Below are 224,056 nucleotides of genomic sequence, written 5' to 3'. Positions count from 1 at the left end.
ATTGCCTTCACGCTCGTCGAACGCGAGTTGCCGATCATGTTCCCCGACCAGGCGGCGCTCGTCGGACGGACCGTGTACGTTCCCTACGTGCTGCCGACGACCGACAAGCTGGCGGACGCCGTCGTGGAGAAGGTGAACGAAGCGAGCTCGATCCTGCTCGGCAACCACGGCTTGGTGACGACCGGCCGCAACTTGCGTGAAGCCTACTACCGCACGGAAGTGGTCGAGGAAAGCGCAAAAATTTATCTGATCGCGAAATCCGTCCGGGAACCGAAGGTGCTGACGCGCGAGGAATTCGAGGAAATCGCCTCGCTCGAAAGCGAAGCGTACCGTATCCAATTGCTTCAGAAAATGAAATGAGCGAAGCGGCGCGGAGGTGAACGGGATGGACGGGGAGAACACGGTGCTGGCGTTCGATTTGGGGGCCGGCAGCGGGAGGGCTTTGATCGGCATCCTGTCCTTGCAGGAGAGCGGGAGCCGGCGGCTGCGCGTGACGGAAATCCACCGATTCCCAAACGAAGCGATTCAGGTGGGGCGGCATCTGCATTGGGATATTCTGCGGTTGCTTCATGAAATTAAGATCTCGATCCGCAAGGCCTTTCAGGCAGGGTACGCTCCGGCTACCTTCGGCATCGATTCTTGGGGCGTCGACTTCGGGCTGTTGGACGTTCGCGGCGAGCTGCTCGGGAATCCCTACCATTACCGGGATCCGCAAACCGAGGGCTTGATCGAAGAAGTAAACGCGATCGTCGGCGAGGACGAGTTGTTTCGCCAAAGCGGCCTTCAGTTCATGCCGTTTAATACGCTGTACCAATTGTATGCGATGAAGAAGGCCGGTTCGCCGAAGCTCGCCCTCGCCGAGACACTGCTGCTGACGCCGGACCTTCTCGTCTATTTGCTGACGGGATGCCGGAGCTGCGAGTTCACGATGGCGACCACGACCCAGCTGTTCCATCCGGAGCGGCGGGCATGGAACACGGAGTTGATGGACCGGCTCGGCATTCCGTCCGGGTTATTCCTCGAACCCGTGGAACCGGGCAGCCGGATCGGCCCGCTGGCCGCGGAAGTATGCGAGGAGCTGGGCGTGCCGCCGATGACGGCCGTCTCCGTCGGCACGCACGACACGGAGTCGGCGATCGCGGCCGTTCCGGCGAACGACGGACCGTTCGCTTATCTCGTCTGCGGCACGTGGTCGCTGCTGGGGACGGAATTGGACCGGCCATTGTTGACGGCGGAAACGATGGAGCTCCAGTTTTCCAACGAGGGCGGCGTTGGCGGCACGTACCAGCTGCTCAAGAACATCATGGGCCTCTGGCTGCTGCAGGAATGCAAACGCGAGTGGGATGCTTCCGGCCGTGCAATCGGTTACGGGGAGCTTGTGGAAGCGGCGGAAGCTGCCGAGCCGTTCCGCAGCATGGTGAACCCGGACGACGCCCGGTTTTACGGGCCGGGTGGCATGGCGGGCAAGATCGCCTCCTATTGCGTTGAAACCGGCCAGCCGGTGCCGCGAATCCAAGGCGAGTTTGTCCGCTGTATCCTGGAGAGCTTGGCGCTGAGGTACCGGGAAGCATTGGAGCAGGCGGAGAGGTTGACGGGCCGCTCGTTCGGCGGGCTCCACATGGTCGGAGGCGGCATCCAAAACCGGCTGCTGTGCCAATGGACGGCTGACGCGTTGGGAAGACCGGTATGGGCGGGGCCGGTGGAGGCGAGCGCGATCGGCAACATGCTGGTCCAACTGATCGCGCAGGGGAGTTGCGCCAACCTCCGGGAAGCGCGCCGGCTATCGGCAGAGTCGTTTCCGGTGGACACCTACGAGCCTTCTGCCGATACGTCGCGGTGGGATCAAGCCTATGAGAAGTTCCGGAATCTGAGTCTGATAAGTTGAAAAGGGAGCGAAAAGTCGTATGTTGATCGGGATTCCTAACATACTGTCCCCGGAGCTGCTGAAGGTGCTGATGGAGATGGGTCACGGGGACGAAATCGTGCTGGCGGACGGCAATTTTCCGGCGGCCAGCCATGCGCGGCGGCTCGTCCGGTGCGACGGGCACCGTCTGCCCGAGTTGCTCGACGCGGTGTTGAAGCTTTTTCCGCTGGACACTTATGTGGATAAGCCGGTCGCGTTGATGGAAGTCGTGCCGGGGGATCCGGTGAAAACGCCCATCTGGGACCGGTATGCGGAAATCGTGCGGCAGAGAAGCGGGCTATCGGATCCGTTCGAGAAGGTCGAGAGATTCGCGTTCTATGAGCGTACGAAGCAAGCTTACGCGGTCGTCGCGACCGGCGAAAGCGCGCAGTACGCCAACCTGATCTTGAAGAAAGGCGTGATTCGGGAAACGGAATAACGACTTTGGAACGCCTGGCCGCCACAGACGCAGCCGGGCGTTTTCTTCACGCGGTCTCGGCGGATTTAAGTAAACGAGCATTACTTATTTGTGTGCGGATCCTGGACTGCGGCGGGCTTTAGTAAACGAGCATTACTTATGTACGCGTTGATCCGGGGGCGCGTCGGATTTAAGTAAAGGAGAGTTACTTATATGTTTGTGTGGAGAAGTTATGTAACTTACTTGCATAACTCGCCTCAAAACGCCAATCAAACGAGCAGTTATGCAACTTTCTTGCACAAATCTGCACCCTCAACGCAAAAACCGCCGCAAGCCGGGTTTTACTCCGAGCAAGCGGCGGTTTTTCATTTTACAGTAGAAGAGAAAGCCACTCTTCCCGATCGACCGGACCGAACACCGGCTTCAGGTCGACGCCTTCCAGCGCTTCCCGGATCGCTCCGCGTTCGTAGCGGACACCTGCCAGCTTGTCCGTCACTTCGCTTACGTCGACCGTGCCGAAGAAATCGCCGAAGACGGAAGCTTCCCGAATGACGCCGTCCACGACGTCCAAACGGACATCGTACGTGCCTGCGCCTTCGATCCGTTTGACCTGCCGGACGTTGAAGGAGGGCGAGCGGCCGTAGTTCCATTCCCAGTTCCGGTAGCGCTCGTCGGCGAGCCGGCGTACGGCCTCCCAATCGGCTTCGGTCAGCTCGTAACGGGGGATATGTCCTTCGCCGAAGATCGACTTGAGCAGAAAACGCTTGAAAGTATCCAGCGTCATCGGTTCCTTCAAAAATTCCGAGATGTTGGCCACCCGGCTGCGCACCGATTTGGTCGCTTTGGACTCGAATTTGGCCGGGTTCACGTTCAGCGCGGAAACGATCGCGTCGACCTCCGAGTAGAACAGCAGCGTGCCGTGGCTGAACATGCGGCCTTTGGAAGCGAATTGGGCGTTGCCCGATATTTTGCGTTCGCCGACCTGCAGGTCGTTGCGTCCGGTCAATTCGGCTTCGACGCCAAGCTTGCGGAGCGCTGAGACGACCGGCTCGGTGAACTTGCGGAAGTTGTGGAACGACTTGCCGTCGTCCTTGGTGATGAAGCTGAAATTCAGGTTACCTAAGTCGTGGTAAACGGCGCCGCCGCCGGACAGCCTGCGCACCACGTGGATCCCGTTGTTCCGCACGTACTCCTCGTTCACTTCTTCGGCGGTGTTTTGGTTTTTGCCGATGATGATGGACGGTTCGTTAACGTAGAAAAGCAGGTAGTCATGCTCCGCCGGAAGGCTTCGCAGCGCGTATTCCTCCAAGGCCAGGTTGAGAGCAGGGTCGTGAATGTTGCCGTTGTCGAGAAATCTCATCCGATTCTCCGCCTTTATGGTAGGATGGGTGAACGAGGTGAAAACGCAAAATGCATTGCGAGTTGTCGCAAGGTTCGATCCATTATGAAACGTTCGGTGAAGGAAAGCCGATTCTCGTCCTTCACGCCATGGGGACCGATCATCGGGCGATGAGCGCTTGGATGGAGCCCATATTCGACGGAACCGCCGACTGGAAAAGAATTTACTGCGATCTGCCCGCGCATGGGAAAAGCCGGATCGATCCGTCGGTCCGAGGCACGGAAGATTTCCTCGCCATGCTGCTCGAATTCGTTGACCGGGTGCTTCCCGACGAACGGTTCGCGATCGCCGGCATGTCCTACGGAGGGTTGCTCGCACAAGGAATTATACACCATCGGCCGGAACGAATCGACGGGATTTGTTTGATCGCGCCGAACGTGCAATTGGCCGAAGGGGAACGCGACCTGCCCGCCAAAAGGGTTCTTGAAAAAGACGATACGCTGTTGGCGACACTGGAGCCGGACATCCGAACGGCGTTCGAAACGCTGTTCATCCTTCAGAACGAACGAAGCTTCCGCGCTTTCCTGGAGCAGATCCAACCCGGCCGAGAGCTTGCGGACCGGAACTTCCTCGGATCCGATTGGCGGAAACACCATTATTTCTTCCGCGAGGCGCCGACGATCCATACGGAAGTTTCGAAGCAGCCGGCGCTGATCGTTCTGGGCAAGCATGACTCCATTGCCGGGTACGGCGATCAGCTCCGCTTAGCCGAACGGTTTCTCCACGCCACCACCGCGGTCCTCGACCAAACCGGCCACATGATCCCGATCGAGTGCACCGCATTGTTAAAAAGCTTGACCATAGATTGGCTAGACAGGATGGCCAAGCGTCAGAAGGGCAGCTCCGTTTCCATATAAGAGATGCCGAGCCGGGAGAACCAATCGTTCAGCCCTGTCCACAGCTCCTCGCAGAGTCCATAAACGCGCTCACGGTCACTCAGCTCACCGGCCGTAACCGCCGTAGCCAATGCCGAGAATCCTGCCGGTTTCGACGCCATGGCCGCAGCCTCTGTTAACGTCCGGGCGCGCGTCGAGAAATAACGGCGGTTGGCGAGTCCGATCAATTTCGCCGTCTGCCAGGCGAGGTCCGTCGCACCCGTCGGAAGGTAGCCGAGGTTGCCCTCCGCGCGGTTCGTCCGGATTTTCGCGACCGTCTCGTACGGCTCCCAAATCATGAACTGCTTCATCGTCTCTTTGACGGCTTCGTCCGAAACCGACAAGGGGATTTTTTTGACCTCTTCGAACAAGGATAACGGATCGTGAAGCGGATACACGTCGACGTACGATCCCGAGCGAATGGGCCAATAATCGTCGATGCGCCGGGCTTTCTCCCTAAATTCCGTCACCGTCGCGGAGCTCAGTTCCAATTTGAAGGGCGGCAGAATGAACTCATGCCCCTGGATAGGTACGTTGTCTTGCGTCACCACGTGCAACTCGATGTCCGAATAAGGGCCGTCCGTGCCTCTGCCCAGCGACCCGTAAATGCCGATCGCCAAAATCGCGTCACCATGCAAGCTCAGCAATCGGTCCTTGACGCTTCGGGCGAACGCGAGCTTCTGCTCCCGCGTGGTGGGAACGGGATACGGCTGCATGCGAGGGTCCTCCTTGACTGGCATTTTCCCCCAGTATATCACCTTGACTTTTGCCGGGGGATAGGTACGCTTGGAAGGAGACGACAGAAGATGAATACGGGAGCGAAAACGCATGATCACACGTAAAGTCACCCCTTCGGAGAGCGGCAAACGGCTTCACAGATACTTAAGGACCCTGATGCCCAACATCCCGCTTGGACAAATATACAAAATGATCGACCAAGGCAAAGTCCGCGTCAACGGCAAACGGAAAAACCAGAACTATGAGCTGGCCGGTGGCGATGAAATCGTTCTTCATGTGGAGGAGTCCGCTTACAAGGAGGCGAGCGCGGGACAGAAAAAACCGAAGTTCGTCGGCGTCAGCGCGAATATCGACGTGGTGTTCGAGGATGCCGAGCTGCTGATCGTCAACAAACCGGCAGGCACGCTGACCCATCCCGATCAAGCGCATCAGAAGGATACGCTGATCGGGCGGGTTCATGCTTACTTGTACCGCAAAGGCGAGATGGACAGCGCGCTGTTCCAGCCCGCGACGGCCAACCGGCTGGACCGCAACACCAGCGGGCTCGTACTCGTGGGCAAAACCGCCGGCATGCTGCATCAACTGAACCAGTGGATTCAAAAAAGGGAAATGGAGAAGTATTACGTCACTTTGGTGGAAGGCCGGCTCACCGGGGAGGGCACCATCGAAGGTTCGCTCGTCCGGGACGAGAAGAGCAATCGGACGATCGTCGTCGGTTCGAGAGGTGGTCCGGCACCAGACGAGGGACGTCCCGGTGAGAAAGAGGCGACGACCCGGTACAAAGTGCTGCAGACCGGCAAAACCCATTCGCTTGTGGAAGTCGAGTTGATCAGCGGCCGGACGCACCAGATCCGCACCCATTTTCAAAGCATCGGCCATCCTTTGCTCGGCGACATCAAATACGGCGGGCATGCGCTTGGCTCGATCAACCATCAGCTGCTCCACGCCTGGCGGATGGTGCTGCCGGACGGCCGGGAATTCCGCGCGCCGATGCCGCCGCTCCTTCGCCAGACGTTGGACAAGGTCGGCCTAGCATTAAATTAAACCGTTCATATTCCGTTCATATTGCGGGCATAAGCTGTTGGGTATGGATTTAGGGGAAGGAGCGATCGCTGTACATGTTCCGTTTGTTCCGTTTTTTGAAGCCTTACGGCTGGACGGTCTCCGCCGTGCTGCTGTTCGTTTTGCTGCAGTCGCTGGCGGAGCTTTACCTGCCGACGCTCATGTCGGACATCATCGACAAAGGCGTGGTCACGCAGGACATTCCTTATATTTGGCGGATCGGCGGCTTCATGCTGCTCGTGACGGCCGGGGGGGCGGCGGTGGCCGTCTGCGCGAGCTTTTTGTCTTCCAAAGCGTCCGCGGGCTTCGGCCGCATCGTCCGGGAAAAAGTGTTCGGGCACGTCGAGAAATTTTCGCTGCAGGAGTTCGATAAGATCGGCACGGCATCCCTGATCACCCGTACGACCAACGACATCAACCAGGTGCAGCAGGTGCTCATGATGATGCTCCGCATGATGGTCATGGCACCGATGATGTGCATCGGCGGCATCATCATGGCCGTTTCCAAGGATCCGACGTTATCGCTCGTGCTCGTGGCGATCATTCCGATTCTGGGCGGCGCGATTTTCCTGATCGCCGGGCGAGGCATTCCGTATTTCAAAGTCATGCAGAAAAAGCTGGACCGGCTCAATCTGGTGCTTCGGGAGTCTCTCACGGGCATCCGGGTCGTGCGGGCGTTTAACCGCATCGATCACGAGACGAGAAGGTTCGACGACGCCAACCGGGACTTGACCGACACCGCGGTGAAGGTCAACCAAATCATGGCGTTCATGTGGCCGGTCATGATGCTCATCATCAACTTTTCTTCAATTGCCATCCTGTGGTTCGGCGGATTGCGCATCAACAGCGGCCACATCCAGGTCGGCGATTTGATGGCGTTCATCCAGTACGCCATGCAAATCATGTTTTCTCTCATGATGGTATCCATGATGTTCGTCATGGTGCCCCGGGCTTCGGCATCCGCGGCGCGCATCAACGAGGTGCTGGACACCGCTCCCCTCATCAACAACCTGCCGGGCGCCCGCGATGAAGCACGGAATGCAGGCACCGTCGAGTTCGACAACGTAAGCTTCAGCTATCCTGGCGCCGAACAGCCGGCGCTCGAAGGCATCACTTTCACGGCGAAGCCGGGGGAAGTGACCGCGATCATCGGCGGCACGGGTTCGGGCAAATCGACGCTGCTCAGCCTCATCCCCAGGTTCTACGATACGGACGAAGGCGCTATCCGCGTCGGCGGAACCGACGTGCGGGAGCTGACGCAGGAATCGCTGCGTTCCCTCATCGGATTGGTGCCTCAGAAAGCTGTCCTGTTCACCGGCACGATCGGCGACAATATCCGGTACGGCAAAGAGGACGCCGAGGAAGAAGAAGTCCGCCGCGCGGCGGAAATCGCGCAGGCGACGGAATTTATCGGCGGCATGGCGGACGGCTTCGACTCCGTCATTTCGCAGGGCGGTACGAACGTCTCCGGCGGCCAGAAGCAGCGGCTTTCGATCGCCCGGGCGATCGTCCGCCGTCCGAAAATTTATCTGTTCGACGACAGCTTCTCCGCGCTCGATTTCAAGACGGACGCGAAGCTGCGTGCCGCGCTCCGCAAAGAAACGGCGGACGCGACCGTGCTGATCGTCGCCCAGCGGGTGTCCACCGTCATGGACGCGGACCGTATTCTCGTGCTCGATAACGGCCGCATCGTCGGAAGCGGCACGCACCGCGAGCTTCTCGAGCACAACGAAGTCTACCGGGAAATCGTCGAATCCCAGCTGTCGGAGGAGGAGATCGCATGAGCGAACAGGGCAAAGCGAATCCCGGCGGCAGACCGGGAGGCCCGGGAGGCCCGGGAGGCCCAGGCGGAGGGCCGGGCCGCGGTCCGATGCCGTTCGGCGGCGGCCCCGGCATGATGATGATGCCCGGCCAGAAGCCGAAAAACTTCAAAGGTACGTTCCGACGTCTCGCCGGTTACCTCAAACCGTACCGCTGGAAGCTGCTCGCCGTTCTCGTGACCGCAATCGTCAGCACGGTGTTCAGCATTCTCAGTCCCAAAATCATGGGACGGGCGACGACGAAGCTGTTCGAAGGCATGATGGGGGCGGGAATCGATTTCCACGGCATTTGGCTGATCATTCTTCAATTGGCAGGGCTGTACCTGGTCAGTTCCGCGTTCATGTACGTCATGCAGTTCCTGATGGCGGGAGTCGCCCAGAAAACGGTCTATCTGATCCGGAAAGAGGTCAGCGACAAGCTGAACCGGCTGCCGCTCAAGTTTTACGACGCCCGCACGCACGGCGAAATCATGAGCCGCGTCGTCAACGACGTGGACAATATCAGCAACACGCTGCAGCAAAGCCTGACGCAGCTGATCACGTCGGTCGTCACGATCCTCGGCGTCATCGTCATGATGCTGACGATCAGTCCGCTGCTGACGCTGATCCTCATTCTCACGCTGCCGCTCAGTTTCCTCGTCATCAAGGGCATCGCGAAACGCTCGCAGCTGTATTTTAAAGGCCAGCAAAAAGAACTCGGCGAGCTGAACGGCCACGTCGAGGAAATGTACACCGGCCACAAAATCGTCAAGGCGTTCGGCCGGGAAGAGAAGTCGATCGCCAAGTTCACGGACATCAACGGCCGGCTGTACGAATCCGGCTGGCGAGCCCAATTCATTTCGGGCATCATCATGCCGCTCATGAACGTGATCAACAACATCGCCTACGTGCTGATCTGCGTCGTCGGCGGCATTCTCGTCACGCGCAGCATCATCAATATCGGGGATATTCAGGCCTTCATCCAATATGCCCGGCAGTTTTCGATGCCGCTCGCCCAGACGGCCAATATCGCGAACGTGATCCAATCCACCATCGCATCGGCGGAACGGGTGTTCGAACTGCTGGACGAAACCGATGAGGTGCCGGAAGCTCTTGAAGCCGCCACGATCAGCGCGCCGAAGGGCGACGTCTCGATTCAGGGAGTCTCGTTCGGTTATTCGGAAGACGTGCGCGTCATCGAGAACATGAACATCGACGTCAAACAAGGGCAGACCGTCGCCATCGTCGGGCCGACCGGAGCGGGGAAGACGACGCTCGTCAATCTGCTCATGCGGTTTTACGAGGTGAACGGGGGCCGCATTACGATCGACGGAACCGACATCGCTTCGATGAAGCGGGGCCATCTCCGCAAGCTGTTCGGCATGGTGCTGCAGGATACGTGGCTGTTTAACGGGACGATCCGCGATAACATCGCGTACGGACGCGCCGGCGCGACGGAGGAAGAGATCGTGGGGGCGGCGAAAGCCGCGTTCGCGGACCATTTCATCCGCACGCTGCCGGACGGGTACGATACGGTGCTGAACGAGGAAGCCTCGAACATCTCGCAGGGCCAGAAGCAGCTGCTGACGATCGCGCGGGCCATTCTCGCGGATCCCGCCATCCTGATCCTCGACGAGGCGACGAGCAGCGTCGATACGCGGACGGAAGTTCAGATCCAGAAAGCGATGCACCGGTTGATGAAGGGGCGCACGAGCTTCGTCATCGCGCATCGGCTCTCGACGATCCGGGACGCCGATCTGATCCTCGTCATGAACAAAGGCAACGTCATCGAACAGGGCACGCACGCGGAGTTGATGGAGCGGGGCGGTTTCTACGCCGATCTGTACAACAGCCAGTTCGCGGAGGAAAGCCCGGCCGTCAACGCCGTATAAAGAAGCAAGCCCGTTTCCTCCCCAGGGAGAGAAACGGGCTTTTCGTTTGAAATGCGGTTCACCACTCGATCGTTTGTCCCAGCTTCATCGTCCACAGCTTGTCCGGCGACAGTCCGCGCTTTTCCCATTCGGCATGCAGTCGGTCCAGCGCCTCTTTCGGCGTATCGTCCGCCAGCCGGAAAGCATCGTAATGCATCGGCACGAAATAGCCGGCCCCCACGTCGGCGAAGGTTTGCACCGCTTCTTCCGGCGACATGTGCGAGTCGCGCATGAACCATTCCGGCTCGTACGCCCCGATCGGAATCAGGGCGACGCGGATGTCGCCGTACTTCTCGCCGATTTCGCGAAACAGGCCGGCATAGCCGCTGTCACCGGCGAAATACAGGCAGTCCGCGCCATGACGCATCACCCAGCCGCCCCAATGCGACGTGTTCGTATCCCACGGCGTCCGCCTCGTCCAATGCTTGGCGGGCACGAAGCCGAACGTGACGCCGCCGATGGCTTTCTCGGACCACCAGGAGAATTCCTCGACACGGCGGAAGCCCTTGCGGCGGAACCAGCGGCCGAGGCCCTCCGGTACGAGCGAGACGAAGTCCCCGGGAAGGCGGCGCAGGCTGTCCAGATGAAGGTGGTCATAGTGCGCGTGCGACAGGATGACGACATCGATTGGCGGCAAAGCCTCGATCGGAACGCCGGGCGGCGTCAGCCGCGACGCGAATCCCATTTTCGACGCCCATACGGGGTCCGTTACGATGTTCAACCCGCCGAGTTGAACGAGGAACGTCGAGTGCCCGATGAACGTCACGGTCGGCTTTTCCCGGTTGCGGGCAAGCAGCGCGGTATCCGGCTCGACGCGCGGCACCGCGAACGACAAGTCCTTTTTCTTCGCCCGCCGCTCCTTCTGCCACTGGCGCAACTGCGCAAACGACTTGATATTGGAAGATCCATCCGCGTTTACATATCTTTTCGCCATTCGTTACTTTTTCCGCTCCTTCCGGCCTGCATAGCAATATTCTACCACCCGCAGAAGGGGGAATGGAGCGTTTTGTCGAAAATGATAATATGAAGATAAGATGGAAGGGGGTGCGCCGCATGGCGTTCGTGCTGGTCGCGCTTTGGAGCGTCGCGGTTCTGCTGCTCCTCGTGGACGGGCGTTCTCCGGCTTCGCGCCTTCTCGCTGCCGTCTGTTTTTTCGGGGGAGCCGGCGCCCTGGCCTCGCTGCTGGACAGCACGCTCAATCCGAGCGAGAGCAGCGGGCTTTACGCGGTTCAGGCGGCTTCCTCGGTGGCTTCCTATTACGGAGTTCCCTATTTTTTCGCGTTGTTCGCATTGGCTTACCGCCCCGTTCCGATGCCGCGGGAATGGCGCAAATGGCTGCCTTTGCTGTTGTTTCTACCTGTCGCGGGCTGCCTTCTGTTGACGCCCGGTTACACCGAAACCTTTCCGATTTCATTCCGCGTCGCCGTATGGTGGGCAGTGCCGTATTTGCTTGGGGGCTCCTCGCTCATCCTGACCAAACGATCCACCTACCGGGGATTCGACCGGACGCACGGCGTCGTCTGCCTGGCGGTGCTGCCGCCCGCATTGTTTTTCATGACGCTGAACTACTTGCTGCCGAGCCTCGGGTACTTACGCATGTACGTTTACAACACGTTGATGGTCCTGCTCGGCTTCGGCATTTTCCTCGTCGGCTTGTTCACTTACGGATTCCTGGGCGTGCGGCTTGCCATAGACAGAAGACGGATCGATTCCACGCTGCGAGCGGTCACCTCGGGCACGGCTATCCTGAATCACGCGATCAAAAACGACGTCGGCAAAATGCGGCTGTTCGGAGACAAGATCCGCGCCTACGCGGAAGCGACGGACCAGCCGGAGCTGCTCGAGGACATCCGGACCGTTCTGGCGGCGTCCGGGCACATCCAGGAAATGATCTCCCGCGTGCACCATCGGACCGAAGATTTGGCGATCCGGCCGTCCGCGACGGATTTGGGCGTTCTGCTCCGGGACACCGTTCGGTCGTTCGGGCCGAGGCTGCAGGGGATCGTCGTGAACGAATCCGTGCCGGAGGGCTGGGTCTGCCGGATCGACGGAGCGCAAGTCGGCGAGGCGATCCAGAACGTCGTCGCGAACGCGGCGGACGCGATGGAGGGCGGAGGAAAACTCGGCGTGCGGCTGTTCGAGACCAAACGCGACTGGCGCGTCGAAATTTCGGATACCGGACGGGGCATGGACAAAAAACAGCTGGCCCGGGCGCTGGAGCCGTTCCATACGACGAAATCGGGACAGGGGCTCCATTTTGGGCTGGGTCTTCCGTACGCTTACCATGTCATGCGCAAACATGGAGGAGAGCTGCTGCTGAGAAGCGCACCCGGCGCCGGGACGACCGTGTGCTTCGTGCTTCCGAAACGCGCGGTCGGCGTCCATCGGGCTGCCGTTTCTTTAGCGGAGAGGAGGAATGCGGATTCCTGACATTCGTGTGTGGATCGTCGAGGACGATCCCGATTGGCTGCGGGGGTTGTCCGCTTATTTGGGCAGCCAGCCGGATTTGAACGTCGTCTTTCGCGCGGAGAACCCGGCGGCCGTCCGGGACGCGCTGGCCGAGGGCCGCGCCGATGCCGACGTGGTGCTGATGGATATCATGCTGCATGGCGTTCCAGTGGGCATCGAACTGGCGGAAGAAGTGGCTGCGCAAACCGGCGGCAGGGTCATCATGCTGACCTCGATGGAGGAGAAGGAGTTCATTTTCCGGTCTTTCCAGGCGGGCGCGATCGACTATCAAATCAAAGCCGATTACGAATCGCTGCCTGCGGCAATCCGCTCGGCATATGCCCGGCGGGCTTCGATCAGCCCGGAGGCCGCGGAACGCATGCGGGAGGAGTTCCGCAGGCTGAAGAAGCTGGAGCGGGAATTCGAGGTCCGCAAAATGCGGGATCTCATCACCCCGGCCGAATTGCAGCTCCTGGAGCTGGTCGACCGCGGATATTCGCAGTCCCAGATCGCAGACCGGTTGTTCGTTTCGATCCGTACCGTGAAGAACCATATCAACCACGTCCTCAAAAAACTCAACCTTCCCGGCTCCAAAGAAGCCGCGAATCAAGCGAAGGAGATGGGCTTGTTCGAGCCGAAGGACCCCGGGCAAGACGGATAGTACCATGCGAAGATGGTACTATTTTTTTTATGCCCTTTTTCTACAATGAAGGTGTGATCTCCGGAAATCACGCCGACGAAACCGAAACGGAAAAGGGATGAGTTCCATGACGTTCGAACCGTTTTCACCCGCCCACTGGGCGGCTATCGCCTTCACGGCGGCCTTCGCAGCCGCGATCCTCGGGTTCCGCCGCCGGCTGGCCGGCAAGTCCGCCGACCGGGCGGTGCGCTGGGGGCTGGCGGGAGTGCTCGCCGCAAGCGAGGTTTCCTTGTACGCCTGGTACACCGTGACGGATAACTGGGGGCTCTACGCGCTGCCTTTTCAGCTCTGCACGATGACGCTGTGGCTTTCGGTCGCGGCGCTGCTCACCCGCAATGCCAGACTAAGCGAAGTCTCGTTTTTCCTCGGCATTCTCGGGGCTCTGCAGGCGGTGCTGACGCCGAACCTCGACGAAACGTTTCCGAACTTCCGTTATTTCCATTTTTTCGTCGCGCATGCCGCGATTATCGGGTCGGGCGTCTACCTGGCGGCCGTTCAAGGATACAGGCCGACTTGGCGGTCCGCGCTGCGGGCATGGGGGTGGCTGAACGTCCTCGCGGTTCCGGCAGCCGTCGCCAACGCCGCCGCCGGCGAAAACTTCATGTTCCTGGCTCGCAAGCCGGACACGGCCTCCATGCTCGACCTGCTGGCGCCTTGGCCCTGGTATATCCTGCAGTTGGAGATCATCGCGGCAGGATTGTGCCTCCTGCTCGCCGGAATCGTCAAGTTAACCGTTAACCGCTTTACCATTCGGAAGGAGACGACGGGATATGAACGCTAATCTGAGCAAACATTGGACTTCGCTGCTTGGCGCCGCTTTGGTCGTATTGGCTTTCATTACGGCCTTCCAATATTCGATCGACGAGGGTTGGATTTCGGACGCGATGAAAATCGGCTTCGGCTTGCTGGCGGGCGCGGGGATGTGCGTAGGCGGGCTCGCACTCGCCTTACGCAGGCGTCAGGCGGCTGCGGGCGAGATCGTCATCGGCCTTGGGACCAGCCTGCTGTACGCGACGTTTTCGTTTGCGGGGATCTATTATGCGATGTGGGATTCCTCGGTCGTCCTGCTCGGGATGATCGCGGTGACGGCGGCTTTGACCGCGTATGCCTACCGTTTCGACTCCCGGCTGCTCATGAACATTTCGCTGGCGGGAGGGCTGTTGTCCCCGCTGCTCATGCAGCCGGAGACCGACCAAGTATTCCAGCTGTTCCTCTATCTGCTCGTGCTGAACGCGGCATTCTTCTTCCTGAGCATCGCCAAAGGCTGGAGCGAGCTGCGCATCGTGCCTTTCGCCGGCTCGTGGCTGCTGTACGCCGTCTATTTCATCCACTTTGATCCGCCGATGGAAGGCTTGTGGAGCATGCCGATCCGGTACGCGCTTGCCGCATTCGTCTTCTATCTCGTCGGCCTGCTCGCGGCTTCTTGGAAAAACGACCGCTGCTTCGACGGCTGGAATTTGTATCTCGGATTGGCCAACGGCGTGTTGTTCGGATTTTGGGCGCTGTTGATTTTGGAAGGCGACCTGCATTTCGCTTACATTCTCGGGTTTATGGGCATCGTTTATTTGGCCGCCGGGCTGTTCACGTTCCGCATCACCGGAAAGACGGGATTGGCCTCCGTCGTCCCGGCCTCTCTAGGAGCACTGCTGCTTCTGCTCGCGTTGTGCCAAGTCGGCAGCGGAATGGCGGCGAAACCTCTCGTGAACGTGTTCGTCTGGGGCGGCTTGACCGTATTGCTGCTGGTTGCAGGAAGGAAGACGGGCAAAGTCGGGTATACGCTGGCCGCCGTGCCGATCTGGTTCATCGTCGGCTTGTACTGGTACATCGTGACGTGGGATACGCCTCGCGGCGAGTGGTTCGGGGTTTACCTTCCGTTTTTGAATACGGGAGCCGCGGCTTGGATGCTGCTCGCGGGTATCGGCTTCTATCTCTCGGTCACCGGGGTCATCCCGGGGTTGGCGAAATCGATGGAAGATTACTTGTCCCACGTGACGGCATTGCTGTCCCACTTGATCGTCGGCGGATTGCTGACCTTGCAAATCATGAACGTGTTCGACGAATACCCGAAGGTTCACTTCCCGCTTGGTTTAAGCTTAACGCTGTCCGTCGTATGGGGGATTTACGCGCTGCTGCTGTTCCTTTGGGGCGCTTACCGCAGGCAGAAGCTGTTCCGCTTATTCGGCTCCGCCGTTCTCGTTCTGGTTGCCTGCAAGGCCGTATTCTTGGATCTGAGCGGGGAGCAGACCCTCTATAAAGCGTTGGTGCTGCTCGTGCTCGGCGGAATCTCTTTCTTGGCCACGTGGATCAACGGAAAATGGAAGGCGGACAAAGAAGCGGTCGGCTCTTAATCCGTGCGAGGCTTTGGCGGAATGGTAGAATCCGTTCCCCGGGTGGTAATACTTATGGATGTCCGCCCTTCACGGAAGGGCGGGAACTTCCATTCCCGAGGAGGAATCCGAATGCTTCGAATCGCCATCATCATCGGCAGCACGCGCCCCGGACGCAACGGGGAAGCCGTCGCCAAGTGGGTGCACGAGATCGCGGCCAAACGCGGAGACGCCGAGTATGAACTCGTGGACATTGCCGAGTACAACCTGCCGTTGCTGGACGAGCCCGTTCCCCCGTCCATGGGCCAATACTCCAAGGACCATACGAAACGGTGGGCGGAGAAAATCGCGTCGTTCGACGGATATGTGTTCGTGACGCCGGAGTATAACCATGCGACTTCGGGAGCTCTCAAAAACGCCCTCGACTTCATCTATGCGGAGTGGAACAACAAAGCGGCCGGTTTCGTCGGCTACGGAAGCGCCGGCGGGTCCCGGGCGATCGAAAATCTCCGGCTGATCATGGGCGAGCTGCAGATTGCGGACGTCCGCGCCCAAGTCGGACTGTCGTTGTTCACCGACTTCGAAAACTTCAGCGTGTTCAAGCCGGACGAACGCCACGTTTCGTCCGTGAACGGGATGCTCGACCAGGTTGTCGCTTGGAGCGGGGCGCTCAAACCGTTGCGAAACGCTTGATCGTGGGCGTGTAACGACCCTGAAGGCTGACGGCCTTCGGGGTTTTCTTTATATACTTACTTTTTTAAAGTAAAAGAAGTATAATTGTTCTACATAGAAGGAGGGACCCTTATGTTTCGCAGAGAGATCAAAGACCAATGGGCCGTACGGTTTAACGAGAGAGGATCCCCTCATGTGCAGCAGGCTTTCGTGCTGCCTCCGGACCGCATGCTCGAATACGATCCGTTCCTGATGATGGCGGAGGATTGGTTCAAATGGGGAACGTTCTCCGACCATCCGCACCGCGGCTTCCAGACGATCACGTACGTGATCGACGGCCGGCTGGAGCATGTCGACAATGCGGGAGGACGCTCGATTTTGGGGGCGGGGGATCTCCAGTACATGAACGCGGGAAGCGGCGCCCGGCATGCGGAGGAGGCGGTGGGAGACGACATCGTCCACTCGCTTCAGCTGTGGTTGAACCTTCCCAAAGCGCTGAAAAACACGCCGGTCGCTTACCAGGACGTTCTGTCGGAGGACGTGCCGGTCGTCACTGAAAGCGGAGCCAAAGTCAAGGTGTATGCCGGCGAAACGGCCGGCGTCAAAGGACCCTTGAATAGCTTGGTCCCGATTACGCTGACGGAAATCAGCTTGCCGGCGGGAACGGAATACGTCCATTCGCTGCCCGCAAACCATAATGCTTTCCTATATGTGTTAACGGGAGAGATCGAAGCCGGCAGCGAACGGACGAGGCTGCCCGCAAAGACGACGGCGCTTCTGACTTACGAAGAGAACGGAAAAGAAGACGAGCCGAGCGTGTTGGTTATGAGGGCGGTCGGGCGTTCCAAATTGCTCGTGTATTCGGGGGCACCGATCCGGGAGCCGGTCGTGGCCTACGGTCCTTTCGTCATGAACACGATGGACGAAGTGCAGCAGGCGTACCGCGACTATCAGGCGGGTAAGTTCGGACCACCGGCTGAGTGACTGTGGGCGCACGAAACGAAAGAAGAGACCGGGGAGCCGGTCTCTTCTTTCGTATGTACCGCTGCGATTACAGTACACGTCTCGCGGTGACGTAATATTTCACGTAATAGGAGGAATCGAGGTCGGAATATTTGACGCCGCCGGTGGCGCTGTGCAGGATTTTGTTGTCCCCGGCGTACACGGCGACGTGGCCGATGCTTTGGGCGCGTCCGGGATCCTTGAAGAAGACGAGGTCGCCGATCTTCAGGTTCTGTTTGGTGATGGGAATGCCCAGGGAGGCTTGTTCCGTCGTCGTGCGCGGCAAGGTGATGCCGATTTGCTTGTACAAAAACTGGGTGAAGGACGAGCAATCGAATGCCGACGTAATGCCGGACGGCGCTCCGAAGCGATAAGGGACGCCGAGATACCGGTTGCCTGAGGCGATGACTTGCTCGCCCGGGTTTAAGGTTTCGGCTACGGCAGACAATTTGATGATGCGCACGGCGGCGGCATCCGCTCGGTCGGCATGTCCGAAACCGAAAGCGGCGAGGCCGACGGAGGCCAGAAGACCGGCGCGGATCACGGGGCGAAGGAGCGTCGAGAAAGCGGTCACGAGTGAAATCCCTCCAACGTTCATACGCAAACGGTATTTTTCCCCAACTATAACAGATGTAAAACCGCCTAAACTTTTCCACTTAGAGGGAGATCGCAAGAAGGGAGGGGGCCGGCGGCTTGTATGAGAAAAGAATGAGAATTCGTTAATCCGGAGTTGACTGTGACACTAATGTTACGGTTTACACTGGTAGAGATCGAATGGAGACGGAGGCGAACAATTTGGATCAACAAAGCCATGTCATTTTAGGCCTGTCCGGAAGTCTTCGAAAACAATCGTCCAATACTCGGTTGCTTTCGACCATCGGAGCCATGTTGCCCGCCGGCACGGAGTTCCGAATTTATCAAGGGCTTGGTTCTTTGCCTCATTTCAGTCCCGACTTAAATGATGACGAATCCCAAGCGCATGAGACCGTTCGCGAATGGAGGGAGGAGCTGCGGGCAGCGAATGCCATCGTGATCTGTACGCCGGAGTATGCCCGGGGAGTGCCCGGATCGCTCAAAAACGCGTTGGATTGGGTCGTCTCTACGGGCGAGTTCATGAACTTGCCGACGGCGGTCATAAGCGCATCTCCGCATCCGGATGGCGGCGCAACGGCACTGCAATCATTGATCGTCACTTTGAAAATGATGAGCGCGACGATCCCTGACGAAGCATCGCTTGCCGTTCCGTTTATCGGCAGGATGAGCGGGCCGGATGGCGGCGTGACGGACTCGAATGTCTTGTCCTCAATGCGCAGCCTGGTTCAAGCGCTGACGCAGGCCATCCCGAATAACGGTATGGACGGGCCCGCGACCGTTTAGTAAAATGTGGGAAACATTCGCGTATTTGCGGGAGGGCACTCATTTGGCATACCGGAACTTATTTTCGACCGAAACCCTGGACATTCATGCGGATCCGAATAAGAAAACCGTGCAGATCGAAGCCGCAAGCAGCGGCTACCGTCCGCGTTACGTCACGGTCGAAATCGAAAGTCTGGCGGAGTTGGACCAACTGATCGAAGCGCTGACCCAAGCTCGGGAGTATATGAAGCCTTAAGGGATTTGTGCGCCGCAGCGCGATATCCGGAAAACCCGAGTATCTCGGATGTGCATGAGCTTGAACTGGCGAATTAGCCGGGTGTGAACGGTCAAGGTTCGCTGTTTAATACGCAAAACCCGTGTAAAATTGGCGCACGGCTCGGTTCGGTTGATTTAATACGCAAAATACGTGTTATAGTCGGCGTCCTGCCCGGTTTGCCCTATTTAATAAGCAAAAAGCGTGTTACCGTATGTTCGCCCATTCATAGACCCCTACCACCAGCAGGAGCGCCAACCGGCGCTTCTTTTTTATGTCGTCTTAATGAAAATCCAAATTATATATTGTGTCATATATATTTATATGTTATACAATATACAAAAAGGGGATCCGGAGCGATCCCGTGGAGGTAACCGGCATGGAGAGAGAATTGGCGCTGGAAATCGTACGCGTGACCGAGCTTGCGGCATTGGCCTCGGCGCCGTGGATGGGCAGGGGCGAAAAGATCGGTGCGGACGGCGCGGCGACCGATGCGATGCGGGCGATGTTCGATACGGTGTCCGTACGCGGAACGGTCGTCATCGGCGAAGGAGAGATGGACGAGGCCCCGATGCTGTACATCGGGGAAGAGGTCGGCAGCGGCATCGGGCCGGAGGTCGACGTCGCGGTGGATCCTCTTGAAGGCACGAACATCGTCGCCAAGGGACTGAACAACGCGATGTCCGTCATCGCGGTGGCGGGCAAAGGCCAGCTGCTGCACGCGCCGGACATGTATATGGAGAAGCTGGCCGTCGGCCCGCAGCTCGCGGGTAAAGTCAGGCTGACGGACTCGCTGGAAACGACGCTGTCCACGGCAGCCGAAGTGCTCGGCAAAGCGGTGTCGGATTTGACCGTCATGTTGCTGGATCGGCCGCGCCACGAGGCCATCGTAAGAACGCTGCGCAGGGTCGGCGTGCGGATCAAATTCCTGAGCGACGGCGACGTGGCCGGCGCGATGGCGCCCGCGTTTCCGGAAACGGGCATCGATTTATACGTAGGTTCCGGAGGCGCGCCGGAAGGCGTGCTTGCGGCAGCTGCGCTGCAATGCCTGGGCGGCGAGCTGCAGGGAAGGCTGATGCCGGCGGACGGCACGGAATACCGGCGCTGCGTCGAACTCGGCATCTCGGATCCGTACCGTTTGCTGACGATGACCGACCTGATCGGCACGGGAGACGTTATTTTCGCCGCGACGGGCGTCACGCCGGGTGAATTTCTGGGCGGCGTCCGGTACATGCCCGACCAGCGGGCCGAAACCCATTCGATCGTCATGAGGGCCAAGACGCGCACGATCCGTTTCGTCCGGACGATTCATTATTTGCCGGGCAAGCCCTATTTTCATTCGCTTCGGCACAGCGAAACGGCCGCGATTAAACAGGCTTGAATTATGGGAAACTAACCTGTCGAAACGCAAAAATGGTGTCATAAACGGAAATGTGCTACAATAATGGCCATCGGACAATTCCAGCCAGGATCGAAAGGATGAGAGACCTTGAAGTTCTATTTGGATACCGGCAACGTCGAAGAAATCAAACGCATCGTCAAACTCGGGCTCGTGGACGGCGTCACGACGAACCCGTCGCTGATCGCCAAGGAAGGCCGCGTGTTCAAGGACGTGATCAAGGAGATCACTTCCATCGTCAGCGGGCCGGTCAGCGCCGAAGTCGTCGCGCTTGACGTCGACGGCATGCTGAAGGAAGCGCACGAAATCGCTCAGTGGGCGCCCAACGTCGTCATCAAGCTGCCGATGACGGAAGCGGGTCTGGAAGCGACGCACCAGCTATCCAAAGAAGGAATCAAGACCAACGTTACGCTGATTTTCAGCGTGGCGCAGGGACTGATGGCGGCAAAAGCGGGCGCGACGTACGTCAGCCCATTCGTCGGACGTCTGGACGACATCGGAGTGGACGGGATGAAGCTGGTCCGCGAGCTCCGCGAGGTGCTGGATTTTCACGATCTGCCCGCGCAGATCATTGCGGCCAGCATCCGGACGCTGGGGCATCTCGAAGCGGCGGCCCTGGCCGGCGCGCATATCGCCACCATCCCGGGCTCGCTCCTTCCGTCGCTTTGGAAACACCCGCTGACCGACGTGGGCATCGAACGATTCCTGAAGGACTGGGAGAAAGTCCCGAAATAAGGATGCAGCGGCAGCCGCTTCGATCCGAAGCGGCTTTGCCGTGCCCGGAGGAGAGGAGGAGCCTTTTATCGAACTGACGCCTAGACAGCTCGAGATCGTGGACATCGTGCAGAAACACGCGCCGGTGACCGGAGAACAAATCGCCGAAACGCTCGGGGTCAGCCGGCCCACCATTCGATCGGACCTGTCGGTGCTGATCATGCTCGGCCATCTTGACGCCAAACCGAAAGTCGGCTATTTTCTGGGGAAAACCCAGACGGCCGACGGCAAACTCAAGGACATGCTGGTCCACCTCAAGGTGAAAGACCGGATGAGCCGGCCCATCGTCATTTCGGAGCAAGCGACGGTGAATGACGCCGTCATTACCTTGTTTATGGAAAACACGGGAATGCTCGCCGTTACCGACGCCCAAGGGTTGCTGTCCGGCATCGTATCGCTGAAGGATCTGCTGAAGGTCACGCTCGGGAATCCCGGCGCGGCCGGGATTCCGATCAACATGGTGATGACCCGGCTGCCCAGAATCGTGACGGTGGGACCGGAAGACACGTTGTGGGAAGCCTCGAAAAAAATGCTGGAGCATCAGGTCGGCGGTCTGCCGGTCGTGAAACCGGCGGAAGGATCCGACGACCGCAGCCGGCTGGAAATCGTCGGCCGCATTACGAAAACAAGCATGACGCAGGTGCTCGTGGACCTGTCGTCCGAAATGTAGCCGGGGCAGGGGGAGAGGGAATGCCGGAAGTTCGGCCGAAAAAGATTTTCGTGTGCTCGGACGCCGTCGGGGAAACGGCGGAAGCCGTAGCCAAAGCGACCGCCCGCCAATTCGCGGCGGAGCAGGTCATCATTAAAAGGTACGGCAACATCAAGGATGAAGAGGAAGTCAAGGCAATTATTCGCGAGGCGGCCAGGGAAGGCGGATTCATCGCTTACACGCTTGTACAGCCTGAGCTGAGGGATACGATGCGCGAGGAATCGATCCGTGCGGGCGTTCGCTCCGTCGACGTGATGGGGCCGATGATGCAGGCGTTCATCGACACGTTTAACGACGCGCCCAAATACCAGCCCGGTTTGCTGCACGAGATGGACGAGTCGTATTTCCGCAAAATCGAAGCGGTCGAGTTCGCGGTCAAATACGACGACGGCAAAGACGCCAGAGGGTTCCTGGAGGCGCAAGTCGTCCTGGTCGGCGTCTCCCGGACATCGAAAACGCCGGTCTGCATTTACCTCGCGTCCAGAGGCATCAAAACCGCGAACTATCCGCTGACGATCGAGGTCAAACCGCCCGAGGAACTGTTCAAACCGGCATCCAAGCGCTTGATCGTCGGTTTGACGATGACGCCGGAGCGGCTGCTGAAAGTCCGCGCGGAGCGGCTCAAATCGCTCGGGCTGCCCAGCCAGGCGAATTATGCTTCGTTGGAGAGAATTTCGGAAGAACTTCGTTTCGCGGACGAAATCATGAAGCGGCTCCATTGTCCGGTCATCGACGTCACGGAGAGGGCGATCGAGGAAACCGCGGGGTTGATTTTGGAATTCATGACGCCTTGAAACCGCCATCCTTTCCTCCTACATAAAAAGAAAAAAGAGCGCCGGTGCGCTCTTTTCGTTTTACCCGGACGATTTGGCGGAAGTCGACAGCAAATTCATGATCATCTGCTGTTTCCGTCTGGAGCAGGGAATCCGTTTGCTCGTATCGTCGAAAATGATGGCGTCGTTCTCCATGCGGATGATTTTGCCTGCGTTAACGTAACAGTTGGAATCCAGGCGAAAGAATGCGGCATCCGACATCAGGCGTTTTCTCTCATCGGGCGAAAGTCTCTTTTTAATATTGTAGTTTCGGCCGTGAAAGCTGACCAGATCGTGCGAGGAATCCACCTTGAAAAACAGCGTGTCCTTTCTCGGTTCGAAATCCTCGTATACGTTCTTGTCCTGCAGCGCTCCGTTCATGTCCATCAAATCCCCCTTCGGAAAAGATGTTGTTTTGGTAGCGCTTACAGTATAGCACAATTTTTGGTTCTTGGGATGGATTTGTACAAAATATTTTAGAAAAATCTCCAAAAAGCGTAATGCATCGTTTCAGCTGACTTGCGGCAACCTAAGCGCGGAGGTGTTCCGTCATGGATAACGCGAACCAGCCGCCGCAAGTCGTCGCGGTGCGTAAAAACGGCGATGGAGACATCGTCGAGCTCAAGTTGTCGTCCGGGCAAGAGGTCGATTACAAAACCGCCCAGCAAATGGCTAAAAACAACCAAATCGCGAACGTGAACGTCTTCAGGGGCCGGGATGGAGACGAGCACCTTCGTTCCGATCCGGACGGCCGGAAGGACAACAACCTGGACAACCTCCCGCCGTTCTGACGCAGGAGGAGCACTGCCGTTCTTGCCGGAAAACCGCCGACGCTTGAAAAAAGCGGGCGGTTTTTTTCTATTTATAAGGCATTTCCGTGAACTGAAATTTTTTGATTTTCCGCCCAATATATTAGAATTAAGGATGAACTTTTTCAAAGGATTGGCTATAATGGGTGTAAGTTTAATGTCAATTGTTAGATATCATTACAATCAATTGACATTTCTCGCGAATCGCCGCCTTGTTCTTCCTTCATTCGACACTGAACGACAGGAGGTGACTTCCCTTGTCCGCCCCACCTTCCGGCATTTCAATCGACGATCTGTATCTGTTCAACACGGGGCAGCTGTTTCGGGCCTACCGCACGTTGGGGGCGCATCCTGCGGAATCGGACGGCAGGGAAGGAGTACGTTTTGCGGTTTGGGCGCCCCGCGCCCGCGCCGTATCCGTCGTCGGCGACTTCAACGGCTGGAACGGCTCGGACCACCGGATGGCCATGATCGGCACGACGGGGGTTTGGGCATTGTTCGTCCCGGGGATCTACGAAGGCGAACGGTACAAATTCGAATTGGTCGACGGTCACGGGGAAAGGCGCCTGAAAGCCGATCCCTATGCTTTCCGGAGCGAACGCAGGCCGAATACCGGGTCCGTGGTGGCCCGCCTGGACGGCTACGATTGGCAAGACGGGGATTGGACGGCCCGCAAACGCCGCAGCCCGCCGTACGGCAGACCGATGCTCATTTACGAGGTGCATCTGGCCTCCTGGCGCATGGACGCCCCCGAGCAATTCCGCACTTACGACCAACTCGCGCACGAGCTGGTCGAGTATGTCTCGTCGATGGGCTACACCCATATCGAGATTCTTCCCTTGACGGAGCATCCTCTTGACCGTTCCTGGGGGTATCAGGCGACCGGCTACTATTCCGCGACAAGCCGCTACGGTCCTCCCGAAGGGTTGATGAGGCTCGTCGACCGGTGCCACCAACAGGGCATCGGCGTCATCCTCGATTGGGTGCCCGGCCATTTTTGCAAGGACGATCACGGCCTTCGCCTCTTCGACGGCACCGCCCTTTACGAGGATTCCGATTACCGCCGGGCGGAGAAACCTCTCTGGGGAACGCTCGCTTTCGATTTCGGCAAACCCGAAGTCCGAAGCTTTCTCATCTCGAACGCCCTGTTCTGGATGGACGCGTACCATATCGACGGACTCCGGGTCGATGCGGTCGCCAGCATGATCGACCTGCATTTCGATAAGCCGGAGAGCATGAAAACCCTCAACAAGCACGGCACGGCCGAACACCTGGAAGCTCTTCACTTTCTCCGCGAATTGAACGAAACGGTTTTTCGCCATTATCCCGAGAGCCTCATGATCGCCGAAGATTCTTCCTCCTACCCCGCCGTCACTTCACCTACCTACCTTGGAGGCCTCGGATTCAATTACAAATGGAACATGGGCTGGATGAACGACCTGCTCCGCTACATGGAAACCGACCCCGACCGCAGATCCGACGTCCACTCTCTGATTACCTTCTCCATGTGGTATGCCTACTCGGAAAATTACGTCCTGCCTTTCTCCCACGACGAAGTCGTTCACGGCAAACGCTCCCTGCTTCACAAAATGCCGGGCTCTTACCCGGAAAAATTCGCGAATCTCCGTCTGATGTACGGATACTGGATCACCCACCCCGGCAAAAAGCTGCTGTTCATGGGCGGCGAATTCGGCCAATTCGACGAATGGAAGGATTTCGCCGGCCTCGATTGGATGCTGCTTCAGTATCCGGCCCACGACAGCATGCACCGCTACGTCCGGCAATTGAACCGGCTTTATGCCGATTGGCCGGCCCTCTGGCGCAGCGACCACTCTTCGGAAGGCTTTACCTGGATCGACGTGAACAACGCGGAACAATCCGTTCTCTCTTTCCTCCGCAAGGGGGACGCGTCGGATCCGCCCGTCGTCGCCGTCTGCAATTTCTCGAGGCGGCCGTACGGAGCTTATCGGATCGGCGTGCCGTGTCCCGGCCGATACCGCCTGCTGATGAACAGCGACGAAGCGGATTTCGGCGGCGCGGGGATGTCCGTCCCGCAGGAAGCCGTCGCCGCGGATCGGCCCATGCACGGACAGTCCTACAGCATCGAAGTTCCCTTGCCCTCGCTTGCGATCCTCATATGGTCGCCGGCGGATTGGAATCAGGCGAACATAGATTGGCTTTCTAAACCTATCATGGGGAAGGAGTGACAGGTATGCGGCGCAACGAGTGCATCGCGATGCTGTTGGCGGGAGGGGAGGGCCGCAGGCTCGGCGTCCTGACGAAGGATTTGGCGAAGCCGGCGGTTTTTTTCGGAGGGAAGTACCGCATCATCGATTTCACCTTGAGCAATTGCGTGCATTCCGGCATCGAGACGGTCGGCGTGCTGACGCAGTACCAGCCGCTCGTGCTCAACCAGTATCTCGGCATCGGCACTCCCTGGGGGCTCGACCGCCGCGACGGAGGCATGCACGTGCTGCCGCCGTTCGTGCGGTCCAAAGGCGGCACCTGGTACAAGGGAACAGCCAACGCCATCTACCAAAATATCGGATTCATCGAGCGCTACGATCCCGAGTACGTCCTGATCATTTCGGGGGATCACATTTACAAAATGGATTACGACCTCATGTTGGAGGCGCATAAGCGGAACAGGGCCGACGCCACGATCGCCGTCATTACGGTGCCCTGGGCCGACGCCAGCCGTTTCGGCATCCTGAGCGTCGACGAGGAGGGGCGGGTAACCGAGTTCGCGGAGAAACCGAAGAAACCCGCCAGCAACCTGGCTTCCATGGGCGTTTATATTTTCTCTTGGCCGGTGCTTAGGGATGCCTTGATTCGGGACGAAGCCGAGAAGGGCTCCTCGAACGATTTCGGCAAAGACATCATCCCGACGATGCTGCGCGAGCAGGCTCGTCTGTTCTCCTATCGCTTCGACGGTTATTGGAAGGATGTAGGCACGATCGAAAGCTTGTGGGAAGCCAATATGGACCTGCTGGCCGATGAACCGGATCTTCGTTTGAACGACCGTTCTTGGCGGATTTTCTCCGTCAATCCGAACCAGCCCGCCCAGTACGTCGCGCCGGAAGCGAAGGTGAACAGCTCGCTGATCAACGAGGGCTGCCAGGTGAGCGGGGAAGTGAACCGCTCCGTGCTTTTCCATGGCGTCACCGTCAAAGAAGGCAGCCTCGTGGAGGATTCGGTCATCATGCCCGGGGCGACGATCGGAGCGGGGGCTCGGGTCATCCGCGCCATCGTGGGCGAGAGGGCGGTCGTCGGCGACGGGTGTCAGGTCGGAAGCGTCGATTCGGTGGACATCGCGGTCGTTGGAAGCGGGGAAGTGCTCACGGACGAAAACAAATTGCGGGAGGCGGAGCCGGTATGAATCTACCGATGCTGGGCGTCATCAACTTGATCCACGAAACGGACGATATGGGCGGGCTGACGGCGAACCGCTGTCTGGCGACCGTCCCGTTCGGCGGCCGGTACCGCCTGATCGATTTTACGCTCTCTTCCATGGTCAATTCCGGCATTCCCCGGGTGGCCGTGTTCGCGCATACGAAATTCCGGTCGCTCATGGACCATATCGGATCGGGCACGAATTGGGATCTGCACCGCAAAGGGAACGGCCTTTTCGTACTGCCGCCTTCGATGGAGGACCAAACCGATTTCGGCAAAGGCGACCTGTACCATTTTTACCGTCACCGCGACTATTTCACCCGCAGCAGTCCGTTCGAATACGTCGTCGTATCCCGGAGCCATATGGTCAGCAACGTAGACTTCGCTCAGGTGCTTGAAGACCATCGGCAGCGCGGGGCGGACATTACCGTCGTCTGCAAGCGGGATCCCGGCGGATTCTCTGGGCTCGCCCGCAAAGTAATGGTGAACGAAGCCGGCCGGATCACGGACATGCAAGACCATTACGGCCGCCTTTCCAGCGACATCGCCTCGATGGAAATGTACGTGCTTTCCAAAGAGCTCCTTCTCGACCTGGTCGAATCGTCCTTGGCGCGGGGGCAGGACCACTTCGTCCGCCAGGCGATCTTGTCCAACTTGGACCGATTGACCGTCAACGCGTATTTGCATGAGGGCTGGCTGGGCATCGTGAACAACATTTCGGGCTATTACCGGCACAGCATGGAGCTGCTGCGGCCGGATGTTTGGCATGAGCTGTTTTTCCGCAGCGGACCGATCTACACCAAAGTCAAAGACGAACCGCCGACCCGCTATCATCGCAGCGCGAACGTCAGCCATTCCTTGGTCGCGAACGGCTGCGACATCGAAGGGACGGTTTACAACAGCATCCTGTTCCGAGGCGTGAAAGTCCACAAAGGGGCCGTCGTGCGTAACAGCATCGTGATGCAGAACGGCATCGTGGGGGAAAACGGCTCGCTGGAAAACTGCATTTTGGATAAGGAAGTGGAAATCCGGCCGCTGCAGCAGCTTCGCGGCGCCGAGGATCTCCCGTTCCTGGCCGTCAAGAGAAAGGTCATCTAAACGACCGGTTCGCGGGGGTGCGAGATGAAAATTTTGTTCGCGGCATCGGAAGCGATGCCGCTCGTGAAAACGGGAGGGCTGGCCGACGTCGTCGGCGCCTTGCCCAAGAGTTTGGCCAAACGCGGTTTCGACGTCACCGTGATGCTGCCGAAGTACGGGGAAATCCCGAAGGAAATCACCGACTCGGCCGTTTATTTAGGCTACACGTTCGTGAACATCGGCTGGCGTCGCCAATATTGCGGCTTGTTCGAGTGCGTAGTAGACGGCGTCCGATTCCTGCTGCTCGACAACGAATATTACTTCAAAAGAGGTTATCTGTACGGCTACGGAGAGGAGGAGGCGGAGCGATTCGCCTTCTTCAGCTTCGCCGTGCTCGAATGCCTGGAGCTGCTCGACGAAATGCCGGACATCCTGCATTGCCATGACTGGCAGACGGGGCTCATTCCGCTGCTGCTGCGAACGCGTTATGCGAACCGGCCGGGTTATCGCGACATCCGCACGGTATACACGATCCACAACTTGCAGTACCAAGGGGTGTTTTCCCGCGGTTTGCTGCAGGATTTGCTGGCCGCCGGGGACGAATTGTTCTCGTCCGACGACGGCCTCGAGTTTTACGGGGCGGCCAGCTGCATGAAGGCCGGTCTTCTCTATGCGGACAAGCTGACGACGGTTAGTCCGACATATGCCAATGAAATTCAGACCGAAGAATACGGAGAGAAGCTGGAGGGCGTGCTTCGCCGCCGTTCGGGGGATTTGACCGGCATCGTGAACGGAATCGACACGGAAGTGTACGACCCGATGCGCGATCCGCATCTGGCCGTGCCTTACCGCGATTCGCGCGAGAAGAAGAGGCGGAACAAAACCGCCCTGCAGCAGGAGCTTGGACTTGAAGTGGACGAGCGGGTGCCGCTGATCGGCGTCGTGTCGCGGATGGCCGGGCAAAAAGGCTTCGATCTGATCGGCGAGGCGCTCCCGGAATTGATGGACGAGCACGTCCAGCTCGCCGTTCTCGGCTCCGGGGAACCGCGCTTGGAGGCCATGATGCGTGAAGCGGCGGCCCGGTACCCCGGGCGGATGACGGTTTGGTTCGGGTTCAACGAGGGATTGGCCCGGCGGATCTACGCAGCCTCCGACCTCTACTTGATGCCGTCCCGCTTCGAGCCTTGCGGTTTAAGCCAACTGATCGCGCTCCGTTACCGGTCGGTGCCCGTCGTGCGGGAAACCGGCGGACTCCGGGACACGGTCGAATCGTTTAACGAATATACAGGTAAAGGGAACGGTTTCAGTTTCGGACCGGCAACCGCGCATGACATGCTGTTCACGGTGAAGAGGGCGCTGACTTTCTACCGGGATGAAGAAGCATGGGCGAAAATATTGGCAAACGGCGCCAAACGTCACTACGGCTGGGAAACTTCCGCGCGCGAATACGAACGGCTGTATCGCGGGCTCGCCGGTGAAGCAAGAGCGGGATAGGGCTCCAGAAGCCGTTTTCCGGCCGAATCGGCCATCAGGGAAGGAGTGAACCGGCATGGCTAGACATCTGGTCATCGGTAACGGAAAAATGTTGATCAATTTGGACCGCAACGGATTCATCAGGGACCTCTATTTTCCTTACGTCGGGCAGCTGAACCATGTGGGGGGCCAAAGCTGCCGGTTCGGCTTGTGGGTGGACGGGGCGTTCTCCTGGCTCGACGACCCGGCTTGGCGGATCGAGCCGGGCTACGTCGAGGATTCCCTCGTCACGAACGTGACGGCCCGGAACGACAGGCTCGGCATCGAGCTTCAAGTGAACGACGGCGTCCATCAGCGGGACAGCATTTATTTAAAACGCGTCGTGGTCCGGAACTTGTGGGATTCGCCCCGGGAGGTTCGGGTGTTTTTTCATCAGGACCTCATGATCGACGGCAACGAGGTCGGCGATACGGCGGCGTTCTACCCCGGCAACCGGACGGTATTCCATTACAAGCGGTCTTCCTATTTCATGTTTAACGGGAAAACCGATTCCGGCGGGATCCACCAATTTTCCACGGGGATCAAGAGGTTCCATTCCGCCGAAGGCACCTGGCGGGACGCGGAGGACGGGGAATTGGCGGGGAACGCCATCGCTCAAGGCTCCGTGGACAGCGCGATCAGCTTCCGGGCGAGCCTCGCCCCGGGAGGCGAAAGCACGGTCTATTATTGGTGTTCCGTCGGCTCCGACCTGGAAGAGGTGAAGGCGCTCGACCAGTACGTGCAGGACAGTCACCCCGAGAAGCTGCTCAGCCGGATCGTCATTTACTGGAACCACTGGCTGTCCCGGGTCGGCAACAAGTTCGGCGATTTGCCGGCCTCCGTCATCCATCAGTTCAAGCACAGCCTGCTCATCGTGCGGACGCAAATCGATGACAGGGGAGCGATTCTGGCGGCGAACGACTCCGATATCCTGCAATACAACCGGGACCACTACAGCTATATGTGGCCGCGCGACGGCGCGTTGATCGCGGACGCGATGTCGCTCGCGGGCTTCCACGGGACGATCGCGCCTTTCTTCCATTTCTGCGCGCGGGTGCTGTCGCCGGACGGCTATCTCTACCATAAATACAACCCGGACGGAACGGTCGGCTCCAGCTGGCATCCTTATGTCGTGCAAGGCGTGCCGCGGCTGCCCATCCAGGAGGACGAGACGGCCCTCGTGCTGTACGCGTTGTGGATGGATTACGCCCGCCATGGGGAAATCGAGCTGCCGCAATCTCTGTATAGCAAATTCGTCCGTAAGGCGGCCGAATTCCTCTGCGACTACATGGAACCGTCGCTCGGCCTGCCCCGGCCCAGCTATGATCTGTGGGAGGAACGGTTTGGCATCTGGACGTACACCGCGGCTTCGGTCTACGGCGGTCTCATGGGAGCGGCTTACTTCGCCGACCTGTTCGGAGACTACGATCGCAGCGACCAGTACCGTGCGGTTGCCGACCGGGTGAAAAGCGGCATTCTCGATCATCTGTGGGATGAAGAGGCGGGGAGATTCGCCCGCGGGTTGGTCTGGCGGGACGGCAGCTGGGTGAAAGACATGACGCTGGAAAGCAGCCTGTTCGGCCTGTTCGAGTTCGGCGTTCTCCCCGCGGAGGACGCGCGCGTCGCGTCGACGATGGAGGCAATCGCTACGGGGCTCTCGGTCAAGACGGAAATCGGAGGAATCGCGCGTTACGCCGAGGACTACTATTTCCGCGTTTCCGACGACCCGAACATCGCGCCGGGTAATCCCTGGGTCATCTGTACGTTATGGCTGGCGAAATATCGGATCGAAACCGCCCGCGGTCTGAACGATCTGGAGGAGCCGAGGCGGACGCTGGAGAAAGTGGCGGCCTATGCGCTGCCCGGCGGCAACCTCCCCGAGCAGCTGCATCCGATCGACGGGTCGCCGTTGTCGGTCGCCCCGCTGACCTGGTCGCACGCCACCTATGTCCAAACGGTGTGCCTCTACGTCCGCAAGCGGGAGCAGCTGTCTTCGTCGGCCGCGCCTGCGGAAAGGGAAACCGGCGTTCCTTGGGCATGAAAATTTAGGTTTGGTTTTGGAGAAAAGCCGGCGCGCGACTGCGCCGGCTTTTCGTCGTATTAACGAATGGGGATGACTTGGACCTTGGGCCATATGCTCTTCCAGTTTTTCTTCGCGAGGCGCTCCTCGTAGATATAGGCTTGCTCCGGGTTATTCTCGAAGCAGGGAGTCGGTCGGACGATACAGCGAACCGCATCTTCGATCCCCCACGGGGCGGCAAGGAGGATTTCGTCCCGCTCGTCCAAAGCAAGTCCCAGAGCGGTTGCGGTTTCGGGGAATTTCGAGATGGCGTCCACGGCAGAAGTATACGGTGGAATACCGTTTACGGCATGCATTCTCGCTTCGTTTTTGACGGACCACGGAATCTCGGGGCTCAAGCGCCGCAGTTCGCCTTCCCATTTCTTTTCCGTCTCTTCCGAGATGTCATGAGGATCGAAATAGACGACGTCGACATCCGGTAACGGCGTTCTGGGGTCATAGCCGTGCAAAGTATCCCAAATCTTGGCGCGCACGAAACCCGCGCATACCCACCAATCCGGCAAACGGAGCGTTTTGGCGGTTCGAAGCACGTCCATCATCCATCCGTCATCACGCACGAGCAGGATGATTTGTTGCGGTGATTCGATTTTCATGCTTGCGCCTCCCGAACATATATTCTGATTATAACAAATCTTGCAACCGGAGGAGAAAATCGTTATCGTGGGATTAAGTATACGTAATGTATCATTTTGCATCGCGGAATGGAGGAAATCGGATGGCGGGCAGCCCGATCGGTGACTGGAACGTCCAATTGCAGCAATGCATGCAGGACCTGGAGTGGAAAAGGAAACGCGAGAGGAGCTTGGCGCGGCTGGAGGCGGATATCGGAAAGCAGCGTGAAGTCGTGGAATCCAGTTTCCGGAGATTCCAGCGGGAAGAAGAGGAAGCGAAGGAGCTTGCGGCTTCTATGTTCTCGCAATATTGGTTCAAGCTGTTCGGAAAATGGGAGGATCGCCTTGGCACGGAAGAGAAGGAAGCAGCCGAGGCCAAGCTCAAATACGATGCGGCGAGCGATTTGTTGTCCCGTTTGGAGAAGGAGAGGGAGGAGCTCGCATCTGAGCTGGCGGAAGTGGCTGATGCCGACCTGAGGCTGGATTCGCTGAAAAGAGCGAAGGAATCTTGGATTCGGGAGCATGACGCGGTGACGGCGGCGGAGATGGAAGCGTTGTCGGGGCGGATCGGGGAAATCGGCGCCGAACTCCGGGAAATCGGCGAAGCGGAACGTGCCGGGGAACAAGCCAAACAAGCGCTTCTCCGCGCGGAAGATCGGCTGGAATCCGCGAAAAATTGGGGCACCTACGACATGCTCGGCGGCGGCATGATCGCAACGGCGATCAAACGCGGCAGAATGGACGAGGCGAGCGATCATATCCATGAGGCGCAGTACCATTTGCGCCGTTTCGCCGAAGAACTGAAGGATGTCCGCATGACTTCGGAAGTGGGGGTTCCGCAGGTTGAAGGGTTTTTGTCGTTCGCGGACTACTTTTTCGACGGGTTCATCTCGGATTGGATGGTGCAGGGCCGGATCCGCGACTCCCTGGACTCCGTCGGCTCCCACTTGGATAAAACGACGGAAGCGCTTCAGAAGCTGCGGCTGCAGCGCAAAAGCCTGGAGGGCGAAGAAGCGGAAAAACGAAGCCGATTCGACCGCATTGTGGAAGGCTACGGGGCTTAGAGGAGGAGGCGAGTCATGTCCGACCGGAAAGAACATTCCCGCGGTGCCGGCTTCGCGGATCCCATAGAGCTGCCGACGTACGGAATCATCGCGGGGATATCGGCGCTTTGCGTAATCTTGCTCGCTATCCGCATGATACGTACGGAGGAGGAGCCGTTCGGCTTTATGCTGTGGAATCTTTTTCTCGCTTGGCTGCCGTTGATCGTGTCCTTGCTGGGCATCCGATTCGCCAGAATGCGGGGCGGCGGCGCCAAAATCGTCCTGCTTACGCTTTCCGGCATCGCCTGGCTGCTTCTGTATCCCAACGCGCCTTATTTGACCACGGATTTCATCCATCTTATTTTTCGCCGCTATGACCCGGACGGATTGATTCTCTGGTACGACCTGGTCGTGTTTTTCCTGTTCGCTTGGTGCGGCCTGCTGCTCGGATACGCCTCCATGCGCCATTATCACGAAATCGTCCGGCGATATGCGAAAGCCGGCGCAGGCTGGCTTTTCGTCGCGACGGCGTCCTTCCTCGGCGGCTTCGGGGTGTACTTGGGCCGCGTCGTTCGGCTCAACAGCTGGGACGCGCTGTTCAATCCGTTCCGCCTGATCGAAGGCGTCTTGGTCGGGCTGAATTCGAGTGCGTTGATCTTCACGCTGCTCATCGGAATTCTAATCTTGATCGTCTACGTTTCGCTGTATACGATGCAGCGAGGACGGGCGTGAGGTTGACAAAAAAATAGCGAACCCTAGGTTCGCTATTTCTTGCAATCTCGCCCAATCGAACAGAATAGCGAACCTCTGGTTCGCTATTTCACATAAACTCGCTAAACCGCTGCTGCACGTACCTGTTATGGAACGAGGGCAGCGGCTTTTTTATGTTTACCTTGTTCCAGAAAGAATTGTGTAACTTTATTGCATAACTCGCCCACTTTAACACAAATTCGGAGGAGTTGTGTAACTTTCTTTCATAACTCTGCCTCGCAGTTGCACAATCGGAAGAATTGTGTAATTTTCTTTCACAACTCAGTCTGCGCCCGATCTCCTCAGTTGAACTTCGGAAGCCAATCGCCGTGGGCTTCGATCAAATCGTCGCACATCGCGACGATGTCGTCGATGGACAGCTCCGCGGAGGTGTGGGGATCGAGCATCGCGGCATGGTAGATGTGGTCTTTCTTGCCGGTGACGGCGGCTTCGATCGTGAGCAGCTGCGTGTTGATGTTCGTGCGGTTCAGTGCCGCGAGCTGCGGCGGCAAATCGCCGACGTACGTCGGCGTGACGCCGTTCGCGTCCACGAGGCAGGGGACCTCCACGCAAGCTTCGCGGGGCAGGTTCGTGATCAGTCCCGTGTTCATCACGTTGCCGCCGATTTTGAACGGGTGGTTCGTTTCCATCGCTTCCATGATGTGAGAAGCATACTCGTGGGTTCGCTTATGCGTGAGCGTTGCGTCGTTCACGAGAGAATCGCGCAGCTTTTTCCAGCTCTCGATCTGGCCGACGCAGCGCCGCGGATATTCGTCGAGCGGGATGTTGAACCGTTCGATCAGCTCCGGGTAATTCCGTTTGATGAAGTACGGGTGGTATTCCGCGTTATGCTCGGACGATTCCGTCACGTAGTAACCGAAGCGCAGCATCAATTCCAGTCGGACCATATCGTGGTGCTTTTCCTTCTGCCTCAGGGCGGCGCGGCGTTTGATTTCCGGGTACAGGTCGACTCCGTCCTTGGAAACCTCCAAGAGCCAGGCCATGTGGTTGATGCCGGCGATTTTGGATTTGACCCCGGTATCGTCCATGCCCAGAACATCGAACAAGCTCTTCACGCAAACTTGCACGCTGTGGCACAAGCCGACGGTTTTTACGCCGCCGTAGGTGTTCATCACGTTGGTAAGGACGGCCATCGGGTTCGTGTAATTGAGGAACCAGGCGTCCGGGCATACCTCATTGATGTCGCGCGCGAAATCCAGCATGACCGGGATCGTCCGGAGGTTCCGGAAAATGCCGCCGATGCCGACCGTGTCGGCGATCGTTTGGCGCAGGCCGTATTTTTTGGGAATTTCGAAATCCGTAATGGTGCAAGGATCGTATCCGCCGACCTGGATGGCGTTGATGACGTATTTGGCGCCTCGCAGCGCTTCCTTACGGTCCGTGTAGGAACGGATCCTGCACGTGCTCCCGGAGGTCTGGCGGATGGTGTTCAGGATCAGCTCCGAGTCGGCCAGCCGTTCGGGATTGATGTCGAACAGGGCAATCTCGAAATCTTGCAAAGCGGGCGTGAGCATGCTGTCTCCCAGTACATTTTTGGCAAAGACGGTGCTTCCAGCACCCAAAAACGCGATTTTGGACATGGCGGCGTTCCCCCTCGAAAAGACGATTGTATGAAGCCCCTTCGCGTTTTAGAATAGAGGAACCGGCGGTCTTCCCGCTATGGAAAGATCGAGCTATCGTATGGAATAATGTAGTTTGTTGAGAGGGGCGGGCGCATGATTAAACCGTTCAGCACGACGTCTGTGCATCCCGATCCGCAGGAAGCGGAGGAGCTGGCCGTCTTATTCGCGGGCCATTCCCAGACGGTGCCGGAGCATCGGATGGGTCCCCAAGTGCTCGACTATTATTTGGTCCATACCGTGGTTGAAGGAACCGGCACTTACCGGTGCCGGGACCGTCTCTATGAACTCAAAGCAGGGGACAGTTTTTTCATCTTTCCGGGAGAACTCCATGTCTACCAATCCGACGCGAAAGAGCCGTGGCGATACCGCTGGATCGCGTTTCGAGGCCGCAAGGCGGCGGCTTGGCTTCAATCCGCCGGCATCTCGGCCGATCATCCCGTGGTAAACGGCGGTTCGGAGGAGGCTCTGAAATCGGCACGGGAGATCGAGCGGAGCTTTCGCGACGGCGTTTGGACCGCCGATTGGGAAGCGGGCGGCTGGCTCCGGCTGGCTTTCGCGGCGTGGGCGCTTTCCCGGCGTCCGGAAGGTCCTCCGTTGCGCGGGCAAACGGGCATTGCCGCGAGAGAAGCGGACCGGGCCGCCCGCTGGATGGAAGCCCAGCTTGCCGGACCTGTCTCGATCGGGCGTCTTGCGCGCGAGATGGGCTACCATCGGACCTACCTGACGAAGATGTTTCGCAAGGAGATGGGCATGGCTCCGATTACCTATCTGCAGAAGCTCCGCATGGAACGGGCCAAGGTGCTGCTTCGGGAGTCTCTTACGGTGGAGGAGGTAGCATCCTCCGTCGGATACCCGGATGCTCTCTATTTCTCGAAATCGTTCAAAAAATGGACCGGATGCACGCCGACCGACTATCGAAGGAGGACTTCGGCTCAGCCATAGGCCCCTGGTTGCACGCCAAGCTGGCGATTCGGGACCAATGTCCCCGCGATATCCGTTCGGGGAACCATGATTCGGCAAGCGACGTATGAGATAATAACTGTGAAGAAGGAGGCGTTACGATGAGTCTGTTTCGAAAAATTACCGAGACCGTCAGTAAAGGCGTGTCGACGGCAACCGAAAAAGCCCAGCAAACGGTGGAAGTCACCCGGCTGCACTCGCAAATTTCCGGTAAACGCAGAGAAATAGAGAAATTGTACGTGAGCATGGGAGAGGCGGTATTCCGCGGCTACCTGGACAAGGACTTGTCCCGTGCGGAGACGAAGGTCATCCCTGCCTGCGAGGAGATCGTCGCCATCCGAGGCGAAGTCGAAGCGCTCGAAGAGCGGATCATGCAGCTCCGAAACGAGAAAGAATGCGTATGCGGCCGCAAGGTGCCTTACGACACCCGGTTTTGCCCGTCTTGCGGGCATCCGTTCCCGGAACCCGCCATACCGGCGGCAGAGGACCCGCTGGAAGAGTTCGACCGGCAAGAAACGGAGCCGAGCGGTCTTTCTTCGGCCGACCCGTTCGTGGAGCCGCCGGGCTACAAGGATCCGGGAGAGGCACCCTCCGCTTCGGATTGGGCGGACGTCGGCAAGCCGGTGCTGGAAGAAGTGCCTTCTGCGTGGAGCGACGCCGGCCAAGCGACGCCGTCGTTCCTGGATGACGCCGATGCGGTGGGCGCCGAGAGAGCCGATTCCGCGAAATGTCCAGGCTGCGGCACGGCCGTGGGTACGACCGCGAAATTTTGCCCGTCCTGCGGAACACCTCAGCAATAAAATCGATCGATCCAAGAAAGCCGTAATCCGTCAACCATGACGGATACGGCTTTTATGTTATTTTATATTACATAAATCCTGATCTTTATGAAAATCATTTGATATTGATGTTATATAATATTACAATAAATACAACGTGAGATGTTCTAGTGATAGAAATTGTAAGAAAACATTACACAATATGAATGCAACCAAGGAGGGATACCCATGGCCATGAATCCGCGCATGGAACCGTTTCAGGGTAAACCGGCGATTCCGCCGACAGAGGGAGGATCCGAATGGATGCAGAATGAAGTGGCTTCCCAGATGGCCGGCCTTCAAAGCCGGATCCAGACGATCGCGCGTCTCTTGCTGGAGGGAAGCGGGATCGAACCTTTCCTGGACGCCATGGAAGTGGTGCTCCGCAATCCGGCCGCCATCCTTCGGGAGAACGGGAAAACGTGGATGTCCATCGGTCTTCGCGGCAAGGAGCCGGCCGAAATTTGGCCCTTGATGCAATCCCTGTCGATCCGCCATGCCGGCAAGGTATCCGGGAGCGGGTATGTTCAGACGGCTGGAGAAGGCCGTGCCTACGTCCATCCGATCCCCGTCCGGGGCTCGAAGCAAGCTTACCTCGTCCTGCTGGAACGCGATCATGAAATCACGACGCTCGATACGTTTTCGATGGAGCGCTTGTCCGCTTTAGCCGGCCTGGAAATGGCGAACATGGATGCCGTGCGTGACGTGGAAGGGAAATACCTTGAGCTATTCCTGCAAGATTGGCTGTCTGGCAAAATCCCGACGGAAACCGACTGGAAACGGCGCGCGGAAGTTTCCGGCTGCAGCCTTGCCGTCGGAATGCCCCTATGCGCAGTCCAAGTCGGTTGGCACGTGCCGGGCCCGTCGCAGGAGAAGCTGCACGAATACACCCGGCGCCTTCGTGCCGAGCGGCTGCGGGGAATCGAGGGTCTGCTCGCCGCTCCGTCCGGCAAATCGCTGGCGCTGATCGTGCCCATGTCCTCCGCAAACCTTTCCGACGGCGAAGAGGCGATCGATAAGATGCTTTCGCGATTGATTTCCGAACTGCGTCCCTTCCTCGAAGACCGTGACATCCGGCTGTATGCCGGAAAGATCGCGCAGGGCCCGGAAGGGGTTCACGGGAGCTGGATGCAGGCCATGCGAACCCGCCAGATCGCGGAAACATGCGGCATGAAGGAGGAATATCTCTCTTACGGCAAGCTCGGGGCTTACTCCCTGCTGTTCATGATTCCTTCGGGCACCGAGAGAGAGCAGTTTCTGGAGAGATACTTCCACCCGCTTCGACAGGCCGACCACAAAGGGGGAGGCCGCCTGGCGGAGACGCTTGAGATGTTTTTCCGCTGCAACGGCAACATCAAGCTGACGAGCGAAAAACTGTCCGCCCACTATAACACCGTTGTATACCGGCTCGAGAAAATCCAAACCCTGCTGCGCATCTCCCTGGACAATGCCGAAGACCGGCTGCAGGTGCAGCTAGCGATCAAGCTCGGCAAAATTCCCGTCAATTCGAACGTCTAATCCGCCTCAAGACCGCGGCTGAGGTATCAATCCCGAGCGCCGGGACATAGAGTAATGGAGAAGATCGAAGGAAAGACGGTGAGGGGATGAACCGTCCGCGGAATCAGGGGATGGATTGGACGGAATTCCAGAAGTCGCTGTTTAAAAAACTGCCTTTCATGGATGAGATTCCAAACGCCAAAGGGATCGAGGACTTCGTGAAAAAAGCGATCGATTCATTCATGCCCAAAGCCCTGCCGATTCGAGAAGGTCTTAAGAAAGTTCTCCCGGGCCCTCTTGATTGCGAAGTGTTCGAGACCCATCGGTCCGTATTCGTCCGATGCAAGCTGCCGCGAGGCGTTTCCCGTCGTGACGTCCGCTTTCACGCAAACCGGAGAAAGCTGAAAATCGGTCTTGGAGAACGTTCGGAGGAAATCCGGCTGCCGAGCGATGTCCAGCCGTCTCGCGCCTCCGCGTCCGTCCGCGACGGGATCGTGGAAATCCGGCTGCCGAAAAGCGGAGGAGCCGAACCCTTCCGGGAAATTTTCGTCCGGGACGGCGGGAAGTAAACGGGAATAACGGCAAGACAAAAGCTGAACCGCCCCTTGCGGGAGAGGGATCTCCCCCGCGTACCGGGCGGTTATTTGCGCGGTTTAATATGAACTTTCGGCGGTTTCGGGCGAGAGGACGCCGGTCTCGCGGAATCGGGGGGGTCATGCGGATCCTTCGTTTTTACGAACGGTGGGAGCTCGTCCGGGGAATGCGGTTCGCCCCGGTAATTCAGCCCGATGTTCAATTGTCCTTCCAGCGAATCCACCTCCAGGGTCCCGAAGTGGTTGCTGTAGACGACTCTCTCGACGACGACCCTATCGGCGTGTTCGATGAAAACGTGCGGCGTCTCGGAGCAACGGTCTTCGGTGAGCTTGTCCAGCCGTCGTTCGATGTCGGCAAGCCTCGCGGCGAGAGCCGGATAGGGATCCGGAGGATGGGGGGAAGGCGACAGCCAACGGGACAACCATTGCGGGAAGGGCATGGGTCACCTCGCGGTCAATCGATCGGAATCGATTTCGTCCAAGCCGGCGGCACGGGAATCCGGATGATTAACGTGCCGTGGCGGAACGCGGCATGAATGTTGGCATTTTGGCCGTCGATGCGCGTCGGCAGGCCGATCGGCCGCTCGAACGTACCGGAAAACCGCTCGGTCGAAACCGGCGTGTGCTCCGGATACAGGGGGTTGGACTGCCCCTTGAGATAGAGGACTTCATCGCTGACCGTCAAATGGATATCCTCTTTGGAAACGCCGGGCAGGTCCACGAGGATCAGGATCTCCCGGTCCGAAGTCAGCACGTCCACAGGCGGGAATAAGGCTGCGGACTCACCGGTTTTGCCGGCATGCGATTTCCGGGCAAAGGACTCCGGAGCCGGCGATTGATCGAACACGTCCGACCAAAAGTCGTTTCCGGCAAAACTTCTGGCCAGTTCCAGCCATTTATTGAGTTTGTCGGGATTCATGCGGCAACAACCCTTTTCTACGCAATGTGCCGTTGTTTCAATTTATGGTTGTCCATTCAAGATCATTCCGAAGGCGACCAAAATGCGGCAACGGTTCATATTGCGGAGATTCCTCGAGTATGCTGTAAGACATGCAAGACACGGGAGGGGGAGCGCCGTGTTCGGGCCGGTGCAAATCGACATCAAGGGCATGAAAGTCAATAACGCCGACCATGCCGGGTTCATTTCATTCGGGAGAACCGTACTGACCAATCGCAACGTGGCTGCCAAAAAAACGCAGGGCTTCGGCCAGCAATTCGCCGACGGCGTCGTTCGGCTCTGTACCGTTCAGTATGTTCAAGACGACGAAGTGGAAGATTTCAGGTCGGTAAAAGAAAATCGGATCTAAGCGATCGGGAGGGGATGGGTTCGTGGCCAATCCGCCTTGCTTCATCATCAATATCCAGATGATCAAAGTGAACTCTTTCGAAAATGCGTCCGCCATCAACGTCGGCCAGAATTTGCTGGCGGAGTGGCACAATTCCGACAAGAAGACGATGGGTCTCGGACAAAACATGGGGGACGGCGCGCAGTTCCTCGGAACGCGCAGCTTCGTGGACGATCGGGACTGTGTCGACGCGCCGTCGACATTCGTGTCGGATCGCGTGGCCATTCCATGAGAGGGGGCGGATACATGAGTTTCGCACCTGTCACGGTGAACGTACTGGGGCTGAAAATCAACGCGATCGACCACTCCGCGGTGCTGAACATGGGGGCGAGCCAGCATATCGATCTCTTCGTTTCCTATAAGCGGAGTCAGGGAATCGGGGAACAAAACGGCGATTTTTCCCCAATCATATTGGCCTTGAGCGGAGTGTCGGATTGCGACCTCATCGACAGTCCCGCCGCGAAATACAGCTTCCTATGACGACCGATAACGAACTGTCAAGGGGGAATGCGGAATGCTTTTCTTCGCGCCGACGGCCGTGAATTTGCTCGGTTTCAAGGTCAATTCCGTCGACAACTCAAGCGTGATCAACGTCGGGCCGTTGCAGTACATCGACCAATTCGTTTCCTACAAGCGGAACCAGGGATTCGGGGAACAAAACGGCGATTTGTCTCCTTCGAACATCCCGCTGGCGGTCACCATCGATCCGGACATCAGCGACAGTAATTCGATCAAAGCAAGCGCGGTTTAGCCCATCTGTGCATTCGCGGAATTCCCCCGGGACTGTGCGTTCGTCCTTACCAAACATTCGCCCCCCGTCATATGCTGGGGGTGTGGTGACGAATCACAATCCAACTCAGGTGGTGATTTCGATGGGTTTCGGTGTCGGAGGCCTCGGATACGGCGGAGTCGGATACGGCGGCGTCGGATATGGCGGCGTCGGCTGCGGAGTCGGGTTCGGCGGCTGGAGGGCTGCCGCATTCGCGCTCGTGCTGTTCGTTCTACTGGTCATCATCCTGCGGGCCGGTTTGTTCGTTTAATCGGAAATTCGCGCGCATGAAGTGCGGAAGCAAACGGCAGGACGGGAGAGATCCCGTTCTGCCGTTTTTTTCATAGGCCCGTTCTGTCGTTGTATTGCCGGATGTGCTTTACCCGAGATTCGGCGACGATCTCTCGCGCGGACCCGATCCGGATGAGCGACGATGCGGTCACGGAGAGCGCGTGGATGGCGCCGACCCGGATATCGCCGGTTTCGCTCCGGCTGACGATCGTTCCCTCGGGTCCGCCGACCAATTCGCGCAAGGGAAGGAAGAAGATCGGGTAGGCTGCAAAACGCGTCTCGTCGCCGAAGAAATCCGGAATCGCCCGTTGCAGGGCGATCGTCCGGTTAAACAAGACGGACGAGTCGTTATCGCCGAATTGAGCGATGGCGCCATGGAATATCTGATTAATCTTGAAATAACCGACCTTCGCGACGCGCCATTCCACGCTCATTCGACGTCTTCCCCCGGAAGCGGCGGAAATGGGGCGAGCGGGCCGACGATGACGGACTCCGCGGGCGTATCGAAATAGGAATACAGAGTGAGCGAATCCGTGTCCCCGACCAGCAGAGCCGCCGAGCTCGCGATACCGAGCACTCTGATGGCGCCGACGTAAACCGGGCCGTTGACGACTTGGAGTAGGACATCATCCGCCATTGCGGTTTTCCCCCTCGTTTTGCAAATTGATTTTCCACCCTTGCAAGTAAGCCGTAAGAGCGGCTCGTACGTCCCGGAGAGTCCGCTCCTGGATCGACCGGCTCCAGGACTGCCTGTCATTCTCGGAACCGGCTGCCGGGTACGGGGTCGTTTTGGCATAATAGTGAACCCGCTCTTTTAATTGGCTTCTCACGTCCGCCAATAACCGCATGCGATGCTTGTCGTCCAGCGCAATGGCGTTCTCCCCCTCCAAGCCGGCCAGCAGGGCCGGCCCTTCCCGATCCAGGTAGGTTTCCATCTGCTGCTGGAGCGGAGTGATCGGTTCGATCGTCCCCGTCCCCGCCCCGCCTGGGCCCGATGCGACGGACCATTGGCCGAACGGGGACTCGAATGAATCGATGCCCTGCACGCCTTGGGGAGACAACCCTACGTTTAAGGTACCCTTGAGTTCGTTCACCTTGAGCTGATCGAAATGATATTCGATATGGAGAGGGGGCTTCGCCCGCATTTCTTCGCCTAGGCGCTCTAATTGGTCCAATCTTTCCGTAAGTTTAGTGATGGTTTTCTCCGCCGCCTCCAGCCGCTGCTGGATCTCGCATATCTCTTGCGGCGGACAAGGGTAGGGATAAGGCCAATTCCAACCGTAAGACATGGCAGAGCCTCCTTCATTCGGACGGTTCCGGAAGACGGATGAGGGAAACCTCTGTCGGGCTGGGGCCCAACTGCGGGGCCGGTCCCGTGAATCCGCCGGTATTGAACAACTGGGACAAAGATCGGATGCTGCCCGCACTGCCGATCTGCAGGACGGAGGAGTTGGTTACGGCTTCGACGCGGATGTAGTTGATCGTGATGTTCTGGTAGATTTGCCAGGTCATAACACGGTACCTGCGGTTCCTCCGCCAGCTTGGTTGGTGGAAGAATCCTGAACGTCGGGGTCATTCGTATTGGTGGCACTTACGGCGTTGTTGGAGCGGGACAGATCGCCGGTTAAGAAGGAACCGGCTCCGGCGTACGTTTTGGAAGTGCTGTTGGGACGAATTTGCAGGGTATCTCCGAACTGGACCACAGCGCCTGTCGCAATGCTGAGGATTTTAACGGCACCGACGATGCTTGGCATAAGCGCAACGACTCCTTTGGCCTGGGGTCATGGTTTATCATATGACGGCGCGCGCCCAGAGGTTCGGATGGAACAGGGCACGCATGCGGGAAAACGGAATATGCTGGGGGAAATAGGCGATTTCGGGAGGGGTGTGCATGTCGTCTTTTTTCGGAAGCGGTCCATTGCCGGACTGGTCGGAGTTCCGGAAATGGCTCGGCAAGGAGATTCCTTGGAAACTGGTCGAACAGTGGGACCAAGCGGAGAACGGCGAGTGGCTCGACTCATTCGTGCGGGGAATGATGAAGAAAGAAATCCCCGAAACGCCTAAAGCCGAATCACGGTCCCTCTTTCAAATCGATACGGTCAAAAACGCCAAAAACCTGACGGTTACGATGCGGATCCCGCCTGGTACCCACATGCGCGACCTTCGTCTGTTCGCGACCTCTGACCGCCTGAGGATTACGGGGCTGTCCGGGCAGCGGTCCCATAACGTACGCTTTCCTTGCCGGGTTTTCCCTCGATCGGGAAGAGCGGAGCAATCGGGCGACCGTGTCACGATGGTGTTCAAACGGCGGCCGTCGGACGGTCAGGAAGTCGAATTGTTTATCCGCGGTTAAATCGGTATAATGCAAGAGAATAACCGGATGCGGATAAAGGGGATAGGATCGTGGATTTGGTTGACGTTTCAAACGTATCTCCCGCGCTCTTCGTAACGGGTGCGGTTTTCATTTTGCTGATCGGTTCGTTTCTGAGCCTGGGCGTCGTTCGCTTTTTCCAGCTGCGTAAAGGACAAGGAAGCTTGTTTTTGGGTTTGTCGGCCTTGAGCCTGGCGGCATTGATCTGGAGCGTGAATACCTGGTTCGTCTAAAGGAGTCGGGAAAACGACGGCCGTTTCTCTCCACCGGGAGGGGAACGGTTTATTCGCGTTGTGCGGTTCGATCGGGGAGTTTCCGGTTTGACGCGGTCTCTCGGATGAGGCATATTGATAATAGAATTCATCAGGAGAGGATGCCGAATGGGAGAAACCGAACAGATCGTCCGTCAAATGTCGGAAAAAGGGCTGCGGATTACGGAACAGCGGCGTACCCTCGCGCAGTTGTTCGCGGAAGCTCCCGGCTATTTGACTCCCAAAGACGTCTACGATCACATGCAGCGCTTCTACCCGGGCCTCAGTTTCGACACGGTTTACCGCAATTTGAGGGTGATGCTCGATCTTGGCGTCGTCGAACAATTCGCGTTCGAGGAAGGCGTTAAATTCAAGCTGAGCTGCGAAGAGCCGCACCACCATCACCATATGATCTGCCTGCAATGCGAGAAGACGCTGCCGATTCGCTCCTGTCCGATGCCGGCGACGGACGTGCCGGGCGGATTCCAGGTCGTCAAGCACAAGTTCGAGGTTTACGGGTATTGCAGCGAATGCCGCGAGCCTGAAGGAGAGTCGGCAGTCGCCGAAGGAGAGAAGGCGTGAAGATCGTCCGAAAATCGCTTCAGGCGCCGATCCGGTTCTACCGCAAATTCATCTCTCCGCTGAAGCCGCCGACTTGCCGCTTCGCCCCGACCTGCTCGGCGTACGCGCTTGAGGCCATCGAGGTGCACGGCGCCCTTAAGGGGTCCTATTTGGCGGCCAAACGGATCTGCAAATGCCATCCGTTCCATCCGGGCGGATTCGACCCGGTTCCGCCACGCCGGGGTCCGGCTTGACACGGCATGCCGGCTCCGGTATATTGTGGGCAAGAACTTCCATACGTCCATCCTATGAAGGGATAAGTACGTCGCGATCGCCCATTTCAGAGAGCCGGGGCAGCTGAAAACCGGCATGGGACGGCTTCGGAACATGGTCCCGGAGGATTCGGCGGCGAGCGCGAACGTTAAATCGTTCCGTAAGCCGGCGGCGCGGCAATCCGGCGTTAACGGATTCGGTCGAATTCGACCGGCTGAGCCTTCGTTCGCGAGAACGGAGGAAACTTGGGTGGTATCGCGTGAGCAGCGGCTCTCGTCCCATACGGACGGGGGCTTTTTTGTTTTTTCGGAAGATCAGATCAAAGAAGGATGGGTGGACCATGTCGGAAAACAACGCAAAACGTACCTTTTACCTGACGACCCCGATTTACTATCCGAGCGATAAGCTGCATATCGGTCACGCTTATTCTACGGTAGCCGGCGACGTCATGGCCCGCTACAAACGGCTTCGCGGATTCGACGTCCGCTATTTGACGGGTACGGACGAGCATGGGCAGAAAATCGAACGCAAAGCGAAAGAAGCGGGCAAATCCCCGCAGCAGTTCGTCGACGACATCGTGAAGGGCATCCAGGATTTGTGGAAGAAACTCGACATTTCGAACGACGATTTCATCCGGACGACCGAACCGCGCCACAAGGAAGCCGTCGGCAAGATTTTCGCGCGGCTGCTCGAGCAAGGGGACATTTACAAGGGCACCTACGAAGGCTGGTATTGTACGCCGGACGAGGCATTCTTCCTGGAACGTCAGCTGGTGGACGGCAAATGCCCCGATTGCGGCCGACCCGTGGAATGGGTGCAGGAGGAAAGCTATTTCTTCCGCATGAGCCAGTACGCGGATCGTCTGCTTGCCTACTACGAGGAGCATCCGGAGTTCATCCAGCCGGAGTCCCGCCGCAACGAGATGATCAACAACTTCATCAAGCCGGGGCTCGAGGACCTCGCGGTATCCCGCACGACGTTCGATTGGGGGATTCCGGTTCCGGGCGATCCTAAGCATGTCATTTACGTCTGGATCGACGCGCTGTCCAACTACATCACCGCGCTCGGCTACACCTCGGATAATGAGGAACTGTTCCACCGTTATTGGCCGGCCGACGTCCACCTGATGAGCAAGGAAATCGTCCGCTTCCATACGATTTACTGGCCGATCATGCTGATGGCGCTAGGGCTTCCTCTTCCGAAGAAAGTGTTCGCGCACGGCTGGCTGCTGATGAAGGAAGGCAAAATGTCGAAGTCCAAAGGCAACGTCGTGGACCCCGTGACGCTGATCGATAGGTATGGGCTGGACGCGCTGCGTTACTATTTGATGAGGGAAGTTCCTTTCGGCTCCGACGGCACCTTCACGCCGGAAAACTTCGTGGAGCGGATCAACTACGATTTGGCGAACGATCTGGGCAACCTGCTGAATCGGACGGTCGCGATGATCGACAAGTATTTCGGAGGCGAAGTGCCGGCTTACGAGTCCGGCGCGACCGCATTCGACGCCGATTTGGAAAGCTTGGCCGTGCAGACGGTCGAGAAGGTGGAAGCGGCGATGGAAAACATGGAGTTTTCCGTGGCTCTGACCGCCATCTGGGCGCTGGTGGGCCGCACGAACAAATATATCGACGAAACCCAGCCTTGGGGGCTCGCCAAAGACGAAGCGGAGCGCCCGGCGCTGGCTTCCGTCATGGGACATCTCGCGGAGACGCTTCGCATCGTGTCCGTGCTGATCCAACCGTTCTTGACGAAAACGCCGAGCCGGATGCGCGAGCAGCTGGGCATCGCGGAAGGGGATCAAACGGCTTGGGAGTCGCTGAAAACGTTCGGCGGCTCGCTGGCGGGAGTCCGCGTGAACAAAGGCGACCCGCTATTCCCCCGCCTGGAGATGGCGGACGAAGTCTCCTGGATTGCCCAGGCGATGCAAGGAGGCGCTCCGGCACCGGCCTCGGAGAAGCCGGCCGGTGGGGATGCTTCAGAGGCGGCTCCGGCTGCTCCAGCTGCGGAAGAAGCGCCGGAACTGAAGACGGAAATCGCGATCGACGATTTCGCGAAAGTGGAGCTGCGCGTGGCGCAGGTGACGGCTTGCGAGCCGATTCCGAAGGCCGACAAGCTGCTGAAGCTGCAGCTCGACCTCGGCTTCGAGCAGCGGCAGGTCGTCTCCGGCATCGCGCAGTATTACAAGCCGGAAGAGCTCGTCGGCCGCAAGGTCATCTGCGTGACGAACCTGAAGCCGGTCAAGCTGCGGGGCGAGCTGTCCCAAGGCATGATCCTGGCCGCGTCCAAGGACGGGCAACTGACGATCGCCACGGTGCCGGACAGCATGCCGAACGGCGCGATCGTGAAATAATCGGGCGAAAGCCGGGCAGTTTATTCGTAAATTCTACGAATAAACTGCCTTTTTCCGTTGACAGCCCATTCCTTACGGATCTATAATCTTAATCATAATGATTACGATTAAGGAGATGCACATGGATTTTCGCCCGAAATTCGGCCGCCGTTCTCGTTCGGCCGCCGCTCTCGTTTTGTTGGCCGCGCTTGCGGTCGTACTGTCGCTCAGCGCCTGCGGCAAAAACGGAAACTCCCTGGTGAAAGGCAAAATAAACGTCGTGACGACGTTTTACCCCCTCTATTACATGGCCCATGAAATCGGGGGAGAGGACGCGAACGTCGTGAACCTGGTTCCCGCGGGTGTCGAACCGCACGATTGGACGCCGAAAAGCCAAGACCTGCAACTGGCCTCGCAGGCTCAACTCTTCGTGTATAACGGAGCCGGGCTGGAAGGGTGGACCGAAGATTTTCTCGGCGGTGCAGGCTCCGGCGATAAGCTTCTGAAGGTGGAAGCCAGCCAAGGCGTGAAGCTCATTAACGGCTCCGGCGGGGAAACCGGGGAAGGCGGCTTGTCCGTCGATCCGCACACCTGGGTGAGCCCGAAATCCGCCGTCGTCATGGCCGGCAATATCCGGGACGCTTTCGTGAAGGCGGACGCCGCCCACGCGGCAGCTTATGAAAGCCGCTATCAGGCGCTGAAGGATAAACTGGACGCGCTCGATGCCGAATTCGCGCAAGGCTTGGCGCCCTACCGAGGACGGGATATCGTCGTCTCCCATCAAGCGTTCGGTTACCTGTGCCGGGACTACGGCCTTCGACAGACGGCGGTCATGGGGCTTTCCCCGGAAGCCGAGCCCCGTGCCCAGGACATGGTGAACATCATCAAATACATCAAGGAGCATAAGATCAAAGCGGTTTTCTTCGAGGAGCTCGTCTCCAGCAACCTGGCGGATACGATCGCGAGCGAAACCGACGCGCAGACGCTCGTGCTGAACCCGCTCGAAGGGCTGACGAACGAACAGGAGAAAGCCGGGGAGGACTATATCAGCTTGATGAAGCGAAATTTGCAAAACCTGCAGAAGGCATTACAATAAAAAGAAACGTCCGTCCCAGACGGGCTTACAGGAACGGAGGAGGTCCCGCATGAATACCGCCGCTGCCGCGATGCAACCCGGCTGCCATCGCGAAATGATTTCGATTAACCGGGTATCTTTCTCGTTCGGGGCCAAGCCCGTTCTGTCGGACTTGTCTTTCACGATCCGCGAGCGGGATTTCGTCGGCCTGATCGGTCCGAACGGCGCGGGCAAATCGACGCTGCTCCGGCTGATCGTCGGCTTGCTGAAGCCGGAATCAGGTTCGATCGAGCTGTTCGGCACACCGGCCGACCGATTCAAGGATCGCCATCAGATCGGTTACGTGCCGCAGCGCAGCCAGTTTAATCCCCTGTTTCCGGCCACAGTGCGCGAAGTGGTGCTCTCTGGGCTGTTCGGACGCAGGAAGCTGTTCCAGCGGTTGACCCGGCAGGATCAACTGCGCTGCGACGACGCGCTGGAAACGATGCAAATCGAGGATTTGGGAGACAAGCTGATCGGGGCTTTGTCCGGCGGGCAGCAGCAGCGCGTATTCCTCGCCCGGGCGCTCATCAATAATCCGAAACTGCTGATCCTGGACGAGCCGCTCACCGGCATCGACGCGGAGACGCAGGAGAATTTCTTTCACCTGATCCGCCACATGCACCAGAAGCATGACATGACGTTCCTCATGGTGTCTCACGATATGGAGATGGTACGGTCGTATCTCGGACGCGAGCCGAAGGAAACCGCGGGCAAACTGTCCTTCTACGTCCGCCACTCCCACGATGTCGAGGATTGCGCCGAAACGGACTTGTTCCACACTTTACGGAAAGAAGGTTAACCCCCGTTGGATCTGCTTACTGCGGAATTTTTCCAGAGAGCGCTGATCGGCGGGGCGCTGATCGCGGTGACAGCCCCGCTCATGGGGCTGTTTCTCGTGCTGAGGCGCCTCGCGATGATCGGGGACACGCTTTCCCACGTCAGCATCGCCGGCGTGGCGCTGGGCTTCCTGCTCGGCGTCTATCCGATCGCCGTCGGGCTGCTGTTCGCGATTATCGCCGCTTTCGGGATCGAGAAACTTCGTCGAACGTACCGGACCTATGCAGAGCTCTCGATCGCCATCATCATGTCGGGAGGCATCGCGCTCGCTTCCATTTTCTTTACGCTTGGAATCAGCTACAACCTGAACGTGAACTCCTATTTGTTCGGCAGTATTTATACGTTAAACTCGGTCGATCTGCTCGTGATCGCCATCGTGACGGTCGTCGTTTTGGCCATTGTCTTGCTCCATCGGAAAGAATTGTTCCTGCTGTCCTTCGACGAGGACGCCGCCGCGGTCAACGGGCTGCCCGTGCGATACTTCAACATCCTGATCAGCATTCTGACCGCGCTCGTCATCAGCGCGGCCATCAAAATCGTCGGCGCGCTGCTCGTGTCCGCGCTGCTGACCGTGCCGGCGGCGTGCAGCCTTGCGTTATCCAGAAGCTTCCGGCAAGCGATCGCGATCGTCGTCATCATCGGCGAAGCAGCCGTGCTGGCCGGCCTCTGGATCGCGGGCATCTGGAATTTGGCGCCGGGCGGCACGGTCGTGCTGCTGCTCATCGCGATACTGGTTTTGTCGCTGACGGTGAGAAGACGTTTGACGCGCGTATGAAAGGAGGACACAAGCTTTGGCAGACGTAAACGTAGGGATCGCTTTCGCGGCCGGGTTCGCTTCTTTCATTTCCCCGTGCTGCTTGCCGCTTTATCCGTCCTACCTTTCTTACATAACGGGCGTTTCCGTTACTCAGATCAAGACGGATACGAGCCGGCAAATCCGGGTCAAAACGATGACCCACACGCTTTTTTTCATTTTGGGATTCTCGATGGTGTTTTTCGCCCTCGGGTACGGAGCCAACGCTTTCGCCGAAACGTTCCGGGAATACCAGGACGTCATCCGTCAGATTTCGGCCATCCTGATCGTGTTGATGGGCTTGTTCCTGCTCGGGATCTTCCAACCCCAATTGCTCATGAAAGAACGCAAAATGGACGTATCCACGCGACCTGCGGGATACGTCGGTTCATTCGTGTTCGGCGTCGGCTTTTCCGCGGGCTGGTCGCCTTGCATCGGACCGATCCTGTCGTCGATCATTCTGCTCGCGGCGAGCAACCCCGGCACTTGGGCCGGGCTCACTTCCGCTTATTCGCTCGGCTTTGCCGTCCCTTTCTTCGTGCTGGCTTTCTTCATCGGTTCTACGCGGTGGATTTTGAAATATTCGAACGCGATGATGAAGATCGGCGGCGCGCTCATGGTCGTCATGGGGCTGCTGCTGTTTACGGACCGGATGATCGTCATCACGATCTGGCTTCAAAGCATCACGCCGGACTGGCTCAAGTTTTAAGGCTCAGGTGAAATATTCGATCCGGGCGGACGGGAAGGTTCCGAAAATCCGCTCGGTGAGAAATTCCCGCAGGGCATCGGCTTGTTCGTCCGGATACACGTACTTGTGCTGCCCCCAGCGTCCCCATTTTTTCTTCCGCTTTTCCTCGTCCATCTCCAGCTTCGTCTTCGGATACCTTTTCTGGATGACCGTTTTCGCCGTTTTCGTGAACCTGTGCTGGATTAGCTCGAACGTTAAGTCGTTAGACGCCTCCGGAGGCAGGGCTTTCCCGAGTTTCTCGAGCAGCTCCGCGTATCCTTCCTGCCAGCCGTCGTACCAGATGATCGGCGCAATGATGAACCCGAGCGGGTAACCGGCCCTGGCGATTTTTCCGGCGGCTTCGATCCGCTCCATGAACCGGGACGTCGCCGGCTCGAAGTGTTTGATCACGTAATCCGAATTGACGCTGAACCGAATCCTCGTATTTCCGTTGTGGGCCAGCGGCAGCAGCGAATCGACGTGGTGGAACTTCGTGACGAAGCGCAGCCGGCCGAGCGGCTGCTTCGCCATGAAGAGGATGGCATCGGCCAGCGAGCCGGTAATGGGCTCCAAACCGACGGGGTCGGACGTACACGCGGCTTCGAAGCGGGTGATTTCAGGCGCCCTTTCGTCGATGTACCCTTGCGCGGCTTCGAGGATTTCATCCATGTTCACGTATACGCGCACATACGGCTTCGCGCCGAGCGTCGTCTGAAGGTAGCAATAATGGCAATGGCCCATGCAGCCTGTCGCAAGGGGGAGCGCGTATTCCGCCGAAGGCTTGGACGTATCGAACTTCAGCGTTTTGCGGACGCCGACGACCAATGTCCTTTTGGCGATTTTGTATTGTTCGAGCTCCGTTTCGCCCGGCAGGTCCGTAATGCGGTTATGGGAAGTGGTCGTCCGGTAAGGAAGTCCTTTGCTTTTCACGTATTCCAAAATACGCTGGCCTTTCGGATAATCCAGAGCGGCAGGTTCGAAATACACCAGCTCAGGCAGAAATACGGACGTTTCTTTCGGCGCCGCGCGCTCGGCTTTCGGGGGATCCAGGGTAACGGTGCTCAAAGCGCTGAACCTCCTTTTCCCGTAGTGTTCGCGCGCGAATCCCGCGTCATGAGAGGGGGCTGCTGCCAGAAACGGACTTGCCCGCCGCCTGCGGCTAAGTGTATGATACTTAGAGCAAGCGACCGCATGGGAAAGGGGGATTCGGCGTGCCGACCCCGAGTATGGAAGATTATTTGGAGCGGATCTACAGGCTGATCGACGAGAAGGGATACGCCCGCGTATCGGACATCGCCGAAGGCCTTGAGGTTCATCCCTCTTCCGTCACGAAAATGATCCAGAAGCTCGATAAGGACGATTACCTGATTTACGAGAAATACCGCGGGTTGATCCTTACGCATAAGGGTAAACGGATGGGCAAACGGCTCGTCGACCGCCACCATCTGCTGGAAACGTTCCTGAAAACGATCGGCGTGCTGGAGGAAAACATTTACCGCGACGTGGAAGGAATCGAGCACCATTTGAGCTGGGATTCCATTACGTGCATCGAGACTTTGGTGGAGTATTTTAACCGGGACGAATCACGGAAAACGGAACTGCAGCGGATTCGCTCCGAACTGGATAATGAATGACCGAAGAAGCTTTTCCGATGGCCGGAGAAGCTTCTTTTCGTTTGTTCCCCTGAACTTAGAAAAGTCCTAACGGCCGGAAGCCCCGCATAGGATGGAGCAGAAGACGGAGCGAAAAGCGGCGGGGGGATGACCCATGGAAACGACGCTCGTGAACGCGGTTTTCGAAGGCGGGGGAGTGAGGGGCATTTCGCTGGCCGGAGCCGTAAGGGCCGCGGAGCTGGCTTGCGTCCGCTTCCACCGGGTGGCCGGTACGTCGTCCGGCAGCATCGTGGCGGCATTGGTTGCGACGGGATACACCGCCGTCGAAATGAAGGAGATCATCGGTTCGACGCCGTTCCGGACGTTCATGCAGAGGGCGCCGATTTTCAACGTGGGGCTCGTGGGACCAGCCGTTCGTATGCTCCTTAAGAAAGGGCTTTACTCCGGTGACGCACTGGAAGCTTGGGTAGCGGGTCTCCTAGCTGCTAAAGGGGTGCGGGTGTTCGGGGATTTGCCGCCGGGCAAGGTACGGATCATCGCTTCGGACATTACGAACGGCAAGCTGCTCGTTTTGCCGGACGACATCGCCGATTACGGTTTGGATCCGGCTCGTTTTCCCGTCGCCAGAGCGATCCGGATGAGCACGAGCATCCCGTATTTTTTCGATCCGGTTGTTCTGCGGCAGCCGCTTCGCCCGAGAAAGGCCTATTCCAAGGAAATCCTCCGCGCCAAGTTCTCTTATATCGTGGACGGCGGGCTGCTCAGCAACTTTCCGCTCTGGCTGTTCGAGAAAGACATGTTGGAAGGAAGCCCCGTGCCCGTGGTCGGATTCCAAATGATCGGCCGGTCGGAAGTGAAACAGCATCGGATCAGCGGGCCGATCACGATGTTCCAGGCCATGTTCGAGACGATGCTCGGCGCGCACGACGAGAGATACATCGAAGAGCAGAAGTGGCTTCGCACGATCCGCATCCCCACGCTCGGCGTCGGCACGACGCAGTTCGATTTGAAGCCGGAAGTCAGCTTAAGCCTTTACGAAGCGGGACTGGCGGCGGGCCAGAAGTTTTTCAGCCGTTGGGACCGGCGCACGGGGAAGCAGAGGACGGAGTTGCCGGGCACCTTTATGAAATGAAGGCAAAACGAACGCCTCCTGCCGAATCGGCGAGGAGGCGTTCGTGATTTCTTACCTGTCAGTGATAGCGGGGCGGTTCTTCTTCATCCTGGCCTTTACGGCCTTCGATGACGCGAAATGGGGAAGTTTGGCGTTTGTTTTTCGGCTTCTCCGGCTGCCTGCGGGTCTGCCGCGGCGAAACGCGGGTTTGCCGCGGTCTGTAAGAACGTTTCTGCATAAAGAAGGATAGGACGAGCAGTACCGCGATAATCGCGATCGGAATCACCAGGGATCTGACAAGCGCCTCGAACTGAGTCGCAAAACCCAAAACGGCAAGCGGCAGAATCACGTAAAACATCGGGTGGAAGCGGCTTTGCATGGCGATTCCTCCTCTCGGATTTACACGGGATTGACTTGTTTGTCCAGCTCTCTCATGCGGTTGAAGGATGCTATCGACACGGCGACCTGGTCGTCGGTCGGCTCTTTGGTCGTGAGAAGCTGAAGCCAAAGGCCGGGATAACCAAGCGCGCGGAGCACCGGGATGTCGCGAAGCGCGTTCGTGCCCCGGAGAACCTCGTACGAGACGCCAAGCACGACGGGGAGCAGCAGAATCCGCTGGAGCAGGCGTTCGGCCATCGAGTCCCAACTGAAGAAGGAATAGATGATGACGCCGACGATGACGGTGAAAATGATGAAGCTGCTGCCGCAGCGGTAGTGGAGCCGGCTTTGTTTCTGCACGTTCTCGACGGTTAAATCCAGGCCGGCTTCGAACGCGCTGATGACCTTGTGCTCTGCGCCGTGGTATTGGAACAGCCGTTTGATCAGAGGCGTCTGCGAGATGCCCCAAAGGTAGGCCAGCAGCAGGATGATCTTGATCACGCCTTCGAGAAGGTTGTGTAATATTCTATTCTGAAATGCGTGTCCGAAGAGCAGGCTTTCCAGCGCGGCCGGCACCAGCGTGAGCACGAATTTCCCGAGCAGGAACGACAGCACGCCGACCACGGCGACGCCGAGGATCATCGTGAGGTTCCATTTTTCCTTCGGCTTCTCCGCGGGCGCTTCCTGCGGATCCGTCTCGTCTTCCGCGTACGCTTCTGCAGAGTACGTCAAATGCTGCGAGCCTTTCGCCGCGGATTCGATAATGCCGACGATGCCCCGGATGAAAGGGATCTTTTTGACGGTTTTCAAAAAGGACGAGGACGCGCTCCTCGGGACCTCGTAAAAGGTGATTTCTTGGTTTTTGCGCCGGACCGCCGTCACGTTCACGTTCCTTCCCGCGAACATCACGCCTTCGATCACGGCCTGTCCGCCGTAAACGGCGGGGGATTGGGACATTCCTGCTCACCTGCTTCGTATGAAATGTACTTCTATTTTACTAGATCGGGTAGGAGATTGCCACAGGCAAGCAACGGCGCCGGACGCGGAGTAAGGGAACCTGCCAAAGGGTAGCCTAACGTTTAACTTTGGCTGAGGTGCTGGAAGGAGGTGGGGGCGTTGGAGCGCCATTCCGCGCAGAAGCGGCAGGGGGACCGGAACGTCACCGAGCCGGTCGTTTATTGTCTTAAAATCGGTTTTTTCGCGGGGGTGATTTGGGGGGCCGTCCGATGGCTCGCCGTCGCCATGAACTTCACCCGGGTCCCGCAGGCATTCCTGGTCGACCCATGGGTAAGGAGAAGCGCGTTGTACCACGTGACTTGGCAGCTCGTTGGTTATGCCCTGTTCATTGGGATGTCGATCGTGGCGGCGTTTGCCTATTATTTGGTGTTCAGGAGGTTCCGCGGGCCTGCGGCCGGTATCGCGTTCGGGCTGGGCTGGTGGGCTTTGCTATATCTGTCGATCGGTCCGATGATGAAAGCCGTCCCTCCGCTGGGCAAAATCGGTTGGAACAGCTTGATCACCGATATGTGTCTGTTCACGGTATGGGGATTGTTCATCGGCTACAGCATCGCTTACGAGTTCAATGACGATTCGCGCCGGGAGTTCAAGCTCGCCAACGTCTGAGGAATAAGGCACAGCCTGATTTTGGGGTTAATTTCCGCTTTCCGCTGTGATACAATTTGCTGGTGATAAATACCGGCATCGCGGCGGTCAAGGTGATAACGTCGGTTTGCCGGAAGCGGAAGGAACGTGCCCATTATGCCCAGTATTCTGGTATTGAACGGACCCAACCTGAACATGCTCGGCATCCGGGAGCCGGGCGTCTACGGGTCCATGACGCTGCAGGAAATCGAAAACCGTTTGAAAAAGCATGGGGAGAGCCTGGGGGTGGAATTGGAGTTTTTCCAATCCAACCATGAGGGAGCGCTCCTGGACGCCATCCATGCGGCATACGGAAAACACGACGGGATCCTCATCAATCCGGGCGCGTTGACCCACACGAGTTATGCGCTGAGAGACGGCCTTTCGTCGGTGGGGCTGCCGGCGGTGGAAGTTCATCTGTCGAACATCCATAAGAGGGAGGCGTTCCGCCACGTCTCGGTCACGGCCGCGGTGGCGGTCGGCCAGATCTCCGGCTTCGGGGCCCTCGGGTACGAGCTCGGATTGACCGCGTTGCTTCATCATATCCGGAATTAAGGGAGAGATCGGGATGCCGAACGAAAGAGTGCGCAAGCTTCAGGGGAAAATCGCGGAAGCCGGAGGACAGGCCATGCTGGTGGGCAGTGACGTCAACCGCAGGTATTTGTCCGGATTTACGGGTTCGCACGGTGTATTGCTGATTTCGGAAGACCGGGCGGCTTTGATCACGGACTTCCGGTACCAGGAACAAGCTCCGAAACAGGCGGCGGGTTACGAGATCGTCGTGCACGGAAGGGACATCAACGCGACGATCGCCGATCTGCTCAAGGAGTGGGGAATCGGGAAAATCTTATTTGAGGACAGCCGCGTCACGTTCGCGGAGCACGCCGCTTGGACGCGGGCGTTCGTTCCGGCGCAGCTGCTGCCCGCGGGCGGCATGATCGAGGATCTGCGCGTCGTCAAGGACGCGTCGGAGCTGGCGATCATGCAGGAAGCCGCCGACCTTGCGGACCGCACGTTCGAACATATCCTCGGCTTCATCAAGCCGGGCTTGTCCGAGCTTGAAGTCGCGGTCGAAATGGAAACGTTCATGCGCAAGAACGGCGCTTCCGGACCGTCCTTCGATACGATCGTCGCATCGGGCGAACGCTCGGCGCTGCCGCACGGCAAAGCCAGCGAGCGGATCGTCGGCCGCGACGAATTCGTGAAGTTCGATTTCGGCGCCCTCTACAAAGGGTATTGCTCGGACCTCACGCGAACCATTGTCATCGGCAAGCCGTCCGACAAGCATAAGGAAATTTACGCGATCGTCAAGGAAGCGCAGCAATACGCGCTGGACCACCTCAAGCCCGGCATGACGGGCCGCGAAGGGGACGCCTTGACGAGAGATATCATCACAAGGTATGGTTATGGTGACCATTTCGGCCACGGGACAGGCCACGGCCTCGGGATGGAAATCCATGAGGCGCCCAGGCTTTCGCTTACCGGCGACTTCGTGCTTCAACCCGGCATGGTCGTGACGGTCGAGCCCGGCATTTACCTTCCCGGCTTCGGGGGCGTAAGGATCGAGGACGACGTCGTCATCACCGAAACCGGCATTCAAATTCTTACACGCTCCCCCAAAGAACTCATCGTATTGGACTAAGGAGCGACGTTTCCACAGGAGGGAACTTTCAGTGATTTCCGTTAACGATTTCAAAACAGGCCTTTCCATCGAGGTAGACGGAGACATTTTCTCCGTTACCGACTTCCAGCACGTCAAGCCGGGTAAAGGCGCCGCTTTCGTACGTTCCAAGCTCAAAAACCTGCGCAACGGCAACGTCGTCGAGAAAACGTTCCGCGCGGGCGAAACCGTCGCACGCGCCATCATCGAAAACCGCCAGGTCCAGTACCTGTACAACTCCGGCAACGAATACACGTTCATGGACAACGAGACTTACGACCAGTTCGAGCTGGACAAGAAGCAGCTGGAGTGGGAAATTAACTTCCTCAAGGAAAATATGAACGTGAACATCTCGAGCTACCAAGGCGAGATCATCGGCATCAGCCTGCCGAACAGCGTCGAGCTGACCGTTACGGAAACCGAGCCGGGCATCAAAGGCAACACCGCGACCGGCGCCACCAAAAGCGCCAAAGTCGAAACCGGCCTGAACGTTCAAGTGCCGCTGTTCATCAACGAAGGCGACGTGCTCCTGATCGACACGCGCGAAGGCAAGTACGTTTCCCGCGCGTAATTCGCCGATTTGCGATAGGAATCCCCGCTTCGTCCGGCTTGCCGGCGGCGGGGATTTTTCGCGTTTGCAGGCAGGGAGGGGGCGAGTATTTTGGGAGTGGGTCGGCGGATGGTGGGAGTGCGTGCGGGTTTAAGTAAAGGTGATTTCGGAGCGAGTCTTGTTACGCTGGAGTGCCGATTACGGTCTCACCGTCTTGGGGAGTGGATTTGGTTACATTGGCGTTACCGAAGACGGTCCCACCGTCTTGCGGGGGAGATTTGGTTAGTTTGGAGTTGCCGAAGACGGTCTCACCGTCTTGCGGGGCGGGTTTGGTTACTTTGGCGGTACAGAAGACGGTCTGACCGTCTTGTGGTGCATGTTGACTAAATGGTGGGAGTGCGTGCGGGTTTAATTAAACGAGGGTTACTTAAGTCGGCGGATGGTGGGAGTGCGGCGGGTTTAAGTTCTGTCGGCGGATGGCGTGGAGCGCGCGGGTTAATCGGAAATTCCTGCTAACTTACCGTACATCCCTGCGAATAGGGAGCCGATAACCGGTTTTTCCGATTAACACATTAATTCCTGTCCTAAATCATCCGAGTTAACCTGGTTTTCCGATTAATTCACCCTACAAAGCCCCAAATAAACGGAGATAACCGGAATACACGATTAACTCCACGACTCACCACCCCAACGCAGCGACCATAACCGGAATTTCCGGCTATCGCACCCCTCCGCATGCCCCCGAATGAGCCCTTGGAATCCCCTCTATTTCACTGAATTTTTATGCTTTTTGCACCCCGGGTCCTATGTTATAATATTAGGCATTATGCAAATGTTTTAACTTGAGGAGTGAACACCGTTGGCTTTGATCGTGATGAAATTCGGCGGAAGTTCCGTCGGGACCACGGAGCGGATGGGACGCGTCGCGCAGCGCATCGTCGACAAGAAGCTGCAAGGCGACCGCGTCGTCGTCGTCGTATCGGCGATGGGAGACACGACCGACGACTTGATCGACAAATCGAAAGAAATCAACGATAATCCGCCCGCCCGGGAGATGGATATGCTGCTGACGACCGGAGAGCAGATTTCGGTCGCGCTGCTGTCCATGGCCATCCACAAGCTCGGCCACCCAGCCAAGTCGGTCACCGGCTGGCAGGCGGGCATCCGGACCGAAGCGGTTCATGGCAAAGCGCGGATTACCGATATTACGCCGGACCGGCTGCACAAAGCGCTGGACGAAGGCAACATCGTGATCGTCGCCGGCTTCCAAGGCATGACGGACGACGGGGAAATCACGACGCTCGGCCGGGGCGGTTCGGACACGACGGCCGTTGCCTTAGCAGCCGCTGTCAAGGCGGATGTCTGCGAAATTTACACCGACGTGGACGGGATTTACTCGACCGATCCCCGCATCGTCAAAAACGCGCGCAAGCTGGATGCCATTTCGTATGACGAAATGCTCGAGTTGGCTAACCTGGGAGCGGCCGTGCTGCATCCCCGAGCCGTGGAATACGCGAAACATAACAACGTGAATTTGGTGGTGCGTTCCAGCTTTACGCAGAACGAAGGAACGCTCGTGAGGGAGGAAGCGGAAATGGAACAAGGGGTCGTCGTTCGCGGCATCGCTTATGACAAAAACGTGGCAAGAATCAGCATTTTGGGCGTGGCGGATATTCCGGGCGTCCTGGCGAAAATTTTCACCGCGCTGGCGGAAGCCGGCATCGACGTGGACATCATCGTGCAAAGCGGCGTACAGAACGGCAAAGCGGATTTCTCGTTCACCGTCTCCCTTGCGGATCGTTCCCGCGCGATGGACGTCATTGGCGGCATTCGCTCCGCGGTGCCTTATGACGAAGCGACTTACGAAGAAAACCTCGTGAAAGTGTCGATCGTCGGTGCGGGCATGGTTTCGAACCCCGGCGTTGCGGCTCGCATGTTCGAAGCGATCTCCAAGCTGGGCGTCAGCATCAAAATGGTCAGCACGTCCGAAATCAAAGTGTCCTGCGTCATCGCAGCCGAGCCCGTGCAAGAAGTCGTTCGCGCGCTGCACACCGCTTATGGCTTGGACACGGCGGATACGGCCTTCGTCGGAGGCCCCCAGGATCGCCGTTAATTCAACAAGCACATAGAACAATCGAAAGCCTTCGGAAACCGCTGGATTCAAGCGGTCGCCCGAAGGCTTTTTTGCGTCGGATCCCGGATCATTTGCCGGCGATCAGCTGCACGATTTTGAGAATGAGCGCGGTTAATCCCGCTGCCATCAGCGGTCCTACGGGGATGCCCCGAAGCATGACGATGCCGATGATCGAGCCGATGACGAGTCCCACGATGAGCTGCGGATCCACCTTCAGCAGGTCGAGGCCTCTGCTGTTCAAATAGGTGGCGACGGCGCCGCCGAAAAGCGCCACCCAACCGGTCCAGCTGGTGAACGCGGCGGTGACGTCCTTCACCTGCATTTTCCCGGAGGCGAAAGGCACGAGGACGGCGAGCGTCAGGAACAGCAGGCCGAATTCCAGGCCGCGCCGTTCGATGACCGGCAAAAACCGCTGAAAATGGATCAGCTTGACGATAAGCAGCAGGCAGGCTGCCGTCGTGATGATCGGGGAACGGCCCAGCAAGCCGATGATGATGAGAGCGACGAGCACGATTTCACCGTTCATTGGACGAAGCACGCTCCCGGTTACGGATTGGTAAGCCGCGGCGAGCATGCGGCGTCTTGTACACGATATGGAACAAGCCTGCGAAATAGAACGAGAAAAGCCCCGCGGACCCATCCGCGGGGCTTTGCCGTGCCGTTCGTCAAATCACGTAATCGGAAAACGCGCCGCCCAGCTCGAAGGTATCGGAGCGAAGTCCCCTGCGCATCGTTTCCAGCGCCATCACGTCATGGACGGGAATGTTGCCCAGGTTGACCTCCGGCCCGATCGACTTGATCAGCGCGACTTGCTGTTCTTTCTGCGGCGCTTCCCACAGGATTCGGCTCCGGTTGGGGATGATGCGGAGCATTTCGCTCAACGTCTGCTCGCGGCAGCTTCCTTTTTCGTCAAACAGACCTACGCCGACGCCGGACTCCCTCGCTTCCACCGTCACGAGCTCCGCACCGGCCTCGAAATCCCGTTCGGCCGTTTCCGCGAACTCCTGCACGTCGATCCGGGAGCCGAAAATCTTTTTGCCATACTCGGTATAAACTTTCAAGCCAAGCGCCGCAGCGTCGCGGATCAGCTCGTCACGGCGGTCGCGCGGCAGCTCGATCGTGCCGTCGGACACTTCGATCCCGTCGAAGCCGAAGCCCAGTACCTGCCGGAAAAACGCAGGGACGACGTCCCGGGCCACGGCCGCTTCAAGGAGCGTGCCGCCCGGAATGACCGTAATCCGGCTGCGTTTCGCCCACTCGATTTTCCTCGTGAGCAGTTCCACAGGGTAGAGCGGCGAAGTGCCGAAGCCGAATTTGATGATGTCGATATACTCGCCCGCCGCGGCCAACAGGTCTTCGAACGCATGCTGGCCCAGTCCCTTGTCGATGACCATCGTGATTCCCGCGGCGCGGGGTTTCGCCTGCCGGCGGCCGCTCGGATCCGAGAGAGCGCCGGGCCACATCAGGTTGGAGGTCGTTTCCATGTTCTACTCTCCTCGTTTGTCTACAAGGTGGAATGTCAAAAGCAATATATGCAACCGCCTATCCGCGGGTTCCCTCCGTTCCGCGAAAGTAGACAAGTTAGGCGGGCCGTCCGCATAAACGTATAACGAACCTGCATTCCAAGGAGGGAGAACATGGACAAGGCCGCCATGAGCATGGCGATCCTCAGAATGCTGTCCGGCAGTCTCGAATTAACGGCGGCGATCGTCATGATCCGGCTCAACAGTGTCGAGAAAGCGCTCGTGGTCAATTCCATGCTGGCGCTTGTGGGTCCGCTCGTCCTCATTTCGACGACGGCGATCGGGCTTGTCGGCTTATCGGACAAGCTGTCCCCGGCCAAGATGATTTGGGTCATGGCGGGTGTCGCCTGCCTGCTCATCGGAATCCTCCGCAAAGGCTGAGGGGACCGGGACGGGTTGGCATATTCGGAATGTCCAAGCATACACATGAAAAAGCAAAGGACAACTTGTGCCGGAAAGGGGGTCTGACGGTTGGCGACATCATTGCCGGATCTTTTCGCGCCTCCCTTGCGCGGCGTGCTGGAGCATCTGCCCGAGCATGCCGGCGCAACGCTGGAGGAAATCCGAATCCGCGAGAACCGTCCGCTTGAGATCGGCTTCGCGGGCCGCCATGCCTTCGTGAAGGCGGACGGCTCACTGACCTCGGATTACCGGCGGGCTTACTCGCCGGGAAGAGAAGAATGCCGGGCATTGCTGGAAAGAATCACCCATCACTCTTTATACGCGGTAGAAGAAGAGCTGAGACGGGGCTATATCACCGTGGACGGAGGCCACCGTATCGGACTGGCCGGCCGCGCGGTGCTCGATCGCGGAAACGTCGCGCATTTGAAGGATATCTCGGGGTTCAACGTGCGGATCGCCCGGTCGCGTGCCGGCTGCGCCGCCGGGGTGCTTCCCGGCATCCTTGACCTCCGCGGGAGGACGATCAAGCATACGCTCGTCGTATCGCCGCCGCAGCAAGGCAAGACGACGCTGCTCCGGGATTTGGTGCGCTGCATCAGCGCCGGGGAATGGCATCATGCCGCAGCGGCGGAATGGGGAGGCCGAAAGGTGGGCGTGGTGGACGAGAGATCGGAAATCGCCGCCTGCCAAGCGGGCGTCCCGACTTTCGATCTCGGCCCGCGGTGTGACGTGCTCGATGCTTGCCCGAAAGCGGAAGGCATCATGATGATGGTCCGCTCGATGTCGCCCGAGGTGGTGGCCGTGGACGAGATCGGGCGGCCCGAAGACGCCGCAGCGCTTAAGGAAGCCCTGCATGCCGGCGTTCGGGTGCTGGCGACCGCGCACGCTTCCGGCTTGGACGACGTCTTTTCCCGTCCGGTGCTTTCGGCACTGGCCGAGGAAGGAGTGTTCGGGACCTTCGTGCTGCTCTCGCGGTCTGGAGGAAAAGTCGAGCACCGCATCGTCACCGCGGAAAACGCGGCCCGGGAAATCAAATCCCGGCCGCAGCCGGCGATCCGCTCTCCCGACGGCCTTACGGCGGAAAGGAAGGGGCTATGATCCAATTCGCCGGCGCGATCCTCGTGCTTTTCGCGGGCACGATGATCGGTTATCTGCAAGCCGCCCGCTATGCCGCGCGTCCCCGGCAAATCCGCCAGCTGACGCACGCGCTGCAGCGGCTGGAAACGGAAATCCAATATGGCCAGACGCCGCTGCCGGAAGCCTTATCCCGTATCGCGGAAGTGGTTCCGCCTCCGGTGTCCGGGCTGTTCTCCGAAATCGCCCGATCGCTGGCGGGAGGCACGGGCGCCACGGTCCGGGAGAGCTGGGAGAAGGCGCTGGCCGAAGGCTGGGGCCGGACGTCCATGAAGCAGCCCGAACGCGAAGCGTTGGCCCGTTTGGGATCCACGCTGGGGGCGAGCGGACGCGAGGACCAACTGAAACACGTAAGGCTGACGATGATCCAGCTTCAGACCGAGGAGGCGGCGGCCAGGGACGAGCAGAACCGTTACGAGAAAATGAGCCGCAGCCTGGGCGTTCTCGGAGCCGCACTCGTCGTCATTTTGATGCTCTGACGTACCAACGATCGGAAGTTTTTCCTGGGTGACAGTGGGGGGCCGAGAATGCGATGAATATCGACGTCAGCACCATATTCCAAATCGCCGGCATCGGAATCATCGTGGCCATGATCCATACGGTGTTGAAGCAGATGGGCAAGGAGGATATGGCGCACTGGGTCACCGTCATCGGCTTCGTCGTCGTTCTCTTCATGGTGGTGAGGCTTCTCAACGAACTTTTTCAGGAGATCAAAACGATCTTCCTGTTCCAGTAGGTGAGGTCGGTGGATATCCTTCAGATCGTCGGCATCGGGTTTCTCGCGACCGTACTCATCCTGGTCATCCGGGAACAAAAGCCGATGTTCGCTTTTTTGCTCGCGGTCTTTACCGGCGTCGGCATCTTCCTCGCCTTGATCGGGAAGATCGGGGACGTCGTGTCGGTGTTGGACGATTTGGCCGCCCGTTCCGGCATTCCTTCGGTGTATTTGAAAACGATGCTTAAAATCATCGGAATCGCCTACATCGCCGAATTCGGCGCCCAAATCGTGCGGGACGCGGGACTGGAAAGCATTGCTTCCAAAATCGAGTTCGCGGGGAAAATGCTCATCCTCGTCATGGCGATTCCCATCATCAGCGTCATCGTCGAAACCGTGCTGAATTTGCTGCCGGCCTGATCAAGCGGTCCGCCGGCCGGTCGGGAGGGAGAACATGCGCCGCCGCTTATCCGTCCTCGTTCTCATGTTCGCCTTGTGCCTGACCGCCGCCGCGCTTTTGTCGCCGGCCCCGGTTTCCGCCCGGGCTGCCGCGCCGGAATCCGGCGCGGCACCCGCGGAGCCTACCGGGGAACCGGGCAGCTTTGTGACCGAGCTAGCCCAGAAGCAGTCGCACGACATGGAAATGAAGGAAATCGAAAGGTATTGGGAAGACCTCAAGACTCGCTATGGAGGTTACTTTCCGGAGGGCAAGCTTCCCGAAATCCGGCAGCTGATGTTTCCGGACGGCAAGCCGTGGAGCATGGGGCAGGCTTTCGCGGGGCTGCTCCGGTTTTTCCTCCACGAGGTGCTGTACAGCGGCAAGCTGCTCGTCACGATCGTTCTGCTCACGGTGTTCACCATGATCCTCGAAACGATGCAGACGGCGTTCGAGCGCAATGCGGTCAGCAAGGTGGCCTACGCGATCGCATATCTGGTGCTGCTGATCCTGGCGGTGAACAGCTTCCGGACGGCGACCACATACGCCTCCGAAGCGATCCAGAACATGGTCCAGTTCATGCTGGCGATGGTCCCGCTGCTGCTGACTTTGATGGCGGGCACGGGCAGCGTGGCTTCGGTCGCGGTACTGCACCCGCTGATCGTGTTCATGATCCATACGGTGGGGACGTTTATCCATCTGTTCGTGTTCCCGCTGCTGTTTTTCTCCGCCGTGCTTCATTTGGTCAGTTCGATCAGCGATCGCTACAAAGTGACCCAGCTCGCCAACCTGCTGCGCAACGTCGGAGCCGGCGTCATGGGCGTCATGTTCACGATTTTCCTGGGTGTGCTCTCTATCCAGGGTGCGAGCGGCGCCGTCGCCGACGGAGTCGCCATGCAAACGGCCAAATTCGTGACGGGAAATTTCGTTCCGGTCGTCGGGAGGATGTTTTCCGACGCGGCGGATACGGTCCTCTCCGCCAGCCTGCTCGTGAAAAACGCGGTCGGCCTGGCCGGCGTCATCGTCCTGCTGTTCCTGTGTGCGTTTCCCGCCGTCAAAGTCCTGACGCTCGCGCTCATTTACAACGTGGCGGGCGCGGTGCTTCAGCCGCTCGGTCAGTCGCCGATCGTCGCGTGCCTGCAGACGATCGGGAAGACGCTCATCTATGTGTTCGCGGCGCTGGCCGCGGTCGGATTGATGTTCTTTCTGGCCATCACCATCGTCCTGACCGCGGGGAACGCCGCCCTCATGATCCGGTGACGGGGAAGGTCGGAAAGGAAGTGCGCGAATGGGCTTGATGGAGGGACTGTCCGGCTGGCTGAAGCAAATCGTGGCCGTCGTGCTGCTCGCGGGTCTCGTCGACCTGCTGCTTCCGAACAAGACGATGCAGCGCTACGTGCGGCTGGTCGCGGGGCTGTTCATCCTGTTGACGGTGGCCACGCCGATGCTGAACTGGCTCCACAGCGACTTCGGCAACAGACTGGCGGCCGGGCTCGAAACGTCCCAATCGGATGACCGGGCATCAGCGGAGGAGTTGTCGAAGATCAAGGAGGAAGGCCGCAAGTGGCAGGCCAAGCAGCAGGAAGAAGCCGAGCAGGTGACGGCTGGACGCCTTCGCGACGCGATCAAGGAAGACGTCGAGCAAAGCGAAGGACGCAAAGTCGTGCAGGTGGCCGTGCAGCTTCGCCGATCTCCCGAAGGCCAGCTCGACGTGGAAAGCGTGACCGTCACGATGGCCGGGCCGGAGGCGGGCACGAACCGCGGAACCGGCGGAACCGGAGGAACCGCAGAAGCAGGCGGTGACGCCGAGCCGGATCCGGAGGCGTCGCCCGGGTCTAAGCCGGTGGAGCAAGTACAGCCGGTCGCGCCGGTGATCGTGGAAATCCCGCCGAGCGATCGCGCGGCCGGAGGCGAAGCGGAAGAGAACCCGGCCGACCGGGAAACGCGCAGCCGGGTGACGGCGCTCCTCTCCGCCAAATACGGAGTGCCGGCGAACCGGGTGCAGGTGCTGGCGGCGGACGCCGCGGACGAGAGGAGGTGAGCGCATTTGGCCAAGTGGCTGGAACGGTTGGAGTCATTCATCGGCGGCGGGTCGGGCGGGGGCCGCAGGATCAAGACGTTCCGGTGGCTCATCCTGCTCGGATTGATCGGCGCCGCGCTGCTGCTCGCTTCGTCGCTCCTGAACGTCAAGCCCGTGGATCCCGGCAATCAGACGGAAATCGTTCCGCCGGGCGACCAGGACGCGCCGCAGGATCAGGAAACTTTCATGGGCGGGGGAACAGCTAAGAACGATCCGTTCGCCGATATCGAATCCCAGCTGGAAAGCCGGCTGAAGGACCTGCTCGAAACGATCGTCGGCGTCGGAAGCGTCAACGTTCTCGTGACGGTCGAATCGACGGAAGAAACCGTCGTGCAGCTCAACGAGAAGAAAACGCAGCAGCTGACCAACGAGTCGGACCGCAACGGTACGAGCCGCCATATTACGGATGTCACGACGGACGGCCAAGTCGTCCTTTACGAAGTGTCGGGGGGCCAGGCTCCCATCGTCGTCAAGAAGCTGAAGCCGAAGGTGAGGGGGGTCGTCGTCGTCGCCAAAGGCGCGGAAAACGCCACGGTCCACAAGCTGGTCCAGGAAGCGGTATCCCGCGGTTTGGACGTGCCGATGCACCGCATTTCGGTCGTTCCGAGAAAATCTTGAACAAACCTGATTGGGGAGGAAGGAAAAATGAACAACAAGCGTCAAACGATTTGGCTGGTGTCCATGCTTAGTCTGATGGTGATTTTGTCCGCGTACTACCTGTTTACCGAGGACGTGACCCCGTCCCAGAGCGCCAGCGGCACGAAGCAGCAGACCCAGACGCTGGACAGCGCGGGCGCCTCCGGCAAGGACAACGGCATCGAGGTCATCGAGGAAGATGCCACGGCTTCCGGCGCTGCCGACGCAGCAGGCGGCAAAACGGACTCTTCGTCCGCGCAGGACGAGGCCGCGACTTCGGGCGACCAAGGCAAGAGTGACGGCAAGAGTGACGGCAAGAGCCAGGAGCAGGCGGACGGCGGTACGGTTTCTCCGGCCGACGAAGCGGTGCTGAATGAGTACACGAATCTTAAGGGCTCCGAATACTTCGACCAGCTGCAACGCCTGCACGAAGAGAAAGTGGCTAGCGAAAGCGAGAAATTGAGCGCGATCATCGCCGACACCAAAAACCACACCCAAGAGCAAGCCTCTTCGGCCGTGGAAGAGCTGGCCCGACTGGAAGACACGGATTCCCGCATGACCAGCTTGGAAGAGAAGCTGCTGCAGGACTACGACAACGCCGTCGTGACGGAAGACGAAATGAATTTCAAGGTCGTCGTGCAAGCCTCCAAGCTCGAGAAAAAGCAAGCCGTGAAGATCATCGACCTGGCATCCAAAGAATTGAACGTTTCGCCGAGCCGCCTGTCCGTCCAATACGTGCCGTAAGCGACAGTCGAACACGAAGCCTCCCGCCCGCCGTGACGCGGCCCGGGAGGCTTTCGTTTGTTTCACTGGGCGAAACCCGGCAGGCATGGTAAAATTGGGACATCCTACCGAATGAGGTGATCTGGGTTGATCGGCAGAAGCGGAAACCCGACTTTAAACGACAAAACTTTCGACAATGTGAAAGGGCATTACGGACAAGAGACGATGACGCTGGAGGGCACGGTGAACAAATCATTCATCACGCTGGCCATCCTGCTGGGCGCGGCGTTCTGCACCTGGGCCATGTATTACGAAGGAAGGAACGTCGCCCCGTATGCCGTCTTGGGCGCGATCGGCGGCTTCATCCTCTCTCTCGTCATCAGCTTCAAACCGTCTTCCTCCCGCGTACTCGTGCCCGTATACGCCGCGCTGGAAGGCTTGTTTTTGGGCGCTTTGTCCGCGATCTACGACGAGCAATTCCATGGCATTACGCTTCAGGCGGCCCTGCTGACGATGAGCGTGTTTCTCGCTCTGCTGCTCGCTTACAAGACAAGGGTCGTCCGCGCGACGGAAAACTTCAAGCTGGGCGTCATAGCCGCGACCGCCGGCATCGCGATCGTTTATTTGATCAATATCGTGCTTCATTTTTTCGGCATGAACGTACCGTACTTGCACGATAACGGCGCGATCGGCATCGGCATCTCCTTGGTCATCGTCGTCATCGCGGCGCTGAACCTCGTGCTGGATTTCGACTTCATCGAATCCGGCGCCCGGAACGGAGCCCCCAAGTACATGGAATGGTACGGGGCTTTCGGGCTTACGGTGACGCTCGTCTGGCTGTACGTCGAAATCATCCGGTTACTGGCCAAATTGCGGAGCCGGGACTAAGCTTTGAAGCTCGGAAAGGCGCGTTCCCTCCCTCCGGAACGCGCCTTTCGCATCGACGGGCACCTTTCCCGACCTTTCCATTTCGACCGATTATGGTATAATGGATTCCGTTATGGGATCGTACAAGCGTGCGGTTCCCTTGCGAATGCCCGACCCCTTAAGCCAAGGAGTGGACTTGATGTTCAAGCTCAGCGAAATCAAAGAATTGATCAAATTGGTGGACCAAACGTCCGTACATGAAGTCGAAATCGAGAACGAAGGAACGCGCCTTGCGATCCGCAAGCCCGGCCGCACGGAAGTCGTGAACGTGCAAACCTCACCGATCGCCCATACATACGTACCCGCTGCCGCTCCGGCTCCGGCCGCGCCGGCGCCCGCCCAGCAAGCGGAGCAGCCCAAAGCTCCCGCGGCAGACACGAGCAATCTGCACCGCATCACTTCCCCGATGGTCGGCACGTTCTACCGCGCTCCTTCCCCGGATGCGGCGTCATTCGTCAACGTCGGCGACCGCGTGACCGAGAAAACGGTCGTCTGCATCCTGGAAGCCATGAAGCTGATGAATCCCCTCGAAGCGGAAGTCAAAGGCCAGATCGTCGAAATCCTCGTCGAGAACGGCCAACTGGTCGAGTTCGGCCAGCCTCTGTTTCTGGTCAAACCGGAATAATCGCGTTATCGCCATTCGTTTGACAGCCGACGCCGCGCCCGACGCGGCGCATTTCGGCTGCACTTTGACGACCGAACCGAGCGCGGAAGCGCGGACGTTCGGTCGCGCGGGTTAAAGGAGGATCCCCCCTTTGAAATTCCATAAAATTTTGGTGGCCAACCGCGGAGAGATCGCCGTCCGCATCATTCGCGCCTGCCGCGAGCTGGGTATCGCCACGGTGGCCGTTTACTCCGAAGCCGACCGCGAGTCCCTTCACGTCCGATTGGCGGATGAAGCCTACTGCATCGGACCGACCGCTTCCAAAGACAGCTACTTGAATTTGACCAACATCATGAGCGTCGCGACGTTGACCGAATGCGACGCCATTCACCCGGGTTACGGGTTCCTTTCCGAAAACGCCGATTTCGCGGAAATTTGCGAAACGTGCAATATTACGTTTATCGGCCCTTCCGCGAGCGCCATCAGCCGGATGGGCGACAAGTCGGTCGCCAAGCAGACGATGAAGGAGGCCGACGTTCCGGTTATCCCGGGCTCCGACGGTTTGGTCGAGGATATCGAGGAAGCCGTGCAGGTCGCTCGCAAGATCGGGTATCCGGTCATCATCAAAGCGACGGCCGGGGGCGGAGGCCGCGGCATCCGGCTGGCCGACGACGAGGAAATGCTCGTCCGGGAAATCACGACGGCCCAGCAGGAAGCCCAGAAAGCGTTCGGCAATTCCGGCGTGTACCTGGAGAAATACCTCACGGGCATGAAGCACGTCGAAATCCAGATCATCGCCGATAAACACGGCAACGTATGCCATCTCGGCGAACGCGACTGCTCCGTGCAGCGCCGACGCCAGAAACTCGTGGAAGAGGCGCCTTGCCCCGTCATGACGCCGGCTCTCCGGGAGCGCATGGGGCAAGCGGCTGTCCGAGCCGCCCACGCGGTGAACTACTCCGGCGCCGGGACGATCGAATTCCTGCTCGGACCCGACGGCCAGTTCTATTTCATGGAAATGAACACCCGCATTCAGGTCGAGCATCCGGTGACGGAAATGATCACGGGCGTCGACCTCATCAAGGAAATGATCGCCGTCGCCGAAGGCGAACCGCTGTCCTTCTCCCAGAAGGACGTGCAATTCGACGGCTGGGCGATCGAATGCCGCATCAACGCCGAGGATCCGGACCGCAACTTCATGCCGTCCCCCGGCAAAATCTCCTTCTACCTGCCTCCGGGAGGACCCGGCGTGCGTGTGGACAGCGGCGCTTATCCGAATTACACGATTTCGCCGCATTACGATTCCATGATCGCCAAGCTGATCGTCTGGGCGCCGACGCGCGAAGAGGCGATCGCGAGAGCGCGCCGAGCGCTCGGGGAATTCATGGTCGACGGCGTCAAAACGACGATCCCGTTCCACTTGAAGCTGCTGGAACATCCGGTATTCAACAAAGGCACGTTCGACATCAAGTTCCTCGAAGAGCACGATGTGAACGCGCCTGCGGAGGCGTGACAATCGGGCGGTCTCCGGGCCAAGCGTTTGTCATAATTATCCGCTAATGCTATAGTTATAATAACGAGGGCAAACGGCCCGCACCAGGGAGTCTCGGTCAGATGGAGGTGGAGGTACGCTTGGAAACGATAGCCCCGGATTATGAAAGAACGGTCATGGGCACCATCGAAATCGCGCCGGAAGTGATCGAAGTGATCGCCGGTTTGGCGACGGTCGAAGTGGACGGCGTGGCCGGCATGAGCGGCGGAATTTCCTCGGGGATCGGGGAATTGCTCGGCCGCAAGAACTTGTCCAAAGGCGTGAAAGTGGAAGTCGGTCAGCGCGAAGCCGCCGTCGACGTTTCTATCATCGTTCAATACGGCAGGCGCATTCCCGAAATTTCGGCGGAAATCCAGCGCAACGTCAAACGGTCGATCGAAATGATGACCGCGCTGAACGTCGTCGAAGTGAACGTACACGTTCATGACGTGCATTTCAAAACGGCCGACAAGCCCGAAGAAGAAGAAGCGAACGCAAGAGTAAGATAATGACGCTGCTTCCGGCAGCCCAAACCCGAAGTCCTCCGGCGGGGAATTCCATGCGGATTCCCCGAAGAGGACTTTCCGGGTTTTTGTACGATATCGCTCCACAGCTTCATGTCACCGGTTGGGGACTAGACGAGGAGGACGCTCAGTTGATCAGAGTGTTGGACAGGCTGCTTCTTTTTTTATACAGCATTCTCATCGGGGCTGCCGCAATCATCGCGATCATCGCGGCCAGCGGCGGGTTCCAGGTCTCATTTCTTCAAAATGTCGTAAGGGATTTCACGGGAGGCTTGCGGACCGTGCAGGGCGCCGTCATCGGCGTATCCATCGTGATTCTGCTGATCAGCCTGCGCTTCTTCATCGTATCGGTCCGCCGGGGAGGCTCGACCGCTCCTTCCATTAACCAGCGCACGGAGCACGGCGACATCCGCATTTCCGTGGAAACCGTTGAAAACCTGGCGCTGAAAGCCGCATCCCGCACGCGCGGGGTGAAAGACCTGAAAGCCCGCGTGCGCGTGACCGAATCCGGGCTTGAAATCCTGATCCGCGCTTTCATCGACGGAGAAGGCTCGATTCCCGCGCTTTCGGAAGAGATGCAGCGGACCGTATCCCAGCAAATCGAAGACGCAACCGGCATTCCGGTGGCGGATGTATCCGTGTTTATCGCGAACGTGATACAGTCGCAGGCATCCTTCAAGAGCCGCGTGGAATAGGAGGGACCGACCATGTGGAAACCGTGGTGGGACGCCTATGGCGGCCGCGCTTGCGGCGTGGCGGCAGGGCTGTTTTTCGGCCTCATCTATTTGATCAGCGGATTTTGGGACATGCTGTTCGTCGCATTGCTGGTCGGTATCGGATTTTGGGTCGGCAAGCAGAAGGACGACAACCGGGGCCCGCTGCTGCCTTGGGACCGATTGACGGACTGGATGACGGACCGTTGGCCGTGGTCCCGGTAAGAGCCCTGTGAAGTGTTCCTGCTTCGGGAAGGCGGGCGCCGCTCCGGCGGTATCCGCTTCTCGGCGAAGGAACGGGTCATAGGTTTTTTTGTTTTCAGCATTCCCATACTAGTAAAAATCGCAAGGCATGTCGTACAGCGCCGAACGGAGGACGCATGAAACGCAGATTGGCAAGGGAAATCGCGGTCTCGAGCTTATACCAGATGGAAATGAACGGGGTAACAGGCGACGAGGCGGTCAATATGGTCATGGAAGAGGCGCGTCAGGAGAACGAGATCGGCGCGGAGGTGTCGGAGCTGGCCGCGGTGGACGGCTTTACCCGCGAACTGGTCGAAGGAGTAGCCTCCCGCAAGGAAGAACTGGACGCCCAGCTGGCGGCTTACCTGACGGGTTGGCAAGTGGACCGGCTGTCCCGCGTCGACCGGCAGATTTTAAGGCTTGCCGCTTATGAACTGAACGTCAAGGGCTTGCCCCCGAAAGTCGTCGTCAACGAAGCGATCGAATTGGCGAAGCATTTCGGTTTGGACGAGTCGGGCAAGTTCGTGAACGGCGTGCTTGGCCGGATGATCCGGGAGCAAGAGAAAGGTCAGGGCCGTCAGGCGGAAGGGGAAGGGGAACCCGAATGAGCGCGCGCATCATTAACGGCAAAGAAATTTCCGATACGATCCGGCGGGAAATCCGCGAGGAAGTCGAACGCCTGTCCGGACGAGGAATCCGTCCCGGCTTGGTCGTCATCCTCGTAGGCGAGGATCCCGCATCGCAAGTGTACGTCCGCAACAAAGCCAAAGCCTGCGAAGATCTCGGCTACCATTCGGAAGTCGTCCGGCTTCCCGCGGATACGACGCAGGACGAGCTGCTGCATCTGATCGCCAAGTATAACGAAGATCCGAAAATCAACGGCATTCTCGTGCAGCTCCCTCTGCCGAAGCATATCGCGGAAAAACCGGTGATCGACGCCATTTCCGTGGACAAGGACGTAGACGGATTCCATCCGATCAGCGTCGGCAACCTGATGATCGGGGACGATTCGCTGCTTCCGTGTACGCCGGCGGGCGTGATCGAACTGCTGAAACGGACGGGTAACTCCCCGGCGGGCAAGCACGCAGTCGTCGTAGGCCGCAGCAACATCGTCGGCAAACCGGTGTCCATGCTGCTGCTTCGCGAGAACGCGACCGTCACCGTTTGTCATTCCCGGACGCCTGATCTGCCGGCGGTGGCCCGGCAAGCGGACATCCTGATCGTCGCGGTCGGCGTACCGAAGCTGGTGAAACGCGACTGGGTGAAGCCCGGCGCGGTCGTCATCGACGTCGGCATCAACCGTCTCGAGGACGGAAAGCTGGCCGGCGACGTGGATTATGAAGACGTGCTCGAGACGGCGGGATGGATTACCCCCGTACCCGGCGGCGTCGGACCGATGACGATCACGATGCTGATGGCGAACACGCTCAAGTCCTGCAAACGCGCGAACGGCATCGATTGATTCATTTTCATACGCATCGAGAAAGGGGGAGGGAACATGGAGCAGAAGGTTCTGAGCATTCGGGACGTCAACCGGTACATCAAGCACAAGCTTGAAGGGGATCCGGGGTTGCAGGACATCTGGCTGCGGGGCGAAATCTCGAACTTCACGCGGCATTCCAGCGGGCATATGTACTTCACGCTGAAGGATGAATGCGGCCGTCTCAAATGCATCATGTTCGCCTCCTACAATCAGCGCCTCCCTTTCGCACCGAAGGACGGGATGAAGGTGCTGGCGCGCGGAGGCGTTTCCGTTTACGAGAGGGACGGCGCCTATCAGTTTTACGCGACGGCGATGCAGCCCGACGGGATCGGAAGCCTGTATCTTGCGTTTGAGCAACTAAAGAAGAAGCTCGAAGGTGAGGGACTGTTCTCCGAAACGCTGAAGCGTCCGATCCCGAGGTTCCCGAAAGCGATCGGCGTCATCACTTCGCCGACCGGCGCGGCGGTGCGCGATATCTTGATCACGCTGCAGCGCCGTCACCCTTCCGTTCCGGTGCTGCTGCACCCGGTATCGGTTCAAGGAACGTCGGCGGCGCCTTCCATCGTTCGGGCGATCGAGACGATGAACCGTCTCGGAGAAGTCGACGTGCTGATCGTCGGCAGGGGCGGGGGTTCGCTTGAAGAGCTGTGGGCGTTTAACGAGGAAGCGGTCGCGCGCGCCATCCGCGCTTCGGGAATACCGGTCATTTCGGCGGTCGGGCACGAGACGGATTTCACGATCGCGGACTTCGTCGCCGACCTTCGCGCCGCGACGCCCACGGCGGCTGCCGAATTGGCCGTCCCGCACGCGGGCGAGCTCAGGCAGCACCTGCACCACCTGGAGCAGCGGATGGGCAAGTCGCTTCGGCTGCTCGCGGGTAAAGCCAGGGAACGCTGGCAGCATGCCGCGCGTTCGCCTTATTTCACGCAGCCGCGCCGCACGCTGCTCGCCCAGGCGGAGCGGTTGGACCGGCTGCGCGACCGGCTCATTTACCGCGCCCAAGCCCAAACCGGCCGCGCGAACGAGCGGCTCGCGCGGCTTGCAGGACGGCTCGCGGCGTCGAGCCCGACCGAGCAGGCGGCTTTCGCCCGCAAGCGACTGACGGGGGCCAAGCGCTCCATGGAGCTGGCCATGGCGGGCACGCTTCGCGGCTCGCAAAGCCGGTACGCCTCGCTGATCCGGCATTTGGACGCGCTGAGTCCGCTGAAAGTCATGGGGCGGGGCTACAGTTTGGTATACGACGAATCCCAGAAAAAGCTGGTCCGCAGCGTGAACGACGTGCAGCCGGGCGACCTCGTCCGGGTCCGGCTCGCGGACGGCCGTTTGGATTGCCAGGTCTGGGGGATACAAGGGGAGGAAGAAGCCAATGGCTGAAGATCGGGGAGACAAGCTGAGCTCCGCGGGGGAAACGCAAACGTTCGAACAGGCGATGGAGCGGTTGGAAACGATCGTGTCCCGTCTCGAAAGCGGCGACGTGCCGCTGGAAGCGGCCATTGAGCTGTTCCAGGAAGGCATGACATTGTCCCGGCTGTGCGGTCAGAAGCTGGAGCAGGTGGAACGCCGGATCGAGATGCTCGTGGAAGGCGAATCCGGATTGGGGCGCAAGCCGTTCGCTCCGACCCGCGAAGAAGGAAACGGCGACTAAAGGGGAGTACGCGTGACGATTCACAAGCAGCTCGAGACCTATCTGACGGACACCAAACAACTCGTCGAGGATGCGCTCCGCAAGGCGATCCCGGCGGATTGGCGCATACCCGGCCGCCTTCGCGAGGCGGCGGAATATTCGTTGCACGCGGGAGGCAAAAGACTTCGTCCCGTCTTCGTCCTGGCAGCGGCGGAAAGCGTATCCGGATCGGCCAAGGCGGCCGAGCGCGCCATGCCGTTCGCCGTGGCGGTCGAGATGGTCCATACTTATTCGCTCATCCATGACGATCTGCCCGCGATGGACAACGACGATTTCCGCCGGGGCCGGCCGACGAACCATAAGGTTTTCGGGGAAGCGCTCGCGATTCTGGCCGGGGACGGCTTGCTGACGCACGCCTTCTACGCCGCGTCCCGGGCTGCCGATCTCGGAGTGCCGCCGGAGAGAACGCTGGCCGTCTTGGCGGAACTGGCGATGTATGCCGGTCTTCCCGGCATGGTCGGCGGCCAGACGGAAGACATGCAGGGAGAACAAGGCATCACGACGTTGGATCAGCTGGAATCGATCCATTTGCATAAAACCGCCGACTTGATCTCTTTCTCGCTGCGTGCCGGCGGCCATGCGGCGGAAGCAAGCGATGACGAGCTCGCGGCGCTGGGGCTGTTCGGGCGCAACGTCGGACTCGCGTTCCAAATCCAGGACGACATTTTGGATTTGACGGGCGATGAAGCGAAGCTTGGCAAACCGGTCAAAAGCGACGAAAAGCAGGCCAAGGTGACTTACCCCTACCTGATCGGGTTGGAGGAAAGCCGCTTGCGCGTCGCCCGGCTGACCGAGGAAGCCAAGGAAGCGGTCTCCGGGCTGGCGGCGCCGTCCAGGCTGATCGCGATCGCGGACTACATGATGTCCCGGGATCACTGATCACGATAACGCTATTCCGACACGGCGCAAGCTCCCGAGGGAGTTTGGCGCCGTTTGTCGTCACTTGGGCATGCATTGCGGATTATGTTATAATAACGGAATCACGGTAGTCCCGTTAGGGAGAAAGCGGGGAACATCATTGCTGCTCGAAAAGATCGACAGCCCGGCCGATTTGAAAAAATTGCCGCTGTCGGAGCTTCCGCTGCTGGCGGAGGAAATCCGGCAATTCCTGATCGAGAAACTTTCGGTGACAGGCGGACACCTCGCGCCCAATTTGGGCGTGGTGGAGCTCACTCTTGCGCTCCATTATTTGTATAACAGCCCCGAAGACAAAATGATCTTCGACGTGGGCCATCAAGCTTACGTCCATAAAATGCTCACCGGCCGCATGAACCGTTTCGATACGCTTCGGCAGAAGAACGGTTTGTGCGGTTTCGTCAAACGGAGCGAAAGCGAGCACGACGTCTGGGAGGCCGGCCACAGCAGCACATCCCTCTCCGCTGCGATGGGCATGGCGATCGCCCGCGACTTGCGCGGCGGCTCGAACAAAGTCATCGCCGTCATCGGCGACGGCGCGCTCACCGGCGGGATGGCCCTCGAAGCGCTGAACCATATCGGCCATGAGAAGAGGAACCTCACGGTCGTCCTGAACGACAACGAGATGTCGATCGCACCCAACGTCGGAGCGATCCACAACTATTTGGGCAAGGTCCGTACGGACCGGACATACAGGAAAGCCAAAGACGAGCTGGAATGGCTGCTCCGCAAGGTGCCGGCGATCGGAGGCAAACTCGCCAAAACCGCGGAACGCGTCAAAGACAGCCTGAAATATTTGATCGCTCCGGACGGCATGCTGTTCGAAGAGTTCGGCTTGAAATATTTCGGACCCGTAGACGGCCACGACATCGTCAAACTGGTCGACACCTTCCGCCAAGCCGATAAAGTGCAGGGCCCCGTCCTGATTCACGTCCTTACCACCAAAGGCAAAGGCTACACGCATGCGGAACAGGATTCGCACAAGTGGCACGGCGTCACGGGCTCCTATAAGATCGAGTCCGGTCAAGTGATCAAGCCGGTCGGCCCGCCGATGTACACGGAAGTGTTCGGGAATACACTGATCGAGCTCGCCGGGAAAGACGAGCGGATCGTCGCGATCACGCCGGCCATGCCGGGGGGTTCCGGGCTGCTGGGCTTCGCCGCGAAGTTTCCGGGCCGCATGTTCGACGTCGGCATTGCGGAGCAGCACGCGGCAACGATGTCCGCCGCGCTCGCGATGGAAGGCATGAAGCCGGTATTCGCCGTCTATTCGACTTTCCTCCAGCGTGCCTATGACCAAGTGGTCCATGACATTTGCCGGCAGAACTTGAACGTCGTCTTCGCCATCGACCGGGCGGGATTCGTCGGGGCGGACGGGGAAACCCACCACGGCGTATACGATATCGCTTTCCTGCGGCATATCCCGAACCTGGTGCTCATGATGCCGAAGGACGAGAACGAGCTGCGGAACATGCTGTACACCGCGGTGCATTACGACGAAGGCCCGATCGCCGTTCGTTATCCCCGCGAGCAAGGCGTCGGCGTCGTCTGCGATCCCGAGCCGTCGGCCATCCCGATCGGCACGTGGGAAACGGTCCGCGAGGGCGATTCGGCCGCGATCCTCGCGCTCGGCCCGATGGTGAGAGTGGCGGAGGAAGCCGCGGAAATCCTGAAACGGGAAGGCTTGAACGTTCGCGTCATCAATGCCCGTTTCGTGAAGCCGCTCGATGAACGCATGCTGGCGCAGCTCGCAAGCGAACGCATCCCGATGCTCGTGCTCGAAGAAGGCTCGGAACTCGGCGGATTCGGCAGCGCGGTGCTCGAATATTACGCCCGCGAGGAATTCGCGAACGTTCCGGTGCGGATCGCGGGCGTTCCGGACGTCTTCGTCGAACACGCTTCGATCAAAGAGCAGCGCCAAGAGAACGGATTGACCGCGGAGAACGCGGCGAACCTGATCCGGGCGGCTGCCGTGCGTCCCAAGCAGCGTGCGACATGACGGATAAAGCCGCGAAGGAACGGCTGGATGTCCTGCTGGTCGAACAGGGATATTTCGAAAGCCGGGAAAAAGCGAAAGCCGCCATCATGGCGGGATTGGTTTGGATGGGCTCGGAACGGGTGGACAAAGCCGGGACCAAGATACCACGAACGTCCGCGCTCACGGTCAAGGGAGCTCCCCACCCTTACGTCAGCCGGGGCGGACTTAAGCTTGAGAAGGCGATCCGCGTTTTCGGCATCGACATGCAGGACGCGGTGATGCTGGACATCGGCGCTTCGACCGGCGGGTTTACCGATTGTGCGTTGCAGAACGGCGCTTCTTTCGTTTACGCGATCGACGTCGGCTACAACCAGCTCGATTGGTCGCTCCGTCAAGACCCGCGGGTCCACGTGATGGAAAGGACCAACTTTCGGCACATGACGTCCGAGCAGTTGGACGGGCCTGCGCCGGGATTCGCGACGATCGACGTCTCGTTCATCTCCTTGAAGCTCATTTTGCCCGCGCTGGCGCCTTTGTTGGCCGATGGCGGCGGCACCGTCGCGCTGATCAAGCCGCAATTCGAAGCCGGACGCGAACAAGTCGGCAAATCCGGCGTCGTCCGGGATTCGAAGGTGCACAAGTCGGTGCTGCGGGAAGTGCTGGGGTTCGCCGACGGATTGGGATTCGCGCTTCAGGCGCTGACCTTTTCGCCCATTACAGGCGGAGAGGGAAATATCGAATTCCTCGCGTATTGGCTCAAAACGGGTGTGCCGTTGGGCACGGAATGGGCGGCTAAACTCGACGCTTCGATAGAAGAGGTCGTCGAGCAAGCGCATGGGACCTTCCGCAACGCATAATCTTTTCCGGATCGGAACCGGAACTGCCGAAGAACGGCCGGATAACGGTTTTTCTTTTGCGGTTCCGGTTTTTTTGCTTCGCATTGGATACAGAATGGATACAGCAAACCGCCCGAAGAAAACAGGAAATCGGGCCCCGCAAGGCGAAAGAAATGAGGACGGGTCGACGCTTCCTAGTTCAGCCAACATTGCAAAACGAGGACCTGCGGAGAGGTGGGGTCTTTGGGACGGTTCGGAGATTGGCTGCTTCTGCTGATCGGAGCCGGATTCGCCGTATGGCTGCTGATTCGTCGTTTCGACCGCTGGCTCCATGAGCCGCCGGGCGCTCGGCTTCGCCGATTGGCACAAAACGGCGGGGTGATCCCCGACGATACCGTTGCCCTGCTGCAGGAAAACGGTTATGAAGTATTGTCGGGCAAACACCGCGTTCCCCTCGGCGTCAAGGTGGACGACGGACCGGTTCAAGGGACGCGCCTGTATTTCGATTATTTGGTATCCAAAGAAGACAAATACTATTTGGTCAAGCTGGAAAGGGCCCGCCAGCCGATGGACTGGACGGCCAGCGGCCTTCGCGAGCGGCTGCTTGCGTATGCGCTGCTCTTTCCGGATTGCGAAGGAATCATCGTGGCCGATCCGAAGGACAAGTGGATGCGGACGGTGCGATTCCAAGTGGAGGATGACGAAGCATGAAAGGTCAACGTCAACGTAAGATTCGGGAATTGATCGGGTCGAGGGAAATCGAGACCCAGGAAGAGCTGGTGGAGGCGCTGAGCGAAGCGGGCATGCAAGTGACGCAAGCGACCGTTTCCCGAGACATCAAGGAGCTGCAGCTGATCAAAGTGCCTCTGGAAGACGGACGTTATAAGTATTCGATGCCGCAAGACCAACGCTACAACCCGGCCCATAAGCTGAAACGAGCGTTGTTGGACCACTTCGTCGGAACGGACGCGGCGGAAAACCTCGTCGTGGTGAAGTGCCTGCCGGGTACGGCGAACACGATCGGCTCGCTCGTCGACGGCATGGATTGGCCGGAAATCATCGGCTCCATCAGCGGCGACGACACGACGCTGCTCATTTGCCGGACGAAGGAGCACGCCGCGCAGGTCGTCGGCAGAATTCACGAAATGCTGAGGTAAGGGGGCATTCCATGCTTCGGGAACTGAACATCCGCAATTTGGCGGTCATCGAGAACGTCTCGGTGACGTTTCATGAAGGGTTTCATGTGTTGACCGGCGAGACCGGCGCGGGTAAATCGATCGTCATCGACGCGCTTGCCCTGGCCGCGGGAGGACGGGGTTCCGCCGAGATGATCCGGCACGGCAGCGATCGCGCGGACTTGGAAGCGCTTTTTGACCTTCCGGCCGGGCATCCCGTATGGGAAACGCTGTCCAGGCTCGGAATCGACGCCGATCCTTCGGAAGCCCTCATTATTAGAAGAGAACTGCAGGCGCAAGGGAAATCGTCGGCCCGCATCAACGGCCAGAACGTGACTCTGGCGATGCTGCGCGAAGTCGGCGAACATCTGGTCAACCTGCACGGGCAGCACGAACACCAGTCGCTCCTTCGGACGGACCGCCATTTGGAATGGTTGGACCAATTCGCCGGAGAAGAGTTGGCCAAAGCCAAAGCCGAGTACCGTCAAGTTTTCGCCCAATACCAGAACGTGCTGAAGGAACGGAAGGAATTAGACGAGCGAAGCCGGCAGGGCATGCAGATGCTGGATCTGTACCGGTTCCAGCTGGAAGAGATCGAGAATGCCCGCCTGAAGCCCGGCGAAGACGAATCGCTCACGGATGAAAGGCGAAAGCTTTCCCATGCCGAGAAGCTGGCCGATGCCGTGTCCGAAGCTTACGACTTGCTTTACGGATCCAAAGGCTTGGCCGCTTTGTCCAAAGCGTTGACCCGCCTGCAGGACATCGTCAAGGTGGATCCGGCTAAGCTGCAGCCGCTCGTCGAGCAGCTTCAATCTTCCTATTATGCCGCCGAAGACGCGGCTTATCAGCTGCGGGATTATCGCGAAACGATCGAATTCAATCCCGAGCGGTTGGCCCACATAGAGCAGCGGCTGGATTTGTTGTTCGGTTTAAAGCGCAAATACGGGGAGACGGTCGAGGACATCCTCGCGTACGAAAATAAAATCCGCAGCGAAGCGGATCGGATCGAAAACCGCGACGAGCGGCTGCGCGAATTGGAATCCGAGGAACGGCGGCTGCTGGACGATTTGACGGCGCGGGCCGCGAAACTCAGCGGGTTCCGCCGCGACGCGGGCCAAGTGCTCTCCCGCGCGATCGTGCAGGAGCTCGAAGATCTTCAAATGAGCCGATCGGTATTCGAGGTCAAGCTGGAGAACGGACCGCTGACGGCGGCCGGCGCGGATGCCGCCGAGTTCCTGTTGTCAACGAATCCGGGGGAACCGCCGAAGCCGCTCGCGAAAATCGCCTCCGGCGGAGAAATGTCGCGCGTCATGCTGGCTCTCAAAGCCATTTTCGCACGGATCGACCGCATTCCGGTTCTCGTCTTCGACGAAGTGGACACCGGAGTCAGCGGCAGGGCTGCGCAAGCCGTCGCCGACAAGCTGTCGAAGCTGTCGCGCAGCTGCCAGGTGTTTTCCATTACCCACTTGCCGCAGGTCGCCTGCATGGCGGACCATCAATATGAAATCCGCAAAACCGTCGCGGATAGCGGCAGAACGGTGACCTCCGTACAGGAACTTCGCGGTCCCGAACGGGTGGAAGAACTGGCGCGTCTGCTCGGCGGGGTGGAAGTAACGGAAAAAACACGGCATCACGCACAAGAAATGCTGGCGCTGGCGGAACGCCAAAAAAACGCGTAACGACGCGAAAAATCGGACTTTAAGGAAGCTTTTCGGGAACATAAAAGCGGGGGGGCACGGTTACCTTATAAGTACGCCATCGGCCTTATTCATCGGCCGGTCAAGACTGTAAGGGAGCGTGAGACCTTGTATCCCCAACCGCCAAAGCGCCGCTTATTCGGTCTTTGCCTCGTGATCCTGCTCGGAGCGGCCGTGTGCTCCGCGCCCTTGAGGCATTACGCTTCGTTTCCCGAAAGCCTGCGCATGTTCGAAGGGCAGGACAAGCAATTGAATTTCGTCATGCCCGTGCATGCACAGGGAAGCGTGAATCCACAGGTCGCACACGTCAACGGGCAGAAGAACGCGATGTTCCCTGTCGACTTGAACAGGCCTTTGTCCATTCATCCCAAACAAACCGGCACGACCGAGCTCAAGCTTCGTTTATTCGGCAAAATCCCGTTTAAGACGGTAAAACTTCAAGTCGTTCCGGATCTGAAAGTCATTCCGGGCGGCCAAACGATCGGCGTTAAGGTGAAATCGGCCGGCATCATGGTGGTCGGACACCATCTCGTCAAAACCGGAGAGGGCACGAAAGCTTCCCCGGGTGAAGACGCCAAGCTGAAACTCGGGGATTTGATCGTCGAAATCGACGGACAACGTTCCAACGACGTTTCCAAAATCGCCTCGCTCGCGGAAGCTTCCGGGCAAAGCGGCAAGCCTCTCACGCTGCTGGTCCAACGGGGCAAAGAACGTTTCCGTACGCAATTGAAGCCGGCTTACGACCAGGAAGACAGAGCTTGGCGGCTAGGCCTCTATATTCGCGATTCCGCCGCAGGCGTCGGCACGTTAACCTTCTATGCACCGGATCACAACGTATATGGAGCTCTAGGCCACGTGATCACGGACATGGATACGCAGACGCCGATCGTAGTGGGCAGCGGCGAAATCCTCCACTCGAGCGTCATCTCGATCTCCAAAAGCCAAAACGGCGAACCGGGCGAGAAACGGGCGATTTTCAAGGAAGGCAAAACGCTCGGCAACGTGGAGAGGAATACGTCGTTCGGCATTTTCGGACGGATGAACGATTTACCCGGCAATGCTTATCGTTCCGAAGCGGTTCCCGTCGCATTCGCGGAAGAGGTCGAAGAGGGGCCTGCCGAAATTTGGACGGTCGTCGGCGGCCAGAAGGTCGAAAAGTTTGCGATCCGCATCGTTCATGTTTCCAAGCAAGCTGCGCCGGCGACGAAGGGGATGGTCATCAAAATCACCGACCCCAGATTGCTTGAGCGTACCGGCGGCATCGTTCAGGGCATGTCGGGCAGTCCGATCCTCCAGAAAGGAAAACTGGTCGGTGCCGTGACCCATGTGTTCGTGAACGACCCAACGTCCGGATATGGCTGCTACATCGAATGGATGCTGCAAGACGCCGGAATCATGCTGAAGCCCGAGCAAACTTGGTCTAAGGCGGTTTAACGCCTTAGATTTTGCTCTTTGGGAAAGTGTGAAAATCCGAACATTTGTCGAAATTTGACGAAAATAATCAGGAAATGACGTAAATTATTAATTATATTCGATATCGAATAAAAAAGAAAGAAAAATTTTCTGCTCCGGAAGGAATTGAGGAGGGCTTGTCGAAATCGAAATAACAGAGAAACGATCGCGTTTCCTCGACTATATCTTGGTACAGAGAAAGGGAGGACCTGACATTGCAGCGGATCGAAGTTTTTCTTGCGGACGACAACCGAGAATTCACGAATTTATTGTCCGAGTACATTCAAGAGCAGGATGATATGACGGTCATCGGAGTGGCGTACAACGGAGAAGAGGTCATTCGTCAGCTGGAGGAAACCCGGCGCGTGCCGGATGTCATGATCCTCGATATCATTATGCCCCACCTGGATGGGCTTGGCGTATTGGAGAAGCTGCGGGATATGAACTTGTCCCCGATGCCGAAAATCATCATGCTGACGGCGTTCGGCCAAGAAAACATTACCCAGCGCGCGGTACAGTTGGGAGCGTCTTATTACATACTCAAGCCGTTCGACATGGACGTACTCGCGAACCGGATCCGCCAACTGGCCGGCTCCTCCGCGTCCGCTTCCGTATCGACGGGAAGCTCGGGAAGCGCCAGCGTCATCCGCTCCAATATCGTGCCGATCGGCAAACCGAAAAACCTCGACGCGAACATCACCAGCATCATCCACGAAATCGGCGTTCCGGCCCACATTAAAGGGTATCAGTATCTGCGCGAAGCGATCACGATGGTGTACAACAACATCGAAATCCTTGGCGCCATTACGAAAACCCTGTATCCGGCCATCGCCGAAAAATTCAAAACGACGCCTTCCCGCGTCGAACGCGCCATCCGCCACGCGATCGAGGTCGCCTGGACGCGCGGCAACATCGACAGCATCTCCCACTTGTTCGGCTATACGATCAACATCGCGAAGTCGAAACCGACCAACAGCGAGTTCATCGCCATGGTCGCAGACAAGCTTCGCATCGAGCACAAAGTGAGCTAATCCTGTTATACGGACAAAGACCGAGCGCAATCGCTCGGTCTTTATCTGTTTATCGCGTACAAACATTGATTCCAAGCCTCGTTCGAACCGCGCCAGTCCGCTCCTTTCGGCATCCGGACCGCGAGAATGCCGTCGATCCCCCAATTTTCGTACGCGACATCCCATCGATCGTTCTGATGGTGGTTCACGATCAACAGATGGAATTTCGCGTTCGTCAGCGTCCGCAGCGCCGCTTGCAGCCGGATCGCATCATGTCGTTCCGTCCCCGTTCTCACGAAGAGAATAGGCCCTTGTTGCGGAACCGTCTGGAGAAAACGAGACACGCGGCGGTTTAACGTTTGTTTAAACGCCGGATAAGCGTCCCACCATCGTTCAATCGTGTGGTGGAGGGGAAAATCGTGAAAGGAGAGGACATCGTACGCTTTGTCCCTGACCACGAAACACTCGCCCGTGGCGTCAATCACTTCCAGGCGGGGCAGCTCCATGAACCCGGCGAAACGATGCGAGATCAACCGAACCATGCCGTCCATCGATTCGGTGACGAACCAATCGAGAGGTCCCGAAAATTTTCGCAAACCCAGTCGTTGGAGTTGATAGGCCGTTTGACAGGTTGAGCCTAAACTGATGACGGTCTTATAACCGCCCGCGGAATACGCCATCTCCCCCCCGCCCTTCCCGGAAATACCGATATTCTTCACAGTACTCAATGAATGCGGATTGGCGTGGGCATTTCGATGAGCCGAATCCGCAAAACATGCAAAAAAAGACCGAGCGCTGAGGCTCGGTCTTTGCGTTGCGAAGTTATTTCGCGGTTTCTTGGGCTTTCAGCTGGGCGATCAGTTTGTCTCCCTCGACGTCCAGGTTCGGCAGCAGCCGGTCGATCCGCTTCGGCAACCCCCAAGCCTTATCCCCGAACACCGCCATCACGGCGGGCACGAGCAGCATGCGGACGAGGAAGGCGTCGATCAGGATGCCGACGGCGAGCGCGAAGCCGATCTGCTTGATCATGATATCCGGCGCGAAAATGAAGCCGGCGAAGACGGAGACCATGATGACGGCCGCCGCTACCACGACCCGGCTGGCTTGCTCGTAGCCATGGACGACGCTTTCGGTGCCGTGATGCCCGTGAACGTAAGACTCGCGCATGGAGCTGACCAGGAACACTTGATAATCCATGGCCAACCCGTAAAGAATGCCGGTGACCAAAATCGGCATGAAGCTGAGCAAAGGCCCTCCGGTGTCGAAGCCGAACAGGGAGTGGAGCCATCCCCATTGGTACACGGCAGTCGTGATTCCGAAAGTGGCGAGCACGCTAAGCAGAAAGCCTGCCGTCGCTTTGATCGGCACGATGATGGACCGGAACACGAGGAGCAGAATGATCAGCGAGAGAATCACGATAATGCCGACATAGAGCGGAAAAGCCTCCGCGAGTTTCGCGGACATGTCGATGTTGATGGCGGTAAAGCCGGTCACGCCGATCGTGACGTTGTACGTCCGCGCCAGGTTCGAGTCGGCGGAACGCAGATCCCGCACCAAGTCACGCGTCTCGGCATCGGTCGGTCCCGATTTCGGAATGAGGCTGACGATCGCCATGTCCCCGGTTTTGCTCATGCCCATCGGAGTTACCAAGGCCACATCGTCGTGCTTTTGGAGATCCTGGACGAGGCCTCCCAACGTTTCCGGAGCGATTTTGCCGGAAGCGTCTTTCGGTTCCGCAACCAAGAGCAGCGGTCCGTTGAAGCCTTCGCCGAAGCCGCTCGCGATCGCATCGTAGCTCTGCCTGGCAGGGGTGTCCAGGTTCGCCGTGGCCCCGGAAGGGATGCCCATTTCCATCTTGGCGACCGGAATCGCCGCCGTACCGAGAACGAGGATGACGAGAACCACGACGAGCCAGCGGAGCTTCAAAATCCCCGTCACCCAGCGATGCGCGAAGCCGCGGCTGATTGGATCCGCATGGGCGGCGCCCTTCGCCCGCGCTTTCGTGGAGCAAATCCGCTCGCCTACGAGACCCAGCAAAGCCGGGAGCAGGGTGAGCGCAATCAGGACGTTCACGAGAACGGCCGCAGCGGCCACAAGCGCCATCGTAGACAAGAAGCCGATTCCGATCACGAGCATGCCGCACAAGGCGATGATGACGGTCAAACCGGCGAAAAATACCGCGCTTCCTGCCGTGCCGACCGCTCGGCTTGCGGCTTCGCGCGCGCTGAGCCCTTGGTCGAGAATCATCCTGCGTTGGCGGTTCACGATAAACAGGCAGTAGTCGATGCCGACCGCAAGGCCGACCATCAAGGCAAGCACCGGCGTAATGTCGCTCATATGGATGAACTTCGAGAGGGCGAAAGCGCCGCCTACGCTGATCCCTACGCCAAGGATGGCGGTCAGGAGCGGCAGGCCCGCCGCGACGACGGAGCCGAGCGTCATTAGAAGCACGACGGCGGCGACCGCGATGCCGACGGCTTCCGTTGAGCCCACCGACGGTTTGGACATCAGCGAGTCGCTCGGCAAGGCGGTAATGCCGGAACCGCCCTTTTCCACGGCCGATACCGCTTCGATGACGGAATCCGGCACCGATTCGGGCAGCGACATCTGTTGAACGGTGAACTGGAATTGGAACAGGGCCACGCGCCCGTCGGAGGAAAGCATGACGCCCGGGATCGGAACGCCGCCGACCATCATCGGTCCGAAAGGCGGCGATTCGGTTGCGGAGGCGGCCTGGGTTTGACCGGAAGCCGAATTCGAAGCCTGTGCCGCCGCACCGGCTTCGGCGGCGAAATCGGCAGGATTGATGACGTATTCCAGGTGATAAACGTCATTCACGGCTTTGCCGATCAACTTCAACCGTTCCGGCGTGTCCAGCCGTTCTCCTTCGGGAACGGTGAACACGACGCTGGCTTGGCCGCCCGCGGCCTCCGGAAGCTCCTTCGCCAATTGGTCGAGCACCTTCTGCGATTCGGTGCCTTCGATTTTCATTTCGGAGCTGACGTGCATGCCGTTGATGCCGAGCAGGGCCAGTACGACCCCGAGGATCGCGATCCAACCGACGATGAAATACCACGGTTTGCCGTAGGCGGATTTGCCTATTTTGTACAGGAAGGTCGACATTCGTAAAGGTTCTCCTTTTGGATGAAATGATAGGGGGAAGACGTCAGAAGCCTTTACGCAAGCAGCCGAACATCGTCTCCAAATAGTCGTCGAAGGTTGCCGCATCCGATTGTCCGTCGGCCGATTGTCCCGGCAGGAGAACGTTCAGGCTCCCGTCAAGCAGAGGCAAGATGGCCCCGTACACCGCTCCGGCCAGCATGTGGGGGTAGCTCTCCGGATACCGTCCCCGGGAAAACTCGCTCACCGTTTCTTCGGCTGCCGTTTGCAAACGCCGGAATGCGCTCAGAACGTAGGGTTCCAGAGTGGGATGGCGCTTCGACAACGACATCAGCTCGTGCATTTTCCATAAGTGATCTCCGATGAGCTGCAGCTTCAACAGCCGGTGCAGAACGTCGACAGGGTCGGCGTCCGCGGGCAGACCCGCGATCAAATCTTCCGCTTCGTTCGCGTTCTCGAACGTCACGGCGGCGGTGGCCACCGCTTCTTCCTTGCAGGAGAAGTGGTTGGCGAACGTTCTTCTGGAAAATTGGGCTTTCTGCACGACGTCTTCGACCACGAAGCCGTCCATGCCCCGTTCCCGCGCGAGTTCGAACGCGGCGTCGGCCAACGCGGCTGCCGTCGCCTCCCGTTTCATGTCGCGTAAACTCAGCTTGTTCGTGTTCACGTCTAAGCGATCACCTCATTTTCGGTTGTCTTAATTATTGCCCAATGGGCAATCATGCACAATGGGAAACTTGTTACGATATTGTGGCGAATCGCCGTGATCGGCTATAATCCTTGTTACCCTATACCATCACAAAGAGAATTGGAGAACCTCATGCTTATTGAAACGCGGCATTATCAAGTGAACGGAATCGAATATCTCATCCGGTCCGCCGAGCCGGCGGATGCGCCGGCCTTGTCCCGACTTCGGCCGAAGATCGACGGAGAAACCGAAAATATGGATAGGGAACCGGGCGAAGCTTTCATCGACGTTCCCGGTTTCGAAAGGATCATCGCGGCGGACTCGGAAAAGCCGAGGAACCTGTTTCTCGCGGCGGTCATTCAAGAGCGCATCGTCGGTTTTTCCAGATGCGAAGGGACCGAACTGAAGCGATTTTCGCACAAAGCCGATTTCGGCGTTTGCGTGCTGAAGGAGTTCTGGGGGTGCGGAATCGGAAGGAACCTGCTGCAACGATCGATCGAATGGGCGGACACGAACGGCGTGATGAAGATGGCGCTGAGCGTCCTCGAAACCAATGAAAAAGCGATCCGACTCTACCGAAAATTCGGCTTCGAAGTCGAAGGCGTTCTCAAGAACGACAAGATCCTCTCGGACGGGAAGTACTACAACACCGTTATCATGGGAAGATTCCGTCCCTGATCCGGATGGCTCGGAATCTCGTAAATTTATCTGATTTTAAGGTAACTTTCCTCAGACATGATATAGTGAGGAGGTCTTGGCACATCAGAAAGGGGATCTCATGATGAACGAAAACGAAAATAAACCGGCCGAGGAACAATTTCCTCCGGAGCTCGCCGCTGCGGCCGAGCCGGTTGAACTTTTGCAGGAAACGGAAGAGAACGAGGATACGGAAACGCAAGATCGGGAACCTGCCCGCACGGACAGAAGGACATCCGCGCCGTGGCCGTGGATGGTATTGACGGCGATCGCGATCGCGGCTCTGATTTTCGTTCTCGTCCGGGACGGCGGGAAAGCGGCCGGAGACAACGCGGTCGTCGGCAAGATGGACGGCGTCACGATCACGAAGGCGGACATGTACGACGAATTGTCGAAACAATTGGCCGATGGACAAGCCGCTTCGCAACTGGACAGCCTGATGATGATGAAGCTGGTCGATCTGGAAGCGAAGAAATCCGGCGTCACGGCCACCGACGCCGATATCAACGCGGAGATCGCGAAATACAGGAAAAACTTCTCCACGGATGAAGAATTCGCTTCGGCGCTGCAGCAAAACGGCATGACGATGGACATCTTGAAGGAACAGATCGACATCAGCGTGAAGCTCCGTAAAATTTTCGCGCCCGAAATCAAGCCGACCGATGACCAATTGAAAAAGTATTACGAAGACAACAAAGCCAATTACAGCACGCCGGAGCAAATCCGGGCTTCGCATATCCTGCTCCCGACGAAGGCGGAAGCGGAAGCGGTGTTGGCCGAGCTGAAGAAAGGCGCGGACTTCGCGACGCTGGCGAAAGAGAAATCGACGGACCCCGGCTCCAAGGACAACGGCGGCGATTTGAACTATTTCGGCCGCGGCGTCATGAACGAGCCATTCGAGACGGCTGCGTTTAAGCTGAAGGTCGGAGAAACCAGCGGCGTCGTGGAATCCCCGAACGGGTTCCACATCATCAAGGTTACCGACAAGAAGGCTGCGGTTACGCCGACTTACGATTCGGTCAAGCAGCAGGTCGAAAACGATTACCTGGATTCGCAAATTCCGGGCAAAATGAACGACTGGATGACAACGAAAAAGAAAGAGTATCATTACGAAAATCTGTTGTCGGCCCCGGCTGCGTCGGAAACGCCGGCTCCCAGCGCGTCTCCTTCGGCGTCGACTTCCGCAGGTAAATAAGCGAACCCCGTACAGGGCGAAAGGACCGATGCGTACTCAAAGCGCATATCGGAATCCTTTTGCCCTGTTTTTTTGCGGCAACCCCTTCCAATCGCGATCCGATCAGGTATATTGATAGAGGACGAGGACCGGTAAGGGGAGCAGGACATTGAACTATCGCATATTGATCGTCGACGACGACAAAGATATCGCCAACCTCATTTCGATTTATTTGAAAAACGAAGGCTATGACACGGAGCTCGCTCACGACGGGGAAGCGGCGCTGGGGAAGATGGAGGAAGGGAAGTTCCATCTCGCCGTGCTGGACGTCATGATGCCCCGCATGGACGGTCTGGAAGCGTGCCGGCGGATACGGGAGAAGGCGGAACTGCCGATTTTGATGCTCAGCGCGAAAGCCGAGGACATGGACAAAATCATGGGCCTCATGACGGGAGCGGACGATTACCTCGTAAAGCCGTTTAATCCGCTCGAACTGACGGCCCGCGTCAAATCGCTGCTCAGGAGGGCGTACCGTTACGGCCAAGCGGCGGGAGGGGATGAGGACGGTCTGATCCGCCTTCACGGTTTGACGATCAACAAGGCCACCCATTCCGCGGAAGCGGACGGGCGCCCGATCCGGCTGACTTCCACGGAGTTCGGCATCCTGCATCTGCTGGCCAGCCATCCCGGCCGCGTATTCAGCGCCGAAGACATTTTCCAGCAAGTATGGAAAGAAAAATATTTCGAATCGAACAACACGGTGATGGTCCATATCAGCAAGCTTCGGGATAAGCTCGAGCAGGAAACGGGCAGCAAGCTGGTGACGACGGTGTGGGGGGTGGGGTATAAAATTGACCTCTAAAATCGTCTGGAAAAAGGCGGGAAGGCTCGTCGGCCACATTTTCCTCAGCGTCCTGCTCGGCTTCGCCACGATGGTGCTGCTGAACGCAACCCTGGACCGACTGACGCAGAATACGGGCGGCGAGTTCCGCCGTTTTGCCCGTGATCTCGTCAATGCTTTCGGCAGCACGCTGCTGACTTCCGTCGGCAGTTTCTTGTTTTTCGTCGTGTACATGGTGCTGCTCAATTGGCGGAGATTCCGGTACGAGCAGCGGCTCTTGGACTCGGTTGCGCATATCGCGCAGGGCAATTTCGGGCATGAGGTTCCCGTCGCCCAGAACAACGAAGTGACGCTGTTGGCGGAAAACGTCAATTTGCTGGTGGAACGGCTTCAGAAGTCCTTGGACGAGGAACGGCGCACCGAGCGGTCCAAAAACGAACTCGTGACGAACGTTTCCCACGACCTTCGGACGCCGCTCACTTCGATTCTCGGTTACCTCGGGCTCATTGACCAGGACCGTTATCGGGACGAAGTAGAATTGCGGCAATACGTGCAAATCGCTAACGCGAAGGCGCAAAGGCTGAACGTGCTCATCAACGACCTGTTCGAATACACGAGGATGAACGGGGCTTCGTTCCCGCTGCGGACGACGGCCGTCCATCTCGCCGACATGATGGAGCAGCTGCTCGACCACTACCGGCTTTTGCTGCAGGAGGCCGGCATGGAAGGTGTGCTGAGCGTCGGGCCAAACGGGCGAGAGGTCCGGGTGCGGGCGGATCCCGACAAGCTTGCGCGCGTGTTCGAAAATTTGCTGGCCAACGCGATGGCTTACGGCAAGGAAGGCAAACGGGTGGACGTATTCGTGGCGGAGGAACGCAAAGAGGCGATCGTCGAGATCGTCAACTACGGGGAACCGATTCCCGAGGCGGATTTGCCGCGTTTGTTCGAGAGGTTTTACCGCGTGGACAAAGCGAGATCGGCTGACGAAGGAGGCGCCGGACTCGGGCTTGCGATCGCCAAAGGCATCGTCGAGAAGCACGGCGGCACGATCGAGGCGTTCAGCGACGAACGCCGCACGTCGTTTCGGATTCGCTTGCCTTTAATGGCGGAAGAAAAGGCGTCGGAATAAAGAACTCCATCCCAAGCGGGATGGAGTTTTTTCGCATACTGCCGGAACCGTCAACGGATCCATTCGAGAAATTCGAGCCGGTTGCCGAACGGATCGTTCACGTAAAACCGTTCCGCGCCTTCGAGCGCTTCATCGTCCTGCACTTCGATACCTTTTGCGGCCAGCGCAGATTTCAGCCCGCCGAGATCCCGCACTTCGAACGCCGGGTGGGCTTTCATCGCGGGCACGAAGTCGGGCTGCACGCCGATATGTACCTGATGCGTGCCGCATTGGAACCAGACGCCTCCTCGGCCCCGCAGCGCTTCCGGTTTCGGGATTTCAGCCATGCCGAGCGCTCCCGCGTAGAACGTTCTGGCCGTTTCCTCGCATCCTTGCGGAGCGGCCAGCTGTACATGATCGATGCCGACGAACGAGTATGCCATCGTTGTTCCCTCCAAAGGTGAGTTTCACTATGTAAAACGAGGTTTCATTATTTATTTGTTTTTCATTATAGCACCCGAATCGCTTGCCGTCTCCGATTTTAAGAAAAAATTATGGTTTGCTTACGGAACGATTAAAGTCCTCCTCTTACAATGGCAACTGTCAAGAAGAACGAAGAGGTGGAGAACATGGCAAGGAAACGATGGTTCGCGCTGATACCGCTCGCGATTCTCGTCGGATGGACGGCGGCACATGCGAAGCTGGCGAAGGAAAGGGACGGCGGCAATCCCTTGCATTTGGAGGTCCGTTCGGCGGTGATGATGGACGCGGATACGGGAGAGTGGTTGTACGCCTACCGGGGGGACGAGGCGCTGCCGCCCGCGAGCATGTCGAAAATGATGACCGAACTGATCGTGCTCGACGACGCGGCGGCGGGCAAGCTTTCCTGGGAAGACCGTGTTCGCGTCAGCGAATATGCAGCCGGCGTTACGGGGGCGAGCATGGGCCTGCGAGCCGGTCAAAACGTGACCGTGCGGGAGTTGTTCGAGGCGATGGCCGTACATTCCGCAAACGACGCCGCGGTCGCGTTGGCGGAGTATGCCGCCGGGTCGGAGAAAGCGTTCGCGGAACGCATGAACCGTAAAGCCAAGCAAATCGGGTTGTCGGAAGAGACGGTGTTCGCCAACGCGACGGGTTTGTCCCGGGAAGACGTCGCGGCATTCGAAGCGGCTGCTGCCGACGGGGAGACTGAGATGTCCGCCAAAGACGCCGCGAGGCTGGCCGTTCGGCTCATCCGGACGCACCCGGAGCTCCTGGAGACGACGAAGCTCGCTTTCGCGCCGAGGACGGACTCTCAGGCAGCGCTGCAGACGACCAATGAAATGCTCCCCGGCCAGCGGTTCGGAACGGCCGGCAACGACGGGCTGAAAACCGGATACACCGGCCGCGCGGGTTACTGTTTCACGGGCACGACCATGCGGGAAGGAAAGCGTCTCGTGACGGTCGTCATGGGAACGTCGACGCCGGAAGCGAGGTTCGAGGAGACCCGCAAGCTTCTGGAATACGGTTGGGAGAAAGTGTTGTAGATCGGAACTTCTTGCGTGGAGAAGAAAAAACGCCGCGAATGCGGCGCAGTCGGCGTTAATCGAAACGCGTCTATTCGGAAGGTTTGCCGTTGCCCGCTTCTTCGCGGCGAGGAGGACGGGGCCGCTTCGGCCGGAAACGGGAGGACAGGTAATTGTGTTTCTTGTCGCGGAAGAAAATCCAGCCTCCGATGAAGCTGACGCCGAGCAGGAAAAGGATGAAACCCAGTATGAAGGAACCCCAAGCGAAGCTTGGCGTTTGCAGATCCACGTTGCCCATGTCGGCGAAATAGTTGAACAGGGCGTCTTTCATGAGCAAAAATCCGTAAGCGGCGGCAATGCCGGGAATAACGAGAAGTAAAATGGCGATAAGACGCGAAAGGATGAGTTTCAAACTCCATCCTCCTTTCTTCTTCTTATCATACCTTGTTCCTATCTTCCTGTCCACGAGGTCGCCTGATGTCGAACCGCGGATACCGCTTTGTTCCCGGGGCAAAAACAGGTACAATAGGAAAAGCGAAAGGCCTGACATGGGAATCAGGGGATTAACGAACGCGGAGGGACCATCATGCCAATTGAAACCGACGTCGCCATTCTGGGCGGCGGACCGGGAGGCTATACGGCGGCCGTGCGCGCGGCGCAAGCCGGACGCAGCGTCGTCATCATCGAAAGGGACAAGCTGGGAGGCACCTGTCTGCACCGGGGATGCATTCCGAGCAAATCGCTGCTTCGCAGCGCGGAGGTGTTCGCCACGCTGAAACAGGCGTCCGCCTACGGAGTTGCGGTACCCGAACAAGGAATTTCCGTCGACTGGGCGGCCGTTCAATCCCGCAAGGACGGGATCGTCGAACAGCTGCACCGCGGCGTTCAAGCTTTGATGAAACAGAATAAAATCCAGGTCGTCCAAGGCAGCGGCAGAATCACCGGCCCGTCGATTTTCTCGCCCAAAAGCGGAGCGATCGCGGTGGAGCTGCCGGACGGGGAGTCGGAAACCGTCGTGCCCAAAAACGTCATCATCGCGACCGGTTCCCGCCCTCGGCGGCTGAACGGGCTGCCGTATGACGGCTTCTCGGTCGTCACCAGCGACGAAGCGCTCGGCTGGACGGACAGACCCGCTTCCGTGCTCATCGTCGGCGGCGGCGTCATCGGCATCGAGTGGGCCTCGATGCTGTCCGACTTCGGCACGGTAGTGACCGTCGTCGAGACCGCGGACCGGGTGCTGCCGGGCGAAGATAAAGACGTTTCCGCCGAAATCGCCAGAGCGCTGTCCAAACGCGGCGTGCGCATTCTGACGGGAGCGAAGCTGAACGCGTCCTCCTGCAAAGTAGACGGCGGCACGGTAACCGTGGAGGTCGAATCGAAAAGCGAAACCGCCGTCTTGACGGCGGAGCGGATGATGGTATCCGTGGGCCGTCAAGGCAACGTCGAAGGGATCGGCCTCGAAAATACCGACGTGAAGTCGGCGAACGGCTTCATCTCGGTGAACCCGATCACGCTGCAAACGGGCGAGCCCCATATTTACGCGATCGGAGACGCCATCGGCGGCGTTCAGCTCGCGCACGCGGCGATGCACGAAGCGGCGGTTGCCGTCGAGCATTTGACCGGCGGCAAGCCGGAGCGTTGTGCCGACCGGGACATACCCCGGTGCATTTATTCGCGGCCGGAAGCCGCCTCGATCGGCTGGACGGAAGAAGCCGCCAAGGCGGAAGGCCGCAAGGTGAAAACCGCCAAAATCCCTCTCCGCATTCTCGGCAAGGCGCTCGTGTACGGAGAAGCGGAAGGCTTCGCCAAAGCGGTCGCCGACGCCGACACGGGCGATCTGCTCGGCGTTCACCTGGTAGGCGCCCATGCGACGGAACTGATCGCCGAAGCTTCGCTCGCGAAGCTGCTGGACGCCGTCCCGTGGGAAATCGGACGGACGATCCACCCCCACCCGACATTATCCGAAATCATGCAGGAAACGATGCTGGCCTTATCCGGCGGCGGTCACGCGTGATAAAGACACCCCTGCGGCCAATCGGAGAGGACTTTCGGCCCTCTCCGGTTGGACGTTTCTTTTTGTTCGGCGGGGGAGTATAATAGGATTTAACTTCAAGTATTAAGACCTGGTTTTAAAACTAGAGAACGGAACAGGGAGGACGCCCCTATGACCCAGACGGGCACCGTACGCCAGGAGAGCCGGCACGCGGCTCTCGGACTTACCGACGAGCAAGCCGTGGCCATGTACGAGAAAATGATGCTGGCCAGGCGATACGATGAGCGCGGACAATTGCTGCAGAGAGCGGGCAAAATCAACTTTCACATTTCGGGGATTACGCAAGAGCCTTCGCAGGTGGCCATGACGTTCGCGATGGACCTCGAGCGGGATTGGTTCCTGCCGTATTACCGGGATTACGGGCTCGTGCTTTCCGTCGGCATGACGGTGAAGGAGCTCATGTTGTCCATCTTCGCCAAGGCGGAGGATCCGAACAGCGCCGGGCGCCAGATGCCCGGGCATTTCGGCTGCAAACGCCTGCGCATCGTGACCGGGTCGAGTCCCGTGACGACGCAGGTCCCGCATGCCGTCGGTTTCGCGTTGGCCGCCAAAATGCGCGGGGAGCCGTCGGTGGCGATCGTCTCCTTCGGCGAAGGCTCCAGCAACCAAGGAGATTTCCACGAGGGCTGCAACTTCGCGGGCGTCCAGAAGCTTCCGGTCATTTTCATCTGCCAAAACAACCAATATGCGATTTCCGTGCCTTTCTCGAAGCAATCCGCCGGCCGGATCGCCGACCGCGCGCTCGGGTACGGTTTCCCGGGATATCGGGTAGACGGCAACGATCCGCTTGAGGTGTACCGGGTCGTTAAGGAAGCGCGCGAGCGCGCCGTCGCGGGCGAAGGCCCGACGCTGATCGAGATCATGACGTACCGAGTTACCGCGCATTCCACTTCCGATAACGACCTGGCGTACCGCACGAAGGAAGAGGTCGATCTTCACAAGGCGAAAGACGCCATTCCGGCGTTCCGCAGCTACTTGACCGAACTCGGCTTGTGGTCGGACGAGAAGGAAGAAGAGCTCGCGAAGTTTCATCGCGCCATGATCGACGAAGCGACGGAATACGCGGAGAAGGCGCCGTTCCAAGCGCCGGAAGATTCCTTCCGTTACGTGTTCGCGGAAGACGAAGGGGAGGCGCGCTGAATATGCCGGTTATCGAGTATATCGAGGCCATCCGTACGGCCATGAAAGAGGAAATGGAAAGAGACGAATCGGTATTCGTCATGGGCGAGGACGTCGGCCTGAAAGGCGGCGTGTTCGGCACGACCAAGGGGCTGCAGCAGCAGTTCGGCGAAGCCCGCTCGCTCGACACGCCGCTGGCGGAATCCGCAATCGCGGGCGTCGCCATCGGGGCGGCCATGGCCGGCATGAAGCCGATCGCCGAGATGCAGTATTCGGACTTCATGTTTCCCGCAACGAACCAAATCATCAGCGAAGCGGCCAAAATCCGCTATCGCTCCAATAACGACTGGAGCTGTCCCATCGTCATCCGCGCTCCCATCGGAGGCGGCGTATTCGGCGGGCTGTACCATTCGCAGTGCCCGGAATCGGTCTTTTTCGGCACGCCGGGCCTCAAGATCGTCGCGCCGGCCACGGCTTACGACGCCAAAGGCCTGCTGAAAGCGGCGATCCGCGATCCGGACCCGGTCATTTTCTTCGAAAACAAAAAATGCTACCGCCTCATCTCCGACGAAGTGCCTGAAGACGACTACGTCGTTCCGATCGGCAAATCCAAGGTGATGCGCGAAGGCAGCGACATTACCGTCATCGGGTACAGCATGCCCCTGCACTATGCCATGCAGGCGGCGGAGGAGCTGTCCCGCGAAGAGGGCGTGGAAGCGCACGTCATCGATCTCCGGACGCTGCAGCCGCTGGACCGGGAAGGCATTCTCGAAGCCGCGGCCAAAACCGGCAAAGTCCTCATCGTCCATGAGGACAACAAAACCGGAGGCATCGGCGCGGAAGTCGCCGCCATGATCGCCGAGGAGCTGCTCTACGACCTGGATGCGCCGATCCGCCGCGTCTGCGGGCCGGACGTGCCGGCGATGCCGATCAACCCTCCGGGCGAGAAGAACTTTTTGCTGAACAAGGATAAATTGAAAGCGGCAATGTTGGAGCTCGCGCGCTACTAAGCCGCGAATCCGGCCGGAAGGAGAGGGTAGGCCATGGCGAAACAGATCGTCGAGATCGTGATGCCCCAACTGGCGGAATCGCTCGTCAACGCCACGATCGACCGTTGGCTTAAGCAGCCGGGCGACATGATCGATATGTACGAGCCGATATGCGAACTCATAACGGATAAAGTGAATGCGGAATTGCCTTCGACGGTACGGGGCAAGCTGGTCAAAATTTTGGCCGGCGCCGGGGAAGTCGTGGACGTGGGCGCGCCGATCTGCCTCGTGGAAACGGAGCAGGAGATTGCCGCACCCGCACCGCAGGAGGAGGCGCCAGCGCCGGCCGCAGCCGCGCCGAGCCGTCCGGCCGCCGCGGTCGCGGCGCCTGCGGCGTTCGATCCGTCCGCGCCGATGCGCGCCCGGTACTCGCCGGCCGTTCAGCGTCTGGCCGCGGAGAACGGCGTGGATTTGACCCGGGTAGCGGGCACCGGTATCGGCGGGCGTATAACCCGCAAGGATGTCGAGACCGCGATCCAATCGGGCTTGACGGGCCAAACTCAAGCCGCCTACACACCTGCACCCGCAACTCCGGCGGCGACGCCCGCGTTGCCCGCAAGGCCGGCGGAACCGCCGCGTCTGCCCGTCGTCGAAGTCGACGAAGGCCAAGCCGCGTCGGGGCGCGAATACGCGATCGACGTGACGCCGATCCGCAACACGATCGCCAAAAACATGCGCCAGAGCGTCAATGAGATTCCGCACGCCTGGACGATGGTCGAAGTCGACCTCACCAACCTTGTCCAACTGCGCGCGAAGCTGAAAGACGATTTCAAGAAAAACGAAGGCATCAACCTGACGTTCATGCCGTTCCTGTTGAAAGCGGTCGTCGGCGCCATCAAGGAATATCCGCTGATGAATTCGGTTTGGGCCGTCGATAAAATCATCGTCAAACGCGACATCAACCTGTCGCTCGCCGTCGGCACCGAAGATTCCGTGCTCACGCCGGTAATCCGCAACGCCGACCAGAAGACGATTACCGGCCTGGCGCATGAAATCAACGAGCTCGCCCGCAAAACGCGCGAGGGCAAACTCAAGCTTTCGGACATGCAGGGCGGCACGTTCACCGTGAACAACACGGGAACTTTCGGCTCCGTGCTGTCTTATCCGATCATCAACTATCCTCAAGCGGCAATCATGACGCTGGAAGCGATCGTCAAACGGCCGGTCGTCATCGGCGACATGATCGGCATCCGTTCGATGGTCAACCTGTGCCTCTCCTTCGACCATCGGATTTTGGACGGCATCATTTGCGGCAGGTTCCACCAGAAGGTCAAGGAGATCCTGGAAGGCTTCGGGCCGGACACGAAACTTTACTAAGCGGAGGCGGCCGGAATGACGGTATACGCGGCGTTGCTGCGCGGGATCAACGTGGGCGGCAACAAGAAGGTCAGCATGCCCTTGTTAAAGCGGATGTTCGAGGAAATGGGTTTCGGACGCGTTCAAACGTACATTAACAGCGGCAACGTCATTTTCGAAGCCGAATCCGCGGAAGGGGAAGCCGCGCTGGCCGAGCGGATCGAACGGGAAATCGAGCGGGCGTTCGGCTTCCCGGTCGCCGTGATGCTGCGGACGGACGAAGAGCTTAGGCAAGCGCTCGAGAACAACCCTTTCGCGTCGGAAGGCACTCCGGAGGAGCTGCACTTGCACGTCGGATACCTCGGGCAGCTGCCGTCCGAAGCGCAGCTCGATAAAATCCGCAAGTACGTCACGGAGAACGATCAGTTCCGTCTCGTCGGCCGCGAGCTGTACGTCATGTTCAAGGCCGGCATGCGGGATTCGAAGCTCGGCGCTAGCATGAACAAGCTCGGCGTGCCGGTTACGCTGCGGAATTGGAATACGGCCGGCAAGCTATCCGCGATGGCGTCGGCAAAGCCGGAATGATCCCAAGAAAATCGGAAGCGCCGTTTGCGGACGGCGCTTTCGTTGCGTTACAATGAACGGGAAAGCCAGCGGACGGGAGGGCGCGGATGAAACCTTTACATACCGAATGGCTGTCGCGGATCGGCTATGCCGAAGCGTGGGAGCTGCAAAAGCGCCTCGTCCGGGAAATCGACCGCGGGGAGAGAGGCGATACGCTCCTGCTGCTCGAGCATCCGCCGACCTATACGATCGGCTCTGACCGGCATCCGGAGCATCTGCTGCTCGGTCCGGAAGAATTGGAACGAAGGGGCATTTCCGTGTTCCAGATCGACCGGGGCGGCGACATCACCTACCACGGTCCCGGACAGTTGGTCGGCTATCCCCACCTGTATTTGGAAGCGGAAGGCTTGGACCTGCATAAGTATTTAAGGGATTTGGAAGAAGCGATCATCGGCCTGCTGGCGGAGTTCGGCCTTCAGGGCGGGCGGAAACCGGCTTACACCGGCGTCTGGGTCGGGGACGAGAAAATCGCCGCGATCGGCGTCAAATTCAACAAAGCCCGCACGAGGCGGGGCTTCGTCACCGGCCACGGCTTCGCTTTCAATGTGAAGCGAGGCGTGGAGAAGGAAGGGTTCACGGGGATCGTTCCCTGCGGAATCCGCGAATACGGGGTGACCTCGCTGGAGGCGCTGACCGGTCTCGAACTGGACGTGGAGGAAATCGGGCGAAGAATCGTTCCGCATTTCCGCGGCGTGTTCGGTTTCTCGGAAGCGGCGGGGAATTCGGTTATCGAAGGAATACGCTGACGCTCATCAGCACGGTCGTGAAGAGCATGGCGCCCAGCGTGACCCAGACGACGATTTTGAACATGCGTTTGTTCAACGAAAGACACACCTTTCTCATTCAGCTCGTACCCCTATTGTAACGAAAGCATCGTCAGGAGGAAAGATCATGGTCAATCGCGAACGTCTTTTAGCGGAATTCATGGAATTGGTGCAAATCGACAGCGAAACGAAACACGAGCAAGCGATCAGCAAAGTACTGAAGGAGAAATTCGGAGCCCTCGGCCTGGAAGTGACCGAGGACGACACGGCCGCGAAGACCGGCCACGGCTCCGGCAACCTGTTCGCCTGGTTCCCGGCCACGCCGGGAGCGGAGAACGCGCCGGGCTTGCTGTTCACCTCCCACATGGATACGGTAAATCCCGGCAACGGCATTAAGCCGCGGCTGGACGACGACGGCTACATCCGCTCCGACGGAACGACGATCCTCGGCAGCGACGACAAGGCGGGACTCTCCGCGATTTTCGAAGCGGTCAAGGTATTGAAAGAAAACAACCTGCCGCACGGCTCGATCCAGCTCGTCATCACGGCGGGCGAGGAGTCCGGCCTGATCGGCTCCCGCGCGATGGACGGCTCGCTGCTGCGCGCCGACTTCGGCTACGCGCTCGATTCCAACGGTGCCGTCGGGGGCATCGCGGTCGCGGCTCCGACGAATTCCCGCCAGTTCATCACGTTCAAAGGCAAAGCCGCCCACGCCGGCGTCAACCCGGAAGACGGCATCAGCGCGATCCAAGTGGCGTCCAAAGCGGTGTCCCGCATGAAACTCGGACGCATCGACCATGAGACAACCGCCAACATCGGCCGTTTCGAAGGCGGCGGCGAAGTGAACATCGTCGTCGACAAAGTGAAGATCTACGCCGAAGCGAGAAGCCGCAACCATTCCAAAATGGAGGCCGTCGTGGCGTCCATGAAAGAAGCGGCGGAGAGCGCGGCGAAGGAATACGGCGCCGAGTTGGAGTTCGAGAACATCGTGATCTACCCGGCGTACCGGTTCGGGGATGGGGACGACGTCGTGGAAATCGCTAAATCGGCGATCCGGCAAATCGGCGCCGAACCGTTCCAATTCGAATCGGGCGGCGGCAGCGACGCGAACATGTTCAACGGAAACGGCGTGCCGACCGTGAACCTCGCCATCGGCTATGAGGACATCCACACGACGAACGAGCGGATCAAAGCCGACGACATCGTCAAAGTGGCCGAGCTCGTTCTCGCCATCGTGGCGGAGACGGCGAAACGCAGCAAGTAATCGATTGTCCGATAACGCAAAGGGTGCCGACGAATTCGTCGACACCCTTCTTTATGCGCAAGTCACGCGACGTGCTGGATGGAAGGCTCCTCGCCTTTTTTCTTCATTTCCATTTTCGCCGGTCCTACGAACAGCGAAGCGATGACTCCCGCGGCCATGAAGCACAAGGAGACGACGAAGCCGTGGTTGATGCCGTGCGAAAGCTCGTGGCTGTAGAAAGCGACCAGGTCGGCTTGCTTCGGCAGGAATTGGTCCGCAAAACGGAAAACATAGGACGGGTTGCCGGCCGTCGCGATTTGATCGGCGGGAATGTGGAACTGCGCCACCGCTTGTTTGGCCGATGCGGTCATATCGCGGTTCACGATTACCGCGGTGACGGAAGCGCCCATGACGCCGCCGATGCTTCTCCAGAAGCCGACGATCGACGACGATACGCCGATGTATTTCTCGTCGACGCTGGCAGCGATGGCGTTCTGGGCTACGCTCATGAGCGGGCCGACGACGCCGAGGCCGAGCAGCACGACGATTCCGATCGCTTTCCAGTAGGGATCGTCATAAGACAAATTCATGAGCAGCAAGGAAACGACGATGCCGAGCGCCATGTTCATGAACATGATCGTCCGGAACTTCAGGAACGCCTGCAGGAAACCGAGCAGGATCGCGCCGACGATAACGGACGCCATCATCGGGGTGAGCAGGGCGTTCGAGCTGCTTTTGCCCAGCACGTAAGTGGCGAAATACGGCATGTAAGTGATCGCCGCGAACATGATCGCGCCTTGGCAGAAGACGATGAAGCTGGTTCCCGAAACCATTTTGCTTTTAAAAATGTTCAGCGGAAGCATCGGCTCGGCTGCGCGCTTCTCCACGAAATAGAAGATGACCGCGCCAATCGCGCTGATGGCAAACAAGCCGAGAATTTGCCAGGAATCCCACGCGTAGTCTTTGCCGCCGAGCTCCAGCGCCAACATGACCGTGACCGTGGAGACGACGATCAGGAAGGCACCCAGGAAGTCGATTTTCGGTTTGTTTTCCGCTTTGGACTCTTTCAGCGCGAACAATAGCACGAGGAAAGAGGCGATGCCGATCGGCAGGTTAACATAGAAGCACCATTGCCAGCCGAGCGATTCGGAGATCCAGGTGCCGAGCTGCGGCCCCGCTACCGAAGAGAGGCCGAACACGGCGCCGAAAGCGCCGGACATTTTAGCCGCGTCCTTCGGGTCCCTGAACAACGTATAGATGATCGAGAACGAGATCGGGAAGATCGAACCGGATCCGATGCCTTGGATGACCCGGTAGAAGATCAGCTGATAGATGTCTGTCGCCGTGCCGCACAGCGCCGAACCGATGAGGAACAAGCTGATGCCGATCAGGTAAAACCTTTTGCGCCCGAACATGTCGGACAGTTTGCCGAAAATGAGCATCGTACTCGTCGACGCCAGCATGTAGGCGGTGAAGATCCACGCGTTTTTGTCGAAGCCGCCGATGTCGTCGATGACTTTGTTGATGCTGGCGGACACGATCGTATTGTCCAGCGAGGACATGAGCAGTCCCAGCATCATGGACAGGATGATCAAGCCTTTTTTCTCTTTTGCCATAATACTTTCTCCTCCACTCCCATCTTTCCTTACAGGCCTTTCCCTTTCAGCTTGGCCAGCCCTTCCTCCAACACCTTCACGCGGGCTTTGTTGGATTCGATCCCGATCCGAATGGCGATTTCCTGGCTCGGACTCATCCGGTCGCAGAATTTCGTCCACTTTCCTTCGAGCTCGGCTAAGTAAGCTCTGGAGCCGTTGAGGTTTTCCTCGACCAACCGAATCAAGGCGTCCGTTCCCAAATGTTCCCCGAACGTGAGCCTGACGAGGAAATCGCAACGGAAAGATTCCGGTTCGAGCGGAGAGACCAGGTATTCCCGAAACTGTTTGCGCCCTTCGTCAGTCAACGAATAAAGGTGTTTAACGGGACGATTGTCCTGGGGAATCGATTCCTTCGTGATGTAGCCCAATTTCTCCATTTTGCCGAGCGTCGGGTAAATCGTGCCGAAGCTGGCATCGAAGAAATACGAAAATTGATGCTGGAACGCGTGTTTGATCTCGTACCCCGTATAAGGCCGTTGGTGCAGCAGCCCCAGGATGACGTCCATGCTCGTCACCCGTCTCACCACCTCGCTGAAAATTGGCAAATGTTCCATGCCCGCTCGCTGATTATATTGGACCGATATATATCGAGTCAATATATTTTTTTGTTAAAATCTGCATGAAAAATCCTTCTCCGGATCGGAGAAGGATGGGGTGGAAACGCGCGGTTCAAGAGCGGGAACGGACTTCCTGCCGCATGAAGAGCACGTACGAAGCCGCGAAACAGACGGCCGTTTCCGCGATCAAAGCCACGATGTGGGGCCAGACGAGCAGCAGGCTTTGGCCGAATGGCAGCGGTGCGGAGATCGCCAGATACGCCTGCTCTTGAGTGACGAACGGATTCAACGTCCGCACGTCTGGCAGCAGCAGCGTGGAAGCCGCTTCCTGGAACAGCTGTGCGGGCGACAGGCGGGACAGCAGCTGCATCCAATCCGCGTGTCGGAGAATGACGGCCGCATCCGCCGTATCGGAAGGCGACGTGGCGTTGCCGATCAGGTTCACGATCATGCTGAAGAACACCAGGAAGAAAATCCACAGCGCGATGCCGGCCAGCGCGGATGTTGCAGCCTGTTTGAATCGGACGGAAAACAGCAGGGACAGGTTCAGCCACAAGCCGACGTACACCGTCGTGATCAGCAGCGTGATGATGACGCGGCCGAATTCTTCCGGCGTCGGGGGATATCCGATCGTGAACAGCCCCATGCCCATCACCAGCAAACCGAGTGAGAAAATCACCACGGCAATCAGCAGCAGCCCGGCCGCGAACTTGGCGTTCAGGAAATCGTCGCGGTGGACGGGCTGAGACAGCACGCGGCTGAGCGTGCCCTTGTTCCGTTCCGAGTTGACCGAGTCGAAGCCGATCGCGATGCCGATCAGCGGGGCCAAGAACGACAGGAACGTCAGAAAGTTCGGCAAATTGCCGTCGGACACGGTGAACATGCTGAGGAACAGGAACCGAGTATCCGTCGGATTGTCCGCCTGCGATACGCCCGCCTTGAGCGCCGTGACCGCCGTGTAGATGGAACCGATGCAGGCCAGCGTCACGATCGCGAGAAGGATCACGAAACGCCAGCTGCGGATATGGTCGCCGAATTCCTTTTGCACCATGACCCAGAAGGGAGCCGGCGTCCGGCTCGACTCCAGGGCGGCAGCCGGCCGGTCGCGTCGGAATCTCGCGGCCATGGAGCCGCGCAGTTTGTCAGCCCAAACGCTCACGGGTTTCTCCTCCTTCGAAATAACGGTGATAAATATCGTCGAGGCCGTAGCGATGAGGCCGCAGGCCGTGAATGCGGGCTCCTTGGCGGATGACGAAATCCGCGAGCTCCGGCGTGATGTCGGAGGCCGAGGAAACGACCAGCGTGATCGGAGCGTCCGTTCCGCCGCTATCCGAAGACAAGCGGTCGATTTCCTTGCGCGTCACGGAAGACACGCCTTCAATGCCGCGAAGCGCCTCTTCGAGATGGCCGCTGCTGGAACTGACGTCGATCTCGATCCGATGCGACGGCGCCCCGTCAAGCTGCCGCGACAAGGCGTCGATGTCTCCGGAGGCGATCAGCTTGCCCCGCACGAACAACCCGACGCGGTCGCAGATTTGCTGCACCTGATGCAAGTGATGGGACGACAGAAGCACGGTCAAGCCTTCCTTGCGGCTCAGGTCGCGAATAAGCGAGAGCAGTTCGCGCACGCCTTCCGGGTCGATGCCGAGCGTCGGTTCGTCCAGGATGATGACCTCGGGATTTTTGATGAGCACGTCGGCCAGCCCGAGCCGCTGCCTCATGCCGCGGGAGAACGTGCCGACCCTTTTGCGCGCGGCTTCGGCCAGTCCGACGCGCTCGAGCAGCAGATTCGCCCGTTCCCGGGCTTCGTCAGGCGGCACGCGATTCAAGCCCGCCGTGTAAAGCAGGTTGTCGAGCGCCGACCGGTCCTCATAGAAGCCCACGTCGTCCGGCATATAGCCGACTTTGCGTTTGACCTGGATCGGATTCCGCGTCGAATCGATGCCGCACACTTTCACGCTGCCGGAAGTCGGTTCCGTCAAGCCGAGCATCATGAGGATGGTGGTCGTTTTGCCGGCGCCGTTCGGACCGAGCAGGCCGAAAATTTCGCCCGGGTAGACGCTGAGCGACAGGTAATCCACCGCGGTGAATTCGCCGTATTTTTTGACGAGGCTTTTCAGTTCGATGACCGGGTTTTCCGCTTGGATGCTCAACTTTACCGCCTCCCGTATTTCCGGAAAAGGCCGTACACGCCGGCCGCGACGGCCAGCACGATCAGCACGCCGATCCATCCCCACAGGACCGAGGTTTTCACGGTCATCCGGATGCTCGCTTCGGCGGATTTCTCGGCTGCCTGCGCCGTCAAACCGACGACGTAGTCGCCGGCCAGCGCTTTCCCGGACGATTTGATCGTTGCGGTTACCGGTTTGGATTCACCCGGTTTGATCGATGAGAGCGTTTTGGGCTCGAAGCTCACTTCCCACTCCGAGGGAGCGGTGCCCGTAAGGTTGACGTCGGTCAAATCCGCGGAGCCGGTGTTTTTGACGACGAGCTCCAGCTTGCGTTCATGGCCGGCAGTCACGGTGGCGCTGAGGTTATCGTTAGCCGTGGACAGGCTCATGCCGTAAGTGCCGGTAATGACGGCTTCGACTTCCGCGTCGGCGGACGTATTGCCGCTGTTCGCGTGGACGGCGACTTTATAGGTGTCCGCTTTCGCGTTCTCGGCCGGCGTCAGATTCAGCGTGACCGATTTGGAAGCGCCCGGGTCGATGTCGACGCTGGTCACCCCGTTCCCGTCTACGGTGAATTTGGAATCCCAGCCGTTCGGGACCTCCGCCGTCAGGGCGTATTGCTGCTTCGTCGCGGTGCGGTTGTTCAGCGAAAGGCTGTACGTGAACGTGGAGTCGGAATGTCCCTGCATGTTCGGCTGCTCGGTGCTGAGCTCCGATTTGTATGAGCCTTTCTCCGACACGCTGACCTTGATCGGCAGCGTACCGAACGCGCCTGCGTTCAACTGGAACGCATAATCTCCTTTTTCCACTTCGAGGGGAACGGTGAGCGCCAGGCTGACGGTTTGCGACTCCTTCGGCTTGACGGCGACCTGCTTGATGCCATGCCCGTCCGCGGTCAGTTCGTAGGTCCAGTTCGCAGAGCCGGCTTGGAAGCTCAGATCGGCGGTTTTGATTTCGTCCGTGTCGTTGATCAGGTCGACCTGGTAGTTGATCGTTTCCCCGGGCGGCGCCGAAAGGTTCGTGTAAGGCGTGTAGATTTGCGTACCTCCCGCCGCGAACGCCGGAGCGGCGTACAACAGCAGCGAGATCGCCAGGGCGGCGGCCATCAGAATGCGGGACTTCCATGCTCTCTGTTTCATTTTGCGGGACCCTCCATGGACTAAATTTTGATTTCACCTCCATTACGCGTGAAGCTCATTCGCGGATTTAGTCCGGAAGATAAAAGTTCCCTTAACGGAAGCTTAAAGGAAGATAAAAAGAGTCGAAGGTGATTCCCTTGGCCCGGGATTTTTGGTATTTATGTATCGAAAAGCCATTGAACGATCAAATTCGGCCGGAGGTGTCTGTTCCCATGGATACGGCATTTCGTCCCGTCGGGCGGGAGGATTTGGCGGGCTTGCTGCGGCAAATTCGCGAGGGCTCGCCGGAAGCGTTCGACCGGTTTTACGAGTCGGCGGCTCCGTTCGTCATGGGGTTGTCCCTGAAAATGCTGCAGGACCGCATGGAGTCCGAAGACGTGTGCCACGACGTGCTGATGCAGATCATCACGCAGCCCGACCGTTATGACCCTTCGCGGGGCTCGGTAGAGGCGTGGCTCGCGGTGCAGACCAAAAGCCGCTGCATGGACCGGCTGCGCAAACGGCGCCGGATCGCGGCGGGCGCTGCTTTCGATGTCGAGACGGATGTGTTGCGGGAGAGCGAGGATACGGAACGGCGGGTGCTGTCGAAGCTGGAGAAGGAGGCGCTTCGCCGGGCATGGGTGGAGCTGCCGGGCGCCCAGCGGCAGACGTTGGCCGCGGCGTTTTACGATTACCGGAGCCAGCGGGAGTTGGCCGAATCCTGGCAGGTCCCGATCGGCACGGTGAAGTCGAGGGTCCGTTATGGGCTTTCCCACTTGCGCAAAGCGATGGAACGGCTGGGCTGGGCGGAATCGCGGGAGGGGGGAGACCATGAATGAGCGGGATTGCGGAGTGCCCGAGGAACGCTGGGCGGATTGGCATCTGAAGAAGCTTCCGGCCGACACGGCGGAAGCGATGGCGCGGCATTTGGCGGTTTGCCCGGCATGCCGGATTTCCCATCGGCAATGGGGAGAGTGGTTGGGTGCGCGGGACGATTTGGCGGACGGCGGATCGGCGTTTGCGGGGAGTCCGATGCCTTCGGAACGTGTGCGGAGATCGCTTCGCCGGGCGGTCTGGAGAAGCGGTTTGCGGACGAAATGGGCAGGCAAGCGGGCTGAGTACGCCGGCGCTGCCGCAATGGTTTTGGTGTTGGCGGCCGCTATATTGCTGCGGGAACTGCCCCGGACTGCGGATGGCGAAGCGGCGCGTAACGAAACGCTGGCTCCCGTTCAATACGCCCGGTTGCACCAGCCGGAAGTCGTGGCGCTCATGGAGCGCCCGGACACGCGGGTTTACTCGGTCAAACCGGCTTTCGCACCGGAGGCGCCGGATTCGTCTGTTCGTAAAAAGGTGACCGTATGGGTCAACGGGCAAACGCAGGAAATGTTCATCCTGTTCGACGGGATGCTGCCTGCGGACAGCCGGGACGTGCAGGCATGGGGATCGGTGAAGGAGGGGTTTACCAACTTGGGACTGCTCGAATTCCACCAAGCCCAAGGACATCTCTATTCGCACAGTCAGGTCCTGCCGCAGGTGGAGGAGCTGGCGTTCACGATCGAACCCAAAGGGGGAAGCGACCACCCGACGGTTCCGGAAACCGCGCATATCCGCCTGGCGGGTGAAGGGGACGAAGCGGCAGAGTAGCGGAGGCGAGACGAAAAATGGTAGCAAAATGCGACGATCACGAGTGCCGGCACCCCAGGACTGGACCCTCTGTCCGGCATTTCCCGATTTTTCAGCCCTGAGCCTTCGGCAACAGATCCCTCAACATCGCTTTGCCGCCAAGCCGGCGGAGCTCCTGGCGCAGCGCATGGCGGATTTCCCAGGCTTGTCCGACCCAGCGGATTTTTTCGGGCGTCGCGTAACGTTTGAGCATGTCGGTTCCTCCTCGCGGGCTTGCATTCGTGCGGACAAGCCGTTAATTTGAACCTATGAGCCAAACGGCTTTTTCATGACAGGAGGAGACGAGGATGGCCGAAAATACGGGCGGCAGACACCCGTTCTATGAAGAAACGCTTGAAACGAAGCCTATTTTCCAGGGACGGATGATTTCCCTTCAGGTCGATACGGTGAGGTTGCCGGACGGAGGCACGGCGACGCGGGAGATCGTGAAGCACCCGGGCGCGGTTGCCGTGCTGGCGCTCGTGGAGGGGGCGAGCAAGATGCTCGTCGTTGAGCAGTTCCGCAAACCGCTGGAAAAGGTTCAAGTGGAAATCCCGGCGGGCAAGCTGGAGCCGGGCGAGGATCCGCTCGAAGCGGCGGGGCGCGAGTTGGAGGAGGAGACGGGCTTCCGTGCGTCCCGGCTGAAGCACATGCAATCCTTCTCCACTTCGCCCGGGTTCGCTGAGGAAATCGTACACTTGTACTTCGCGGATGAGCTCACGAAAGGCGAAGTCCATCTCGACGAGGAGGAGTTCCTCACCTGCGAGGCCATCACGCTCGAACAGGCTTGGCAATATGTCCGCGACGGTCGGATTTGCGACGCCAAGACGCTTCTGGCCCTGTACGCTTGGCAGCTATATGCCGCGACGGGATCTTGGCCGGGATGAACAAGCCGCTTCAACCGTACTTCGCCGACCTGCACGTCCACATCGGTAGGACGGACAACGGCACTGCCGTTAAAATCAGCGCCAGCCGCGATTTGACGTTCCGGTCGATCGCGCATGAAGCCTCGGAGCGCAAAGGCGTCCAGTTGATCGGCGTCATCGACTGCCACTCTCCGGCCGTGCAGGCGGATATCGAACGCTGCCTGGATACCGGGGAGATGGAAGAAGCGGATGGCGGCGGCATTCGCTACCGCGACACCGTCATCCTGCTCGGCGCCGAGATGGAAGTCCGCGAAGAGGGAGGCGGCCCTTTCCATCTGCTCGGCTACTTGCCGGACTTGGCTTCGATGAAAGAGTGGACCGCCTGGATGGCTCCCCGCATGAAGAACGTGAATCTGAGTTCACAGCGGCTTCGGGTAACCGCACGGGAGCTGCAGGCGGAGCTGCTTGCGCGCGGAGGCCTGCTCGTACCCGCCCACGTGTTCACTCCGCACCGCGGCTTGCTCGGCTGCTCGGCCGACCGGCTGGCCGACCGCCTCGATCCGGAAGGTATTGCCGCCGTGGAGCTCGGACTTAGCTCGGATTCCGACATGGCGGACCGGATCACGGAGTTGGCCCGCTATCCGTTCCTGACGAACTCCGACGCTCATTCGACGGGCATGATCGGCCGTGAGTGCAACGAGCTGCTCCTGCAAGAGCCTTCGTTCGCCGAATGGGCGATGGCCCTGCGCGGACAAGCCGGGCGGAAAATCACCGCGAACTACGGCTTGCACCCCCAACTCGGCAAGTACCACACCACTTACTGCGCGGCTTGCCGCAAAGCGCTCTCCGCCCAAAGCGATGAAGGAGCGGAGGAGGCTTGTCCGTCCTGCGGCAGCCGGAAGCTGATCCGCGGCGTCTCGGGCCGGATCGACATGCTGGCCGACCGAGAGGAACCGGTGCATCCCGAGGGCCGCGCGCCCTACCTCCCGCAAGTACCGCTGAACTTCTTTCCGGGGATCGGAAAGGTGACGCGGGAGAAGCTGCTGCGCGAAGCGGGCACTGAAATGGAGGTGCTGCACCGGGCGCCGGAAGAGAAACTCGCCGCCGCGGCGGGTGCCAAGATCGCTTCCGCCATTCTGGCGGCACGCGAAGGAAAGCTTTCGTTTACGCCCGGAAGCGGCGGCACGTACGGAAAACTGTCGCCGCCCTTCTAAACGGGCCTTGTCCGACATAACCATTAGCACAAGACGAACCGCCTTTGAGAGAGGGAATGGTATCCGTGAACGTGCGTCTATGGAGCCTGTCGGCGAGGGAAAACGTGAATCTGTATCTGTTCGTCGGCGTGCTGCTCGTCGTCGGCGCCGTATTCGGGGCGCTGCTCGTGCACGCGCTGACTTTCGCGCAGCAGCAGGAATTGGCGGAGCACTTGGGACTTTACATGAAAAGCGTCCATGACGCCCAAACCCCGAATCCGGCCGGGACTTTCAGCGGCAGTTTTCTTTTCTACGCGAAATGGCTGGTGTTGATTTGGCTGCTGGGCATCTCCGTCATCGGACTTCCGCTCGTGCTCGTGCTCGATTTTTTGAAGGGCGTCCTGATCGGTTTCACCGTCGGGCTGCTCATCCATGAATATGCGTGGCAGGGCGTGCTCGTCTCTCTTGCGGCCGTGGCCCCGCAAAACGCCCTGGTCGTTCCGGCGCTGATGATCGCGAGCGTCTCGGCCGCCCGGTTCGCGTACTTCGTCGTACGGGAAAGGTTGTTCCGCCGCAAAGGAAGGCTGCTGCCTCCCTTTCTGGCGCACACCGCTTCGGCGGCCCTGATGCTGGCGATGCTGTGCCTGGCTTCCCTCTATGAAGCTTACGTATCCCCGCTGCTGCTGGAGCGCGTGGCGCCGCACGCCGCGATGGCGGAAACGTCTATCAGCACGCTTCTATTCTAGCAGTACGGTTTGACTTCCCGAACGGGGTCCCCCTATAATGGAACCATGCGTACCGAGTAACGGAGGGGGACAAGAGCATTGGAAGCCCGCATTGAAAAAGTGAAACAGCAGCTTCAATCCCAGGGCTACAAGCTGACACCCCAACGGGAAGCGACGGTCCGCGTATTGCTCGAGAACGAGGAAGACCATCTGAGCGCTGAGGACGTGTTCATGCTCGTCAAGGAAAAGGCGCCGGAAATCGGACTTGCCACCGTCTATCGAACGCTCGAACTTCTCAGCGAGATGCACGTCGTCGAGAAAATGAACTTCGGAGACGGCGTCGCGCGTTACGACCTGCGGACCGAGAGCAACAAACACCATCATCACCATCTGATCTGCGTTCAGTGCGGCTCCATGACCGAGATCATGGAAGACTGGCTGATTCCGTTGGAAGAGCGGCTGGAGAAGGAATACGGATTTTCCGTTCTGGACCATCGCCTCGACTTTCAGGGCATTTGCGCCAAATGCAACGCGGCCAGGGCGTCCGAAACGAAGGAAGAAACCGATAAATAAAGCGCATGACCGCTCAGGTCACGCGCTTTTTTTGCGTTTACTATCTTTATTACAGCAATTTGGCGATATAAGGCTCGATTTTATCCGGCGTGACGGTCGGCGCGAAGCGTTTGACGACGCGGCCGTTTCGGTCGACGAGGAATTTGGTGAAGTTCCATTTGATCGCCTTCGTGCCGAGAAAGCCTCGCGCTTCGCTCGTGAGCAACCGGTACAAGGGGTGGGCGCCCGGACCTTTGACGTCGATTTTCGCATGGAGCGGGAAGGTTACGCCGTGGTTGATTTGGCAGTGCTGCTCGATGGCCGCTTCGTCATCCGGTTCCTGATGCGCGAATTGATTGCTCGGAAAGCCTAAAACGCGAAGGCCCCGGGACGCGTAAGTTTCGTGAAGCCGCTGCAGATCTTTGTACTGGGGGGCGAATCCGCACTTGCTTGCGGTGTTGACGATCAGCATCACGTCGCCGCGGTATTCGGACATTTTGACCGAATCGCCGCGGATTGATTTGACCTCAATGTCGTAAAGGGACACAGGGGTTTCCTCCCTCATAGGAATTGTTTATAATTAAATTGTACACAATTTAATTAGGGCGTCAAGTTGGCGCTGCCGGCCGTGAAGGAACGGAGGAATGGCATTGGTGGAAGATAAAGAGATGTTGAAACTGGAAAACCAGGTCTGTTTTGCGTTATATTCATTGGCGAAGGAAGTGACGAAGCTGTACCACCCCCTGCTGAAGGATCTCGGCCTGACCTACACCCAGTACATCGCGATGCTGGCGCTTTGGGAACGGGACGGGATCAGCGTCAAAGAGCTGGGGGCGCGGCTGTTTTTGGATTCCGGCACGCTGACCCCGCTTTTGAAAAAGCTGGAGGGAATGGGCCTGCTCGAGCGGCGGAGGGACCCCAGGGACGAAAGAATCGTCGTCATTGAGCTGACGCCGCAGGGTCAATCCCTTAAAGCGAAAGCGGAGTGCATCCCGGAGCGGCTGTTTTGCAGCGCGGGAGTTTCGGCTGAAGAAGCGGACGCTTTGCGCGTGCAGGTGGTCGAAACGATGAGGAAGCTCAAGGGAATGCCGCCGGGATCGGATCGTCCGGAGGAAGAGGAACGAGGAGGGACAAACGATGGGAATTTATGATTTTCAAGCGCGCCGGATGAACGGGCAGGAGACGGATTTGACGCCTTACAAGGGAAAAGTGCTCCTGATCGTGAACACGGCCAGCCAGTGCGGGTTGACTCCGCAATACGAGGGGCTTCAGAAGCTGTACGAGACTTACCGGGAGCAAGGGCTTGAAATCCTCGGGTTTCCGTGCAACCAATTCGGAGCGCAGGAGCCGGGCACGAACGAAGAAGTGCAGCAATTTTGCAAAATCAACTACGGCGTCACGTTCCCGCTGTTCGAGAAAACGGTCGTCAACGGACCGGATGCCCATCCCTTGTACCGCTACTTGAAAGAGCAAGCGCCTTTCCAAGGCGAGCCCGAGGGAGCGGACGACGAAATCAAATGGAACTTCACGAAGTTCCTCGTCGACCGGAACGGAAACGTCGTCACCCGGTTCGAGCCCGGGGTCGTGCCGTCGGAAATCGAGCCTTCGATTCGGGAGTTATTGTAAACGGAAGACGTCCGGTGCTTTGAACGCGTACATACGATGGGTAAGGATCCATTCGGGAGGAATTCGCCGTGATCGTTGGAGTACCGAAGGAAATCAAAAACCAGGAATACCGCGTCGCGTTGACGCCGGCCGGAGCGGGCATGCTGCGGCAGCAAGGGCATGAGGTCGTCGTGCAGGCCGGGGCGGGCGTCGGCAGCGGATTCCTCGACGAAGAATATTTCGCCGCGGGAGCGGTCATCGTCGGCGGCGCGGAAGCGGTATGGGAACGCGCCGAGATGATCGTGAAGGTGAAGGAGCCCGTGGCCGAGGAATTCGGATATTTCCGTTCCGGGCAAATTCTCTTTACGTACCTGCATCTTGCGGCTGCGCCTGATTTGGCGAAGGCGCTCGCGGCCGCGAACGTGACGGCGATCGCTTATGAAACGATCCAACTGGCGAACCGGAGCCTTCCGCTGCTCACGCCGATGAGCGAAGTGGCGGGCCGCATGTCCGTCCAGGAAGGAGCCAAGTACCTCGAGGCGTTCCAGGGCGGCCGAGGCGTCCTGCTTGGCGGCGTGCCCGGCGTTCCTCCGGCGGAGGTCATCATTATCGGCGGGGGCATCGTCGGCACGAACGCCGCCAAAATGGCGCTCGGACTCGGAGCGGACGTCGTCGTGCTGGAGAAAAGCGGCGAGCGGATGCGCTATCTCGACGATGTATTCCAAGGCCGCCTGCGGACGCTCATGAGCAACCCTCATAACATCGCAAGCGCGGTCCGCAAAGCCGACCTCCTGATCGGAGCCGTGCTCGTACCCGGCGCCAGGGCGCCGAGGCTCGTCACGGAGGAAATGGTGAAGACGATGAAGAAAGGCGCCGTCATCGTCGACGTCGCCGTCGACCAAGGCGGCTCGATCGAGACGATCGACCGTGCCACGACCCACGAGGATCCCGTTTACGAGAAGCACGGAGTCATCCACTATGCCGTCGCGAACATGCCCGGCGCCGTGCCGCGGACTTCGACGCTCGCGCTGACGAACGTCACGATCGACTATGTCATGAAGCTTGCCGCTCAAGGCTTCGAGTCGGCCGTCGCCGCCGATTCCGCGCTTGCCCTCGGCGTCAACGTCCATGCGGGCGCGATCACGCATCCGCAGGTCGCGGAAGCGATCGGCGCGGACTACGTCCCGCTGGCGGTGTCGCGGTAAAAGGCATCATTCGCCGCTCCCTGACATACCGTTTATCGAGAAAACGGACAAGGCGGGGATCGGCGATGAAGGATACGTACGACAAATGGTGGAGCCGGCTGCAGTTCACGCTGTTTTTCCTGGTGTTGACGGTCGTCGTCCACGGGCTGTTCGGCTGGTTCCACGGCTGGCTGAAGCCTCAGGATCCGTACAAGGAACCTGAAGGCCGCGCCGCTAAGGTTTTCCATTCCGGCACGGGAGACGACCCGGAAACATCGCCGGGCGACCGTCTGCGCTTGTTCTATTGGTACGGGGAGTAGAGCAGGGAGAAGGAGGTTTTCCGCAAGCCATGCTGAAATGGATCCAAGACTTCAAGGACCGGTTGGCGGAGGACCGCGCCGTATCGGAGAGCACCCGCGTCAGCTACGGCAGGGATTTGGCGGATTTCGCGAAAGCATTGGAAGAGATGGGCGTGACGACGCCGGGCGCGCTGCAACCGAAACATTTGCAGGCATACATGCATCGAATGCGCCAGGAAGGCAAATCTTCGGCTACGATCGCCAGACGGCTCGTCTCCATCCGCGGGTTATGCCGTTACGGGGTCATCGAGCGGGTGCTGGAGCGCGATCCGACGCTGCAGGTGGAAGCTCCGAGACCGGCAAGCAAGGAGCCGCGGACGCTAGCGTCGGAGGAAATCGGCAAACTGTTGGACGCGCCGGATGAACAAACCGTTCAAGGGCTGCGGGACAAGGCCATGCTGGAGCTTCTGTACGCGACGGGCATGCGGGTGTCCGAGCTGATGGCGATGGACGTCTCCCATGTCCGGATCGACATGGGCTTCATTCATTGCTCCGGTCCGGGCAGCCGGGAACGGATGGTCCCGATCGGAGGCATCGCGGCCCGCTCGCTGAAGCGTTACCTGGAGGAAGGCCGACCCGCTTTGATCCGGGCGGACAAGCCCGCGGACGCATTGTTTCCGAACCATCTCGGTACTCGCATGACCCGGCAAGGCTTCTGGAAAATCATCAAGAAATACGCCCGGGCGGCCGGCATTCCTGATGAGCTGACCCCTCACACGCTGAGGCATTCGTTTGCCGTGCATCTGCTGGAGAACGGCGCGGACGTGCGGGCCGTTCAGGAAATGCTCGGCCACGCCAGTCCCCAGACGACCCAGATGTATCAGACGGCCGCCAGGGCCAGGGTCAAAGAAGAATACGACCGCGCCCACCCGCGCGCCCGTTAGAGGGAAAGCCCGCCGCCGCCCGGCGGGACGATGAGGAGGACACACCATGACATTCGAAAGAATCGCCGTGATCGTGCTGGACAGCGTAGGCATCGGCGAACTGCCGGACGCCCCGGAATACGGGGATAAAGGCGCGCATACGCTTGGGCATATCGCGCAGACCGTGCGCGGCACGCAGCTGCCGAACATGCGGAAGCTGGGTCTCGCCAACATCGCGCCGATCTCGGATTGGGAGAAGGAAGCTTCGCCTTCGGCCTATTACGGCAAAATGGCGGAGGTTTCCGCGGGCAAAGACACGATGACCGGGCATTGGGAGCTGATGGGACTGCACATCGAAACGCCGTTCCGCACGTTCCCGGACGGATTCCCTGCCGAGCTGATCGAAGCGTTCGAGCAAGAGACCGGCCGCCGCGTCATCGGCAACAAACCCGCTTCCGGCACGGAAATTTTGGACGAGCTCGGGGAAGAGCAGATGAGAACCGGCGCCTGGATCGTCTACACTTCGGCGGACAGCGTGTTCCAGCTCGCGGCGCATGAGGAGATCATTCCGCTGGAGGAGCTGTACGCGGCTTGCCGGATCGCGCGCCGGCTGACGATGAAGGACGAGTTTTCCGTCGGCCGCGTCATCGCAAGGCCTTACGTCGGGCAGCCCGGCGCGTTCAAACGGACGCCGAACCGCCACGATTACGCGGTGAAGCCGCCGATGCCGACGGTGCTGAACGCGCTGAAGGACGCGGGCCGCGACGTGGTTGCGGTCGGGAAAATCAACGATATTTTCGACGGGGAAGGCGTCACCAAGGCGCTCCCGACCCAAAGCAACGCGCACGGCATCGAAACGACGCTCGAGGAGCTGAAGGGCGATTTCCGCGGCCTGCTGTTCACGAACCTGGTCGATTTCGATTCGCTTTACGGGCATCGGCGCGATCCGGAAGGCTACGCGCGCGCGCTCGAGGAGTTCGACCGGGCGGTGCCGGCGCTGCTGGACACGCTGACGGAACGAGACCTTCTCGTTATCACGGCGGACCACGGCAACGATCCGACCCACGCCGGAACCGACCATACGCGGGAGTACGTGCCGCTGCTGGCGTGCAGCCCCGCTTTCACGAAGCCGGGCGACCTCGGCACCATGGCTTCGTATGCGGATTTGGCCGCGACGATCGCCGACAATTTCGGGCTTCAAGCATTTACGACGCACGGACGCAGCTTCCTGGCCCGGCTTGTTTGATTCCGTTCTAAGGAGAGGATACGGCATGACCCACGTAACCAAAGCCATTATCGACGAGGCCGCGCAATTTATCGCCTCCCGCATTCAAACGAAGCCGGAAATCGGCCTCATTCTCGGCTCCGGCCTCGGGGTGCTCGGGGACGACCTCGAGAACTCGGTCACGATCCCTTATCATGAAATTCCGCATTTTCCGATTTCCACGGTGGAAGGGCATGCCGGCGAGCTTGTCATCGGCCGGATGCAAGGAAGGAACGTCATCCTGATGCGCGGACGTTTCCATCTGTACGAAGGCTACGAAGCGGAGCGCACGACGCTTCCGGTACGCGTCATGAAGGCGCTCGGCGTGAAGTCGCTTCTCGTGACGAACGCCGCAGGCGGCGTCAATCTCGGTTACGGACCCGGCGACCTGATGGTCATTTCCGACCACATCAACCTGACGGGCCGCAATCCGCTGGTCGGGCCCAACGACAACGCGCTCGGCGTGCGCTTTCCCGACATGTCGGAAGCGTACAGCCGCCGCTTGCGCGAAATAGCGAAGCAGTCGGCGAAAGAACTGGGCTTTGAGGTCCAAGAAGGCGTCTACGTCGGCTTGCTTGGACCGAACTACGAGACGCCGGCCGAAATCCGCATGCTGAGAACGCTAGGCGTCGACGCCGTCGGCATGTCCACGGTCGCGGAAGTCATCGTGGCGCGCCATTCCGGCATCGAGGTGCTGGGCATCTCCTGCATCAGCAACATGGCGGCGGGCATCCTGGATCAGCCGTTGAATCACGAAGAAGTCATGGAAACTTCGGAGAAGGTAAAGGACCGGTTCATCTCGCTGGTCATGGCCGTTCTTCCGCAAATGTAAGGCGATAGGATACGCAGCCCTAGGGACAATTCGTCCCCGGGGCTGTTTCTCTTTTGAGCGTTCGACTTCTCATTCCGGCGGTTGTGGTATAATGGAAGGATACCATTTGACCATCCGATCACGGCATGAAGGGGCGAATCACCACGCAACCCATTACGCTGGCCGACATCCGCGCCTGGTGCGGAGAAGATATTTATCAGCAAGGGCAAACCTATTTCAAACAAAAAAGGGTGCTCCGGTTGGAACGCGATCCGGACGGACGCCTATTTGACGCGGTCGTTACCGGGACGAAACGATACAGCGTCCATTTGGAGCTGTACGACGAAGGCGAGCCGACTTCGGAGTGCGAGTGCGACTTCCACGAAACGACGCAAACGCCTTGCAAGCATATCGCCGCCGTTCTCCTGCGCATTCATGAACTACAGGGGGGCGCCGTCGCCTCCGACCATGCGCCTGTCATCACGAACGAGCACGTGTATCTCGCCCGCAGCATGATCTCGATTTTCGACCGTTCGCCCGCGGCGGACGAGGCGGAGGAGGAATACCGGCTCGGCGAGCGGGAGACGGTTCACGTCGAGTATACGTGCACGGCCGCGGCGAACCAGCGCAAGCCCTCCATGACGGTCGAGATCAAGCTGGGCACGCGACGGCTGTACACGATCCAGAAAATCAAGCAGCTGCTCGGGCATTACGAAAACGACACCGCCTACGAAATCGCCAAGCTGTTCACGCTCGATCCCGCTCATCATTCGTTCTCCGACACGGACCGGGCCATTTTCGACATTCTTTTGGACATCTCACGCAACGAGACCGCTTACCGGGAATCGCATCTGATGTATGCTTTCTCGGGGATGTCGGGCAGCGACCGGATGCTGTTCGTGCCCCCTTATGCTTGGGACCGGCTGCTTCCCTTGCTGCTGCAGGCGAACGTCAAGTTCATGCACGGCGGGCAAACCTACTCGGACATCCGCGAAGAAACCGGCGGCGTGCCGCTTACGTTCCGGTTCAGCCAGCCTTCGGCCGAGGTGTACCGGATCGCCGTGGAAGGACTTCAACACGTGACCGTGCTGGAGCCTTACGGCATTTGCCTGGAGGGCAACCGGATCTATCGGATCGACTCCGCGACCTGCAAGCAAATCGCCGAATTGAAGGGCATGTTCTCCCGAACTTCGGGGTTTCAGGTGCTGATTTCCCCGGCTCATCTGGAGCTGTTTCTCGCGCGGGTCGTACCGGGGTTGAAGCGGATCGGGCCCGTGATCTTCGACGAGGACGTCCAAAACCGGATCGTGACCGCTCCTTTGGCCGCCAGGCTGTATCTGGACCGCGCCGAGGACCGGCTGCTCGCGCGGCTCGAATTCGTGTACGGCAACGTTTCGTTGGATCCGCTGGCCGTCAAGAACGGGCGTTCCGAACGGACCGACAAGATTCTCATGCGGGACGGGGAGAAGGAAAGCCGCGTCATGTCGCTCATCGAGCAAATCCCGTTCCGTTACGACGGGAAATCGCTTCATTTGGACGACGAGGACGACATCTACCATTTTCTGTTCCGCACGCTTCCTCAATTGAACAAGTGGACGGAGGTCTACGCGACGCCGGAGGTCGAAAGCATGCTGGCCGCGCCGCCGCGTCCGCCGAAGGTCATGATCGACCTGGATCCGGGTACGGATTGGCTGGAAGTCCGCTTTGACATGGACGGCATCGACGATGAGGAGATCCGCGACCTTCTCCGGCATTTGGTGGAGAAAAAGAAATATTACCGGATGCCCGGCGGCGCTTACGTGTCGCTGGAGGACGAAGGGTACGCCTCGATCGGGCGGATGCTGGAGGAGATGGAGCTTAAGCGAAACGATCTGCAGGATACGCGGCTTCATCTGTCCGTCGCCCGCGGTCTTCGCTTCCTGGATCCGGACGATAAGGTTCAAGGCGTCAAGCTGGGGCAGCGGTTCCGCGAGTTCATCGACAACATGCGCAATCCGGACAGTCTCGATTTCGAGGTGCCCGAGTCGCTGTCCCCGATTCTCCGCGATTACCAGCGATTCGGATTCCAATGGATGAAGACTTTGTCCCACTACCGCTTCGGCGGCGTACTGGCGGATGACATGGGGCTCGGCAAAACGCTGCAAAGCATCGCGTTCCTGCTTTCGGAGTTGCCGCAAATCCGGGAAGAGGGACAGCCCGCTTTGATCGTCTGTCCGGCGTCGCTCACGTACAACTGGTGGAACGAGCTGCGCAAGTTCGCGCCGGACATCCGGGCCGTCGTCGTCGAAGGCGACAAGTCGGCGCGGGGGGACATCCTGGGCGATTTGGCGGGTATCGACGTGGTGATCACTTCTTATCCGCTGCTCAGGCGGGACGCCGGCGATTTCGCCGATTTGCGCTTCTCCGTGCTCATCCTCGACGAGGCGCAGGCGATCAAAAACCACGCTACCCAGACGGCCCAATCCGTAAAAGACATTCGGGCGAAGCACCGATTCGCGCTGACCGGAACCCCGATCGAAAACCGGCTGGAGGAGCTGTGGTCGATTTTCGACGCGGTGTTCCCGGAACTGTTCTGGAGCCGGAAGCGGTTCACGGAGCTGTCTCCCGAGCAGGTGGCGAAGAAAATCCGGCCGTTCCTGCTTCGCAGGCTGAAGTCGGACGTCTTGAAGGAGCTGCCCGACAAAATCGAGACGGTTCAAGCTTCGGAGCTGCTTCCGGAGCAGAAAAAACTGTATTTGGCCTACCTGGCCCGCTTGCAGGAGGACGCGCTTCGCCGCATACGCGAGGAAGGCTTCCAGAAAAGCCGCATGCACATTCTGGCCGGCATGACGAGGCTGCGCCAGCTGTGCTGCCATCCGGCGATGTTCGTGGAAGGGTACGAAGGGGAGTCCGGCAAGCTCGAGCAGCTGCTGGAGATCGTGCAGGAATGCCGCGATTCCGGCAAACGCATGCTCGTTTTCTCGCAATTCACGGAGATGCTCGGCATCATCCGCAGAGAGCTGGAGAAAATGGGAGCCTCCTACTTCTATCTCGACGGGCAGACGCCGGGCCGCGACCGGGTGGAGCTGTGCCGCCGATTTAACGAAGGGGAAGGGGAGCTGTTCCTGATTTCGCTCAAAGCGGGCGGAACCGGGTTGAACCTGACCGGAGCCGACACGGTGCTGCTGTTCGACTTGTGGTGGAATCCGGCGGTCGAACAACAGGCGGCCGACCGGGCCCACCGCATCGGGCAGAAAAACGTCGTGCAGGTCATCCGGCTCGTCACGCAAGGCACGATCGAAGAGAAGATGTTCGCGCTGCAGCAACGTAAACGCGATTTGATCGACGCCGTCGTGCAGCCGGGAGAAGAGTCGCTGACATCGCTCGGCGAAGAGGATATCCGTGAATTGCTGATGATTTGACGGCGGAACATAGAATTCAAAGACCCGAAGGGCAGCAAGAAGCCTGACGGGTCTTTTTTGTTTTCTGGAATAATTTACTTGGCGCGGGGGAACACTGGATGGAAGAAGAAAACATGGCCGAAATTGGGCCTCTGTAGGAGGGGGAAACCCGTTTTGAACGTTCAGCGTCGCAGATTTCCGCTTATCCTCGCCGCCGCGCTGCTGTCCGCCGCGCTGGCAGCCGCTCCGGCCGCACCGGCCGCCGCCAAGGAGCCCGTGCCCGCCAAACCCGCGACGGACCTGGCGCCCAACGCCAAATCCGCGATTCTCATGGACGCGGACAGCGGCACCGTCGTTTTCGAGAAAAACTCGCACGCCGCGCTGCCGCCCGCCAGCATTACGAAAATCATGACGATGCTGCTGGTGATGGAAGCCATCGACCAGGGCCGGCTCAAAATGACCGATAAGGTCCAAACGAGCGAATACGCCGCTTCGATGGGCGGTTCGCAAATTTTCCTCGAGCCCGGCGAAGTGATGAGCGTGGAGGACATGCTCAAGGGCGTCGCGCTCGCCTCCGGGAACGACGCTTCCGTCGCGCTGGCCGAAAAACTCGGCGGCAGCGAAGCGGAGTTCGTCCGGATGATGAACGAGAAAGCGAAAGAGCTGGGACTGACCGATACGAAGTTCATGAATCCGAACGGATTGCCGGCCTCTGGCCATGTATCGTCCGCCCATGACATCGCGATCATGTCGCGCGAGCTGCTGAAATACGAGCAGATCACGAAGTTCACCGGCTTGTACCAGGATTACTTGCGCAAAGACAGCGAAAAGCCTTTCTGGCTCGTCAACACGAACAAACTGGTCCGTTTCTATCACGGGGCGGACGGCTTGAAAACGGGGTTCACCAGCGAGGCCAAATTTTGCCTGTCCGCCACGGCGCGCCGGGATAACCTGCGTCTGATCGCCGTCGTGATGGGCGAGCCGAACACGAAAACCCGCAATGCGGAAGTCTCGCATCTGTTCGACTACGCGTTCGCGCAGTATACGAACGTGCCGATTTACAAGAAAGGCGACGCGATAGGAACGCTGAAGGTGGAAAAAGGGAAGATCGCCCAAGTGCCGCTCGTCGCCGACCGTTCGTACAGCGTGCTGCTGAAAAAAGGGGACGCCGGCAAAGGCATCCGCCACGAGCTCGTGCTCGATTCCTCCGTGAAGGCGCCGGTGAAGGCCGGCCAGCCGGTGGGCAAGCTGGTCGTCTACCGAGGGGAGCAGGTGCTCAAGGAGTTTCCGGTGGCGTCGCCGTTGGCGGTCGATAAAGCGGGATGGTGGACGCTGTTCAAGCGTTCGGCGGGTCACTTGTTCATGTCCGAATGACGGAGCCAAGGGGCGGAAGGACGGGCTAGTCGCGTCGCCGCCTTTTCGGCATTTCCGCGCAGCCGCCGGTTTTGGGGAACGCTTCCGGAAGCGCTCGTCCAAACGTCATTCTCTGTCCCTTAGAGGCCGGCCCGGTCGTTTCGCGTTGCGTTTTTTGTCGGGTCGGAGGGGGTTGCTTCTAGTTTTGTCGGGGGGCAGGAATGGCCGAGAGGATCGTAGAATTGGTCATTCAAGCTTTTTACTGGGGGAGGTAGACCGGCATGAGTTTGCAAGTGGAGCTCGAGCAGCACCGCAACGTGCTGATCGTTCGCCTGAGAGGGGAATTGGACCACCACACCGCGGATATCGTCCGTTTCAAAATGGAGGATGCGATCCTGAGGGGCCGGTGCGAACACGTCGTTTTGAGCCTGAAAGAGCTCCAGTTCATGGACAGCTCGGGGCTCGGCGTCATCTTGGGCCGTTATAAGCTGGTTAAAAGCCGCGGCGGCAAAATGGTCGTCTGCGACGCCCAAGCGAGCGTCAAACGGCTGTTCGAGCTTTCGGGTCTTTTCAAAATCCTGTCGCTGCACGAGTCCGAACGTTCGGCGCTCGCCAGTTTGGAGGTCGTATCATGAACGGACACAATTTCATGAAGCTGTCTTTCGCCGCCAGATCCGAAAACGAAGCCTTCGCGCGCGTCGCGATCGCCGCCTTCGTGTCCCAACTGGACCCGACGCTGGAGGAGCTCGACGAGATCAAAACGGTCGTATCCGAAGCGGTCACGAACGCGATCATCCACGGCTACGACAACCGGCCGGAGGGCGAAGTGACGCTGGAAGCCTCCATCGACGGAGATGTGTTCTCCCTGTCGGTGAGTGACCAAGGCAGAGGAATCGAGGATTTGGAGCTGGCCCGCCAGCCGCTGTATACGTCCCGCCCGGAGCTGGAACGTTCCGGCATGGGATTCACGATCATGGAAAATTTCATGGACGAGTTCGAAGCGGCAAGCGTTCCCGGAGGCGGCACCCGCCTGACGATGAAGAAACGGATCGAGTCCAAAAAGGCGTTGTTCAATTAACCGCGCGGCAGGGGTTGGAGGCATGGAATGGGAATTTAAACGTTCGTCGTCGCCGCCGGCGTATTTGGACGACACGGAGGTCAAGCGCCTCATCGCGCTCAGCCAATCCGGCGATACGACGGCGCGGGACACACTGGTCAACAGCAACATCCGTTTGGTGTGGTCCGTCGTCCAGCGGTTCGCGAACCGGGGCTACGACAGCGACGATCTGTTCCAGATCGGCTGCATTGGACTGCTGAAGTCGGTAGACAAATTCGATTTGAGTTATGACGTCAAATTTTCCACGTACGCCGTCCCGATGATCATCGGGGAGATTCAGCGGTTCCTGCGCGACGACGGCACCTTGAAGGTCAGCCGTTCGCTGAAGGAAATGGCCAACCGGGTGCGCAAGGTCAAGGACGAGCTCGCCAAACGGTTGGGCCGCGCCGCCACGATCGGCGAAATCGCCGACGAACTTGGCGTCACGGCCGAGGAAATCGTCTTCGCCCAGGAAGCGAACAAGCCACCGGCGTCGATCCACGAGACCGTGTTCGAGAACGACGGTGACCCGATCACGCTGATGGACCAAATCGCCGACGAGTCGCAGGAGCGCTGGTTCGACAAGCTCGCGCTGACCGAGGCGATCCAATCGCTCAGCGAGCGGGAGCGGCTTATCGTGTTCCTGCGATACTTCCGCGACCAGACGCAGTCGGAGGTCGCCAGCCGGCTCGGCATTTCGCAAGTGCAGGTCAGCCGCCTGGAGAAGAAGATCCTGCAGAATATCAAGGATCAGATCGCGCAGTAGACACTTGTCCGCGTAATGCACCCAACGTCGCACCCAACGTCGCACCCAACATCGCACACCACTGACCTGTTTGACTCACCTCTAGACGTGCTGTGAATTTTCTGATAGTTTTAAAGCCAATTATAGTGCCGCGTAAAGCATACGCCGTTTGCCCCGGATGGGGTGAGCGGCGTTTTTGCATTTCCGGCCGATGGAGGGGTGTGTTCATTGGCGTACGAAAAGGAGTTTGATGGGTTGTGGGAGGAACAGATCCGAACGGCGACGGGCCAGAGATTGGAGATGCTGCGTAGGGACAAAACGGGAGAAAAGAAATTGTATTGCGAAGCGCTTCGACCTGTTCTGCCGTCTCCCGAAGGACTGGTGATGGAATACGAGTTGATCAGCAACACAGGCGTCAGGATCTACATCGACTTCTTCAATCCGCCGTTACGCTGGGGGGTGGAGAGCCTCGGTTATGTTCCTCACGCCGAGAAAATCACCCGCGACCGCTTCGACTTCGAACAAGTCCGCATCTGCACGATGGCCGCGCGCAAAATCACCTACATCCCATTCACCTGGGACCAATTGGACAAGAGGCCCGACTACTGCCGCCGCACCCTCTACGAACTCATCGGCATCCACTCCGCCCTGCCCGGGGAGGCTTATCGAGACTTAAGCATCTATGAAAGGGAAATTATTCGCTTTGCGTTGTATTTAAATCGACCCATCAATATGGATGACGTCACGCTCTGTACGAATTTTCAAAAGGACGCCGGCAGAAAAATCATTCGAATGATGGTGGGAAAAGGATTGCTGCAGCCATTGGGAAGAGGTACTGAACGCTTTCACTTTTATGAATTGACCCCTAAGGCTCGAAACTTCATGTTTTAAACTTTCTCGCACCAAACGTTCAAGCCGCAAGACGTCTAGACCGTCTTCGGTACCGCCAAAGTAACCAAATCCGTTCCGCAAGACGGTGAGACCGTCTTCGGTAACGCCAAAGTAACCAAATCTGCTCCGCAAGACGGTGAGACCGTCTTCGGTAACGCCAAAGTAACCAAATCTGCTCCGCAAGACGGTGAGACCGTCTTTGGTAACGGCAAAGTAATCCAATCCGCTCCGCAAGATAGTGAGAACGTCTTAGGTAACGACAAAGTAACCAAATCTGCTCCGCAAGACGGTGACACCGTCTTCGGTAACGGCAAAGTAACCAAATCCGTCCGCAAGATGGTGAGAACGTCTTAGGTAACGACAAAGTAACCAAATCGGTTTCGTAAGACGGTGAGACCGTCTTAGGTACCGCCAAAGTAACCAAATTAGCTCCGCAAGACGGTGAGACCGTCTTCGGTAGCGCCAAAGTAACCAAATCCGCTCCGCAAGACGGTGAGACCGTCTTAGGTATCGCCAAAGTAACCAATCCTGCTCCGTAAGACGGTGAGACCGTCTTCGGTGGCCCTGAGTTATTCGGTCGGCCCCTCCGACTATCCCCCGCGCTCGTGAACCATACTAACCGGAAAGCCCATCCGGGGGAGGGTGCGCATGGAAAAGTCGTCCGTCGTCTACGTCAGGCTTCGGCGCCGGGTCGTCGTGCCGCCGGGGAGCGTGATTACGCTCGGCATGGTGTCGAGGCTCGTGACGGAATCCCGGCACGACCAGCAACTGAAAAAGCTGCCGCTGCACCGCGTCCAGCCGGAGGATGGGAGCATGATCGTCATCGACATGCTCCAGGTGGTCAAAGCCGTCCGGGAGGCGGTGCCCGGCATGAACGTGGAAACGTTCGGCGAACCGCACGTGCTCATCGAGGTCTCGACCGACGCCGCCGCCAAACCGCGGCTCATCACGCTCGTGCTGGCATGGCTGCTGCTTTTTTTCGGGTCGGGCATGGCTCTGATGAACTTCCACGCCGACGTCAACATGCCGCACGTTCAGCGCAGGATTACGGAGTTGATCGTCGGGAGGTCCGAGCGCCATCCGTGGCTGTTTCAAATTCCTTATTCGCTGGGCGTCGGCCTCGGCATGCTGCTGTTTTTCAACCGTTTGCTCCGCAAGAAGCGCAGCGATGAGCCGAATCCGCTCGAAGTGGAAATGTTCATGTACCAGGAAAATGTGAACCACTATATCATCACGGAAGAATATCGGCGCAAACACGACGGGGAGGAGGCGAAGGGGCGAGGTGGCTGATTGGTTAACCGGAACGCTGCTCGCCGCGGTTGCTCTTGCGGGCGGCTTCTCCGTCGGCAGCGCGTTCGTCGCGTTGTTAATCGTCCTGGACCTGATTCCCCGATTGGTCCAGCTCACCCAAGCGCACAGGCGCTCCGGCTTGTTCGAGTCCGCGATTCTGCTCGGAGCGCTGTATTGGATTTCCGCGGACCAGTTCCATTGGATACTGGGATGGCCGGCGTGGCTTCTTCTCGTTCCCGCGGTATTTCAGGGCGTTTTCGTGGGCATGTTCGCGGCGGCTTTAACGGAGGTGCTTAACGTGCTTCCGATCATCTCCAAAAAACTCCGGTTGAAGCCTTACTTATTCTCGCTCCTGATGGCCATGGTCCTGGGCAAGGTGGCGGGCTCGTTGATCGACTGGCTGTGGTTTCGACTATGAGAGGAGGAACGAACGTGGAACCGACGGTTCACGGAAGCATGGATTTGCCGATGGGGTTGGACGATATCGGAGGATTGCCGGACGGCTTGGGAAACCGAGACCCAGGCCAGGACGACAAAGCAAAAGGGGCAGCGCATCATGGGTCCAACGGCAAATCCGCCGAACAAGCGAAACCGCCCGCCAATGACCGGATCCCATCCGATCTGAACCGCTGGAAAGAGAGGCTGGAACGCGAGGTCGGCTTCAACAAAAGCTTCGAGGTGCAAGTGAGGGAAGTGCCGTTCGGCGACCGCCGTATCGCTTTCCTGTTCCTGAGCGTATTCGTGAAGGATGCCACGATGAACGAGGTGCTCAAACGCCTGTCCCACCTGGATCCGTCCTGTCTCAGCCATGAAGCGCTCGAAGCGTATCTCACGCAGTACGTTCCGGCCATGCAGGTGATCCGGACGGAGTCCTTCAACAGCATGTTGGATCAGGTCATGATGGGAAACACCGCATTCTACATCGACGGTCAAGAGGCCGTCCTTCTGATCGACGCGAAGCAATATCCAGCGAGGAATCCCGAGCAGCCTGTGCTGGAGAAGGTCGTCCGCGGAAGTAAGGACGGATTCACCGAAACGCTGCTGATGAACATCGGGCTGGTCCGGAGACGGTTGCGAGACCGCAAAGCCCGGTTCGAGATGATGAAGGTCGGCATGCGAAGCCAAACGGACGTCTGTATCGGATACATCGACGATATCACGGACCCCAAACTTGTCGAAGCGGTCCGCGATAAAGTGAAAAAGGTCAAGGTCGACGCGCTCCCCTTGGCCGATAAACAGTTGGAAGAAATGATGATTAACAAAGGATGGAACCCTTTTCCGAATGTCCGCTACACGGAACGTCCCGACGTCGTCGCGGCGCAAATGCTGGAAGGTTCGCTTGTCTTGTTTACGGATACTTCCCCGAGCGCGATGATGCTTCCGACCACTTTTTTTGACCTGGTCCAGCACGCGGAAGAAAGCCGTCAGAGCCCGTTTATCGGTACCTATTTGAGATGGGTACGATATATTGGTATTCTGGCGTCCATGTTCATGCTTCCTTTATGGTTTCTGTACGCGCAAAACATGGCCGTCCGCCCGGATTGGCTATGGTTCGTAGGGGCCGACAAAACCGGGGATCTTCCGCTCATCCTGCAGTTCATCATTGCCGAAATGGGGGTCGACCTCATGAGGCTGGCTGCGGTCCACACGCCCGCCCCGCTCGTCACCGCCATGACGCTGCTTTCGGCCATCTTGATCGGGGACATTGCGGTCAAAACGGGGCTGTTCATCAACGAGGTTATATTGTACATGGCCGTCTCCGCGATCGGAATGTTCGCCACGCCCAGCTATGAGTTGGGACTCGCCAATCGCATCGTCCGGCTCGGGCTGCTCGTCGCCGTTTACTTCTTCAAAGTTCCCGGCTTCGTGGTCGGGACGACGCTTCTGTTTCTGTATTTGGCGCTGGCGAGATCGTTCAACTCGCCGTATTTGTGGCCTTTGGTTCCGTTCAACGGCAAGGCGCTGCTGGCGATCTTCCTTAGAATGCCGATGCCGGAGAGCGACACCCGTCCTTCCCTTTATCGGCCTAAACAGAACCAGAAGCAACCGACCTGATGGCCGACCCCCGGACAAGCGGACGAATGCAAATGATCCGGCAAATTCTCCATTTTCCGCAAGGACCTTTTCCGCTATACTCAGGATAAATATGCAAATGCCGGATCGATCGCTTGCCGATCCCATTCCGAATCCAGTATAAAGGGGAAAAGACGATGTTTTTGCATGGAACGAGCCGAATCAACGCACAAGGACATTTGGAGATCGGAGGGTGCGACGTCACCGATCTCGCGAAAGAATTCGGGACGCCTCTCTATATCGTAGACGAGACGCTGGTGCGCCAGCGCGCCCGCGAATTCACGGAAGCATTCCGCAAAACCGGCCTCCGCTTCCAAGTGGCGTATGCCTCCAAAGCGTTCTGCGTCATGGCGATGTGCCGCGTCGCGGAAGAAGAGGGCATGAGCCTGGACGTCGTCTCCGACGGTGAACTGCACACCGCGCTGAAAGCGGGCTTCCCCGCGGAGCGCATCCATTTCCACGGCAACAACAAAACGCCGGACGAAATCAACATGGCGCTTGACGCGAACATCGGCTGCTTCGTGGTCGACAATTTCACGGAAATGCAACTCCTGAACTCGCTCGCCCAAGAAAAGGGCAAAACGGTCAACGTCCTGCTCCGCATTACGCCGGGCGTCGAAGCGCATACGCACGATTACATTTCCACGGGCCAGCAAGATTCCAAGTTCGGTTTCGACCTCGGCAACGGAACGGCGTTCCGTGCGGTCGAGCAGGCGATTGCCGCTTCGAATCTGAAGCTGCTGGGCGTCCATTCCCATATCGGTTCGCAGATTTTCGAAGTGGAAGGGTTCCGCATGGCGGTCGAGAAAATCGCGGCCTTCGCGATCGACATTCGCGCTAAGCTGGGCGAGACGTTCTCGGTCATCAACCTCGGCGGCGGCTACGGCATCCGTTACGTGGAAGGCGACACGCCGCTGCCGGTCGGCCAGTACGTGCAAGCGATCTCCGACGCGATGATTTCCAGCTGCAAAGCGGCGGACTTCCCGCTGCCCGAAATCTGGATCGAGCCCGGCCGGAGCATCGTCGGCGACGCCGGCACGACGCTGTACACGATCGGGACAAGCAAGGACATTCCCGGCGTGCGCAAATACATCGCGGTAGACGGCGGCATGACGGACAACCCGCGCCCGGCCCTCTACGAATCCAAATACGACGCGCTTCTCGCCAACCGCGCGAATGATGAAGCGACGGAAGTCGTTTCCATCGCGGGCAAAGCCTGCGAAAGCGGCGACATGCTGATTTGGGACCTCAAGCTGCCCGAGTCCAAATCCGGCGATCTGCTCGCGGTCTTCTGCACCGGCGCCTATAACTACGCGATGGCGAGCAACTACAACCGCATCCGCCGTCCGGCCGTCGTCTTCGTGAAGGACGGCAAAGCCGATCTGGTCGTGGCCCGCGAATCCCACGAGGACATCAGCCGCAACGACCTCATTCCGGAACGTTTGCGCAAGCAGGCCGTTTCGCGTTAAAATGCAATCAAGATTGACAAGCGGGCTGCAAAGCCCGCTTTTCCTTGCACATTCGCCCATTACCGAAAGGAAGTGCTGATTCCATGAGCAAAAAAGCGGTCATTAAAATGGAAAACGGAAAAGAAATCGAACTCGAGCTGTTCGACCAAGACGCGCCGAACACGGTCGCCAACTTCGAGAAGCTGGCCAATTCCGGCTTCTACGACGGCGTCGTTTTCCACCGCGTCATCCCGGGCTTCGTCGCGCAGGGCGGCTGCCCGCTCGGCAACGGAACCGGCGGACCCGGCTACGAAATCGATTGCGAAATCAACCCGAACAAGCATGAGCGCGGCTCCCTGGCCATGGCTCACCGCGGCCCGAACACCGGCGGCAGCCAGTTCTACATCGCGTATGCTCCGCAGCCGCACCTGGACGGCGTGCATACCGTTTTCGGCAAAGTCGTAACCGGCATGGAGCATGTGGACGAGTTCCGCGGCCGCGACAAAATGGAATCCATCCGCGTCGGCTAAAACCGAACAAGCCCATTCCGCGCAGCTACGCGCAGGAATGGGCTTGTTTTTTTGTTGTCACCCTTAAATGCCGCAAGAGCCCGAATAACCGTCGTTTTTCTGCATCTCTTCGTTTCGCTGCTCCAAGCCCTCGTCTTCCGGCAGCTCCGCCACGAGTTTGACTCTCGGTACCGGACTGCCCGCGGATGCGGGCTTCTCCCGTTTCCGTGTCTGTTCGTCCATCGATATCCGCCTCCTGTGATGGGATCCTCCCTATCGTCTCCTGTGGCCGGGTTATTATGACGGCGAGTTCGCGCGGCACGCCGCTTGAAACCACCCGGTCTTGCAATTTCCATGCCCGGGTGGTAAACTTTCACTCAATCAGCTTACCTTCGGGGCGGGGCGCAATTCCCCACCGGCGGTGATCGGCGAGAGCGCAGGGATTCCGGTCCCGGGCTTCGCCGTCAGTCCGTGACCCGGCATATCCTGAGCGTACCTGCGCAGGGATGGCGGTGGACCCGGTGCAACTCCGGGACCGACAGTGACAGTCTGGATGGGAGAAGGAAGCGCAGCGCGGCCAACCGCGTCCTGATGCCATATCCACCGGCTTTTCGTATACGTTCGTGAAAGGGCAGCTTTATTTGTTCCTTTTTTCACAAACGCATGCAAGTGGCCGGGCAGTGCTTTGCGCCTTCTTGCCGCTATGCGCAGGAATGGGTGCAGGCTGGGTATGCTCGGACGCGTCATTTCAGGTCTGTTTCATGCTGTGTTTCAGCCCCCGAGGAGCATTCGGGGGCTTTTTTACGTCCCCGGAGGACAGGGGGAGAGGGAGCAATGGAGCTGCTGAACGATGAATTTTACATGCGCCTGGCCCTCGATATGGCGGAAGGAGCATCCGGCCAGACCGGCATCAATCCCGTCGTCGGCTGCGTCGTGGTGAAGGACGGCAGAATCGTCGGCATGGGCGCCCACCTCAGAAGAGGAGAAGCGCATGCGGAAGTTCACGCCTTGAACATGGCCGGAGCCGAGGCGCAAGGCGCCACGGCTTACGTGACGCTCGAGCCGTGCAGCCATCATGGCCGAACGCCGCCATGCTGCGACAGGCTAATCGCGGAGAAGGTTGCCCGCGTCGTCGTGGCGATGGCCGATCCGAATCCGATGGTGGCGGGAAGAGGCTTGCAAAAGCTGCGCGATCACGGCATCGAGACGAGCGTCGGACTGTTGGAGGATCGGGCACGGGCGCTCAATGAGCCTTTTTTCAAGTACATCTCGACCGGCCTTCCTTTCGTGACGCTCAAGACGGCGCTGACGCTGGACGGCCGGATCGCCACGAAAACCGGCCACAGCAAGTGGATCACCGGCGCGGACGCCAGGGAAGCGGTCCATACGCTGCGCCACCGCCACCAAGGCATCATGGTCGGCGTCGGCACGGTTTTGGCCGACGATTCGGAGCTGACGACGAGATTGTCCGTGCCCGGCCTTCACCCGGTGCGAATCGTCGTTGACTCGCGATTGCGGACGCCGCCCGATGCCCGCGTTTTGAACGGCGCGGCGCCCACTTGGATTCTGACGACGGAGCGCGCGGATGCGGAAGCGGCCGCCGTGCTTCGGGAACGCGGAGCCGAAATCATCGCTTGCGGCATCGGTCCCCAAGTGGATCTTCGGGCGGCAATGCGGGAGCTGGGCAGGCGCGAGATCGGCAGCGTGCTGCTGGAAGGAGGCGGCGCGCTGAACGGAAACATGCTGCAGGCCGGATTGGTCGACAAGCTGATGCTGTTCTATGCCGCCAAAATCGTCGGCTCCGTCGGAACCCCGCCCGCTTTCGCGTTCGACGGGCCGGAACGGATGTCCTCCGCGCTCACGCTCGAACGCGTATCCATCGAACGTTACGGCGCCGATTGGTGCGTGACCGGTTATCCGGACCGCGCCGGCCGCCGCGCCGAGGAGGGAGAGTGAAGCCCGTGTTCACAGGACTGATCGAGGAAATCGGAACGCTTCGCTCCGTTCAGCGGCAAGGCGAAGCGATGGTGCTCACGATCGGCGCAGGGATTATCCTGAATGACGTGAAGCTGGGAGACAGCATCGCGGTCAACGGCGTTTGCCTGACGGTCATCTCGTTCGACCGCTCGCAGTTTTCGGTCGACGTCATGCCGGAGACATACCGCCACACCAACTTGACGGAGCTGTCCCCGGGCAGCCCCGTCAACCTGGAGAGGGCGATGATGGCCGGCGGACGTTTCGGCGGCCATATGGTTCAGGGGCATGTGGACGGCACGGGAGTGATCCGGTCCCGCCGGGCGGAAGCGAATGCGGTCGTGTTCACGGTCGAGCCGCATAAGGCGGAGCTGCTGCGGACCGTCGTGCCGCAAGGGTCCGTGACGCTGGACGGCATCAGCCTGACGGTGGTGGACGTCGACCGCGAAGCCGGGTCTTTCACCGTTTCCATCATTCCGCACACGTTGGCGGAAACCGTGCTGCAGCACAAACGCGCGGGCGATACGGTGAACATCGAGAACGACATTTTAGGCAAATACGTCGACCATCTCCTCGGCTTGCGAGATCGCGAGCAGCCCCGGCGAACCGGGCTGACCGAATCGATGCTGCGCGAGAACGGGTTCATGGCCTGAACTAGAAGGGGGTAATCGGGATGGATACGAAAGCGTTCGATCCGATCGAAGAAGCGATATACGATTTGATGAGGGGCAAAGTGATCATCGTCGTGGACGACGAGGACCGGGAAAACGAGGGAGACCTCATCGCCCTCGCCGAGAAAGCGACGCCGGATGTGATCAACTTCATGATCAAGGAAGCGCGCGGGCTCGTGTGCGTGCCGATCATGCCCGACCGGGCGGAGGCGCTCGATCTTCCGCCGATGGTCAACCACAATACGGATTACCACGGCACGGCGTTTACCGTCTCCGTCGACCACGTGTCCACCACGACGGGCATTTCCGCGAAGGAACGCGCCGACTCGGTCCGCGCGTTGATCGATCCCGCGGCGAAGCCGGCGGACTTCCGCCGACCCGGCCACATTTTTCCGCTGATCGCCAAGAAAGGCGGCGTTCTTCGCCGGGCCGGGCATACGGAAGCGGCGGTCGATCTGGCTCGCATGTGCGGCTCGACCCCGGCGGCGGTCATCTGCGAAGTAATCAAGGAAGACGGCACGATGGCTCGTTTGCCTGACCTAATCGAGTTCAAACAGCGGCATGGGCTCAAGCTGATCACGATCAAGGATTTGATCCGCTACCGCAACGAGAAGGAAAAACTCGTCCGCCGCGAAGTCGAAGTGCGGATGCCGACCGACCACGGCGTGTTCCGCGCGATCGCCTATACGAACGACGTCGACTCCAAAGAGCACGTCGCGCTCGTCAAAGGCACGATCGACGGCAGCCAGCCGGTTCTCGTGCGCGTGCATTCCGAATGCCTGACCGGCGACGTGTTCCACTCCCACCGCTGCGATTGCGGCCCTCAATTGGACGCGGCGCTGCGCCAGATCGAGGAAGAAGGCAGCGGCGTGCTCCTCTATATGCGCCAGGAAGGCCGGGGCATCGGACTGATCAACAAATTGCGCGCTTACCAGCTGCAGGAGCAGGGATTGGACACTGTCGAGGCGAATGTTAAGTTGGGCTTTGCCCCCGATTTGCGCGATTACGGCATCGGCGCCCAGATCCTCAAGGACATCGGGGTTCGCCGGATCCGCCTCATGACGAACAATCCTCGTAAGATCAAGGGGCTCGACGGCTACGGGCTCGAAGTGGTCGAGCGGGTACCGATCCAGATGGAAGAGAACGAAGACAACACGCGGTACCTGCATACGAAGAAAGCGAAGCTCGGCCATATGCTGTCGTTCCCGGACGAAATCGGGGGCGGCGACAAGATGGAAACGATCGAACAAAACGAACAACCGGCCTTGGAGCCGAAGAGAGGATGAATAACATGAACGTCGTTTATGAAGGACATTTGGTCTCAAAAGGATTAAGATATGGTATCGTAGTAGGGAGATTCAACGAGTTCATCACCTCCAAGCTGCTCGGCGGCGCGCTGGACGCGCTCAAGAGACACGGCGTCGAGGATAGCGAAGTCGAAATCGCGTACGTTCCGGGCGCTTTCGAAATTCCGTTCATTGCGCAGAAAATGGCCGAGAGCGGCAAATACGACGCGGTCATCACCTTGGGTGCAGTCATCCGAGGCTCTACTCCGCACTTCGACTACGTATGCAACGAAGCGGCCAAAGGCGTTGCCGCGGTCGCGCTCAAAACCGGCGTGCCGACGATTTTCGGCGTGCTCACGACGGACAGCATCGAGCAAGCCGTCGAACGCGCGGGCACGAAAGCCGGCAACAAAGGCTGGGAAGCCGCCTCGGCCGCGATCGAAATGGCGAATCTGACACGTTCGCTTAAAGGCTGATTCCTTCCGCCGGCAGACCGCCGCGGAAGTTTCGAAAGGATGAGACGCCGCCGTGACGGTGCTGTACAAGCTGGAGACGTTCGAAGGTCCGCTCGACCTGCTGCTCCATTTGATCGATAAAGCGGAAATCGACATCCAAGATATCTCCATTAGCGAAATCACGGATCAATACCTCGAATATCTCGACGCGATGCAGGAACTGGAGCTCGACATCACGAGCGAGTTCCTCGTCATGGCGGCGACCTTGCTGTCCATGAAGAGCCGGCTGCTTCTGCCGAAGCCGCCGGTCACGGACGAGCCGTGGATTACGGCGGACGAGGACGCCGACCTTGACCCGCGCGAGGAATTGATCCGCAAGCTGATCGAATACCGGAAATACAAGTCGATCGCGGGCCAGCTCCGCGACAAGGAATGGGAACGGAGCCAGGTGTTCACGAGGGAACCGGCCGACCTGTCCCCGTTCCAATCCGTCAAGGACGTCAACCCGGTGGAAGGGCTGCACCTCGACGATCTGATACAGGCGTTTCGCCGGGCTATGCGGAGATTGGCGGGACGCAACCGGGTCACGGCGATCCGGCGGGACGAAATTTCCGTGAAGGACCGGATCAACGACATCATCCTCACCCTCAAAAACCGCTCCGACGCGGGCAGGATGCTGTTCTCCCAACTGATCGGCGACGGAATGGACCGCCAGGAAATCGTCGTGACGTTCCTGGCGTTGCTCGAGCTGATGAGAAAAGGGTGGGTCACCTGCCACCAAAACCGCCTGTTCGACGAAATCGTGGTCACGTGGACCGGAAAGGAGGGCGACGATGGATTATTCGACGCTGAAATCGGTACTTGAAGGATTGCTGTTCGTATCCGGGGAAGAAGGCTTGAACGCCAGAACGATGGCCGAAGTCGTGGAGATGGATCCCGAGGTCGTGCAAGACGTGCTGCGCGACCTGGCGCAGGATTTCGTGCGGGACGGGCGCGGGCTGCGCATCGCCGAGGTGGCCGGAGGCTTCCGGCTCACGACCGTGACGGAACATGCGCCGTATTTCGAGAAGCTGGCCTACTCGCCTTCCCGGTCCTCGCTGTCCCAAGCCGCGCTTGAGACGCTGTCCATTATTGCCTACCGGCAGCCGATCACTCGCATTGAAATCGAGGAAATCCGCGGCGTGAAGGCCGATCGCGCCCTTCACACGCTCGTGGCCAAGGATTTGATCGAGGAGGTCGGCCGCGCGGAAGCGCTGGGCAGGCCGATCCTGTACGGAACGACGAAGTCGTTCCTGGACTACTTCGGCTTGTCTAGCCTTCAGCAGCTGCCGGATCCGGTCGCGTCCGATGCGGACGACGAGCTGGAAGAGCGGACGAAAATGCTGTTCGAGCGAATCGAAGGGCGCCAGCTTTCCCTCGAGGACATGCAGAGAGAACTGGAAGCCGACTGAAGTCATGCCAACGGAATGAAGCTTTGCCGGAAGGCCATACTATTCCCAGGAAAGGCGGGGAAGGTATGGCCTTTTGGTATTACGTGGGAATCGCCGTCGCGGCCGTATTGGTGCTTCTTGCCCTGTCCTCCATCCGGATCCGTATCCGTTACTCCCGCAGCGGCGAACTGGACCAATTGATCGTCATCGTTCGGGCCTTGTACGGTTTATACCGCTACCGCTTGATCGTTCCCTCGATCATGATCCGAGGCTTGAACATCGCCTACGAGAAGAAGTCGTCGGAGAGAATCGCGGGACAGCCGAAGCTCAAGATGCCGAGGTGGCGATTAGGGAAAGGGCTGCTCAAGCACTGGAAGGAGCTGAGCCCCTGGCTCAAGGATACGCTCAAAAAGGTGAATTGCACGCGGTTCCGCCTTGACTTCCGGGTGGGTACGGGAGATGCGGCATCGACGGCCGTGGTGAGCGGGTTGCTGTGGTCCGTCCTCGGCTGCGCGGTCGGTGCGGCCGGGCATCTCGTCCAGCTGAAAGCCGAGCCGCACGGTGCCGTAGAGCCCGTCTATCACGCGAAGGAATTCACCGTGGTGTGGGAAGCGGACTTCCAGGTCCGCGCAGGGTCGTTCTTCATGTCGATCCTGCATCTCGGCTTCGGAAGCCCGCGCTTGCGCAAGTCATGGAGGGACTGGCGGAACTGGCTGAGAGGCCCGCAATCTGCGTGACCCGAAGAGTTGGATCGGCTTGCGGTTCGGTTCATAAATTGCGGCCGCCGGGCGCATGCTAATGAATGCTTGTTCTTGAACCCGTCATTGAAAGCTGTACATTTCCGAAAACCGAAGGAGGATCCTCGATGTCCAGTCATCCGATCAACGGCCTCATGCAGACGGCCATGGAAAACATTAAGGATATGGTCGACGTCAACACGATCGTCGGCGAGCCGGTCCAAACGCCGGACGGCAGCGTCATCATTCCGATCAGCAAGGTAGGGTTCGGCTTCGCGGCCGGCGGCTCGGAGTTTTCGGCCGAAGAGCAGAACGCCAGAAACGGCGGAGCGCAAAACGGTGCGAACGGGCATAACGCTTCCGTCCAACTGCCGTTCGGCGGAGGCAGCGGCGGCGGCGTCTCCATCACGCCGATCGCGTTTCTCGTCGTCGGCACGGAAGGCGTGAAAGTCGTGCCGCTGGACAACCAAACGCACATTTTCGAAAAGCTGATCGAATCCGCTCCGCAATGGGTGGACAAGGTGCGCAGCATGTTCCAAGGCGGAGCGGAGCAGGCGGCAATGACCGCCGGCAGCCTGCAGCATGCCAGCATCCAGTCGCAGACCGGCTCCCACGCCAACGCGAGCACGATCCCGGTCGCCCCGAAGCCGACCGGCGGGGACAAATTGAATTGAGAAGACGAATCGCCGGCCTTCGGGCCGGTCTTTTTCCTTTTATCCTTGGTTTGGCATCTCATACTTGAGGACATGCAGGCATAAATTGGATTGAGGAGCCTGTCATCCAGCGAGGAGGAAACATCGTGAAATCAGCAGGTCTCCGAACGGCGCGCCGTTTGGCGACGCTTATCGCGGCAGCCGTCTGGCTTGTCTCGGCTGCGTCGCAAGCCGCCGCGTCCCCCGGTTCGAACGGCGCGCCGCCCGCTCCGGGCAACCAGGCGAAAGCGGCAGCCCTCATCGACGTCACTTCCGGCCGGATCCTCTTCTCCCAGAGAGGGGACGAGCCTATGAAGATCGCCAGCTTAACCAAAATCATGACGGCGATCGTGGCGATCGAGCAAGGGAATTTGGAGGACAAAGTCACCGTCAGCGTGAGAGCGGCAGGCAAGGAAGGCTCCTCGCTGTATTTGAAAGCCGGCGAGAAAATCACGCTCAAAAACCTGCTGTACGGGTTGATGCTGCGTTCGGGAAACGACGCCGCCGTCGCGATCGCCGAGCATGTCGGCGGGTCGCTGGAAGGCTTCGTGTTCCTCATGAACAAGAAGGCCGAAGAACTGGGACTTTCGCACAGCCATTTCGCCAACCCCCACGGTCTGGACCAGCCTGGGCATCTCATGTCGGCGAACGATCTGGCGAAGCTGTCCGCCTATTCCCTTCAGAACCCCACATTCCGCGAGATCGTGAAAACCCGCGTGAAAATGGCGCCCAATCCCAACGAGCAATGGGATTACAAATGGGTGAACAAAAATAAGATGCTGACGATGTACGACGGCGCGGACGGCGTCAAGACCGGTTATACGAAGCAGGCGCTGAGGACGCTCGTCAGCTCCGCGACCCGGGGCGGGCAGCAGCTTGCCGCGGTCACGCTCAATGACGGCAACGATTGGGCGGACCACAAGGCGCTGCTCGACTACGGCTTCAAGTATTATCCGCTTCAAACGGTCATCCATCGAGGGCAGCCCATACCGGGAACGCCGTATACCGCGGCAGCTGACTTCCGCTATCCGCTGGCATCGGGGGAGCGGGGAAAGCTTTCGATGAAGGCCGTGAAAGTACCGGAGACTGCCATGGATTTCGTGCTGGGGTACCGCGGGAGGCTTGAATTCGAAATGCACGGAGAGAGGGTCGGAAGCGTGCCGATCCGTTAGTAGGAGGGGAATCGCCGATGGTCAACTGGATTTGGCTCGGCATGATCGTGTTCAGCGTGGCGTTCGGCGCGGCGAACGGGAAATTGGAGACTGTCGCCGAAGCCGCGTTCGGAGGCGCCCAGACCGGCGTCACGGTATGCCTCGGCCTGATCAGCATCCTGGTGTTTTGGATGGGACTGATGAAGATCGCCGAGAACGCCGGCCTCGTCCGGCAATTGTCGAAGCTCATGTCACCGGTCGTCCGGAAGCTGTTTCCCGACGTGCCGCCCGATCACCCGGCCATGGGCTACATCCTCTCCAACATGAGCGCGAATTTGCTCGGTCTCGGCAATGCCGCCACCCCCATGGGCATCCGGGCGATGCAGGAGCTGCAGAAGCTGAATCCCGACCCGCACGTCGCCACTCCTGCGATGTGCACGCTGCTTGCGCTGAACACCGCGAGCATCACGCTCGTGCCGACGACGATGATCGCCATCCGGATGAACTTCGGTTCCCTGCATCCGGCCGACATCGTGGCCTCGACGCTGCTCGCAACGGCCGTCTCTACCGGCGCAGCGATCCTGGCGGACCGTTGGTATCGCCGCAGAAGCGGACCTCCGCGTATCGCCAAGCCTCGTCCCGACGCCCGCACGCCCGGCAACTCCATGACCGTCACTCCTCCGGGCGCGGGAGGTTGATCGGACATGGTGGTCGAATGGATAGCCCGCATCTCCGCCTGGACGATCCCGATGCTGATCGCCTTCATCCCGCTGTACGCGGCATTCCGTAAAGTACCTGTCTACGAGACGTTCATCGACGGCGCGAAGGACGGCTTCCAAACGGCGGTCTCCATCATCCCGCATCTGGTCGGCATGATGACGGCGATCGGCATGTTCCGAGCTTCAGGCGCCTTGGACGCCTTGATCGGCTCGATCCGGCCGTTCCTCGAGTCGGTCGGCGTGCCGAGCCAGGTGCTGCCGTTGGCGCTGCTCAGGCCGATTACCGGCGCGGGGTCGCTCGCTTTCGTCTCGGACCTGATCAAGACGGAAGGACCCGATTCCTTCGCGGCGAAAGTCGCGGCGACGATCCAGGGAAGCACGGACACGACGCTGTACGTGCTCACCGTCTATTTCGGGGCGATCGGCATCCGGAACGCCCGTTACGCGCTGAAAGTCGGCTTGTTCTCCGACTTCGTCGGTTTCTTCGCCGCCGTCGCCGCCTGCTGGCTGTTATTCGGCTCCGCCTGACCGGCAACCCTAGCGGCCGCTCCGTTGTACAAACCCGGCAAAAAACGGTATGATTGGCGTTGAGGTGAGCTCAGACGTGGAGCGACTGCAGAAAATATTGGCGAACGCCGGCGTGGCGTCCCGCCGCAAATGCGAGGAATTGATCAAGGAAGGCAAAGTGACCGTGAACGACGAAGTCGTCACCGAGCTCGGCGCGAAAGCCGATCCGACGGCCGACGTCATCAAGGTGTCCGGACGCCCGATCAAGCAGGAGAAAAAGCTTTATTTGCTGTTCAACAAACCGAAAGGCGTCATCACGACGATGACCGACCCGAAGGGGCGGTCGACCGTGAACGACTACCTCAAGGATGTTAAAGAACGGGTCTACCCGGTCGGCCGGCTGGACTACGATTCGGAAGGCCTGTTGCTGCTGACGAACGACGGCGATTTGGCCCAGAAGCTGACCCATCCGAAGCACCATGTGCCGAAAACGTACCATGCGACGGTAGAACGGGTTCCGCACGGGAACGACTTGGAGAAGCTGAAAAAAGGGGTCAAGCTGGATGACGGAATGACGTCGCCCGCTCAAGCGGAATACCATGATGTGGATCCCGAAGGCAAGTACGCGACGATATCCATCACGATCCATGAGGGGCGCAACCGCCAGGTTCGCCGCATGTTCGACAAGATCAAGCACCCGGTCACCCGACTGAAGCGGGTGTCGTTCGGCGGGATCACGCTCGGCGGCTTGCAGCGGGGCAAATACCGCAAATTGACGGCGGAGGAAGTCCAGAAGCTGAGGGACGCCGCGGACGGAATCGTAACGGCGGCCGACGCCGAGGACGCTATGGAAGACAATTAAGCCGCGACTTCGGCGAATGCCGGAGTCTGGTCACACAATGTTCAAAACCGGAGGTCGGGCCCCATTGCCCTTGACCCCGGTATTTTCGTTATAATGAAGGTATTGAAGCTGCGGTGGTGAACGGAACATGAAAAAGCATCGGAAAACGATCCAATATATCGTGCTGGCATTCGTGCTGCTCATCGGCGGCTACGCGGTCGGAAAAACGCTGTTCGCGTCGACTTCCGTGCTGAAGGCGGGAGACAAGCCGCCCGCGTTCAAATTGCTCGATACGGCGGGACAAGTGCACGACAGCAAAGAGTATGCGGGAAAACCTCTGATCATCAATTTCTGGGGTACGTTTTGCCCGCCGTGCCGGAACGAAATGCCGGCTTTGCAGAACGTTTACGAAGCTTGGAAGGACAAAGGCGTTCAACTGATCGGCATCAATCTCAGCGAGGATCAGCTGAGCGTCGAGAGTTTCGCCCGCCAGGTGGGGGCGAAGTTCCCGATCCTCCTCGACCGGAACCGCCAAACGGAGAAAAAATTCGGCTTGAAGCAGTATCCGACGACTTTCTTCGTGCGGGCGGACGGAACGATCGAAGACGTGGTCATCGGCGGTCCTCTGACCGAGGAGCAGGTCGAAGGTCACATCGAGGCGATCATGAACGCGAAGTAGGGAGGCAAGGCCTTTGTTTTCGAACACCAAGTGCGAATGCGGCCACCAGAACCACATCGGGACCGTATTGTGCGAAGCTTGCGGCAAACCGCTGACGGAGGCGGAAAGCGAAGAACTCGCGCCTCTGGAAATGAGATATGACGGAGTCGCCCGGCGATCGCAGAAAGCGAATCCGGACCTGATCGACCGCGTGTGGAACTTCTTCTCCTCGGTCAAAATCGCCATATGGCTGATCATACTTACGCTGATCGCGGCATCGCTCGGCACCGTATACCCGCAGGAAGATACGTTTCTGAACCTGCATACTTACCAGGAATTCCACGATTACTACAAAGAGCAGTACGGTACGGCCGGCGTGATCTACCATGCGGTCGGACTCTCGAGAACCTATACGTCGTGGTGGTTCGTCGGCTTGCTGGTCATGATCGGGACTTCCCTCGTCATCTGCAGCTTGGACAGGGTGCTGCCGCTATATCGCGCATTGTCGAGACAGCAGGTTCGCAAGCATCTCCAATTCATCACGAGGCAGCAGGTCGTTTACAGCGGGCCTGAGCCGGGAAATAAAGATGAATGGCTGGATCAACTGAGCGCCCAATTGCGGAAAAAGCGGTACAAGGTGCTGCGGGACGGCGACGCGCTGATGGCGGAGAAAAACCGGTTCAGCCGATGGGGGCCTTACATCAACCACATCGGGCTCATCATCTTCCTGCTCGCCGTGCTGGGCCGCGGCGTGCCGGCCTGGAACATGGACCAGTACGTGAGCCTCGACGACGGAGAGACGGAGCAGATCCCCGGCACCAACTACTATGTGAAAAGCGACAAGTTCACCGTCGAATATTACACGGACGCCGAACTGCCGGCTTCGCTCAAAGGCACGACGCGTCCGAAACTGTTCGATACGAAAGCCACGTTGTACACCTGTACCGCAAATTGCGACGATCCGTCACAGGAACCGGTGTTGAAAGAAGTGAAAACGCACGATATTCAAGTCAACCATCCGTTGACTTACAAAGGGCTTAGCCTTTACCAATACGATTACGCCCAGCAGCCCCGGTTGATTTCCGTTACCCCGTCGATTTACGACAAGAAAACGGGGCAGAAGTACGGACCTTTCAAGCTGACGATGCGCAATCCCGCATTGACTTATCAGGTCGGTCCTTATACGCTGACATTAAAAGACAAATTCATGGATTTCGGGCTGGACGAGCAAGGCCGCCCGATGACCAAATCGCGGGATCCGAATGCCCCGGCCTTCGTCTTCGTCGTCACGGGTCCCGATTTGCCCGCCTCCGGCGCGGCGTATATTTATTTCCCGCGGGAGATCGACAAGGCGAGATTTCAACAGGACGTACTGAACAAATCCGTGGCGGACAAGTTCGAAATCCGGGTTTCTTCCATGCAGGACGTTTCTTTCTCCGAATATACGACAACCCTGAATGTCAGGGTCGATCGTGCCATGCCGTTCATTTGGTCCGGCGCCGTCATCTTCATGATCGGAGTCGTCATGGGCCTGTACTGGAACCACAGGCGGATTTGGCTGAGATTCGACGACGGCGTCCTGTCGCTCGGGGCCCATACGAACAAGAATAATTTCGGCCTCCGGACGGAGCTGGCCGCCGCGCTTGCCAAAACCGGCCTGAACGTGCCGGAGAAATCGCTCGATAACAGGAGGACAACCGCTTGAGTTTGCTCGATTTCAGCCGAAACGCCTTGATGGCCGCGCTGCTCATTTACAGCGCCTCGTTCATTTTCTTCATGATCGCGGTAGGCGGCAAAAAGTGGAGCAACCGGGAGCCGGCCGCCCACGCCCGCAAGTGGGGCTGGATCGGATTCGGCATCGCCGTTGCCGGCTGGGCCGCCCACGTCACCTTCTTCATCACCCGATGGATCGCCGGCGGACATATTCCGACGAGCAACATGTACGAGTTCATGACGATGCTCGCGATGGCGGTCATGCTGGCTTTCATCGTCATTTACCTGATTTACCGCAACACGCTGCTCGGCGCGTTCACGCTTCCGCTGACCGTTATCATCATCGCTTATGCATCCGTGTTCCCGTCCGAGATCCAGCCGCTGATCCCGTCGCTGAACTCCAACTGGCTGCGGGTCCACGTGACGACCGCCGCGCTCGGCGAGTCCTTCTTCGCCGTCGGTTTCGCCGCGGCGTTGGTACAGCTGCTGAGGGTAGTCGACTTCACCCGCACCGACAAAGCGGGCATGCGGTCGAGACGCTGGGTGGAAAGCTTCCTCTTCATCATTCTGATCGTCATCGGCTTCCTGGTTTCGGTATTCGCCTTCCGTTCCGCCGGCTATCAGGCCGAGTTTCGCCAGACGGTCGTCAAGGTCGACGACCAGGGACAGGAGCAGACGACCGTCCACCAGGTGATTTACGGCTTGCCGCCGTTCGTGAAGCCTTATAACAGCGAGGTCGTCAAGATGGACGGCTTCCTCGGGCTGGATAAGCCGCTGTTCCAAGCGCCGTCCTGGATGAACGGCGTCAACGCGGGCCGCAAGCTGAACACGATCATCTGGTCCGTGTTGTCCGGCTTGATCCTGTACGGGCTGCTTCGATTAATCGCTCGCAAACAGCTGGGGGCGGTCATCCATCCGCACTTGTCCGACATCGATCCCGACGACCTGGACGAAATCAGCTACCGTTCCATCGCGATCGGCTATCCGATTTTCACGCTCGGCGCTCTGATCTTCGCGATGATCTGGGCACAGATCGCCTGGTCCCGGTTCTGGGGCTGGGACCCGAAGGAAGTGTGGGCGCTCATCACGTGGCTGTTCTACACCGCCTACCTTCACCTCCGGCTGTCCCGCGGCTGGCTTGGCGCCAAGTCCGCATGGCTTGCGGTCATCGGCTTCCTGGTCGTGCTTTTCACGTTGATCGGGGTCAATCTCGTTATTGCCGGCCTGCATTCTTACGCCGGGGTTTCCTAAACGAAGCAGAGGAGTGTTTCGCATGAGCCAAGGCAACCGCATTCTGGTGGTCGACGACGAGGAACGCATTCGCCGTCTGCTCCGCATGTATCTCGAGAAGGAAGGCTTCGCCATCGAAGAAGCGGAGGACGGGGAGAGCGCCCTTCGCATGGCCGTCGAGGACGATTACGACCTGATCGTGCTCGACCTGATGCTGCCGGGCATTGACGGCGTCGAGGTGTGCACGCGCCTGCGGCAGCAAAAAGCGACTCCGGTGCTGATGCTCACCGCCAAAGGCGAAGAGGTGAACCGCGTGCAAGGGTTCGAGGTCGGCGCGGACGACTACGTCGTCAAGCCGTTCAGCCCGCGCGAGGTGATTTTCCGCATCAAGGCGATTTTGCGGCGTTCGTCGGCTACCGCCTTCTTGTCGAAGGAAAACAACGCCAGCAACAATATCGTGTTCCCGTATCTCGTGATCGAACACGACGCGCACCGCGTGACCGCCGGAGGGCAGGAAGTAAACCTGACTCCGAAAGAGTACGAACTGCTCCACTACTTGGCGAGCTCCCCAGATAAAGTCTTCTCGCGGGAAGAGCTGCTCAAGGACGTCTGGAACTACGATTTCTTCGGAGACCTCCGGACCGTCGACACCCACGTGAAGCGGCTTCGCGAGAAGCTGAACCGCGTCTCGGCGGAAGCGGCTTCGATGATCACGACCGTCTGGGGCGTCGGCTACAAGCTGGAGGCGGCGAAGTAATGGCGATTTGGAGGACGGTCGTCGGCAAGCTGTGGCTGACGATCATCGCGCTCGTCGCGGTCGTCATCACCACGGTCGGGCTTTTCTTGTTGCAATACATCGATTTTCAGTTCCAGGATCCGAATAAAATCAAGCATCTGTTCATCTATACCGGCGTCGTGGGCTTCTTGCTGACGACGTTTTTCGCTTTCTTCCTGCTCACGAAGATCACCCAGCCGCTCCGCGAGATGAAAGAAGCGGCGGACCGGATTTCGCAGGGAGATTATACGACCCGCGTCGCCATCCGTTCGTCGGACGAAATCGGCGAATTGGCCAATACGTTTAACCAAATGGCTTCCGAGGTGGACACGCTCATCCGGGACCTGGAGCATGAGCGCGACCATCTGAGCAGCGTGCTGCGAAGCATGACGGACGCGGTCATTTCCTTCGACGCGGAGGGCGAAATCATCCTTACCAACCCGCAAGGCAAACATTTGGTGGAGGATTGGGGCTCCGTCACTTGGACGGAGGAAGAGGAGCCGGACAAATTCGGCGAAGTGCCGGGGCCGCTTCTCGAAACCTTCCGCAGCGTCATCGCGGGAGGCAAGGAGCTGACGTCCAAAATCCACGTCCAAAGCGGCGTATGGTCCGTTGTCATGACGCCGCTCGCGGCAACCGAATCGGTAAGGGGAGCGGTAGCCGTTCTCCGGGACGTCACCGAGGAATTCCGTGTTGATAAGCTGCGCAAGGACTTCGTGGCGAACGTGTCCCACGAGATCCGCACGCCGCTCTCCATGGTGCAAGGATACAGTGAAGCGCTGCTAGACGATATCGCGGCCTCTCCGGAAGAACGCAAAGAGCTCGTGCAGGTCATTCACGACGAGTCCCTGAGAATGGGACGGCTGGTGAAGGACCTGCTTGATCTGGCGCGAATGGAAGCCGGCCATTTGGAGATGACGTTCCAGCACGTCGACGTAAATGCGTTGATGGGGCGCGTGTATCGTAAATTCTCGGCGCTCTCCAAGGAGCGGGGCATCTCGCTCGTCAAACCCGAAACCGAGGCTAACCTTAGCCTGCAAGCGGCGGATCCGGACCGGTTGGAGCAGGTGCTGACGAATCTGCTCGACAACGCGCTGCGGCACACGCCGGCCGGCGCCGGCATCCGCATGGAGGCGGCACGGAAGGAAGGCCCGCGAGGCGGGGAACTGCTCGAGATCATCGTCTCCGACGAAGGAATGGGCATCCCGCCGGAGGATTTGCCGTACATTTTCGAACGGTTCTACAAGGCGGACAAAGCCCGCAAACGCGAATCGAACGGCGGGGGCGGAACCGGTCTGGGCCTCGCGATCGTCAAGAATCTCGTCGAGGCGCACGGGGGCAAAATCAAAGCCGCCAGCGAGCCGGGCAAAGGAACGACCTTCACGATTACGCTGCCGGTCGGCGGCAAACGCGGAACGGGCAACCGAAGCTTTAGACCCTCTTAATAAGCACAAATGGCGGCCGAGTGGCCGCCATTTCTCATTTCCATGATGTATAATAATGGAAACTATAGGGATTTGGTGAAATGGGGTGCTCTAGATGAAGCGTAAACGTGTCGTTGTTGGCTTTTTACTCCTTGTTATTTGGATTCTAAGCGGTTGCACCGAAACCATCACGGACAAGGTGACCGAAAAGAAAATAAAGGTCATCGAAAAGGTAGATCCTTCGTTAACCGAAGTGGAAGTCGAAACAGACGGAATGCTTGCCTCATTCGTGTACGACGGGCCAGATCCATTTGGTATAGGAAATAAAGTATTGGCGGACATGAACTACTACAAGCAAAACGATATTGCTCGCGGGGATATTGTGGTTTTTAGCACGAAGAACAAAAAGAATCAAGACACGGACATGGCAAGAGTCGTGGGACTTCCCGGCGAAACGGTGCGCATAGACAAGGGGCAGGTCTATATTGACGACAAAATGCTGGACACGTTCTACGGTAATGATTCTACTTCCGAAAACAATGATTCTTGGGATCCCGTGACACTGAAAGACGGCGAATATTACATCTTGGCCGATGTCCGTTGGAGGGGATTTAATGACAGCCAAACGGCGGGCCCTTTTCGAAAAGAGGATATATTGGGGAAGATTTTGGGCTATAAAAAGCGTTGAAGCCGATTGCTTCTGTCGGAATTTTCTTTCCCGACAAGAACCGAGGTGTTAAGATAGGAACGAATTGAATTCGCGGCGGGGTTTCCGGGTGGTGGCGGCATGGGATTTCGGGAGAGATGGATCCGCTCGTTTTCGGGCAAGCAACGCGGAGAAGGGTTGACGAAGGAAGCTTACGTAGCATTGTTTATCCACGGCTGCTTCCAGGTCGGCGCTTCGATGTCCGCGCTGTTCCTCAACCTGTATTTGTGGCGTTTGACGGAAGATTTGTGGATCAACGGGGTGTTCAACGTCATTTTGTACGGGGTCACGCCGTTCGCGTTCGCCGTGGGTGGGTACATCGCCAAAAAACGCGACCGAATGGACACTTACCGGCTCGGCATCGTGCTGATCGCGCTGTTTTTCCTGGCCGTCATTTTCGCCAAGGAGCTCGTCGTCACGTATTATCCTTGTTTCGCATTGTTTTACGGCTTGGCACTCGGCCTGTATTGGGTCGGTTATCTCGTGCTGATGTACGACGTGAACGAGGAACGGAACCGGGCTCGATACTTGGCCGTGAATATGATCGTTTTCAATTCGGCCGGCCTGATCGGCCCCGCGCTGTCCGGTTACGTGATCCGGATGTTCGAAGGACTGCAGGGCTATATCGTCACGTTCGCGATCGCCTGCTTCATGTTCGCTGCAGGCTTCCTGTTCAGCACGAAAATCCGCAAAATCGATGAGGGCCATCGGACGTATTATCTCAAGTTTTCGATGCTCCTGATGAAACGGGACCGGATCTGGCTTCGCTCCCTGTTCAGCTTTTTCTTTTTGGGTCTGTTCCAGGGGATCATGCTGTTCTTGCCGAATATTTTACTGTACCAGGCAGTAGGAAGGGAGGACTGGGTCGGCCTCCTGACCGTTTTCTTCTCTCTGTTGACGATCCTGACCGGGTTCGCGATTTCCCGGCGCAAAGACCGAAGCAACGTGCCTGCCGAGCTGCTCGTCTCCTGCGCGAGCGTATTCGGCGCCTCCTGCTTGCTGCTCGCGCAAATTTCGATTTGGACCGTCATCGTCTATATGATCGTGTTTTCGCTCTTCAACCCCCTAACGATCAATACGCTGACTTCCTATTACTATAGAAGGATGGACTTCCTGCCGCTCAAAGGGCATTTTCGGATCGAGTCGGTCGTTCTTCGGGAGTTTTTCCTGAACGCGGGGCGAGTGCTTTCGATTCTGTCCTTGATTACTTTCGCGTCCGAACCGGGGTCGCCGATACTGCCGATCGTGCTGGTCGCGACGTCGATCCTCCAGTTCGGCATGGTGCTGCTCGTCCGGCATGAAAACAAGAACGCAAGGGAGCCGCAAACGGCATCGGGAAGAGGTACCTACATTTCTCGGTGATCCCTGTAACCATGCAAAAAGCCTCCCGGACGCGTCGTCCGGGAGGCTTCTTCATGAAGTTCAGAACAGCTGAATTTGTTTGGCGTTGTTCAGATCTGGCAGGGAAGCGACTTGCGACAGCACTTCCTTCGGGACGCCTTTGTCGACGCCGAGCACCATGATGGCGGCGCCGCCGATCACTTTGCGTCCGACCTGCATCGTCGCGATGTTGACGTCGTTGCTGCCGAGCAGCGTGCCGACGCGGCCGATGATCCCCGGTTTGTCGTGGTGGGAGATCAGGAGCAGATGGCCTTGCGGCTCCACGTCGACCGGGAACTTGTCGATCTGGGTGATGCGGGGACCGTAACCGTTCAGCAAGGCGCCGGCCACGATGCGCTCTTCCTTGTCGGTCCGCAGCGAGACGCTGACAAGGTTCGTGAAGCCCTTGCTCGCTTGGGTCGTTGAAACGACGATGTTGACGCCGCGGGTTTTCGCCAGGTGCATGGCGTTGACCACGTTGACGACGTCGCTGCCGAGATGGTGGGACAGCACGCCTTGGACGACATGACGGGTGAGGGGAGCCGTGTCCACGTTGGCGAGATCGCCAGCATAGCTTACGGAAATCTCCTTCACCGGGCCGTCCGCGATTTGGGAGGCGAAGCTGCCGAGCTTCTTGCCAAGGGCGAAATAAGGCTCGAGTTTGGCCAGCACGTCGCCGGGGACCGGAGGCATGTTGACGGCGTTTTTGAACGGTTCGCCGCGCAGGATGTGCAGCAGCTGTTCCGAAACGTCGATCGCCACGTTTTCTTGGGCTTCCACCGTGGAGGCGCCAAGGTGCGGGGTCACGATCACTTTAGGATGAGACAGGAACGGATGGTCCGGTGCCGGCGGCTCTTCCTCGAACACGTCGAACGCGGCTCCGGCGACGATGCCCGCGTCGATGGCCTCGATGAGGGCCTTCTCGTCGATGATGCCGCCGCGGGCGCAATTGACGATCCGTAAGCCTTTCTTGGCTTTCGCGAATTGCTCTTTGCCGATCATGTGGCGCGTCTCCGGGGTAAGCGGCGTATGCACCGTAATGAAGTCGGCGTCGCGGATCACATCCTCGACCGTCGCGAGGCGGACGCCGAGCTTCTCGGCCCGCTCTTCCGTCAGGAACGGGTCATAGCCGTAAACGGTCATGCCGAACGCTTTGGCGCGGGCGGCGACTTCGCTGCCGATCCGGCCCATGCCGAGAACGCCCAGCACTTTGTTGCGCAATTCGACGCCGACGAACGATTTGCGGTCCCAGACGCCTCCGACGGTTTTCAGGTACGCTTGGGGAATGTGGCGGGCGAGCGCCATCATCATGGCGAAAGTATGCTCGCAGGTGGTGATCGTGTTGCCGTCCGGCGCGTTGATGACGATGATGCCGCGGCGGGTTGCCGCATCGAGGTCGATGTTGTCCACGCCTACCCCGGCTCGTCCGATTACTTTCAACTGCTTTCCGGCCGTCATGATGCGCTCGGTCACGCGGGTCTGGCTGCGCACGAGCAGGGCATCGTATTCGCCGATGATGGCGACCAACTCGTCTTCGGTCAGTCCCGTCTTCTTATCGACGGAGATATCCGCCGCCTCGACGAGCAGCGAAATGCCCAAATCGCTGATCGGATCCGACACCAATACTTTAAACATGCCAAAAATCCCCCTTCTCGTATCCCTTTATCATTTCAAGTTATGAAAAAACCTCCAGTGCCGCTTCCGCCAACGGCGGACTATCGGCGCTTGGAGGGTGACTTGCGCAAGGTCATTCCGTCTCATCGGATTTTACTATTTTAAAGCAACGGGGTAAGACATGCAATCATGAAAATGTGACAAAAACGGTTTCAAAACGTACAATTATTTATCCGGGATGAAAAAGGGCAGCTGCGGAAGCTGTTCATTCGGATACAGCATCGCTCTGGCGTTCAGGAAGTCTCCGCTTCGGATGGCATCCGTGCCGGTCAGCAACTCTGCGATGGAGGTTACCGTTTTCTGCTTCATCTTGTCCGCCTGGCCCGATCGGATGAACTGATCGATGCGGGCGGTCAGATCGTGCGGCAGGAATCCCGCGAAAAGAGAGTGGGAGGATAGATAGTCGACAATCACTTTATTTTTGATCACGAGCGGCTTCGATTTCCAGTCGGCCAGATCCATGACGGACGGACTCTTATAATCGCCGTTGATCTCCATGTTGACCGTCGCGGCCCACTTCAGCATCGAAGTATAGTAGGCGTTTTGCCCCGCGAGCGCGTATTTGCGGCCTTCCGTATAGAAAGCCTGCTTGCCCAACGCCTGAAGCAGCTGGGAAGCCGTGCCTTGGTTCGCGCCTTTCGCGAGGTCGGCGAAGCTGTCGGAGAACAGCTTCAGGCTTTTGAGGTAATCCGTCTGCGCTTCCTTCAGCAGGGGTGAAGAGGAGGTGACGGCAACGCCGGCGATTTTGCCGTACTTCGCGTTTGCGGCCTTGGCCAGCTCTTTCAGCGACGCGGAAAGATCCACGGTCGGATCGGCGTTCCATTCGTACTGGGCGGTGAAAAGCGCGTTTTGAAATTCACGGTAAGGCAAAAATACGGTATGATAAAAAGATACCAGGTCTTGCTGCTGGTAGGCGTTCGGGACGGTTTGCTCGGGTTTCTTGGCAGCTTGTTCTGCCTCGAGCTGCTGGGCTTTCACTCTGTCGGTTCCGACTTTCACCCCGTAAAAGAAGGCTCCTGTGGCGATGACGAGCATGAGCAGGAACGCCAGCGAAAAGCCGAGATCGGTGCGGTTCAAGCGTTTTTCCATGGTTACTCCTTTGGGCGGTCGGATATTTGTCGTCTCTAGTATAGAAAAAACATCTTTCGTTGAACATACAAATTCGCATTTTTCAGAGGTAAAATGAGAAAATTCGACATTCGCAAACTAAAACTCCGTAAAGTCACGGTCGACGATCTGAACGACCGCATGCTGCTGCTGAATCTGTATCTCACTCAGCTTATTACTCTCATTATCGGTCTCGCGTGGCTGTTTTTTCAGGGGCGGAACCCGATTCGCGTTCTGTCTTTTCCCGGGAACGGCGAATTCGCCCTTTGGGGCGCCGGTCTCGCCGCCGTCGTCCTGGTGGTCGACGTGGCGATTTCCCGCTGGGTTCCGGACGAAGCATCCGATGACGGAGGCGTAAACGAAAGGATTTTCCTGAAGCGTCCGGTGTGGCATATCGCGCTCATTGCGCTTGTCGTGAGCATTTGCGAGGAGCTCCTGTTCCGGGGGGCCGTGCAGCACGCTATCGGAGCATATTGGACCAGCATCGTGTTCGCGGCGATCCACGTGCGGTACTTGCGGCATTGGATTCCGACGGGCCTCGTGTTTTCCATCAGCTACGGATTGGGCTGGATTTACATACTCACGGGCACGATCTGGGCGCCGATCGCCGCTCATTTTCTGGTCGATTTGATTATGGGCCTCATTATCCGCTTTCGGAGGGAGACAGAATGAACGACAACGAGACCTCGTCCGTATGGTCCCGCTATCGCGAAGCGAAGGAGCACGCCTTGGCGAAAGAGGAAGACAAGGATGGCGCCGAGCCGCTGACGCTCGAGCAGTTGGAGGAAGCGATCGCGCAAACGGCGGCTTCTTCCGGGATCCCGGAAACCGGCATGCCGCCAAGGTCCGTCGTGCACCCGTCGAAGCAGAAGCAGCTTTCGCGTTGGTTTTACCGGATTCTTCTCCTGCTGTTCGCGGCGCTGACTGCCGGGCTTGTCTGGTGGGGCAGAAAGAAGTACGGTTATTGATACGCCAGTATCGCGCATCAGAAAAACGTCCCCATTCCGCTCATCGGAGCAGAATGGGGACGTTTTTTGTCGGCGTGAAACTTATTTGGCTGCGGCGGTGGTCAACTCGATGCTGTTCGGGTCGACGAAGCTGTATCCTTTGGCTTCCAATTGGGTGAGCAGGTTGTCGAGCGTTTCGGACGTCCACTCCAGCTCGTGCATCAGGATGTTGCTGCCGGGATGGAGCTGCTTCATGACGTTGTCGATGACGGCCTGCGGCTTGTTTTTGACGTTTTTGCCGAGGTCCCAATCGAGGGAACCGTTGGACCAGGTCATGAACAGAAGGTCGTTTTCCTTGGCGATCTGATGGACGGCGTCGTTGGCGGACGCGAACGGGGGGCGGAAGAATACCGGCGTTTTGCCGACTACATCATGGACCATCTTCTGGACGCTCTCGATTTGGTCGCGGATTTTGGCTTCCTTTTCTTTACCGAGCATGATGTGGTCGTACGAATGGTTCCCGATGACCTGGCCGCGGTCGTCGATCAGCTTGAGCAGCTCCGGGTGGGCCTTGATCCGGTAACCGTTCACGAAAAAAATCGCTTTGGCATGGTGTTTGTCCAGCGCGTCGAGAATGCGGGTCAACATGACCTTCTCTTTCGGTCCGTCATCGAACGTGAGCAGGACGACCTTGTCCGGGGATTTGGTTTTGTCGATGGGCACGATATTGTAGACCTTATTCATGCGGTATGCGGGAGCGGCATTCGTCTCCGCCGGAGCCGAAGAAGCGGACGGGGAAGGCGATGCCGACGGGGATGCCGACGGCGAAGCGGAGGCCGGAGCGGTCGGAGAAGCGGATGCCGAAGCCGTCGCCGAGGCCGATGCCGACGGAGCCGGCGAAGAAGCGGCGGGCGAAGATGCTGCGGAACTTGCTGAATTCCCGCCTCCACAGGCGGTTAAAGCGAGCAGCAGCGCGGAAGAGCAGGCGGCTGCCGTCCAAATGGGGCGTTGGCGTTTGATCATGTTGTCGAAAGACCTCCGGTTCCTTGTCGTAATATCCCGATTGTAGCACACCTTGATGGGCGGGACACGGGACCCTTTCCTTATTTTGATGGCGCATGACGCCTGCGGTCCCGGCCACAATAAAGGTATCGACAAGGAGGTGGCAACATGAAACTCGGGACTTTCGTGCTGGGCGGCCTTGCGGGAGCGGCAGTCGTCATGATGATGCGCAATAACCGGACGATGAACGCCGTAGCCGGAGGCATCGGCCAGATGATGAAGCAGCGGGTAAGCGACATGAAGGAAACCGCGCTCGAAAAAGGCATGTCGGTTAAATTCGGCGGCGGACTGATGAGCGGGATGTCGTCCGGCAACAGATCGGGCGGCGACCGGCACGCATCCGCGGCTTCCGGACAAGGGCTGGATCAGGTCGAGCGGCTCGCTTCTCAAGACCCTAAAGTGAAAAACGAAATCAACGAAATTTTAAATCAAAACGGTCATTCGCACATCTGAAAAAAACGGCTTCGCCCCTTCCTTGACGGGATGGCGGCGGAGCCGTTTTTTTGCCATGCGTGGGTTTTCCCTAGTGCATTTCGATGGGAGAAGTGATAACATGTTGTCAAAGCAGATTTCAATCACACATTATATGCCCGATCATACGCTGTTATCACCCATCGTGCGCAAAGGAGGGTCCTGTCATGAGGATGGAGCGGCTTGGCCAAGACAAAATACGAATTTTCCTCACGTTCGACGATCTGACGGAACGCGGGATCCAAAAAGAAGACATGTGGCGCGAGATTCCCAAGGTGCATGAACTGTTCAGCGAAATGATGGATCAAGCTTATAACGAGCTCGGATTCGATGCCTCCGGACCGCTTGCGGTTGAAGTATTCGCCATGCCGGCTCAAGGAATGGTCGTCATCGTGACGCGAGGCAAACAGGAACGCGACGCGGACTCCGCGGCGATCGAAGAGATGGACGAGGAAGTTTACGAAATGGAAGTAACGCTTGAACAAAGCGAAGCCATCATATATCGTTTCCGGGATATTGAAGACGCGATCGGAGCGGCCAAAACGCTGGCCGGCCGGTTGACGGACGAAGGACGCATGTACCGGTACCAGAACCAATGGATTCTCTGCTTCGATCCGGCCGGACTTGAAAGCGCGGGTTACCACGCTTTGATCGCCGTGCTGGCCGAGTATGGGGATGCCACGTCGGTAACGCCGGCGGTGCTGGAGGAATACGGGCAAACGGTGATTCCCTCCAACGCGGTGAAGGTGCTGGCCGAGCATTTCGGCTGAACCTGCGAAATCTGCCCTATAACAGAACATTTTGCGATCGCCCGCCGGGCTGTCGCAAAATGTTCTTTTTTGATGGCCGGGAGATTGCTGGAAGAAGGATGTGCACGCCGCTTTCCCGTTGTATAATGAAAGCTGCGACAAAACGAAACGCGGGAGGGAGGGGACGACAACATGCTGCTATCGGTGCTGGCTGCCGCCATTGCCCCCGGACTCGCTCTGCTTGCTTATTTCTACTGGAAAGACCGATACGACTCGGAGCCGCTCTCGATGGTGCTGAGAATGTTCGTCACGGGCGTTCTTATCGTTCTTCCCGCCATGGTTTTGCAGCGGGGGTTGACGATATGGCTCGGAGATTCCCCATTCACGTTCTCTTTCGTGATCTCCGCCGGCGTGGAAGAACTGCTTAAATTTTTCGTCCTTTACCATATTATCTTTAACCATACCGAATTCGACGAGCCGTACGACGGCATCGTATACGCAACGGCCGTCTCGCTGGGTTTCGCGACTTTGGAAAACGTACTTTACGCCTTCCTGCAGCCGACGACGTTCGGCACCTTGCTCGTCCGGGCGTTGCTTCCGGTATCCGGACATGCCTTGTTCGGCGTATTCATGGGCTACTCGCTCGGCCGCGCGAAGTTCTCCAAGGGCAAACAGGTGAGATTCCATCTGGGCATGGCCGTCCTGCTGCCCTTGATTTGGCACGGCGTGTACGATCTCATGATGTTGACGGTTCCGTCGAGCTGGATGTGGGTGGCGGTTCCCTTCATGTTGCTGCTGTGGTTCCGGGGCATCCGCCGCGTAAACCGCGCCAATGCCGTTTCGCCGTTCCGCTGGCTGAAACGGGAGGAAGAGATTAAATCCTGACCGGGCGGTCCATACTGGTACGTATACGCTTCGCCTCATGCTGGAGGGAAACCATGTCCACCCCAAGGATCAAAGTGATCATCCGCTGCAACCGCTGCGGCGAGAAATTCACGCTCCGCGGCCGCAAGGACCGGGGACGCGTGGATACCGGATTCAAGCAATGCCTTTGCAGCAACGACGCAGATTTCGAAATCGAGGAAGAGCCGACCTGAGCCTTCCTTGGAAACGCGCATAAAGCCGATTCCTTTATCCCACACTAACCGTAGTTTGGGAATGAAAGGGGTCGGCTTTTCATGTACGCGCGTCTCAGTTCCATCCTATTTCCGATCGCCGCGATCCTGTTCGTCGGCGCCGTTCTGTGGGGCTATCAGGAGCACCAGGACAAAAACACGATCTTGATCAAGGCCGAGAACCAGTACCAGAGGGCTTTCCACGACCTGAACCACCACATGAACCGGCTGCAGGACGAGTTGGGCCAGACGCTGGCGGTCTCCTCGACGTCCCAAGGCATGCAGCGCAAAGGGCTCGTAAACGTTTGGCGGCTGACCAGCCAGGCGCAAAACGAAATCAACCAGCTCCCGCTCGCGATGCTGCCTTTCAACAAAGCGGAAGCGTTCCTGTCCCGCATCTCGAACTTCGCATACAGCACGTCGGTGCGGGATTTGGCGAAGCAGCCGCTCACGGCGAGCGAAACGAATATGTTGAAGTCGTTGTACGCCAAATCTTCGGACATCAACCAACAGCTCGGCAAAATCCAGGACGCGGTCATCTCGAACCGGCTGCGCTGGATGGATGTCGAGGCCGCGATGGCGAGCGAGCACAATCCCCACGATAACACGATCATCGACGGCTTCCGCACCGTCGACAAGAAGATCGGGGAGTATCCGGAGACGGATTGGGGACCATCCGCCTTGTCTTCGCCACGGATCCAATCCACGGACGGCTTGAGCGGCAAGGACATGTCCCCGGCCGAAATCCGCGCCCGCGCCGCCTCTTTCCTGAGCCACCGAGCGGCGGCAACCGGACCGCTGATGTTGTCGGAAGCCGGAGGACAAACGAGGTTCAAGACGTATACGGTCAACGCAGAGAGCGGCGACGGAGCCCGCATCCAGATGAGCTATACCCGCAAAGGCGGACAGCTTCTGTGGTACATGAACACGCGCCAGGTGAAGTCCAGGAAGCTCAACTTCGACACGGCTCGCAACAAGGCCTCCAACTTCCTCGTCCGTAACGGCTATCGCGACATGACGCCCGTCACCTACGACGAATACGACCATGTGGCCGTCTTCGCATTCGCCGGCACCAAGAACGGCGTCCGCATGTATCCGGATAAAGTGACGGTCCGGGTAGCGCTGGATAACGGGGAAGTCGTGGGGCTGCAAGCGTCCCAGCATGTGTTTTCCAACAATCTATTGACGCCGGGCAAACCCAAAGTGTCCAAAGAGCAGGCTTCCCGGGGCCTGAACCCCGATTTCCGGGTGTCCGACTATTCTCTGGCCGTCGTGGAGAATGAAATGCACAGGCCCGTGCTGTGCCACGAGTTCATCGGCAAGATCCACGGCAGCAGCTACCGCATCTATATGAATGCCGATACGGGCATCGAGGAAACGATCGAACGCATCCCCGACGCCACCAAAGTGCTTTACCGTACGTGAAGTTCAAAGGCCGACCGGGTCGCAATACCTACCCCGGTTGGCTTTCGAGCTTTCTCGGCAAGTTTGCCGAAATTTCCCGAACGAGGGCATCCCAAACCTTTCCTGTCGTGATATAATGGGTGCAACGCAGGAGCGTGTTCCTGTTCTCATGCCGACATGGAGGTTTTTCGGTGCTTCCTAAAATAAATCAAACGACCTATTTACAGTTGATGCCAGTGCAAGACCCCGATTCAGCGACCTCCTTGCGTTCCCGCGTGGCAGACATGGACGACAAATCGATCTGGCTGGAAATCCCGCTCGACGAGAAAAGCCGGAGATACCACCGCCCCCAGACCGGGGAGCAGTTTCGGATGTTTTATTTTACGCAGGACGGCGTCAAACACCTGTTCACGACGACGGTTACCGGAATCAAGAAAGATACGGTCACGCTGTTTTCCGTCCGGAAGCCGAACTTGGACGAAATCGAAAGGGAGCAGCGGCGCAGCTACCTGCGGGTCGAGGCCCAGCTGGAGCTGGCCGTGCGGATTGGAGACAAGGTGCGGTTTACCGCGATCACCGACGACGTCGGCGGCGGCGGACTGTCTTTCCGGACCGACCGCAAATGGCCGCTCGTTCCCGGCGCCTCGATCAGCTGCTGGCTGCTGCTCACCTATAAGAACGGGAACATCGGCCACGCCAAATTCGACGGCGAAGTCGTCCGGGTGCTGCCGGTAGAGCCTGACAAGCACCTCGTCATGATGCGGTTCCAGGACATCCAGGACGCCGAACAGCAGAGAATCATCCGATACTGTTTCGAACGCCAGTTGGACAAGCACAAGGGTTAGCGCGACTCGGCATCCGAGCCGGGAGGTTTCCCCGTTATCCGAAGAAGAATAGACGACCCCCGCGGCTTTCCCGCGCGCTCCGACCTCGTGGAGAAATGGCTGCTCAGGGGAATATGCGTTTCAATCGTCCTGCTGCTCCTGTTCCAAAGCGCCCTTCAGGTACCGTGGCTCCGCGTGAGGCTGTCGCCGACGGACCGGCTGGAGGGGATTTCCTATCGCCAAAGCTCCGGAGATTGATCCGGAGCTTTTTGCATCGCGCGGCGGGGGTATGCTATAATTTTCGTAATGCAGCAGGCTGAGCCTGCCTGTTTTTTACTTCCCGGCATTAGCGCTTGCATCTGTAGGAGGCCAGTCGTTTTCCCATGAGTCCGCAACTGACGCCACGCATCAACATCGCCATAGACGGTCCGGCCGGCGCCGGCAAAAGCACGGTTGCCCGGATGGTCGCCCGGGATATGCAATACATATATGTCGACACTGGAGCCATGTATCGCACGGTCACGCTGAAAGCCATGGAAGCGGGATTGTCCGCCGATGAAGCGTCCCGCGTCACGGACCTGGCCGAGAGCCTGGACATCCGTCTCCTTCCGGGTCCGGAAGGGCAGAAGGTGATCGCGGACGGGGAAGACGTCAGTTCCCGCATCCGTTCCTTGGAAGTGAACCGGCAAGTGTCCCATTTCGCCAAAATCGAGGGCGTCCGCAACCGGATGGCCGAGCTTCAGAGACGAATGGCGAAAGAGAAGGGCGTCGTCATGGACGGCCGGGATATCGGCACCCACGTGCTGCCCGATGCCGAATTGAAAGTATTCCTGACCGCTTCTCCCCGCGAGCGCGCGTTGCGCCGCTTCAAAGAGCTGGGGGACAATCCCGGCGTCACGCTGGAACAGTTGGAGAAAGACATCGCCGAACGGGACAGGATCGACCAGGAACGGGAGATCGCTCCGCTCGTGCGTGCCGCCGACGCGAGGCTCGTCGACTCGACCGGCCGATCGGCCGAACAAGTGGCGGGCGAAATCGTGAAATGGGGACAGGAGATCACGGGAACCATTTCGGCGGAGGAGAAGTAAATTATGTTATACGCCTTTAGCAGGGGGATCATCAGGGGGATTTATCGGCTTCTGTTCCGCCTGGAAGCGAAGGGACTCGAGAACATCCCAGCCGAGGGACCTGTCATTCTTTGCAGCAATCATAAGAGCTTGCAGGATCCGTTTACGCTCGGGGCTTTCGTTCCCCGCAAGGTGCATTACATGGCCAAAGCCGAACTGTTCAAGATTCCCGTGGTCAGCCAGGTCATCCGAGCCTGGGGCGCATTCCCGGTCAAGCGGGGCGGCGTCAGTAAAGAAGCGATCCGCAACGCCATCGATCTGCTTAAAAGCGGCAAAGTGATGGGGATCTTTCCGGAGGGAACCCGCAACGAATCGCTCGGAGCGGCCAAACGGGGAGCGGTGACCATCGCCGTCCGTTCGGGAGCGACGGTCATTCCGGTCGCGTTGGTGGGAGAGTATAGGCTTTTCCGCAAAGTGAAGGCGGTCTACGGGGCACCGGTCGACATGAAACCGTTCGTCGAGGCCGGAACTTCCGAAGCGATGGATGCGGCGACCGAGAAGATCATGTCCAAAATCAGGGAAATGCTGCAGACCGGCCGGCCATCCGCTTAATACGCATGCATGGTTCACGTGTGAAACCCTCATACTGATTAATGGCATCATTTTTAGGAATTTTATGGTTTCAAACTCATCGGAATTGGGTAATGGTATTCAGATTTAGACGCCGCATAGCGGGTTTAAATAAAGTTGGGGCAGAATTGAGGAGGTATTTTCATGTCGGAAGAAACGAAAGTACAAGAAACGGGATCCGCCGAAGCGGTGGGCGAAGGCGCGATCAACGAAACCGCACAACCGGCGAACGAGGCTGCCGAGACGGTCTCGCAGGATGCGATGGATAACCTCGTAACCTTGAAAAAGGGCGACATCGTCAAAGGGACGATCGTCAAAATCGAGGACAACCAAGCATTCGTAAGCCTTGGTTATAAATATGAAGGGACGATTTCGCTCCGCGAACTGTCCAACGTTCAACTGGACAATGCTTCGGAAGCCGTGCAAGTCGGCCAAGAAGTCGAAGCCAAAGTCCTGAACATCGACGATGCGAAGGAAACGTTGACCCTGTCCAAGCGCCAAGCCGAAACTCCGAAAGCTTGGGACGAACTGCAAGCGAAATTCGAAAGCGGAGAAGCGTTTGACGTCGTCGTCGCCGATGTCGTCAAAGGCGGGCTTGTGGCAGACGTGGGCGTGCGCGGTTTCATTCCGGCATCCATGGTCGAGCGCCATTTCGTAGAAGATTTCAGCAGCTATAAAGGCCGCACTCTTCGCGTGAAAGTCAAGGAAATCGACCGCGAAAACAACAAGGTCATCCTTTCGGCGAAAGACGTCCTCGAAGCCGAGTACGAGCAAAAGAAAAACGAAATCATGGATTCCCTGCAGCCGGGCCAGGTCATCGAAGGCACGGTTCAACGCCTGACTCCGTTCGGCGCGTTCGTCGATATCGGCGGCGTGGACGGATTGGTCCATGTATCCGAAATGGCTTGGCAGCACGTCGCCCATCCGGCCGATGTCGTGTCCGAAGGCCAATCGGTTAAAGTGAAAGTGCTGAAGGTGGATCCTTCCGTAGGCAAGATTTCCCTCAGCATCAAAGCGGCGCAGCCGGGTCCTTGGGAATCCGCTACGGGCCAATTCAACACCGGCGACATCGTGACGGGCGTCGTGAAGCGCCTTGTCAGCTTCGGCGCATTCGTCGAGATCGCACCGGGCGTGGAAGGTTTGGTCCACATTTCCCAAATCGCCCATCGCCACATCGCCACTCCGCACGAAGTGCTGAAGGAAGGGCAAGAAGTGCAAGCGAAGATCCTCGACTTCAATCCGGCCGAGAAGCGCGTTTCCCTGTCCATCAAGGAAACGGAAGAAGCGCCTGCCCGTCCGGAACGCGCTCCCCGCGCGCCGAAGGAGTCTTCGTCCAACCTGCCTGAGCCGGAAAGCATGAGCTTTACGCTCGGCGAGAAATTCGGCGATAAATTGAGCAAATTCAAGTAATCGAAAGCTAAAGTCAAAGCCGTTCCTGCGATGCCGCTTTAACAAGCGATATTCGGGGAACGGCTTTTTTCTGCGCCGAAAAGTTGCCTTTGACAAACATTTTTGGTTTGTTACAATAAAAGTGGGTAACAAATAGAGTGAGCCGACATACAAAAGGATATGAGCTTTTTTTTATCGCCGAAAGTTGCACAAGCGCAACAATTTGAGCTTAGCGCCAAGATTGCGAACGACATGGGAAGAGGTGAATGATCTTGAGCGACAACTTCACGGAGATGGCCTCCGAACAAGGCTGGCGCAACCCCAGAACGCAGCCGACGATGCCCGAGGTCTACCGGAGCTTGAAAATTCCGAAAACCGGCTCCTGGTTCCGGAAGTTCCTGGCGTTTGCCGGACCGGGGTATCTGGTCGCGGTGGGGTACATGGACCCGGGCAACTGGGCGACGGACTTGGCCGGAGGATCGCTGTTCGGCTACACGCTGCTTTCCGTCATCCTGCTGTCCAACCTGATGGCCATCCTGCTCCAAGCGCTCGCGGGCAAGCTCGGCATCGTAACGGGCAGGGATTTGGCACAGGCGTGCCGGGACCATTACAGCAAGCCGGTTTCGATGGGCCTATGGGCTTTGTGCGAACTCGCGATCGCGGCTTGCGACCTCGCGGAAGTCATCGGAACGGCGATCGCCCTGAACTTGCTTTTCGGCATTCCCCTCATGTACGGCATTATCATAACCGTCCTGGACGTTCTCGTCATTTTGCTGCTCCAGCATAAAGGCTTCCGTTACATCGAAGCGATGGTCATTACGCTTATCGGAACGGTGGGTCTCTGTTTCGTCGCCGAAATCGTGATGTCCCAGCCGGCGGTGTCGGAAGTGTTCCGGGGATTCGTTCCGAGCGCGGAAATCATTTCGAACCCGACCATGCTGTATATCGCCATCGGCATACTCGGCGCGACCGTCATGCCGCATAACCTATATCTGCACTCTTCCATCGTGCAAACCCGGCAGTTCGAGCAAACCGAGCTGGGCAAACGGCAAGCCATCCGTTACACCACCGCGGACTCCACGATTGCGCTGTTCTTCGCGCTGTTCATCAACGCGGCGATCTTGATCGTATCCGCCGCAGCCTTCCACTCCGCCGGCATTCTGGACGTGGCGGAGATCGGTGACGCGTACAATCTGCTCGCGCCGCTGCTCGGTTCCACGATGGCGAGCATCCTGTTCGGAGTCGCCCTGCTGGCGGCGGGACAGAACTCTACGCTGACGGGAACGATGGCCGGACAGATCGTCATGGAGGGTTTCCTGAACATCCGGCTGCCCGCCTGGCTGCGGCGGCTGATCACGCGCCTGATCGCGATCGTGCCGGCCGTCATCGTCACGGCCATCGCGGGAGAGAGCGGAACCGCGCAGCTCTTGATTCTGAGCCAGGTCATCCTGTCGCTGCAGTTGTCCTTCGCGGTCATTCCTCTCGTGAAGTTCACGAGCGACAAGAAAAAGATGGGCGTCTTCGTGAATCCGCTTTGGCTGCAGATCCTGGCTTGGGCAGTCGCGATCGTGATCGCCGGCTTGAATTTGTACCTGCTGTATCAGACGGTCGCCGGCTGGTTGAACTGACGCCCCCTGTATTGAAAGACGAAACACCCCTTTCCCGGAAAACGGGCAAGGGGTGTTTTGCCTATTCGGCGCATACTAGGGATGCAGGAGGTGGGGGAGATGCCGCCGGTTTACACGGCTTTTTTTCTATGGGTGGCTTCCGCGATTCTCTGGTGGAGCGGCTGGAGGGAGCAGGCCGAAGACCGCATCCCGGATGCCGCGGTTGCGGTATTCCTGGCCGGCTGGCCTTTCGCCGCATGGGCGGCCATTCCGGCCGGAGGGCCATGGACGATCAGCGGGACGTTCGCTTGGGCGGCGCTGGCGGCGCTCTTCCTGGCTTGGAGATTGGAACCCTCCGAGCGATGGACCGCCTTTGCGGCGGGATTTTTGACGGGATCGTTCAAGCTGCTGATTTCCGTATCTCCCTGGATGTCGACTCATCTGTCCGACGAGGGAGTCGGTTGGACCGCCGCCGTATTGGCGGGTGCCTCGACATGCGCGCTCGTGCGCGGAGCAACGGGGCAGATCTTGGCGGTAACCTTGGCGTTGGCCGTCCATGAGATTTGGAGAGCCGCCTGGCTTCACGGGCAGGTTCGTTTCGAGATCGGATCCGGCCATTGGATGGAAGCGTGGTGGGTCGCCGTTCTTACGGCAAGATCGCTGTCCGCCATAGGGAGGCTTGTCGCGCTGGACTTTCGGAAATATGCATGGCGAAGGGGAGGAGAAGGATCGTGATCACGGAATGGATTCATGCCCATCGGGATTTAACCGGCGTGCTGCTCGGAACGGGATTCGGCTTGTGCGCCCGGCTGCTCATGATGCGGACCGATTACCGGCAGTATCCGGCTTACCCTCACGGCGTGATCTCCAATATCGCGCTTGGCTTGATCGCCGGTGCTCTCGGTTCCATCTCCGTTCCCGCGCTGTACCATAACAACTACACCGCGGTCACGTTTTTGTCGCTGGCGGCTCAGCAGTTTCGGGATGTCCGCAATTTGGAACGAAATACGTTGACCGCAATCGACAAGGTGGAACTCGTGCCCCGCGGATCCGCCTATATCGAGGGCATGGCCGTCGTTTTCGAGGGACGGAATTACCTGGCCATATTCACGGCGCTGCTCACGTCGATGGCATCCATGGCGATCAACTGGTGGAGCGGCGTGCTGGCGGGGCTGTTAACGCTCGCCGTCGTGCATCGGTTCATGCGCGGGAAAACGATCCGCGACATCGCGAATGTTGCCGAAGCGGAAGTCAAGTTCGATGGGCCGGGGCTATTCGTAGGCGACGTCTATATGATGAACGTCGGTTTGGAGGAAGACCGCAATCTCATTCTCAAGCAGGGGATCGGCGTCATGCTCACGCCGCATAACGGAAACGGACGGGTGACGATCGCGAATTTGGGCCAGCGCCAAGCGATCTTGTACGACGTTTCCACCCGCCTGGGCGTTTACCGGGATGAAGGGGAGCCCACCCTGATACCGCTTGCCAAGCTGTCACTGGATTCCGGACGGCTGGCCGTTCTCGTGCTTCCGCGCGAGCGGAACGTACAATTTGCGGTGCAGGCGGTTGAAAACGTGCCGCTGCTGGAAGCGGCGGTCAGGCTGCCGGTCATCGCGAACCGGCGCAGCCAAGGAGGATGACATGGCGAAAATCGTAGCCGTCGTGACGACGCAAAGAGACGAGGTGGGCGGAGGGGCGCCGATCTTCGTCGCGAAGGATGCGGAGAAGATGAAGAAAACCGCCTTCCTGCTCGAAAAGATGCTGGATTGCGCCGCTCATGAGCTGAGCGAAAGCCTCTACCTCATCGTGGACCACCGGGCGGAAAACGGTTAGCCAAGCCAGAAGATTTTTGTTATGATGGGATTTGGCAACTGTTGGGCCACAGAAAAAGGAGTGACATTATGGCAAGACCCGTCATCGCCATCGTCGGACGTCCCAATGTGGGAAAATCGACCATTTTCAACCGGATTATCGGCGACCGGCTGGCGATCGTGGAAGACAAGCCCGGGGTCACGAGAGACCGCATTTACGGCACGGGCGAATGGAACGGAATCCCGTTCAGCGTGATCGACACGGGCGGCATCGAAATCGACGGCGAAGACGGCATGCTTCGCCTCATCCGGATGCAAGCCGAATTGGCGATTGAAGAAGCGGATACCATCATCTTCATGGTCGATGCGAAAGCCGGCATCACCAACGCGGATGAAGAGGTTTCCCAGATGCTATACCGTTCCGGCAAACCGGTTGTCCTGGCCGTTAACAAGGTGGACAATCTGCAGCGGATGGACGATATCTATGAATTTTACGGGCTCGGTTTCGGAGACCCGGTCGGCATTTCCGGCGCGCACGGCACGGGGATCGGCGATTTGCTGGACGCCGCCGTCGCGAAACTGCCTCCCGCCGAGGAAGAAGAGTACGACGACGACGTCATCAAAGTGGCGCTGATCGGACGTCCGAACGTCGGTAAATCTTCGCTCGTGAACGCGATCCTGGGCGAAGAAAGAGTCATCGTCAGCGACGTGGCCGGCACGACGCGCGACGCGATCGATACCCCGTTCGAGCGGGACGGGCAGAAATACGTGCTGATCGATACCGCAGGCATGCGCAAGCGGGGCAAAGTGTACGAGACGACGGAGAAGTACAGCGTCATGCGCGCGATGAAAGCGATCGAGAGAGCGGACGTGGCCCTTATCGTCATCAACGGCGAAGAAGGCATCATCGAGCAGGACAAGCACATCGCCGGATATGCGCACGAGAACGGCAAAGCAAGCGTGTTCGTCGTGAACAAGTGGGACGTCGTCGAGAAGGACGACAAGACGATGCAGCATTTCGAGAATACGATCCGCGAACAGTTTCTGTTCATGCACTACGCGCCTGTCGTCTTCCTGTCGGCGAAAACGAAAAGCAGGCTCACCAAGCTGCTGCCGGTCGTGAACAGCGTCGCCGAGCAGCATGCGATGCGCATCCCGACCCACGTGCTGAACGACATCATCATGGACGCCGTTTCGATCAACCCGCCGCCGACGGACAAAGGCCGCCGCTTGAAGGTGAACTATGCGACGCAAGTCGCGGTGAAGCCGCCGACGATCCTCATTTTCGTCAACGAGCCGGAAATGATGCATTTTTCATATGAACGCTATTTGGAGAACAAGATCCGTGCCGCGTTTCCGTTCGAAGGAACGCCGCTGAGACTGTTTTCCAGGCGCAAATCGGATCAGGAATAGGGGAGACCGGATTGTTCACACCGATCGTGGGGATCGTGGCCAGCTACTTGCTCGGCTCCGTATCGTTCAGCATATTGATGGCGAAATGGCTGAAGAAGATCGACATTCGCCAGCACGGCAGCGGCAACGCCGGCGCGACGAATACGCTTCGCGTGCTCGGTAAAGGGCCCGCTCTTGCCGTTTTCCTGCTAGACATCGCCAAAGGCGTCGCCGCGGTGCTGATCGGGCGCTGGCTCGGCGACGGGGAAGCTTGGGTATCCGTCTTGTGCGGACTTGCCGCTATCGTCGGCCATAACTGGCCGGTATTTTTCCGTTTCAAAGGCGGCAAAGGGATCGCCACGACGATCGGCGCGTTAGCCGTTTTAACCTTCTGGCCGGCGTTGATCGCGGGTTTGGCGGCCATCGCGACGATCGCCGTCACCCGTTACGTATCGCTCGGCTCGCTCGTGTTCGCGGCGTTATTGCCGATCCTGATCGGAGCATTCGGCTATGACGCGCCTTACGTTTGGGGCGCCGTCGCGGTCGCCGTCCTGGCGATTCTGCGCCACCGCAAAAATATCGTCAAGTTGGTCAAAGGCACGGAGAACAAGCTTGGCGGCAACAAGAAAGGTGAGCCTCATGGAGCGTAAGCAGACGGCCGTTCTCGTAGCGGGAAGCTGGGGAACGGCTTTGGCGCGGGTGCTGGCCGACAACGGCCATGATGTCCGCCTGTGGACCCGCAACCCCGAACAGGTCGAGGAGATCAACCTGCATCGAACGAATGCCAGGTATCTCCCGAACGCCGAACTGCCGACCGGAATCCGGGCCATGACCGGATTGAACGAAGTGCTGGCCAGCGCGGAGCTCGTGCTTTTCGTCGCGCCTTCCTCCGCCATGAGGGAGGTGGCCCGGGCGGCGGCTCCTTACTTGGAGCCGGAAGCGCTCGTCGTCCACGCGACCAAAGGTTTCGAAACGGATACGCTCAAGCGGATGTCGACCGTTCTGGCCGAAGAGCTGGGCCGGGACGAGGACAACGTCGTCTGCCTGTCCGGACCGAGCCATGCGGAAGAGGTCATCATCCGCCATCCGACCACCGTCGTCGTGGCGTCGGGAAATCCGACCTGCGCGGAAGCGGTTCAGGACTTTTTCATGAACGAAGCCTATTTCCGAGTGTATACGAATCCGGACGTCATCGGCGTCGAAACGTCCGGCGCGGTGAAAAACATCATCGCGTTAGGGGCCGGCCTGTCCGACGGCCTCGGGTTCGGCGATAACGCCAAGGCGGCGCTCATCACGCGCGGACTCGCCGAAATCGCAAGGCTCGGCGCGGCAATGGGCGCTAATCCGCTGACGTTCGCCGGGCTCGCCGGCATCGGCGACCTGATCGCCACCTGCACGAGCCGTCACAGCCGTAACTGGCGCGCGGGCTCCCTGCTGGCGCAAGGGCTGCCGGTGGAAGAAGTGCTGAAGCGGATCGGCATGGTCGTCGAAGGCATCCGCACGACCAAGTTCGCGCACGAGCTGGCGGCCCGATACGGCGTGGAAATGCCGATCACCGAGCAGCTTTACGCCGTTCTTTTCGAAGGGAAAACGCCCGAAAGCGCCGTCGGCGACCTGATGGGCCGCGTCCGCACGCACGAGATCGAAGAGATCGCCGCCGCTTCCAGGGAGAAGTGGCTGAAGTAACAAGCGCCCGGGAGGATGGCCCACACCATTTGTCCTTCCCCGACATAATCTATCCATGCGTTAGTATCCCTTAAAGACCAACTCGGGGAGGGTAAGCATGGATAAGAAGCTGTCGAAGGACATCCTGGGCGTCGTCAACCAGAAAACCGGGAAAAACATCACCGAAAATTCGATCAAAAAGATCGCCAACACCGTAACCCCGGATACGCTGCAGAACGAAACGCAGCTCCGGGCGTTGATCAAGCAGGTTTCGCAAATGGCTAACGTCCCGGTCTCGGAGGAAACGATCAAGGAAATCGTCTCGGCCGTCAAGAAGAGCGGCTTGAACATGAGCAATCTCGAGGGCCTCATGAAAATGATGATCAAGAAATGACACGGACGGGTTTTCGCTTCGGCGGGAGCCCGTTTTCTTTGTCAACCCAGGCGGCGAGTGGTATAATATGTAGCGTTTTAGGTTCGCAGACATGGGGGAGGCACGGGAATTGGATCCGATGACCAAGATGTGGGTGTCGTTCGTCGGCATCGGTTTAATGGTCGCCGCGGCCGTCATCATCACATTCGCCAGACTGAAAACGAAAGGCTGGATCCGGCTCGTCCTGTCCATTGCCTCGTTCCTGATGCTGTTGATCGGGTTGGTGTACGGATTGGTCGCGATGACATAGGGGGTTCGGACAAGCATGTTGACATTGACGGGAAGAACCCTGACGAAAACGGTGGAAATCGAGCCCGGGCTCACGCTTCTTGAGCACGCGATGAAAGCGGGCGTCGATTGGAATTTCAATTGCAGCAAGGGAACATGCGCCAGATGCCGCTGTTCCGTGGCGGCCGGCGCCGGCTTGCTGGACGAACCGACGGACGCCGAATGGGACCGGCTGGGACCGGACGAGCTCGACGGCGGCTTCCGGTTGGGGTGCCAGGCGAAGGTCCTGAAGCAAGGCGAATTGAAAGCCGTCAACAGGACTTATTTTTAATGCGATGCGAAACGCAATTGACATGGGGGTGAACCTCATGGATTCCTTATATCCGGCCGACGCGGTCGCGGATTTGGCCGGACGGCTCTCCGGCATCGGAGCCGTTTGGGTCGTGGGGGGAAGCACCGGCCTCGCAATGAGAGGGGCCGACATCGGCCGCGCGCCGAGAGATTTGGACCTATACGCGGATGAAGCCGACGCCGCGCGCATCCACCGGGCGCTCGCGGCGTCCGCCGTGGACGAGCCCGCGTGGAGCTCGACCGAACGATACCGGTCGATGCTCTCGCATTATACGGTGGCCGGCACGCCGGTGGAACTGGTCGGAGAGTTCCGGATCGAGACCGGCGGTTCCTTGTACCGGACGGAAGTCGCCTCGGTTCTTTATCCCGAAGGCGATTCGATCGCCGCCGGCCCGCATGCGGTCAGGCTCGTTCCGCTGGGACACGAGCTCATTTTCAACGTGCTGAGGGACAGGCCCGACCGCTGCGGACTTATCGGGCGGCTGATCCGGGAACAGCCCATGCTGCATATGCCCGCCCTGGAAAACCTGCTGAAGCGCAACGTTCTTGCGCCGGAGGCGGCCAAACTCGTATGGCGGTACGCGACGATCGCCGGAGAAGGCGAGAAGGGATGGGAGCCTTAACATGCCGAAAGTCACTTTCCTGCCGGATAACCGCTCGGCCGAGGTGCGTCCGGGTACGACGGTGCTCGAGGCGTCCCGCCGGGCCCGCGTGAACGTCCGCACGAGGTGCGGCGGACTGGCGGCCTGCCTGATGTGCAAGGTGCAGGTTCCTCCGGGGCAGGAGGCCGCGCTGCAAGCGCCGGGGACCGCCGAAAGCCGCAAGATCGGCGATCTGCTGCAGGAAGGCATCCGGCTGTCCTGCCAGGCCCGGGTGCGGGGGGACGTGACGGTGATCGTGCCCGAGGATCCGCTCCGTGCCGCGATCCGGAAGCAATTGGAGGAACAACAGAGGGAGAGAGACGAACTGTGGTGAACGTAAAACTGCCGAGGTGGTCCGTTCTGGCGGCCAGCATCGCGCTTCTCGCGCTCTTGTCGGGCTGCCTGTATCCGGAGGATCAAACGCCCGGCAACAACGCATCGGCCAAAGGCGCAGCGGATACGGTCCAGGACGCCGTGAACCGCTATAAGGAAGCGACGGGGCTGCTGCCGATCCTGAACGCGGAGGCGACGGTCCCGGTTTATGAGAAATACAAAGTCGATTTCGCCAAAATGAAGCGGATGGGATACGTCGAAAGCGTCCCCAAGTTGGCGTTCGAAAACGGGGGCGGATACGTCTTCCTGATCATCGACGAAGAAACGAATCCCCGGGTCAAACTGCTGGACATTGCCGTCTATCAGGGCATTTCCGACGTACAGAAGAAGGTGGACGCGTACCGGAGCGCCCACGGGAACGCGAATCCGTCGGGCGATGAAGCTTACCCGGGATTCCGCTATCTCGATTTCGGCAAGCTCGGAACGTCCCGGCCATCCTTGAACAGCCCTTACTCGCACCACCCGCTGGAATTGATGGTGGACGATCAAGGGCGCGTGTACGCCGACTACGCGGTGGACATCGCGGAAGCGATGAAGAAGGCAGGCGGTACGGCGAAAACGGATGAGGATTTGCGGGCCCGGCTGACGGAAGCTTCGGTTTACGTGCCCGTGAAATCCCCGGCTTACCGGTCCGTGAACGGCAGTCCGCAGCCAGTGGCGGAAGCGGCGGCAAAATAAACGCGATCAAAGTGCAGTTAAAGAGGACCGCCAGGTTCTCTTTTTTTATTGACTTGATAGAGTTGTTTATGCAATAATTATTGTAACAACTAATGCTCGAAAGGGGACGGGAACATGCATGTAGAAGGGTTGGACCAATCGATGGGCTTTGCCATTGGCGTGACCTACCGGAAAATATCCGGGCTGCTGTACTCCCGGCTCCGGGCGCTCGATCTGACGCCGGAGCAATGGGCGGTGCTGTACCGCGTCGGCGAGCGCGACGGCCAAATCCAGAAAGAAATCGCGGAACGTTCGGGCAAAGACAAGCCGACGACGACGCGGATTTTGGATGCGCTGGAGGCGAAAGGGTTCATTGAGAAAAAGCCCGGAGCACACGACCGGCGCTCTTTCGAGGTTAGCATCACCGACAAAGGGAGAAGGACGGTCGAACTGGCAGCGCCCGTGGAACGTGAAACGATCCGGGACGCCTGCGAAGGATTGACGCCCGATCAATACGCGCAAATGCTTGCGTGGCTAAGTGCCATCAATGACAACGTAGATCGCTTGAATCATCAGGAAACGGAGTGAATGCCTTGCTGCCGAAGCAGGAAAACTTGTGGACCCGGTCGTTCATCGCCTTGACGATCGGTTATTTTTTGCTGTTTTTGAGTTTGCACATGTTGTTGTCGCCCTTGCCCGGATACGTGAAGGAAAGGTTTCAACCGGATAACGTGACCATCAGCCTGTTGACGACCATGTTCGCCGTCTCGGCCATCGCCGCGAGGTTCATGGCCGCTTACGCGATGAAGGTGATGCACCGCAACGTCGTGCTGATGGCGGGCCTCGCGCTGGCCGCCGTCGCCATCTTCGCTTACCCGTACGCCACTTCCATTCCTACGCTGCTGATCTTGCGCGCGGCCCACGGGATCGGCTTCGGGTGGGCGAGCACCGTCGTTCCGACGATGGTATCGCAGATCATTCCCGTCCGCCGCATGGGGGAAGGAATCGGTTATTTCGGCTATTCCACGAGCCTGGCGATGTCGGTCGGGCCTGCTCTCGGGATCCAATTGCTCGAGCAGTCCGGCATCCATGTCCTGTCTGAGCTCGGCGCTTGCGCCGCCGCCGTCATCATCCCTCTGTTGCTATTCAGCCGAGGCATTCCCGCGCAGCCGACGAAGAAAGCGAGCCCGGATGCCGGCGGGGCCGGCTCCGGCCGGATGAATTCGATGACGCTGCTCCCGGCCGCGTTGAACGCATTGCTTTCTTTGATCTACGGAGGATTGCTCGGGTTTCTCGGCCTTTACGGCCAGGAAATCGGCATTCCGCAAATCGGCTTGTTTTTCCTCGTCTCGGTGATTTCCATCGTGGCGGTGCGGCCGATCGCGGGACGGATCTTCGACCGAAGAGGTCACATGGCGGTCTTGATCCCCGCGTCTTTTGCGGTTATGGGAAGCATGCTGCTGCTGTCCTATGCGCATAACCTGACGCTCGTCCTCGCGTCCGCGCTGCTGTTCGGTGCCGGCTTCGGCGCCATTCAGCTGACGACGCAGGCTTGGATGCTGAGGTTGGCGGAGCCTCGGCATCACGGGGCGGCGAACAGCCTCTATTACAATTCGATCGATCTCGGCGTCGGGGCAGGTTCCCTGCTCCTCGGGGCGGTCGCGGGAGCTGCCGGCTACGCGGGGATGTATCGCATTTCCGCCGGCTTCATGGTTTTGTTCCTGCTGGCGTACTCGGCGGGATTACTGGCGGAGAGAAAGGCTCGGCTTCGGCACCATGCGAATGAACATGTCGTTGAATCCGTCTGAATCTACTCGTCATTTCATTGCAACGGAACTCAGCGACCTTATTCCCGTTATTTAAAACTCATTTCGATGCTAACGGAACTCAGCGCCGCTATTCAGCAACTTTGAGGCCAATTCTTCGCAAAAGTCGGACAATAAGGTCGCTGAGTTCCGTTAGATTCAAAAAGTGACCTTTTTCCATCAAATAACGCCTCTCCGTTCCGTTAGCTCAGTCAAGGCTGCCTAAAAGCGGATGTCCGACAACAAAAAGAAACCTCTCTTACGTAAATGGCAGTACCACTACCATTACGCGAAGATGAGGTTTCTTTTTGATGCGGTCGTTTATTTCTTTTTGCCTTTGCCCGGGTTCGCTTTCACGGGTTTCGCTTTCGCGGGCGCGGCCGTCACGTCTTGGGACAGGTAAAGGATCTGGCCGCTCGTATCTTCCGCGAATACGTTGAAATGATAGGTCGTGCCGTTTTTCATCTTCTTGAAGGTATACGTGTAGGTTTTGTTTTTAACGTCGGACGCCTTAATGATGATCGGCTTCTGGAATTTGGGCTCTTTGGTCTTCTTGTCCACTTCGGTCCACCAGTGAATCTGGTACGTGGCGGCCTTATCCGAAGCGGGGAGCTTCGAGAAGGTGACCGTAATTTGGGCGTCGCCAGCAGTGACTACGAGACCCGGCATCTTGCCCGGCATCCGGAAAGGGACGCCGAAGCCGTTGCCGTTGCTCACGATGCTTCCGTCTTTCGTTTTGCCTACGACCGATACGGAGTAGGGCGTATTGTTCACGAGCTTATTCGCGGTATATTCCACCGTGTCGCCCTTAACCGATTCTGCGGCGATGACGACGGGCGTTGCGGCCGGGTCGGGTTCCCCGGTAAATACCGAAATTTCGAAGCTGTCGGCTGCGTTTCCGAGGGTATCTACTTTGGGGAAAGAGATGGTCAGCGCGGCGTCGCCGGGTATGGCCTCGATGAGGATCTCGCCGACGGCTGGATTTTCCGCGCTTGCGGAAGATTCGGATTCCGCGGCGGCAGGCAGGGCGAAGGAGAGCAGCAAACTCAGAAGCATCAGGAGTTGGATCGGGCGTGCGATTTTTTTCATTGGGGACTTCCTTCCGAAATATGGTATGAAATCTGGGTCTATTATACCAGTTTCCTAGCAAAAAACGACATCTGTTTGCACGAAATTAAGAAAAATGGTAGACATACGCGCATATCCCTTCTCATATGCTTTTTGAGGAACAAACAGGAGCGCCGGCGGGCGTACGTCGGCATGGGAAACATTTGCGCGCGGAATGGGCATATTCCCGTTTTGCGTTCATAGAATGTTACCAGTCCAAGTTCGTGTACGAGTTCCGTCGCGCTGGCGGGTCACGAAGGTTTCGCGATTACGATGGGAGGGAATCTCAGTGGAAAAAGTGGACATTTTCAAGGATATTGCCGAGCGTACCGGCGGCGATATCTACCTCGGGGTCGTCGGCGCCGTACGGACGGGCAAATCGACCTTCATCAAACGGTTTATGGAAACCGTCGTGCTGCCCAACATTGCGCACGAAGCCGATCGGATCCGCGCGATCGACGAATTGCCGCAAAGCGCGGCAGGCCGTACGATCATGACGACGGAGCCGAAGTTCGTGCCGAACAACGCGGTGCAGATCAAAGTCGCCGAAGGGCTGGACGTCAACGTCCGGCTCGTCGATTGCGTCGGATATACGGTGGACGGCGCCAAAGGCTTCGAGGACGAAGGCGGCCCGAGAATGATTTCGACGCCGTGGTTCGAAGAGCCGATCCCGTTCCAGGAAGCGGCCGAAATCGGCACCCGCAAAGTCATCCAAGAGCACTCGACGCTTGGCGTCGTGGTCACGACGGACGGATCGATCGCGGAAATTCCGCGCAGCGCGTATATCGACGCCGAAGAACGCGTCGTCAACGAGCTCAAGGAAGTCGGCAAGCCGTTCGTGCTCGTCGTGAACTCCGCCCGTCCCAGAAGCGAGGAAGCCCAGGCGCTGAGAAGCGAGCTGGCCGCCAAATACGACATTCCCGTCATGACGCTCTCCGCGGCTACGATGGGCGAGGAAGAAGTCATGGGCGTGCTGCGGGAAGTGCTGTACGAATTCCCGGTGCACGAAGTGAACGTCAATCTCCCGAGCTGGGTCATGGTCCTGAACGAAGGGCACTGGCTGCGCTCCAGCTATGAAAGCTCCGTCCGCGAGACGGTGAAGGACATCCGCAGGCTGAGGGACGTCGACCGCGTCGTCGCCCAGTTCATGGAATACGACTTCGTGGCCCGCGCCGGCCTCAGCGGCATGAACATGGGGCAGGGCGTCGCCGAGATCGACCTGTACGCGCCGGATGAGCTGTACGACCGCATCCTGATGGAGGTCGTCGGAACCGAAATTCGCGGCAAGGATCATCTCCTGCAGCTGATGCAGGAATTCGCCCACGCCAAACGCGAATACGACCGGTTCGCCGAAGCGCTCGAAATGGTGAAGACGACCGGCTACGGCATAGCGGCCCCGACGCTGAAGGAAATGGTGCTGGACGAACCGGAACTTATCCGCCAAGGCTCCCGTTTCGGCGTGCGCCTGAAAGCGACCGCTCCGTCCATCCACATGATCCGCGTCGACGTGGAGTCCGAATTCGCTCCGATCATCGGCACCGAGAAACAGAGCGAAGAGCTCGTGCGCTATCTGATGCAAGACTTCGAGAAGGACCCGATCAAAATTTGGGAGTCCGACATTTTCGGCCGGTCGCTGCACTCCATCGTGCGCGAAGGCATCCAGGGCAAAATCGCGATGATGCCCGACAATGCCCGCTATAAGCTCCAAGAGACCCTCGGGCGCATCATCAACGAAGGCTCCGGCGGTTTGATCGCCATCATCCTGTAACGAAACGAAAAAAGCTGACGACCGGGATCACCGGGGGTCAGCTTCTTTTCATTTTGGGGATTCGGGATTAGATTAGACTTTGAACCGGTCGGTCATGCGTTTCATCGCATCCGACCATTGAGCGAGTTTCCGAGCGGAAGATGAGATTTCCTCCATGGAGGCGAGTTGCTCTTCGGCTGCGGCGGCGACCGTCTGGGCGGCTCCCGCCGTGCCGAAGGAATTGCGCTCGATTTCGGTCAGCGTGGCCGAAATTTCCTGCGAACTGGCGGACATCTGCTCGGAGGCGGACGAAGTCTCAATGGCGTGTTCCACGACGCCGCGGGTCGCCAGGAGAATCCGTTCGAAGGCTTCGCCGGTTTCCCGGATGGCGGCGACGCCGGCCTCCGCTTCGGTTTCGCCTTTCCCCATCGAAGCTACCGCGTCTTCGATATCGTTCCGAATCGATTCGATCAGGGCAGAAACTTGTACGGCCGATTCGGTGGAACGCTCGGCCAATTTGCGGATTTCTCCCGCCACGACGGCAAAGCCCTTGCCCTGATCTCCCGCCCGTGCCGCCTCGATCGAGGCGTTCAAGGCGAGGAGGTTCGTCTGGGCCGAGATCTCCTGAAGGGTTCCGGCGATCTCGCCGATCTGTCCGGAACGTTCGCCTAACTGGTTCACGACATCGCTTAAGTTCCCGACGGTTTCGTTGACCGCCGCCATCCGCTCGGTTGACAGGCGGATGAGGCGGCTGCCGTTTTCGGCCTCGTTCAGCGTGCCGACGGAGGAGGCGTGGGCATTGGCGGAGATGGTGGCGACCTGCTGGATGCCGGCCGCGATCTCCTCCATGGCTCTGGAAGTTTGACCCAAGCCGGCAGCTTGGGATTCGTTATTGGCCGCGACCTGGTTGATCGCCTGAGAAGTTTGGTTAACGGCCTCCACGGCGTCCGAGATGACGCGGTTAAGCATCGAGGAGGATTCGGCCAGCTCGTTCGCGCTCTGAAGCTGGCTGCCGATCAACTCTTTCAAGTTGCTTTGCAGATGATTGAAAGCGAGCGCAAGTTTTCCGATTTCGTCACGGCGATCGATCTCGAGTCCCGTTCCGGTCAAATCTCCCAGGGACATCCGTTCCGCCTGGTCCGCCATGCGGACGAGGGGGCGGCTGAGCGAAACCGCGAACCAGGTCAGCGCTCCCATGCCGGCCGCGAGGCATGCGGCAAGCGTGATGAGCATGGCGTGCAGGATGTGGTTTTTGCCGGCGTCATAATCCTTCATGTACGAACCTGCGGCAATGATCCAGCCCCACGTCGGCTCCTTCTCGGCATAGGCGACTTTCAGGGCTTCTTTCTTGGCGTTCGGGAGCGGCCAATCGTAATAGGTGAATCCTCCGCCTGCTTCCGCTTTGCCGATCAAGTCTTGAATATAGTAAGTCCCGGTAGAGGTCTTCTTGTCCCATATATTCTGGCCTTCCAACAGAGGATGGGCCAGCAGGTTTCCTTTTCCGTCGAGAACGAAGTAGTAGCCGTTTTCCCCCAGATCGATATGCGGATTGATGGGCCGCGTACCATCCGCGTTCTTGGTTCCCAAGAGCGTAACGCGCAGGCTTTCTTGCGCTTCTTCTTTCGTCATGGCTCCGTTGTCCACGGCCGTTTGAAGGGAGCGGGTCATTTCCGCCGCCAGCCTGACGTTGTTGCGCAAGCCGCTTTCTATCTGTTTCGTGGTTTCTTTGGAAGAGACCTGATAAGTGATCGCTCCCAAGGTCAAAATCGGAATCACCAAGAGAATGGAGCAAACCAACAGCAATCTTCTGCGTATCGTGAAGTCCAGTCGTTTCTTCATTTTCCACTCCCCAATGTCACCTGTCCGGAGAGACTCCGTCGGTTCTTTTTTCCTAAGACTAATGTCCGATCCTGTCCGAATCAACGGAGAAATGTAAATTTTACCGGCGGTTTACGCAGAATTTTGTCGAAAATGTGAAAAATGAAAACCGGACGGATAAACCCGATTGACGTACTCGGAATTACCATGTTAATGTAAAAGCTAGTTACAAAGGGACAAGCATTCGGGGAGGAACTGAAATGGCAAAGAGAAAACAGACGGCCGCCGTGCTGTCGCTGATCCTGGCACTCGTGCTGGTGCTCGCGGCTTGCGGCAAAAAAGAAGAAAACAACGCGGCGGCAAGCTCGCCGGCGGCTTCCGCAGCGTCATCCGCATCCGCATCCGCAAGCGGAGCAAGCGACGCGGACGCGTTGAAAGGCAAGAAAATCGCCTTGATCATGCGCTTTAACACCGGCACGTTCTCGGCGCAATACGTCGACGGCGTTAAAAAACAAGTCGCCAAATACGGCGGCGAAGTGACCGTCATGGCTTCCGACAACGACCTGAACAAAATGTCGGCGAACCTGGATTCCGCGGTTGCCCAGAAATTCGACGGCATCCTGCTTGACCACGGCGACGCCGGCGCCCTGACGGCCGGCGTAAACAAAGCGCTGGAAGCGAAAATCCCGGTCGTCGCGTTCGACTCCGGCTTGAACGGAATCGAAGGCGTGACGAACCTGGCGCAAGACGACCAGAAGATGGCTGAAATGACGTTGGGCGAGCTGGCGAAACAAACGGGAGCCAAAGGCAACATCGTTAAAGTGTGGGTAGCCGGTTTCCCTCCGATGGAAAGCCGTCAAATCTCCTATAAGAAATTCCTGGAGCAAAACCCGAACATCAAAGAAGTCGCGGCGTTCGGCGATGCTTCCAACCCGCAGCTCGACACGCAGAACAAGATGGAAGCCGTTCTGAAGCAATACCCGAACAAAGGCGACATCGCGGCGGTATTCGCTTCCTGGGACGAATTCGCCAAAGGCGCAGCTAACGCGATCAAGCAAGCCGGCCGCGACGACATCAAAATCTACGGCATCGACCTCAGCGACGAGGACCTGAAAATGATCCAGGATCCGACCAGCCCTTGGGTTGCGTCCGCAGCCGTGGATCCGACCTCGATCGGCACCGTCCAAGTCCGCTACCTGTACCAGAAGCTGCACGGCGACCAAACCGAAGCCACGGTTCAACTGGCGCCGGTTTTCGTCACCCGCGACATGCTGCCGAAGGATAAAGCCGTTACGACGGCCGACCTGGCGCAATACGTCGAAGGCTGGGGACAAAGCGACGCGGGCAACACGGATTACCTGAAAGCCCTCGAAGCGGCCGCAGGCAAATAAAAGCAGGAAGAAAAATGGCGCGGCGCGGTCAAAACCGCGCCGTTTTCTGTTAAACTGGCGGAAAGGAGAGAAGATCATGAATCGACAGGACCACGCCGGCGAGCTCCGCATGGAGGGGATCGCCAAGGCGTTCGCCGGGGTTCCGGCGCTGAAGGGCGTCGATTTCACGCTGCGCGGCGGAGAAATCCACGCTTTGCTGGGCGCGAACGGTGCCGGCAAGAGCACGCTCATGAAAATACTTTCCGGCGCCTATGAGTCCGACGAAGGGACGATCGCGATCGACGGCGAACCGATCGCGCTCCGTTCGCCCGCCGACGCGAAACGGGCGGGCATCCACTGCGTTTACCAAGAAGTGGATACGTCGCTCGTGCCGCATCTGACGGTCGGCGAGAATATCATGCTGGACAAGCTGGCTTCCTCCTCCGGAAGCGGATGGATCCGTTGGAAGTCCGTCCATCAGGAAGCCGGCCGAGTGCTCGCCCGCATCGGGCTTGAGCTGTCCACGAAGAAGCTGGTCCGCGAGCTGACGCTGGCGGAAAAGCAGCTCGTGCTGATCGCGCGGCTGTTATCGGAAAACGCGAAATTCGTCATTTTGGACGAGCCGACCGCTCCTCTCAGCCTTGAAGAAGCGGAGACGCTGTTCCGCATCATGGAAGGCCTGAAGCGGGACGGCATCGGCGTCGTGTTCATATCGCACCGCCTGCCGGAGGTGTTCCGGATTTGCGATCAAATCACGGTTATGCGCGACGGAACCCGTGTTTGGACGAAGAAAGCGTCGGAGAGCGACACGCATGACGTCGTCCGGGCGATGCTCGGGCGCAGCTTCGAGGAAGAGTACCCGAAGCTTGAAGCCGCCGTCGGGGAGACGGTGCTGTCCGTGCGGGACCTCGCCGCCGGCACGCGGGTGCGGGGCGTCAATCTGGACGTCCGCGCCGGCGAAGTCGTGGCGGTCGTCGGACTGGTGGGCGCGGGCAAGACGGAGCTGTCGCGGTTGTTGTTCGGCGCCGATAAAGCCGAACGCGGCAGCGTGTCGATCTCCGGCCGTCCGGCCGATCTCCGGTCGCCGGCTTCGGCCATCGCGTCGGGATTCGCGCTCGTGCCGGAGGAACGCCGCAAGGAAGGCATCCTCGTGAGGGAATCGGTGCTGCATAACCTGAGCCTTCCGATCCTGAAGTCGATCAGCCGCCTGGGCGTACTGTCCGGCGCTTCCGAGCGCAAGCACGGCAGCGGGACGGTGGATGCGCTCGGGATTAAAGCCGCGGGGCTCGGGCAATTGACCGCCTATTTGAGCGGCGGGAACCAGCAGAAGGTCGCGATCGGCAAGTGGACGTCCACCGACGCGCGCGTATTCCTCTTCGACGAGCCGACCAAAGGCGTCGACGTTGGCGCGAAAAGCGACATTTTCCGCATCATCGGCCGGCTTGCCCAAGCGGGCAAAGGCGTCCTGTACCTGACCTGCGAATTCGCGGAAGCCCTCGGGCTCGCGGACCGCATCCTGGTCATGTGCGACGGCGTCATCGTCAAAGAATTCAACCGCGGGGAAGCGACTCAGGAGAGCCTGCTTTATTACGCCAGCGCGGGGAAAGAGGAAGTGTCGTGAAAAATCGCCTGCTTCATTTTACGTTCCAATTCGGCGCCTTGTTTTTCATCGCGCTCGTCATTTTGTTCTTCGCGCTGGCGAAGGACGCTTTCTTCACGTTCGACAACCTGATGGACATCCTGAAGGCGATCTCCATCGTCGCTTTCGTCGCGATCGGCGTGACGATTTCCCTCATGGTCGACGGCTTCGACCTGTCCGTCGGGGCGACGGTTTCCTTGTCCACGGTCGTTACCGCGACATTGATGGTGTGGTACCAGATGCCGCTCATCGTCGTCCTGGTCGTGCCGCTGCTCGTCGGGGTGGTCATCGGTCTCATCAATGCATTCCTGATCGTCAAGATCCGGATTCCCGACTTGCTTGCGACGCTGGCGGTCATGTACATCGTGAACGGCGTCCATAAGACGTATACCAAAGGCTATTCCATTTACAGCAACATGCCGATGCAGGACGGTTCGACGGCTCCGGGCGTCATGCTGAAGCCTTTCCTCTGGATCGGTCAAGGCAAGCTGCTGGGCGTTCCGTTTCCCGTCATTCTGATGGTCATCGCCGTCATTTGCGCCCACCTGTTCTTCAAGTACACGCGCTGGGGGCGGCAAGCGATCATGACGGGCGGCAACGAGGAAGCCGCACGGCTCTCGGGCTTGCGCGTCAAGAAAGTCAGAACGCTCGCTTACGTGGCTTCGGCCGTCTTCGCTTCGATCGGCGGCGTGTTGTATACGGCCCGTATCGGTTCCGGACAGATCGACGCCGGCGCGCCCATGCTGATGGAATCCGTCGCCGCCGTTTTCGTGGGCTATTCCGTCTTCGCGGCCGGCAGACCGAACATTATCGGCACGTTTTTCGGAGCGGTCCTGATGGGCGTCATGGTCAACGGACTGACGATGATGAACGTCCAATATTACACGAACGACATCATCAAAGGCATCGTTCTCGTCCTCGCGCTCGCGGTCACGTTCATCCACTTGACCCGCAAAAAGACGTGAAACTCGCGCCCCGCTTGAAACTTCGGGTTTTGCGCGTGTATAATTTCTGATGAAACGGATAAACAGATACTATGCCACGTTCCGTTCTGGGAGGTGAAGGCCATGAACAAAACCGAACTGATCGCCAAGGTCGCCGAGTTGACCGATCTGTCCAAGAAGGACGCCACGCAAGCGGTTGACGCCGTATTCGACGTCATTTCCGAAGCGCTGCAAAGCGGCGACAAAGTCCAGCTGGTAGGCTTCGGAAACTTCGAAGTACGCGAGCGCTCCGCACGCAAAGGACGCAACCCGCAAACCGGCGATGAAATCGAGATTCCGGCCGGGAAGATTCCCGCGTTCAAACCGGGTAAAGCGTTGAAAGAAGGCATTAAGTAAACCGGATTTTCGGTTCGCATTTTTCGGTGGTTTGGGGTTGCGCGGACTTTAAAGCCTGTGCTATACTCAATCGGTGCCGTCAATGGAACCGACGAGACGTAGCGCAATCTGGTAGCGCGCACCCTTGGGGTGGGTGAGGTTGCAGGTTCAAATCCTGTCGTCTCGACCATTACATAACGCCGACGAAGACGATCGCATTGACGATCGTCTTCTTTTTTCCCGTCTGTTTCATTCGTTTGACAGTTTCAAGCCTTTTCGTTCATGATGGGAATTAAAAGGAGGCCAGACGCCGATGGAATCGAATCAAACGGAATATGTCGTGGTCAAAGCCAAAGAGGGCGGCGTCCAAGTCATCGGCCTTACTCGCGGGTTGGATACGAAATTCCACCACACCGAGAAGCTCGACCGCGGGGAAGTGCTGATCGCGCAGTTTACCGAGCACACCTCTGCCATTAAAATCCGCGGCAAGGCGACCGTGATGACGAAGTTCGGGACGATCGACACGGATACATAGAACGCGGCGGAAAGCGCAGGCATAGCCTGCCTTTTTTCTTTGTACAATGGGGTATGTACGGTCGCCTGATTGGAAGGAGGCTTTCGCATGACCCCCATGAAGCTGACTCTGGCGACGGCGCTTGCCGGTATCGCCGCTATCCTAGCGCTGGGAAGCTTGCAGACGCTGGAGCCGAAGGTGCGGGAGTTGCGCCAAGCCGCGGAAGTTACCGCACCGCAGGTACGAGGCATTTTGTCCGACGACAACCTCGCGGACGCGGTGGCGTCACTCACGTTGAACCATCGGATCGGTAAAGTCGGGTGGGACCATTCCATCCTCACGCTCGATTTGACGCTGAAGGAGAACGCGGGAGGAGCGGCATCTCTCTGGAGGGACATGGCCGAGGTACTTCGGTTCTCGTTCCTCGATGCCGTCAACGTGCGGCAAACGCTGGTACGGGTGTACCGGCAAACGGAAGGCCGGCGGGTGCTTCTTTTTTACGGGGATCCGAGGCGCGAAGAGTGGCCGAGAAGCCGTCTCGAGAACGCGGTTGAACCCAAAAGGCTGACCGAGGAGGCGTTCCGGAGCGGGATCGGCTTGACGTCGACTCCGGCGGGCGCGCGCTGGCTGCGAAATTTAGCAAATTGATGAACTTGGGAAGCGTCTTATGCGGCGCCAACGGGGTTATGTTATAATAGATAAAATCACAAGCCGTTCCGCCATCGGTTTTGGGTTGATGGCAGCGGCAGCGCGCTCGGAGGCTACAGAATGACACGGTACCGGGTTGAACAATTGGCCCATAAATATACGGATCACGACATGATCTCGCTCCATACGGAGCTGCCGGGCTTTCCGTCCGGCAGGATCCGCCTTCTCCATGCGGTGTTGAGCCAGCAGCCCGCGGTTTCCTCGAACAAGGAGCTGCTTGCGCTCGTCACTTCTCTCGTCCAGATGGGGCTGGATACGCACGACATGGTCGAAAACGGCACGATCGAGGGCAAGGACGGCATGCCGGCCATGCGCTCCCGGCAGTTGAAGGTGCTGGCGGGCGACTATTTCAGCAGCCGATTCTATCACCTGCTCTCGCAAGCGGGACAGATCGAGGCGGTGCGGCTTTTAAGCGAAGCCATCTGCGAATTGAACCGGATCAAGATGAGCGCGTATTCGAAAATGAAGCAGCTCAAGCTGAACGCGGAAGAGTATGTCCATTACGGGGCGGAGATTAAATCCGGCCTGTTCCTGTCGTTCACGGGGTTCATGCACGGGCTTTACGAACGTTTATGGCCCGAGTTGGTAGAACGTTTCTCCCGTTGCGAGGTTCTTCTTCAGGAGCTGAAGGACGCGGAGAAAGAAGCGCGGCTGAACGGCGGCTGGGGCTTCTGGCACGTGATGCAGGAAGGCACGGAGGAGGATCGCCGCGCTTTGGCGGAGCATCGGGAGGATCATGGCCTGATCCGCCAGCTCATGGAGAAATACGGCGTGGCCGAGAAGCTGGGCGGCTTGCTGCGACAATCCGCGCTGCAGCTCCGCGAGCTGGTCGGAAGGTTCCCTTCGGACAAGCTGGTTCGCGATTTGCAGCCGCTGATCGAGCCGTTTCTGGCGGCGGGCGGACCGCAGCCGGCGACAGCATGGAAGGAATTGGGGTGAACGGCATGGGGACGGAAGCCGAATCGAAACAGCACGTGCATGCCGTTTTCGAAAGCATCGCGCCGAAATACGACATGATGAACGATATTCTCAGCTTTAGGCGGCATAAAGCCTGGAGGAAGTTCACGATGCGCAAGATGGACGTGAAACCCGGGCAAACGTCGCTCGATCTCTGCTGCGGGACCGCGGATTGGACGATCGCGCTGGCCGAGGCGAGCGGCGCGGATACGGTCGGTCTCGATTTCAGCCGAAACATGCTGGACGTCGGACAAGCCAAAGTCGACAAGCTCGGCCTCTCGGGCCGGATCAAGCTGGTCGAAGGCAACGCGATGTCGCTGCCGTTTCCGGATAACTCCTTCGATTTCGTGACGATCGGCTTCGGCTTGCGCAACGTGCCCGATCTCGATCAGGTGCTCCGGGAAATGAAACGCGTGGCCAAGCCGGGCGGCAAAGTCGTCTGCCTGGAGCTTTCCAAGCCCGACTGGCAGCCCTTCAAGGGCCTTTATTATTTCTATTTCGAGAAACTCCTGCCTTTGCTCGGCAAATGGCTGGTCAAAAAATACGATCAATACCGGTGGCTGCCGGAATCCCTGGCGATTTTTCCGGACCTTCAACAGCTTGCGGAGCGCTTCCGCGGCGCGGGTCTCCGCAACGTGAGGGCGTACCCGCTCACCGGGGGCATCGCGGCTCTGCACATCGGGACGAAGGGAAATGACGGGGCATGATCCGCAAAATTAAAGTCTTCTTGGACATGATCAAATTCGAGCATACGATTTTCGCGCTGCCTTTCGCTTTCGTCGGCGCCATACTCGGCGCGGTAGCGGTGGAACGGCGCCTGCCGGAATGGAGCGAGATCGGCTGGATCCTGCTCGCGATGGTCGGCGCGCGAAGCGCCGCGATGGGGCTTAACCGCCTGATCGATAAGGCCATTGACGCCAAAAACCCGCGAACGGCCATCCGCGCGCTGCCGGCGGGACTGCTGAAGTCGGGGGAAGTTCTTCTCTTCATCATCGTATCTTTTATCTTGCTCTTCTGGGCGGCATCGCAGCTGAATTCCCTCTCGGTCAAGCTGCTTCCGATCGCGGTCTTCATGACGGTCTTCTATTCTTATACCAAAAGATTCACCTGGTTATGCCACGTCGTGCTCGGTTTGACGATCGGTCTCGCCCCGCTGGGAGGCTGGGTGGCCGTGACCGGCGAAGTGACCGTTCCGGCCCTCATCCTGTACGTCACGGTCGCGCTTTGGACGGCGGGCTTCGACGTCATCTACGCCTGCCAGGACGTGGACTTCGACCGCAAGGAAGGTCTGCATTCCATTCCGGCCCGGTTCGGCATCGCGCGGGGGCTCGGCATCGCCCGGTTGTTCCATGCCCTGACGGCGGTCGGCTTCGCGCTGCTGCTCGTGCTGACGGATTTGAGCTGGTGGTATTTCGCCGGCATCGTCGTGGCGGGCGCGCTGCTTCTCTATGAGCACAGACTCGTCAAGCCGAACGACCTCAGCAAGCTGAACGCGGCATTCTTCACGATGAACGGCGTGCTGAGCGCGGTCGTATTCGTGTTTACGTTCATCGACCTCGTGGTGGTGAGAACTTGGTGAGGACGGCCGGATCGGCGGAAGCGACGATGCCGCGCAGGTGGGTCGTCGGCATCACGGGCGCGAGCGGCGCGGTTTACGGCGTGACCCTCATCAAGCGGCTGCTGGAATCGGATTGCCGTGTACACCTGGTCGTCAGCGACGCAGGGTGGCGCGTGCTGAAGGAAGAGCTCGGCTGGGACGCGGCCAGACGGAATGACGCCTTGTATGCGGCGTTCGGGGAAGCGGCCGGGGACGGCCGTCTCGTTTATCATCCGCTCGGCGACATCGGCGCGTCCATCGCCAGCGGTTCTTTTATTTGCGAGGGCATGGCCATCGTTCCTTGCTCGATGGGCACGCTCGCGTCGATCGCCCATGGCACGTCGACGAACCTGCTGACGCGGGCAGCGGACGTGATGCTGAAGGAAGGGCGTCCTTTGCTCATCGTTCCCCGCGAAACCCCGCTGAACGCGATCCACCTTGAGAATATGCTCAAGCTGGCGCGTCTAGGCGTTCGCATCATTCCGGCGATGCCGGCGTTTTACCACGGTCCCCAATCGCTTGACGACCTGGTCGGTTTTCTGGTCGGCAAAGTGATGGACAACATGGGGCTGGCACACAACTTGTACAACAGATGGGGAGAATGACATGAACGACGGCCTGGCACGGCCGCTCCGAATCGGGCGGATCGATTATACGAACGTATGGCCCGTATTTCACCATTTTCATCCGAACGAACTCCGGCATCCCGCCGAGCAGGTTTCGGAGATGCCCGCGGTGCTTAACCGCAAGCTGAGGGAAGGGGAGATCGACGCGGCGGCGATTTCGTCGTTCGCGTACGGCATTTCCTCGGACAAGTACTACTTGCTCCCGAACTTGTCGGTCAGCGCGCTGAACCGCGTCCAATCGATTTTGCTGTTCCTCAAATCTCCGCTGGAGAAGGTTATCCACGGCAAAATCGCTTTGACGACGACGTCGGCCACCTCCGTGAACCTGCTCAAAATCATCATGAAAAAGTTTTACGGCGGAGACCCGGTCTACGAGGATGCCGAGCCGTCCTTGGAACGGATGCTGCAGAACGCGGACGCGGCGCTGTTGATCGGCGACCACGCCATCCGAGCTTCGTGGCAGACCCACGGGTATCGGGTGCTCGATCTTGGTGAAGTATGGAATCTATGGACCGGCCATTGGATGACCTTCGCGCTCTGGGCTGTCCGGCGGGAAGCCGCGGACAAGCATCCGGAAGCCGTCCGCAGCATATATGAAGGATTGCTGGAGAGCAAAAGCCGGGGAAAGCGGGACCTCGAACCTCTCGTCTCCAAAGCACTGCGTCAGATCGGAGGGACTCCGGCCTACTGGCGCGGCTATTTTTCGAATTTGCACCATGATTTCGGACCGGAGCAGCAAGCCGGCCTGATGCTCTATTTCCGGTACGCCAAGGAATTGGGCTTGATGCAGAACGAGGTCGACCTGACCGAATGGCCGGCCGTCGCGTCCGGCAATTTATCCCCTTGCAGGTGAAGCCATGAAAATGATCCAGCTGTACGCCTCGCTCAAATCCGACCTGCAGGCGATCGAAGAGACGATGACCCGCGAAGTGACGACGGATTTGCCGCTGCTCAGCGAAACATCGCTCCACTTGCTGAAAGCGGGAGGCAAACGGATTCGTCCCGTCTTGGTGCTGTTGTCGGGCAAATTCGGAACGTATTCGCTCGAGACGCTTCAGAAGGTGGCCGTTTCGCTGGAACTCATCCACATGGCGACGCTCGTTCACGACGACGTCATCGACGACGCGGAAACCCGGAGGGGCCAGCTCACCGTCAAATCCAAATGGGACAACCGGATCGCGATGTACACCGGGGATTTCATCTATGCCAAGGCGCTGACCGTCATCACCCAGCTCGAAAACCCCCGGATTCACCAGATCCTGTCCGGCGCCATGGTGCAAATGTGCATCGGCGAAATGGAGCAAATCCGCGATTTCTTCAACGTGAACCAGAACGTGCGGCGTTACCTGCTCCGCATTCGCCGCAAGACGGCGCTGCTCATCGCCATCAGCTGCCAACTAGGCGCCCTGGCGACGAACGCGCCGCCCGCTGTCTGCGCCGCGCTGTATCGGTTCGGCTATAACGTCGGAATGGCCTACCAGATCACGGATGACCTGCTGGACCTTTGCGGGACGGAGAAAGTGATCGGCAAACCCCCGGGCAACGACTTGAGACAAGGCAACATTACCCTTCCGGTGCTCTATGCGCTGGAAGACGAGCCGATCCGCGGCGCGCTGCTCGACGAGATCGCCGCGATCCAGAACAGCGAGGGCGCCGCAGATTCATCGGCCGCCGTCCGGCTTGTCCGCTCGAGCAAGGGAATCGCGGCCGCGGAACGGCTGGCGGACCGGTACTTTGCCAAAGCGCTTCAGGCGCTCGGCGGGCTTCCCGAAATTCCGGCCAAGAAGAATCTGTCGGAAATTACGCGATTCTTGGCGCAGCGCAGTTATTAATGCGCCCGCGTATGTTAAAATGTAGAAAGACGGTGTTTTTCGCGCCGTTTACCGCCCCTAAAGGAGAGAGATCATGGAACGGACCTATTTGATGATCAAACCCGACGGAGTGCAGCGCGGCTTGATCGGCGAAATCGTCGGCCGCTTCGAACGCAAAGGCCTTAAGCTGATCGGCGCCAAGCTGATGCAGGTTTCCGTCGAAACGGCGGAACGCCATTACGCGGAACATGTCGGCAAGGATTTCTACCCGCCGCTGCTCGAATTCATCACTTCTTCCCCGGTATTCGCCATGGTTTGGGAAGGCGACAACGCGGTCGCCCAAGCCCGCGTTCTGATCGGCAAGACCAACTCTCTGGAAGCCGATCCGGGCACGATTCGCAGCGACTTCGCCCTACATACGAGATTCAATCTGATCCACGGCTCGGACTCAGTCGAGAACGCCGAGCGCGAAATATCCATTTTCTTTCAAGAAAATGAGCTGGTTTCATACGATAAAGCGATCCAAGCCTGGATCTGAGCGGGGGAGAACGGGAGTTCATGGGAGACCCGGGAGCATCGAATGCCAGAGGATTTTCCGAAGATGAAGATTTCGCGAGGTTTATCGCGAACATCAAGAAATCCACTTCCATCGACTTATCGCAATATAAAGAAAACCAGATGCGCAGAAGGCTGACGACGCTTCGCATGAAGCACGGCTACGAAACGTTCGCCGAGTATTACGCGGCGTTGATGATGCATTCGAAGCTGCTGGACGAATTTCTGGACCGCATGACCATCAACGTCTCCGAGTTTTGGCGGAATCCGAATCGCTGGCAACTGCTTAAGCAGCGGTTCTTGGAGCCTCTGGCGCAGAACCAACAGCGTCTTCAGGTGTGGAGCGCGGCTTGTTCGACAGGCGAAGAACCGTACACGCTCGCCATGCTGGTCGATTCGCTGGGCGCGCTCGAGCGCACCTCCATTATGGCGACGGACATCGATGAGCTCGTTCTCGCGAAAGCGAAAGAAGGTTTGTATTTGGAGCGTTCCATGCGGGACGTGCCTCCGGAATACCGGCAACGCTACTTCGAACAGACGGGCGTCCATTTCCGCGTCGCGGATAAGCTCAAGAAAGCGGTGAAATTCCAGAAGCAGAACTTGCTGCTGGATCCTTTCCCGGACCGCTATGATCTGATCGTGTGCCGGAACGTCATGATTTACTTCACCGAAGAAGCCAAAGCCGGGCTGTACCGCAAGTTCGCCGGGGCCCTGAAACCGAACGGGATCCTCTTCGTCGGCAGCACGGAGCAGATTTTCAACCCCGGCCAATACGGGTTGGAGGCGGCGGACACGTTTTTTTACCGGCGTTCGGCAGGCGGCGTATGAGACTGGGGTTCCTCCGCGGATACTAAGGATATCTTTCCAAGCGGAGGGAACCATGGACAAGCGCAAAGTCATCGCCGCGTACCGGAACGGATTGATTTCCGTGCAGGAATGCGCGCAGATCCTGGGCGTGGACAACGTTCAGCTCATCCGTCTGATCCGGGAAGCCGGCGACGCGCATAGAAGAATGCCAGTGAAGCAGTCCGTCCGTTCGTGACGGGCTCTTTTCTTGTCAAACGCTTTAACGCTGTACTATAATGAACAAAACGCATATGCGGGTTTCGAGGAACACGAGGGAGGAACCGGAGTTGAGTTTACGCTATTTGACAGCAGGGGAGACGCACGGTCCGCAGCTGACGGCCATTATCGAAGGCCTGCCCAGCAACCTGGAGCTGGATTTCGAGGCTTTGAATTTCCAGCTGCAGCGCCGGCAGAAGGGGCACGGCCGCGGACGTCGGATGCAAATCGAGACCGACACCGCCCAAATCGTCGGCGGCGTCCGCCACGGACGCACGACGGGAGCTCCGGTCGCGCTCGTCGTGGAGAACAAGGATTGGAAGCATTGGACCACGGTCATGAACGTAGAGCCGATCGAGGGGAACGACGAAGCCAAGCGGCGCGTTCATCGTCCCCGTCCGGGCCATGCGGACTTGAACGGCGGATTGAAATACAACCTGAAGGACCTGCGCAACGTGCTGGAACGCTCCAGTGCGCGCGAGACGGCGGCTCGCGTGGCCGTCGGCGCGATCGCGCGCCAATTTCTCGAGAAGTTCGGCATCAAGGTGGCGGGTCATGTCGTGTCGATTCGCGACATCGTCGCCGAAACGCCGAATCTGCCGATCGACGAGCTGATCCGGGTCACCGAGGAATCCCCGGTGCGCGTGGCGGATAAAGCGGCCGAGCAGCGCATGATCGACTTGATCGACCAAACGAAAGCGGATGGAGACACGATCGGAGGCACCGTGGAGTGCATCGTCGAAGGCGTTCCGGTCGGCTTGGGCAGCCACGTGCAGTGGGACCGCAAGCTGGATGGAAGGATCGCGCAGGCGGTCATGTCGATCAACGCGTTCAAAGGCGTGGAAATCGGCATCGGCTTTGAAGCCGGGCGCCGTCCGGGCTCTCTCGTGCACGACCCGATCCTGTACAGCGAAGAGAAGGGCTATCATCGGGCTTCCAATAATGCTGGCGGCTTCGAAGGCGGCATGACGAACGGGGAGCCGATCGTCGTGCGCGGCGTCATGAAGCCGATCCCGACGCTCTATAAACCTCTCGCCAGCGTCGACATCGATACGAAAGAGCCGTTCACCGCACAAGTCGAACGTTCCGACGCTTGCGCGGTTCCGGCGGCCAGCGTCGTGCTGGAGCACGTCGTGGCATGGGAAGTCGCCAAGGCTTTCCTCGAAAAATTCGGCGGCGATTCGATGGAAGAAATCCAGGCGAACCTGGAGAACTACAAGCAGCAGATGGCGGAATACTGATGGCAGGCGCGACGAGGGAATTGACCGTCGATCTCGGCGAACGTTCCTACCCGATCCTGATCGGAACGGGTTTGCTCGCCTCCGCCGGAAGTTTGTTCGCCGAACGGGGCTTTCCCGTCAAAGCGCCGATTCTTCTCGTAACGGATGCGTCGGTTGAGGAACGGTACGCGCCGACGGTCGAGCGGTCGCTTCGCGAAGCCGGTTATACCGTGAGCCGCGCCGTCGTCGCGTCCGGGGAGTCGTCGAAGTCGCTCGCGGTATTCGACGACTTGATCACGGCCGCGCTGGAAGCGGGCCTTGACCGGAAGTCGACGGTGATCGCTCTCGGAGGCGGAGTCGTTGGGGATTTGGCCGGCTTCGTCGCGGCCAGTTACATGCGCGGCGTCCGGTTCGTCCAAATGCCGACGACGATTTTGGCCCACGACAGCAGCGTAGGCGGCAAGGTGGCGGTTAACCATCGCTTGGCCAAAAACATCATCGGAGCCTTTTACCAGCCGGAATTCGTCCTCTATGATATGGATACGCTTCAGTCCTTGCCCATTCGCGAGGTGAGGGCGGGCCTTTCCGAAGTGATCAAGCACGGTTTGATCTGGAACGAGAGCTTCGTGCAATGGTGCGACGACAACGCGGCGAAAATGTTGGCCCTCGATCCGGATACGCTCGGCTACGCTTTGTACGAGGGCTGCAAGGTCAAAGCGGCCGTCGTATCCAAGGATGAGCGGGAGAACGACCTTCGCGCGATCTTGAATCTCGGCCATACGATTGGCCACGCCCTGGAGGCGGTTGCCGGTTACGGCCAGCTTCTGCACGGGGAAGCGATCGCGATCGGCATGGTCGGTTCCGCCCGTCTCGCGGCGCGGTTCGGCTATGATCCAAAGATCTCGGCAGAGACGGAGCGGATTTTCCGCAAATTCGGTCTGCCCGTTCGGATTCCGTCCGGCATCGACCCGGACGCCGTAATGAAAGCGATGCAGCATGACAAGAAATTCACGGAAGGCAACATGGTGTTCGTCGTTCCGACGTCGCTGGGCAGCGTGGAAATCCGCAGCGATGTGCCGGCGGCGTGGGTGAGGGAGATCGTGGAGCAATTGCGGGAGGAGAACGGGGAAGCATGAGCACGAGAGGGATTCGAGGCGCCATCACGGTGGACGCCAATGACGAAAAACAGATTTTGGACGCATCGATCGTCTTGTTGAACGAAATCGTCGCGGTAAACCGGATTCAGCCGGAAGACATCGCCTGCGTCTGGGTCACCGTCACGCAGGATTTGGACGCCACGTTCCCGGCGCGCGCCATTCGCCAAATGGCGGGCTGGGAGCTCGTTCCGCTTATGTGTTCGGTCGAGATCCCGGTAAAGGGAAGCCTCGCGCGCTGCATCCGCTTGATGGTGCTCGTGAACACCGACATGTCGCAGGCCGAAATTCGCCACGTCTATTTGGGCGGCGCCCAGGCGCTCCGGCCGGATTTGTCGGCGAAATAACCGGACCTCATTCGATTGACGGTTTTTTCATGCCATGATATAGTGTAAACATTCGCAGCGCGGAACGGTCGGCCGGAGGGTCGATCACTTACGCGAAATGCGAGCCGAGCAGAGTCGAGTAGAGTAGAGGAACCGTATCCGTTGGCAGCGTCATAGCCGAAGCGGACAGGCGGCGTTTATCCGTTCGCGCCTTCATGCGCGTTTTCGGAACGAACTCTATTGTAACCACGGCATCTCTGCGGAGCAGAGGTGCTTTTTTATTTTCCGTTCGGCAATCGGGCTTAAAGGAGAGGGACAGATGGATCAGCAGGAGCTTCAAGGCGTGATCAGAATGGCGGGAACCTATAACGTCATCCCCGTCGTGCGCAGGTTAATGGCCGACACGGAAACGCCGATCCGCGTGTTTCAACAGTTCAGGCGGGATCGCAGGGCGTTTCTGCTCGAAAGCGTGGAAGGCGGCGTCAAATGGGCCCGCTATTCTTTCATCGGCACCGACCCGTTCCTGGTCATGCGGCTCAAACGCGGCGAGGTATCGTTCGAGCAAGGCGGCGTTACCGACAAGATCCGGACGACCGATCCGCTGGGGCTGATCCGGGAGAAGCTTAGAGCGTACCGCAGTCCCGCCCTTCCCGAGCTGCCCCCGTTCACCGGAGGAGCGATCGGATTTTTCGGCTACGACCTGCTGCAATATTACGAGAAGAAGCTGCCTCCTCACCGCGTGGACGATTTGAACATGGACGATATGAACTTCATGTTCTGCGACAAGGTCATCGTATTCGACCACCTCAAGCAGCAGGTGCTCGTAATCGGAAACGTCCACGTGCGCGAAGGCGCGACCGACCGCGACATCGAAGCCGCCTACCGGGAAGCGGTAGCGGGCATTGAAGCGACGATCGAACGGCTTCGCCGGCCGCTGCCGTTGGTCGAATCCAGAGGGGCACCGCCGCAGGATCCGGAGCTCGGAACGATTCACTCCAACCTGTCGAAAGAGCAGTTCCTCTCCAACGTCGAACAGGCCAAAGAGTATATCCGGGCCGGCGACATTTTCCAAGTCGTGCTTTCCCAGCGGTTCCACATCGAGACGGAAGTTGATCCGCTGCAGGTTTACCGGGTGCTCCGGACGATGAACCCCTCCCCTTACATGTACTGCCTGAAGCTGGACGACGAGATGATCGTCGGCACTTCCCCGGAAGCGCTGGTCAAAGTGGACGACGGCAAGCTGGAAACCCGTCCGATCGCCGGAACGCGGCCGCGCGGCAGAACGCCGGAAGAGGACGAGGCGCTGGAAAAGGAATTGCTGGCCGACGAGAAGGAAAGAGCCGAGCACGTGATGCTGGTCGACCTGGGCCGCAACGACCTGGGCAGGGTTTCGGAATACGGCACCGTCAAATGCGACAGCTACATGCAGATCGAGCGTTACTCGCACGTCATGCACATCGTCTCCAACGTCACGGGCAGGCTTCGCAAAGATAAGGATTTCTTCGACGCCTTCCTGTCCTGCCTCCCTGCGGGGACGGTGTCCGGAGCTCCGAAGCTGAGGGCGATGGAAATCATCGCGGAGCTCGAAAACGAGGCGAGAGGCGCTTATGCGGGAGCGATCGGTTACCTGGGCTTCTCCGGAAGCCTGAACACGTGCATCACGATCCGCACGATCATTTTCAAAAACGGCAAAGCCTACGTGCAAGCCGGGGCGGGTATCGTGTGGGATTCCGTGCCGGAGAAAGAATACGAGGAAACGGTCAATAAAGCCAAAGGGATGCTGAAAGCGATCCGCGCGGCGGAAGCCGCCTTCCCGCCGCTCGCCGCGGCCGGGGACCGCAGGACGAATCTGGATTACGATTGAAATCGCGAACGGAGGAGAATCGGGATGGAACTGTTGACGGGTAACGGCAAGACGTTGTTCGGCATTCCGCAAGGATTGGCCGCGGTGACCGGCGGAAGGGACCTGACGAGGGAGGAAGCTTTCGAGATCATGACCGCGATCATGCAAGGGGAAGCGACGTCCGCGCAGATCGGCGCCATGTTGATCGCGCTGCGCATGAAAGGCGAAACCGTCGACGAGATTACCGGCTTCGCCGAGGCGATGCGTTCGTTCTCCAGCCGCGTTCAGACCGAGAATGCCGATCTGCTCGACACATGCGGCACCGGCGGCTCCGGCATCCACAAATTCAACATCTCCACCGCATCCGCGATCATCGCGGCGGCCGCCGGAGCCCGCGTGGCCAAACACGGCAACCGGGCGATGTCGGGCAAAGCCGGCAGCGCGGACGTGCTGGAAGCATTAGGCGTGAACATCCAGCTGACCGCGCAGCAGGCGGCGGATTGCCTGGCCCGCGAGAACATCTGCTTCATGTTCGCGCAGCTGTACCATCCCGCGCTGAAGCACGCAGCCGCGCCGCGGAAAGAACTCGGCGTGCGGACCATTTTCAACATGCTCGGACCGCTCGCGAATCCGGCGAATGCCGACCGGCAGCTGATCGGCCTGTACGACCGCACGAAGACGGCGACGGTCGCCGAAGTGCTCGCCCGGCTGGGGCTGAAGCGGGCGATGGTCGTCGGCAGCTACGACGGCCTGGACGAAATCAGCCTTTCCGCGCCGACGCAGGTGTCGGAGCTGAAAGACGGCGAAGTGAAGACGTACGACATCACGCCGGAAGAGCTGGGATTGATGACCGTGCCTCTCGGCGCGGTGCAGGGAGGCGACGCGGCGACGAACGCCGCGATCATCCGCCGCGTGCTCGGCGGCGAGAAAAGCCCCTACCGCGACGTCGTCCTGGCGAATGCCGGAGCTTGCATCTATGTGTCCGGCCGGGCCGCGACGCTTCAGGACGGCGTGAAAGCCGCCGCGGAAGCGATCGATTCCGGCAAGGCCGAAGGGAAACTGCGGCAATGGGTCGCCACGACGGGAGAATTGAACCATGTTTCTTGATAAAATCGTCGCCACCAAGAAGGAAGAAGTCGCAGCCCTGCAGGAGAGGCTGTCCGTGACCGAAGCGGAGAAAGCGATCTCGGAGCTGCCGCCGTGCCGCGGCTTCGAGAGCGCGCTTCGCAACCGCCGCCGTCCGGTCGGCTTGATTGCGGAAGTGAAGAAAGCCAGCCCGTCCAAAGGGCTGATCCGCCCCGATTTCCATCCCGTCACGCTGGCCCGCTCCTACGAGTCGGCGGGCACGGACTGCATTTCCGTCCTGACGGATGAACGATATTTCCAAGGAAGCAACGAATATTTGACGCAAATCCGCGAAGCGGTTTCCGTGCCGCTGCTCCGCAAAGACTTCACGATCGACGAGCGGCAGATTTACGAAGCGCGCCTTATCGGCGCCGACGCCATTCTGCTCATCGCGGCGATCTTGACGCCGGCCCAACTGGCTTCGTTCCATGGGTTAGCCCGCGGCATCGGGCTCGACGTGCTCGTCGAGGTGCACGACCGGGCGGAGCTCGAAACGGTGCTGGAGTTCGGCCAAGCGACGCTGATCGGCGTCAATAACCGCAACCTCAGCACGTTTGAGACCGATCTTCGCGTGACCGAGCAGCTGATCGGCCTTATGCCCTCGGGCGTCGTCGCGATCAGCGAGAGCGCGATCGGCACGCCGGACGACATCGCCTTCGTTCGCAAGGCAGGAGCGCAAGCCGTACTCGTCGGCGAGCACTTCATGCGCCAGCCCGATCCGGGCGCCGCGGTGGAAGCGCTGCTGGGTCCGGCGGCGGAACGGGAAGAAGGCGTGCAGCGATGACGCCGGAAACCGCCAAGCCGCTGGTGAAAATTTGCGGACTTCGCGACGAGCACACCATTAGGGGAATGCAAGGGATGCCCGTCGATTTCGTCGGGTTCGTGTTCGCGCCGAGCAAGAGGCAAGTGACGGCGGAGCAGGCGGCCGGCCTGCTTAAGGCCGTGTCCGAAGTCACCATGAAGGAAGGCCGGCGCCCCCGTGCCGTCGGCGTGTTCGTGGATCCGACGATGGAGCAGCTCGCGGAGGTGCTGGACCAAGCACCGCTCGACGTCGTTCAGTTGCACGGACGCGAGACGCCGGCGTTCTGCCGCGAGATAACCGAGAGGTTCGGCGTCGAAGTGTGGCGCGCGCTGCCGGCCGATGCAGAGCATGAGGACGGAGCGCTCGGCTTGACAGGAACGGACCGGTTGGCCGATTATGAAGGAATCGTGTCCGCGGTCCTGATCGATACGGCGGGCGGCGGAACGGGCCGGACGTTCCGGTGGGATCTCATTCCCGCCTACCGCGACAAAGCGCAAGCCCACGGCTTGCGGCTGTTCGTAGCCGGCGGACTTACCGCGGACAACGTAACGGAACTGATTTCCTCTTACAGGCCGGACGGCGTCGACATATCGAGCGGCGTGGAGACCGACGGCTCCAAAGACCTAACCAAAATCGCGGCCTTCGCGGAAAGGGTGTACCGAACATGATGCAAGTACCGGACCAGCACGGGCGATTCGGCCCGTTCGGCGGCAAATACGTGCCGGAAACGCTGATGAACGCGCTTATCGAACTCGAGGACGCGTATAACCGATATAAAGACGATCCGGATTTCCTGGCGGAGGTCCGTTATTTGTTAAAGCAATATTCGGGGCGCCCGACGCCCCTCTATTACGCGGAACGGTTGAGCCGGCACGTAGGCGGACCGAAAATCTACCTGAAGCGCGAGGACCTGAACCATACCGGCGCTCACAAGATTAACAACACGATCGGCCAAGCCGTGCTCGCCAAACGGATGGGCAAAAAGAAAGTCATCGCCGAAACGGGCGCCGGCCAGCACGGCGTGGCGTCGGCCACCGTCGCCGCCTTGATGGGCCTGGAGTGCAAGGTGTTCATGGGCGAGGAGGATACGAAACGCCAGCAGTTGAACGTCTTCCGGATGAAGCTGCTCGGCGCCGAAGTCATTCCGGTCATGTCCGGCACCCGGACGCTGAAGGACGCCTGCAACGAAACGCTGCGCTACTGGGTCAGCAACGTGAACGATACTTACTATATCCTCGGTTCGGCGACCGGTCCGCATCCGTATCCGATGATGGTCCGCGACTTCCAGCGGGTCATCGGGCTGGAAACGCGCGATCAGATCCTGGAGGCGGAAGGCCGTCTTCCGGACGCGATCATCGCGGCCGTCGGCGGAGGCAGCAACGCGATCGGCATGTTCCATCCGTTCGTCGGTGATGCCGGCGTGAAACTGATCGGCGTCGAAGCCGCTGGGCGCGGCGTCGACACGGAAGAGCACGCGGCGACGATGACCAAAGGCCGTCCCGGCGTTTTCCAGGGTTCGATGAGCTACGTCCTGCAGGATGAAGGCGGACAAGTGCTGCCGGCGCATTCGATTTCGGCCGGCCTCGACTATCCCGGCATCGGGCCGGAGCATTCCTATCTCAAGGACATCAAGCGGGCGGAGTACGTGCCGATTACCGATGCGGAAGCTCTCGAAGCGCTGAAGCTGCTCTCCCGCACGGAAGGGATCATCCCCGCGCTGGAATCGGCGCACGCCGTCGCCCAGGCGCTCAAAACCGGACGTTCGATGAAGCAAGACGAGATCCTCGTCATCAACTTGTCCGGACGGGGCGACAAGGACGTCGAATCCATCCTGAAGTACGAAGCGGAAGCGGAAGGGGGCCATCAGCAATGAGCGCTGCCATCACGACGAATGCCATTGACGAAGTGTTCGCGCGTTTGAAGGAGTCGGGCGAAACGGCCCTCATCCCGTTCATGACGATGGGCGACCCCGACCTCGAGACGTCGGTCGCGCTCGTTCAGGCTGCGGAAGCGGCGGGAGCCCACATGATCGAGCTCGGCATCCCGTACTCCGATCCGCTGGCCGACGGCCCCGTCATTCAGCGGGCTTCCGAGCGGGCGTTGAAAAACCGCATCTCCCTCACCGATTGCATCGGGGTAGCTTCCAAGGCACGGGAGAAGGGAGTGCGCATGCCTTTTATCATTTTCACGTATTTCAATCCCGCTCTCCAGCTCGGCTTGGAACGTTTCTTCGGGCTTCTCCAAGAGAACGGCTTCAGCGGGGCGATCATTCCCGACCTCCCGATGGAAGAAGACGCGGAAACGAAAGAGATCGCGGACCGGCACGGGATCCATCTCATTCCGCTCGTGGCGCCGACCTCGGAAGCCAGGGTGGAGCGGATCGCGTCCCGCGCGAGCGGCTTCGTCTATTGCGTGTCGTCCCTCGGGGTAACGGGCGAACGGAGTTCATTCCACGAAGGCATCGGGGCGTTCCTCGCCACGGTACGCAAGGCGGCCAGTGTGCCGATCTGCGTCGGCTTCGGCATTTCGTCCCGCGAGCAGGCGGAGAGTTTGGCCGGCCAGTGCGACGGAGTCATCGTCGGCAGCGCCATCGTGCGCAAGGTTGAAGAGTCGCTGCCGCTTCTCATTGCGGACGATGCGGATCGGAAGGCCGAAGGAATCGCCGCCGTACGTGACTTCATCGCCGCTTTAAAGCCGCAACGCGTCGGTTGAACGATCTTTTCCATCTGTACAGGGCGAATGGGTTGTGTCACAATTGAATCATCATTCCGAAACGGAGCGATCGACGCTCCGTTTTCCATTTAAGCGTTTCAGGAGGTACGTCCATGCAACCGAAACCGAATGTCGCCCATCTGCCGGTGTACCAACCGGGCAAACCCGTCGAAGACGTCAAACGGGAACTGGGCCTGACCGAAGTCATCAAACTCGCGTCCAACGAAAATCCGTTCGGCGCTTCCCCGAAAGCGAAAGAAGCGATCTCGAAGGAAGTCGCCAACATCAGCATCTATCCGGACGGCGCGGCCGTCGAGCTGACCGCGGCCGTCGCCCGCCATCACGACGTCCATCCCGACCAAGTCATTTTCGGAGCCGGCTCGGACGAAATCATCCTCATGATCGCCCGCGCGTACCTGCGTCCCGGCGACGAGACCGTGATGGCCGCGTCGACGTTCCCTCAATACAAGCACAACGCCGAGATCGAAAACGCCGTCATCGTCGAAGTGCCGCTTCGTGACGGGACGCACGACCTGCCCGCGATGTTGGATAAAGTGACGGACCGGACGAGAGTCGTCTGGGTCTGCAATCCGAACAACCCGACCGGCACGATCGTCACCCAAAACGAGCTGGAGACTTTCCTCGCCGCCGTTCCGGCTTCCGTCATGGTCGTCCTTGACGAGGCCTACTGCGAATACATCGACGATCCTACCTATCCGGACGGGTTGGAAGTGCTCAAACGGTACCCGAACGTCGTCGTGCTCCGCACGTTTTCCAAAATCTACGGGCTAGCTTCGCTGCGCGTCGGTTACGGCATCGGCCAACCGGACGTCATCCGCGCGATCAACCAAGTCCGCGAGCCGTTCAATACGTCGCGGTTCGGCCAAGCCGCCGCGCTTGCGGCGCTGGAGGATCAGGCGTTCGTGGAAGAATGCCGCCGCATCAACAAGGAAGGCCTCCGCACGCTGAAAGAGGCGTTCGACCGTCTCGGCCTGGTTTCGTTCCCGGCGTACGGCAACTTCATCATGGTAGACACGCAGCGTCCGGCCGCCGAAGTGTTCGACGCCTTGCTGCGCAAAGGCATCATCGTGCGGGGAGGCCATCGGGGCTACCCGCACCATATCCGCATCACCGTCGGCAGCCCGGAGCAGAACGCGAAAGTGATCGAAGCGCTGGAAGCGGTCCTGCAGGAAGCCAAGGTGTGAGGGCATGAACGGCACTAACGGAGACTTTACGCAAGCGGATCCGATTCGGATCGCGATTTTCGGCGTCGGGCTGATCGGCGGGTCCCTGGCGATTTGTTTCAAAGGAAAACCGGGCGTGACCGTCGTCGGCCACTCGGTGAATCCGGCATCCGCCCGCAAATACCTGGATCGGGGCGTCGTCGACGAGGCGACCGTCTCGATCCGGGAAGCGGCGGAGGGCGCGGACTTCCTGTTCCTCTGCGTGCCGGTCGGCCGCCTCGAGGATTACGTGGACGAGCTGTCGCGTCTGCCGCTCAAGGAAGGCTGCATCGTGACCGACGTCGGGAGCACCAAAGCATCCGTCGTCAGCCATGGCATGAAGTTGAACCGCCAGGGCGCCGTCTTCATCGGCGGGCATCCGATGGCCGGTTCGGAACGTTCGGGCGTGGAAGCGGCGAGCTCCTACTTGTTCGAAAACGCCTATTACGTGCTGACGCCGACGGAAGAGACGCCGCCCGAAGCGCTTGCGCGCCTGCAAGCGCTGCTGAGATGGACCAAGGCGCACATCGTCACGGCGGACGCCCGGCTGCACGACGATATCGTCGGCGCGATCAGCCATCTTCCCCACATGATCGCGGTGGGGCTGGTGAACCAGATCGCCGCCTATAATGAGAGCAACGGGCTTTATGCGAGCCTCGCGGCCGGCGGTTTCCGCGACATCACCCGGATCGCGAGCGGCGACCCCTTAATTTGGCGGGACATCCTGCTGAACAACAAGGCCGTCCTGTTGAAGCTGCTGGACGATTGGGGCACGGAAATGGACAAGTTCCGGTCGCTTCTCGAAAGCGACGACGGGGACGGCGTGGCTGAGGCGTTCAGCCGCGCGGGGCGTTTCCGTTCCGGACTTCCTGAACGGCGCAAAGGCATGATCACTTCTTTGTACGAATGCTATGTGGACGTGCCCGACCATCCCGGCATTATCGGCAAAATCGCCACGGAACTGGGCCAAGCCCGCATCAACCTCAGCAATCTGCAGATCATCGAGAGCCGGGAAGACGTGCCCGGCGTCCTTCGGCTTTCGTTCCGCGAAGAACGGGACAAGGACCAGGCGGTGGCGCTGCTCAAATCGCTCGAATACGCGGTGCATTTATGAAACGGGGGACGGAATCGGCGTATGCCGGTTTCCGTCCCTTCAATTTATGTAAACGCTTATTGACAAAATGAAAACGGATACATATAATAAAAGTACAGTATGGTTTCTCTCCACTCCTATCCAATACTTGCACTCTGTGCGGCCGCCCGTCATGGGCGGTTTTTTTTTGCCTCCCGCTCGAAATATGCGGCAATTCGGAGGATTATGAGAGAATTTCCACTATTTTTATAGGTCTTAAGCATGTAAAATAGGGCAATATCCCCTGCATTTTGAGAAATATTTAAAGTCTTTCCGGCGTGTATTGTGTTACAATTACATGTGGGATTTGTAAAAATCTGGTTTCATCTGATGCAACTGTGCGCGTGAGCGCAACTTTTTCGTTTTTGGCCGGTATAACGTTTTGATGCCGGCTGCGAACGTTCACCCTGTAAGGGGGGGAGGGTCGCGGGTATGTTGACGGATTCCCAATTAATCCGTGAAATCAAGGACGGCAACGTCGAGATGTATTCCGTCTTGATGAACCGTTATCAAAAGAAGATTTTGGCGTTTGTTTATCATATGCTGAAAAGCGCGAAGCTGGAAATGATGGCGGAGGATCTCTGTTCCGAGTCATTCTACAAAGCCTTCCGGAGCTTGCATTCGTTCCGCGAGGTGGATGCTTCTTTTTCGACTTGGCTGTATACGATCGCGCGGAATACGGTGCTGAGCGAGCTGCGCAAGCAGAAATCGGCGCACGTTTCCCTGGACGATACCACCTACATACCCGCCGCTCCGGCGGAAGCGGGCCCCGAACAAAGCCTGCTTCGCAACGAGAAGACGCTGATGGTCCGCGAGGCTATCAACAGCTTGCCGGAGAAACAACGTTCCGCTCTTATTCTGCGGGAATATGAGGGATTGGATTATCAGGAGATCGCCAACATCCTGGATCAGACGGTCAGTTCCGTCAAATCGCTGCTGTTTCGTGCCCGAGCCAGCGTGAAGACGCAATTGGAATCGTACTTCAACGAACCGGCCATGATGAAGGAGTACGAGGAGATGAAACTGCGATGAAATGTGAAGAGACTTCGGAATGGTTCGGCATCTATCACGATCTGCCCGAGCTCTCTCCGGAACGTCTGGCGGTGGACCGCCACGTGGCGGGATGTCCGGCCTGCGAGGAGGAATTCCGGCTGTGGGAGGAAAGCGCGGAGCTGATCCGCGGACTGCCGATCGAAGACGAAGCCCCGGAACGCGAATGGATCGCGGACAGCCTGAACCGGCAGGTCATGGACCGGATTTACGCCGACCACGCTTGGTACATGCCGGCGGTTCGCAAAACCTACGCGTTTACGAACGGCTTCCGGAAGAAGGTCGCCGTACTCTTGGCCGCGCTGCTGGCGGTGTTCGGATGCGGATTCCTCTACACGGCTTGGAATCGTTTTTCCGGCGGACCTGACGGCGGCACGGACGTACTGGCCTCGGTGAACGCCGTTCCCGCGAGCACGGGCGTCAGCACCCAAACCGTCGACGTTCCGGTCGCGAGCCTGAGCGACCCGATCGTGCTGCACGTTTCGCCGGTGATGCCGGAATATTGGGTTGCGTTGTCGCTGCTCGGCATGATCATGATGCTCCTGATCCTGAACTGGTTTTCCCGGGTGCGTTCATGACGGAGAAGGCGACGCGTCTCGGTTGGATCCGGCACGGGATCACGGAGTGGAACAGCTTGGGCAAAATTCAAGGCGTGACCGACATTCCGCTCAGTCCGGAAGGCGAGTTGCAGGCGGAGAAGCTGGCGCGCCGGCTGGAGAGGGAGCAAGGCGGATGGCAAGGCATCGCCTGCAGCGACTTGTCCCGGGCGGCGCGGACGGCGGAAATCATCGCGCAGAGGCTCGGCATCCCGGTCCATCGGGACAGCCGGTTGAGAGAGCGCTCTTTCGGCGCAGCCGAAGGGACGACGCTGCCGGAACGGCTGGCGCGTTGGGGGGAAGACTGGAGGCGGCGCGTTCCGGATCAGGAAAGCGACGAGCAGGTGACGGCCAGAGGGCTGTCGTTCGTGAAGGAATGGACGGAACGCCATGCCGGCGAAGCTTGGCTGATCGTCACGCACGGCAGCTTCCTCGCGAGAATGCTTCACGCGTTGTGCCGGGGCTTGGACGATTCCCATCTGCAGAACGTCTCGCTTACGATTATGGAGAACCAGGGCGAAGAGTGGACGCCGCTGCTCCACAATTGCACCGCCCATCTCGAGGAAGACATGGAACGATCGGTAACGGAATGACTCTATAGAAGTTTCAGCAAGGGCCGGACGGCAAGCGTCCGGTCCTTTTCTCATGTCGCGGGCCGTTGCCTTACGTTTAAACCGGACGGGAGGGGACGATACTGGAAAGTAAATCCTCCTGAAGCGGGGAATGCCGATGAACTTGGCGGATATGCTGTGCTACGCCGACATTGACCAATTGACGCGCATCGCCCAGACCTATGACTGCCATACCGGCAGCCATTCCAAAAACGAGCTCATCCAATCGATCTTGACGGTCATCCACCGGCGCGAAGTGCTGGAAAGCCGAATGGAGGAGATGAGCGGCGACGATTTGCGCTTCCTGAACTCCCTGCTGTTCGAGAACCGAATGGTTTACAGCATGGAAGAATTGAAAGCGCGCGCGATCGGTACCGCCGTAACGGCCGCGGCGGCCGTCTTGCCGGAATCCGGGAAGCCCGCCCCGAAGCCGGATGCGAAAGCGAAAGGAACCCGGTCGAAGAAAAAGCAAGCCGTGCCGGCTGAACCTGCAGGGCCGGAAGACACGGCTCGGCAGACGATCACCCGGTTCAAACGCTTCGGATGGCTGTTTAACGGATTCTCCCAGCAAACCCGTTATCTCTATCAGGTGCCGGAAGACGTGAAACGCCGGCTGTGCGACGCGTTGGAACGCAAATTCCGCCTTCGTCTCGAAGAGCGGGAGGAGCCTCCCGTCTACCGGGACGAGAGAGGGCTGCTCGCGGAAGACCTGACCGTCTTCCTCAAATACGTCAGGGACAACGATTGTCCGCTATCCGTAGACGGCGTCTTGTACAAAAGGCAGTTGGGCCAAGTGCTGGAGCTGATGTCCGTTCGGGAGGAAGGACCAGGCAAAACGGGATGGCGTTTCGGCTATGGCCGGAAGTTCCGCGATTACCCCGACCGGTTCTCTCTGCTCTACGATTTCGCCTACTATGAAGGGTTGATTCGGGAGAATCCGGACCGGTTAATCGTTACGGAAGAAGGGTTGAATACGGCAGACGGGCAGCGGCGCATCGATCCGGCCGAGCTGTACCGATTCTGGCTCCGGGTGTACAAAGGGCCGATCGCCAATCTGACCGCTCTCGTCCAGTGGGTGAACCGCCTTTCGGCGGCCTGGACCACGGTCTCTTCCTTGTTCGAGGTGTTAAGGCCGCTTATCCGTTCCTATTATTTCGACCAAGAGCAGGACGTGCTGGAACGGAGAGTGCTCGGCATGATGATGCATCTCGGCTTGCTCCGCTGGGGGGAGACGTCGTCGGGAGAGGCGCTTGTCAAGATGACGCCGCAAGGGAGCGCCGTCGTATCCGGCATCGCCCTCACCTTTGAAGACACCCTGCGTTTGGAAACGATCGGCCGACCGGGATGAGAGAGCCGATAGGCGGCAGTACATTGACGCGGATGGGGGCCATCGTACGGTGCCGCGTCGGAATAGGTGAATATGCTTTTACTATAAACCGGATTTCGGAGGTGCACCGCAATGGACAACATGAAAGTCGCCTATGAGACGATGCTGGGGCTGGCGGCCGAAATGGTCCTGGACGAAGCGCTGCGCAAATACCGGACAGAAAGCATTTACAAGGCGATTGACGAAGCGCTCGCCCAAGGGGACGCAGGCAAGTTCAAGCAGTTGACGGACGAATTGAAATCGTTCGGTTCATGACCGCTCGCGCAGCCGTTCCGCACGGGAAACCCGCAAGGCCGTCCGGTATGCCGGACGGTTCTTTCTTTTGCTTTTCACGCCTCCGGTTTTCAAGTAGGATGGAAAAGGGGTTTTCGAGAAACGGCAGGAAAGGACATGAGGCTTCATGAAATTCAGCGAACTGGATGAGGTGGGCTGGCCCGATCTTCAAACGTATTTGGACACCTGCCTGCTTCCCGTGACGGGATTGGCGGGAGAAGAAGCTCCGTACGAAATGGCGGAGATGGCGATGGGCGCGGGCGATTGGCTTTTCCCTCTGGAGCAGACGTTCAAAGGGCGCACCGTAACGCTGCCCGCGCTTCATTATTATGACGGGAGCCGGGAATCGGCGGACAAGCTGTCCGCGCTGACGGATTCTTTCCGTTCGTCCGGTTTCCGCTACGTCGTGTTGATCTCCGGCCGGCCGGGACTTCTGGATGGCGTGGCGGGAGCGGATCTCGTCGTCCAGCCCGGAACGGCAGGAGAAAAACCGGATCCCGAAGCGCTGCGCAAGGCGATTTCCGAACTCTGGCGGACGCAGGGGGCGAAGAAATCCGCCGCCGCCGGGGAAGAAGCAGGAGACCGCGAATAGTTTTCGCGGGTTCGGGAGAACAATAGGCAAACCGGGGTTCGGTGAAATGTGACAATTTGAGAACATTTTAGGTTTCCCGTCCGAAGCAAGCGGAGAAACGGGACCTGCCTATTCTTGACGCTCCAAATCGCGTGGGATATTATAGTTATGTCCTTGTAAACAGAAGGGAAAAGTCCGTGTGGGACGCGAGTTTGGTTGGCGAAGGGGGTTGAAGAATGGACCACAATAAGCAGCAAGAAACCGTGCATCAGCCGGTCAAGCGCAAAGAGATGACGCGCCGTCAATTTTTGTCGTACACCCTCGGCGGAGCCGGAGCCTTCATGGCGGGCGGGGCCATCCTGCCGATGATCCGCTTTGCCGTCGATCCTCTTTTGCAGCCTAAGCAAGCAGGCAGTTTCGTGAAGGTCATCGAGGAAAGCAAGGTGACGAACGAGCCGCAGCAGGTGGATTTCAAAGTCCATCAGGTGGACGGCTGGTACGAAAGCGATCCGAAGCTTCAGGCTTGGATATCGAAGGACTCTGCGGGCAAGGTTTTCGCGCTGTCTCCGGTGTGCAAGCATTTGGGATGTTTGATCGGATGGAGCGGCGCTGAAGCGCCTAACCTGTACCACTGCCCGTGCCACGGCGCAAGGTACGACAAGAACGGCAAGAACCTCAAGGTAGCGCCGAAGCCGCTTGACGAGTATCAAGTAAAAGTCGAGGGCGGCTGGGTATACCTCGGACCGCTGGAACCGAACCAGCACGTGAAGTAGAAGGAGGGCGTTTCGTCTCATGTTAAAAGGCATGTATAACTGGATCGACGAACGTCTGGACATTACGCCGATGTGGAGGGACATCGCCGACCATGAGGTGCCTGAGCACGTCAACCCGGCGCACCACTTCTCCGCATTCGTTTATTGTTTCGGCGGATTGACGTTCTTCATCACCGTCATCCAAATCTTGTCGGGTATGTTTTTGACCATGTACTATGTCCCCGACATCATCAACGCTTATTACAGCGTCGATTACCTTCAGCACCAAGTCGCGTTCGGCGCTATCGTCCGCGGCATGCACCACTGGGGCGCGAGCCTCGTTATCGTTATGATGTTCCTACATACCCTGCGGGTCTTTTTCACGGGTTCCTACAAGGCGCCGCGCGAAATGAACTGGGTAGTCGGAATGCTGATTTTCTTCGTCATGCTCGGTCTCGGTTTCACGGGCTACCTGCTTCCTTGGGATAACAAAGCTTACTTTGCCACGAAGGTCGGTCTTGAAATTGCCGGCTCCGTGCCCTACCTTGGCGAATACATCAAGATTTTGATGAACGGAGGCACGATCGTCGGCGCGCAAACGCTGACGCGGTTCTTCGCGATCCACGTGTTCTTCCTGCCCGGCGCGCTGCTGACGCTGCTTGCCGCTCACTTCTTCATGATTCGCAAACAGGGCATTTCGGGGCCGCTTTAAGAGAGAGGAGTGGCAAAATCCACCGATGGCACATAAACACGATCCGAATGAAAAAGTCGTCTTCGTAGGCGACTCGCGGATTCGCAAGCGCGATCGCGCGGCGACTCCTCCGCCGGATTACACGGCGTTTCCCGGCAAATCCGAAGCGTTCATCCCGAACTTCCTGCTCAAGGAATGGATGGTCGGCGTCGTCGTACTGGTCGGATTCCTGGTCCTGGTCATGTCCGAACCGGCTCCGCTCGGCTATCCGGCGGATCCGCTGAACGGTTCCTTCATTCCGATGCCGGACTGGTACTTCCTGTTCCTGTACCAGATGCTGAAGTATCCTTATACGTCCGGAAGCTACGTCGGTTTCGGCGTCGTCGCCATGTCCGGACTGCCTTTCATCGCTCTGCTGCTCGCCCCGTTCCTGGATACGGGCAAAGAGCGCCGCTTCTACCGCCGTCCGATCACTTCGTCCTTGATGGTTCTTTCGCTCGTGGCCATCACTTACCTGACGTGGATTTCTTGGAACCACTACCAGGAAGAGCTGAAGCTGACCGGCACGGTGCCGGAGCATATCGAGCGCGAAATCAAGGCTCGCGAAGCGGTCGAGAAGGGACTTCCCCGCCCGGTACCGGGCAAGGAGAAAATCCCGGAAATGGTGGCTGCGGACGATCCGGCATTCAAAACGATGCAGCAAGCGCAATGTATCGCTTGCCACGGCTCCGAGCTGGAAGGCGGCGGCGGACCCGCGCTGCGCGGCGTCGGCGACCGTCTGAACAAAGAGCAAATCGTCGAGACGATCACCAACGGCCGGAACAACGGAGCGATGCCGTCGTTCAAAGGTCAGCTTACCACGGAACAAATCGATCAAATCGCGACCTGGCTGGAGAAACAGAAAGCAGGCTCGTAAGCATAACGCAACATGAAAAAGCGGCACATAAGTGCCGCTTTTTTCAATGTAAGACGATAACGTCGATTTCTGTGCGAAAGGGCGATTGAGTTGGAACTTCGCTTGCTTTGGTCCCGCGGTCTGCTGATGCACCCGTCCATCCTGTGGCCGATGATGCTCATCTATATCCCGGGAACGGTATACGGCTATTATTGGTACAAAGAGCAGCTCATCTCGACATGGAACGAGCATCCTCACTGGCAGATCGTTTTCGTGCCGGACAGCCCGACCGCTTCCTTATGGTTCGCACTCGCCGTTCTGTTCCTATGGCTTTGGCCCCGGCGGCCGCGCAACCCATGGATCAGAGGGATACGCGGCGTCATCGAGGCGCTGGGGGTCGTGACTTCAGTCAAATACGGCATATGGGCGACGGCGATTATTCTGGCTGGATATTCGCAAGGCTCGGCGCTCGACGGGGCCGCTTGGATGCTGATGATCGGCCATTCGGCCATGGCGGTGTGCGCGCTGCTGTACGCGCGGTTTTTCCGATTCGGCTTATGGAGCTTGCTCGCGGCGGCCCTGTGGACGTTCCTGAACGATACGGTCGATTACACGTTCGACGTGTTTCCTTATTTACCGTCGGAACTCTATGACGATTTAACCGGCGTTTGTATCTTCACTGTATTATTAACGGCATTAAGCGTTGCGGCTGCCTGGGCATGCCGGTTCCTGCCGGCGGATGCCCGCGAAGGTTAAACGCGACGCTCCGACAGCTTGTTCTAAATGCGGACATCCCCTCATACCCTTAGGGCAGGAGGGGATGTCCGTGTTTTGGAGAGCTTGCGCGGCGGCTTGGCTGGCCGCGATTTGGCTGTTTGCTTTGCCGGCCGCCGCAGCCGCGAACGCCGCGCCGGCGAATGCTTCGGTGTCCCCGGAAGCCGAAGCGTTTAACCGATCCGCGGAAGCCTTGTATGCGGCCGCATTAAAAGGCGACATGGCGGAGCTCCGGAAGAGCGTGAGGGAAACAGAGCAGCGGCTGCGTTCTCTTCCGATGAAAGGCGTGGCGTCCGCGGAAGGCATAGAGGCATTGGCGCGCAGCGTTGCGGTAATGAAGCGGGCGATCGCTCCGGTATCGGCCAATCCGGCGAATTGGCAGGGGCCGGCGGCGGAAATCCGGCTGGCCGCGGACGCTCTTGTCCACCCGGACAAGCCGATGTGGCACCGTTACCGCGCCGTGCTCGCGGAAGACGTGCGCGGCATCGGGCAAGCGCTGGAAGACACGGGAGGCATCGCCAAAGCGAAGGAGGCGCTGGGCCGGCTTCAAGCTCATTACGCGATCATTCGGACTTCTGTACTGCTCCGTTCGGAGCCGTATTTGACGGAGCGGGCCGACTCGGTGCTGCGGTACGCGGAGCGCGTGCTCGGCGCGGCAACTCCGGATCCCCGATTGCTTGCCGGTCTCGTTCCTTCTCTTCAAGATGCGATGGAGGGGTTGTTTCCCGGACAGCGGGATACCCAGACGGCCGTGATCGCTCCGGCAGCCGGTCCGCCTTGGGGCTGGTCGGCCCTTATGGGAACGTTCATCGTCACCGTACTGTCGTGGGCGGGCTGGCAGCGATACCGCCGCGCCGAACCCGTCACTCCTCGCGGAAGCCTTCCCCCAGAACGTCGTGAACGTCGCTGATGACGATAAAAGCCCGTTTGTCGTGAAGACGGACGAGGCTTTTTAATTTGCGGATTTCGAACCGGCTGACCACGCAATACACGACGGTTTTGGCGGCTTTGGAATAGGCGCCGACGGCGGGCATCAGCGTGACGCCGCGTTCCAGTTCATCTGTAATCGCCTCGGCCAGCTTTTCAGGCTCCTCGCAGATGATCGTGAACGCTTTGGCCGCATACGCGCCTTCCTGGATGAAGTCGATGATTTTGGAGGAGATGAACACGCTCACGAGCGTGTACAGCACTTTTTCTTTCGGGATGAAAATGAGCGAAGTCCCCAGGATCACGACGTCGAGCGTCAGGATGATCTGCCCCATGCTCCATCCCCGGAGACGGTGGAGGATGCGCGCGATGATATCGACGCCTCCGGTCGTGCCTCCCGCCCGGAACACGAGTCCCAGACCGGCGCCGAGCGTCAATCCGGCATAGAGGACGACGAGGATGAAATCGTGTTCCGTCGTGAAGGGGACGATCCATCCTTTTTCGACCGCGCGTTCCATCACCCACAGAAACAACGACAGAAGCACTGTGCCTCCGATCGTCAGTATCATCGCGTCGCGGCCGAGCTGCCGCCAACCCAGAATGAACAACGGCAAGTTGATGACGAGGGTGGAAATGGACACCGGAATGTCGGCCGCGTATTGGAGCAGGACGGAAATCCCGGTCACTCCGCCTTCCATGAGCAAATTCGGCAATATGAAATACTGCAGTCCGAATGCGTACAGGGCGGTTCCAAGGGCAAGCAAGCTCCAGGTGCGGGCGATATTCCAAAATCGGCGGTTCTTCATGCGCGATATACTCCTTCAGGTCATTGTCGAATGCAGCGGAAAAATGGATTTGTTTTCGCCTACGTCTTACGCTAACATAGGGATGAATGCTGATACAGAAAGGAATCGGAGCATGGGAGAATCCCGTATCGCAGGGCTTCAACTCGCAAACAAACCGCTTTCCGACATTCAACGCGAGGTCGACGCCTACATATCCCAGTTCAAGGAAGGCTACTTCTCCCCGCTGTCGATGCTTGCGCGGATGACGGAAGAAGTCGGCGAACTGGCAAGGGAAGTGAATCATCTCTACGGCGAGAAGCCCAAAAGAAAGGACGAAGCCGACAATTCCATCGAGATGGAATTAGGCGACGTTTTCTTTATCGTCCTGTGCTTCGCCAACGCGCTGGGCATCGATTTAACGAAGGCCCATGAACGCGTCATGCATAAGTTCAATACCCGGGACGCCGACCGGTGGACCCGCCTCAACACCGATACGCCGTAAAATTCATATGCTGTACCATCCCCGGACGAGGAAGGAAGGAGGATGGTCGGCATGGAAACGTACGGTCAGACGGACGGCATGGACGGGGAAACGTGTCTTCGGCAGGCGTATAACGCGATTCTGCATGGGGATTTCGAGTCGGCCGTCCATTGGTTCGCCCAAGCGATCGAACGGGAGCCGGATAACGCATCTTACCATTATAGCGCGTCCGTGACCTGCTCGAGAAGCGGGAAAACGGCGTTGGCCGAATCGTACGCCAAGCGCGCGGTCGAACTGGATCCGGACGATCCGGTCTACGCGCTCAACCTGCGGACGATCGAATCCAGGCGTTTGATCCAGGAGGCCCGGGATTTGCTCGAGCTCCCGGAACCCCGGGCCGCGGATGCGGCGAAGCTGCTGCTCCAAGCGGATAAGCTGGATCCGCTGTCCGCCGAAGCGAAGCTGCTGCTCGGGCTGTCGTACCGGATGATGGGCGACCTGCGGAGCGCCATCGCCTGCATGCGCGAGACGCTGCGCCTTTATCCGCAGCATGCGGAAGCCGCTCGCCTGCTCCAGGAATATCGGGCGGAGCGGCGAAGAATGCTGCAATCGCGATTTTCCCATCCTAAACCTAGAAGAAACAGGTGATACGCACTCATGGCTGAAAGAATTTCCGTTGCGGTAGCCGGCGCCACCGGGCGCATGGGCCGCGAAGTGGTCCGCATGGTTTTGGAAGACGATTCGCTGCGGCTGGCGGCGGCGGTTGCCCGCACGTCGGGCCCGGCTGATGCCGGCTCCCTCGTCGGCAAGCCGGACACCGGCGTGACGGTAACGCCGGACTTGCAGTCGGCGTTGGCTGCCGCCCGTCCTGACGTACTGGTCGATTTCACGAGTCCGAAGGCCGCGATGCCGAACGCCGAGACGGCGATCTCCTACGGCGTTCGGCCCATCATGGGCACGACCGGGTTCACGACGGAACAAATCGACGAATTGGACAAGCAATGCCGGGACAAAGGAATCGGAGGCTTGATCGCTCCGAATTTCTCGATCGGGGCGATTTTGATGATGAAGTTCTCGTCCATGGCTGCCAAATATTTTCCCCACGTGGAAATCATCGAATACCATGGCGACCAAAAACTCGACGCTCCTTCCGGTACTTCCATCAAAACCGCGGAATGGATTTCCCAGAGCAGGCAGGAGCTGAGGCAGGGGAATCCTCAGGAGGAAGAGGTCATCGAAGGGGCGAGAGGCGGCTATTACAACGGATTCCGCATACATAGCGTAAGGCTGCCCGGCGTTTTCGCGCAGCAGGAAGTCATTTTCGGTGCCTTCGGGCAAACGCTCAAAATCCGTCACGATTCCTACGATCGTGCAGGCTACATGCCCGGCGTCAACGTCGCGATCAAGAAAATCATGAACGTGACGGGTATGGTTTACGGATTCGAACATTTCATGGACTGACGGAGAGGAGCTGCACGACCGATGTTGGATATCGCGTTGATCGCGCACGACCGCAAAAAAGACGAGATGGTGAATTTCGTCATCGCCTACGAACACGTGCTGGCGCCCCACCGGCTGTACGCGACCGGAACGACGGGCCAGCGCATCATGGATAGCACCTCGCTGAAGGTGCACCGCTTCATGTCCGGCCCGCTCGGGGGCGATCAGCAGATCGGAGCCCGGGTGGCGGAAAACACGATGGATTTGATCATTTTCCTTCGGGATCCGCTGATGGCCCAGCCTCACGAGCCGGATATCACGGCGCTTCTCCGGCTGTGCGACGTCCAGGGCATCCCGCTCGCGACCAACATCGCGACGGCCGAAATCCTGGTTCGCGCCGTCGACCGGGGAGATTTCGCTTGGCGCGAACTCGTACATAAATACAAGCCGGGGATCGAAGAATGACCGCCGCTTCCACCCACGGACTCGATTTGCTCATATTCGCCGCGCATCCCGACGACGCGGAAATCGGCATGGGAGGAACGATCGTCAAGCATGTCCTCGCCGGCCGCAAAGTGGGCATCATCGACTTGACGTTTGCCGAGATGTCTTCCAACGGAGACGTCGATACCCGGCAGCGTGAAGCCGAGGCGGCCAGCCGGGAGCTGGGCCTGACGGTCCGCGAAAATCTGGGATTGCCGGACCGGCGCCTCGCTTTGGTGCCGGAGCAGCTGGACCCGATGGTTTCGGCCATCCGCCGCCACCGTCCGCGGCTCGTGTTCGCGCCTTATCACGTCGATCGCCATCCGGACCATATCGCATGCAGCCGAATGGCGGAGGAAGCGGTATTCAACGCCAAGCTTCGCCGGTATATGCCGCATGAACCGGCATGGACGGTCGACCAACTCATGTTCTACTTCATAAATGACGTGCATGCTCCCGGCGTTATCGTCGATATTACGGATGTACAGGAACGCAAAATGGCCGCCCTGAGGGCGTACCGCTCGCAATTCGAGCCGTTCGGCGCGCAGGCCGATTGGGTGGAAACACCGCTGACGCGAGGCTATTTGGATAACGTCGCGGCGCGGGACAAGCTGTTCGGCCAGCCCCAACGGATGGCCTTCGCCGAAGGTTTCATCGCCAAAGGCCCCGTCCGTTTCGACCTCTTCTGAAGCACCGCACGGCAAGGCTGGCTTAAAGGTCAAGCCGCCTCTCATACATTAGATAAACGCAAGCCGTTCCCGCGAAGGAACGGATAGGCGGCAAGGAGGAAACCGATGAACCGGCCTCTCAAAATCGGCATCACCTGTTACCCGTCGCTCGGAGGCTCCGGCGTCGTAGCCACGGAGCTCGGCAAAATATTGGCGGAGAAGGGCCATGAAATCCATTTTATCGCCCACAGCATGCCTTTCCGTCTGGGCAAGTTCCAGCGGAATATTTATTATCACGAAGTCGAAGTGACGGACTACTACGTTTTCCGGTACCCTCCCTACGATTTGTCGCTGGCCAGCAAGATGCATCAGGTGGCGCGAAACGTCGGTCTCGATATATTGCACGTTCACTACGCAGTGCCGCATGCCATCTGCGCCTACCTGGCCAAAGAAATGTCCGGGGACGGCCTGAAGGTCGTCACGACGCTGCACGGCACCGACATTACGGTGCTCGCCCAGAACGAAGCGCTCAAAGACATCATCCGTCTCGGCATCCGTAAGAGCGATGCGGTCACCGCCGTCAGCCAAGACTTGATCAAGGAAACGCGCGAGCTGCTCGACATTTCGGAGCCGATCGACCTGACCTATAACTTCGTCGACAAGAGAATTTATTACCCTCGCGAATGCTCGGACCTTCGCCGCGATTACGCGGAGCCGCACGAGAAGGTGCTCATGCACATTTCGAACTTCCGGCCGGTCAAGCGGACAATGGACGTGGTCGACATTTTCGCCAAGGTGAACGCCAAAATCCCGAGCAAGCTCATTCTCGTAGGGGAAGGGCCGGATTTGCCGAAGCTGCAGACGAAGATCGCGAAAATGGGACTGACCGACCGGGTCATTTTCCTCGGCAAGCAGGACGACGTGGCGCAAGTCGTGTCGGTCGCCGATCTCATGCTGCTTCCTTCCGAGAAGGAGAGCTTCGGTCTCGTCGCCCTCGAAGCGATGGCTTGCGGCGTGCCGACGATCGGCTCTCTCGCCGGCGGCATACCCGAGCTGGTGCAGCACGGCGTGACCGGGTATTTGGCTCCGGTCGGCGACACGGATCAAATGGCCGCTTTCGCGGTTGAGCTGCTGCAGGACACCAAACGCTACGCAGATTTTCGCGAGGCATGCCTTCAGCGGGCACGCCACGAATTTTGCGACGCGAAAATCAGCGCGCAATACGAGGAAATCTATTATCGGGTACTCGGGCTTCCCGTGGAAGTGTCGATCCCGGTCTGCCAGGCGTAACGTGCGGACCCCGGAACGGCTGAGCCCGACTTATACGGAGGGATCGGCCAAATGACCGATGCGGATGAACGGTTGTGGAGGATGGGGCTCGAGGTCGTTCGCAAGCTTCAGGAACGGGGATTCGAAGCCTATTTGGTCGGCGGCTGCGCCCGCGATCGGCTGCTGGGCCGGCCTCTCCATGACGTGGACGTCGCCACGTCCGCTCACCCTGAGCAGGTTGCCGCGTCGTTCGAGCGGGTGATCCCAACCGGACTACAGCACGGCACGGTAACGGTGATGCATGAAGGAACGCCGTTCGAGGTGACGACCTACCGTACGGAATCCGGCTACTCCGACGCGAGGAGGCCGGATTCCGTCGCGTTCGTGCGCGACATCCGGGAGGATTTGGCGCGGCGCGACTTCACGATCAACGCGATGGCGGCCGGGTTGGAGGGCGAATGGATCGATCCTTACGGAGGCCGCGAGGATTTGTCGGCGTGTATCGTCCGCTGCGTGGGAGACGCCGACCGCCGTTTCGGCGAGGACGCGCTCCGTATGGTGCGCGCGATCCGTTTCGCCGCCGCGTTCCGATTCCGGTTGGCGAAGTCGGTCTGGCGCGGCATCCGTTCGCAGGCCCAGCGCTTGCGCTTCGTGGCCATGGAGCGGATCGGCGCGGAGTGGGACAAGATGATGGCGGGCGCGGATCCTGACAGGGCTTGCCGGCTGCTCGCGAGAAGCGGGCTTATGGCGCATTTGAAGGAACCGCTGCCGGCCGGACTGAAGGCAGGCATGCTCGCTTATCGGACAGCGGCGGAAGTCGGGCCGAAGCTGCGGGACATCGCCGATACGGACGCCAGATGGATCGCCTGGCTGTCGCGGTGCGGTGCGGAGCCGGAGGAAGCGGTGCGGTTCTGCCGGACGATCCGCTTGAGCGGCAAGCGGGAGGCGAGGATCGGCCAAGGCGTCGCGTTCGCCCGACGGATGGCGGTTTCGCCGGGTGACCGGGCGACCTTCATTACGGCGGTCCTCGATTTCGGCAAGCCCGCCGCATCGGATTGGCTCGCGGCGATAGGAGCGGGGACCGGCAATGGTCATGGTCATGCAGCGCTCCTGAAATGCTTGGAGGAGCTTCCTGCGGATTCCGTCCGCCAGTTGGCGGTTCGCGGGGACGAATTGGCGCGGCATTGGGATCGCCCGGCCGGGCCGTGGGTCGCTAAGGTGCTTCGAAGCCTGCTGGAAGAAGTGGCCTTCGGACGCCTTCCGAACGACAACGCCGCATTGCTTCGGGCGGCGGAAGCTTTCAAAGAATCGTAAGTGCGAATGCAAGGACGAAGGAGGCGGGACGTTTGAGCGGAACTTCATTGCTGTCTCTGCTGGAGGCGGAAGCGGGAGCTTTCGTTTCCGGGGAGGAAATCAGCCGGCAGCTCGGCGTCAGCCGGACGGCGGTATGGAAACAGATCCGCAAGCTGGAAGCGGAAGGATACGAGATCGAGGCGGTTCCGAGGCTGGGATACCGGCTGAACGGACGGCCATCCCGGCTCTCGCTTCAAGAGCTGCTGCCCAAGCTCGTCACCCGGGAGTTCGGACGCCGCCTTAAGTTGTTCGACGATGTCGGCTCGACGCAGGACGAGCTTCGCAAGCTGGCCGAAGAGGGGGCTCCGCAGGGGACGCTGGTCGTCGCGGAGCGTCAGACGCAAGGCAGGGGAAGGATGGGCCGCTCCTGGCTGTCGCCGGCCGGCAAAGGCGTCTGGATGAGCCTTCTTCTGCGGCCCGAAATCCCGCTGCCGCTCACGCCGCAGCTGACCCTGCTGGCAGCCGTGGCTTTGAGCCGCGCCATCGCGCGGGTCGTTCCGTTGGAAATCGGCATAAAATGGCCGAATGATCTGCTCGTAAACGGTAAAAAAATAAGCGGGATCCTGCTTGAATCGTCCGCCGAGGACGAGCGGTTGAAATACGTCATCGTCGGCATGGGGATCTCGGCGAATCTGGATCCCGAAGATTATCCGGAGGAATTGCTCGATAAAGCCGTTTCCCTGAAAATGGCCTCCGGCCAGACGATCGACCGCAGCCGGCTGATCGCCGCCGTCATGGACGAATTCGAACGGTTGTACGACCTTTACCGGGATCGGGGCTTCGCGCCGATCCGTTCGTTGTGGGAAGCCCATTCGGTGACGCTGGGCCGTCCCGCCGTTCTCCGCACGCCGCAAGGAACGGTGGAGGGCGTGCCGGTCAGCCTCGACGAGTCCGGCGGTTTAAAGGTCAGGCTTGCGAACGGAGAGACGAAGACGGTGTTTTCCGCCGAGTTCGGGGAGACGACGGGGAGCTGACGCTCCCCTGCAGTCTATTGGACGGAAGCGGCGGTCCGTGATATACTGATCATGCGTGAGGTGGTATCGCCGTTAGGCGAACCGCACTTGCCGGAAGCGCAAGGCCAAGCCAACCGAATACCGTCAGAGGATACGCGGCGGATTCTGCTCAGAGCCGAAGGGACCGAGACAGAAGGACGTGTTCGACGTTCAATGTTGAGTAAACCTTTTTGCGCTGGGCAAAAGGTTTTTTTGCTTTTTCTGGAAAGGGAAAGAAACCAGGAGGACCATCCGGTAAACGAAGGAGGACCATCCCATGAAGCAAGCCTTAACCGTACCTAAAATCAAAGCGATGAAACAAGCGGGCAAGCCGATCGCCATGCTGACCGCTTATGATTTCCCTTCCGCGAAATTGGCGGAGGAAGCGGGCGTCGATATCATTCTGGTCGGCGATTCGCTGGGCAACGTCGTGCTCGGTTACGACACGACCGTGCCCGTCACGCTCGAAGATATGATCTACCACACCCGATCGGTCGTACGGGGAGCTCCCGGCACGATGATCGTGACCGATATGCCGTTCGCGACCTACCGCCTGGGCCCGGAAGAGACGCTGCGCAATGCCGCCCGTCTCCTGCGGGAAGGCGGCGCCCATGCCGTGAAGATGGAAGGCGGCGCCGACCTGGCCGAGGAAATCCGCAGGCTGACGGCCGCCGGCATTCCCGTGATCGGCCATCTGGGGCTGACGCCGCAATCCGTACACACGATCGGCGGCTATAAGGTGCAAGGCAAGGACCGCCATGAGGCGGAAAAACTGCTCGACGACGCCAAAGCGCTGGAGCAAGCCGGCGTGTTCGGCATCGTGCTCGAGCTCGTCACGGAACCGCTCGCGGCCGCCGTAACCAAGTCCGTCGGCGTGCCGACCATCGGCATCGGGGCGGGCAGGGGCTGCGACGGGCAGGTACTCGTTTATCACGACCTGATCCGTTACGGCTCGGGCATCCGCGACAAACGATTCGTCAAAACTTACGCCGACGTCGGCGAAACGATCCGCCAGGCGATTTCCGCTTACGTGAACGACGTCAAGACGCTCGGCTTCCCGGAAGAAAAACACGGCTTCCCGCTGGATGAAGCGTCCGCCAAGGAAATGGCGCTTGCGTCCCGCTTATATGGAGGAGAAAACCCATGACACCCAAGATCGTTCGGCAAATCGCCGAACTTCGGGAAGAAATCGCGGCTTACCGCCGCGGGAATCCGGACGGCCAAGTCGGCTTCGTGCCCACGATGGGTTACCTTCACGAAGGCCATGCCAGCTTAATCCGCCGTTCGGCGGGCGAGAATGGGCTCACCGTGCTCAGCATTTTCGTCAATCCGCTTCAATTCGGGCCGAACGAGGATTTCGACCGCTATCCGAAAGACGAACGGCGCGACCTCGCGGTGGCGTCCTCCGCCGGAGCGAACCTGGTGTTCATGCCGTCGGTGGAGGAAATGTACCCGGAACCGATGAGAACGAAGGTCACCGTGTCCGAAGTGACCGAACGGCTGTGCGGGGCCAGCCGCCCCGGCCATTTTGACGGCGTCGCGACGGTCGTATCGAAGCTGTTCCATATCGTGCAGCCGGATCGTGCCTATTTCGGCCTCAAGGATGCGCAGCAGGTGGCGGTCATTGCGCGCATGACGCGGGACCTGCACATGCCGATCGATATCGTGCCTTGCCCGACCGTACGGGAAGAAGACGGGCTTGCGCTTAGCTCCCGTAACGTGTATCTGACCCCGGAAGAGCGCAAGCAAGCGCTGGTGCTGTCGCAATCGCTCGCGCAAGTGCCGGGCTGGATCGAAGACGGCATGACCGAAGCGGAATTGGCCGTCCGGATCCGGGGCCGTATCCGTTCGCAACCGCTCGCCGATATCGATTACGTGGAAATCGCGACTTATCCGGATTTGAAGCAACCGGCGCCGGACCGTCCGCTGCGGGATTCGAATGTTCCGCTGCTCGTGGCTTTGGCCGTCCGTTTCGGCAAAACCCGATTGATCGATAACGTCCTATTGTTCCCTTCGGAGGTGAAATAATATGTTTCGTCAAATGATGAAATCGAAAATTCATCGCGCGACCGTGACCGAAGCCAACTTGAACTACGTCGGCAGCGTCACGATCGACCAGGATTTGATGGAGCTCGTGGACATTTTGCCCGACGAGAAAGTCCAAATCGTGAACAACAACAACGGCGCCCGTTTCGAAACGTACGCGATTCCCGGCCCGAGAGGCTCCGGCGTCATTTGCCTCAACGGCGCGGCGGCCCGCCTCGTACACCCGGGAGACCAGGTGATCATCATCGCCTACGGGTACGTGACGGATGAAGAATCGCGTTCGCACAAGCCGAAAATCGCTATCATGGATGAAGCCAACCGCCCTGTCAAATTGATGGCGGAGGAGCCGCATTCGACCGTTTGGTAACGCGTATGAAAGCACCCCCCGAAACGCAGAATGAGCATACAGCCACTGCGACAAGGGGGAACGCGCATGTCCATCATCCGGCAATGGTTCGAATCCCTGCACGAAGCGCTAGACGATCTGATTATCCGTTTTCCGAACGCTGCCGGCGAGGAACGGAGCCGGATGCAGGAACAGTGGAATACGCTCAAGTCGCTGAGCGACGACATCGTGGAAAGCTGGCTTCAATTCGAGGACAAATTGGCCGTATTCCGGGAACTGGACCAGCAGGGGGAGATCGCGCAGGAGCCGGAGCTTCTGCTCGGACCTTTCCAGAAAGGCCAAGGGTACTTCAAGCTCCATATGTTCGTCCAGGCCGCCGACCAACTGGAAGAAACGGTCCGGCATTATCCGGACATGTTGGCCGCGCGTCTGTACTTGGCCATGTCGCGCATGCATCTGAAGGAATGGGCCGAAGCGCAAAGGCATTTTCGCCTGATTGCCGCTTTAGCCGACGAGCCGAAGCTGCAAGCCATCGCGTTCAACGCGCTCGGGTGCATCCAGGCGGTGTTCGCGCATTTTGACCAGGCACAGCAATTTTTTCGCAAAGCGATCGAGGCCGATCCCTCGTTCGCCGATCCGCGCCGCAACTTGGAATGCTGCCGGAAAGGCGGGGGAGAGCTGCAACTGCAATTCGGCAGCGCGGAGCTTCAGGCAATGGTTTGAAGCTTAACCGCCGGCAGCAGGCCTTCGGGAAAGGAAGTCATACATGAAATTCGCCGTGCTCGATTTCGAGACGACGGGCATGTCCGATCAAAGAGACGAAATCATCCAGGCGGGACTCGCTGTCATTGACGAAGCGGGGACCGTCTGTTCCACGTTCTCCAGCTTCGTTAAGCCCGAGAAGCCCATTCCCGCCGAAATTTCCAAATTGACCGGAATCTCGGACGAAGACGTTCAAGACGCTCCGGACATCGAGGAAGTGCTGGCGCAGATGGTGCCGCTGCTCCAAGACGCCGTGCTGGTCGGGCACAACGTCGAATTCGACGCCCGCTTCCTGCAGGCCGCTCTAGATCGCAGCGGCTATTTGCCGTTCACCGGCCGGATGCTGGATACCGTCGAGCTGACGCGTTTGACGCATCCGATATTGCCGTCCTACCAACTCTCGGCGCTCACGCAGGCGTTCGGCATCGGCCATGACCGTCCACACCAGGCGGACAGCGACGCGCTGGCGACGGCGGAATTATTTTCGATCGGGTTGAATAAATTGCGCTCCTTGCCGATGCTCACGCTCCAGCGGCTCGGTTCACTTTTCGACGCCGAAGGAAGCGATTTGGGCTGGCTGATCGCGATGACGCTGCAAGACCGGGAAATCCGGCCGGCATTCCATGAAGAGGGCTACCACTATCATCGCCAATTCGCGATGAAGGTTGGCGATTGGAGCGACGATGCCGCGGCCAACCGGCAGGAAGACGCGAGCGACGTTGCGCGCCGGCTGGCGGAAACCTCTTTCGAGGATTTCTCCGAAGAAGTTCGGCGCAACCTGAAGGAACTTCTTCCGGCCTATGAATCCAGGGAAGGCCAGGATATCATGTTCGGCGAAGTGCTGCAGTCCCTCGAACAGGATTCCCATTTGCTCGTGGAAGCGGGCACGGGAACGGGAAAGTCGCTCGGCTATCTGCTTCCCTCTCTCTATTATGGTCTGAAGGAATCCAAAAAAATCGTCGTGACGACGCACACGATCCAGCTTCAGGAACAGCTTCGCCAACGGGATTTGCCGCTGCTGCAGAAGGTGCTGCCCGTATCGTTCCGCGCTTCGGTCTTCAAGGGTCGAAGCAACTACCTGTGTCTCCGCAAATTCGAAAACCGCGTTTCGGTGCCGGACTACGCGCTCGGCAAGGAAGACGCGGTGACCCGGGGAGCCATGACGGTATGGCTCTCGGAAACGTCCACCGGAGAGGGCGAGGAACTGAATCTCGGCCGCTCCAAGGAAGAGTGGGACGCTGTCGCCAGCGACGCGGCGTCTTGCCTGAACCGCTCTTGTCCGTGGTTCCACAAATGCTTCTATCACCGCGCGCGGAACGAGGCGGGCAAAGCGGACCTCGTCATCACGAACCATGCGCTCGTATTCACGGACATGCGCGCCGAGCACCGATTGCTGCCGTCCTACGACCGCTTGATCGTGGATGAAGCCCATCATCTGGAAGAAGTGGCGGGGCAGCATCTCGGACAGAAAACCGGCTACAACTCTCTCGCGATGCCGTTGCAGCGGCTCTGGAAAGATTCCCGGAACGGATTGATTCCACAATTGGCGACGGCACTCGCATCCGTTCCGCATGACCAAGCGCCCGCTTGGGTGGAGAAGGCGGAGCTCATGCCCGCCAAATTGAACGATATTCGGGAATCCTGGGAACGCTGGACGGAAGCGTTGTTCGGACTGTTGGCGGGCCAAGCCGCCGCCGACGAGACGGGCAGCCTGACGCTGCGCTTGAAGCAAGATGCGCTCCCGAAAGGGTGGGACGCCATTCGCGTGGACGCGGACAACGCCATCCAGCTGATGTCCGACTTCATCCGGCCGATGGAGAAGCTGATCGCGGAAATCCGTGAAGAAACCGACGATTATTCGCTGCAGGGCCTTCTGACGGACCTGAGCGGCGTCGTGAAAGACGTGGCTGCGGTCCGGGCGGACTTGTCTTCGTTCGTCACGATGGGCGAAGCCGGCTATGTCTACTGGGCGGAAGCGCACTTCCAATACCGCGGCCGGTCCGTGTGGATGTACGGCGTGCCCGCCGACGTGAGCGCTCTGCTGAAGGAAGGCCTGTTCGACCGCAAGGCGAGCGTCGTCATGACGTCCGCGACTTTGACGGTAGACAAATCGTTTCAATATGTGACGGAGCAGCTGGGCCTTGCCGAGTCGGAGAAGGAAGGCCGGCTCCGGACCTCGCAGCTGCCGTCCCCGTTCCGCTATCGCGAACAAGCCCTCGTGCTCATTCCGAGGGATTTTCCGGGTATCCGGGGCAAGGACGGCGACGCCGCGTTCGTGCAGGCCTTGACCGATTCGCTGCGCGACGTGGCCCAAACCGTCGGCGGACGCATGCTCGTCCTGTTTACGTCGCATCGTATGCTGAAGACGGTATACGGTCCGCTCAAGGAAAGCTTGGAGCCCGCCGGCATCCAGGTGCTCGGCCAGGGAATCGACGGCTCGAGCCGCAGCCGTCTGACCAAGCAATTCCGCGACCAGCCGGCGTCGGTGCTGCTGGGTACGAGCAGCTACTGGGAAGGCGTCGATTTGCCGGGAGATGCGCTCACGTGCTTGGCTATCGTACGATTGCCCTTCCAGCCTCCGAACCATCCGGTGGTCGAGGCGAAGTCGGAAAAGCTGCAAGCGGAGAAGAAAAACCCGTTCATGAAGCTGTCGCTTCCGCAGGCGGTCATCCGTTTCAAGCAGGGCTTCGGCAGACTGGTGCGCACCGCGACCGACCGGGGGATCGTCATTTTGTACGACACCAGGGTCATCGACACGAGCTACGGGAAATACTTCCTGTACTCGCTGCCCGGACCGAAAATGGAGCATTTGCCGACGGCCGGCATGGCGGACCGGGTCAAGCAGTGGCTTGACGAGGGAAGGCCGGAAACCGTCAAACCAGCGGACGAAGGGGGAGAAGCCGGATGAAGCAGGAGAAAATATCGGAGGCGGTCGTGCGGCGGCTGCCGGTATATTTGAGGTTTCTGAACGAGCTCAGCCTATCCGACGTCCAAACGGTATCGTCTCAGGATCTCGGCGAGAAGCTGGACCTCAATCCCGCGCAAATCCGCAAAGATTTGGCCTATTTCGGGGAATTCGGACGCAAAGGCGTCGGTTACAACGTGGCCTATTTGATCGAGAAGATCCGCCACATCCTCAAATTGGACAAAACGCTCAACGTGGCCCTCGTCGGCACCGGCAACCTGGGGCGCGCGTTGTGCAATTACAACATGTACACGAAAGACAACATGAAAATCGTCGCCGTTTTCGACGCCGATGCAGGCAAAACGGGCACGAAAATCAACCAGATGACCGTGCAGCCGATGTCGGAGCTCAGCGAGACGGTGGACAGGCTCGGCATCGCGATCGGGATCATCACCGTTCCGGCCATCGAGGCGCAGAACGTGGCGGACCGGTTCGTAGCCGCGGGAATCAAGGGCATCCTGAATTTCGCGCCGTCCGTCTTGAAAGTGCCCGCAGGCGTTCGGATCCACTACGCCGACTTTACGGCGGAACTGCTCAGCTTGGCCTATTACATGGATTATGAAAAGCGAAAAGAACAAGGGGACGTCGAAGAAT

At 59.0% G+C, this 224,056-nt stretch carries 253 protein-coding genes, 1 tRNA gene, 1 pseudogene and 1 riboswitch (3 of these 256 running past the window's edge); of the genes and pseudogenes, 216 read left to right on the top strand and 39 right to left on the bottom strand.

Features of this window, described 5'->3' with window-relative positions:
* The 3 genes in view from EAV92_RS10200 to EAV92_RS10190 are tightly spaced (at most 25 nt apart) and all read left to right on the top strand, a layout consistent with a single transcriptional unit that may run on beyond the window.
* Positions 1–360, top strand: partial view of a class II aldolase/adducin family protein gene (locus EAV92_RS10200; RefSeq protein WP_420888813.1) — the 3' portion only. Its footprint begins 306 nt before the window's first position; only the last 360 of its 666 coding nucleotides appear in the window; its start codon lies off the left edge, out of view; it ends in the stop codon at positions 358–360.
* A gap of 25 nt (positions 361–385) precedes the next feature.
* Positions 386–1,885 (top strand): rhamnulokinase, encoded by a 1,500-nt coding sequence (locus EAV92_RS10195; RefSeq protein ID WP_123040982.1) that lies wholly within the window; start codon positions 386–388, stop codon positions 1,883–1,885.
* A 19-nt stretch (positions 1,886–1,904) separates the two neighbouring features.
* On the top strand, positions 1,905–2,342 hold the full coding sequence (locus EAV92_RS10190; protein WP_123040981.1) for an RbsD/FucU family protein: 438 nt from the start codon (positions 1,905–1,907) through the stop codon (positions 2,340–2,342).
* 349 nt (positions 2,343–2,691) lie between these two features.
* Here the strand turns inward: EAV92_RS10190 and EAV92_RS10185 are convergent, their stop codons facing one another.
* Positions 2,692–3,681 (bottom strand): lipoate--protein ligase, encoded by a 990-nt coding sequence (locus EAV92_RS10185; RefSeq protein ID WP_123040980.1) that lies wholly within the window; start codon positions 3,679–3,681, stop codon positions 2,692–2,694.
* A 50-nt stretch (positions 3,682–3,731) separates the two neighbouring features.
* Here EAV92_RS10185 and EAV92_RS10180 point away from each other — a divergent pair, with 50 nt between their 5' ends.
* Complete coding sequence (locus EAV92_RS10180; protein WP_123040979.1) at positions 3,732–4,577, top strand: alpha/beta fold hydrolase; 846 nt, start codon at positions 3,732–3,734, stop codon at positions 4,575–4,577.
* Here EAV92_RS10180 and EAV92_RS10175 read toward each other — a convergent pair.
* On the bottom strand, positions 4,550–5,311 hold the full coding sequence (locus EAV92_RS10175; protein WP_123040978.1) for a kanamycin nucleotidyltransferase C-terminal domain-containing protein: 762 nt from the start codon (positions 5,309–5,311) through the stop codon (positions 4,550–4,552). The genes EAV92_RS10180 and EAV92_RS10175 overlap by 28 nt on opposite strands.
* Positions 5,312–5,423: 112 nt before the next feature.
* On the opposite strand from EAV92_RS10175, the gene EAV92_RS10170 reads away from it, so the two are divergent.
* The 3 genes from EAV92_RS10170 to EAV92_RS10160 all read left to right on the top strand — a co-directional run bounded on the left by EAV92_RS10170 (position 5,424) and on the right by EAV92_RS10160 (position 10,086).
* Positions 5,424–6,377, top strand: coding sequence for an RluA family pseudouridine synthase (locus EAV92_RS10170; RefSeq protein WP_123040977.1), 954 nt, complete (start codon positions 5,424–5,426; stop codon positions 6,375–6,377).
* Positions 6,378–6,451: 74 nt separating this feature from the next.
* On the top strand, positions 6,452–8,179 hold the full coding sequence (locus tag EAV92_RS10165; protein ID WP_123040976.1) for an ABC transporter ATP-binding protein: 1,728 nt from the start codon (positions 6,452–6,454) through the stop codon (positions 8,177–8,179).
* Positions 8,176–10,086, top strand: coding sequence for an ABC transporter ATP-binding protein (locus tag EAV92_RS10160; protein ID WP_123040975.1), 1,911 nt, complete (start codon positions 8,176–8,178; stop codon positions 10,084–10,086). The genes EAV92_RS10165 and EAV92_RS10160 overlap by 4 nt, the downstream gene beginning before the upstream one ends.
* Positions 10,087–10,144: 58 nt before the next feature.
* Here the strand turns inward: EAV92_RS10160 and EAV92_RS10155 are convergent, their stop codons facing one another.
* On the bottom strand, positions 10,145–11,059 hold the full coding sequence (locus EAV92_RS10155; RefSeq protein ID WP_123040974.1) for an MBL fold metallo-hydrolase: 915 nt from the start codon (positions 11,057–11,059) through the stop codon (positions 10,145–10,147).
* 119 nt (positions 11,060–11,178) lie between these two features.
* Here EAV92_RS10155 and EAV92_RS10150 point away from each other — a divergent pair, with 119 nt between their 5' ends.
* The 6 genes from EAV92_RS10150 (at position 11,179) to EAV92_RS10125 (ending at position 17,256) form a co-directional block, all read left to right on the top strand.
* Complete coding sequence (locus tag EAV92_RS10150) at positions 11,179–12,555, top strand: ATP-binding protein (RefSeq protein WP_164472716.1); 1,377 nt, start codon at positions 11,179–11,181, stop codon at positions 12,553–12,555.
* The gene (locus EAV92_RS10145) at positions 12,542–13,234 is read left to right on the top strand and encodes a response regulator transcription factor (RefSeq protein WP_123040972.1); all 693 of its coding nucleotides are present in this window, start codon (positions 12,542–12,544) and stop codon (positions 13,232–13,234) included. Before EAV92_RS10150 ends, EAV92_RS10145 begins: the two co-directional genes overlap by 14 nt.
* Before the next feature lie 106 nt (positions 13,235–13,340).
* Complete coding sequence (locus EAV92_RS10140) at positions 13,341–14,054, top strand: YwaF family protein (RefSeq protein ID WP_164472715.1); 714 nt, start codon at positions 13,341–13,343, stop codon at positions 14,052–14,054.
* Positions 14,044–15,621, top strand: a complete 1,578-nt coding sequence (locus EAV92_RS10135; protein WP_123040970.1) for a DUF2339 domain-containing protein — start codon at positions 14,044–14,046, stop codon at positions 15,619–15,621. The genes EAV92_RS10140 and EAV92_RS10135 overlap by 11 nt, the downstream gene beginning before the upstream one ends.
* Positions 15,622–15,732: 111 nt before the next feature.
* Positions 15,733–16,293 carry an NADPH-dependent FMN reductase gene (locus tag EAV92_RS10130; RefSeq protein ID WP_123040969.1) on the top strand — a complete coding sequence of 187 codons (561 nt, stop codon included), beginning with the start codon at positions 15,733–15,735 and terminating at the stop codon, positions 16,291–16,293.
* Between the two features lie 111 nt (positions 16,294–16,404).
* Entirely contained in the window at positions 16,405–17,256 is an 852-nt protein-coding gene (locus EAV92_RS10125) for a pirin family protein (RefSeq protein WP_123040968.1), read from the top strand.
* A gap of 67 nt (positions 17,257–17,323) precedes the next feature.
* Here EAV92_RS10125 and EAV92_RS10120 read toward each other — a convergent pair whose 3' ends face one another.
* On the bottom strand, positions 17,324–17,848 hold the full coding sequence (locus tag EAV92_RS10120; RefSeq protein WP_241158498.1) for a C40 family peptidase: 525 nt from the start codon (positions 17,846–17,848) through the stop codon (positions 17,324–17,326).
* A 221-nt stretch (positions 17,849–18,069) separates the two neighbouring features.
* Here EAV92_RS10120 and EAV92_RS10115 point away from each other — a divergent pair, with 221 nt between their 5' ends.
* From EAV92_RS10115 to EAV92_RS10090, 6 genes are all read left to right on the top strand, one after another.
* A complete protein-coding gene (locus EAV92_RS10115) occupies positions 18,070–18,651 on the top strand; it encodes an NADPH-dependent FMN reductase (RefSeq protein ID WP_206424301.1) in 582 nt (193 codons plus the stop codon).
* 43 nt (positions 18,652–18,694) lie between these two features.
* Positions 18,695–18,886 carry a hypothetical protein gene (locus EAV92_RS10110; RefSeq protein WP_123040965.1) on the top strand — a complete coding sequence of 64 codons (192 nt, stop codon included), beginning with the start codon at positions 18,695–18,697 and terminating at the stop codon, positions 18,884–18,886.
* A gap of 397 nt (positions 18,887–19,283) precedes the next feature.
* The gene (glpX, locus tag EAV92_RS10105; protein WP_123040964.1) at positions 19,284–20,285 is read left to right on the top strand and encodes a class II fructose-bisphosphatase; all 1,002 of its coding nucleotides are present in this window, start codon (positions 19,284–19,286) and stop codon (positions 20,283–20,285) included.
* A gap of 108 nt (positions 20,286–20,393) precedes the next feature.
* Positions 20,394–21,038, top strand: a complete 645-nt coding sequence (gene fsa / locus EAV92_RS10100) for a fructose-6-phosphate aldolase (RefSeq protein WP_123040963.1) — start codon at positions 20,394–20,396, stop codon at positions 21,036–21,038.
* A 40-nt stretch (positions 21,039–21,078) separates the two neighbouring features.
* The gene (locus tag EAV92_RS10095) at positions 21,079–21,747 is read left to right on the top strand and encodes a helix-turn-helix transcriptional regulator (protein WP_241158497.1); all 669 of its coding nucleotides are present in this window, start codon (positions 21,079–21,081) and stop codon (positions 21,745–21,747) included.
* Positions 21,748–21,767: 20 nt separating this feature from the next.
* Positions 21,768–22,580, top strand: coding sequence for a pyruvate, water dikinase regulatory protein (locus EAV92_RS10090; protein WP_123040962.1), 813 nt, complete (start codon positions 21,768–21,770; stop codon positions 22,578–22,580).
* 60 nt (positions 22,581–22,640) lie between these two features.
* Here the strand turns inward: EAV92_RS10090 and EAV92_RS10085 are convergent, their stop codons facing one another.
* Positions 22,641–22,979 (bottom strand): LytTR family transcriptional regulator DNA-binding domain-containing protein, encoded by a 339-nt coding sequence (locus EAV92_RS10085; RefSeq protein ID WP_123043672.1) that lies wholly within the window; start codon positions 22,977–22,979, stop codon positions 22,641–22,643.
* Between the two features lie 170 nt (positions 22,980–23,149).
* Between EAV92_RS10085 and EAV92_RS10080 the strand changes: the two genes are divergently transcribed.
* The 6 genes from EAV92_RS10080 (at position 23,150) to EAV92_RS10055 (ending at position 31,430) form a co-directional block, all read left to right on the top strand.
* On the top strand, positions 23,150–23,389 hold the full coding sequence (locus tag EAV92_RS10080) for a DUF3892 domain-containing protein (RefSeq protein ID WP_123040961.1): 240 nt from the start codon (positions 23,150–23,152) through the stop codon (positions 23,387–23,389).
* A gap of 275 nt (positions 23,390–23,664) precedes the next feature.
* Entirely contained in the window at positions 23,665–25,614 is a 1,950-nt protein-coding gene (gene glgB, locus EAV92_RS10075) for a 1,4-alpha-glucan branching protein GlgB (RefSeq protein WP_123040960.1), read from the top strand.
* 5 nt (positions 25,615–25,619) lie between these two features.
* On the top strand, positions 25,620–26,786 hold the full coding sequence (locus EAV92_RS10070; protein WP_123040959.1) for a glucose-1-phosphate adenylyltransferase: 1,167 nt from the start codon (positions 25,620–25,622) through the stop codon (positions 26,784–26,786).
* Entirely contained in the window at positions 26,783–27,898 is a 1,116-nt protein-coding gene (gene glgD / locus EAV92_RS10065; RefSeq protein ID WP_206424300.1) for a glucose-1-phosphate adenylyltransferase subunit GlgD, read from the top strand. The genes EAV92_RS10070 and glgD overlap by 4 nt, the downstream gene beginning before the upstream one ends.
* Before the next feature lie 24 nt (positions 27,899–27,922).
* Positions 27,923–29,371 (top strand): glycogen synthase GlgA, encoded by a 1,449-nt coding sequence (gene glgA / locus EAV92_RS10060; RefSeq protein ID WP_123040958.1) that lies wholly within the window; start codon positions 27,923–27,925, stop codon positions 29,369–29,371.
* A 55-nt stretch (positions 29,372–29,426) separates the two neighbouring features.
* Positions 29,427–31,430 carry a glycoside hydrolase family 15 protein gene (locus EAV92_RS10055; protein ID WP_123040957.1) on the top strand — a complete coding sequence of 668 codons (2,004 nt, stop codon included), beginning with the start codon at positions 29,427–29,429 and terminating at the stop codon, positions 31,428–31,430.
* Positions 31,431–31,489: 59 nt separating this feature from the next.
* Here EAV92_RS10055 and EAV92_RS10050 read toward each other — a convergent pair whose 3' ends face one another.
* A complete protein-coding gene (locus tag EAV92_RS10050) occupies positions 31,490–32,062 on the bottom strand; it encodes a nucleotidyltransferase family protein (RefSeq protein WP_123040956.1) in 573 nt (190 codons plus the stop codon).
* A 122-nt stretch (positions 32,063–32,184) separates the two neighbouring features.
* On the opposite strand from EAV92_RS10050, the gene EAV92_RS10045 reads away from it, so the two are divergent.
* Complete coding sequence (locus EAV92_RS10045) at positions 32,185–33,144, top strand: hypothetical protein (protein ID WP_123040955.1); 960 nt, start codon at positions 32,185–32,187, stop codon at positions 33,142–33,144.
* 15 nt (positions 33,145–33,159) lie between these two features.
* Positions 33,160–33,855 (top strand): DUF1361 domain-containing protein, encoded by a 696-nt coding sequence (locus tag EAV92_RS10040; RefSeq protein WP_123040954.1) that lies wholly within the window; start codon positions 33,160–33,162, stop codon positions 33,853–33,855.
* Positions 33,856–34,175: 320 nt separating this feature from the next.
* Here EAV92_RS10040 and melA read toward each other — a convergent pair whose 3' ends face one another.
* Positions 34,176–35,474 carry an alpha-glucosidase/alpha-galactosidase gene (melA, locus tag EAV92_RS10035; protein ID WP_123040953.1) on the bottom strand — a complete coding sequence of 433 codons (1,299 nt, stop codon included), beginning with the start codon at positions 35,472–35,474 and terminating at the stop codon, positions 34,176–34,178.
* Between the two features lie 135 nt (positions 35,475–35,609).
* Here melA and EAV92_RS10030 point away from each other — a divergent pair, with 135 nt between their 5' ends.
* The 4 genes from EAV92_RS10030 to EAV92_RS10015 all read left to right on the top strand — a co-directional run bounded on the left by EAV92_RS10030 (position 35,610) and on the right by EAV92_RS10015 (position 39,360).
* Positions 35,610–36,458 carry an AraC family transcriptional regulator gene (locus EAV92_RS10030; RefSeq protein WP_123040952.1) on the top strand — a complete coding sequence of 283 codons (849 nt, stop codon included), beginning with the start codon at positions 35,610–35,612 and terminating at the stop codon, positions 36,456–36,458.
* 119 nt (positions 36,459–36,577) lie between these two features.
* Positions 36,578–37,276 (top strand): zinc ribbon domain-containing protein, encoded by a 699-nt coding sequence (locus EAV92_RS10025; protein WP_123040951.1) that lies wholly within the window; start codon positions 36,578–36,580, stop codon positions 37,274–37,276.
* Positions 37,277–37,483: 207 nt separating this feature from the next.
* Complete coding sequence (locus EAV92_RS10020; RefSeq protein ID WP_123040950.1) at positions 37,484–38,812, top strand: PucR family transcriptional regulator; 1,329 nt, start codon at positions 37,484–37,486, stop codon at positions 38,810–38,812.
* An 86-nt stretch (positions 38,813–38,898) separates the two neighbouring features.
* Positions 38,899–39,360 (top strand): Hsp20/alpha crystallin family protein, encoded by a 462-nt coding sequence (locus tag EAV92_RS10015; protein WP_123040949.1) that lies wholly within the window; start codon positions 38,899–38,901, stop codon positions 39,358–39,360.
* Positions 39,361–39,431: 71 nt separating this feature from the next.
* Here EAV92_RS10015 and EAV92_RS10010 read toward each other — a convergent pair whose 3' ends face one another.
* Both EAV92_RS10010 and EAV92_RS10005 read right to left on the bottom strand, forming a co-directional pair.
* Complete coding sequence (locus EAV92_RS10010; RefSeq protein WP_123040948.1) at positions 39,432–39,824, bottom strand: hypothetical protein; 393 nt, start codon at positions 39,822–39,824, stop codon at positions 39,432–39,434.
* A 14-nt stretch (positions 39,825–39,838) separates the two neighbouring features.
* Positions 39,839–40,303 carry an Hsp20/alpha crystallin family protein gene (locus tag EAV92_RS10005; RefSeq protein WP_123040947.1) on the bottom strand — a complete coding sequence of 155 codons (465 nt, stop codon included), beginning with the start codon at positions 40,301–40,303 and terminating at the stop codon, positions 39,839–39,841.
* Between the two features lie 157 nt (positions 40,304–40,460).
* Between EAV92_RS10005 and EAV92_RS10000 the strand changes: the two genes are divergently transcribed.
* The 5 genes from EAV92_RS10000 (at position 40,461) to EAV92_RS24545 (ending at position 41,770) form a co-directional block, all read left to right on the top strand.
* On the top strand, positions 40,461–40,691 hold the full coding sequence (locus tag EAV92_RS10000) for a hypothetical protein (RefSeq protein WP_241158496.1): 231 nt from the start codon (positions 40,461–40,463) through the stop codon (positions 40,689–40,691).
* 58 nt (positions 40,692–40,749) lie between these two features.
* Complete coding sequence (locus EAV92_RS09995; RefSeq protein WP_123043669.1) at positions 40,750–40,962, top strand: hypothetical protein; 213 nt, start codon at positions 40,750–40,752, stop codon at positions 40,960–40,962.
* Positions 40,963–40,976: 14 nt separating this feature from the next.
* A complete protein-coding gene (locus EAV92_RS09990; RefSeq protein WP_123040946.1) occupies positions 40,977–41,210 on the top strand; it encodes a hypothetical protein in 234 nt (77 codons plus the stop codon).
* 34 nt (positions 41,211–41,244) lie between these two features.
* The gene (locus EAV92_RS09985) at positions 41,245–41,481 is read left to right on the top strand and encodes a spore germination protein (protein ID WP_123040945.1); all 237 of its coding nucleotides are present in this window, start codon (positions 41,245–41,247) and stop codon (positions 41,479–41,481) included.
* A gap of 121 nt (positions 41,482–41,602) precedes the next feature.
* On the top strand, positions 41,603–41,770 hold the full coding sequence (locus EAV92_RS24545; RefSeq protein WP_164472714.1) for a sporulation protein YjcZ: 168 nt from the start codon (positions 41,603–41,605) through the stop codon (positions 41,768–41,770).
* A 70-nt stretch (positions 41,771–41,840) separates the two neighbouring features.
* On the opposite strand, the gene EAV92_RS09975 is transcribed toward EAV92_RS24545, so the two are convergent.
* The 5 genes from EAV92_RS09975 to EAV92_RS09955 are packed head-to-tail and all read right to left on the bottom strand — an operon-like array spanning position 41,841 to position 43,544.
* Positions 41,841–42,224 (bottom strand): spore germination protein GerPE, encoded by a 384-nt coding sequence (locus tag EAV92_RS09975; RefSeq protein ID WP_123040944.1) that lies wholly within the window; start codon positions 42,222–42,224, stop codon positions 41,841–41,843.
* A complete protein-coding gene (locus tag EAV92_RS09970; protein WP_123040943.1) occupies positions 42,221–42,427 on the bottom strand; it encodes a spore gernimation protein GerPD in 207 nt (68 codons plus the stop codon). The genes EAV92_RS09975 and EAV92_RS09970 overlap by 4 nt, the downstream gene beginning before the upstream one ends.
* Positions 42,417–43,079, bottom strand: a complete 663-nt coding sequence (gene gerPC, locus EAV92_RS09965) for a spore germination protein GerPC (protein WP_123040942.1) — start codon at positions 43,077–43,079, stop codon at positions 42,417–42,419. The genes EAV92_RS09970 and gerPC overlap by 11 nt, the downstream gene beginning before the upstream one ends.
* A gap of 13 nt (positions 43,080–43,092) precedes the next feature.
* On the bottom strand, positions 43,093–43,302 hold the full coding sequence (locus tag EAV92_RS09960) for a spore germination protein GerPB (protein ID WP_123040941.1): 210 nt from the start codon (positions 43,300–43,302) through the stop codon (positions 43,093–43,095).
* Entirely contained in the window at positions 43,299–43,544 is a 246-nt protein-coding gene (locus tag EAV92_RS09955; protein ID WP_123040940.1) for a spore germination protein, read from the bottom strand. Before EAV92_RS09955 ends, EAV92_RS09960 begins: the two co-directional genes overlap by 4 nt.
* A 137-nt stretch (positions 43,545–43,681) precedes the next feature.
* On the opposite strand from EAV92_RS09955, the gene EAV92_RS09950 reads away from it, so the two are divergent.
* From EAV92_RS09950 to EAV92_RS09910, 9 genes are all read left to right on the top strand, one after another.
* Positions 43,682–44,143 carry a hypothetical protein gene (locus tag EAV92_RS09950; RefSeq protein ID WP_123040939.1) on the top strand — a complete coding sequence of 154 codons (462 nt, stop codon included), beginning with the start codon at positions 43,682–43,684 and terminating at the stop codon, positions 44,141–44,143.
* A 50-nt stretch (positions 44,144–44,193) separates the two neighbouring features.
* Positions 44,194–44,394, top strand: a complete 201-nt coding sequence (locus EAV92_RS09945) for a hypothetical protein (RefSeq protein WP_123040938.1) — start codon at positions 44,194–44,196, stop codon at positions 44,392–44,394.
* Positions 44,395–44,541: 147 nt separating this feature from the next.
* Positions 44,542–44,994, top strand: coding sequence for a Fur family transcriptional regulator (locus EAV92_RS09940; RefSeq protein ID WP_123040937.1), 453 nt, complete (start codon positions 44,542–44,544; stop codon positions 44,992–44,994).
* Positions 44,991–45,227 carry a membrane protein insertion efficiency factor YidD gene (gene yidD, locus EAV92_RS09935; RefSeq protein WP_123040936.1) on the top strand — a complete coding sequence of 79 codons (237 nt, stop codon included), beginning with the start codon at positions 44,991–44,993 and terminating at the stop codon, positions 45,225–45,227. The genes EAV92_RS09940 and yidD overlap by 4 nt, the downstream gene beginning before the upstream one ends.
* Before the next feature lie 359 nt (positions 45,228–45,586).
* The gene (metG, locus tag EAV92_RS09930; RefSeq protein WP_123040935.1) at positions 45,587–47,596 is read left to right on the top strand and encodes a methionine--tRNA ligase; all 2,010 of its coding nucleotides are present in this window, start codon (positions 45,587–45,589) and stop codon (positions 47,594–47,596) included.
* Positions 47,597–47,717: 121 nt separating this feature from the next.
* Complete coding sequence (locus tag EAV92_RS09925) at positions 47,718–48,671, top strand: metal ABC transporter solute-binding protein, Zn/Mn family (protein WP_123040934.1); 954 nt, start codon at positions 47,718–47,720, stop codon at positions 48,669–48,671.
* Between the two features lie 49 nt (positions 48,672–48,720).
* Positions 48,721–49,491: a metal ABC transporter ATP-binding protein gene (locus tag EAV92_RS09920; RefSeq protein ID WP_123040933.1), complete on the top strand. Its 771-nt coding sequence runs from the start codon at positions 48,721–48,723 to the stop codon at positions 49,489–49,491.
* A gap of 6 nt (positions 49,492–49,497) precedes the next feature.
* A complete protein-coding gene (locus EAV92_RS09915) occupies positions 49,498–50,304 on the top strand; it encodes a metal ABC transporter permease (protein ID WP_123040932.1) in 807 nt (268 codons plus the stop codon).
* A gap of 16 nt (positions 50,305–50,320) precedes the next feature.
* Complete coding sequence (locus tag EAV92_RS09910) at positions 50,321–51,031, top strand: cytochrome c biogenesis CcdA family protein (RefSeq protein WP_123040931.1); 711 nt, start codon at positions 50,321–50,323, stop codon at positions 51,029–51,031.
* Between the two features lie 3 nt (positions 51,032–51,034).
* Here EAV92_RS09910 and splB read toward each other — a convergent pair whose 3' ends face one another.
* On the bottom strand, positions 51,035–52,114 hold the full coding sequence (splB, locus tag EAV92_RS09905) for a spore photoproduct lyase (protein ID WP_420888812.1): 1,080 nt from the start codon (positions 52,112–52,114) through the stop codon (positions 51,035–51,037).
* A 146-nt stretch (positions 52,115–52,260) separates the two neighbouring features.
* Here splB and mntR point away from each other — a divergent pair, with 146 nt between their 5' ends.
* Both mntR and EAV92_RS09895 read left to right on the top strand, forming a co-directional pair.
* A complete protein-coding gene (gene mntR, locus EAV92_RS09900) occupies positions 52,261–52,683 on the top strand; it encodes a transcriptional regulator MntR (protein ID WP_123040930.1) in 423 nt (140 codons plus the stop codon).
* Between the two features lie 133 nt (positions 52,684–52,816).
* Complete coding sequence (locus tag EAV92_RS09895) at positions 52,817–53,794, top strand: patatin-like phospholipase family protein (RefSeq protein ID WP_123040929.1); 978 nt, start codon at positions 52,817–52,819, stop codon at positions 53,792–53,794.
* Between the two features lie 58 nt (positions 53,795–53,852).
* Here the strand turns inward: EAV92_RS09895 and EAV92_RS09890 are convergent, their stop codons facing one another.
* Both EAV92_RS09890 and EAV92_RS09885 read right to left on the bottom strand, forming a co-directional pair.
* Positions 53,853–54,152 (bottom strand): hypothetical protein, encoded by a 300-nt coding sequence (locus tag EAV92_RS09890; RefSeq protein WP_123040928.1) that lies wholly within the window; start codon positions 54,150–54,152, stop codon positions 53,853–53,855.
* Positions 54,153–54,172: 20 nt separating this feature from the next.
* Positions 54,173–55,108: a DUF1385 domain-containing protein gene (locus tag EAV92_RS09885; protein WP_123040927.1), complete on the bottom strand. Its 936-nt coding sequence runs from the start codon at positions 55,106–55,108 to the stop codon at positions 54,173–54,175.
* A 159-nt stretch (positions 55,109–55,267) separates the two neighbouring features.
* Between EAV92_RS09885 and EAV92_RS09880 the strand changes: the two genes are divergently transcribed.
* The 5 genes from EAV92_RS09880 (at position 55,268) to EAV92_RS09860 (ending at position 60,115) form a co-directional block, all read left to right on the top strand.
* The gene (locus tag EAV92_RS09880) at positions 55,268–55,774 is read left to right on the top strand and encodes a YqhR family membrane protein (RefSeq protein ID WP_164472713.1); all 507 of its coding nucleotides are present in this window, start codon (positions 55,268–55,270) and stop codon (positions 55,772–55,774) included.
* Between the two features lie 135 nt (positions 55,775–55,909).
* Positions 55,910–56,347, top strand: coding sequence for a type II 3-dehydroquinate dehydratase (gene aroQ / locus EAV92_RS09875; RefSeq protein WP_123040925.1), 438 nt, complete (start codon positions 55,910–55,912; stop codon positions 56,345–56,347).
* 13 nt (positions 56,348–56,360) lie between these two features.
* Positions 56,361–57,434 (top strand): M24 family metallopeptidase, encoded by a 1,074-nt coding sequence (locus tag EAV92_RS09870; protein WP_123040924.1) that lies wholly within the window; start codon positions 56,361–56,363, stop codon positions 57,432–57,434.
* Between the two features lie 31 nt (positions 57,435–57,465).
* A complete protein-coding gene (gene efp / locus EAV92_RS09865; protein ID WP_123040923.1) occupies positions 57,466–58,023 on the top strand; it encodes an elongation factor P in 558 nt (185 codons plus the stop codon).
* A gap of 838 nt (positions 58,024–58,861) precedes the next feature.
* Positions 58,862–60,115 (top strand): aspartate kinase, encoded by a 1,254-nt coding sequence (locus tag EAV92_RS09860; RefSeq protein ID WP_123040922.1) that lies wholly within the window; start codon positions 58,862–58,864, stop codon positions 60,113–60,115.
* Between the two features lie 88 nt (positions 60,116–60,203).
* Here EAV92_RS09860 and EAV92_RS09855 read toward each other — a convergent pair whose 3' ends face one another.
* Both EAV92_RS09855 and comA read right to left on the bottom strand, forming a co-directional pair.
* Positions 60,204–60,662 (bottom strand): DUF441 domain-containing protein, encoded by a 459-nt coding sequence (locus tag EAV92_RS09855; RefSeq protein ID WP_123040921.1) that lies wholly within the window; start codon positions 60,660–60,662, stop codon positions 60,204–60,206.
* Positions 60,663–60,801: 139 nt separating this feature from the next.
* The gene (gene comA, locus EAV92_RS09850) at positions 60,802–61,620 is read right to left on the bottom strand and encodes a phosphosulfolactate synthase (RefSeq protein WP_123040920.1); all 819 of its coding nucleotides are present in this window, start codon (positions 61,618–61,620) and stop codon (positions 60,802–60,804) included.
* A gap of 153 nt (positions 61,621–61,773) precedes the next feature.
* Between comA and EAV92_RS09845 the strand changes: the two genes are divergently transcribed.
* The 27 genes from EAV92_RS09845 to spo0A all read left to right on the top strand — a co-directional run bounded on the left by EAV92_RS09845 (position 61,774) and on the right by spo0A (position 84,578).
* Positions 61,774–62,040, top strand: a complete 267-nt coding sequence (locus EAV92_RS09845) for a YqhV family protein (RefSeq protein WP_123040919.1) — start codon at positions 61,774–61,776, stop codon at positions 62,038–62,040.
* A 90-nt stretch (positions 62,041–62,130) separates the two neighbouring features.
* Entirely contained in the window at positions 62,131–63,159 is a 1,029-nt protein-coding gene (gene spoIIIAA, locus EAV92_RS09840; protein WP_123040918.1) for a stage III sporulation protein AA, read from the top strand.
* Positions 63,156–63,674: a stage III sporulation protein SpoIIIAB gene (gene spoIIIAB / locus EAV92_RS09835; RefSeq protein ID WP_123040917.1), complete on the top strand. Its 519-nt coding sequence runs from the start codon at positions 63,156–63,158 to the stop codon at positions 63,672–63,674. Before spoIIIAA ends, spoIIIAB begins: the two co-directional genes overlap by 4 nt.
* Before the next feature lie 53 nt (positions 63,675–63,727).
* The gene (spoIIIAC, locus tag EAV92_RS09830) at positions 63,728–63,931 is read left to right on the top strand and encodes a stage III sporulation protein AC (protein WP_123040916.1); all 204 of its coding nucleotides are present in this window, start codon (positions 63,728–63,730) and stop codon (positions 63,929–63,931) included.
* 9 nt (positions 63,932–63,940) lie between these two features.
* A complete protein-coding gene (gene spoIIIAD, locus EAV92_RS09825) occupies positions 63,941–64,330 on the top strand; it encodes a stage III sporulation protein AD (protein ID WP_123043667.1) in 390 nt (129 codons plus the stop codon).
* Positions 64,331–64,364: 34 nt separating this feature from the next.
* Complete coding sequence (gene spoIIIAE, locus EAV92_RS09820; protein ID WP_123040915.1) at positions 64,365–65,606, top strand: stage III sporulation protein AE; 1,242 nt, start codon at positions 64,365–64,367, stop codon at positions 65,604–65,606.
* Positions 65,607–65,634: 28 nt separating this feature from the next.
* A complete protein-coding gene (gene spoIIIAF / locus EAV92_RS09815; RefSeq protein WP_123040914.1) occupies positions 65,635–66,387 on the top strand; it encodes a stage III sporulation protein AF in 753 nt (250 codons plus the stop codon).
* A 6-nt stretch (positions 66,388–66,393) separates the two neighbouring features.
* Complete coding sequence (spoIIIAG, locus tag EAV92_RS09810; protein ID WP_123040913.1) at positions 66,394–67,044, top strand: stage III sporulation protein AG; 651 nt, start codon at positions 66,394–66,396, stop codon at positions 67,042–67,044.
* A 27-nt stretch (positions 67,045–67,071) separates the two neighbouring features.
* A complete protein-coding gene (locus EAV92_RS09805; RefSeq protein ID WP_123040912.1) occupies positions 67,072–67,806 on the top strand; it encodes a SpoIIIAH-like family protein in 735 nt (244 codons plus the stop codon).
* 126 nt (positions 67,807–67,932) lie between these two features.
* On the top strand, positions 67,933–68,673 hold the full coding sequence (locus tag EAV92_RS09800) for a Bax inhibitor-1/YccA family protein (RefSeq protein WP_123040911.1): 741 nt from the start codon (positions 67,933–67,935) through the stop codon (positions 68,671–68,673).
* Positions 68,674–68,851: 178 nt separating this feature from the next.
* A complete protein-coding gene (accB, locus tag EAV92_RS09795; protein ID WP_123040910.1) occupies positions 68,852–69,337 on the top strand; it encodes an acetyl-CoA carboxylase biotin carboxyl carrier protein in 486 nt (161 codons plus the stop codon).
* Between the two features lie 130 nt (positions 69,338–69,467).
* Positions 69,468–70,829: an acetyl-CoA carboxylase biotin carboxylase subunit gene (accC, locus tag EAV92_RS09790; RefSeq protein ID WP_123040909.1), complete on the top strand. Its 1,362-nt coding sequence runs from the start codon at positions 69,468–69,470 to the stop codon at positions 70,827–70,829.
* 119 nt (positions 70,830–70,948) lie between these two features.
* Positions 70,949–71,356, top strand: a complete 408-nt coding sequence (locus EAV92_RS09785; protein WP_123043666.1) for an Asp23/Gls24 family envelope stress response protein — start codon at positions 70,949–70,951, stop codon at positions 71,354–71,356.
* Between the two features lie 146 nt (positions 71,357–71,502).
* Positions 71,503–72,066 (top strand): alkaline shock response membrane anchor protein AmaP, encoded by a 564-nt coding sequence (gene amaP / locus EAV92_RS09780; protein ID WP_123040908.1) that lies wholly within the window; start codon positions 71,503–71,505, stop codon positions 72,064–72,066.
* 12 nt (positions 72,067–72,078) lie between these two features.
* Positions 72,079–72,309 (top strand): DUF2273 domain-containing protein, encoded by a 231-nt coding sequence (locus EAV92_RS09775; protein ID WP_123040907.1) that lies wholly within the window; start codon positions 72,079–72,081, stop codon positions 72,307–72,309.
* 155 nt (positions 72,310–72,464) lie between these two features.
* Positions 72,465–72,935 carry a transcription antitermination factor NusB gene (gene nusB, locus EAV92_RS09770; RefSeq protein WP_123040906.1) on the top strand — a complete coding sequence of 157 codons (471 nt, stop codon included), beginning with the start codon at positions 72,465–72,467 and terminating at the stop codon, positions 72,933–72,935.
* Positions 72,932–73,789 (top strand): bifunctional methylenetetrahydrofolate dehydrogenase/methenyltetrahydrofolate cyclohydrolase FolD, encoded by an 858-nt coding sequence (gene folD, locus EAV92_RS09765; RefSeq protein WP_123040905.1) that lies wholly within the window; start codon positions 72,932–72,934, stop codon positions 73,787–73,789. The genes nusB and folD overlap by 4 nt, the downstream gene beginning before the upstream one ends.
* 36 nt (positions 73,790–73,825) lie before the next feature.
* Entirely contained in the window at positions 73,826–75,184 is a 1,359-nt protein-coding gene (xseA, locus tag EAV92_RS09760; protein WP_123040904.1) for an exodeoxyribonuclease VII large subunit, read from the top strand.
* Positions 75,177–75,455 (top strand): exodeoxyribonuclease VII small subunit, encoded by a 279-nt coding sequence (xseB, locus tag EAV92_RS09755; RefSeq protein WP_123040903.1) that lies wholly within the window; start codon positions 75,177–75,179, stop codon positions 75,453–75,455. The genes xseA and xseB overlap by 8 nt, the downstream gene beginning before the upstream one ends.
* Before the next feature lie 12 nt (positions 75,456–75,467).
* Positions 75,468–76,373, top strand: coding sequence for a polyprenyl synthetase family protein (locus tag EAV92_RS09750; protein ID WP_420888811.1), 906 nt, complete (start codon positions 75,468–75,470; stop codon positions 76,371–76,373).
* Positions 76,374–76,512: 139 nt separating this feature from the next.
* Positions 76,513–78,408 carry a 1-deoxy-D-xylulose-5-phosphate synthase gene (gene dxs, locus EAV92_RS09745; RefSeq protein ID WP_123040902.1) on the top strand — a complete coding sequence of 632 codons (1,896 nt, stop codon included), beginning with the start codon at positions 76,513–76,515 and terminating at the stop codon, positions 78,406–78,408.
* Positions 78,405–79,244 carry a TlyA family RNA methyltransferase gene (locus tag EAV92_RS09740; protein ID WP_123040901.1) on the top strand — a complete coding sequence of 280 codons (840 nt, stop codon included), beginning with the start codon at positions 78,405–78,407 and terminating at the stop codon, positions 79,242–79,244. Before dxs ends, EAV92_RS09740 begins: the two co-directional genes overlap by 4 nt.
* Positions 79,245–79,466: 222 nt before the next feature.
* Positions 79,467–79,934: a hypothetical protein gene (locus tag EAV92_RS09735; protein WP_123040900.1), complete on the top strand. Its 468-nt coding sequence runs from the start codon at positions 79,467–79,469 to the stop codon at positions 79,932–79,934.
* The gene (ahrC, locus tag EAV92_RS09730) at positions 79,931–80,380 is read left to right on the top strand and encodes a transcriptional regulator AhrC/ArgR (RefSeq protein ID WP_123040899.1); all 450 of its coding nucleotides are present in this window, start codon (positions 79,931–79,933) and stop codon (positions 80,378–80,380) included. The genes EAV92_RS09735 and ahrC overlap by 4 nt, the downstream gene beginning before the upstream one ends.
* Positions 80,381–80,391: 11 nt before the next feature.
* Positions 80,392–82,077 carry a DNA repair protein RecN gene (gene recN / locus EAV92_RS09725; RefSeq protein ID WP_123040898.1) on the top strand — a complete coding sequence of 562 codons (1,686 nt, stop codon included), beginning with the start codon at positions 80,392–80,394 and terminating at the stop codon, positions 82,075–82,077.
* Positions 82,078–82,203: 126 nt separating this feature from the next.
* On the top strand, positions 82,204–83,529 hold the full coding sequence (gene spoIVB, locus EAV92_RS09720; RefSeq protein ID WP_123040897.1) for a SpoIVB peptidase: 1,326 nt from the start codon (positions 82,204–82,206) through the stop codon (positions 83,527–83,529).
* A 233-nt stretch (positions 83,530–83,762) separates the two neighbouring features.
* Complete coding sequence (gene spo0A / locus EAV92_RS09715; protein WP_123040896.1) at positions 83,763–84,578, top strand: sporulation transcription factor Spo0A; 816 nt, start codon at positions 83,763–83,765, stop codon at positions 84,576–84,578.
* 41 nt (positions 84,579–84,619) lie between these two features.
* On the opposite strand, the gene EAV92_RS09710 is transcribed toward spo0A, so the two are convergent.
* From EAV92_RS09710 to EAV92_RS09700, 3 genes are all read right to left on the bottom strand, one after another.
* Entirely contained in the window at positions 84,620–85,237 is a 618-nt protein-coding gene (locus EAV92_RS09710) for a DUF1796 family putative cysteine peptidase (RefSeq protein ID WP_123040895.1), read from the bottom strand.
* A gap of 142 nt (positions 85,238–85,379) precedes the next feature.
* Positions 85,380–87,680 carry an MMPL family transporter gene (locus tag EAV92_RS09705; protein WP_123040894.1) on the bottom strand — a complete coding sequence of 767 codons (2,301 nt, stop codon included), beginning with the start codon at positions 87,678–87,680 and terminating at the stop codon, positions 85,380–85,382.
* A gap of 43 nt (positions 87,681–87,723) precedes the next feature.
* Complete coding sequence (locus EAV92_RS09700; protein ID WP_241158495.1) at positions 87,724–88,344, bottom strand: TetR/AcrR family transcriptional regulator; 621 nt, start codon at positions 88,342–88,344, stop codon at positions 87,724–87,726.
* 153 nt (positions 88,345–88,497) lie between these two features.
* On the opposite strand from EAV92_RS09700, the gene EAV92_RS09695 reads away from it, so the two are divergent.
* The 4 genes from EAV92_RS09695 (at position 88,498) to EAV92_RS09680 (ending at position 92,205) form a co-directional block, all read left to right on the top strand.
* On the top strand, positions 88,498–89,043 hold the full coding sequence (locus tag EAV92_RS09695) for a GNAT family N-acetyltransferase (protein ID WP_123040893.1): 546 nt from the start codon (positions 88,498–88,500) through the stop codon (positions 89,041–89,043).
* Between the two features lie 76 nt (positions 89,044–89,119).
* Positions 89,120–90,256: a peptidylprolyl isomerase gene (locus EAV92_RS09690; RefSeq protein ID WP_164472712.1), complete on the top strand. Its 1,137-nt coding sequence runs from the start codon at positions 89,120–89,122 to the stop codon at positions 90,254–90,256.
* 148 nt (positions 90,257–90,404) lie between these two features.
* Complete coding sequence (locus EAV92_RS09685) at positions 90,405–91,097, top strand: response regulator transcription factor (RefSeq protein WP_123040891.1); 693 nt, start codon at positions 90,405–90,407, stop codon at positions 91,095–91,097.
* A complete protein-coding gene (locus EAV92_RS09680) occupies positions 91,087–92,205 on the top strand; it encodes a sensor histidine kinase (protein ID WP_241158494.1) in 1,119 nt (372 codons plus the stop codon). Before EAV92_RS09685 ends, EAV92_RS09680 begins: the two co-directional genes overlap by 11 nt.
* Positions 92,206–92,255: 50 nt before the next feature.
* Here EAV92_RS09680 and EAV92_RS09675 read toward each other — a convergent pair whose 3' ends face one another.
* Positions 92,256–92,627 carry a VOC family protein gene (locus EAV92_RS09675; protein WP_123040890.1) on the bottom strand — a complete coding sequence of 124 codons (372 nt, stop codon included), beginning with the start codon at positions 92,625–92,627 and terminating at the stop codon, positions 92,256–92,258.
* Between the two features lie 186 nt (positions 92,628–92,813).
* Between EAV92_RS09675 and EAV92_RS09670 the strand changes: the two genes are divergently transcribed.
* Positions 92,814–93,710 (top strand): D-alanyl-D-alanine carboxypeptidase family protein, encoded by an 897-nt coding sequence (locus tag EAV92_RS09670; protein ID WP_123040889.1) that lies wholly within the window; start codon positions 92,814–92,816, stop codon positions 93,708–93,710.
* Between the two features lie 70 nt (positions 93,711–93,780).
* Here EAV92_RS09670 and EAV92_RS09665 read toward each other — a convergent pair whose 3' ends face one another.
* Positions 93,781–94,101 carry a DUF2627 domain-containing protein gene (locus tag EAV92_RS09665; RefSeq protein ID WP_123040888.1) on the bottom strand — a complete coding sequence of 107 codons (321 nt, stop codon included), beginning with the start codon at positions 94,099–94,101 and terminating at the stop codon, positions 93,781–93,783.
* 174 nt (positions 94,102–94,275) lie between these two features.
* Here EAV92_RS09665 and lpdA point away from each other — a divergent pair, with 174 nt between their 5' ends.
* The 6 genes from lpdA (at position 94,276) to lipB (ending at position 100,576) form a co-directional block, all read left to right on the top strand.
* Positions 94,276–95,703, top strand: coding sequence for a dihydrolipoyl dehydrogenase (lpdA, locus tag EAV92_RS09660; RefSeq protein WP_123040887.1), 1,428 nt, complete (start codon positions 94,276–94,278; stop codon positions 95,701–95,703).
* Between the two features lie 150 nt (positions 95,704–95,853).
* Positions 95,854–96,882: a thiamine pyrophosphate-dependent dehydrogenase E1 component subunit alpha gene (locus tag EAV92_RS09655; protein WP_123040886.1), complete on the top strand. Its 1,029-nt coding sequence runs from the start codon at positions 95,854–95,856 to the stop codon at positions 96,880–96,882.
* Between the two features lie 2 nt (positions 96,883–96,884).
* Complete coding sequence (locus tag EAV92_RS09650) at positions 96,885–97,871, top strand: alpha-ketoacid dehydrogenase subunit beta (RefSeq protein ID WP_123040885.1); 987 nt, start codon at positions 96,885–96,887, stop codon at positions 97,869–97,871.
* A gap of 33 nt (positions 97,872–97,904) precedes the next feature.
* Positions 97,905–99,227 carry a dihydrolipoamide acetyltransferase family protein gene (locus EAV92_RS09645; RefSeq protein ID WP_123040884.1) on the top strand — a complete coding sequence of 441 codons (1,323 nt, stop codon included), beginning with the start codon at positions 97,905–97,907 and terminating at the stop codon, positions 99,225–99,227.
* Positions 99,228–99,242: 15 nt separating this feature from the next.
* Entirely contained in the window at positions 99,243–99,791 is a 549-nt protein-coding gene (locus tag EAV92_RS09640) for a DUF1697 domain-containing protein (protein WP_123040883.1), read from the top strand.
* Between the two features lie 86 nt (positions 99,792–99,877).
* A complete protein-coding gene (lipB, locus tag EAV92_RS09635; protein WP_123040882.1) occupies positions 99,878–100,576 on the top strand; it encodes a lipoyl(octanoyl) transferase LipB in 699 nt (232 codons plus the stop codon).
* Here lipB and prli42 read toward each other — a convergent pair.
* Complete coding sequence (prli42, locus tag EAV92_RS24540; protein ID WP_164472711.1) at positions 100,557–100,652, bottom strand: stressosome-associated protein Prli42; 96 nt, start codon at positions 100,650–100,652, stop codon at positions 100,557–100,559. The two genes, lipB and prli42, sit on opposite strands and share 20 nt — an antisense overlap.
* A 69-nt stretch (positions 100,653–100,721) precedes the next feature.
* Between prli42 and EAV92_RS09630 the strand changes: the two genes are divergently transcribed.
* Positions 100,722–101,858 carry a M20/M25/M40 family metallo-hydrolase gene (locus EAV92_RS09630; protein WP_123040881.1) on the top strand — a complete coding sequence of 379 codons (1,137 nt, stop codon included), beginning with the start codon at positions 100,722–100,724 and terminating at the stop codon, positions 101,856–101,858.
* A gap of 62 nt (positions 101,859–101,920) precedes the next feature.
* Here EAV92_RS09630 and EAV92_RS09625 read toward each other — a convergent pair whose 3' ends face one another.
* The 5 genes from EAV92_RS09625 to EAV92_RS09605 all read right to left on the bottom strand — a co-directional run bounded on the left by EAV92_RS09625 (position 101,921) and on the right by EAV92_RS09605 (position 107,359).
* Positions 101,921–103,453: a DHA2 family efflux MFS transporter permease subunit gene (locus EAV92_RS09625; RefSeq protein ID WP_123040880.1), complete on the bottom strand. Its 1,533-nt coding sequence runs from the start codon at positions 103,451–103,453 to the stop codon at positions 101,921–101,923.
* A gap of 29 nt (positions 103,454–103,482) precedes the next feature.
* A complete protein-coding gene (locus tag EAV92_RS09620) occupies positions 103,483–103,998 on the bottom strand; it encodes a helix-turn-helix transcriptional regulator (protein ID WP_241158550.1) in 516 nt (171 codons plus the stop codon).
* A 163-nt stretch (positions 103,999–104,161) separates the two neighbouring features.
* A complete protein-coding gene (locus EAV92_RS09615) occupies positions 104,162–105,208 on the bottom strand; it encodes an ABC transporter permease (RefSeq protein ID WP_338134413.1) in 1,047 nt (348 codons plus the stop codon).
* Positions 105,192–106,202, bottom strand: coding sequence for an ABC transporter ATP-binding protein (locus EAV92_RS09610; protein ID WP_241158493.1), 1,011 nt, complete (start codon positions 106,200–106,202; stop codon positions 105,192–105,194). The genes EAV92_RS09615 and EAV92_RS09610 overlap by 17 nt, the downstream gene beginning before the upstream one ends.
* 2 nt (positions 106,203–106,204) lie before the next feature.
* Complete coding sequence (locus tag EAV92_RS09605) at positions 106,205–107,359, bottom strand: COG1470 family protein (RefSeq protein WP_123040877.1); 1,155 nt, start codon at positions 107,357–107,359, stop codon at positions 106,205–106,207.
* 212 nt (positions 107,360–107,571) lie between these two features.
* On the opposite strand from EAV92_RS09605, the gene EAV92_RS09600 reads away from it, so the two are divergent.
* Both EAV92_RS09600 and EAV92_RS09595 read left to right on the top strand, forming a co-directional pair.
* The gene (locus EAV92_RS09600) at positions 107,572–108,177 is read left to right on the top strand and encodes a sigma-70 family RNA polymerase sigma factor (RefSeq protein WP_123040876.1); all 606 of its coding nucleotides are present in this window, start codon (positions 107,572–107,574) and stop codon (positions 108,175–108,177) included.
* The gene (locus EAV92_RS09595) at positions 108,170–108,982 is read left to right on the top strand and encodes an anti-sigma factor (RefSeq protein ID WP_164472709.1); all 813 of its coding nucleotides are present in this window, start codon (positions 108,170–108,172) and stop codon (positions 108,980–108,982) included. Before EAV92_RS09600 ends, EAV92_RS09595 begins: the two co-directional genes overlap by 8 nt.
* 91 nt (positions 108,983–109,073) lie before the next feature.
* On the opposite strand, the gene mciZ is transcribed toward EAV92_RS09595, so the two are convergent.
* Positions 109,074–109,214, bottom strand: coding sequence for a Z-ring formation inhibitor MciZ (mciZ, locus tag EAV92_RS09590; RefSeq protein ID WP_123040874.1), 141 nt, complete (start codon positions 109,212–109,214; stop codon positions 109,074–109,076).
* A 94-nt stretch (positions 109,215–109,308) separates the two neighbouring features.
* Between mciZ and EAV92_RS09585 the strand changes: the two genes are divergently transcribed.
* From EAV92_RS09585 to fur, 4 genes are all read left to right on the top strand, one after another.
* Positions 109,309–109,887 carry an NUDIX domain-containing protein gene (locus EAV92_RS09585; protein ID WP_123040873.1) on the top strand — a complete coding sequence of 193 codons (579 nt, stop codon included), beginning with the start codon at positions 109,309–109,311 and terminating at the stop codon, positions 109,885–109,887.
* On the top strand, positions 109,884–111,080 hold the full coding sequence (locus EAV92_RS09580; RefSeq protein ID WP_123040872.1) for an endonuclease Q family protein: 1,197 nt from the start codon (positions 109,884–109,886) through the stop codon (positions 111,078–111,080). Before EAV92_RS09585 ends, EAV92_RS09580 begins: the two co-directional genes overlap by 4 nt.
* Positions 111,081–111,145: 65 nt before the next feature.
* Complete coding sequence (spoIIM, locus tag EAV92_RS09575; protein WP_123043661.1) at positions 111,146–111,805, top strand: stage II sporulation protein M; 660 nt, start codon at positions 111,146–111,148, stop codon at positions 111,803–111,805.
* Positions 111,806–111,883: 78 nt separating this feature from the next.
* The gene (fur, locus tag EAV92_RS09570) at positions 111,884–112,357 is read left to right on the top strand and encodes a ferric iron uptake transcriptional regulator (protein ID WP_123040871.1); all 474 of its coding nucleotides are present in this window, start codon (positions 111,884–111,886) and stop codon (positions 112,355–112,357) included.
* Positions 112,358–112,406: 49 nt separating this feature from the next.
* On the opposite strand, the gene EAV92_RS09565 is transcribed toward fur, so the two are convergent.
* On the bottom strand, positions 112,407–112,883 hold the full coding sequence (locus EAV92_RS09565; RefSeq protein WP_123040870.1) for a glutathione peroxidase: 477 nt from the start codon (positions 112,881–112,883) through the stop codon (positions 112,407–112,409).
* Between the two features lie 97 nt (positions 112,884–112,980).
* Here EAV92_RS09565 and EAV92_RS09560 point away from each other — a divergent pair, with 97 nt between their 5' ends.
* The 18 genes from EAV92_RS09560 (at position 112,981) to EAV92_RS09475 (ending at position 131,228) form a co-directional block, all read left to right on the top strand.
* A complete protein-coding gene (locus EAV92_RS09560) occupies positions 112,981–113,487 on the top strand; it encodes a MarR family winged helix-turn-helix transcriptional regulator (protein ID WP_164472708.1) in 507 nt (168 codons plus the stop codon).
* Entirely contained in the window at positions 113,474–113,962 is a 489-nt protein-coding gene (locus tag EAV92_RS09555; protein ID WP_123040869.1) for a glutathione peroxidase, read from the top strand. The genes EAV92_RS09560 and EAV92_RS09555 overlap by 14 nt, the downstream gene beginning before the upstream one ends.
* 68 nt (positions 113,963–114,030) lie before the next feature.
* A complete protein-coding gene (ald, locus tag EAV92_RS09550) occupies positions 114,031–115,146 on the top strand; it encodes an alanine dehydrogenase (RefSeq protein WP_123040868.1) in 1,116 nt (371 codons plus the stop codon).
* Between the two features lie 65 nt (positions 115,147–115,211).
* Complete coding sequence (locus EAV92_RS09545; protein ID WP_123040867.1) at positions 115,212–115,445, top strand: DUF4227 family protein; 234 nt, start codon at positions 115,212–115,214, stop codon at positions 115,443–115,445.
* Between the two features lie 29 nt (positions 115,446–115,474).
* Positions 115,475–116,368, top strand: a complete 894-nt coding sequence (xerD, locus tag EAV92_RS09540; RefSeq protein WP_123040866.1) for a site-specific tyrosine recombinase XerD — start codon at positions 115,475–115,477, stop codon at positions 116,366–116,368.
* A gap of 46 nt (positions 116,369–116,414) precedes the next feature.
* The gene (locus tag EAV92_RS09535; RefSeq protein WP_123040865.1) at positions 116,415–117,593 is read left to right on the top strand and encodes a phosphopentomutase; all 1,179 of its coding nucleotides are present in this window, start codon (positions 116,415–116,417) and stop codon (positions 117,591–117,593) included.
* A 25-nt stretch (positions 117,594–117,618) separates the two neighbouring features.
* Positions 117,619–118,443: a purine-nucleoside phosphorylase gene (locus EAV92_RS09530; protein ID WP_123040864.1), complete on the top strand. Its 825-nt coding sequence runs from the start codon at positions 117,619–117,621 to the stop codon at positions 118,441–118,443.
* A 125-nt stretch (positions 118,444–118,568) separates the two neighbouring features.
* The gene (locus tag EAV92_RS09525) at positions 118,569–121,823 is read left to right on the top strand and encodes a DEAD/DEAH box helicase (protein WP_123040863.1); all 3,255 of its coding nucleotides are present in this window, start codon (positions 118,569–118,571) and stop codon (positions 121,821–121,823) included.
* A gap of 153 nt (positions 121,824–121,976) precedes the next feature.
* Positions 121,977–123,176, top strand: a complete 1,200-nt coding sequence (locus EAV92_RS09520) for a D-alanyl-D-alanine carboxypeptidase family protein (protein ID WP_206424299.1) — start codon at positions 121,977–121,979, stop codon at positions 123,174–123,176.
* Positions 123,177–123,436: 260 nt separating this feature from the next.
* Positions 123,437–123,790, top strand: a complete 354-nt coding sequence (gene spoIIAA, locus EAV92_RS09515) for an anti-sigma F factor antagonist (RefSeq protein ID WP_123040862.1) — start codon at positions 123,437–123,439, stop codon at positions 123,788–123,790.
* Positions 123,787–124,233 (top strand): anti-sigma F factor, encoded by a 447-nt coding sequence (spoIIAB, locus tag EAV92_RS09510; protein ID WP_123040861.1) that lies wholly within the window; start codon positions 123,787–123,789, stop codon positions 124,231–124,233. The genes spoIIAA and spoIIAB overlap by 4 nt, the downstream gene beginning before the upstream one ends.
* 22 nt (positions 124,234–124,255) lie before the next feature.
* The gene (gene sigF / locus EAV92_RS09505; RefSeq protein WP_123040860.1) at positions 124,256–125,017 is read left to right on the top strand and encodes an RNA polymerase sporulation sigma factor SigF; all 762 of its coding nucleotides are present in this window, start codon (positions 124,256–124,258) and stop codon (positions 125,015–125,017) included.
* Between the two features lie 207 nt (positions 125,018–125,224).
* Positions 125,225–125,887 carry a hypothetical protein gene (locus EAV92_RS09500; protein ID WP_123040859.1) on the top strand — a complete coding sequence of 221 codons (663 nt, stop codon included), beginning with the start codon at positions 125,225–125,227 and terminating at the stop codon, positions 125,885–125,887.
* Between the two features lie 648 nt (positions 125,888–126,535).
* Positions 126,536–127,177, top strand: coding sequence for a stage V sporulation protein AA (locus tag EAV92_RS09495; protein ID WP_123040858.1), 642 nt, complete (start codon positions 126,536–126,538; stop codon positions 127,175–127,177).
* The gene (locus tag EAV92_RS09490) at positions 127,170–127,595 is read left to right on the top strand and encodes a stage V sporulation protein AB (protein WP_123040857.1); all 426 of its coding nucleotides are present in this window, start codon (positions 127,170–127,172) and stop codon (positions 127,593–127,595) included. The genes EAV92_RS09495 and EAV92_RS09490 overlap by 8 nt, the downstream gene beginning before the upstream one ends.
* Before the next feature lie 14 nt (positions 127,596–127,609).
* Positions 127,610–129,232 carry a spore germination protein gene (locus EAV92_RS09485; protein WP_241158492.1) on the top strand — a complete coding sequence of 541 codons (1,623 nt, stop codon included), beginning with the start codon at positions 127,610–127,612 and terminating at the stop codon, positions 129,230–129,232.
* Between the two features lie 155 nt (positions 129,233–129,387).
* Positions 129,388–130,719, top strand: a complete 1,332-nt coding sequence (gene lysA / locus EAV92_RS09480) for a diaminopimelate decarboxylase (RefSeq protein WP_123040855.1) — start codon at positions 129,388–129,390, stop codon at positions 130,717–130,719.
* 83 nt (positions 130,720–130,802) lie between these two features.
* On the top strand, positions 130,803–131,228 hold the full coding sequence (locus tag EAV92_RS09475; protein WP_123040854.1) for a peptidylprolyl isomerase: 426 nt from the start codon (positions 130,803–130,805) through the stop codon (positions 131,226–131,228).
* Positions 131,229–131,291: 63 nt separating this feature from the next.
* On the opposite strand, the gene EAV92_RS24535 is transcribed toward EAV92_RS09475, so the two are convergent.
* Complete coding sequence (locus EAV92_RS24535; RefSeq protein WP_164472707.1) at positions 131,292–131,450, bottom strand: hypothetical protein; 159 nt, start codon at positions 131,448–131,450, stop codon at positions 131,292–131,294.
* A 141-nt stretch (positions 131,451–131,591) separates the two neighbouring features.
* A riboswitch (FMN riboswitch) is annotated at positions 131,592–131,776 on the top strand.
* Positions 131,777–132,041: 265 nt separating this feature from the next.
* Between EAV92_RS24535 and ribD the strand changes: the two genes are divergently transcribed.
* The 19 genes from ribD (at position 132,042) to EAV92_RS09380 (ending at position 149,538) form a co-directional block, all read left to right on the top strand.
* Positions 132,042–133,163: a bifunctional diaminohydroxyphosphoribosylaminopyrimidine deaminase/5-amino-6-(5-phosphoribosylamino)uracil reductase RibD gene (ribD, locus tag EAV92_RS09470; RefSeq protein ID WP_123040853.1), complete on the top strand. Its 1,122-nt coding sequence runs from the start codon at positions 132,042–132,044 to the stop codon at positions 133,161–133,163.
* A 5-nt stretch (positions 133,164–133,168) separates the two neighbouring features.
* Positions 133,169–133,834, top strand: a complete 666-nt coding sequence (ribE, locus tag EAV92_RS09465; protein WP_123043658.1) for a riboflavin synthase — start codon at positions 133,169–133,171, stop codon at positions 133,832–133,834.
* A gap of 20 nt (positions 133,835–133,854) precedes the next feature.
* A complete protein-coding gene (locus EAV92_RS09460) occupies positions 133,855–135,138 on the top strand; it encodes a bifunctional 3,4-dihydroxy-2-butanone-4-phosphate synthase/GTP cyclohydrolase II (protein WP_123040852.1) in 1,284 nt (427 codons plus the stop codon).
* A 5-nt stretch (positions 135,139–135,143) separates the two neighbouring features.
* Entirely contained in the window at positions 135,144–135,614 is a 471-nt protein-coding gene (gene ribH, locus EAV92_RS09455; protein ID WP_123043657.1) for a 6,7-dimethyl-8-ribityllumazine synthase, read from the top strand.
* Between the two features lie 52 nt (positions 135,615–135,666).
* Positions 135,667–136,458: a segregation and condensation protein A gene (locus tag EAV92_RS09450; RefSeq protein ID WP_123040851.1), complete on the top strand. Its 792-nt coding sequence runs from the start codon at positions 135,667–135,669 to the stop codon at positions 136,456–136,458.
* Positions 136,427–137,044 carry an SMC-Scp complex subunit ScpB gene (scpB, locus tag EAV92_RS09445; RefSeq protein WP_123040850.1) on the top strand — a complete coding sequence of 206 codons (618 nt, stop codon included), beginning with the start codon at positions 136,427–136,429 and terminating at the stop codon, positions 137,042–137,044. The genes EAV92_RS09450 and scpB overlap by 32 nt, the downstream gene beginning before the upstream one ends.
* Positions 137,045–137,109: 65 nt before the next feature.
* Entirely contained in the window at positions 137,110–137,760 is a 651-nt protein-coding gene (locus tag EAV92_RS09440) for a DUF2953 domain-containing protein (RefSeq protein ID WP_123040849.1), read from the top strand.
* A 128-nt stretch (positions 137,761–137,888) separates the two neighbouring features.
* Positions 137,889–138,434: a GerW family sporulation protein gene (ytfJ, locus tag EAV92_RS09435; RefSeq protein WP_123040848.1), complete on the top strand. Its 546-nt coding sequence runs from the start codon at positions 137,889–137,891 to the stop codon at positions 138,432–138,434.
* 125 nt (positions 138,435–138,559) lie between these two features.
* On the top strand, positions 138,560–139,624 hold the full coding sequence (locus EAV92_RS09430; RefSeq protein WP_123040847.1) for a D-alanyl-D-alanine carboxypeptidase family protein: 1,065 nt from the start codon (positions 138,560–138,562) through the stop codon (positions 139,622–139,624).
* Positions 139,625–139,641: 17 nt separating this feature from the next.
* Complete coding sequence (locus EAV92_RS09425; protein ID WP_123040846.1) at positions 139,642–140,301, top strand: nucleoside recognition domain-containing protein; 660 nt, start codon at positions 139,642–139,644, stop codon at positions 140,299–140,301.
* Positions 140,302–140,307: 6 nt separating this feature from the next.
* The gene (locus tag EAV92_RS09420) at positions 140,308–140,850 is read left to right on the top strand and encodes a spore maturation protein (protein ID WP_206424298.1); all 543 of its coding nucleotides are present in this window, start codon (positions 140,308–140,310) and stop codon (positions 140,848–140,850) included.
* A gap of 76 nt (positions 140,851–140,926) precedes the next feature.
* Positions 140,927–141,691 carry a pseudouridine synthase gene (locus tag EAV92_RS09415; protein ID WP_123040845.1) on the top strand — a complete coding sequence of 255 codons (765 nt, stop codon included), beginning with the start codon at positions 140,927–140,929 and terminating at the stop codon, positions 141,689–141,691.
* 127 nt (positions 141,692–141,818) lie between these two features.
* On the top strand, positions 141,819–142,349 hold the full coding sequence (locus tag EAV92_RS09410) for a redoxin domain-containing protein (protein ID WP_123040844.1): 531 nt from the start codon (positions 141,819–141,821) through the stop codon (positions 142,347–142,349).
* 13 nt (positions 142,350–142,362) lie between these two features.
* Positions 142,363–144,033: a cytochrome c biogenesis protein ResB gene (resB, locus tag EAV92_RS09405; protein WP_123040843.1), complete on the top strand. Its 1,671-nt coding sequence runs from the start codon at positions 142,363–142,365 to the stop codon at positions 144,031–144,033.
* Positions 144,030–145,292, top strand: coding sequence for a cytochrome c biogenesis protein CcsA (gene ccsA, locus EAV92_RS09400; RefSeq protein WP_123040842.1), 1,263 nt, complete (start codon positions 144,030–144,032; stop codon positions 145,290–145,292). The genes resB and ccsA overlap by 4 nt, the downstream gene beginning before the upstream one ends.
* A gap of 22 nt (positions 145,293–145,314) precedes the next feature.
* Complete coding sequence (locus tag EAV92_RS09395) at positions 145,315–146,028, top strand: response regulator transcription factor (RefSeq protein ID WP_123040841.1); 714 nt, start codon at positions 145,315–145,317, stop codon at positions 146,026–146,028.
* Positions 146,028–147,491, top strand: a complete 1,464-nt coding sequence (locus EAV92_RS09390; RefSeq protein ID WP_123040840.1) for an ATP-binding protein — start codon at positions 146,028–146,030, stop codon at positions 147,489–147,491. Before EAV92_RS09395 ends, EAV92_RS09390 begins: the two co-directional genes overlap by 1 nt.
* A gap of 94 nt (positions 147,492–147,585) precedes the next feature.
* A complete protein-coding gene (gene lepB, locus EAV92_RS09385; RefSeq protein ID WP_123040839.1) occupies positions 147,586–148,158 on the top strand; it encodes a signal peptidase I in 573 nt (190 codons plus the stop codon).
* A 99-nt stretch (positions 148,159–148,257) separates the two neighbouring features.
* Positions 148,258–149,538, top strand: a complete 1,281-nt coding sequence (locus tag EAV92_RS09380; RefSeq protein WP_123040838.1) for an MFS transporter — start codon at positions 148,258–148,260, stop codon at positions 149,536–149,538.
* 60 nt (positions 149,539–149,598) lie between these two features.
* Here EAV92_RS09380 and serA read toward each other — a convergent pair whose 3' ends face one another.
* Positions 149,599–151,191, bottom strand: coding sequence for a phosphoglycerate dehydrogenase (serA, locus tag EAV92_RS09375; RefSeq protein ID WP_123040837.1), 1,593 nt, complete (start codon positions 151,189–151,191; stop codon positions 149,599–149,601).
* A 204-nt stretch (positions 151,192–151,395) separates the two neighbouring features.
* Complete coding sequence (locus EAV92_RS09370; RefSeq protein ID WP_123040836.1) at positions 151,396–152,319, bottom strand: hypothetical protein; 924 nt, start codon at positions 152,317–152,319, stop codon at positions 151,396–151,398.
* Positions 152,320–152,412: 93 nt separating this feature from the next.
* On the opposite strand from EAV92_RS09370, the gene EAV92_RS09365 reads away from it, so the two are divergent.
* Positions 152,413–153,009 carry a CPBP family intramembrane glutamic endopeptidase gene (locus tag EAV92_RS09365; RefSeq protein ID WP_123040835.1) on the top strand — a complete coding sequence of 199 codons (597 nt, stop codon included), beginning with the start codon at positions 152,413–152,415 and terminating at the stop codon, positions 153,007–153,009.
* Positions 153,006–153,305, top strand: a complete 300-nt coding sequence (locus EAV92_RS09360; protein WP_123040834.1) for a hypothetical protein — start codon at positions 153,006–153,008, stop codon at positions 153,303–153,305. The genes EAV92_RS09365 and EAV92_RS09360 overlap by 4 nt, the downstream gene beginning before the upstream one ends.
* A gap of 81 nt (positions 153,306–153,386) precedes the next feature.
* Here the strand turns inward: EAV92_RS09360 and EAV92_RS09355 are convergent, their stop codons facing one another.
* The gene (locus EAV92_RS09355) at positions 153,387–154,007 is read right to left on the bottom strand and encodes a polysaccharide deacetylase family protein (RefSeq protein ID WP_338134412.1); all 621 of its coding nucleotides are present in this window, start codon (positions 154,005–154,007) and stop codon (positions 153,387–153,389) included.
* A gap of 19 nt (positions 154,008–154,026) precedes the next feature.
* Between EAV92_RS09355 and EAV92_RS25120 the strand changes: the two genes are divergently transcribed.
* The 26 genes from EAV92_RS25120 (at position 154,027) to EAV92_RS09240 (ending at position 172,981) form a co-directional block, all read left to right on the top strand.
* Entirely contained in the window at positions 154,027–154,353 is a 327-nt protein-coding gene (locus EAV92_RS25120) for a hypothetical protein (RefSeq protein WP_338134411.1), read from the top strand.
* A 101-nt stretch (positions 154,354–154,454) separates the two neighbouring features.
* Complete coding sequence (locus EAV92_RS09350; protein WP_123040832.1) at positions 154,455–154,799, top strand: hypothetical protein; 345 nt, start codon at positions 154,455–154,457, stop codon at positions 154,797–154,799.
* Between the two features lie 185 nt (positions 154,800–154,984).
* Entirely contained in the window at positions 154,985–155,587 is a 603-nt protein-coding gene (locus EAV92_RS09345) for a genetic competence negative regulator (RefSeq protein ID WP_123040831.1), read from the top strand.
* A gap of 171 nt (positions 155,588–155,758) precedes the next feature.
* Positions 155,759–156,451 carry a glutamic-type intramembrane protease PrsW gene (prsW, locus tag EAV92_RS09340; protein WP_123040830.1) on the top strand — a complete coding sequence of 231 codons (693 nt, stop codon included), beginning with the start codon at positions 155,759–155,761 and terminating at the stop codon, positions 156,449–156,451.
* Between the two features lie 53 nt (positions 156,452–156,504).
* Positions 156,505–156,663 carry a hypothetical protein gene (locus tag EAV92_RS24530; RefSeq protein ID WP_164472706.1) on the top strand — a complete coding sequence of 53 codons (159 nt, stop codon included), beginning with the start codon at positions 156,505–156,507 and terminating at the stop codon, positions 156,661–156,663.
* Between the two features lie 81 nt (positions 156,664–156,744).
* On the top strand, positions 156,745–158,106 hold the full coding sequence (gene ypeB / locus EAV92_RS09335; RefSeq protein WP_123040829.1) for a germination protein YpeB: 1,362 nt from the start codon (positions 156,745–156,747) through the stop codon (positions 158,104–158,106).
* Positions 158,107–158,225: 119 nt separating this feature from the next.
* Positions 158,226–158,930, top strand: a complete 705-nt coding sequence (locus EAV92_RS09330; RefSeq protein ID WP_338134410.1) for a flagellar brake protein — start codon at positions 158,226–158,228, stop codon at positions 158,928–158,930.
* 87 nt (positions 158,931–159,017) lie between these two features.
* Positions 159,018–159,167, top strand: coding sequence for a hypothetical protein (locus EAV92_RS24525; RefSeq protein ID WP_164472705.1), 150 nt, complete (start codon positions 159,018–159,020; stop codon positions 159,165–159,167).
* 125 nt (positions 159,168–159,292) lie between these two features.
* Positions 159,293–159,997 (top strand): (d)CMP kinase, encoded by a 705-nt coding sequence (gene cmk / locus EAV92_RS09325; RefSeq protein WP_123040827.1) that lies wholly within the window; start codon positions 159,293–159,295, stop codon positions 159,995–159,997.
* Positions 159,998–160,000: 3 nt separating this feature from the next.
* Complete coding sequence (locus EAV92_RS09320; protein WP_123040826.1) at positions 160,001–160,588, top strand: lysophospholipid acyltransferase family protein; 588 nt, start codon at positions 160,001–160,003, stop codon at positions 160,586–160,588.
* Positions 160,589–160,750: 162 nt separating this feature from the next.
* On the top strand, positions 160,751–162,016 hold the full coding sequence (rpsA, locus tag EAV92_RS09315) for a 30S ribosomal protein S1 (protein ID WP_123040825.1): 1,266 nt from the start codon (positions 160,751–160,753) through the stop codon (positions 162,014–162,016).
* A gap of 272 nt (positions 162,017–162,288) precedes the next feature.
* Positions 162,289–163,623: an Nramp family divalent metal transporter gene (locus EAV92_RS09310; protein WP_241158548.1), complete on the top strand. Its 1,335-nt coding sequence runs from the start codon at positions 162,289–162,291 to the stop codon at positions 163,621–163,623.
* 99 nt (positions 163,624–163,722) lie between these two features.
* The gene (locus EAV92_RS09305; RefSeq protein WP_123040824.1) at positions 163,723–164,337 is read left to right on the top strand and encodes a hypothetical protein; all 615 of its coding nucleotides are present in this window, start codon (positions 163,723–163,725) and stop codon (positions 164,335–164,337) included.
* The gene (locus EAV92_RS09300) at positions 164,337–165,242 is read left to right on the top strand and encodes a YIEGIA family protein (RefSeq protein WP_241158547.1); all 906 of its coding nucleotides are present in this window, start codon (positions 164,337–164,339) and stop codon (positions 165,240–165,242) included. Before EAV92_RS09305 ends, EAV92_RS09300 begins: the two co-directional genes overlap by 1 nt.
* A gap of 1 nt (position 165,243) precedes the next feature.
* The gene (locus EAV92_RS09295; RefSeq protein WP_123040822.1) at positions 165,244–165,435 is read left to right on the top strand and encodes a capping complex subunit for YIEGIA; all 192 of its coding nucleotides are present in this window, start codon (positions 165,244–165,246) and stop codon (positions 165,433–165,435) included.
* Between the two features lie 68 nt (positions 165,436–165,503).
* Positions 165,504–166,826: a ribosome biogenesis GTPase Der gene (gene der / locus EAV92_RS09290; RefSeq protein WP_123040821.1), complete on the top strand. Its 1,323-nt coding sequence runs from the start codon at positions 165,504–165,506 to the stop codon at positions 166,824–166,826.
* A gap of 11 nt (positions 166,827–166,837) precedes the next feature.
* Entirely contained in the window at positions 166,838–167,455 is a 618-nt protein-coding gene (gene plsY / locus EAV92_RS09285; RefSeq protein WP_123040820.1) for a glycerol-3-phosphate 1-O-acyltransferase PlsY, read from the top strand.
* Positions 167,445–168,491, top strand: a complete 1,047-nt coding sequence (locus EAV92_RS09280; protein WP_123040819.1) for an NAD(P)H-dependent glycerol-3-phosphate dehydrogenase — start codon at positions 167,445–167,447, stop codon at positions 168,489–168,491. Before plsY ends, EAV92_RS09280 begins: the two co-directional genes overlap by 11 nt.
* 97 nt (positions 168,492–168,588) lie before the next feature.
* The gene (locus tag EAV92_RS09275) at positions 168,589–168,864 is read left to right on the top strand and encodes a stage VI sporulation protein F (RefSeq protein WP_123040818.1); all 276 of its coding nucleotides are present in this window, start codon (positions 168,589–168,591) and stop codon (positions 168,862–168,864) included.
* A gap of 109 nt (positions 168,865–168,973) precedes the next feature.
* A complete protein-coding gene (locus EAV92_RS09270; protein ID WP_123040817.1) occupies positions 168,974–169,153 on the top strand; it encodes a DUF2768 family protein in 180 nt (59 codons plus the stop codon).
* Between the two features lie 15 nt (positions 169,154–169,168).
* Entirely contained in the window at positions 169,169–169,462 is a 294-nt protein-coding gene (locus tag EAV92_RS09265; RefSeq protein ID WP_123040816.1) for a 2Fe-2S iron-sulfur cluster-binding protein, read from the top strand.
* A gap of 37 nt (positions 169,463–169,499) precedes the next feature.
* Positions 169,500–170,105, top strand: a complete 606-nt coding sequence (locus EAV92_RS09260) for a hypothetical protein (RefSeq protein ID WP_123040815.1) — start codon at positions 169,500–169,502, stop codon at positions 170,103–170,105.
* A gap of 1 nt (position 170,106) precedes the next feature.
* Positions 170,107–170,457, top strand: coding sequence for a 2Fe-2S iron-sulfur cluster-binding protein (locus EAV92_RS09255; RefSeq protein ID WP_123040814.1), 351 nt, complete (start codon positions 170,107–170,109; stop codon positions 170,455–170,457).
* Positions 170,451–171,194, top strand: coding sequence for a hypothetical protein (locus tag EAV92_RS09250; protein WP_123040813.1), 744 nt, complete (start codon positions 170,451–170,453; stop codon positions 171,192–171,194). The genes EAV92_RS09255 and EAV92_RS09250 overlap by 7 nt, the downstream gene beginning before the upstream one ends.
* 114 nt (positions 171,195–171,308) lie before the next feature.
* A complete protein-coding gene (locus EAV92_RS09245) occupies positions 171,309–171,761 on the top strand; it encodes a MarR family winged helix-turn-helix transcriptional regulator (protein WP_123040812.1) in 453 nt (150 codons plus the stop codon).
* 5 nt (positions 171,762–171,766) lie between these two features.
* Positions 171,767–172,981, top strand: a complete 1,215-nt coding sequence (locus EAV92_RS09240) for an MFS transporter (RefSeq protein ID WP_241158490.1) — start codon at positions 171,767–171,769, stop codon at positions 172,979–172,981.
* A 318-nt stretch (positions 172,982–173,299) separates the two neighbouring features.
* Here EAV92_RS09240 and EAV92_RS09235 read toward each other — a convergent pair whose 3' ends face one another.
* Positions 173,300–174,067, bottom strand: a complete 768-nt coding sequence (locus tag EAV92_RS09235; RefSeq protein WP_123040811.1) for a fibronectin type III domain-containing protein — start codon at positions 174,065–174,067, stop codon at positions 173,300–173,302.
* Between the two features lie 307 nt (positions 174,068–174,374).
* Here EAV92_RS09235 and spoIVA point away from each other — a divergent pair, with 307 nt between their 5' ends.
* The gene (gene spoIVA / locus EAV92_RS09230; RefSeq protein WP_123040810.1) at positions 174,375–175,853 is read left to right on the top strand and encodes a stage IV sporulation protein A; all 1,479 of its coding nucleotides are present in this window, start codon (positions 174,375–174,377) and stop codon (positions 175,851–175,853) included.
* 72 nt (positions 175,854–175,925) lie between these two features.
* On the opposite strand, the gene EAV92_RS09225 is transcribed toward spoIVA, so the two are convergent.
* Positions 175,926–177,671: a methyl-accepting chemotaxis protein gene (locus EAV92_RS09225; protein ID WP_123040809.1), complete on the bottom strand. Its 1,746-nt coding sequence runs from the start codon at positions 177,669–177,671 to the stop codon at positions 175,926–175,928.
* Positions 177,672–177,910: 239 nt separating this feature from the next.
* Between EAV92_RS09225 and EAV92_RS09220 the strand changes: the two genes are divergently transcribed.
* The 38 genes and pseudogenes from EAV92_RS09220 to EAV92_RS09040 all read left to right on the top strand — a co-directional run bounded on the left by EAV92_RS09220 (position 177,911) and on the right by EAV92_RS09040 (position 209,855).
* On the top strand, positions 177,911–179,041 hold the full coding sequence (locus EAV92_RS09220; RefSeq protein WP_123040808.1) for a sugar ABC transporter substrate-binding protein: 1,131 nt from the start codon (positions 177,911–177,913) through the stop codon (positions 179,039–179,041).
* Between the two features lie 76 nt (positions 179,042–179,117).
* Positions 179,118–180,641 (top strand): sugar ABC transporter ATP-binding protein, encoded by a 1,524-nt coding sequence (locus EAV92_RS09215; RefSeq protein WP_241158489.1) that lies wholly within the window; start codon positions 179,118–179,120, stop codon positions 180,639–180,641.
* On the top strand, positions 180,638–181,624 hold the full coding sequence (locus EAV92_RS09210) for an ABC transporter permease (protein ID WP_123040807.1): 987 nt from the start codon (positions 180,638–180,640) through the stop codon (positions 181,622–181,624). The genes EAV92_RS09215 and EAV92_RS09210 overlap by 4 nt, the downstream gene beginning before the upstream one ends.
* A gap of 66 nt (positions 181,625–181,690) precedes the next feature.
* Positions 181,691–181,999, top strand: a complete 309-nt coding sequence (locus EAV92_RS09205; RefSeq protein WP_164472929.1) for an HU family DNA-binding protein — start codon at positions 181,691–181,693, stop codon at positions 181,997–181,999.
* Between the two features lie 92 nt (positions 182,000–182,091).
* A tRNA-Pro gene (locus EAV92_RS09200) sits at positions 182,092–182,168 on the top strand.
* Between the two features lie 123 nt (positions 182,169–182,291).
* Positions 182,292–182,513: a trp RNA-binding attenuation protein MtrB gene (gene mtrB / locus EAV92_RS09195; RefSeq protein WP_123040805.1), complete on the top strand. Its 222-nt coding sequence runs from the start codon at positions 182,292–182,294 to the stop codon at positions 182,511–182,513.
* 87 nt (positions 182,514–182,600) lie between these two features.
* A complete protein-coding gene (locus tag EAV92_RS09190) occupies positions 182,601–183,140 on the top strand; it encodes a hypothetical protein (RefSeq protein WP_123040804.1) in 540 nt (179 codons plus the stop codon).
* 120 nt (positions 183,141–183,260) lie between these two features.
* Positions 183,261–184,139 carry a heptaprenyl diphosphate synthase component 1 gene (locus EAV92_RS09185; RefSeq protein ID WP_123040803.1) on the top strand — a complete coding sequence of 293 codons (879 nt, stop codon included), beginning with the start codon at positions 183,261–183,263 and terminating at the stop codon, positions 184,137–184,139.
* 5 nt (positions 184,140–184,144) lie between these two features.
* Entirely contained in the window at positions 184,145–184,864 is a 720-nt protein-coding gene (locus tag EAV92_RS09180; RefSeq protein WP_123043652.1) for a demethylmenaquinone methyltransferase, read from the top strand.
* On the top strand, positions 184,861–185,736 hold the full coding sequence (locus EAV92_RS09175; RefSeq protein WP_123040802.1) for a UbiA-like polyprenyltransferase: 876 nt from the start codon (positions 184,861–184,863) through the stop codon (positions 185,734–185,736). The genes EAV92_RS09180 and EAV92_RS09175 overlap by 4 nt, the downstream gene beginning before the upstream one ends.
* Positions 185,730–186,359: pseudogene (locus EAV92_RS09170) on the top strand (UbiX family flavin prenyltransferase); the annotation flags it as partial. The gene EAV92_RS09175 and the pseudogene EAV92_RS09170, both read left to right, overlap by 7 nt.
* Before the next feature lies 1 nt (position 186,360).
* On the top strand, positions 186,361–187,233 hold the full coding sequence (locus tag EAV92_RS09165) for a menaquinone biosynthetic enzyme MqnA/MqnD family protein (protein ID WP_123040801.1): 873 nt from the start codon (positions 186,361–186,363) through the stop codon (positions 187,231–187,233).
* Positions 187,234–187,237: 4 nt separating this feature from the next.
* Positions 187,238–188,212, top strand: a complete 975-nt coding sequence (locus tag EAV92_RS09160) for a polyprenyl synthetase family protein (protein ID WP_123040800.1) — start codon at positions 187,238–187,240, stop codon at positions 188,210–188,212.
* A 73-nt stretch (positions 188,213–188,285) separates the two neighbouring features.
* On the top strand, positions 188,286–188,729 hold the full coding sequence (gene ndk / locus EAV92_RS09155) for a nucleoside-diphosphate kinase (RefSeq protein WP_123040799.1): 444 nt from the start codon (positions 188,286–188,288) through the stop codon (positions 188,727–188,729).
* 20 nt (positions 188,730–188,749) lie between these two features.
* On the top strand, positions 188,750–189,574 hold the full coding sequence (locus tag EAV92_RS09150; protein WP_123040798.1) for a CheR family methyltransferase: 825 nt from the start codon (positions 188,750–188,752) through the stop codon (positions 189,572–189,574).
* Positions 189,575–189,626: 52 nt separating this feature from the next.
* Complete coding sequence (locus tag EAV92_RS24520) at positions 189,627–189,788, top strand: hypothetical protein (RefSeq protein ID WP_164472704.1); 162 nt, start codon at positions 189,627–189,629, stop codon at positions 189,786–189,788.
* Between the two features lie 91 nt (positions 189,789–189,879).
* Positions 189,880–191,049 carry a chorismate synthase gene (gene aroC / locus EAV92_RS09145; RefSeq protein WP_123040797.1) on the top strand — a complete coding sequence of 390 codons (1,170 nt, stop codon included), beginning with the start codon at positions 189,880–189,882 and terminating at the stop codon, positions 191,047–191,049.
* Positions 191,049–192,164, top strand: a complete 1,116-nt coding sequence (gene aroB / locus EAV92_RS09140) for a 3-dehydroquinate synthase (protein WP_123040796.1) — start codon at positions 191,049–191,051, stop codon at positions 192,162–192,164. Before aroC ends, aroB begins: the two co-directional genes overlap by 1 nt.
* Positions 192,161–192,529, top strand: a complete 369-nt coding sequence (gene aroH, locus EAV92_RS09135) for a chorismate mutase (protein ID WP_123040795.1) — start codon at positions 192,161–192,163, stop codon at positions 192,527–192,529. Before aroB ends, aroH begins: the two co-directional genes overlap by 4 nt.
* Positions 192,530–192,827: 298 nt before the next feature.
* Entirely contained in the window at positions 192,828–194,372 is a 1,545-nt protein-coding gene (gene trpE, locus EAV92_RS09130) for an anthranilate synthase component I (RefSeq protein WP_123040794.1), read from the top strand.
* Between the two features lie 24 nt (positions 194,373–194,396).
* Entirely contained in the window at positions 194,397–195,458 is a 1,062-nt protein-coding gene (gene trpD / locus EAV92_RS09125; RefSeq protein WP_123040793.1) for an anthranilate phosphoribosyltransferase, read from the top strand.
* Positions 195,448–196,260, top strand: coding sequence for an indole-3-glycerol phosphate synthase TrpC (gene trpC, locus EAV92_RS09120; protein WP_123040792.1), 813 nt, complete (start codon positions 195,448–195,450; stop codon positions 196,258–196,260). Before trpD ends, trpC begins: the two co-directional genes overlap by 11 nt.
* The gene (locus tag EAV92_RS09115; protein ID WP_123040791.1) at positions 196,257–196,946 is read left to right on the top strand and encodes a phosphoribosylanthranilate isomerase; all 690 of its coding nucleotides are present in this window, start codon (positions 196,257–196,259) and stop codon (positions 196,944–196,946) included. Before trpC ends, EAV92_RS09115 begins: the two co-directional genes overlap by 4 nt.
* Positions 196,943–198,151, top strand: coding sequence for a tryptophan synthase subunit beta (trpB, locus tag EAV92_RS09110; RefSeq protein WP_123040790.1), 1,209 nt, complete (start codon positions 196,943–196,945; stop codon positions 198,149–198,151). Before EAV92_RS09115 ends, trpB begins: the two co-directional genes overlap by 4 nt.
* Positions 198,148–198,990 (top strand): tryptophan synthase subunit alpha, encoded by an 843-nt coding sequence (gene trpA / locus EAV92_RS09105; protein WP_123040789.1) that lies wholly within the window; start codon positions 198,148–198,150, stop codon positions 198,988–198,990. The genes trpB and trpA overlap by 4 nt, the downstream gene beginning before the upstream one ends.
* A gap of 113 nt (positions 198,991–199,103) precedes the next feature.
* On the top strand, positions 199,104–200,195 hold the full coding sequence (gene hisC / locus EAV92_RS09100) for a histidinol-phosphate transaminase (RefSeq protein WP_123040788.1): 1,092 nt from the start codon (positions 199,104–199,106) through the stop codon (positions 200,193–200,195).
* A gap of 4 nt (positions 200,196–200,199) precedes the next feature.
* Positions 200,200–201,327 (top strand): prephenate dehydrogenase, encoded by a 1,128-nt coding sequence (locus tag EAV92_RS09095; protein ID WP_123040787.1) that lies wholly within the window; start codon positions 200,200–200,202, stop codon positions 201,325–201,327.
* A gap of 450 nt (positions 201,328–201,777) precedes the next feature.
* A complete protein-coding gene (locus tag EAV92_RS09090; protein ID WP_206424296.1) occupies positions 201,778–202,377 on the top strand; it encodes an RNA polymerase sigma factor in 600 nt (199 codons plus the stop codon).
* Positions 202,374–202,973: an anti-sigma factor family protein gene (locus tag EAV92_RS09085; protein WP_123040786.1), complete on the top strand. Its 600-nt coding sequence runs from the start codon at positions 202,374–202,376 to the stop codon at positions 202,971–202,973. Before EAV92_RS09090 ends, EAV92_RS09085 begins: the two co-directional genes overlap by 4 nt.
* Complete coding sequence (locus EAV92_RS09080; protein ID WP_123040785.1) at positions 202,970–203,584, top strand: histidine phosphatase family protein; 615 nt, start codon at positions 202,970–202,972, stop codon at positions 203,582–203,584. Before EAV92_RS09085 ends, EAV92_RS09080 begins: the two co-directional genes overlap by 4 nt.
* 136 nt (positions 203,585–203,720) lie before the next feature.
* Positions 203,721–204,950, top strand: coding sequence for a hypothetical protein (locus EAV92_RS09075; protein WP_164472703.1), 1,230 nt, complete (start codon positions 203,721–203,723; stop codon positions 204,948–204,950).
* 111 nt (positions 204,951–205,061) lie between these two features.
* Entirely contained in the window at positions 205,062–205,244 is a 183-nt protein-coding gene (locus EAV92_RS09070) for an IDEAL domain-containing protein (protein WP_123040783.1), read from the top strand.
* Positions 205,245–205,389: 145 nt separating this feature from the next.
* A complete protein-coding gene (locus tag EAV92_RS09065; protein ID WP_123040782.1) occupies positions 205,390–205,854 on the top strand; it encodes a DUF2487 family protein in 465 nt (154 codons plus the stop codon).
* Between the two features lie 215 nt (positions 205,855–206,069).
* Positions 206,070–206,606 (top strand): Rieske (2Fe-2S) protein, encoded by a 537-nt coding sequence (locus tag EAV92_RS09060; RefSeq protein WP_123040781.1) that lies wholly within the window; start codon positions 206,070–206,072, stop codon positions 206,604–206,606.
* A gap of 19 nt (positions 206,607–206,625) precedes the next feature.
* Positions 206,626–207,297 (top strand): menaquinol-cytochrome c reductase cytochrome b subunit, encoded by a 672-nt coding sequence (gene qcrB / locus EAV92_RS09055; RefSeq protein ID WP_123040780.1) that lies wholly within the window; start codon positions 206,626–206,628, stop codon positions 207,295–207,297.
* A 25-nt stretch (positions 207,298–207,322) separates the two neighbouring features.
* Positions 207,323–208,192 carry a c-type cytochrome gene (locus EAV92_RS09050; protein ID WP_123040779.1) on the top strand — a complete coding sequence of 290 codons (870 nt, stop codon included), beginning with the start codon at positions 207,323–207,325 and terminating at the stop codon, positions 208,190–208,192.
* Between the two features lie 90 nt (positions 208,193–208,282).
* On the top strand, positions 208,283–208,927 hold the full coding sequence (locus tag EAV92_RS09045; RefSeq protein ID WP_123040778.1) for a DUF1405 domain-containing protein: 645 nt from the start codon (positions 208,283–208,285) through the stop codon (positions 208,925–208,927).
* Positions 208,928–208,997: 70 nt separating this feature from the next.
* Positions 208,998–209,855 carry a sporulation protein YpjB gene (locus EAV92_RS09040; RefSeq protein ID WP_164472702.1) on the top strand — a complete coding sequence of 286 codons (858 nt, stop codon included), beginning with the start codon at positions 208,998–209,000 and terminating at the stop codon, positions 209,853–209,855.
* Here the strand turns inward: EAV92_RS09040 and EAV92_RS09035 are convergent.
* A complete protein-coding gene (locus EAV92_RS09035) occupies positions 209,809–210,678 on the bottom strand; it encodes a YitT family protein (RefSeq protein WP_123040776.1) in 870 nt (289 codons plus the stop codon). The two genes, EAV92_RS09040 and EAV92_RS09035, sit on opposite strands and share 47 nt — an antisense overlap.
* 112 nt (positions 210,679–210,790) lie before the next feature.
* Here EAV92_RS09035 and EAV92_RS09030 point away from each other — a divergent pair, with 112 nt between their 5' ends.
* Positions 210,791–211,159 (top strand): nucleotide pyrophosphohydrolase, encoded by a 369-nt coding sequence (locus EAV92_RS09030; protein WP_123040775.1) that lies wholly within the window; start codon positions 210,791–210,793, stop codon positions 211,157–211,159.
* Between the two features lie 51 nt (positions 211,160–211,210).
* On the top strand, positions 211,211–211,786 hold the full coding sequence (locus EAV92_RS09025; RefSeq protein ID WP_164472701.1) for a tetratricopeptide repeat protein: 576 nt from the start codon (positions 211,211–211,213) through the stop codon (positions 211,784–211,786).
* A gap of 9 nt (positions 211,787–211,795) precedes the next feature.
* The gene (gene dapB, locus EAV92_RS09020) at positions 211,796–212,599 is read left to right on the top strand and encodes a 4-hydroxy-tetrahydrodipicolinate reductase (RefSeq protein WP_123040773.1); all 804 of its coding nucleotides are present in this window, start codon (positions 211,796–211,798) and stop codon (positions 212,597–212,599) included.
* Positions 212,600–212,620: 21 nt separating this feature from the next.
* On the top strand, positions 212,621–213,043 hold the full coding sequence (locus tag EAV92_RS09015) for a methylglyoxal synthase (RefSeq protein WP_123040772.1): 423 nt from the start codon (positions 212,621–212,623) through the stop codon (positions 213,041–213,043).
* Complete coding sequence (gene bshB1, locus EAV92_RS09010) at positions 213,040–213,750, top strand: bacillithiol biosynthesis deacetylase BshB1 (protein ID WP_123040771.1); 711 nt, start codon at positions 213,040–213,042, stop codon at positions 213,748–213,750. The genes EAV92_RS09015 and bshB1 overlap by 4 nt, the downstream gene beginning before the upstream one ends.
* Before the next feature lie 105 nt (positions 213,751–213,855).
* The gene (bshA, locus tag EAV92_RS09005; RefSeq protein WP_123040770.1) at positions 213,856–215,019 is read left to right on the top strand and encodes an N-acetyl-alpha-D-glucosaminyl L-malate synthase BshA; all 1,164 of its coding nucleotides are present in this window, start codon (positions 213,856–213,858) and stop codon (positions 215,017–215,019) included.
* Positions 215,020–215,070: 51 nt separating this feature from the next.
* The gene (locus tag EAV92_RS09000) at positions 215,071–216,312 is read left to right on the top strand and encodes a CCA tRNA nucleotidyltransferase (protein ID WP_123040769.1); all 1,242 of its coding nucleotides are present in this window, start codon (positions 215,071–215,073) and stop codon (positions 216,310–216,312) included.
* Positions 216,313–216,344: 32 nt separating this feature from the next.
* Entirely contained in the window at positions 216,345–217,325 is a 981-nt protein-coding gene (locus EAV92_RS08995; protein WP_123040768.1) for a biotin--[acetyl-CoA-carboxylase] ligase, read from the top strand.
* Positions 217,326–217,620: 295 nt separating this feature from the next.
* The gene (gene panB, locus EAV92_RS08990) at positions 217,621–218,490 is read left to right on the top strand and encodes a 3-methyl-2-oxobutanoate hydroxymethyltransferase (protein ID WP_123040767.1); all 870 of its coding nucleotides are present in this window, start codon (positions 217,621–217,623) and stop codon (positions 218,488–218,490) included.
* Positions 218,487–219,371 (top strand): pantoate--beta-alanine ligase, encoded by an 885-nt coding sequence (gene panC / locus EAV92_RS08985; protein WP_123040766.1) that lies wholly within the window; start codon positions 218,487–218,489, stop codon positions 219,369–219,371. The genes panB and panC overlap by 4 nt, the downstream gene beginning before the upstream one ends.
* A gap of 1 nt (position 219,372) precedes the next feature.
* Positions 219,373–219,756, top strand: coding sequence for an aspartate 1-decarboxylase (gene panD / locus EAV92_RS08980; protein ID WP_123040765.1), 384 nt, complete (start codon positions 219,373–219,375; stop codon positions 219,754–219,756).
* 66 nt (positions 219,757–219,822) lie between these two features.
* Entirely contained in the window at positions 219,823–220,458 is a 636-nt protein-coding gene (locus tag EAV92_RS08975) for a hypothetical protein (RefSeq protein ID WP_123040764.1), read from the top strand.
* A gap of 43 nt (positions 220,459–220,501) precedes the next feature.
* Complete coding sequence (dinG, locus tag EAV92_RS08970; RefSeq protein WP_123040763.1) at positions 220,502–223,405, top strand: ATP-dependent DNA helicase DinG; 2,904 nt, start codon at positions 220,502–220,504, stop codon at positions 223,403–223,405.
* Positions 223,402–224,056: the 5' portion of a redox-sensing transcriptional repressor Rex gene (locus EAV92_RS08965; protein ID WP_123040762.1), read on the top strand. 2 nt of this gene lie beyond the right edge of the window; 655 of the gene's 657 nt are visible here — the first part of the coding sequence; the start codon lies at positions 223,402–223,404; its stop codon straddles the right edge of the window (only 1 of its three bases is visible, at position 224,056). Before dinG ends, EAV92_RS08965 begins: the two co-directional genes overlap by 4 nt.
* Positions 224,055–224,056, top strand: partial view of an amidohydrolase gene (locus EAV92_RS08960; RefSeq protein ID WP_123040761.1) — a 2-nt sliver only. 1,303 nt of this gene lie beyond the right edge of the window; only 2 of the gene's 1,305 nt are visible here; the start codon is cut by the window's right edge — 2 of its three bases fall inside, at positions 224,055–224,056; the stop codon falls past the right edge of the window. Before EAV92_RS08965 ends, EAV92_RS08960 begins: the two co-directional genes overlap by 4 nt.

The sequence above is a fragment of the Cohnella candidum genome (assembly GCF_003713065.1).
GTDB classification, from domain to species: Bacteria; Bacillota; Bacilli; order Paenibacillales; family Paenibacillaceae; genus Cohnella; species Cohnella candidum.
This window is presented reverse-complemented; position numbering and strand designations above follow the sequence as displayed.

Bases quoted from the DNA above. Each gene is read 5' to 3' on its own strand.
- EAV92_RS10195 (WP_123040982.1), top strand. From the start codon at position 386: ATGGACGGGGAGAACACGGTGCTGGCGTTCGATTTGGGGGCCGGCAGC.
- EAV92_RS10190 (WP_123040981.1), top strand. From the start codon at position 1,905: ATGTTGATCGGGATTCCTAACATACTGTCCCCGGAGCTGCTGAAGGTG.
- EAV92_RS10185 (WP_123040980.1), bottom strand. From the start codon at position 3,681: ATGAGATTTCTCGACAACGGCAACATTCACGACCCTGCTCTCAACCTG.
- EAV92_RS10180 (WP_123040979.1), top strand. From the start codon at position 3,732: ATGCATTGCGAGTTGTCGCAAGGTTCGATCCATTATGAAACGTTCGGT.
- EAV92_RS10175 (WP_123040978.1), bottom strand. From the start codon at position 5,311: ATGCAGCCGTATCCCGTTCCCACCACGCGGGAGCAGAAGCTCGCGTTC.
- EAV92_RS10170 (WP_123040977.1), top strand. From the start codon at position 5,424: ATGATCACACGTAAAGTCACCCCTTCGGAGAGCGGCAAACGGCTTCAC.
- EAV92_RS10165 (WP_123040976.1), top strand. From the start codon at position 6,452: ATGTTCCGTTTGTTCCGTTTTTTGAAGCCTTACGGCTGGACGGTCTCC.
- EAV92_RS10160 (WP_123040975.1), top strand. From the start codon at position 8,176: ATGAGCGAACAGGGCAAAGCGAATCCCGGCGGCAGACCGGGAGGCCCG.
- EAV92_RS10155 (WP_123040974.1), bottom strand. From the start codon at position 11,059: ATGGCGAAAAGATATGTAAACGCGGATGGATCTTCCAATATCAAGTCG.
- EAV92_RS10150 (WP_164472716.1), top strand. From the start codon at position 11,179: ATGGCGTTCGTGCTGGTCGCGCTTTGGAGCGTCGCGGTTCTGCTGCTC.
- EAV92_RS10145 (WP_123040972.1), top strand. From the start codon at position 12,542: ATGCGGATTCCTGACATTCGTGTGTGGATCGTCGAGGACGATCCCGAT.
- EAV92_RS10140 (WP_164472715.1), top strand. From the start codon at position 13,341: ATGACGTTCGAACCGTTTTCACCCGCCCACTGGGCGGCTATCGCCTTC.
- EAV92_RS10135 (WP_123040970.1), top strand. From the start codon at position 14,044: ATGAACGCTAATCTGAGCAAACATTGGACTTCGCTGCTTGGCGCCGCT.
- EAV92_RS10130 (WP_123040969.1), top strand. From the start codon at position 15,733: ATGCTTCGAATCGCCATCATCATCGGCAGCACGCGCCCCGGACGCAAC.
- EAV92_RS10125 (WP_123040968.1), top strand. From the start codon at position 16,405: ATGTTTCGCAGAGAGATCAAAGACCAATGGGCCGTACGGTTTAACGAG.
- glpX (WP_123040964.1), top strand. From the start codon at position 19,284: ATGGAGAGAGAATTGGCGCTGGAAATCGTACGCGTGACCGAGCTTGCG.
- EAV92_RS10090 (WP_123040962.1), top strand. From the start codon at position 21,768: ATGCCGGAAGTTCGGCCGAAAAAGATTTTCGTGTGCTCGGACGCCGTC.
- EAV92_RS10085 (WP_123043672.1), bottom strand. From the start codon at position 22,979: ATGAACGGAGCGCTGCAGGACAAGAACGTATACGAGGATTTCGAACCG.
- EAV92_RS10080 (WP_123040961.1), top strand. From the start codon at position 23,150: ATGGATAACGCGAACCAGCCGCCGCAAGTCGTCGCGGTGCGTAAAAAC.
- EAV92_RS10070 (WP_123040959.1), top strand. From the start codon at position 25,620: ATGCGGCGCAACGAGTGCATCGCGATGCTGTTGGCGGGAGGGGAGGGC.
- glgD (WP_206424300.1), top strand. From the start codon at position 26,783: ATGAATCTACCGATGCTGGGCGTCATCAACTTGATCCACGAAACGGAC.
- glgA (WP_123040958.1), top strand. From the start codon at position 27,923: ATGAAAATTTTGTTCGCGGCATCGGAAGCGATGCCGCTCGTGAAAACG.
- EAV92_RS10055 (WP_123040957.1), top strand. From the start codon at position 29,427: ATGGCTAGACATCTGGTCATCGGTAACGGAAAAATGTTGATCAATTTG.
- EAV92_RS10050 (WP_123040956.1), bottom strand. From the start codon at position 32,062: ATGAAAATCGAATCACCGCAACAAATCATCCTGCTCGTGCGTGATGAC.
- EAV92_RS10045 (WP_123040955.1), top strand. From the start codon at position 32,185: ATGGCGGGCAGCCCGATCGGTGACTGGAACGTCCAATTGCAGCAATGC.
- EAV92_RS10040 (WP_123040954.1), top strand. From the start codon at position 33,160: ATGTCCGACCGGAAAGAACATTCCCGCGGTGCCGGCTTCGCGGATCCC.
- melA (WP_123040953.1), bottom strand. From the start codon at position 35,474: ATGTCCAAAATCGCGTTTTTGGGTGCTGGAAGCACCGTCTTTGCCAAA.
- EAV92_RS10030 (WP_123040952.1), top strand. From the start codon at position 35,610: ATGATTAAACCGTTCAGCACGACGTCTGTGCATCCCGATCCGCAGGAA.
- EAV92_RS10025 (WP_123040951.1), top strand. From the start codon at position 36,578: ATGAGTCTGTTTCGAAAAATTACCGAGACCGTCAGTAAAGGCGTGTCG.
- EAV92_RS10020 (WP_123040950.1), top strand. From the start codon at position 37,484: ATGGCCATGAATCCGCGCATGGAACCGTTTCAGGGTAAACCGGCGATT.
- EAV92_RS10015 (WP_123040949.1), top strand. From the start codon at position 38,899: ATGAACCGTCCGCGGAATCAGGGGATGGATTGGACGGAATTCCAGAAG.
- EAV92_RS10010 (WP_123040948.1), bottom strand. From the start codon at position 39,824: ATGCCCTTCCCGCAATGGTTGTCCCGTTGGCTGTCGCCTTCCCCCCAT.
- EAV92_RS10005 (WP_123040947.1), bottom strand. From the start codon at position 40,303: ATGAATCCCGACAAACTCAATAAATGGCTGGAACTGGCCAGAAGTTTT.
- EAV92_RS09995 (WP_123043669.1), top strand. From the start codon at position 40,750: ATGATCAAAGTGAACTCTTTCGAAAATGCGTCCGCCATCAACGTCGGC.
- EAV92_RS09990 (WP_123040946.1), top strand. From the start codon at position 40,977: ATGAGTTTCGCACCTGTCACGGTGAACGTACTGGGGCTGAAAATCAAC.
- EAV92_RS09985 (WP_123040945.1), top strand. From the start codon at position 41,245: ATGCTTTTCTTCGCGCCGACGGCCGTGAATTTGCTCGGTTTCAAGGTC.
- EAV92_RS24545 (WP_164472714.1), top strand. From the start codon at position 41,603: ATGGGTTTCGGTGTCGGAGGCCTCGGATACGGCGGAGTCGGATACGGC.
- EAV92_RS09975 (WP_123040944.1), bottom strand. From the start codon at position 42,224: ATGAGCGTGGAATGGCGCGTCGCGAAGGTCGGTTATTTCAAGATTAAT.
- EAV92_RS09970 (WP_123040943.1), bottom strand. From the start codon at position 42,427: ATGGCGGATGATGTCCTACTCCAAGTCGTCAACGGCCCGGTTTACGTC.
- gerPC (WP_123040942.1), bottom strand. From the start codon at position 43,079: ATGTCTTACGGTTGGAATTGGCCTTATCCCTACCCTTGTCCGCCGCAA.
- EAV92_RS09960 (WP_123040941.1), bottom strand. From the start codon at position 43,302: ATGACCTGGCAAATCTACCAGAACATCACGATCAACTACATCCGCGTC.
- EAV92_RS09955 (WP_123040940.1), bottom strand. From the start codon at position 43,544: ATGCCAAGCATCGTCGGTGCCGTTAAAATCCTCAGCATTGCGACAGGC.
- EAV92_RS09950 (WP_123040939.1), top strand. From the start codon at position 43,682: ATGTCGTCTTTTTTCGGAAGCGGTCCATTGCCGGACTGGTCGGAGTTC.
- EAV92_RS09940 (WP_123040937.1), top strand. From the start codon at position 44,542: ATGGGAGAAACCGAACAGATCGTCCGTCAAATGTCGGAAAAAGGGCTG.
- metG (WP_123040935.1), top strand. From the start codon at position 45,587: ATGTCGGAAAACAACGCAAAACGTACCTTTTACCTGACGACCCCGATT.
- EAV92_RS09925 (WP_123040934.1), top strand. From the start codon at position 47,718: ATGGATTTTCGCCCGAAATTCGGCCGCCGTTCTCGTTCGGCCGCCGCT.
- EAV92_RS09920 (WP_123040933.1), top strand. From the start codon at position 48,721: ATGAATACCGCCGCTGCCGCGATGCAACCCGGCTGCCATCGCGAAATG.
- EAV92_RS09895 (WP_123040929.1), top strand. From the start codon at position 52,817: ATGGAAACGACGCTCGTGAACGCGGTTTTCGAAGGCGGGGGAGTGAGG.
- EAV92_RS09890 (WP_123040928.1), bottom strand. From the start codon at position 54,152: ATGCAAAGCCGCTTCCACCCGATGTTTTACGTGATTCTGCCGCTTGCC.
- EAV92_RS09885 (WP_123040927.1), bottom strand. From the start codon at position 55,108: ATGTCCCAATCCCCCGCCGTTTACGGCGGACAGGCCGTGATCGAAGGC.
- aroQ (WP_123040925.1), top strand. From the start codon at position 55,910: ATGCCCAGTATTCTGGTATTGAACGGACCCAACCTGAACATGCTCGGC.
- EAV92_RS09870 (WP_123040924.1), top strand. From the start codon at position 56,361: ATGCCGAACGAAAGAGTGCGCAAGCTTCAGGGGAAAATCGCGGAAGCC.
- EAV92_RS09855 (WP_123040921.1), bottom strand. From the start codon at position 60,662: ATGAACGGTGAAATCGTGCTCGTCGCTCTCATCATCATCGGCTTGCTG.
- comA (WP_123040920.1), bottom strand. From the start codon at position 61,620: ATGGAAACGACCTCCAACCTGATGTGGCCCGGCGCTCTCTCGGATCCG.
- EAV92_RS09845 (WP_123040919.1), top strand. From the start codon at position 61,774: ATGGACAAGGCCGCCATGAGCATGGCGATCCTCAGAATGCTGTCCGGC.
- spoIIIAB (WP_123040917.1), top strand. From the start codon at position 63,156: ATGATCCAATTCGCCGGCGCGATCCTCGTGCTTTTCGCGGGCACGATG.
- spoIIIAC (WP_123040916.1), top strand. From the start codon at position 63,728: ATGAATATCGACGTCAGCACCATATTCCAAATCGCCGGCATCGGAATC.
- spoIIIAE (WP_123040915.1), top strand. From the start codon at position 64,365: ATGCGCCGCCGCTTATCCGTCCTCGTTCTCATGTTCGCCTTGTGCCTG.
- spoIIIAF (WP_123040914.1), top strand. From the start codon at position 65,635: ATGGGCTTGATGGAGGGACTGTCCGGCTGGCTGAAGCAAATCGTGGCC.
- EAV92_RS09805 (WP_123040912.1), top strand. From the start codon at position 67,072: ATGAACAACAAGCGTCAAACGATTTGGCTGGTGTCCATGCTTAGTCTG.
- accB (WP_123040910.1), top strand. From the start codon at position 68,852: ATGTTCAAGCTCAGCGAAATCAAAGAATTGATCAAATTGGTGGACCAA.
- EAV92_RS09775 (WP_123040907.1), top strand. From the start codon at position 72,079: ATGTGGAAACCGTGGTGGGACGCCTATGGCGGCCGCGCTTGCGGCGTG.
- nusB (WP_123040906.1), top strand. From the start codon at position 72,465: ATGAAACGCAGATTGGCAAGGGAAATCGCGGTCTCGAGCTTATACCAG.
- folD (WP_123040905.1), top strand. From the start codon at position 72,932: ATGAGCGCGCGCATCATTAACGGCAAAGAAATTTCCGATACGATCCGG.
- xseA (WP_123040904.1), top strand. From the start codon at position 73,826: ATGGAGCAGAAGGTTCTGAGCATTCGGGACGTCAACCGGTACATCAAG.
- xseB (WP_123040903.1), top strand. From the start codon at position 75,177: ATGGCTGAAGATCGGGGAGACAAGCTGAGCTCCGCGGGGGAAACGCAA.
- EAV92_RS09740 (WP_123040901.1), top strand. From the start codon at position 78,405: ATGACGGATAAAGCCGCGAAGGAACGGCTGGATGTCCTGCTGGTCGAA.
- ahrC (WP_123040899.1), top strand. From the start codon at position 79,931: ATGAAAGGTCAACGTCAACGTAAGATTCGGGAATTGATCGGGTCGAGG.
- recN (WP_123040898.1), top strand. From the start codon at position 80,392: ATGCTTCGGGAACTGAACATCCGCAATTTGGCGGTCATCGAGAACGTC.
- EAV92_RS09710 (WP_123040895.1), bottom strand. From the start codon at position 85,237: ATGGCGTATTCCGCGGGCGGTTATAAGACCGTCATCAGTTTAGGCTCA.
- EAV92_RS09705 (WP_123040894.1), bottom strand. From the start codon at position 87,680: ATGTCGACCTTCCTGTACAAAATAGGCAAATCCGCCTACGGCAAACCG.
- EAV92_RS09695 (WP_123040893.1), top strand. From the start codon at position 88,498: ATGCTTATTGAAACGCGGCATTATCAAGTGAACGGAATCGAATATCTC.
- EAV92_RS09675 (WP_123040890.1), bottom strand. From the start codon at position 92,627: ATGGCATACTCGTTCGTCGGCATCGATCATGTACAGCTGGCCGCTCCG.
- EAV92_RS09670 (WP_123040889.1), top strand. From the start codon at position 92,814: ATGGCAAGGAAACGATGGTTCGCGCTGATACCGCTCGCGATTCTCGTC.
- lpdA (WP_123040887.1), top strand. From the start codon at position 94,276: ATGCCAATTGAAACCGACGTCGCCATTCTGGGCGGCGGACCGGGAGGC.
- EAV92_RS09655 (WP_123040886.1), top strand. From the start codon at position 95,854: ATGACCCAGACGGGCACCGTACGCCAGGAGAGCCGGCACGCGGCTCTC.
- EAV92_RS09650 (WP_123040885.1), top strand. From the start codon at position 96,885: ATGCCGGTTATCGAGTATATCGAGGCCATCCGTACGGCCATGAAAGAG.
- EAV92_RS09645 (WP_123040884.1), top strand. From the start codon at position 97,905: ATGGCGAAACAGATCGTCGAGATCGTGATGCCCCAACTGGCGGAATCG.
- EAV92_RS09640 (WP_123040883.1), top strand. From the start codon at position 99,243: ATGACGGTATACGCGGCGTTGCTGCGCGGGATCAACGTGGGCGGCAAC.
- lipB (WP_123040882.1), top strand. From the start codon at position 99,878: ATGAAACCTTTACATACCGAATGGCTGTCGCGGATCGGCTATGCCGAA.
- EAV92_RS09630 (WP_123040881.1), top strand. From the start codon at position 100,722: ATGGTCAATCGCGAACGTCTTTTAGCGGAATTCATGGAATTGGTGCAA.
- EAV92_RS09625 (WP_123040880.1), bottom strand. From the start codon at position 103,453: ATGGCAAAAGAGAAAAAAGGCTTGATCATCCTGTCCATGATGCTGGGA.
- EAV92_RS09620 (WP_241158550.1), bottom strand. From the start codon at position 103,998: ATGGACGTCATCCTGGGGCTGCTGCACCAACGGCCTTATACGGGGTAC.
- EAV92_RS09605 (WP_123040877.1), bottom strand. From the start codon at position 107,359: ATGAAACAGAGAGCATGGAAGTCCCGCATTCTGATGGCCGCCGCCCTG.
- EAV92_RS09600 (WP_123040876.1), top strand. From the start codon at position 107,572: ATGGATACGGCATTTCGTCCCGTCGGGCGGGAGGATTTGGCGGGCTTG.
- EAV92_RS09595 (WP_164472709.1), top strand. From the start codon at position 108,170: ATGAATGAGCGGGATTGCGGAGTGCCCGAGGAACGCTGGGCGGATTGG.
- mciZ (WP_123040874.1), bottom strand. From the start codon at position 109,214: ATGCTCAAACGTTACGCGACGCCCGAAAAAATCCGCTGGGTCGGACAA.
- EAV92_RS09585 (WP_123040873.1), top strand. From the start codon at position 109,309: ATGGCCGAAAATACGGGCGGCAGACACCCGTTCTATGAAGAAACGCTT.
- EAV92_RS09580 (WP_123040872.1), top strand. From the start codon at position 109,884: ATGAACAAGCCGCTTCAACCGTACTTCGCCGACCTGCACGTCCACATC.
- EAV92_RS09560 (WP_164472708.1), top strand. From the start codon at position 112,981: ATGGCATTGGTGGAAGATAAAGAGATGTTGAAACTGGAAAACCAGGTC.
- EAV92_RS09555 (WP_123040869.1), top strand. From the start codon at position 113,474: ATGGGAATTTATGATTTTCAAGCGCGCCGGATGAACGGGCAGGAGACG.
- EAV92_RS09545 (WP_123040867.1), top strand. From the start codon at position 115,212: ATGAAGGATACGTACGACAAATGGTGGAGCCGGCTGCAGTTCACGCTG.
- xerD (WP_123040866.1), top strand. From the start codon at position 115,475: ATGCTGAAATGGATCCAAGACTTCAAGGACCGGTTGGCGGAGGACCGC.
- EAV92_RS09535 (WP_123040865.1), top strand. From the start codon at position 116,415: ATGACATTCGAAAGAATCGCCGTGATCGTGCTGGACAGCGTAGGCATC.
- EAV92_RS09530 (WP_123040864.1), top strand. From the start codon at position 117,619: ATGACCCACGTAACCAAAGCCATTATCGACGAGGCCGCGCAATTTATC.
- EAV92_RS09525 (WP_123040863.1), top strand. From the start codon at position 118,569: ATGAAGGGGCGAATCACCACGCAACCCATTACGCTGGCCGACATCCGC.
- spoIIAA (WP_123040862.1), top strand. From the start codon at position 123,437: ATGAGTTTGCAAGTGGAGCTCGAGCAGCACCGCAACGTGCTGATCGTT.
- spoIIAB (WP_123040861.1), top strand. From the start codon at position 123,787: ATGAACGGACACAATTTCATGAAGCTGTCTTTCGCCGCCAGATCCGAA.
- sigF (WP_123040860.1), top strand. From the start codon at position 124,256: ATGGAATGGGAATTTAAACGTTCGTCGTCGCCGCCGGCGTATTTGGAC.
- EAV92_RS09495 (WP_123040858.1), top strand. From the start codon at position 126,536: ATGGAAAAGTCGTCCGTCGTCTACGTCAGGCTTCGGCGCCGGGTCGTC.
- lysA (WP_123040855.1), top strand. From the start codon at position 129,388: ATGTTTTTGCATGGAACGAGCCGAATCAACGCACAAGGACATTTGGAG.
- EAV92_RS09475 (WP_123040854.1), top strand. From the start codon at position 130,803: ATGAGCAAAAAAGCGGTCATTAAAATGGAAAACGGAAAAGAAATCGAA.
- EAV92_RS24535 (WP_164472707.1), bottom strand. From the start codon at position 131,450: ATGGACGAACAGACACGGAAACGGGAGAAGCCCGCATCCGCGGGCAGT.
- ribD (WP_123040853.1), top strand. From the start codon at position 132,042: ATGGAGCTGCTGAACGATGAATTTTACATGCGCCTGGCCCTCGATATG.
- EAV92_RS09460 (WP_123040852.1), top strand. From the start codon at position 133,855: ATGGATACGAAAGCGTTCGATCCGATCGAAGAAGCGATATACGATTTG.
- ribH (WP_123043657.1), top strand. From the start codon at position 135,144: ATGAACGTCGTTTATGAAGGACATTTGGTCTCAAAAGGATTAAGATAT.
- scpB (WP_123040850.1), top strand. From the start codon at position 136,427: ATGGATTATTCGACGCTGAAATCGGTACTTGAAGGATTGCTGTTCGTA.
- EAV92_RS09440 (WP_123040849.1), top strand. From the start codon at position 137,110: ATGGCCTTTTGGTATTACGTGGGAATCGCCGTCGCGGCCGTATTGGTG.
- ytfJ (WP_123040848.1), top strand. From the start codon at position 137,889: ATGTCCAGTCATCCGATCAACGGCCTCATGCAGACGGCCATGGAAAAC.
- EAV92_RS09425 (WP_123040846.1), top strand. From the start codon at position 139,642: ATGGTCAACTGGATTTGGCTCGGCATGATCGTGTTCAGCGTGGCGTTC.
- EAV92_RS09420 (WP_206424298.1), top strand. From the start codon at position 140,308: ATGGTGGTCGAATGGATAGCCCGCATCTCCGCCTGGACGATCCCGATG.
- EAV92_RS09410 (WP_123040844.1), top strand. From the start codon at position 141,819: ATGAAAAAGCATCGGAAAACGATCCAATATATCGTGCTGGCATTCGTG.
- EAV92_RS09395 (WP_123040841.1), top strand. From the start codon at position 145,315: ATGAGCCAAGGCAACCGCATTCTGGTGGTCGACGACGAGGAACGCATT.
- EAV92_RS09390 (WP_123040840.1), top strand. From the start codon at position 146,028: ATGGCGATTTGGAGGACGGTCGTCGGCAAGCTGTGGCTGACGATCATC.
- lepB (WP_123040839.1), top strand. From the start codon at position 147,586: ATGAAGCGTAAACGTGTCGTTGTTGGCTTTTTACTCCTTGTTATTTGG.
- EAV92_RS09380 (WP_123040838.1), top strand. From the start codon at position 148,258: ATGGGATTTCGGGAGAGATGGATCCGCTCGTTTTCGGGCAAGCAACGC.
- serA (WP_123040837.1), bottom strand. From the start codon at position 151,191: ATGTTTAAAGTATTGGTGTCGGATCCGATCAGCGATTTGGGCATTTCG.
- EAV92_RS09370 (WP_123040836.1), bottom strand. From the start codon at position 152,319: ATGGAAAAACGCTTGAACCGCACCGATCTCGGCTTTTCGCTGGCGTTC.
- EAV92_RS09365 (WP_123040835.1), top strand. From the start codon at position 152,413: ATGAGAAAATTCGACATTCGCAAACTAAAACTCCGTAAAGTCACGGTC.
- EAV92_RS09360 (WP_123040834.1), top strand. From the start codon at position 153,006: ATGAACGACAACGAGACCTCGTCCGTATGGTCCCGCTATCGCGAAGCG.
- EAV92_RS25120 (WP_338134411.1), top strand. From the start codon at position 154,027: ATGCGGTATGCGGGAGCGGCATTCGTCTCCGCCGGAGCCGAAGAAGCG.
- EAV92_RS09350 (WP_123040832.1), top strand. From the start codon at position 154,455: ATGAAACTCGGGACTTTCGTGCTGGGCGGCCTTGCGGGAGCGGCAGTC.
- EAV92_RS09345 (WP_123040831.1), top strand. From the start codon at position 154,985: ATGAGGATGGAGCGGCTTGGCCAAGACAAAATACGAATTTTCCTCACG.
- prsW (WP_123040830.1), top strand. From the start codon at position 155,759: ATGCTGCTATCGGTGCTGGCTGCCGCCATTGCCCCCGGACTCGCTCTG.
- EAV92_RS24530 (WP_164472706.1), top strand. From the start codon at position 156,505: ATGTCCACCCCAAGGATCAAAGTGATCATCCGCTGCAACCGCTGCGGC.
- ypeB (WP_123040829.1), top strand. From the start codon at position 156,745: ATGTACGCGCGTCTCAGTTCCATCCTATTTCCGATCGCCGCGATCCTG.
- cmk (WP_123040827.1), top strand. From the start codon at position 159,293: ATGAGTCCGCAACTGACGCCACGCATCAACATCGCCATAGACGGTCCG.
- EAV92_RS09320 (WP_123040826.1), top strand. From the start codon at position 160,001: ATGTTATACGCCTTTAGCAGGGGGATCATCAGGGGGATTTATCGGCTT.
- rpsA (WP_123040825.1), top strand. From the start codon at position 160,751: ATGTCGGAAGAAACGAAAGTACAAGAAACGGGATCCGCCGAAGCGGTG.
- EAV92_RS09310 (WP_241158548.1), top strand. From the start codon at position 162,289: ATGGCCTCCGAACAAGGCTGGCGCAACCCCAGAACGCAGCCGACGATG.
- EAV92_RS09305 (WP_123040824.1), top strand. From the start codon at position 163,723: ATGCCGCCGGTTTACACGGCTTTTTTTCTATGGGTGGCTTCCGCGATT.
- EAV92_RS09295 (WP_123040822.1), top strand. From the start codon at position 165,244: ATGGCGAAAATCGTAGCCGTCGTGACGACGCAAAGAGACGAGGTGGGC.
- der (WP_123040821.1), top strand. From the start codon at position 165,504: ATGGCAAGACCCGTCATCGCCATCGTCGGACGTCCCAATGTGGGAAAA.
- EAV92_RS09280 (WP_123040819.1), top strand. From the start codon at position 167,445: ATGGAGCGTAAGCAGACGGCCGTTCTCGTAGCGGGAAGCTGGGGAACG.
- EAV92_RS09275 (WP_123040818.1), top strand. From the start codon at position 168,589: ATGGATAAGAAGCTGTCGAAGGACATCCTGGGCGTCGTCAACCAGAAA.
- EAV92_RS09265 (WP_123040816.1), top strand. From the start codon at position 169,169: ATGTTGACATTGACGGGAAGAACCCTGACGAAAACGGTGGAAATCGAG.
- EAV92_RS09260 (WP_123040815.1), top strand. From the start codon at position 169,500: ATGGATTCCTTATATCCGGCCGACGCGGTCGCGGATTTGGCCGGACGG.
- EAV92_RS09255 (WP_123040814.1), top strand. From the start codon at position 170,107: ATGCCGAAAGTCACTTTCCTGCCGGATAACCGCTCGGCCGAGGTGCGT.
- EAV92_RS09245 (WP_123040812.1), top strand. From the start codon at position 171,309: ATGCATGTAGAAGGGTTGGACCAATCGATGGGCTTTGCCATTGGCGTG.
- EAV92_RS09235 (WP_123040811.1), bottom strand. From the start codon at position 174,067: ATGAAAAAAATCGCACGCCCGATCCAACTCCTGATGCTTCTGAGTTTG.
- EAV92_RS09225 (WP_123040809.1), bottom strand. From the start codon at position 177,671: ATGAAGAAACGACTGGACTTCACGATACGCAGAAGATTGCTGTTGGTT.
- EAV92_RS09220 (WP_123040808.1), top strand. From the start codon at position 177,911: ATGGCAAAGAGAAAACAGACGGCCGCCGTGCTGTCGCTGATCCTGGCA.
- EAV92_RS09215 (WP_241158489.1), top strand. From the start codon at position 179,118: ATGAATCGACAGGACCACGCCGGCGAGCTCCGCATGGAGGGGATCGCC.
- mtrB (WP_123040805.1), top strand. From the start codon at position 182,292: ATGGAATCGAATCAAACGGAATATGTCGTGGTCAAAGCCAAAGAGGGC.
- EAV92_RS09190 (WP_123040804.1), top strand. From the start codon at position 182,601: ATGACCCCCATGAAGCTGACTCTGGCGACGGCGCTTGCCGGTATCGCC.
- EAV92_RS09185 (WP_123040803.1), top strand. From the start codon at position 183,261: ATGACACGGTACCGGGTTGAACAATTGGCCCATAAATATACGGATCAC.
- EAV92_RS09180 (WP_123043652.1), top strand. From the start codon at position 184,145: ATGGGGACGGAAGCCGAATCGAAACAGCACGTGCATGCCGTTTTCGAA.
- EAV92_RS09175 (WP_123040802.1), top strand. From the start codon at position 184,861: ATGATCCGCAAAATTAAAGTCTTCTTGGACATGATCAAATTCGAGCAT.
- EAV92_RS09165 (WP_123040801.1), top strand. From the start codon at position 186,361: ATGAACGACGGCCTGGCACGGCCGCTCCGAATCGGGCGGATCGATTAT.
- EAV92_RS09160 (WP_123040800.1), top strand. From the start codon at position 187,238: ATGAAAATGATCCAGCTGTACGCCTCGCTCAAATCCGACCTGCAGGCG.
- ndk (WP_123040799.1), top strand. From the start codon at position 188,286: ATGGAACGGACCTATTTGATGATCAAACCCGACGGAGTGCAGCGCGGC.
- EAV92_RS09150 (WP_123040798.1), top strand. From the start codon at position 188,750: ATGGGAGACCCGGGAGCATCGAATGCCAGAGGATTTTCCGAAGATGAA.
- EAV92_RS24520 (WP_164472704.1), top strand. From the start codon at position 189,627: ATGGACAAGCGCAAAGTCATCGCCGCGTACCGGAACGGATTGATTTCC.
- aroB (WP_123040796.1), top strand. From the start codon at position 191,049: ATGGCAGGCGCGACGAGGGAATTGACCGTCGATCTCGGCGAACGTTCC.
- aroH (WP_123040795.1), top strand. From the start codon at position 192,161: ATGAGCACGAGAGGGATTCGAGGCGCCATCACGGTGGACGCCAATGAC.
- trpE (WP_123040794.1), top strand. From the start codon at position 192,828: ATGGATCAGCAGGAGCTTCAAGGCGTGATCAGAATGGCGGGAACCTAT.
- trpD (WP_123040793.1), top strand. From the start codon at position 194,397: ATGGAACTGTTGACGGGTAACGGCAAGACGTTGTTCGGCATTCCGCAA.
- trpC (WP_123040792.1), top strand. From the start codon at position 195,448: ATGTTTCTTGATAAAATCGTCGCCACCAAGAAGGAAGAAGTCGCAGCC.
- EAV92_RS09115 (WP_123040791.1), top strand. From the start codon at position 196,257: ATGACGCCGGAAACCGCCAAGCCGCTGGTGAAAATTTGCGGACTTCGC.
- trpB (WP_123040790.1), top strand. From the start codon at position 196,943: ATGATGCAAGTACCGGACCAGCACGGGCGATTCGGCCCGTTCGGCGGC.
- trpA (WP_123040789.1), top strand. From the start codon at position 198,148: ATGAGCGCTGCCATCACGACGAATGCCATTGACGAAGTGTTCGCGCGT.
- hisC (WP_123040788.1), top strand. From the start codon at position 199,104: ATGCAACCGAAACCGAATGTCGCCCATCTGCCGGTGTACCAACCGGGC.
- EAV92_RS09095 (WP_123040787.1), top strand. From the start codon at position 200,200: ATGAACGGCACTAACGGAGACTTTACGCAAGCGGATCCGATTCGGATC.
- EAV92_RS09090 (WP_206424296.1), top strand. From the start codon at position 201,778: ATGTTGACGGATTCCCAATTAATCCGTGAAATCAAGGACGGCAACGTC.
- EAV92_RS09085 (WP_123040786.1), top strand. From the start codon at position 202,374: ATGAAATGTGAAGAGACTTCGGAATGGTTCGGCATCTATCACGATCTG.
- EAV92_RS09080 (WP_123040785.1), top strand. From the start codon at position 202,970: ATGACGGAGAAGGCGACGCGTCTCGGTTGGATCCGGCACGGGATCACG.
- EAV92_RS09075 (WP_164472703.1), top strand. From the start codon at position 203,721: ATGAACTTGGCGGATATGCTGTGCTACGCCGACATTGACCAATTGACG.
- EAV92_RS09070 (WP_123040783.1), top strand. From the start codon at position 205,062: ATGGACAACATGAAAGTCGCCTATGAGACGATGCTGGGGCTGGCGGCC.
- EAV92_RS09065 (WP_123040782.1), top strand. From the start codon at position 205,390: ATGAAATTCAGCGAACTGGATGAGGTGGGCTGGCCCGATCTTCAAACG.
- EAV92_RS09060 (WP_123040781.1), top strand. From the start codon at position 206,070: ATGGACCACAATAAGCAGCAAGAAACCGTGCATCAGCCGGTCAAGCGC.
- qcrB (WP_123040780.1), top strand. From the start codon at position 206,626: ATGTTAAAAGGCATGTATAACTGGATCGACGAACGTCTGGACATTACG.
- EAV92_RS09050 (WP_123040779.1), top strand. From the start codon at position 207,323: ATGGCACATAAACACGATCCGAATGAAAAAGTCGTCTTCGTAGGCGAC.
- EAV92_RS09035 (WP_123040776.1), bottom strand. From the start codon at position 210,678: ATGAAGAACCGCCGATTTTGGAATATCGCCCGCACCTGGAGCTTGCTT.
- EAV92_RS09030 (WP_123040775.1), top strand. From the start codon at position 210,791: ATGGGAGAATCCCGTATCGCAGGGCTTCAACTCGCAAACAAACCGCTT.
- EAV92_RS09025 (WP_164472701.1), top strand. From the start codon at position 211,211: ATGGAAACGTACGGTCAGACGGACGGCATGGACGGGGAAACGTGTCTT.
- dapB (WP_123040773.1), top strand. From the start codon at position 211,796: ATGGCTGAAAGAATTTCCGTTGCGGTAGCCGGCGCCACCGGGCGCATG.
- EAV92_RS09015 (WP_123040772.1), top strand. From the start codon at position 212,621: ATGTTGGATATCGCGTTGATCGCGCACGACCGCAAAAAAGACGAGATG.
- bshB1 (WP_123040771.1), top strand. From the start codon at position 213,040: ATGACCGCCGCTTCCACCCACGGACTCGATTTGCTCATATTCGCCGCG.
- bshA (WP_123040770.1), top strand. From the start codon at position 213,856: ATGAACCGGCCTCTCAAAATCGGCATCACCTGTTACCCGTCGCTCGGA.
- EAV92_RS09000 (WP_123040769.1), top strand. From the start codon at position 215,071: ATGACCGATGCGGATGAACGGTTGTGGAGGATGGGGCTCGAGGTCGTT.
- panB (WP_123040767.1), top strand. From the start codon at position 217,621: ATGAAGCAAGCCTTAACCGTACCTAAAATCAAAGCGATGAAACAAGCG.
- panC (WP_123040766.1), top strand. From the start codon at position 218,487: ATGACACCCAAGATCGTTCGGCAAATCGCCGAACTTCGGGAAGAAATC.
- panD (WP_123040765.1), top strand. From the start codon at position 219,373: ATGTTTCGTCAAATGATGAAATCGAAAATTCATCGCGCGACCGTGACC.
- EAV92_RS08975 (WP_123040764.1), top strand. From the start codon at position 219,823: ATGTCCATCATCCGGCAATGGTTCGAATCCCTGCACGAAGCGCTAGAC.
- dinG (WP_123040763.1), top strand. From the start codon at position 220,502: ATGAAATTCGCCGTGCTCGATTTCGAGACGACGGGCATGTCCGATCAA.